We start from the raw sequence: 230,686 nt of genomic DNA on the forward strand, positions 1-230,686 counted from the left end.
AGTAGTAATGGCTAAGTCGCTGAATTGGCGAGGTCTGCCGCGCTTGCCTTGTTTGTTTTGCTTCCACTCGGCTATCGTTTCCTCATCAATCCAAAAGGTCAGAGAACCACGGTTTATTAAGGCTTTGTTGTACTGCGTCCAGTTAGTTGTTTTGTAACGAGGTTTAGGCATGAGGCTACGACGATTAATGGGTGTAGCCGATCAGATCGTAGCTTCTTGATTTAGTTCCATCGATTTAAGCAACAAAGCCTCTGTTTTGTTTAAATCACCAAATCGCTTATCACCGCGACTAGTTGGTATAATCAAAGTCCGTGCCAACTTTAAAAATCAAACAAAAACAACAACTTAAGTAATTACAGGCATTGTTCACTAATATATTGAGTACAATTTATTGGATAAAAAACCAAAAAGTTGGATTAAGATAATAATAAATTGTTCTAACTTTAAAAAGTGAAAATAACCATATAAAACCGTGTAAATAAAGTCATTAAAACTAATAAATCCGACACTTTTACTATCAATTAATTTAGAATAACAACGCCATTAAAATAACCACAAACATTAATGTCACAATAATCATTAAAAATAACCAACAAACGATAGTCAAAATATCTTGATAAAAAAAGAACGCAATTACTTTTAGTATAATAGCCGCTACCTCTTTTCCTCTAAAGAATAAAATGGCTATGATAAATATAAACCTTTCTTCATTAATTCAGCGTCTACACCCGATTGCAAAAGTAGCATTAGAAGACGCCGCTGCACTTGCAGTCTCTGAAAAAGCAAACGAAGTTCAAATTGAGCATTATTTACTGAGTCTATTAGAAAGGCCAAATAGTGATTTTGACGTCTTATTGAGTCATTTTGATTGTTCTGAGAACTTATTAAGACAATCGGTTCGATCCACACTCGACACCAACGCTAAAGGAAATGGCAGCAAACCTGTTTTTTCTGCTTTATTAATCGAATGGTTGCAAGAAAGTTGGCTGGTTTCTTCTTTAGATCTATCCGAAACACAAATCCGCTCTGGTGCCCTGCTCCTTACTCTTGTTAGCAACCCTCTCCGTTACGGCCAACATGGTTACGCCTCTATCCTTGAAGCGGTAAACCCTGACAGCCTTAAGCGTAACTTTGCAGAGCTAACAAGCCACTCTATTGAGGCGCAAGTTGCTACTTCAGAAAAAACACAAGCTCGTGAAGATGGTTCAGCACTGAGCAAGTTCACAACCGACTTCACTGGTAAAGCACGCAAAGGCGAAATCGACCCTGTTTTCTGCCGCGACCAAGAAATCCGCCAAATCGTGGACATTCTTGCTCGTCGCCGTAAAAACAACCCTATTGCTGTTGGTGAACCGGGCGTTGGTAAAACCGCAGTAGTAGAAGGCTTGGCACTTAAGATTGTACAAGGTGACGTACCAGACAACCTCAAAGGTGTTGAGCTTTACGGCCTGGACATGGGTCTTCTGCAAGCTGGTGCAAGCGTAAAAGGCGAATTCGAAAAACGCCTAAACGCAGTATTGGATGAAGTGAAAAACTCGCCAACCCCTATCATTCTTTTCATCGATGAAGCACACACCCTTGTTGGCGGTGGTAACCAAGCGGGCGGCAGCGACGCGGCAAACTTGCTAAAACCAGCCCTAGCGCGTGGTGAAGTGAAAACCATCGCTGCGACAACATGGTCGGAATACAAGAAGTACTTCGAGAAAGATCCTGCTCTTGCGCGTCGTTTCCAATTGGTGAAACTCGACGAACCGTCTCCTGAGCAAGCAGCATTGATCATTCGTGGTCTGCGCCCAGCATACGAGAAGTCACATAACGTTTACGTGCGTGACGATGCTATCACTGCTGCGGCAGCACTTTCTGCTCGTTACATCTCTGGTCGTCAACTGCCAGACAAAGCGATCGATGTACTAGATACGGCGTGTGCACGAGTGAACATCAGCCTTAATGCCATTCCTGCTTCTGTTGAGACTCTGCAACAAGAACTTGCAGCTCAACAGCGCGAGCTTGAAGCACTTGAGCGTGATGCTCTGCAGCAAACTGGCGACAAGCACAGCCTTGCTAACATTCCAGACCTAAAACTGGCAATGGAAACAACGAAAGAAGAGCTAGCAGAACAAGAAGCGCAATGGCACAAAGAAAAAGAGCAGATCCAAGAGATGATTGCTCTACGCTCTCGCTTACATGAACTGGTCTTTGGCGAAACAAATGAAGAAGAGCTTGTTGCAGACGAAGATTCAGAACAAGAGCAAGACGTCTCTCCATATGCAGAAATGGATGAAGAAGCCGTTCGCATTGCCATTTCGGCCTGCCAAGAGCAGCTAGATGTAATCCGCAATGGCAACCCACTGGTTCACTTTGAAGTGGGCCCAGATGAAGTTAGCCACGTCATCTCGGACTGGACTGGCATTCCTATGGGTAAGATGCTTCAAGACGAAGCAGAAACCACGCTAAAACTGAAAGAAAGCCTAACACAAAGCATCAAAGGCCAAGAATACGCTATCGATGCACTGTCTGAAGGCATTCAAACTGCGAAAGCAGGCTTAGGCAACGCAGACGCACCAACAGGCGTATTCCTGCTGGTTGGCCCAAGTGGCGTGGGTAAAACCGAAACGGCTCGTGCGATCGCTGATCAAATGTTTGGTGGTGAGCGCTTTATGACGACCATTAACATGTCTGAGTTCCAAGAGAAGCACACGGTATCTCGCCTAATCGGTTCACCTCCAGGTTACGTAGGTTACGGTGAAGGCGGCATGCTGACAGAAGCGGTACGTCAGCGTCCATATTCTGTTGTACTTCTTGATGAAGTAGAAAAAGCCGACCCAGAAGTGTTGAACTTGTTCTACCAAGTTTTCGACAAAGGTACGCTGAACGACGGCGAAGGCCGCACCATCGACTTCAAGAACACGCTGATCATCATGACCAGTAACCTTGCAACGCACGAGATCGAATCTTTGGTTCATCAATCAAAAGACATCGATGCAAACATCATCGCAGAAGCTATCCGCCCTACTTTAAACCAACACTTCAAACCGGCGCTGTTGGCACGTATGTCGGTACTGCCATTTGTTCCGCTGTCTGATGAAGCAATGACAGAAATTATTCACCACAAGTTGAACAAAGTTTCTCAGCGTCTACAGAGCCATCACAAGCTGTCTCTGAGCTACGAAGACAGCTTGGTTGAGTTCGTACTAGGTAACTGTCGCCTTGCTGAAACGGGCGCGCGTAACATCGACGCGGTTATCAACCGTCAGTTACTGCCTCAGCTCTCGACTCAGCTACTAGTGCATGACAAGGATGATTCACATACGCAAATCGAAGTGTCTGTCGATGAGCAAGGAACACTAACCTATGCGTTCAGCTAACCATAGCGAACTTAGTAACGCCCTACTTGCGATCAGTCAGTCTTTGGCTGATCGCAGCCAGCTTACCCAAACCTTGGATGCTGTGTTGACCGCTGCGAGACAAATGACCCTCGCAAAGCACGGCATCATTTATGTTTTGGACCAGACTGGCCAGGCGTTGATTCCAAGTACCGCTCACCATAACGATAAAACGATTGTTTCCCACCCTTGGGAGGCATTGCAGATTGATTCCGCTAGTGAGAACGATCCATTTAACTTTGCCATTCGCAATGGTGAAGTGGTATTGATTAACGAGTTGTATAAGTACAACGGTTATGACTGTGACAGCATCTATCAAACTGAGCAGACGCTAGGGCTAAAAAGCGAGAACTTGCTGGCGTGGCCTTTGATTGATAGCGAAAGTAAGACCATTGGACTCTTGGTCTTGCTCGATTTAAGTGTTATCGACAATGAAGCTGCATTGACTGAGTTTTGTCGTATGGCCGCGAGTAATATTCGCCAAGCTGTGTGGTTAGAGCAATACGGGCAAGTGATTAAAAATCTCAATGCAGACAATCAAGCCCTAGTGCGCGAGAATACTCAGCTCAAAAAACGTACTCAGAAAGCCTATCAAGGTCCTATTGCAGAGAGCGAAGAAATGCTCAATGTCTTGAATCGTCTTGATAAGGTGCTATCTCTTCCTGTCGACGTTCTGTTGCGTGGTGAAACGGGCGCAGGTAAAGAGGTGATCGCGAAATACATTCACGAAAACTCTAACCGTTCAGAACAGCCTTTGATCGTACAAAACTGTGCGGCAATTCCCGAACAGTTGTTAGAGTCTGAACTGTTTGGGCATAAGAAAGGTTCATTCACGGGCGCGGACAAAGACAAAGTCGGTTTGTTTGAAGCAGCCAACGGCGGCACGCTTTTCCTAGATGAAATTGGCGATATGCCAATGCTACTGCAAGCAAAATTGCTGCGTGTGCTACAGGAACGTAAAGTTCGCCCAATCGGCACTAGCAAAGAGATTGAAGTGGACGTTCGCGTTATCGCCGCAACCCACTGTAATCTTATGCAGCAAATCAAAGATGGCGGATTCCGTGCCGATTTGTTCTATCGTTTGAATGTGTTCCCTATTACATTACCACCATTGAGAGCTCGCAAGTCAGACATTATTCCCCTTGCCGAACATTTCGTGCAACACACCACCAACACGCTAGGTTTGCCGCAAGCACCAGGGTTAAGTGCCAACGTACGTAAACAGCTCCTTGCCTACCAATACCCAGGGAACGTGCGTGAGCTTAAGAACATCATTGAGCGCTCGGTGCTACTGTCCGATTTTGAAACTATTACTCACATCGAGTTTGGCGAACAAATCCCAGAAAGTGTGCCAAGTATCGACATGAAAGCAGCTTCATCTACCCCAGAGCAACCTACTTACGAGCAGCAAGCACAAGCGGATTTAGAAGACGTTTCAAAGAGCCTTAAGGACGTTGTCAGCCAATACGAGCGTACAGTAATCATCGATTGCTTAAATGCTTGCAATTGGCACACCAAGAAGGCCGCTGAGCAATTGGCGCTTCCAATGAGCACTCTCAACCATAAGATGAAGAAATACGATATTTCTGCAGCGGGTTAAGCGAGAAGCGAGAAGCGAGAAGCGAGAAGCGAGAAGCGAGAAGCGAGAAGCGAGAAATCTTACTTCAGTTTCCATTGATAAGAAAAGAAAAACCGCCCGAAGGCGGTTTTTTTATTTATTGAGAATCGACGCTTCAATGATAGTTGCTAAGTATGGGTCTCTAATCCAAGTTACCAAACGTTCTGTACGCTCTTCAGGTTTCAGTTTTGCCCAGTTGATGTACATATCTTTATCAACTTTATAGCTTGGGTCTTCACAATCAGAAAAATAAGATAACTCATCTACATTTTTGTACTGCCTGCCCAACGACATCTCAAAGCTTTCAAGTTTAAACGGCGTTTTTTCCGCTGTATTACGTTGTACTAGAGAGGACACCTTTAGAACTGCTTCTTGGAATCGACCAGATGTCGAGACAACGGGTCCAAATGGTCGAAGCCCCTTGATTTCTTGCCCGTTCAGCGCTTTAAATGCGAACTCGAAACGAGACGCGTAGACCACCTTACCATCGAAATCTTCATCCATGTCTATGTTGGATAGAGCCTCAGAGACAAAATCTGCGTCTATATTTTTGTTAATCACATCGCTGTCATCTAGCGTCCATTTAGAACCGTCTTTCTTTAGTATCCCAATATAAGTAAGGTTACTTAGATACTCAGGACCAGCGGTAGTTTCAGATCCGAATACGGCTTCATTATCAAAAGTAGTAGATAGCTTTAGTGAAACTGGAACACTTTGCCATTCGAGGTTTTGTCCCTCATACGACTCTTTTCTGTGCTTGCCACCAATAAGCATAACTTCCATAGCGAATGACTTATTCGAAGTCCAATCAAAACCTTTGAGCTCATCAGCAGTAGTGAACATACTGTCTTCGTTCATAAACTGTCGTTTATTTCCGTAGTTGACCGCAATCGCACTGTGCTTAATGTCATCGATAACAGGCTTTGTCGGGCCTTTATGAACTTTACTATGTAAGACAAAATCTAGCGTTAACAAATCTTTCTCTGACACACTATTTCCGTTCGCAATAAAGCCCGATTTAGCAGAGAGTGTATAGTTATGGTTTGTATCGACTCCTACAGGAATCTGTCTAGGTGACGTAATAAATCGTCCGACTGTCTTGTCCACTCGTACTGGTAGCTTATAGTTGCTTCCAGATAGAGTGAACTCATAGGTCATATTTTTGAAGCCACCGCTGTTTACATATTCTTTGAGTACATCTTGTTGGGAGTCAATTTTTATCACCTGCCCAAAAATCGGACCGAGAGCAACTTGAGATAAGTATCCGCTATAATCGACTAAATCGTGCTTAGCGATCAAAGGCTTCACTCCAGAGAAGACATCATCGCCAAAGTAAAAATACGGTTCAAACTCACAACCAATAAGGACTTTGCCGTCTGCTTTTTCCGCCTCAAAAAATTCGGCCAACTCACCTTTGGGATCTACACTAAATTCCTCGTGTTTCATCGGCTTGAACATCAAATTAAACTTAGGTCCACTGGTATTAAGTAAACCGTCAGTGCGCTGATAAGACATCTCACACTGAAACACATTTGACGTCATCTGTTTCAGACTTTGTTTGCCTAACACCATTTGCCACTTCAAACGGTGGAAAGGCGATAATCGCACCTTTTTATTTGCTTTTAATCGTACCTTCTCCCACTCATCAAAGGTGACCCATTTAGAGTTGTCATGAGGCTCAGAGACTAATAACCTAACGAACCCTAGGTCCTCTTCTGATAATTTTTTAGACTCAACATTAAACTGTGTCGCAAACTCCACTAAGCCTCGTTGTTGATCGCGATTATAGAGCTTGTCTTGCACTGGAAACGCGACATTAAACGCCCCAGAAACGTCTTTCCTTTTTGGAGCAATATAGTTGGCTTTGTTACGAGTAATGATTTGTTCAGCTATTTCTTCACCGTAACTTTCAACTAATTGCTTGCGTCCCTCACGACGCATGAGTTCTTGGATCCACAAGTTGCACAAGTTTTCTTTTAACTCTGTGTTTAATATCCAACCATCGGTTTCAATATATCGCTGAATGTATTCATCGATAGCTAATATTCGCCACTGTTCTGTGAACTCTTGTTCGCCCTCAGCACAAGCTCTTTGAATCAAAAGCACCAAACCATTAATAGCAAGTGCACGGCGTTGATAGCGCTTAATCAGCTCCTTTGCACCCGTAGCTTTTCCTAAGTGCTCAACTAACGCATCTGATGACGTAAAATACACCTCAGTCAATTGCGTATTAATCTCAGCCAATGAATCAATAATCTCTGTGGTTTCATGGCTAAGTTGTTCAATTGCAGATACGCTTTTTCTAACCTCGTTGTAAGAAGACAAGTAATAATCAAAGAGTGCAGAGTCAAGCAACTGGGCACCACTCATCAGCATTTTTCCGCCTTCTTTGACAACGAAAAAGCCTCTTGCTGCCTGCCCTATTATCGGAGCATAGCAAGCCATACCAACGATCATCTCGAAGATAGCTAGCTTGAGCTCTTTTGCAATTGCTTCTTCTCCCAAGTTCGCATTTAACTGAGCTAAACGCGCTTGCTCCATAGCCTTAAAGCCGAGTCGACTCGGTGGAATTCTCGCCGCAAACTCTTGTAGGTAGATTCGAACCTCAACACGTCGGTTAATATTAAGTTGCGCGTTTTCGCGTTTGATTTCGTTGTTTGGTACCTCGACTATCGGTCGACGTTCGCCAAAAAATCGAATGTCACTAACTGAAGAAAAAAACTCAGCAACATGCTGCGCTCGCTGCTGCGAAAGGTTTTGGTTATATTCTGAATCACCGTTTTGACAGGCATGCCCTTCGATTTCAACAACGGCATTTGGAATCTTAGATAATTCTTTATCGACAGCAGCCAAATATGACAAGTGAGGGGCTTGAACCTGGTTGTTATCAAAAGGAAAAACCAAACGTAAACCGGCACCTTTATGGTCTTTAACAAACATTGCACTGTCTTCAGCAACGTCATTAGGAATGCTGTCAGTAAACGTTACATTGTCGCCTAACTTATCTATGATTTGCTTAAGTAGTAATTCCCCGCTCTTCAGACTTTCTTTCCAGACAGGTACCCAGTTCAGATAATCGCGTGATACCTGCTCAAAATAACTTTTCCTGAGTTTAGCTTTCTCTTCTGCTAAGCGTAATTGCTCGCTTTTGTCAGTGATCGCTTTTATCTCATAGAAGGTGTTGATTGCATTGAGCCCTGCACCAGCAAAGGGCGACAAAAAGCTTTTGATACTGCCGTTACCTGTCAACCACGTTCTAGCAGCACTCCCCGCCACAACGTGGGCATTACCATTTCTCGCAGGTTCAATCACCTTGGTAAAGAACTTACTTTTGTCAAACCCCTTCTCTTTGAGGAGCACTTTTAAGCCCACTTGTGCTGCACGCTCGGATTCCGATGCCGCTTGGCGTAAATCTTGAAGAGTTTGGTAAGCTGCTGCGGTAGCCGATACCCCAAATGAAAACTCCAATGCCGAAATCATGGCTGGAGGTAATGCGCCCTTATCTACTTGCCCCCAAAACGTGTTTGCTAAACTTCCAACCACGTCGTGTTTACTGGAGGGATTTTGATGAATATTAATGCCAGCATTAACCAAACTTGGCGTAACTTTTGTACCAATCTCCCACAGCGCAGCACTCATACTGGCAGTCGTTCCGCTATTCTCTAGTTTTTCAAGCTCTCCCATTCGGAAGGCTTGTAGAGCTTTAAACTGCGTAGGAAATTGGTATACCAAAGACTCTTCAAGTGAGATCATGTCGCCCGCAACAACCGCGATCTTACCAAACGGTGTCGTTTGGCTAAGCGTGATGTACTCTCGTAGCTCGTAGGTGACTCTGGAGATAAGTCCAAACTCATCATACTCTTTGGTTACATTAGTGGCATTCTGGGCAAATTCGGGAATTTTACCTGCTAACTCTCGGTCGAAAACCACTTCAATGGTGTACATGCCATCAGTAAAATCCTCTGACGCCAACGGAAACAACGCGATTGGACGATGCGAACCGCTGATTTTATCAAGTTTAGCCTGCGTTACAGTGTCCTCTTCTTGTAAGCTTTTATGTGTACTCGTTGTCTCGTCGAAACGCTTTACATCAACAATAGCGAGGTCATAATCATCGGTTGAAAACGCTACAGCGAGAAATGAAAAAGTTGGCACGATAAAACCACGAATGGGCTTATCTTCAGGTACAGAGTCATACCATTTGTTATATGTAACTTGCTCATCAGTTAGCGCTTGAGTACCTACTTCATATTTTGGTGCGAGCTGTGAACGCTTTACTTCTGTAACAGCATATTCCACTTTTTTTTCTAGCGAGTTAAGCGTTTGATCACCGCCATACCCCTTTAGCTTTTCTAAGATAGAAGCGAGGTCTGCGCACGCCTTTTTGATTGGGCGAGCCTTACTCTGCGCACCAATCGCCAACTCTGTAAGCATTGACCATTCAGGAAAAGACAGCTTATACGTCTTCTGTGTTAGTTCATGTACGGGCGAACGCAGTGCCAAAACCTGATTGACGTTGGTTTTTGGGTTTTTCTGCGTTGAATCACCGAGTACATGTAAACGGCCTAAATCGTCTGTCGCCCAAAGAGCAGCGCTTTCCTCACCTAAATTTATGGCAATAGGAAGACGTGACATAGGGCGGATATTTTTCAACTCTTCTAATGAGGTCAGATCTTTTTCGATATTAATCGCTCTATATTGAGGGTTCTGTGCATCCCCAATATTAGGAAAATCGACACCGAACAAATAGACATCTGTTGGTAAATACTTAAAGTTATTACTCATCGTTATCTACCTCCAGAAAGCGTCCATAATTAGCATCGGCATTATATAACACTGGTGTTATCGTGTTTTGACCAGATTGAATCACCTTCCATGACTGAGCACCATTTCCATTCATTTCATAACGGAGATCTGGCCCATAACGTCTTATGGTTATTATTGCTGCTCCTCTTTGTGTTTCATTACCGTTGTTACTGATATTGCCCACTTTAGCATAAACGTTCTTTTCATCGCCTTCCTTAGAAAACGCAAGCCACGTTTTTTCTTCAACGTTGATCAACACTTTACGGTACGAGTTTACTGCCCACACGTATTTTCCATTAGGGCTGATGGCAATTTGGCGGTAGATACGCTTTTCAATATCGACGGAGTCTTCAAACTCTTTTTCAGGTAAAATCGTGTATAAGCGTTTGAGTGTCTTGGCGTCATAAACTCCCACCCCCAAGCCCGCGGCATTGATTAACTTGCCATCTACAATGACCGTATCTTCAGACAACGGTACATCTACCTCTTCTTTGGTTCCCGTAGCTAGTGTGTATTTAAAACGCTTAAAACCATCTGAGAAATAGATGTAACTAGAGTCGTCCGCCCAGACTAAATATGGCTTGGTGCGCGCACTGCCCAACTGAATGGTCTGTTGCGTTTTTAAGTCAAAGATCGCTTTTATCAGAGGCTCGCCATAACTGTATGCGTATGCCACATAACGATTATTAGGGGAACGGCTCGTCACAAAGGTCTGAGGTGACGCCATACTTGGCATATCATCCGTAACTAAACGTAAATCTGTCCCATCAATTTTCACGCTCCAAATTTTGTAGCCATTTTCGTAATCGTTTACGAGAGGGTCTCGTGAGCTGACATTATTCCACCAAAACTGAATTCGAGGTTTGTCATAAGAGCTCGCATCAGACAAGTCTTCACGAGGCCACTCTTTTGCTCTGCGAACAGCATAGCCTGGTTTTACGGGAAGTGTACCTGGGTATTCAGGCTTGGACAGATCTTCAGAGTAAACAATAAAGTTGTGCTCACTTTGCCATTGGCAGCGTGGTCCGGTTACATCTATGCGATCGAGTGACGTTGTTTCACCGACATCGTAACAAGCCTTCTGAGTAGGTTCTTTTTCTACGGATTGTGTTGTTACCGTATTCGAAGTTTGATTACTTTCTTCACCACAGCCATTTAATAACATAACTGTCGAAAGAAGCGTGATACTTAACGTTGTTCGTTTCATTTTATAATAGTTCCGTGAGTTCAATGTCTTGATAAATAACTGACATTAAGACCGTTTTATCTGAGTTATGAGATCGGCAATGACGAGTGAGATTGACCCTTTTAACTTCTGGTAACCAACCGCTAAACACGACTTCTTTACAATACTCATCCACAAACTCAGCCTCGCGCAAAAAAATCTTTTGGCTCCATGTTTCATCAACACACGCCAGTTGGAAAAAATCATCCGGTTGATCGCACTGAGGGTTACTTTTATATGTGATTACAATGCCTTCACTTGGTGAGTTAACAACAGCGGCAGCAACACCTTGCTCGTTTTGGCTGATGATATTGTAATCTGATTTGCTTGGCGCTTGAGTATCTAGATTCGGCAGCGAAATCACAGGTTCAGAGCTCGCATCAAAGTTGTGAGCGGAAGAATAATCACTGAGGTTAACTTTAACCGCTTTTTCATTATTTCCACTCTTTAATTCATTGAGTTGCTGAGTATTGAGTTGAGTCCGAGAATAGAAGAGAGCAACATCACTTTGTACGCTACCGTTTATTTTGTATGGAAGCCAAATATGAGGCAAAGGAACACCAAGAGGCTCTCTCTTTGTTTTACTTCCAGCCTTAAATGGACTCAATTCGGTTTGAAGTAATTCTGTGTATGTTTCGCCTTCGTTGGGCCAACCCGCAACCACTACCTCAACTTCTTCTGCAGTAAGACCAAAAACACGGGCGCAAGCATATTCGTCCAACACACCCTCAAAGACTTTTTTACCGTCTTGGTACAACTGAAACGCTTCCCCTGACAGAAATGCTTCGGAGTCTTCGTCATATAAGCTAATATCGACTGATCTTTGAGGCGAGGACTTAGTGCTTTGGTAGAGTAATAGATCGACATCAGAAAAGCGTCCGTCGTTTTGAACTTGGATTTCTCGCCAAACTTCTGATTGCCAAACGACATAAATATAACCGCGATCGATAGATACATACCCTGAATCACTCTTATGAACTGGAACTACTGGCACCAACACGTTGTCCCACTCATCCATCTGAGTTTCTTTATCAACGGGTTGCAGGTCTTCGGCGAGTTTAAGCAAGATTGGCTGAGGCTGGTCGGAGCAAGGAATTTTGATATAAAGCGTTTTACCTTCAGCATCGAGATCTTTAAACGTCGCGAGGCTGCGGTGTTTGTTTTCTGTATCAGCCTTGCCTACAGTCACTTTTTCTTTTTGAGCTTCGGTTTTTCCCAACATCAAACATGCCGCGTTGCTAGACCACTGCCCTGCAAACTCGACAACGATTTTTTGATCTGGGCTTGGCTCAGAGGGGACATGGGTGTAACTACGAACTAAAGCAACATCGTCGGTAACCTGCTTGTATCCTGCTTTAAAAGCTTTGCTTTCATTCGAAGCTGATACAAAGTCAACGAGTGATTTAAGTCTAGGGAAGCTTTGCAGCTGAGAGTCCGTCAATGGCGAACGACGAGCAACGGTAGATAATGACACCCAATTGCCTTTCCCCAATTCGATTCTTATCGCAGCTAGCAATGCGCTGGTCGTTTTTTTGGCAGAGATGGAAATCTTTTGCGCCAATTCTTTAGGGAGGTTTCTAAGGATGTCATCTGAATTTCGCAAACGCGAAAGCTGTCCTATACACTCGTCCGGTGTAAGAACATAAGATAGCTCGTTGGAGGATAGCTTCGAGCTAGGTATAAATTTGCAAACTAAATGCATTTGAATTCTCCACAACCAACATCGTAAATATGGCTGCGGTGACAATTAAGCTGATAAGGCTTACAAGTACGATTTGGTCTGCGTATCCTACTTACTTAGCCATTTATTTTCAACGAGATAGAAAAATCTCCCGAAATCAAAAACACCAAAAAAATGGTCATTTTTGCTATCAAAACATGCGATTTGACCACTATAAAAGCCAGTAACATCACCCACTCTGTCAAAATGGTAAAATCTTACTATCTAAAAAATTTAATTTATGGACTGAAGTTAACAAAAATCGTAGTAACGTGCGCTTCAGGTAAGCACGAGGAAATTCAGAAGTTTATGAGGTGCCCTCCTCAGCAACAAACAACAAATTGACTGTTACTGAGGAAGTTTAAATAAAAAGGTGAGCGCATTACGCACTCACAAAAGTAACTGCTCTGAAGCTTGCTAGGATTAAATTTGCTTCATCGCGAGTTAAAGAGGCGAGGTATTACCCATCGACCTCATGCAGAACACTATACTCAGAGTATAGAAACTAGCGTAAATATATAATATTTAAAAAGATTTTCAACGCGACACATTCACCACAGCACCGGCCGAGCGACCATCACAATCACTTCATACACACCTAAAAGCAACATTGGCCTAGTTATTATAGTTATTCAGCCTTGTATTAAGACGATTCATTAATTCGAGTAACTTATCAATAAAGGCAATTATTTTGATAAATATCACAAAAAATCCCAAAGAAATAAAGCGAGCTAAACGCTCGCTTTATTTATGCCGCATTTTTTAAAGTTTTGTTCTCACTAAAATATCGGTTGTAAACAGCACCTAAGGAGGCTGTACTTGCGAAACGATCATAGTTAAATGTTGCTTGAGCCTCTTCCGCAGAGGCGGAAAGCTTGTTGGTACCATTTACATAAATCGTCACTACCCCCTCCTTCAGTCCTGAAAGATCTAAATCAGTTGTCCATGAGTCTGAAAGCACGGTAGCCATGCCTGTGGCTTCTGTACCATCAGCGTCGACTGCTTTAATATCTATGAACTCACCATCTTCAAACCGTTCACTGCTACCACTTACTGTCACGCTTTCCACTCCAGTAACATCGTTGATAACGTCTAGGTGTATTGTCGGTGTAATTGGCATGGAGTAAGCCGTGTTCTGGCCACCGGTATTTCCTGATAAGTCTTGGTAGTCACGAACAAGCAACGCCACATTCAGCTCTGACGTGCTTGGTACCACCACATCACCAGTCCAAACACTTGGGTCCGCGGTTGCCACTAATGAAGTGATCGTCGTGCCACCTAACTCCGCCACAGCACCTTGCAATGCTTTATCGAATTCCAGCGTCACCGTCACGCTTTGGCCGATGGCTTGGTGCTCAGGCGTAAACGTCACGTTAGTCAAGGTTGGCAGAGACTGCACGAGTGTAAAGCTCTGGCTTTCACTCACTTCAATACCCGCTGAGTTCGTCCCCGTTACCATCACGGTGTAAGTGCCATTGGTTTGATGACTCATATCAATCGCGTCACTGGTCCAAGTGCCACCGGCTTGTACCGTCGCACTGCTGCTTTTCAATACCGTCGCGCTGCCTTGGGCTTTAACGTCAAGACGCAAGGACTGACCATCAAAACGTGTTGACGTACCTTCGAATTGTAGCGTGGCGGCATGCGTTTCATCCACATTACCCACTGGCGTGATGGCTAAGGTTGGCGTGATCGGCATGGAGTAAGCCGTGTTCTGACTACCGGTATTCCCTGATAAATCTTGGTAGTCACGAACAAGCAACGCCACATTGAGCTCTGACGTGCTTGGTACCACCACATCACCAGTCCAAATACTTGGGTCCGCGGTTGCCATTAATGAAGTGATCGTTGTACCACCTAACTCCGCCGCGGCGGATTGCAGATCTTTATCGAATTCCAGCGTTACCGTCACGCTTTGGCCGATGGCTTGGTGCTCAGGCGTATACGTCACGTTAGTCAGCGTTGGCAGAGACTGCGCCAGTGTAAAGCTCTGGCTTTCACTCACTTCAATGCCCGCTGAGTTCGTCCCCGTCACCATCACGGTATAAGTGCCATTGGTTTGGTGACTCATGTCCATTGCGTCACTGATCCAAGTGCCACCAGCTTGTACCGTTGCGCTGCTGCTTTTCAATACCGTCGCGCTGCCTTGGGCTTTCACTTCAAGACGCAGGGACTGACCGTCAAAGCGTGTCGACGTACCTTCAAATTGTAGCGTGGCGGCATGCGTTTCATCCACATTACCCACTGGCGTAATAGCTAAGGTTGGCGTTATCGGCATGGAGTAAGCCGTGTTCTGACTACCGATATTCCCTGATAAGTCTTGGTAGTCACGAACAAGCAACGCCACATTGATCTCTGACGTGCTTGGTACCACCACATCACCAGTCCAAACACTTGGGTCCGCGGTTGCCATTAATGAAGTGATCGTTGTACCACCTAACTCCGCCGCTGCGGACTGCAGATCTTTATCGAATTCTAGCGTTACCGTCACGCTTTGGCCGATGGCTTGGTGCTCAGGCGTAAACGTCACGTTAGTCAGCGTTGGCAAAGACTGCGCCAATGTAAAACTCTGGCTTTCACTTACTTCAATGCCCGCTGAGTTCGTCCCCGTCACCATCACGGTATAAGTGCCGTTGGTTTGGTGACTCATATCCATTGCGTCACTGGTCCAAGTGCCACCGGCTTGTACCGTTGCGCTGCTGCTTTTCAATACCGTCGCGCCGCCTTGGGCTTTCACTTCAAGACGCAGGGACTGGCCATCAAAACGTGTCGACGTACCTTCGAATTGTAGCGTGGCGGCATGCGTTTCATCCACACTGCCCACTGGCGTAATAGCTAAGGTTGGCGTGATTGGCAATTCGTGAGCGGTGTTATCCTCACCTACGTTGCCAGTCAAATCTTTAAATTGACTAACAACCAAGTCGACACTTAACAGCGCGGTGCTCGGAACTTGTACATCACCAACCCAGACCTTTTTATCTGCCGTTGCTGATAGAGAACTAATGCGATTGCCGCCAAGCGTAGCGGTCGCCTCTTGGATCTCTTTATCAAACTCAAGCGAGACACTCACGCTTTGACCCACACTCTGATGCTCGGGGTTAAATGTCACATTGGTCAGTTTTGGCAAGGTTCCTTCAACCGCGATACTTAAACTGCTTCCTTTTCCAGGAATGGTGTTGATACTTTGGTAGCTATCATCCTCTACCTGTATTGTTATGTTTTTATCTTGCTTTTCTGGACTGATGTAATTAACCGTCCACGTAACGTTGTCTGAAGTGGACCACGTATCTTGCTTTAACGTTCCTGTTGCACCGTTATCACTAGCGACAAGGTGGACATCTGAGATATCAAAGTTAGTAACTTCTTCTGTAAAGTTAAACGTAAGTGTAATCTCTTCGCCTCCAAAAAGAGGGGCGCTTGAAGCAGTAGATATACTTAGCCCGGGAACGGTTGCAGCTTCCACATGTGCGTCAATAGAACTCTCGTTCTTATTATCCACTTTGTCTGTTGCTGCCACCGTGATCGTATGATCGCCTTTCGGTAACAAATAGCTTATGACATAGGGCCCCGCTTCGGTTGTCGGCTCAGTAATCGCTTGAGGAGCCACAGTGCTGCCACTACTCACCGCTTTTGACGTGACGAGATTTAAATTTTTATCTGTGATGTATGCACTAATTTCTAGTTGATACTTATCGTTTGTCGGCACCTTAGAGATTTGATTAGCACTTAAGCCAGAAATACTTGGAGCGTCATAATCAACAATAGACTCGATCACTTGTCCATCATAACTTTTGCCTAGTAATTCAAAGCTTGTATTCTCTCTTCCAACTGAGTCCGTCACCGTCACCTTAAGGGTATATGCCCCTTGGTTATCGACGGCAAAGTTCATCATTCCATTACCACTAGATGAGATAACGTCACCTGAGTAACGCAAGGAATCACCGAGGCTTGGAATAAGCTCCACAGAATATTGTGAAGCTTTCACTCTTTCTCCTTCCACCGTAGATACCGTAAACGGCTGGCTCGCCTTGGTTAAAAACAGTTTCCCACCCTGCAAACTCGTAATTCCATCGAAATCAACTGTGACTTTAGGAACACGAATATCAATGACTTTTCTGATATCAGAATACAGTCCGACGCTATCTGTCGCTTTGATATCAACCGTGATTGAACCACGCCCCTCTAACTGAGATTTTGATAGTTCAAAGTACGTAGATGAACCGTTCCCATCCTCTACTCTTTCTTCTTGATAGCTTGGGTTTAAAACCGAATAGTTTACTTTTGCCAGGCTGCTACCAGTGTCCGTTATGTCGAAACGAAAACGAACGTTATCTGGATTTGTTGGCGATTCAGTTACGATAATCTCATCGCCAACACTTGGAGATGTATTGTCAACTTTAATATCAACGGTCGCTTCACCGACTCTCGACCATACATCCGTTGCGGTAATCGTTGTCCTGATCGTTTTTCCATCCGCATCGCTAGGAAGTTCACTTGTAAATGTTGAACACTTGTAGGTTGGATCATCTGCACACACCTCTAATTGTGCAAACTTCTCCGGATTATCTTTATAGTTGTAGGATTCCGTTCCAAACCTGGCCATCACATTGTCTAGTCTAGAGTTTTCATACAGCTTAATTCTGAATTTGGCGACAAGCTGCTGACCATTAATGGTTGTGTTTCCAACCGGATCAGTAATTTCGACGACTACCGAACCTTTAGGTAATTCAAGCAGTAGATCGTGCTCTGGCGTCAAGTTTCCTGCTAAATCAGATAAGTTCTTGATTTTGTATTCTTGAGTTGTACTCAGGCCATCAATAATATCGGCATAGGATTCAGAATACGTACACTTGATATTTCCAACACCTTTGGCACAAGTCGTTGGTGTATAAGCTTTGTTGCCAAGATTACGAACCAACTTTGGATATTCATCTGAACTTTCGGTATTCACGCCTGATAAAGCATCATTAAAAGAGAGCTCAAATGTGAGCATCTTCTTCTTCAAAGCTTCATCAAACCAAACATCACTTCCTTTAAAACTGTATGAGTTACCATCTACGACTGTCGGTGCATCAATATCCACCATCGAGAAATTGAACTTGTTGATCGTTTCACGCCCATTTGTACCCAAGGTTTTAGTGATCAAAGTAACAGGTGCTTTGGTCATGTTTTGCCCAACATTGACACTACAACTGTAAGGTTCTTGCGATACGTTGATAACACCAGAAGTTGGTTGCTCATTAGTTGGTGGCGCATCTAGAGAGTTGTATTCTTCACGAACCCAACACTCTAACGTTTTGGCTTTGACCGCACTCAATGTAGTAAAGGTGACATCAAGAACACCATCAGATAAGTAATTTTGGAAGTCCAGCGGGCTTTCAACTGTTAGAACCACGCCTTCACGCTGTACGCTAAAGGTTTGGTTTACTTTTCCAACCTTTCGGTCTTTTTCATCAAGGTAACGAACTTTGTTATAAACTTTGATATCAAGTTCATAATTACCATCTTTGGCAATTTGTGTAGAAAGCAACGTTGCAGTCCAAGTGCCATCTGCGGTTTCTGAGAACGTAAAGTTAGTCCCGTTTTGCTCTCCAGAGAATCTATAAGTTGAGTCAATTCGATCAACGCCACTATCATCAACAATATCAAGCGTCAGTACGATATTTCCATCTTGATAGATGGTGTTGTTTGTAATTGGCGTTCCATCCGTGTAACTCATCGCCAGCGTCACCTGCGGGATTGAGTTGTACACTTTGACGGTAAAATCTTGCTCATCACTGGTTAAGGTTGTGTTGCCACGAACATCAGACCCTTTTAAACGAACCTTGTGTGTACCCGTACCTAAATCACCAAGGCTCACTTTGAGATCCTCATTGATTTTTGTACCGGGAGAGCCAGGTAATGGTTCCAGATCGCTAAACGTCCAATACTCTAGGCTTTCTCGATTTACGCCATTAATTGAAACATCACCGTTAGCATTTAGGTCTAGCGCCGTTAGGTCAAAGACATAGTTACCTAAGTAGTAGTCATTCGCATTGAAACCACTTAATCCTAATGTTGGCCCATCACGATCAAGAATAACCTTGTGCGTGTTAGAACTAGACTCAAAACCATATATATCGGTTGCTTTTACATACAATGACGTTGTTTTTTCATCTTCAGAAATGTCTATTTTATCTGTGTCACTCTTGATAAGAGACATGACAAACTCTTTAGATGAATCCGTTGGCACAATTGTCTTAATTGGCGAATCTTTACCACTTTGATACAGCGAGACTTGCTCAAGGTCTGAATCGTCTATTACGGATTTAAATCGCACATTGAACTCACGCCCTATGACATAGTTCTCTTTAGACAATGTGTCTTCAACCCAAGGCGTGTTTAGGATGATTTCAGGGCCTTTGTTATCGACTTGGAAGGTAAATTTCCCTGTTGTACTAACATTGGCAGGGTAAGCGTTGTCCGTCGCAGTGACGTAAAACTCATTCCATTCATCGTAATCAAATGCTTTTGAAACCAGTTGGACTTTGACGTCAGGCTGTTCACCAACTAGGTATGGTACGTCACACTCCTCTGTTAGAGGGTCACAGCTTTCTAATGTCAGAGCCTGACCAGATCCGCGGCGCAAATCTATTTTTACGTTATTGCCAGAGCTTAACGTCCCCCAATCAATGACAGGTGTCCATTGGTTATTACCACCTAAACGGCTTTGAACCTGCTCACTTTTTACAATAGGAGCTTCAGAGTCGATACGAATATTGAATCTCGGAGCGGTGCTAGTTAACTCTGAAACGGAGTTACCTAAGTTGTCCTCTGCTGCGGCAACAACTAACCAATCTCCATCACCAGGATAAATCGTAGAGCCTTGATTTGAACAAATCTCTCCCGTACATAGTTTGACTTTAAACGCGTCTTTCGAGTTACTTGCAAAGTTTTCTGGTGTGTATGTTACTTTTTCACCGGTTTGCTGGTAGAAAACAAGGCCCCTCGAGGCAAGCTTATCACCAACAATATCCTCAACCTTGAAGGTTAATTCATGAGTATTGTTCGCATTTAAATAAATACCGTTTTCTACAGGTTTACCATCGACATCATTGGGTGGAAGGTAACTGGCCTTAGGGAAATCGTTATCAATAAACACCGATTCTATAAACGGAGATTTACCATTATAACCATACGCATTGCCATGTGGGTCCATAGCACTGGTCTCCACGGCAAACTCTATAATGTCTTTTAGTTCACTAGATTGGGAGTTAAGGGTGAAGAAGTACTCTTTTCGATAAGCATTGCTGCTGCCTGAGTTTTCTACGATGTTGATGTCCAGTGGTATTTCAATATTTGGCTCATTGGCTTGATACCACATCGTGCTAAACTTCGGACCGTAAGCGTCGGTTCCTACAATACCAGAAGGATCGTCTAGGACAATTTTAGAAACAACCTCGCCAGCGATATAAAGCCTATTACCAACCATCGTCTCTCTACCGCTTTCAATGGTTAATTTTGGCTGCGGAGGCAAGGTATCGATACTGCTACCCTCTGTATCAAAAATGTTCTTACCATTTAAGTCAGGATTAGCCATCGAAATATCATCAGCATAGAGCTGCGCGATATTGGTCTCAATACCGTATTTGCTCGCCATGATTTTATAATAGGATTGCGCCAGATCTTTTCGGTAAGTTTCAGCGCCAAACGTGTAAGAATCGAGCGTAACTTGACTTCCTCCTGCCCCTACACCATTTGCTTTTCCATCGTAGCTAAAATCATCGTAAATAGCAGATGCAAAATCTAATGAGTTATTTCTTGGCATTCTCTCGGCAATACTATCAATTGCTTCAACAAGGAATCGGTGTAGATAGTCATTTGATGGCTTGTCTGGAATCGCTTTAGTCGCAAGCATTTCATTGGTTGCATAAGACACAACCGTTGGGTCAAACCCAAAGAATGAGTTGTTATTCGTACCTGATAACGCGTAGCGCACCTCATCAAGAATTTGAATCGCACGTTCTGAAGTTTTCTCTCCCGCTGTCACTTGATCCCACTGGAAATCAAACAAACCAGTCTGATATGTCGATAGTTCAGTAATATAGTAAGTTTGAGAACCTTTGAGCTTAAAATACACACCAATATTGGCCTTGTTTAAGTCAACCGTTACTTTCTTGGTCCCTGGATCTCTTTTCCATTGGTAATAGTATGGCTCACTGCCTTCGATACCAATTAAACGAACACGCATGAAATCATAATTCACTACGTCAGTTGTGGTTTCACAACTCGCTACGTCAAGAGCCATGGACTGGTCACTTTCCAGTTGCTGGATAGTGGTACAACTTGCAAGTGAAGTGAATTCACCACGTGGGCTCAACCCTTCAAGTTGAGCTCGCGCACCAATAAATGGTGTCACCACTTTTATGGTTGGTAGGTCAAAGCTACTTCTAAAATATACTTCTCTTGGAGTGCTTTCGTTATCAGACTCATCGATGGTTTGAATGACTAACTTTTGACTACTGTTTTCTGATACCGATTTAAAGCTGTCACCCAAAATATCTCTTACAAATGGAATGTAATAAATGACATCCTCAACTCGCCCATTGCTATCTAACAGCGTTTCGTGCGGAATTTTTGCGATGTAATCGTCATCTGATGCCGTTGTATCAATAACTTGCTGAAGTGAGTAGTTGTTATCGTTGTTTTGGCTTACGTAGTACTTGACGACGAGCTTAAGCTTATTAGCGTTGGAGCCTAAAACCGTATCGGTATTTACGTCTGATACTTTCACACGAACATAAGGGATTTTATTCTCTTTCAATAAATTAGCGTTGAAGTTACTAAAATCTATCCCTTTTAATGAGCTCTGAATCCCTAAACTTGCATACGCATAGTCAATCTTCAGGAAATCGCGGCTTGCTTGAACATTGTCTGGGGTGTACGTATCTTGAGAGTAGATACCATCGTAAGTGGTTCGTTCACCATCTAACCCCACATTTACGTACGTCATTGACGTACCTTCAGGATAGGTTATCGTCTGTGCTGGCGCTTGATCGTCACGACTTACTGCATGCTGCGCAGAGCCCGTATTGCCTTTGCTATCCCTCGTTCGAACCTCAAAGACCGTCGTAGATAGGAATTCATCAGTTGGGTAAGCCTTACTAAACTCACAAGCATTTCCAGACTCTACAGTGACAGGAGAACATGTGACGCCCTCATGTAAGCCATCTTTAAATGAAATACTGACCGAACTAATCTCTTGCGAGCTTTCTTTTACAACCCCTTTCAGAACGTATTCTTTAAGTTGGTTATTAATTGCACTCGCCGATGTAATATCGATAACAGGCGCATCGTTATCCCACTCAAAGTTGATATGAAGACCCGAATGGCTGCCTGGAATTAACTCATTACCCAGTACATCCGCTGTATATAAGACTAACCGTGCTGCTGTTACGTTTGAGAGCCCAGTGGCAGGGTTTATATCTACACTATCGATCTCTTTGGTATTAATGTTAACTTTAACGTTGGTCTCTCGAAGGCCAACTTCAAAATCATCAAATTCAACCGAACAGAATGTGCTTCCAAAATCTTGTATGTCGTTACATTGAAATTCACCAGACCAAGAGCCATTAATCTGATACTGAATAAAGGCGGATACGTCTTCTACACCGATATCATCAACAATTTTTAGGTCAACTTTATCGGTGCCTGCAAGTACATCACGGTCAATGCGTGTCACGATAGGCGCTGTGGTATCAATCTCCGTCCCATCTCGCGGTGGAATGACGCCATCTGTACTGCCATATGTACCTAAGTCATTAAGCTTCTTACTAAAGTCGACATAGTCGGCAGCATCAGTACCTGAAATATTGATACTTGGGTCGTTTACCACGATCAAAACGTGCTGAGATAAGTCACGTGTGTAAACGTCGCTGTTTATCTTTTTCTGTCCAAAGCTGAGGGGAGTCACTGCTCCTGAAGTCTTGCTCACTTCAAGACCATCAAGAACACCATCTGCAATAACATCCCGATATTGGATGTCAGCGAAGTGCATCGAAGTGTAGACGTTATCGCTGTTGCCGTATTTTTTTATAAGATCGTAAGAGTAAGACGAGTATGCTGTTAATAAAGCACCGTATTGATGCCCAGTACTAGCAAAACTGCTTTGCCCACCTTTGGTAATATCAATAGGTTTGGTCTCATTTACGTCAAAACCATACATGCTATTGATACTATCCAAAGCAGTTGAAAAGGCACTCTCATCTGTGGCCCCCTGGGAAATTTTGTACTTTGCCAAGCCTGCTGCCAAGTTCGACAGCGGAGTAAGCATTAACTTTTGCTCACTCCCCTCTTTAAAGTTCACAACACCTTCAAATTTAAGTGTCTTCGCATTACTCACAGATACCGTTTCATTTGTAAACGGATCGGTATAACTCCCCTCTTTTGCAACAACAAAAAGAGGCATTGACGAAGATTCAAACTCTAGCAGATAGTTTCCGAAGGCATCAGACGTTGTGTTAGCCAACTTCCGACCTAAGTTTCCATTTTTGAACTCGAAAACCTCTATCTTGGCGCCATTGACTGGGGCGTCAAACACCATACCGGAAATGCTTCCTTTGCTTCTAGCTGGCGGTGTGTTGTCTCCTCCATCACCACCACCACATGCACTCAATAAAAGAGATGTAAGCGTAAGACCTAATGTTAATTTCAGCGTATTTTTAGCGAACATAGTAATTTGGCAAAATATATTTTCCCGAGATTATATTATTGAAAAATATTTTCTCAACGTGACATTAACACCAACAAAATAGGCATAAACACCAAGCCAACCGTCACTTTGACTGAATTATTAAAATTATTTTTACATCCTATAATTATTAACTTAGTTAAAACAGAGGAATTACTCATGCTTTAATGCTAGTTTTTATTTAAAATATTATACTCTACGCACAACTGTCAGTATTGATAAACCAACAAAACTAATGACTATTTTAATAATAAAAAGGAGTGTGCAAGCTCCTACCGTAGCCCTTATCACTACTGCGTTAATCATATTGATTAGCGTATCGCTTTCTCACTACTTCCTCACTCCTGTGGATAGGCTACCTACCATCAAGCCTTTAGAATTCGAAAGTGAGAATGTGCAGCCATCAATTAAAAAGAAGACTCGTAGGCAAAAAATCACTATCGGTGTTGTTGAATACTCTTTTGTCGCTTCATTATTAAAATCAGGAGTGAGTCAAAAAGAGATCAACTTGCTATTAGCACTTATCAAAAGCAAGTTTAATATTATTGACTCTATTAAAAGAGGTGATAACTTTATCTTAAGAACTAAATTAAATAGTAAAAATGAAACTTACATTAGTTCTTTTTACTATTTAGGCAGTAAAACTGATTTATTTATTATCAATGATGGTCACGGTAACGTATTTGATGAGCATGGTGTGTCGATAAATAATCAGTTCATGTTTTCTTCACCCTTTGATAAAAACTACAGAGTGAGCTCTGACTATGACTTAAAGCGAACACATCCAGTGACCAATATAACGACTCCGCACTTAGGCACTGATTATGCCACACCTGTAGGTACACCGATTCGTAGTATTGCTGATGGCATCGTTTTAAAGTCCCGCTACAACCGTTTTGCGGGCAACTATATTAATATCCGCCACACAAATGGCTCTGTATCACGCTACCTACACTTATCTCAGCGCAACGTCCATGTTGGTGAGAAGATCAGCCGAGGACAAGTGATAGGGAAAACGGGTAACACAGGAAGAACAACAGGGCCGCATTTACATCTTGAACTGCACATCAATGGTGTTCCAGTTGATTACGAGCGATACATTCAAAGGCACCCAAACACTGACGTAAATATAGAAATGCTGATTGCAGCGAGAAAAGAAAAAGCAGAATTAACAGCGGAATGGCAACGGTATAAGTAGTCAAACAGGTAACAACAGCCACTTCGATTCGCTCTTTCTTCATTTATCTGAAGCGAGTCCTCGCAACCCTCTGAACGCTTCGTAGTCTGTCGCCACTAACCAATTTCAGGATCAAAAAGAGCCGCTACATGCGGCTCTTAATGATTCTAATCTTTATTTACATACCCATGAATTGATACTTTGTGACATCACGTTTCAAACTCAGAAATTCAACCATAAACGTTATTACATAAAAGAAACTCATAACTAGTATTACTAAGTAGTCATAGAAAAAATCAATTGGTAACTACGAGACAATAAAAATGAAACGGCTTACTAGTATACTAGTAGTCGAACACATCTAGTAGATCGAGATCGAATTCGACACCACGCAGGTCATGCTCATTACACAAGTTCTTTAGCTTGTCATCGCAATAAAGCAACGCACATCCTTCCATCAACGACTTGAAAACGTACTTATCTGCAACGCTCAACTCGATGAACTTAAGCGACTTCAAGCCAACCGGATGCTCATCAATATACTCGTGTTTCGTATTTTCCTGGTCTTCTTCTCCAAAACTCATGACATTGAAAACCTGAAACTTCTCACCATCAATCACTATAGGTAAAAACTCACCATCTGTTTCAATGTATGGTTTAAGCACTTCAGCCGCTCGCAGCGTCAGCACTAAACACGTTCCCCAAACAGATATGTCAGGTTTTTTTACCGATGTCTTGTAGTGAGCCGTAAATTGAACACTCTCTTCTACCCAAACATCAGACAAGCCCTCTGCTCTTACTGGCTCATTGAAAAGCCTATTCAACAGGTCATCATCGCCCGCATCTATGGCCCTCTGATACGGATCATGCTCAAGAACTTTAAAGTAACGATTGAGGTTTCTTACCTGGTATATCCTCATTAAGCTGGTTTCCAAACTGGTTCTTTCTTCACAAGAATTTGAAGATAATGACAAATATTATCTTCATGACACTTAATTCTAGTCCCAAAAACGCGTTTACAGTTTCAAATTTCGACTAATATTCCAACCTATCTCTAAAAACCGTTGCATGTATACACGAATACATCGCCGCTAAGAAAACTGAGACAAAAAGAGCGCTACTTACGGCTCATAATGATTCGAACCTCCTATCGAAACAACCATAAAGTGATATCTACGATTTCTTTCACTTCAATAGCTTACTCAAAAAGCAACCATTTGTTGATATCACTTAAAGGAACCATAAGTTGATATTTTTGTGAACCCGACAGTTTACTAAAAAACCATAGGTAAGAAAGTTACCTTCAGTATTACTGTACAACCACTTCATGTAAAGATTTCTCTGCGGGAAAAGGAATATAGCTAACCCAGCCGTATTGATATTTAGCTTCACTTGCTTCTGCACCGACCAATAGGTTTCTCAGTATTTATCCGTTGGACGTCAGACGCAAAGCTGGAGGCCAATCTAACTATCAGCCAGCATGCGAACAATTACTTGAGACTCAGGATCTTTAATAATATGCGCTTGGGATAACGCCAGTTCTTTAAGTACATTCAACCCGACCTCGACTAAATATTGGTAAGAGATACCAACCATGATATACATACGACGTTTGTTGCTATGACTAAAATTACAAACAGTTGAGCTCCAAATAACACTGTACTAACTAGAAATGTAAAGGCCATCTGCCGTCTAAAACACGGGAGTGAATAAACCAATATCAACCAAGCTACCTGAGCAGCTTCCGAATTCAACAAACCCACCTTTTTTGTTCGGCTTCAGAAATAAAATCATGGTACCTGCGGCAGTGTTGCTCAGGGTGCCTTTCAGAGCCAAACCAATCGCTAAACCCGCTGCCCCCACTAAAGCTACCAAACTGGCAACATCTACAAGTGCGACTAAACAAACCGCATAAGAAGCCACTTGAGACAGCGAGCGATAATTTCATCTCCACCACTGACTTTGTCTGTCTTTTTAAATATCCCGAGGTTGACGAGCTTGGATACCACATAAGCCAAGATAAAATTGTCAAGAGCGTATTTTGCAAGATCAGCACAACGAGTGCCTAATGCGTATCATAAAAAACCGTAATGTGTTCCATAGTTACTGCGTGACTCAATAAGTTCACTGTTCAATATTTATGTATTAAAGCGCTCCATAGATTAGATAACTGTTGTATCCCAAATAACACACCAACAGAACAACGCCCTCACTGCGAGAAATTGTCTGTGATTTGCCAAAACGAGCAGCGGTCAACAACAGTAATCCCGTGACAAAAAGCATCGATGTCCAGTCACGCCAGAAGACTTCAGCACCAATATTGGCAATAGGTGCAATGGTGCCCGCAATACCGATGACTGCTAAGGAGTTAAACATATTTGAGCCTACCACATTACCCACAGCTATATCATGCTCGCCTTTACGAGCCGCCACTATAGATGCCGCTAATTAGGGTAACGACGTTCCTAAGGTCACAATAGTTAGGCCAATCAATAAATCGCTGACACCGAGTTGTTGTGGGATTTCCACAGCTCCCCACACCAAAATGCGCGAGCTGATAATCAGTAACACTAACCCTGTAAACAGCCAGAAAATGGAAGACTTCTGTGACATACGTTGGCTAGACAGTTCGTAGCCCATCTATTGCTCTAAGTAGTCTCCCTTTGAGCGTAGTGCGCTCCAGATTGACCAACCAATCAAAAGCATGAATCCACCAATCAAAGTCCAGGCTTCTAACGTGCTGATATGGTGATTCCATAGCATTGCACCAACGCCAAGCGTAATGACTATAAGTATGGAAAAAGTCCCTTACGAGAGTATTCAGTATCAATGGATCAGAACAAATCCATTGCACCGTAAACACTAAACTCAATTTTAACTGGTAATGCCACGTGTTTCGAATCAATATTAAATACTTTGTTAAATAGCTAGGCGAAACCTATAAGCCTATATCTCGATTCATTTTCTCTCCTCGGTTAAATTTATTTGATTCTGTTTTAGCTAACTCTTCATATTCTTCACATCGGTAGTCCAGACGAGTGCTTTTAGAACCAAGCGGGTCTTTGTTGCGTAATTCGGTCAGAGCACCAAACTGCCTGAAGTTGAGCAATTCTTATACAGCACACTGAGTTTCAGGCATACCAAACCCTGTAAGTTTGTTCAACTCTTTAATCATGGCGTAAGTTTCATCAACCTGAGCATTGTAGTTTCTCTGGCTTAACCGCTCAACTAACAACTTCTTCACTCGATACATTGCTGTCTCTGATAGTGAGCGTTTATGGTAGCCGTATCGTTTTTTTCCACTTACACTTGGATACGTATGACATCGTGACAATCCCCTGTGTCATAAGCGCCATCACCTAATATCGCTATGATTTTACGACTTGTTTGCTTGAGCAAGTAAGGGAGGACTTCTGCATAGGTAACATTAGATAAAATCAGTTCTGCCGCAACGATTTCGTAAGTGCTGGTATCGATAGCTCAATGCCATTTTCTCCAGACTCTACACTTCCCGCCAGTCCATGCTTCTTGACCTTCCGTTTACCTTCACCATAGACCTTGAGACCTGCCGCATCGAGGGCTAGATGATATATTACACATCTAGTCTTTGGTTTAAATAAAACCTCGACTTGCTTAGCTCTTCGACTGATACAACTGTAATGTGGACAGGCTATAGGGACGTTAGCCAATGAAAAAAACAGAATCGATAAACCCTTGCAATGTTCTCAACGGTATTGAGAAAACTCGTTTCACTATAAGCACAGTGATAATGGCTAAACCTCTGAACTGACAAGGTTTACCACGTTTACCTTGCTTATTCTACTTCCACTTGCGAATGGCTTCTTCATCAATCCAGAAAGTGAGAGAACCACGGTTGATTAGAGATGTCATCCATGGCCAAACTGGTTTCAAGATCGTACTACTCTGAGGTAGTGCTCGATAGTCCAAATTGGAGCCAGTTTACCGACTTAGTCGACCAAATATATAGTAAATTTAACGAAGAAAGTGCTAACTAAAAGATAGCTATTCATTCTTGTTTTGCAATAAAGCAATGGGATGAAGCAAGGCATCCTTAGTACTGACATCCAACACTTTTACTTTTCGAAAACGTTCCGGTTCTTTGATCGCGACATCATGAGCAAAGATCACAAACTTCGCTTTCTTGATGTCTTTCTCGGTAATTCGGTTGATGACGCCATTCGCCCCTTGGGTTTCGACTTTAATCTTAATGCCGAGTGCACAAGCTGCTTTTTCCAATGACTTCGCCGCTAAGAACGTATGTGCCACACCTGATGGACAAGATGTAACCGCCAAAACATCCGCCTCACCTTCGCCTTGAACAGAACCATATACTTGAGAATGACCTTTGTAGCTCTCATCTTCTGTGACGGTTTTCTTTAGTGCAATCACGATCAACGCGGTGGTAACAGAACCAGCAATCGTGCCGATGATGTAACCAATTTTTCCATCCACAACAGGGAGAACAATCCAACCGCCCCACGGTGCATGGTTCATTACGTGGAACATAAAGCCAATCACGTTACCGACAATGCCACCCGCCACAATAGCGGGTAACACTCGTGCAGGGTCGCCAGCGGCAAAAGGAATCGCACCTTCGCTGATGCCGATCATCCCCATAATACCTGCGGCTTTCCCCGCTTCGCGTTCATCTCGCTTGAATTTACTCGGCGCCAAAAACGTTGCTAGTGCCATCCCCAATGGCGGCGTACAAATCGCAATACCGACCCCGCCCATCAACCATGGTTGCGTGTTCACTTGGGTTTGAGCAAACAACGTCGCCACTTTGTTAATTGGGCCGCCCATATCAAACGCGGTCATTGCCCCAAGCACAGTTCCGAGCATTACTTTGCCTGAGCCCGCCATGCCCGTCAGCACTTCGTTCATGGTGGTCATTGCGCTGGCAATCGGAGCACCTATCACCCACATCACCGCGCCACAAGTAACAAACGTCCCCACTAGCGGATAAATAAAAATCGAGCCAAGCGAACTCATGCTGTCTGGTAGCTGAATTTTCTTTAATAGCCAAACGACAAAGCCAGCAAAAAAGCCGACCACAATTGCACCTAAAAAACCCGTATTGTAATGACTGACCGCAATCCAAGACCCTATCATACCCGGTGCAAGGCCCGGCTTGTCGGCAATGGAATAAGCAATGTAACCGCCAAGAACGGCAGTAAACAATGTCAGGCCAGCAATCCCCATTTGGGCAATATCGGCCAGAATGCCCTCCTGTGGTACACCACCGTGTCCAGAGATCATCACCGACAACGACAACAACACACCACCCGCAACAATAAACGGGATCATGTGGGATGTGCCAAACAGCAGGTGCTCTTTAATGCGGCCAAGTTTTTGCGCCCAAGGGCTCAGGGGTTCTGATGCAAATTCTAAAGAAGTCGGGAGAAATTCATTGGATTGGGTTTGAATATCAGTCAGCATCTCAAGCGCTTCTTCTCGCGATTGAGCCAACTTGAGCTTTTCAACAAAGCCGTCTTCGATAATTTTGGTGGAAATTTGTGCCAATACTTCAATGTGATGATGATCATCACCATCTGGAGACGCCAGCATGAAAAACACATCGGACAGCTCGCCATCTTCGGCGCCATAATCAATCCCATTACGGCTGATCCCGACCGCGACAGCTGGTTGCGCTACAGCATCACTTTTGGCATGAGGGATCGCAATACCATCATCAAATCCTGTGTTACCGATCTCTTCTCGTTTCCAGATATCTGCCAAGAACTGGCTTTGACTGTTGAGCTTGCCAGCGGCCTCTAGCATATCGACCAGCTCTTTGAGCGCTTCATCTTTGGTTTGAGCTTTTAGATCTAAACATATCGTTTCCAGCTCAATTAGGTTTGTGATGTCCATTGCTTTACCTTCCAATATTCACGCTCGAATATATACCCAAGTGAGTTTGAGATACAGGATCCCCTGGCTCGTATGCGTTCCTACTCATTTTATTTGGGCATAGATTAACCAGTGCCTACCCTTTGATATATAGGACTAAAAGTGCATTAACTGGATTAATGTAACATGAGATTCAAACTGTGATAGAGCTCTTGCGTTAATCCAGCTCAAATCAATTCAATCTGCGGTGGCTGTGTTAATATCCACAAAAAATAAAATGGATAGAACATGAAAATCGTAGCGGTGACAGCATGCCCTACAGGCATCGCTCATACCTATATGGCGGCAGATGCACTCATGAAAGCTGCGCCAAAACATAACGTGCAAATTAAAGTAGAAACGCAAGGTGCGATGGGGATAGAGAATCAGCTCACTCCTCACGATATTGCTCAAGCGGATCGGGTTTTGATCGTGTCGGATATTGAGATAGAACAACCAGGCCGATTCGAAGGGACGCGCAAAATTCAAATCCCCATTGAAGAGGTTTTGCTGAACGTCGACAAAGTATTCCTCGTCCACTGCCGCGACTAAATTTGCAGATGAACGAATACCAAATCACCTTTTTCGTCGATAATGCAAATGCCAGTGCGCACCTTGCTCAGCCACTCAATCGAGTGGCAAAGAAGTTCAAAAGTACCTTACATATCATTAATGTAACGCAAAATCGTGTTGCGGAACTCACCAAGTCCGTGGCCATTTTGCAAGCAGGTCTACAACAAGGTGATTTGTGTCAAATCACAGCGATTGGCATTGACGCAGAGCTGGCCTGCTTCGTCATCAAAGACATGATTGCTGAACACTTTACGGTGGTGGGATCTCATATCAACTATGAGTTTTCTAGCCAACTGGCCGAGCGTTTACCGCAAATTTGCCCACCTTGTGAAATCAAATGGCACTACGCCAAAGCGCATACCGAGCTCACCAAGTTTGAATGTCTTAAAGGATTAGCTCAGCTGATCCACCCCATTCATCCCGACGAACTGATTCTTGCTTTTATTAAACGCGAAGAACGTTCATCAACTTGCGTGACTCCGGGGATCGCTCTACCGCATGTGATGTTTTCAGGTGTTGACCACATTTCCATTGCCGTTATTGCAAATGAAAAGTCGATGGATTGGGCTTCAAAGATGGGTGATGTTCATCTGACTATAGCACTGGTGATGCCAGAAAGGCCGACCCGAGATCAGATCATTGCGGCTACTAACCTCACACGAAATCTGCTTACCGATCAAATGGCGGAACGCCTACTACTAACAAAAAGCAGCGTCGACTTACAAGCGCTGCTGATGTACGCCATGTCGAGGCTGCTCGCCTAAACTTCTCTATAATTTACGCACTCTGACTGAAGGCTTAAATCGAACCACGATATTCCGTCGGCGTTCTGCCTGTACGGTTCTTAAATACTCGGCAGAAATAGTTCACGTCTTTAAATCCACAGCGCACTGACACGTCATTGAGTTTGAAGTTGTATTTCTTGAGCATAAACTTCGCACGATCCACGCGTACCCAAGTAATGTAGTCTGCCAAGGTCATGTGCCCCTGCTGACGGAACAAGCGCGACAAATGGTTCGAGGAAATACTGAATCTCAACGCAATGCTGTCACGTGTGATTGGGCGATGGAAGTTCTCTTGAATGTAGATACAAATCCCTTGATAGAGATCTTGCACACGGCTATGTGACTGCTGCTCGACTGGTGCATCCAACATCGTCTTCGCGTATTGCAGTAATGCTTGCAGTAAAAGCTCATCCATTGGTTTTTTAGTATTCTCACGAGCCAGTGAGCTCAACGCTTCTAAGATGTTATCTATCGCAAATCCTGAGCGTGTTTGGATGCTATGCTTTTGAATATCGTAAAAGTTTGCCTCACCTTTGCGTTTGCTCACCAAACTTAACCCAAGTTGTCGACGCCCAAACAAAATACTTAACACTGAGCAATCGGTATCCCAGTCTGGTTTATTCCAACAGTTAGGTGGAATAAATATCGCGTCGCCTTTTTTAGCAACGATGTGCGTTACTTTTCGATCATGACTTTCCATTTCATTAATATATTCCCCATCCAGAACTAACTCTAGGCGAGGGAAATTAACTTGATAGCTAAATTCAGGCGGCGTATGAAAATCTCCTGCAAACCAAATATTATGAAATGGCTCTCTTTCATTTAATACCGCTGAAATTAAATCATGAAAAATCATTGTCTCACACTCTATATATGCATCAATGATGCTATTTACTATAGATATACACCGGACTGGATTTTTGTGCTATTGAGCAAAATCACACTTCCATTTTAATGTTACAAAAATCCAGTTAACGCATCAATTTTCCAGTAACAAAAACTCTATCAAAAACACTCAATCCCTTTTTAAATGGGAGCAAAGCCACATTTCACTTATCGTTTAGCTTCTTATCCATCATGTCACAGATATGCAGCTAGATTTGTCCAGTGAACGATCTAAATCACACTATAGTTAGTCGGTTACAATCCTCCAGTAAATGCATTTTTTATTCACTACAGTCTTTTTCTCAGTAATTTAAAAATACCTCTGAAATAAAAATTATATTTATAGGGGTTCGATAATGATCACCAAACTAATAAATGAATACTTAATTAAGCTTGATCTTAAAGCGTCTTCAAAAGAAGACGTATTTAAAGAACTGGTTGCAGTTCTACACGCCCAAGGTCGTATTTCAGACCAAGAGCAATTTCTAACAGATATAAAAGCACGTGAAGAATTAGGTAATACCGGATTTGAGGATGGCGTTGCTATCCCACACGCAAAAAGTGCAGCAGTCATTGAACCAGCGGTTGTGATCGGCGTAAGCAAATCAGGTATCGAGTACGGCGCGGAAGACGGTTTACCTTCAAAGCTGTTCTTCATGATCGCTTCTCCAGACGGTGGCGATAACCACCACATCGAAGTACTTGCAGAACTGTCTTCAAAACTGATTGAAGATGGTTTCATCGATGCGTTTTTAGGTGCAGCAAACAGCCAAGACGCACTGGCACTTCTACTTGCTAAAGAAGAGCCTCAAGCAGTGACAGACGCACCAGCAAACCAAGGCTTCATCATTGGTGTTACTGGTTGTCCTGCGGGCGTAGCGCACACTTACCTAGCGGCAGAAGCGCTAGAGAAAGGTGCAGCGGCGATGGGTTACGAAATCAAGGTTGAAACGAACGGTTCAATCGGTGTGAAAAACAGCCCAACCGCAGAAGAAATCGAACGTGCAGACGCAATCATCGTAGCGTGTGACAAAAAAGTCGACATAAACCGCTTTGCGGGCAAACGCGTGGTTAAAACTAACGTAAAAGCCCCTATCCGCGATGCTCAAGGTCTGATTAACGAAGCGTTAAGCGCTCCAGAATACCAAGCAGAAGCAAGCAGCAATGCACAAGCGTCTGTTGCAAACAAAGCCTCTCAGGCTCGCTCTGATCTGTACCGCTACTTGATGAACGGCGTATCACACATGATCCCATTCGTTGTAACAGGTGGTCTGTTGATTGCACTTGCTCTTGCAGTCGGTGGTCAACCAAGTGAAGCGGGCATGGCAATTCCTGAAGGCAGCATGTGGAACCAAATCCTCAACGTAGGTGTGGTTGCCTTTACGCTGATGATCCCAATCCTTGCCGGTTACATTGCTTACGCGATTGCTGACCGCCCAGCTCTAGCTCCTGGCTTGATCGGTGGTTGGATTGCAAACAACGGTTCTTTCTACGGCGCAGACGCTGGTACAGGCTTTATCGGTGCCATCATCGCAGGTCTGCTTGTGGGTTACTTCGTGAAGTGGATTACGTCGATTAACTACCACAAATTCATCCAACCTTTGGTGCCAATCATGATCGCACCAATCACAGGTTCGCTATTCATCGCAGGTCTATTCATCTTCGTTATCGGCGCGCCAATCGCAAGCCTAATGGACGGTCTGACTGCGCTACTAACTAGCATGAGTACAGGTAACGTCGTTCTACTGGGTATCGTAATTGGTGGTATGGCTGGCTTCGATATGGGTGGTCCATTCAACAAGGTCGCATTCCTATTCTCTGTGGGCATGATTGCGAGCGGTCAAACTCAATTTATGGGTGCGATGGCGTGTGCAATCCCTGTTGCTCCTCTAGGCATGGCACTGGCAACGGCGCTTGGTCGTAAGTTCGACCTGTTCGCAGAATCAGAAACCGAAGCAGGTAAAGCAGCAGGTGCAATGGGTCTGGTTGGTATCTCTGAGGGTGCTATTCCGTTCGCAGCGCAAGATCCAATGTCAGTGATTCCTGCAAACGTACTTGGCTCAATGTTGGCGGCAGTAATGGCGTTCTCATTCGGCATCACCAACAGCGTTGCTCACGGCGGTCCAGTTGTCGCTCTACTTGGCGCGATGAACCACCCAGTCCTTGCTCTGATTTGTATGGCAGCTGGCGCAACGGTTACCGCAGTAACGTGTGTAACGTTGAAGAAAGTACGTAAAGCAAAAATGATGCAAGCAGCCGCTTAATCACCCCTACCCCCAAATGGCTCCTATGGCTTGGGCAATGTCGCCCAAGCCATGATTTTCTCTCATGGTGACACTCTATGTCTGATTTAACGATGTCCGATACACAAACGATTCAAACTCAAGCTGCGCATCCGACGTTTTTCCTGATGAACAACGTGATTCAAAACTACGCTTGGGGCAGTACTACTTCTGTTAACCAACTGTTTGGCATTGAAAACCCAACGGGCGAACCACAAGCAGAAGTATGGATGGGCGCGCATCCAAACGGTTGCTCAGTGGTGATGGTGAACGGCAAGGAGACCAAACTCTCTTCACTGATTGCTCAAGACATGAATGCTTTTCTGAGTGAAGAAGTCGCAAACCGTTTTGGTGAACTTCCATACCTGTTTAAAGTGCTTGCCGCTGAGAAAGCGCTGTCGATTCAGGTGCACCCAAACAAGCAACAAGCAGAACTAGGTTTTGCACTGGAAGAAAAACAAGGCATTCCCCTAACCGCTGCAAACCGTAACTACAAAGATCCAAACCACAAACCAGAATTGGTTTACGCGCTAACCGAATACCAAGCGATGAATGGATTCCGCCCAACAAGTGAAATCATCAGCTTCTTCTCTGAGCTGGCGATTCCTGAGCTACAAGGTTTGGTAGATGATCTAATCGCAAACCAAACGCCAACGGGCTTGGCGACCTTCTTCTCGGGTCTACTGTCACTAGAGGGCGAACAGAAAGAGATGGCGTTGACGGTGCTATTGGCTCAAGCTCGCATCACCGACTTACCTCTGTTCAACCTTATTCTTGAGCTAGAGAAGCAATACCCTGGCGATATTGGTTTGTTTGCACCACTGATGCTTAATGTGATTACCCTACAACCGGGTGATGCTATGTTCTTGGATGCAGAAACGCCACACGCTTACTTAAAAGGTACAGGTCTTGAGATCATGGCAAACTCAGACAACGTACTGCGCGCAGGTCTGACACCAAAATACATGGACGTGAAAGAGCTTGTTGCATGTACACGCTTCAATGAGAAGCCATTCGACAGCCTATTGCTTGCACCGACTGAAATCGACGATATGTTGGAATACCCAATTCCTGTGGACGATTTCAAATTCGCCATCGTTAAACAAGCTCACCAGCGTACTCTAGAAGTTCAAACCGCTGAGATCCTTATGCCTCTGGATACCAAACTTGTGCTAACTCACGCAAACGGTGAAACATGCGTGGTTGAAAAAGGACAATCAGTTTTCATTCCGGCTTACGCAAAACAGGTCACTTTGGATTGTGAAGGTCGTGTTGCGCGCGCTCACAGTTAGTGAACGCTAATTAAGCTTCCTTCATACTGTTACATTTTATAGTTCAGCCAATAACCGCCGTTATTGGCTTTTGATATTCATTCATCCTAGTTTTATATTGATATATTGGAGAGCTAAATCACACTTAAGCTTGTGTGATACAAAAATATAGTTATTGGTTTTTTTTTACTATTTCAGAAAACCGTAACATTAATTAAATTTGCCTCATTACTTCAGTACCAATGAGTCAAAAAATGATTACAGAACTAACAAACGTCAATTTAATTAAAGGCAACCTTCAAGCAAATAATAAAAAAGAAGTCTTTGAAGAGCTAGCGCAAATGCTATTCGAAAATAATCGAATCAGCAGCAAAGAGGCTTTTTTAACCGACATCGAAGCGCGCGAAGCATTAAGCGTAACTTCAATGGACGGCATCGCTTACCCACACGCAAAAAGCAAAGCGGTTACAGAGCCTGCAATCGCTGTTGGCGTAAAGCGCGAAGGCATCGAGTATGGCGACGAAGAGGGAGTCAAACCGACCGTATTCTTCATGATTGCCTCACCAGATAACGGTGCCGACCACCATATTTATGTTCTTCAAGAATTATTCGGTAAATTTAGCGAAGAGTTTATTGAAGATATTCATAACGCAAAAGACGAAAACCAAATACTAAATATTTTAATTAATTCATAAGGCGTGAAATTATGAGTACAATCACAGCTCAAGCTAGTAATAATAGCGATTTCAAAAAAATCCTAAGTACCATGAAAGGTCACCTTTTATTCGGTACTTCTCACATGCTTCCATTTATCGTTGCGGGTGGTGTACTACTGGCGCTAGCGGTAATGGCATCAGGTAAAGGTGCGGTTCCTGCGGACGGTTTATTGGCTGATATTTCTAATATCGGTATTAAAGGTCTGGTGCTGTTCCCAATTATTCTTGGTGGCTTCATTGGTTACTCAATTGCAGACAAACCAGCACTAGCACCAGCGATGATCTCTTCTGGCATCATGGCTGACATGGGCGGCGGCTTCCTTGGTTGTATCGTAGCGGGTTTCATCGCAGGTGGTGTGGTATTCCAACTTAAGAAGATCCCTCTTTCTGCTAACATGACTGCGTTGGGCGCTTACTTCATCTACCCTCTACTAGGTACGCTTATCTCTGCAGGTATCGTTCTATGGGGTATCGGCGAGCCAATCAAGATCTTCATGGCGTCTATGAACGAATTCCTAGCTTCTATGGCTGGCGCTTCTAAAGTGGTTCTAGGTACGATTCTTGGTGGTATGACTGCATTCGATATGGGCGGTCCAATCAACAAAGTAGCAACGCTATTCGCTCAAACTCAAGTTGATACTCAACCATGGCTAATGGGTGGTGTTGGTATCGCAATCTGTACGCCTCCTCTAGGTATGGCACTAGCAACATTTCTATTCAAGAAGAAGTTCACTAAGCAAGAGCAAGAAGCAGGTAAAGCAGCAGCAATCATGGGTTCTATCGGTATCTCTGAAGGTGCTATCCCATTCGCAGCAAACGACCCTGTACGCGTTCTTCCTTCAATCGTTGCTGGTGGTATCGTTGGCTGTGTGTTCGGCTTCCTAACAGACGTACTGCTACACGCACCATGGGGCGGTCTAATCACAGCTCCTGTATCAAGCAACATCCCAATGTACGTTGTGGGTATCGCACTAGGCTCACTAACAACAGCAGTTATCGTTGGCTTCTGGAAACCAGTTGCTGAAGAAGAAGCAGAAGACGAGATCGTTGAAGCAGCACCTGCACAAGCTCAAGCGGCTCCAGCAGCAGGCGAAGGCGAGTACGACATCGTAGCAGTAACATGTTGCCCATCTGGCGTAGCACACACATTCATGGCAGCGAAAGCACTAGAGAAAGCAGGTGCAGCAGCAGGTCTGAAAATCAAAGTAGAAACTCAAGGTCAAAACGGTATCCAGAACCGCATCACTGACCTAGATGTAGCAAACGCGAAGCTGGTTATTCTAGCTCACGATATCCAAGTAAAAGACGCTCACCGCTTTGCAAAAGCAAACGTTGTTGAGTGTTCAACGAAAGAAGCGATGCGTAACGCAGCGACTCTTGTGAAAGCTTAAACCTTAAGCTCCTCCCCCTAAGAGCCCTTTCCCCCAAAGGGCTCTATTTCAAGTTTTTAAGTTTTAGTAATACCCCTGATTTTTTTAATTACATAACCCTACAATTTGCAAGGCTTTAAAAATGAAATTCAAACCTTCCCTACTCGCTTGCGCAGTTCTCAGTGGTCTAGTCGGTCTGACTGGCTGTAACGATGACACAACCAACATTTATGAAGGCGGTGACACCAACCCTGCACTGCCGGATATTCCTGACGGCGGCAAGCCAGTATGTCCTCCAGTTGGCGATGGCGACTGCGATGACAAGCCAAACCCAGAAACACCTGAAATCGACATGGGCGTTCACATTCCGGTAGATTTCGCCGATATGGACGTAACACGCTACGTCAACCCATTCATCGGCACAGGTAACCTAGGCAACACCTACCCTGGTGCAACCACACCACACGGCATGGTGCAGCTTTCTCCAAACAACGGTTCTAACGGCTGGGAATACATTTCAGGCTACTACTACCACGACGCACGTACTTCCGGTTTCTCTCATACCCACCTTTCCGGAGCAGGTGCTGGCGACTTGAACGACATTCTCGTCATGCCAATCAACTCGCGTTCGGATTACATGATTGATGAAGGTTCGGCAACGCTAAACCTAGAAGCGTCTCGCTTCCAACATCGTGACGAGCAAGCGACGGCAGGCTACTACAAAGTCGATCTATTGGATTACGACATCAAAGCTGAGTTGACGGCGTCAGATCGCGTTGGTGTACACCGTTACACCTTCCCTCGTGATGAGAAGTCAGAAATCATCGTGAACACTGGCTTCAAAATTAACTGGGACTACACCTCTGATTCTTACTTGAAATGGGACAAAGACAATAACCGTCTTGAAGGTCACCGTTTCTCTGACGGCTGGGCACCAAGCCAAAAAGAATTCTTCGTGATGGAATTCGACCAACCAATCAAAAACGTTCGCTTTGCTTACTACGATAAAGAGCAAGGTCGTTACATGGACGTGCCAGAAGGCATTACGGAAATCGGTAACGAAACACGTGGCAAGTATCAATACGCACGCGCTTACGTTGAGTTCGACACATCCAAAGACGGCTTAACGGTTGAAGCGAAATTGGCGCTATCAAACGTTGAAATCGGCGAGAATGGCAAGTCTGGTGCTTCTCTTAACATGACAGAAGTTGCGGGCATGAACTTCGACCAAGTACGCGAAGCGGCAACGAAGAAATGGGAAGACGAACTCGGCAAGATCCAAGTCTCTGGCGACGAAGATTACAAACAGACCTTCTACACCGCGATGTACCACTCGTACCTAGGTCAAACCATTCACTCTGACTTAGATGGTCGCTACCGCCAAGTTCACCAAGGTCGTAACGCTTACCCAGATGGCAACACACCTTGGGGCGATAAGATTGATACGCTGAAAGAGTCGATCCGCACTGCCGATGCTAACAAAGATGGCAAAGCAGACTTCACGCGCTACGACACTTTCTCGTTATGGGATACCTACCGCGCAGTTCAACCGCTGTCTTCGATTCTTGAGCCAGACCGCTTAGCAGACGTCGTGCTGTCTATGCTGTCTTACGCCGAAGAAGAATGGGTAGATGACAAAGGCAACGTGCGCAAAGGTCGCCTGCCTGAGTGGACATTCAAAGGCAACGAAACTGGCATGATGATGGGCATGCACTCAACGCCTGTGATTCATGATGTGTTGTCGAAAGGCTCACTAGAAAAACGCATGATCGATCTTGGCTTCACAGAAGCGGAGCGCAAAGACGTTAAAGAACGTTTAGTTGAAGCGATGATCACTGACGCGCGCGCCGCAACGAGCCAAGGCGTAGCATGGATCAAAGAGTACGAGGAACAAGGTTACGTACCAGCGCAATTGCACGACACTCCACCAGATTCTTACGGCGGTCACTCACCATTTAAAGATTCTTGGACAGCATCTTACTCGCTTGAATACTCAATGAACGACTGGGCAATCGCACAATCGATCAAGGAAGTCTTCGGTGAAGAAGATCCACGCTACAACGAGTTCGCTAACCGTTCTAAAAACTGGCAAGCGCAATTCGACTTCGGCGGTAAGCAATACCAAGGTTGGTTCAAAGCCCGTGACTACGATGGCGAGTTTATCGACGCAGGTTGGGTAGACCCAATCACCGGTCGCGCGGTTGGTAAAGACTGGCGTCCAGACATGTTCAACTGGGCATTCTCTGAGTCGAACGGCTGGCAATACTCGTTCAGTGTTCAGCACGACATTCATGGCTTGATTGACCTGATGACACGCTTCGACAAGACACAAAATCCTGAAGCAGAACGCGGTGACTTGTTCGCAGCTCGCTTGGATGAGTACTGGTCAACCTACCCAGACCGCAACGCAGGCGACAACCAATTCCCAGTGTTCAACACAGGTAACGTTGGTCAGCACGTACAAGGTAACGAACCAGATATCCACGTGCCGTACTTGTACAACTACGTCGGTCAACCTTGGAAAGGTCAGGCAGCCATCGCCGCAGCAACCAACATTTGCTACAAGAACACCGCTGACGGCATTTGTGGTAACGACGACTTCGGTACGCTCTCTGCGTGGTTCGTGTTCCGTGCACTTGGCTTCTACCCAGTAAATGCTTCTTCTGGCATCTACGAAATCGGTACTCCGCTGTTTGAAAGCGCGTCTATCGATGTCGGCAACAACCAGAAGTTCACGGTGACCGCGAAGAACGTTAGCCGCGAAAACATCTTCATTCAATCGGCTCGCTACAACGGCAAAGACTTCAACCGCACTTACCTGACTCATGACGAAATCATGTACGGCGGTGAGTTGGAGTTCGTGATGGGCGACAAACCAAATCAACGTTGGGGCTCTCTAGAGCAAGATCTTCCACCAGCACAAGGCATCGGTGAGTTCTTGCATGAAGACGAGATGCCAGCGGGTTCTCGTTAATCCCAATAGTGACAACTCAGCCGGGAGAGCGCATCTCCCGGCTATCCCTACAAGCAAATTTTATAAGCAGTTCTTTATAAACAGTCTCTTATAAACACTTTTTATATACGAATAACGACAAAACGGTATGCACATGTTTAAACGTAATCTTATCTCTTTGGCTATCCTGGTTGGTCTGACGGGTGGCTTGGCTGGCTGTAACAGCGACAACGATTCTTCCTCTTCACTGCCTGGCGATCCAATTGTTGATCTCGCGGTGTTGAAATACGTCGATCCTATGATCGGCACAGCAGCTTCTGGTCATACATTCCCGGGCGCGACGGTACCGGCAGGTATGGTTCAACTGTCTCCAGATACTTTCATCGGTTCTAACACAGACCATGAATCAGGACTTAACCCTTGGCACTCGGCTTCTGGCTACTGGGATTCATCCAACTACGAAACTGGCGAAGTAGTTAACACTGACGTTCCGCTGTACGGCTTCTCCCATACTCACCTTTCAGGTACAGGCGCAACGGACTTAGGCGACATCTTGGTTCTGCCATACGCAGACATGGCGAACACACAACTGAACTCTTTCGACAAAGCCAATGAAGAAGCAAGCGCAGGCTACTACAAAACCAAGCTAAACCAAGGTCAAATCGAAGTAGAACTGAGCGCAACCAAACGCGTTGGTTTACACAAATACACCTTTGCTGATGGCGCGGATCGCAACGTGAAGTTCGATTTGGGTCATACCCTAATGAACAACAACGGCAAGTCTTTGAAGAACAAAGTAGAAGTGGTGGACGAATACACCATTCGCGGTCGTAAAACCTCAACAGGCTGGTTCCAAGGGCAAGATCATCAAGGTCAGGACATCTTCTTCTACGCGAAATTCAACCAACCAATCACCAAAGCACTATTGGGTGAACAAGACAAAGAACCAACTCGCGAAATGCGCAATGGTGCGGTTTACTCAGGCGATGATCTGACCGCTTACCTAAACTTCGGCACAGGCGAAGAGCCAATTGAAATCCGCGTCGGTATCTCTCCAGTTAACTGGCAAGGCGCACAGAAAAACTTAGAAGCAGAAGCACCAAGTTTCGACCTAGCAAAAGTGAAAGAAGACGCAGAATACGCGTGGGCTGAGAAGCTAGCGAAAATCAAAGTAGAAGGCGGCACTGACGCAGAGAAAACCAACTTCTACACTGGCATGTACCACATGATGATCGCACCAATCGAGTTTTACGATGTGGATGGTCAATACGTGGATATGCTTGGCACGGTGCGCACACTGAAAGATGGCGACACACCAAACTACTCGATTTACTCAACGTGGGATACGTTCCGCGCGGTTCACCCAATGTGGACCATCATCGACCCAGACCAAGCAACGCTATACGTGAAAGACTTGATTCGTAAATCCAACGACGAGTTTGGTCTATTGCCGAAATGGGAAGGTCACGGCTCAGAGACCGGCACCATGATCGGCTACCCATCAGCAGCGATTCTGGGCGATGCGGTGACCAAAGGCTTGATTGATGCAGAGCAGGCTTACACCGCATCAGTGAAATCAGCTCGCTACACACCGCATGAGTACCCACAGATTCATGACGACATCCTAAGCTCACTTATGGCTGGCCAGTTGAACTACCACGAGAAAGAACAGTGTGTTCGCTACCCGAACTGGAACTCAGTGTCGTACTCGTTGGAATTCTCATTCTACGATTGGACGATCGCAGAAATGGCGAAAGCCGCTGGCGATATGGACGCGTATGAAGAGTTCAAAGCTCGTTCTTACAACTCTTTGAAACACTGGGATGCGAAAGCAGGTAACGCAGACGGCACGGGCTTCTTCGTACCGACAGAACTGAAAGAAGGCGACCCATGTGCGCTGAAATACGCTTCTACTGATTTCGACCCTTACAAGTCTGACGCGTTCTACTACACAGAAGGCAACGCGTGGCAGTGGCAATGGGCGTTCATGCAAGACTTGGACAAGCTGACTGAAATCATGGGCGGCACACAAGGTCTGAACGACAAGCTGAACAACCTATTTACTGCCGATCCAAATGGCGGCGAAGCGCACCAAGACATGACAGGCTACATCGGTCAGTACATTCACGGTAACGAGCCTTCGCACCACGTCATCTACTTGTACAACCGTACTGAAGAGTCTTACAAGGCGCAGGAATACCTAGACCAAGTTTACGACCAGTTCTACAAACCGACACCAGACGGCATCATCGGTAACGAAGACGTAGGTCAAATGTCGGCGTGGTACTTGATGTCGGCACTGGGCTTCTACCAAATCTCGCCAACCGATCCAACCTACAGCATCGGTCGTCCAATCTTCGACAAAGCGACGGTAGACATTGGCTCTGGCACCTTCACGGTAACGGCTGAGAACAACGGTCCAGACAACATGTACATCAAAGAAGTGACCATCAACGGTAAGCCTCTGGATGTGTACAACACCTTCCAGCACAGCGAATTCAAAGCAGGCGGCGAACTGCACTTCGTGATGACAGCAGACAAGTCTGAAGCAATGCAAGCCAACCTAGGCGAATAATGATTTTGAGGGGACCTCGTGTCCCCTTTTCTCGTGGAATAAAAACAATGAAACTAAAAAGAACCCTACTCTCTACCGCAGTGTTAACCGCCATGCTTGGTCTTGCTGGTTGTGGCAGCGACTCTGATCCGGAAACTCCAGTTATCTCTACCCCTACTTTGGAATTCGTTGATACCTTGATCGGCACTAAAGGTCTTGGCAACGTTAACCCGTCTCCAGTTATGCCAGAAGGTATGATTCAACCTTCACCAGATAACTTCGATCCAAACGGTTGGAATGGCAAAGGCTCGCCTGTTGAATACGATCCTGTGCACAGCTTGCTTTCTGGCTTCTCAATGACTCACATTTCTGGCGCAGGTAAAGGCGACCTAAATGACTTCGCCTTCTTGCCATACACAGGCTTCAATACCGATGCCGTGACCATGGATAAAAGCTCGGAAGTGGCAGAAGTTGGTTACTACTCGGTTGACCTTGTAGAAACTGGCGTAAAAGCTGAACTGTCGGCAACCGACCGCGTGGCGTTCCAGCGTTACACCTTCAAACCGGGTGAAGATCGCAAAGTACGTATCGACCTGCAACACGAACTGTTGGAACAATACGGCAACCACTCTCGCAGTATCTACTACAAACGCGTTAACGACACCACAGTCGTAGGCGCGCGTACCTCAAACGAATGGGGTCAATGGCAAACTGTGTTCTTCGCGGCAGAATTCTCTGATCCAATCATTGAAGAGAATCTGTACACCAAGCTGGCTTCTGAGAGCAAACTGACTCCAACTGACGCTACTGAAGTCGGCTTGGAAGATTACCGCGGCTACGCAGAGCACAAACCAATGCCGGGCGAACCGGAACCTGACCCTGAACGTTTGGCAAAACGCGCAAACGATGTCCTGACTCATTTGAACTTTGGCAAGAGCGATGAGCCATTGGTCGTCAAAGTAGCGATTTCTGGCACTGGCGTTGACGGCGCCCTGAAAAACCTAGAAGCAGACACCAACGGTTGGGATTTCGACAACGTCGTACAACAAAACCGCGTGGCTTGGGAAAACATCCTTGGCGAGTTTGAACTGGAAGGCGGCAACAAAGCTGACAAGACCATGTTCTACACCTCGCTCTACCGTACGTTTGTTGCTCCATTCCTATACCAAGACGTGGATGGCAAATACCGTGGCATGGATGGCAAAGTGCACCAAGCAGAAGATGGCTTAGTGAACTACTCAGTGTACTCAATGTGGGATACCTTCCGCGCCGCACACCCACTGAAAACCATCATCGATAAAGACCGCGCGATTGAACACGCACGCGATCTATTGAACAAATACCAAACGGGTGGTGTGCTGCCAAAATGGGAACTGCACTCGGATTACACTGGTGAAATGGTCGGTCATCCTGCGGTTTCGGTTATTGCCGATATCATGGTCAAACACCCAGAAGCCTTTACCGCAGCTGAGTTTGATTTGGCGTTGAAAGCCGCTGACGAAACTGTCAACTTCAATCTTGATAAAACTGAAAGCTGGGTGCCTTACCAAGACGCTTGGAACGGTGACAAACGCTTTACGGTCATGACGCGTCATAACGACTACCAAGAAGACGTCGGCTTTATTCCAGCTAACACCAAATGGGCGCCGGATTCTGGTGACAAACCGGGTTACGTAGAAGGCTTAAAAGTCGATAAGTACGACGAGCTTGTGAACGAATCGGTGTCTTACGGTCTTGAGAACGCTTACTACGACTGGTGTATCGCTCAGATCGCTAAACTTGCGGGCAACGACCAGCAGTACGACCGCTACATGGCACGCTCTGAATCGTTCAAGAACTACTTCGATTACAACCCAGAACAATACGGCAAGTTGCAAGACACCAAAGGCAACGCATTGGGTGCGACGGGCTTTATGCGTCCGGCTTACATGAACAGTGGCAGCAAGGTTTGGGCAAACAACCTGAAAGCCGAATGTTTGGACGAGAACATGGCGCTGTCTATCCCAGACGGTATGGACTACAACGCCTGTAAAGACCGCAAAGCACTCAACGAAAGCGATGTGTTCTGGCCTTACCGTGCTGAGCACCGTGGTGAAGACTTTACCGAAGGCAACACATGGCAATGGACATGGTTTGCACCGCACAACTTGAACGGTCTGGCCAACGTGATGGGCGGCGAGCACATCGACCGCACTGACTTCTCTCTTCCTGAAGACGTAACCGAACAAGGCAAAGCGGCATTCTTAGCCAACTTGAATGCGCTGTTTAATGCGGACTCCAACGCCGATACAAGCCAGTCACACGACATGTCAGGCTATATCGGTCAGTTCGTGATGGGGAACGAGCCAGATCACCACGTACCTTACCTATACAACTGGACAGCAGAGCCATGGAAGACACAAGAAATTGTCGACCAAGCGATGAACGAGTTCTACCACCCAACGCATGAAGGTCTGATTGGTAACGAAGACGTCGGTCAGATGTCGGCGTGGTATGTGATGTCTGCATTGGGCTTCTATCAAGTCACTCCGGGAGAAGCAAGCTACACCATCGGTCGTCCTCTGTTCGACAAAGCCGTGATTCCAGTCGCGGACGGTAAATTCACCATCACCTCAGAATATAACAGCCAAGAGAGCATCTACGTGAAGTCGGTGACCATCAACGGCAAACAATTGAGTGACAACTTCAGCTTCGCGCACAGCGATTTGAAAGACGGTGGTGAACTGCATTTCGTTATGACTTCAGACAAATCTGAAGCGATGAAAGCGCAATAACCGATACCTATCCAAATAACGAAAGGGGGCATCTAGCCCCCTAAAAAACTTCACTTCAGTGGAACCATAAAAATGAAACTAAAAAGAACTCTTATCTCTACCGCTATACTCGCTGCCATGTTTGGTCTTGCTGGTTGTAACAGTGATGACGACAACAGCAAATCTGGTACTCCATCCCTCGACACCACACTAACTCAATACGTCAATCCATTGATTGGTACAGGCGCAGATGGTCACACCTTCCCAGGGGCGGTTGTGCCTTATGGTTTGGTACAACTATCTCCTGATACCGAAATGGAAGGTTGGGGCTCTGCCGCAGGTTACTTCGACCACGGCAAACTGACTGAAATCCCAGTGTATGGTTTTTCCCACACTCACCTTTCTGGCACAGGCATTACCGACCTTGGTGACATCTTAGTTCTGCCTTTCACCAAGAAAGAAAACGCCGTTTTCAACACCTTCGATAAAGACAACGAAACCGCAGAAGCGGGCTACTACGCGGTTGAACTGAACAAAGGCGAGATCAAAGCTGAGCTAACTACCACGCAACGTGTTGGCTTCCACCGCTACACCTTCAAAGAAGGCACCACGCCACACATCAAGTTCGATTTAGACCACACTCTCAACAAAGGTCACTTCAACAACCGCACCATGAAGGGTGATTTAGAGTTCATCGACGCTTACACCATTCGCGGTTTACGTAGCTCGAACGGTTGGGCGAACAACCAACACGTCTACTTCTACGCCACCTTCAACCAACCTATCGTCAAAGCCATTGCTCTAGTTGACGGCGCAGAAACGGAAATCGATGTAAACAACGACAACATCGACGCAGTGAAAACCATCGCTTACCTAGAATTCGCACCATCATCAACACCGCTAGAAATCCAAGTAGGCTTGTCACCAACAGGCACAGAAGGTGCAGAGAAGAACCTAGAAGCAGAAGCGAAAGACGTGTCATTTGATACTGCGCGCGCTCAAGCCAACGATGCATGGCACCAAGAGCTCAGCCGCATGATGGTATCTGGCGGCACGGAAGATCAGAAAGAGATCTTCTATACTGCGCTTTACCACGCCTCTATCGCGCCAATGATTTTCCAAGATGTCAACGGTCAATACCCTGCGATGCGTACTCGCATTCAAAAAGACGCGGGCGATACGCCAAACTACTCCGTGTACTCCATGTGGGATACTTTCCGCGCAGCGCATCCACTGAAAACCATTATCGACTCAGAACGTGCCGAAGAGTTTGCCAACGACCTGATTCGTAAATACGAAGACGGTGGCATTCTGCCGAAATGGGAACTGCACAGCCATTATACGGGCACTATGATCGGCTTCCCTGCGGTTTCTATCATTGCTGACGCGATGGCGAAAGGCTTAGACATCGACCCACAACTTGCCAAAGAAGCGGCTGAGTTTACGGTGCGTTACCACGAGGCATCTGAATTCCCAGATTGGACAGAAGACAACAACATCGGCGCAGCAAACGTTGTGCAAGTGAAGGTGTACGAAGAAAACGGCTTTGTTCATCACGGTTACTGGAACAGTGCGTCTTACACGCTTGAGTTTGCATATGGCGACTGGGCAATGGCAGAAATCGCGCGCATGGCTGGCGATGTAAAACTGCAAGAAGAGTTTATGACTCGTGCCGACAACTGGCTTAACCATTGGGATGCAGAGACGGGCTTCTTACGTCCGAAAAACCACCCGCTAAGCTCATCACCAAACAAACCGCCTTTGGAGTTCAACCAACCGATTGATGAAGATCGTTTGGATGAGTGTGAAATGGTTGAATGGCCTGAAGGCTCAGGTGTGATGAAAGAGAAATGCCCACTGCTACCATTTGACCCTTACTACGTGGACGAGTTTGCCTACACCGAAGGGAACGCGTGGCAATGGAAGTTCCAACCAATGCACGATTTCAACCGTCTGAAACAAGAAATCTACCAAGCAGACTTGGCGCAAGGCAAAGACACCACGCCAGAGAAAGCCTTCCGTGAAGACTTGGACGAGCTATTCAACGCGCGTTCTTCAAACACAGGCGAAGAGCTACCAGACCTAACGGGTTACATCGGTCAGTACATGCACGGTAACGAGCCATCACATCACATTCCTTACCTATACGCGCTAACGGATGAGCCATGGAAAGCGCAAGAGTACCTAGACCGCATCATGTCAGAGATGTACACCAGCGAGCCAACTGGCTTGATTGGTAACGAAGACGTGGGTCAGATGAGCTCTTGGTACTTGATGTCGGCAATGGGCTTCTACCAAGTGACGCCTGCGGATCCGGTGTACACCATCGGTCGTCCTATGTTTGATGAAATCACCATTCCAGTGGAAGGCGGCAAGTTCACAGTCATCGCAGACAATAACAGCCCACACAACAAGTACGTGAAGTCTGTAACCATCAACGGCAAACCGCTGGATGCCAACTTCACCTTCAAGCACAGCGAAATCAAAGCGGGCGGCGAGCTTCACTTCGTCATGACGGGTGACAAGCAAGAAGCGCTTCAAGCTCAGTAACGTTTTATGTAATTCGTATTTAAAGAATAAGCAGATAGATTAACTCAGTGGCAGGAAGTGACGCGCTTCCTGCCTAAGGAATCAAGATTATGAACTTTACGAAAACCGCTATCGCCACCGCTGTGATTGCAAGTGTTATTGGTTTGGCTGGCTGCAACGATGACGACGATAACACCTCACCAAGCGTCGATACTTCCAACCTAAAATACGTCGACCCATTCATTGGTACCGGTTTTAACGGACACACCTTCCCGGGTCCTGTTGTGCCAGAAGGCATGGTGCAACTTTCTCCAGATACCGAGCTGATCGGCTGGCACTCTTCATCAGGTTACCACTTCGATAAAAAGACTCTATTTGGCTTCTCCCACACTCACCTTTCTGGCACGGGCATGGGCGGTTTAGGTGACATTCTTTTCCTGCCGTTTACCGAAGATAAAACCAAGTACATCGAAGACAGCGACGACTACCGCGAAGCGATTTCAGTCAAGATGGACAAAACCTCAGAAGTGGCAGAAGCAGGTTACTACTCGGTGAAGATTGCAGAGAACGGTATCAAAGCTGAGCTTACAGCTTCTGAACGTGTCGGCTTCCACCGCTACACCTACCCACAAAGTCAACCACAACGTCTGAAGATTGACCTCAACTCCATCCTTAACAGTGACTGGGGCTCGACCTCTCTGCGCAACAAACTGACGGTGAGCGAAGACGGTCATACCATCACGGGCGAGCGCGACGCAGCGCACTTCTCTGGTTGGGCGAAAAACCAAAAAATCTTCTTCTATGCGACTTTCGATAAGAAGATCAAAGACGTTTACATCCTTGCCAACGGCGAACCTGTTGACGGCCTAACGGCAGAGCACGTTTCCGAATTTATTTACGATGACCAAGGTAATCCAGTTAAGCGTGTCAAAGCGGACGTCACTGCCTACATCGAATTTGAAGATGAAGGCTCACAAGAGTTGAATGCGCAAGTGGCGTTATCTGCGGTTGACCCACAAGGCGCAGAAAATAACTACGATGCTGAAGCAAATGTCTCTTTCGATACTGCGCGTAACAACGCACGCGAGAAATGGGCAAAAGCACTCAACTTCTCTATCGAAGGGGGCACGGAAGATCAAAAAGAGATCTTCTACACCGCGCTTTACCACACCAAGATTGCGCCGATGGTGCATCAAGATGTAGATGGTCGATTCCGTGGCATGGGCAAAGGCTCGATTCGTGAAGGTGAAGGGGAATACTCCATCGCTTATGGTCAAGCGACAGAAGAGCAGCCAAACTTCTCGGTTTACTCTCTATGGGATACCCAACGTGCGTTGCACCCACTAAAAACCATCACAGAGCCAACCCGCGCGGTGCAATACGCGAAGAACCTAGTTCAGAAGTACACTGAAAGCGGCTTGCTGCCAAAGTGGGAACACTTAGGTGACGAGACAGGCACCATGGTCGGCTACCCAGCGGTAGCAGTGATTGCGGATGCGATCACCAAATTCCCAGAAGAGTTTACTCAACAAGAGAAAGACCTGGCGCTGAAAGCCGCGATCGACTCTTCGACTTACGACAACTACCCTGCACTGCAAGCCGATTGGGATCAGGGCGTATTGGATCGCACTTTAACCAAGCACATCGACTACATTGAGAAAAACGGCTTCACGCCAGCTATCCAACGTATCGATGGTGAGCCAGTATTTGAAGACTACACGGTTGAGTCTGTTTCTTACGGTCTGGAAAACGCATTCTACGATTGGGCTATCGCACAAATCGCCAAAGCGGCCGGTGATACTCAAGCAGAAGAGCAATACCTTGAACGCTCAAAAGGCTACAAGAAGTACTTCGATTACAACCCAACGGAATACGCAGAGCATGGCGTAACGGGCTTTATGCGCCCAGTGATGATTGATGAAACCTTCATGACGCCATTCGACCCATACGGCACAGAACACGAGACAGGCAACTACACCGAAGGTAACGCATGGCAGTGGACTTGGTTTGTACCGCATGACATCGCAGGCTTAAAAACCATCATGGGTGGCGATGCTGAGTTCCAGAAGAACCTAGAAGCAACCTTCACCGCAGAAAGCCAAGGCACAGAAACACCGGATATGTCTGGTTTGATTGGTCAAGTTGCGTTTGGTAACGAGCCTTCGCACCACATTCCTTACCTATTCAACTGGACCGCAGAACCATGGAAGACACAACAAGTCGTCGACCACATTCTTGATGACATGTACTTTGCAGCGCCAGAAGGCGTCATTGGTAACGAAGACGTAGGCGCAATGTCCGCTTGGTATGTGATGTCTGCATTAGGCTTCTACCAAGTGAACGCGGCAGAACCTATTTACACTGTGGGTCGTCCGCTATTCGACAAAGCAGTGATTCCGGTGAAAGGCGGCACGTTCACTATCACCACAGAGAACAACGCCGATGACAACATGTACATCAAGTCTGTCACCATCAATGGCAAAGCTTTGGATAACGGTTTCTTCTTCGACCATTCCGAGTTCAAACCGGGTGGTGAGTTGCACTTCGTGATGACGGGCGAGCAATCTGAAGCGATGAAAGCGCCTCAATAAGCTTCACTTGAAATGTATTCCTCAGGCTAAAATAGCTTGAAGAATACAGGGGGATTTGATGTGATGAACGTATCTCCTATCTAGCTTCGTTGCGCCAAACTAATGGCGCACTTAGTATGAGTAGAAGTAACGGACAGCGTGTTGACAAAATCGGTCGAACCTTTCCAATGCTGAATTCTGCGATTTGATCTCATATGTAGATAGTTCAAGTCTCAACTCTATCTTAATGCACTTAGTAGCTTTGATGTGATCTTCGCACCTCCCTTCTAGCACCGTTGTACCAAACTAATGGTGCAACCAGTAAGAACAGGAGTAATCATCATGTCTATTAACGTTGTCGCATCGATATAACCAAAAACCTCTTTCAAGTATGCGTGTTGAGTGCTTTGATAATGGCGTATGCCTCCCCAACTTGTGCGTTGTAATTTCGAAGCGTGAGTGAAGCGCCTAGTAGTTGTTTTACGCGATACATAGCGGTCTCCGACGATGAAGGCCTGTGGTAACCATACTTTCGTTCCCACTTTTTTCGAACCATAGAGCTTTTGGTAAGAAAACAACTTCTCAATGTTTCACCTGAGCATAATCGCACCGTCAGCAATATTAATTATGTGTTAGTTAAATTGGTCAAGAGCGGTTCAACTTCAGTTGCAGTCGAAATATTGGAATCAATCTTAACTGTAGGTATGGAAGTCACGGACTTAGGTTATTTATCTAATGAGTTACTGAGCAAACATCGAGATTTACTTAACCACCTAATTACAAGGTGGTTCAAACCCTAGGTAAAAACCAATAACAACTTTGCTGTAACAATCAACTAATTGAGTAAGCCAAGGCCGGCCCAATGACTTGCAATGCTCTTCATGTACAACAAAGCGTTCCACCACCGTATGATCTATTTCTACCCTCTCAAAGACGTAAAAACTCAACATCTTTTTCCCCATCCGACGAAACTCTATTTTCACGACTCGCTCCCCCTTCTCCGCGGTCAGTAATTCGAAAGGGGCCTTCTTTTTAACCCGTTTCCGAAGGGATTCATAAGTTGGGTATTTGTACTTCGTTCCATTGTTCAGATTATGCTGACGTAATTGCCTTCGCACGCGCTTGTAGGCCCTTCTGATACGCGCTTTTCGCCCAAAGATAACTTTTTCTACAGCTTGTTTCATCAAAGCATCAACGAATGTTAGTTCTAGACTTTACTATTACCCTTATCTTTATTCCTTGGATCTATATAATCAGATACTCTGAAAACCAACCACCGGTGTATTGATATTGCACTTGGAATAATCCTGTCATATAACCGTTGTAGTACAACACGATGTGGTTCAATAGTCTTTGGAATGATTTTTCGCACTTACAGTGCTAAATAACGAAGAATGCTTAGACGAAAAGTAATTTGAGTGGCTATATTGTCAGGAAATGCAGATATATCTCGATATGTTTCTTCATCAACATCGCTGGTATCGACACCCTCTCATTTGGCTCAGGCTTTTCTTGCTGAAGTGCCGACTTCCGATGAAAACTCGAGAACGATTTCTTAGGCATAACAACCCAATTCAGATTCGAGAGGAGGTGAGGTCTCTAAGCTTGTTTTCAGTAGGCTTCGAGAGAGCAAATCACACAGGAATGGAAATATTTTTCTTCCATTTAGACAGAGGTGATGTCCTAAACTTTTCGCTGTTTGGGTACCATTCAGTTTTAACATCGTAAGGAGAGTTTGATGAAAGTGGTTCGGTTATCTCTTGAGGAATATCGATGCAAAAGTTTAAGGTTGCTAGAGATAACCTCATCCAGTATTTCTTCCTCTGTAACCAGTTCTAGCTCCAAACCTAACGCAAACGCGCCTTGTACTTTTGCTTCCCATTCACATTGAAATGCCGATTTTGAACTCTCCATATCGGATTTTACTTTATACAGCGTATATTCACCGGTATCAAACTGATACTAGAAAGTCTGGAACATAGGTATGGGTTTTGCTATTGAAGCAGTATGAAAGCCGTATCGGCTAGGAGCAAAAACGAACGATGCTAAGCTCGAAATCAAAATGATAACAAGCGGCACATTCTAAAATGATTCTACCGTGACTCTTTTTCCCATCCTAGCACTGACGTAACGGTGTATGTTTTTCACGTGATTTAGTTTAGTTTCGAGCAGGAGTGTCAAACGCAGTTTCAAGTTAAAGCAGGCTGGCTGTAGAAGGGGAAGGTAAAGCAGACATAAAACTGCCTCTTCAAAAATGTCATAAACATAAAAAGCAATAGACTTATGAAGAGGCAATATCAAATTATGGTTGCACCAAGTATCAATATATGGTTGCTTTTACACTTGTTACATTCAGTCGATTTACTCTTTACCGAACACGTTGTTCTCTTGTTCTTGAACGCGGATGAATGTAGTACGCTTGGTTAGCTCTTTAAGCTTTGCTGCACCCACGTATGTACAAGTTGAGCGAACGCCGCCAAGGATGTCTTGAATAGTGCCGTGAACGCTACCACGGTATGGCAATAATACGGTTTTACCTTCGGCCGCACGGTAGCCAGCGACACCACCTGAGTGCTTATCCATCGCGCTCTTCGACGACATGCCATAGAATTTCATGAACTTCTCGCCGTCTTTCTCGATCACTTCGCCGCCTGACTCTTCGTGACCCGCTAGCATCCCGCCTAGCATTACGAAATCCGCGCCACCACCGAATGCTTTCGCTACGTCACCCGCACAAGAACAACCACCGTCACCGACGATCATGCCACCAAGGCCGTGCGCTGCATCACCACACTCGATGATTGCAGAAAGCTGCGGGTAACCAACACCCGTTTTTACACGAGTTGTACATACAGAGCCTGGGCCGATACCCACTTTAACGATGTCTGCACCAGCTAGGATTAGCTCTTCACACATATCACCAGTAACCACGTTGCCTGCAGAAATGACCTTGTCTGGGAACTCAGCTCGCACGCGTTCAACATACTCGACCAAATGCTCTGAGTAACCATTAGCAATGTCGATACAAATGAAAATAAATTCATCTGAAAGCGCCATGATGTCTTTGGTTTTTTGGAAGTCTGCGTCAGATGTTCCCGTAGACACCATAACGTTATTCATGGTTACTTTATCTGCTGATTTAGCAAACTCAGCCCAATCTTCTACCGTGTAATGTTTGTGAACAGCGGTCATTACACCATGCTCAGCCAGCGCTTTAGCCATTGCAAAGCTACCAACCGAATCCATGTTTGCTGCGATTACTGGCACACCAGACCATTGACGACCACTATGCTTGAATGTAAAATCGCGGGTTAAATTTACTTGAGAACGGCTCTTAAGGGTAGAACGTTTCGGGCGAAACAGTACATCTTTAAAACCTAACTTAAGTTCTTGTTCGATACGCATTGTGTAATTCCTTGATTCATATGTATATGTGTCATTCCAGAGTGCGTAGTGATTTCGTTGGCAGACGAGTTCACTGTTCTTCGGACACAAAAAAACCGGAGCGTTGGCAGACGCTCCGGTTTTCAGCATTATAGGCTGTGATTTATTTCCTACAAGTCTGATATTTGAATTTTTTTTGTGATACCATCTTGAAAATCGCATATCAAAAACGCTCCCCAAGTCACCAAAACCTCTTATTATTTATAACTATCAACAACTTGAGAAAGCACTTGAGTTAACCTATTGCGCAAACCTTTGCGTCATATCTTAAAAATTAAAACGCATCACCTCTCAAACCTGCCTAAAACTCAATCACCTAATACTAAGATGCCCTGCTAATTCGTAAAACAGTACTCAAAAAAATCGACCAATTTTCTCAGCAATGCATGAAATCTAATTAATTTCGATAGAGCTCTTGGGTGATAGCGGTACGAAGAGTGCTAACGACATCACTTGCCAAAAGACCAATTTGACCATTCTGACTCACGTTTATATCAGCAGCATGACTGTGAAGTACCACACCTAAACGTGCGGCAACAGAAATTGGTAAACCTTTGGCTAGTAATGCACCAATGACTCCAGATAACACATCTCCCATTCCCCCCGTCGCCATTCCGGCGTTACCCGCTAGACAGACGTACATTCTCGTTCCATCGTAAATAAGTGTCCCCGCGCCTTTTAAAACCACTACACCGCCATAACGCTCTTGCAGTTGTCTTGCAGCAGAGTATCGGTCACTTTCTATTTGTTGAATGGTTACATTTAGTAGTCGAGCAGCCTCTCCAGGATGCGGCGTGATCACTCGATGGTTGTCGTACACCAGAGTGCCATCGCATCGCTGGCTCAGCATCGCTAGAATATTGAGGCCATCAGCATCAACAACTTTAGGTTTCTGCTCTTGAGCCAGATATTGATAGGCTTGATAAGCCCACTCATCATCTCCAAAGCCAGGACCAAACACTAATACGTCAGCCCAGCGAATGCGTTTAGTTAAGTCGTTCTCAGTATCCCTGAGTAAGTCAGCGGTGATGCTCTGGCTCATTACTTCTGGGCAACCAACCTGCAGTGGAATAAGGCTACTCGTGTGAGTAATTGCGGCAGTTAAACCCGCTCCGGCTCTAATCGCAGCGGAGGAACATAAACGAATCGCTCCAGACATCCCTTGGTTGCCACCAACACAAAGCAACTTCCCGTTGTCACCTTTATGGACCGTTGGATTTGGCTTAGGCATTAATCTTGAAACAACCTGATGATCAATACCTAATGCACTTTCTACTTCGATAGTATCAAACTCGGTATTGACGCCTAAACCGCAAAAGTAGAGCTCACCGACTCGATCTCTCGCTTGTCCAGTGCATAAGCCTTGCTTAACCCCAATGAAGGTTACAGTATGCTCGGCACGAATAGCATCACCTAAAACTGCACCTGTATTTGCACAAAGCCCAGAAGGAACGTCGACTGCAATCACAGGGGTATGAATTTGATTAATTTGGTCAATATAGCGACGATACTCCGAACGAACCTCACCGCTTAAACCAGTGCCTAACATGGCATCAATGATCACATCTGCTTCTAGCAATGCGGTATTCCATTCATCCCAATCATTGTTAACACCGTCGATTGACTGCCAATCTTGGTATGCGCGCAAAGCATCACCTTTTAGCACAGATACATCACCAATTTGGAAAACATGTACATTGAGTTGAGCTTGTTTCGCAAGAGATGCAAATACGTAACCATCGCCACCGTTATTCCCTTTACCGCAAATCACTAGGATATTTTTTGATTTAGGATACAAATGTAAAAAGCGCTCATACACGGCCATACCAGCGCGTTGCATTAAGCTATACATAGAAACACCAGCCATTTGCGCAGCCAGTGTTTCACCGTTTTTTACTTGCTCTGCGGTGTAGAGTTTTAGGGCGAGATTAAAGTCCATGTTCACGTTCTACGCATTGGGAAACACAGTTATAAGTATACAAAAAAGCCAAGGCGGACCTTGGCTTTTGAGAAAGTTTTTTATCGCTATTGATTCTGAGACATCAGAGCTTCAGCCGTCGCGTCTTGTATAGACAAAAACAACGAGTTGATTTTTCCAGTCGGTGTGCGCATTGGGTTCAACGTAACATTCTGGTACATAAACTCCGCTTGCTGCGTGACTGGTCGAACATTGCGACAGCAGAATAAGTAAGGTCGTTGTCGCCATGTGATGAAGCTGCGGCAGCCTAGGTCATACACTGGTTTTGTTTTTAATTTAAACCACTCCTGTGGGATTTCAGGGAAGATATCAAATATAGAACGACCAATCGCATCATGAGACTGCAAACCACTGTGATGAGTCATAAACCCATTCCAGACCTGTACATTGTAATCTCGATCAATGACCACTAAGCCCATATCGACGTTTTGTACCATATCCACCATCCAATGGAATTGTTCAAACTCTGCTGGCATATTCAACATTAGAACTCCTCCATTAGATAAGACAGTTTGTTATCAAGCAACGGCAAGGATTCATCCACAAACATAAACAACAAGTCACAACGAATCGACGTTCCTTCAATGTTGTAGCTCACTTCGAATGTCATCGTGCGGCTGAATGCTCCAGTTGTAGATTCAATGATCGAGTCAATTGAGATATGCTGACCAAGGAGTACTGGTGGACTTTGGAAGAATCGGACTTCAGACTGCTCGCCTAAACCATTTAAGAACGACCCCACCAAAATATTAGAAATATCCATTAGCAGCTCAAGCTCTTCTAGCTCTTCGCTGTCTGCTGGTACTTTCATCAACTTTTTGAGATCAGATACGCTCGAATCACTCAAAATCACTAGCGCTTCGCCAGCAATACCTTCGCCACAAAATCCCTGACAAACGCCCGATACGTTGTCATGCGACGCCAAGTCGCGTAGCGCCATGTGAAGTTCGCTCACTTCAAAGATATTGACGTTCGGCAGAGGTAGTTGCACAAACACGTCAAAGTGACGCGCCAACGCATCGGCTGCTCGACCAATTGAAACGTTAGCCACTTCCATGTAAATATCGCGACGACGTAAAATCGGTAACTCAATAGAGACAGGCGTGATAATTTGAGGGCAAGGTTCTGGCTCGACCAACTCTTTAAGCGCCTTCTTGAGTTCATCTTTGGCGATCGGTTTTTGAATAAACGCTTTTGCACCCAGTGCGAACACACGCTCTTTCGCTTTAGGTTGGATATCCCCCGACACAACAACCACCGGAGTTTTATCCCCCAACCGTTGCATGTGCTCTAGTGTTTCAAAGCCATCCATTTCTGGCATGGTCAAATCAAGAAACATCAATTTAAACTCGTTTTTTTCGAGTTCTTCTAGCGCGTTTTTTCCGTGGATAGCAAACGTAATATCGGCATTCAATGTGGCTGGTAGTGATCTCGCCATCTGTTTGCGTGCTAACGCTGAATCATCACAGATGAGTACGGGAAAAGACATTCAATCACCTTTTTATATTCCACAATCTGCGCCGGAGTCTAACAGATTGTTACAGCATGTAATACGAGAAAACTGACGAGTTTTTTATTTCTTTATTATTCAATAAGCATACGCAATATGAATGAATGAGTGAACAAAATGACTAAAAAGCAAGCATCACATTCGCTGTTTAGTGACATAAAACAAACATGGGTAAAACTCCTCCACCCAAAGTAAGCAAAAAGTTGCATCTAACATCCAAAGCCCATTTTTGCTCGAATTTCATTCTTTCCATTTCCATAATGGGTAAACTGTAACGCGCGAAAACTAAAAAGGCACCCTGCTAGAGGATGCCTTTAATAATAATTTCATCGATCAGATATCAATTCTATGGCACACCATGACCTTTAGAAGCCACCCATACGCGATACCATTGCTCTCGAGTAAGTTCGATATTCAATGCATTAACTGCAGTTTGCACACGCTCGATTTTACCAGAGCCAATGATTGGAATAGGGTTAGATGGCAAACGACGTACCCAGGCATAAATTACTTGGTCAATACTCGCTGCGCCCACTTCTTCACGAATTGCTTCTAATTCGTTACGGACACGAACAGCTTGCTCACTGTCACCACTAAAAATTGAACCACCACCGAGGCAAGACCAAGCCATTGGTCGCGTGCGCAACATTTGCATTTGATCAAGCGTTCCATCGTGTGCAACCTCAAAGTTAAGTGGGTTGATTTCCACTTGGTTAGTAACCAACGGCTTACCTAAGCGAGATTGCAGCAGTTCAAACTGGCGTGGAGTGAAGTTAGACACGCCAAAGTGCTTCACTTTGCCGACTTTGTGAAGCTCAGAAAATGCTTCTGCAACCTCGTCTGCATCCATTAACACGTCAGGACGATGAATTAAAAGTACGTCGATTTCATCCACATTCAAACGTTCTAGCGAGTTATTCACCGATTGGTAGATATGTGCTGAGCTCGTGTCGTAGTGATTGATCTTACGCTCTGGCGTTTTATCGCCACACAAATTGATGTCGCATTTCGTCACGATCTGAATTTGCTCACGAACACTCTTGTCTAAAGCTAGCGCTTCACCAAACAACTTCTCACACTCGTAATTACCGTATATGTCGGCGTGATCGACCGTGGTAATGCCTAACTCAATATGTTGCTTAAGAAATGACAAACGCTCTTGAGCCGTCATTCCCCACTCAACTGCACGCCAATATCCTTGAACCAGCTCTGAGAACTCTGGGCCTTTTGGTGCAGTTACTACTTTTGCAACCATGGATTTTCTCCTTCAATTGATCTGCATTCATCGTAGTCTTGTTTTCGTACCGGCTCAACGGGTAAACTTTCGCAATTCGAACTGGAGTACGAAATATGTCTTTTGCCCAACGCCTAGCCACCCTGATCGGAGAAGAAAGCATCAGCGGGTTCGCACGACGCGTCGATGTGTCTGAAGCTTTAATACGCAAATACCTTAAAGGCAGTGAACCTAGCCTAACTAAAGCAAATCAAATTGCAATGCGCGCCAATTGCTCTCTCGAATGGTTAGCAACGGGATGCGGTTATTTATATCGCCGTGCTGAAGTCGTGGATATGGATGCGTACAAACTTGCCTTTCAACACGTTATGAATCAGCCGTTGTCAGACGATGCAGAAGAGCTACACCGCAAGCTAATTGCAGGATATCAATACCTGCGCGCTCACAAAAAATCGGATGGTTTTTTGGATGAATCAGCAATGGCGACCTTCCTATCTCTCCATAAAGAATCTAAAAACGAGTCACTTTGACCTCGATAATTTCGCCATCACTGCGCAAGTCCACATTTAAGGACGGTGATGGCGTCAGAAACTCGTCCGGTTTTACCCAAAGCAAACTTCGAATCGCTTCTTGCGGATAGCGGTTCATCAACAAAATAACTTCTTTATCGACAAGTTCGGAAGATTTCTTTTCCAGAGCTTCAACGACATCATAGTGTTCTTGTCCGATAGTAACTCTGCGTAAAACTAACCCATCCTTTCTTAAGTTGAGGAGTAAGTCATTCAGACGCTGCCACTCGTATTCAGTGAGAAACGAGAACTGAGCTCTTTCTCTTCTCAAAATCACTTCGCCATACAAGTGCTGCTGGTAGTACGAAAAATCATCCAAACAAAATGCGCTGATAAACGTTGAGTTGTCCCGCAACTGCACTTCGCAACCATACCAGCTTCCACTTTTTTCTATACGTTCTTTTAGATTGGAATATGGCATTGCTGACAACGTGTCTTGCCACCAGTTCGGCGTTGAAAGTGCCGGAAACGTTACCGAACAACAACATAAAGAAAGTAAGAGTCGAAGATAAAAGCGCATGCACTGCTCTAGTTGGTTGACATCGAACCAAGACATTACTAACTGCAAGAAAATGTTCAAGAGAAAAATAGTGGCAGGTGGTGATGAAAGTTATAACGCAGAAATTAAGAAGGCGCACATGTGCGTGCGCCTCTACCTCGTTACTCAATCGTGAGTGTGCGAATCGGCGATGTCTATTGATGCATCCCGAACATAAAACGAGGACTTACCGTAGGGTTTGAATCCATCCAAATTGTGTGTAAAACCTCACATCCCTCCTTCTGAAGCAGTCATGTTGCTTTACATTTAAAGCATGGTTCATTTTTCTCAAAAAACAAGTTTTTTATCCTAAATTATGAGAGCAATAGCACAATCTGAGTGAATGAATAATATCGCGACACTTCAAACACTCAATAGTGAAAAGCTAAATTGCATCTTTATTGATTAGGTCTAGACTCTGCGAAGCGTATACTTTCTTTCGTCCCTTCCCCCAGCAACAGGAGAGCTTGTTAATGACCAAACGCGAGAGAATTGTGAAATCTGTGTTGGCGCACGTACCGAAAGATGCGATTAACCAGTTTGTCTCTCGAGGGTCAACACCATTTTCTGTTCTCATTATGGCCGCCATTGTGGGTACGTTGGCTGGTTTTGTCGGTACGTATTTCGAGCTTGCCGTTCATTTCGTTTCTGAAACACGAACAGAATGGTTAAGAAGCGAAATTGGTAATGTTCTACCGTTGTGGCTGGCAGCGGTTCTCATTAGCGCACTTTTAGCTTTTATTGGCTATTTTCTTGTGCACCGCTTTGCGCCAGAAGCGGCAGGTTCTGGTATTCCTGAAATCGAAGGGGCAATGGATAATATTCGTCCAGTGCGCTGGTGGCGAGTTCTACCAGTAAAATTCTTCGGCGGCATGGGCGCACTTGGCTCAGGTATGGTGCTGGGTCGTGAAGGCCCAACCGTTCAAATGGGGGGCGCTGTTGGTCGAATGGTGACCGATATATTCCGGGTAAAGGATGACGATACCCGCCACTCCCTGCTCGCTTCTGGTGCTGCTGGCGGTTTGGCTGCGGCTTTTAATGCCCCACTCGCAGGCATTATGTTCGTTGTGGAGGAAATGCGACCTCAGTTTCGCTACTCTTTGATCTCAATTCGCGCAGTGATCATTTCTGCCATTATGGCGAACATAGTGTTTCGCGCCATCAACGGGCAAGACGCCGTTATCACTATGCCGCAATACCAGTCGCCAGAGCTTCAAACCCTATGGCTGTTTTTATTGCTTGGCGCATTGTTTGGCGTGTTTGGCGTGATCTTCAATAAACTGATTACCGTGGCACAAGACAGTTTTGTCGCAATTCACAAAAACGATCGTAAGCGCTACTTGATTGTGGGTTCGTTACTGGGAGGCGTGTTTGGTTTGCTTCTTTTGTACGTACCCCAACTAACTGGTGGTGGTATCGGCCTTATTCCTGACATTACTAACGGTAACTACTCGGTATCCATTTTAGTTTTGCTTTTCTTTGGTCGTGTAATTACAACCCTGCTCTGTTTTGGTTCTGGTGCGCCGGGAGGCATCTTTGCACCTATGCTTGCTCTGGGAACCTTATTTGGCTATGCGTTCGGATCAAGTGCTGATGTCTTGCTCCCTGCGCTTGATATCGAGCCTGGTGTATTTGCGATTGCGGGCATGGGTGCCCTGTTTGCTGCAACGGTACGTGCACCGATTACTGGTATTCTGTTAGTGATTGAAATGACGAATAACTACTACTTAATCCTGCCATTGATCATTACTTGTTTGGGCGCTGTGATTATTGCTCAATTGTTGGGTGGACAACCTATTTACAGCCAGCTGCTGCATCGCACAATCAAAAACGAAAAGTTACGCCAGCAGGATCTACCGGAGAATCAATCAACATAACATTCTCTTTGTTATCACTTCGCTCCAGACTACTAAGGGTTTGGAGCGATAAACTCTGCATTTTTACATCTTTTCCCAAATATTCGATACCAAACTCACAAAATTATCATTCTCTGATATTTGCTCACCACCTTTCATGAGAAACCCCTCTCCATACTTGTTAGTATTCGCTACTTAAATAGAGCATTTCATCCAAATCGTCATGTTTCGTTTCATTCAGGCAAAAATCAAATGGAGTAGATTTGAACTGGAGAAGACTTGTGCAGTTTTATAGTGTCCCGCCGTCTCAAGCCGCGTTGGCACTAGGTATGATAGGTTTAGGGCAAGCTTGGGCACTCTATGTTCCTGAGATTGGTGAACCGATACGCCCATTTTTGGCGTCACTCGGCGCACTTTTACTCGCCCCTGTACTCATAAAATATGCCGCTAATCCACGATTATTCATGGTCGACATTCGTCACCCGCTGAGTGGTAGTTTAATGGCACCAATGAGTATGGCGTTACTGATCCTTGCAGATTATCTTGCCGCTGTAGCGCCTATCATCGCTTATCCACTTTGGTTTATGGCGCTTTTGCTGCATTTTACTATGATGGTGCTGTTTTTTAGCTTTCAGCTAATGAACTTCAAAATGTCCAATATCGTACCGAGTTGGTTTCTTTATCCGGTGGGGCTGATCAGTAGTTCACTAGCCGGTTCTCAACTAGGTCACAACTTATTCTCCGAAACGTTAGCGATGATGTGCATCGGCATTTATTTCTTCATGCTGCCACTCGTGTTGTATCGTTTGGTGTTTTTCGGCTCTCTACCAAGGCGAGCAAGACCGACCCTCGCGATTATGGCCGCGCCGGTAAACTTGTCATTAGCAGCATACTTGGTGAACTTTCCCTTACCTGATCCGATACTAACAGGCGCATTGGCAGGGATCGCCATCACTATGACTTTATTGATCTACTTATGTTACTTCCGCTTACTTCGCTTGAAGTTTCAACCTTCTATCGCGGCAGTAACCTTTCCTTCCGTGATCAGCGCTATCGCAATGCATCGCTTAACCTCTTTTTTTGCCGAATCGCACCCTCACTGGCACTGGCTGCACGACTTTGGTTTTCTAGAGCTCAGTATCGCGACTGTATTGGTTGTTTGGGTATCGGCAGGTTACGTCAAAATGTATTGGCCAGAAATCATGAAGTCATTTTCTAAACAAGCATAAAAAAAGGATGGCGTTTGCCATCCTCTTAGAATAGTGCTTGGTTACCTAACGTAAACCGTGCAGAAACTCGGCACGCGTTGCTGGGTTGCTTTTGAAGATACCGCCCAATGCTGTTGTCGTGGTTTCGCTGGTTGCATCCATCACACCGCGAGATTTCACGCAGTAGTGTGTTGCGTCAATCGTCACTGCCACATCATCGGACTCAAGCAACGTTTGAAGTGCAACAAGAATTTGCTGAGTCATACGCTCTTGAACTTGTGGACGCTGGGCAAAGAAGCGAACGATACGGTTGATCTTTGACAGGCCAATGATCTTGCCACGTGGAATGTAAGCCACAGCAGCCTTGCCATCGATGGTCACAAGGTGGTGTTCACAAGTACTGGTCACTGTGATGTCCTTCACGCGAACCATCTCGCTCACGTTCATCTTGTTCTCAATCACCGTGATTTTAGGAAAGTTGGAGTAATCCAGACCAGAGAAGATTTCGTCAACGTACATCTTAGCAATGCGGTGAGGGGTTTCTTCTAGGCTATCGTCAGTGAGGTCAAGTTGAAGTAGACCTAAGATCTCACGCATGTGGTGTTCGATCTTCTCTTTCTTCTCTTCACGACTTACGTTGTTTGGACGCATTGGCGTTTCCAAACCGCGTTGCTCTAGCGCTTCTTTTACTAACTTCGCTGACTCGCTAAGACCTGACATTCCACTTCCTCTTTTGTTTTACTTCAGCCTTCGTACAAACCCAATCAAAATTGCATTCATACTTTTCGCTTTGAGTTGCTCAGTTCGTGTCTTTACACCAAGTCACATCAGATGAAGGTACTGAGCTGATTTTCTTGAGCTCCGCAGGTTTTTTACCCCTTTTGGATGGCTGACAAGGATACTCGGATTTTTGAATAATTACACCCATATTTTATAGGTGGACATTCTTACTCAGTCCCCTTTTATGGTAAAGTTGCCACAAAACAAAAGAACACAGGATTTTCTCAATGGGCTGCTGCGACGCACCTGGCTTGATGCCAATTGAAGAAGCGATGGACAAAATGTTATCGCGAATCAAACCTATCCAAACAACGCTTTCTCTTCCACTTGCTGAAGCACTCGGTTTTGTACTGGCAGAAGATATCTTGTCTCCTATCCACGTACCGCCATTCGACAACTCAGCAATGGATGGCTACGCTATTCGCATTCAAGATCTTGAGTCATCTTCTGTATTGCCTCTGGCAGGTAAATCATTTGCAGGACAACCTTTTGAAGGTGAATGGCCTCAAGGTACCTGTGTTCGCATCATGACTGGCGCAAAAATCCCACAGGGTTGTGATGCCGTTATCATGCAAGAAAATACTGAACTAACAGATGATGGCATTCAGTTCAACCAAACCGACGTGAAGCCACAAAACAACATCCGCCCAACAGGTGACGACATCAAACAAGGCGACATCGTACTGGCAAAAGGTGCACGTTTGACACCTCGCGATATTCCGATGATTGCGTCTCTTGGTATAAGCCATGTGACAGTAGTGCGTAAACCCAAAGTTGCTTTCTTCTCTACTGGTGATGAACTTAAAGCACTGGGCGAACCGCTAGACGAAGGTCAGATCTACGACAGCAACCGTTACGGTATTAAACCACTTATCGAGAACTTCGGTTGTGAAGCCGTTGATCTTGGCATCATTCCAGATTGCCCAGAGACTCTGAAAGCAACCTTTGAACAAGCGCAAACATTGGCAGATGTGGTTGTGACCTCAGGCGGTGTTAGTGTGGGCGAAGCGGATTACACCAAAGACATTCTTGAAGAGCTTGGTGAAATCGGTTTCTGGAAGTTAGCAATCAAGCCGGGTAAACCTTTCGCATTTGGTAAGCTAAGTACAGCTTGGTTCTGTGGGCTGCCGGGTAACCCTGTTTCTGCAGTTCTTACTATGTACGTGCTTGTTCAACCAATGCTGGCAAAACTTGCAGGCCATACAGAATGGAAAGCACCCGAATCTATTCCAGCAACAACCAAAACCGCCTTTAAAAAAGCGCCAGGTCGTACCGATTACCAACGTGGTATCTATACATTGGAAGATGGCAAGTTTGTCGTTGAAACAACCGGTAACCAAAGCTCTGGTGCATTCCGCTCAATGAGCCTAGCGAACTGTTTTGTTGTATTGGAACGTGAACGCGGCCGAGTTGAAGTGGGCGAAACGGTTCAGATTCAACTATTCAACTCAACCCTTTACTAGGAAGACGTTGTGGATATTCTTTCCGATCAGGAAATGTTGCGTTACAACCGCCAAATCATTCTTCGTCAGTTTGACTTTGAAGGACAAGAAGCACTCAAACAAGCATCGGTATTGATGCTTGGTGCTGGCGGTTTAGGCTGCGCATCAAGCCAATATTTGGCGACTGCTGGTGTCGGTAAAATCACGCTGATTGATGATGATATCGTCGAGTTGTCTAACCTTCAGCGCCAAGTGCTGCACCACGATGCGGATATTGGTCGTAAGAAGGTAGACTCGGCGGCCAATGCGCTACGCGAACTTAACCCGAACATCATTGTAGATACCATCGCAAAGCGTCTTGATGATACAGAGCTAAAAAGCTTGATCGAACAGCACACAATTGTTGTTGATGCATCAGATAACGTCGATACGCGCAATCAACTTAACCGCCTATGTTTTGCGACTAAAACACCGCTAATTTCAGGCGCGGCTATTCGTATGGAAGGCCAAGTGAGTGTGTTTACTTACGACGACCCAACTCAACCATGTTACCAGTGCTTAAGTGCCCTCTTCGGCAGCGGTGCGTTAAGTTGTGTCGAAGCCGGAGTCATGGCTCCTGTTGTGGGTATTGTTGGCGCAGTACAAGCGATGGAGACGATCAAAGTGATTGCTGATTACGGCCAACCAAAGAAAGGCAAAATTCTGATTTTGGACGCGCTCAGCATGTCTTGGCGAGAAATGAATCTGATGAAAATGCCAACCTGTCCGGTTTGTAGTTAGTTCTAAACCTCTAATCATTCCCAAAAAGCCCAACTCGATGTTGGGCTTTTTTCTCATTTTGACAATCAGATTTAAAACCCTTCTTCTTACAAATTTTAACTTCATAAAATTCAACAATTTAAAAGTTGGCACATTCCTTTCATTGCATATATCACGAACCAATGAGAGGGCGAATTATGAAAAGGACATCACTACTACTTGGGTCTCTAATAGTGAGCGCTTATGCACAAGCGGCGCCATTTGATACGTGCCCAAGCCAAGCATACCTATTCCAATCAACCCCGGTTCAAATCTATGGCGTCAATTTGGTTACAGGCTCTACGACTCTTTTAGAGGACGACACAGGTTTGGCTTCGGGCATCAACGGTGTAGGCTTTAACTTCACTGACCGTTATATCTACGGCTACGACACCACAAACAAAAAGATTGTTCGTCTTGGTAAAGACTTCCAAGCAGAGACACTTAATGTTTCGGGCCTTCCTACCGACCACACGTTTTACGTTGGCGACGTTTACAACCACGTCTACTACTTGTACCGCAAAGGCAAAGGACTTTTCTCCATTGACCTTTCTCCGCTCGATTCTGATCCAAATGCGACATTGAGCATCGTGAAAATTAGCTCAACAGCGACAGTGAACCTAACTGACTTTGCATTCCATCCAGGTGATGGCTCCCTTTACGGCATCGACAACAACTCTGGTGTGCTATATCAGTTCAACCCATCAAATGGTAGCGCAACTGCGATAGGTGACACAGGTGAGAAAGGCACATTTGGTGCTGGCTACTTCGATGTAAACGGCAACTACTACGTGTCACGTAACCAAGATGGCAAAATCTATCGCGTTGACCTTTCGGAAGGTAACGCAGCCAATATCGCAGCAGGTATCGTTCCTGCGGTTGAGTTTGTATCCAACGGTCCAAGCTCAAGCCAAAATGACGGTGCACGTTGTGCAAATGCTCCGGTGATTAACGAAGACGAGCCAATTGATTTCGGTGATGCTCCAGACAGCTACCACACAACACTTGCGTCAAACGGTCCTCGTCACGAAGTGGACGGTGTAACTTGGCTTGGTTCCGTCGCTCCAGATGGTGATGCCGACGGACAGGCAAACGATAACTCTGTGGGCACAGCTGATGAAGATGGTGTTGGTTTTGTATCCGCACTTGATCCAGGCTTAAGCTCAATTGTGAATGTGACAGCTTCTACTTCTGGCTACCTATCAGCATGGTTTGACTGGAACCGCGATGGTGACTTTGATGATGAAGGTGAGCAAGTCTTTACCGACCAATTACTGTCTGCGGGTAATAATCCCCTACCGTTTGTAGTTTCAACCGCTGCAACAGAAGGTTCAAGCTGGAGTCGATTCCGCTTTAGCCAACAAACCGGATTAAACTACGATGGTGGTTCGACATCTGGTGAGGTGGAAGATTACCCAATTACCATCACTGGTAATGGCTACTCAGTGAAATATTTCCCGAGTGCAGAAGATTACGCCACCGTGGCTTATGAAGATAATTGGCCATACACCGCAGACTACGACATGAACGATGTGGTCGTGAAATTCCGCATCACTGAAACCAGTCTTGCTGGTCATGTTGAGAATATCCAGATTACAGGTGACCTAGCGGCTTACGGCGCAAGTTACAAAAATGGCTTCGCAATCCGACTACCGGGTGTATTGAGAAGCTCGATTGAAAACGGATTAACAACGCTATCCTTCAATGGTGTAGAGCAAGCATCTAATGGCTTGGAAAGTATTTCTGATGAAGCAATTTTCATCATCAGTGAAGACTTAAGCACACACGCGGCGAGCAGCTGTAGCTACTTCCGCACAGAGTCTGGCTGTGATGATAACGTCTCACTCACCTTTACCTTGAATGTGTACTTCACTGAAGGCTCTGACCGTTCTGCGATTCAAGCCATGCCATACGACCCGTTCATCTTCGCAACGCCGGGGACTTACCATGGCGACGGGATTACCTTCCAACCAGGTCGTAAATGGGAAGTTCACTTAGCAGACCAAGCACCAACAGAACAGTTTGATGACCAAAACCTCTTCGGTGTCGGCGTCGATGCAAGTGACCCAGCACAAGGTGTGTACTTCAAAACAGCAAACAACTTACCTTGGGCACTGTTGATAGTAGAAGATTGGGATTGGCCGCTAGAGCGTGTAGACATGGTCGATGCATACCCTCAATTCCAAACTTGGGCTGAGTCTGGTGGCGAACTAAGCACAGATTGGCACACCGCTCCAACACCTAACAAATGCTACATTCCATAGGGAGATAACATTATGAAAGCACTTATCACAATCATCATGGGATTAGCACTAACGGCTTGTGGCGGAGGCGGTGGCGGCGGAGGTGGTAACAGTACACCACCTCCACCAACCCAAACCACCGTTGCAGAGGAAGACACAACCCAACAGGAAGAAACAACCGTAGAAGAGACTACCGTAACTGTAGAAGATGCAACCATGCAGGATCTAGTAGTACCAGATGGCTTTAGCTACAACCCAGTGACGGAAGGTACGCTCAATGTAGACATCAGTGGTTTCTCTTCACAACGAGCACACCTAAGCGTGTACAAAGAGTTTGTCGAGAACAGTTCAGGTAACTACGATGCAAAATACCCAAGCAAAGTCGCATCGGTTCCACTCAACAATGGTACAGCAAATGTCGACTTTAATGTTTCTGATAGCCAAGGTAGCCTACTTGTTGAAATTTGGTTCTATGACGGTAGTGACCCAATTCAGAAAGTGATTACTTCTGGAGACAACACTTGGACCATGTAACTGGGTAAATCGAAAGCTGTCTTTCAGAACAAATCTTCAATCTTTAACTTAAAAATCGCATCGTTCTTTTGAACATGCGATTTTTTTGTTGTAAAACAGTAAGATTATCCACCTAGCAAACTAAAGACAATGCAAGCACTGATTAGTACTGATGAACTCAATAGCCTTCTCGGCCAACCTAACGTCAAGCTCCTCGACGCTAGTATTGCGTTTCAAATCCCTTCTGAAGGCAAAAAGATTCAAGATAAGTGGATTCCAAATACTTTACGCTTTGATTACGACAATGACTTTTGCTTACCCGGTTCTTCCCTGCCGCATATGATGCCAACAGAAGAAGGCTTCAACCAAAGTGCGCTACAACTCGGTTTGAACAACGAAGATTTGATTGTGGTTTACGACAACTCTGGCACTTTAGCCGCGCCAAGAGCTTGGTGGATGTTCAAAGCTATGGGACATGATAATGTTCGAGTCTTAAACGGCGGTCTTCCAGCTTGGATTGAAGCAGGACTCCCTGCCGAAAGTGCCCTATCGCAACCAAGCGAAGAAGGCAACTTTGCGGGCAAGCTCAACCAAAATGCCTTTTTGAGTGCACAAGATGTTCTTGCTCATTCAACCAATAAAAGTGCCAACATCATCGATGCCAGAGCCAAAGCTCGCTTCCTTGGTGAAGTGCCTGAGCCACGAGAAGGTCTACGTAGTGGGCACATTCCAAATTCGGTTTGCTTACCGTTTCAAGAACTCTTGACCAACGGTCACATTAAACCAAACTCAGAGTTGCAACAGATATTTAGCGCACTAACGATAGATAGTGACAATTCGATTATTTTTAGTTGCGGTTCCGGTGTAACCGCATGCATTTTATTACTCGCGGCGTATCAAATTGGTCTAGACAATCTGTCGGTGTACGACGGTTCTTGGACCGAATGGGGTGCTGACCACTCTCTACCTATCGAGCGTTAAGACAAGTGTCTGTTTAACAAAGTATCTTACGTTTATCTAAAGATGATGTGTTCCAATAAACTAAACGCAGCTTCTAAACCAAACTTGTCATTTCGAAATAGAAACTGGCTATGAGTGATTTGTCCCTCCTCATAGCCTGACTACATCAAAAGCCGACTATTTCCGTTAGCGTTCAGATGTCGCGTTACCGTGCATTTGCTCATCTAAGTTGAGCACGGTTAATGCGTTACTAACGCTCGTGGCGATCACGTCTATCGCTCCAGTTCTTAATGCTCCGAGTAGAGCGAGTGGCTTGCTGTTCTCAGCTGCGATCGCAATGACTTCCGAGATCGGCCGAAACTCTTCAATACCAAGTCCAATTACTCGGTCACTCATTACCGTGTTCGCTACATTACCGTGAATATCAAAGAAGTCATAACCTGCAAAATCCCCTACCACACCTTGTTGAAGTCTCGACTGAACCACTTCATCAGGCGTAAACCAACCTAAGTCGACCATGTAACTGTTTTCGCTCATGTCACCAATACCAACCAAAGCAACATCGGCTTTACGTGCTAGGTCGAGCGTTTGTTTCACGGTTGCATTTTGCATGAAGGCCAACTTCTGTTCTCTATTTTCTGCGTATGCCGGCGCATAAAGGGTTTCAGAGGTTCCCCCATATTTCTTCGCCAACTGACGACAAATATGGTCGGCGTTATACATACCGCCACGCGGGTGAATACCACCAATGCCACACACAAATTTACAGTCACGCGGCGTAATAACACCAATATGGTGAGCGACAGACGACACGTTGCGCCCTTGTCCGACCGTCACCACCATGCCGTTTTTGAGCGTGCTAGTGAGATAATTGGACACCAATCCCGATACCTGTAGTCGTTGCGCTTCTTCATTCGGTTGATCAAGAGCAACAAGCGCGCGCTTAACGCCGAATCGCTCGATCAAACGTTGTTCAATCTTGGCGCTGAACACCGGATGGTATTTAACGGTAATTTCAACAATGCCTTCATCACGCGCCTGCTTGAGCATTCGCCCGACCTTTGCGCGTGATATGGCAAATTTTCTCGATATCTCTTCCTGAGTCGCACCGTCTTGATAATACGCGACGGAAATCTCTGTCAACAAATCCGTGTTTTCAATGGAAATATCTTGATTAGAACTGCTCATGGTTTCTCTCGCCCTTTAAGAGGATCGATATTGTATGCAATAAGTGAACATATGCTCATTGACTTAGCATATGTTCTTTATCAATTTAAACGCTACATTTGCTCATCGCAATAACATTTTCTCACTACAATTTTTTACCCTCTTGAACAACGCTCAAGCTTTGAACAATAAGGGCAAACGTTTATTTGGGTTAACCACTAAACACACAGTAAAAAAACGTTGATGAAGTTCACTATAAGTCCATTTCAGCGATTGACTTTCAGCATAGATAGGATAAATATGGACACATCATTTACTCAGCTATCGATCAAATGTTCATAGCATTTGTTCGGTAACGAAATTTTCCGTAGTTGGCTGAGCAGATGTCTCATTAAATGCGATGAGACGGTTAGCTAACTCGCTTGCAAATGCACAAGCTGTGATAACAAAAATCACGCTTAAGCCCATTTAAATAGGATGATCGATTATGAGCAACAAGTTAGAGCAACTTCGTAAACTAACGACTGTAGTAGCAGACACTGGCGAGATTGATGCAATTAAAAAGTATCAGCCAGAAGACGCAACAACTAACCCTTCTCTTATCCTTAAAGCCGCTCAAATCGCAGAGTACGCACCTCTAATCGATGCTTCAATCGAATACGCTAAAGCACAGAGCAACGACAAAGCTCAACAAGTTCAAGATACTTGTGACATGCTTGCAGTAAACATCGGTAAAGAAATCCTAAAAACTATCCCAGGTCGTATCTCTACAGAAGTAGACGCTCGTCTATCTTACGATATGGAAGGCAGCGTAGCGAAAGCTCGTCAACTAGTGAAAATGTACAACGATGCTGGCATCACTAACGACCGTATCCTTATCAAACTGGCTTCAACTTGGGAAGGCATTCGCGCAGCTGAGATCCTAGAAAAAGAAGGCATCAACTGTAACCTAACGCTTCTATTCTCGTTCGCTCAAGCACGTGCTTGTGCAGAAGCGGGTGTATTCCTAATCTCGCCATTCGTTGGTCGTATCATGGACTGGTACAAAGCGAAAGAAGGCCGTGACTTCGAAGCTCAAGAAGATCCAGGCGTACTATCTGTAACTAAGATCTACAACTACTACAAAGAATACGGCTACAAAACTGTAGTTATGGGCGCAAGCTTCCGTAATATCGGTGAGATCTTAGAACTAGCTGGTTGTGACCGTCTAACTATCGCTCCTGCTCTACTTGCAGAACTAGAAGCAGCTGAAGGTGAAGTAGTTGAGAAACTAGTTGATTCTAAAGGCGCAGCTGAGCGTCCAGCACCAATGACTCACGCTGAATTCCTATGGGAACATAACCAAGACCCAATGGCTGTTGAGAAGCTGGCTGAAGGTATCCGCAACTTCGCCGTTGACCAAGGCAAACTAGAAGCGATGATCGAAGCTAAGCTTTAATTGCTTACCAAAAGCGAGTAGCCCGTCTACTCGCTTTTACCATCAGCACTATTTTCAAAAAATTCTATTTGAACTTGTTTCGGCGAGTTCCCTCTATTTAAATCAAATATCGAGAAGTAATCACTATGGATCGTAAACATCTAGCAAATGCAATCCGTGCGCTAAGCATGGATGGTGTTCAACAAGCTAACTCTGGTCACCCAGGTGCACCTATGGGTATGGCTGACATCGCTGAAGTTCTTTGGCGCTCTCATCTAAACCACAACCCATCAAACCCTGAGTGGGCAGACCGCGACCGTTTCGTACTGTCTAACGGCCACGGCTCAATGCTGATTTACTCTCTACTGCACCTTGCAGGTTACGAGTTGTCTATCGACGATCTGAAAAACTTCCGTCAGCTTCACTCTAAAACTCCTGGTCACCCAGAGTACGGTTACGCGCCAGGTATCGAGACCACAACGGGTCCGCTAGGTCAAGGCATCACTAACGCGGTTGGTATGGCTCTAGCTGAAAAAGCGCTAGCAGCGCAATTCAACAAAGAAGGCCACGACATCGTTGACCACTTCACTTACGTGTTCATGGGCGACGGCTGTCTGATGGAAGGTATTTCGCACGAGGCATGTTCTCTTGCAGGTACTCTAGGTCTAGGCAAGCTGATTGCATTCTGGGATGACAACGGCATCTCTATCGACGGTCACGTTGAAGGTTGGTTCTCTGACGACACACCTAAGCGTTTCGAAGCTTACGGTTGGCACGTAATCCCTGCAGTCGATGGTCACGATGCTGACGCAATCAACGCAGCAATTGAAGCAGCGAAAGCGGATCCACGTCCTACACTTATCTGTACTAAGACTATCATCGGTTTTGGTTCACCAAACAAATCTGGTTCACACGATTGTCACGGTGCGCCACTAGGTGCAGAAGAAATCGCAGCAACACGCAAAGAACTAGGTTGGGAGCACGGTCCTTTTGAAATTCCGCAAGAAGTCTACGCAGAATGGTCAGCGAAAGAAACAGGCGCAGCTAAGGAAGCAGCGTGGAACGAGAAATTTGCAGCTTATGAAGCAGCGTACCCTGAGCTGGCAGCTGAATTTAAACGCCGCGTAAACGGTGAGCTTCCTGCACAGTGGGAAGAGAAAGCAAGCCAAATCATTGCTGATCTTCAAGCTAACCCAGCAAACATTGCATCACGTAAAGCGTCTCAAAATGCTCTAGAAGCATTTGGTGCTCTACTACCAGAGTTCATGGGTGGCTCTGCTGACCTAGCACCTTCTAACCTAACAATGTGGTCTGGTTCTAAGTCTCTAGAAGCAAGCGACTTCTCTGGTAACTACATCCACTACGGCGTGCGTGAATTCGGTATGACAGCGATCATGAACGGTATCGCGCTACACGGTGGTTTCGTTCCTTACGGCGCAACATTCCTAATGTTCATGGAGTACGCACGTAACGCAATGCGTATGGCTGCGCTGATGAAAATTCAGAACATCCAAGTGTACACGCATGACTCTATCGGTCTTGGCGAAGATGGTCCAACTCACCAACCAGTTGAGCAAATGGCATCGCTACGCCTAACACCAAACATGAGCACATGGCGTCCATGTGACCAAGTTGAGTCCGCTGTAGCTTGGAAACTAGCGATTGAACGTAAAGATGCACCGACAGCACTTATCTTCTCTCGTCAAAACCTTGCGCAACAAGAGCGCACAGCAGAACAAGTAGCAGACATCGCGAAAGGTGCTTACATTCTGAAAGATTGCGAAGGCAAGCCAGAGCTAATCCTTATCGCAACAGGTTCTGAAGTTGAACTAGCAGTAGAAGCAGCAGCACAGCTAACTGCTGAAGGTAAGAAAGTACGCGTTGTTTCAATGCCATCAACAGACGCATTCGACAAACAAGACGCCGCTTACCGTGAAGCTGTACTGCCATCAGACGTAACAGCACGTATCGCAATTGAAGCAGGTATTGCTGACTTCTGGTACAAGTACGTAGGCTTCGACGGTCGCATCATCGGTATGACTTCATTCGGTGAATCTGCACCAGCTGGCGAACTATTCAAAATGTTTGGTTTCACGACTGAAAACGTAGTGAACACAGCAAAAGAGCTACTCGCGTAATTGCAGTAAAAAGATAGTCAGTTTTCTCTATTGCGAATGTGAAAACTGAAAAGCCCCACCAGCAATGGCGGGGCTTTCTTTTATCTGGCTCCTATTCGCATAAACGCAGCCAGGACATAAACATCACAACTTTCGTTACGACTATTTGTCTTCAAATCGAAGTGCGAGCTGATAGAAATCTTGTACTTGGTCTTTCAACTGTCGGCTATTTTGCTCAACTGAATGTGTTGCTGCCAAGTTTTGTTCTGCGGTCGAAGCAATAGAATGAATGTGCTGGTTTACATCACTAGATAGCTTTAACTGGTTATTCGCCGCTTCTGCTACATCAACCATCAGCCCACTCATGGTTTGCATCATCTGTTCAACTTCAGACAAACGCAACGCGCTTTGTTCTGCTACTTGAGAACAGGCATCGGTTTGCTCTTTGTTTGCCAGAATATCTTTCTGCCAACTTTGAATCGTTGCCAACATAGTGGAGATAGAGGCTTGGATTTGTTCAGTTGCATTGGATGTTCGCCCAGAAAGCGCGCGGACCTCATCAGCTACAACAGCAAAACCACGACCTTGCTCCCCTGCTCTTGCCGCTTCAATCGCCGCGTTGAGTGCCAGTAAATTGGTTTGCTCTGCGATCCCACCAATCTCTTCCATCAAATGGTTCACCTTCTGCGCCTGATCACTCAGTTGATACGTCGTTTCCGTCGCTTTTTCAGCTTGAAGGCTTAATTGCGCTAGATTGGTGTGCGTTTGATCAATGGTCTCCTTCGCCATCAAGCATGACTTCAATGTATCATCAATCAACATATGGGCATCATTGGTACTCGAAGAAACCGAATTTGCCGACGACTCCACCTCTTGGGTAGCATCTCGCACACGATGAATATCGGTATTTTGCTGATTTAATGCAGCCGAGACTTCTGCCGTTGTTTGACTGAGCTCTTCGGCGCAATGCTGCAAAGGCAATGCAGAGTCAGTCATTCTTCCTAACACGGTTCGAATTCTTGCGGATAGCATTTTGATATGGAAATCAGCAATCGAAAATGCCGTGTTACCGGAATAGATCAAGCGACTTACGCTGTCATATTGCTTTTGTAACTTTTTAAGTTGCTGAGGTGTATCAATTAACTCTTGGCGGAATAACAGAGCCAGAACACTTGCAGGTAACGCACTTGCAAGCCAAGCCAACGGCCCTTCAACAGACAACGCATATGCGGTTGCAGGTGCGGTTAGTGCACCAAGTAGAATCGCATAGCGAATGGTTTCATTGATTTTCAACGACCAAGTTCGGCCAGACTTCTCTGCAGCACGCATGCTTTTGTAGGCTTTTGTCGCAATATCAACCCACTCTCGCTTTGGTTTCACGCGCACTGATTGATACCCAACAACATGGTTGTCTTCGTAGATAGGGGTGACATAAGCATCAACCCAATAGTAACCGCCAGACTTAGTGGCATTCTTAACCATTCCACGCCAGGCTTTACCTTGTTTAAGGCGTGCCCACATGTCACCGAAAGCGGCTTTAGGCATATCATTATGACGAACTATATTGTGGTTCTGACCGACAAGTTCTTCGTGAGTGTATTCAGCAACGCGGCAAAAGGCTTCATTACAATATGTAATAACACCTTGTAAGTTCGTTGTTGAGACGAGTTCCTCAGACTCCCTCACGAGAGTTTCTTGAGCTTTATGAGAAATATTGGCTGACATAGACGAAACTTCTTTAGTTTTTATTGATTTTCGGCAAGATATATACAGGATTTTTATTTTTATTACAAAAAGTTAGATAAAAAGTCTTATCAAATCGACATTTTTATTGTGGGAATTCACATTATCGATAAAAACATAAAGAAGAGATTGTTGATTTGAGCTAATAAACAAACCCGACACGATCGGCCGGGTTATATATTAAGACTTAATTAAGCGGTTTGTGATTCTGGCTTTTTATTCGTTTTTAACGCAAACATCGCGATAACGAGTAACACAAATGGAAGAACATACAAATTAAGATTCTGCCAACCTACGGTAGACTCAAGCCAACCAGATAGTAATGCGGTGATGGTGACACAACTGAACACGAAGAATTCATTAAACGCTTGAGCCTTGCTTCTGTTTTTCGCTTCATAGCTTTGACTAAACAGCCCGGTTGCTGCGATAAACATAAAGTTCCACCCTATTCCTAACAGGATTAAAGCAAGACTAAAATGCCAGATAGACACTCCATGTATATTAATTCCAATACAAGCAACAAATAGCAATCCACCCGCCAAAATCATATTCTTAGCGCCAAACCGTTCTATCAGACGGCCCGTGACAAACGCAGGTGCAAACATACCCAACACGTGCCATTCGATCACTCCCGCCGCTTTATCAAAATCAAAGCCACAACCAATCATCGCTAAAGGAGTTGCTGTCATTAAAATGTTCATCACCGCGTACGCAACCATTGCCGCGATAACTGCCAGCATGAAATTAGGTCGACGAATAATCAGTCTCAGCTTATCCGCCTTAGCGTGTAGCGCCTGCGTGTGTGCAGGTGGAAAACGAATGGTTTGTAGCACAACCAACGCGGTTATATAAAGCACGACAAGCACAGCAAATGCACTAATGTATAAGCCATCATCTGACCACTGCTGCGAGTACACGGCCAGATTAGGCCCAAGGATCGCCGCTAACACCCCACCCGCCATAGATATCGAAATCGCCCTATGCCTTGCCGACTCTTCACACACTTCAATGGCAGCAAACCTGTATAGAGTACCGAAACCTATACCAACACCAAGCAAAAACGTAGACATGCAGAACAGATAGAAGTTTTGTTGACTTAATGCATACGTCGCTAGACTAGCACCCAAAATGCCAATGACATTACCAAGGCTAAAACCAAGGCGACGCCCTAACTTGCCCATAATTAGCGACGCAGGAATTGTCGCGGCCATCAGTCCCAAAAACTGCAGTGCAACTGGTAATGTGATAAAACTTGATGACGGCGCAAGTGTTTTGCCAATAAGGGCAATAACAGATATGAGTAAAATATTCCCTGTCATTAATAAGGCTTGGCAGAGGGATAGAAGCCATACATTACGATTCAATTCCAAATTCCTTTTGGTTACGACGTATACAGATAACATATAGGAAAGCAGAAACAATAGAAAGATATGAGAGTAATTCTCAACAAAAAGAGCCAGAGGCATAGTACCTCTGGCTCTTCACTATTCGCTTTTAAAAAAGTTTTTCTGTTGAGCTTACTTGTTGCGGCGCGCTTTTACTGCATCAGAAAGCTGACGAAGTACCGTTTCCGTGTCTTCCCAACCAATACATGCATCAGTGATCGACTGACCATAAGTGGCTGCTTTGCCATCCACTAAGTCTTGGCGACCTTCAACTAAATGAGACTCGATCATCACACCAAAAATGGCTTCTTCGCCAGCAGAGATTTGCTCGGATACATCATCAGACACCAGCATTTGACGCTTGAACTGCTTCGAGCTGTTAGCATGGCTAAAATCAATCATCACTTTTTTCGGCAGACCTGCGGTGTCCAGCTCATCTTTAATTTGAGCTACATGTGCTGCACTGTAGTTTGGTTCTTTACCGCCACGTAGAATAATATGGCAGTCTGGATTACCAGCGGTTTCTACGATCGCGGAATGACCGTATTTTGTTACTGAAAGGAAGTGATGGGAAGCGCTTGCAGAACGAATCGCGTCGCTCGCTATTTTAATATTCCCGTCTGTACCGTTTTTGAAACCTACAGGACAAGAAAGACCAGAAGCTAGCTCGCGGTGAACCTGAGATTCTGTCGTACGAGCACCGATAGCGCCCCAACTGATCAAATCCGCCACGTACTGAGGTGTGATCATATCTAAGAATTCACTTGCCGTTGGCAAGCCCATATCGGTTAGATCAAGAAGAAGTTTACGTCCGATACGTAGACCATCATTTAGCTTATAGGTGTCATTTAAGTAAGGGTCATTGATAAGGCCTTTCCAACCAACGGTCGTACGCGGCTTTTCAAAATAAACTCGCATAACAACCTCAAGCTGCTCGCCCAGTTCATCACGTAGTACTTTTAGCTTTTTACCGTACTCAACCGCGGCAGCCGGATCGTGAATAGAACACGGGCCAACGATCACGAGTAATCGATCGTCTTTTCCTTCAAGAATATTGTGAATGGCGTTACGGCAATCAAAAGTGGTCGAAGAAGCGGTTTCAGTCGCTGGGAACTTCTCTAATACTGCAACAGGTGGCAATAACTCTTTTACTCTATTTATTCTTACATCATCAGTTTGAAACATTACTTCTACTTCCTGGTTTTATTTCCGACCCCATTTTTACCAACTGAACTCATTGCAACATTGTTCACAAAGCGAGCAGCATCAAGGGCTGTGGTCATTTTCTGTCTAGCGTTTAAGTAACTTATCGGCTTAGGCGTAGACTTGCAATCAGTTTTTGCAAATAAATGCAAATAAAAACCACCTGTTAACCACCGCGCACAATGTAAAGTAAAGTTTACGAAAAAAGTTCAAAATAATCATCAATTTTCTTATGCACCAAAAAATCTTTACTACAATGTAAGAAATATCAGAAGTTTGTGAGGTATTTTTGGGTAGTAAATGTTGATCAAGTTCAAATATATTGTTGCTTGATATGAAATGATTAGAATATTAAACTAATTTCTTATAAACGCTGGTTTTTTCTAATTTTTTGATAAAACGAAGTAGAAGTTAATATGCAATCAATACAAGGAAACATTATGAACAAAGTAGCAATTGCAGTAGCAGCAGTGGTAGCTGGTAGTAGCGCGCTTTTAAACTCTGCTCAAGCTGAAATGTACATCGGGGGCAAAGTGGGCATGACTACACTTGACGACGCTTGCTATCTAAATAGCCCTTGTGATGATGAAGCGTTCGGTGCAGGACTACATATCGGTTATGACTTTACCGATATCATCGGGCTAGAGTACGGCGTAGACTTCTTAGGCGACTATGAAGGAAACTCTAGGTCAGGGGCTAATACGATTAATACGATTGACGGCAATCTAACGGCTTTAACACTTGCACCTAAATTCAACTGGCACTTAAACGACTCTTGGAATCTGTTTGCTAAGATCGGTGGTGCTTACATGATGTCTGATGACGAAACAGACTTTGTCCCAACAGGTTCTTTGGGTGCTGAATACTCGATCGATAGAAACTGGAGTGTTCGCGCTGAATACCAACGTTACCAAGATATGTCTGACGACGTGTGGGACGACATGGATGCTAACTTCTTTGGTATCGGTGTTAACTACAAATTCGCAGCAGCTCCAGTTGTTGCAGCAGTTGTAACGGAAGAAGTGATCGAGCCAGATCCAGAACCAGTGATGATGAGCAAGGTGCACAAAGAAGAGTACGGTACAGGTACGTTTGAATTCGATAGTGCTAAGTTAACAGAGTCCGTTTCTGAACGTCTGGACAACTTTGTTTCATTCTTGAACGAATATCCTCAAGCTCAAGTAGAGATTACTGGTTACACGGATAGCTCAGGCCCTGCGGCATACAACCAAAAACTGTCTGAGCGTCGTGCTCAATCTGTTGCTGATTACCTAACCGCAGCTGGCATTGGTTCAGATCGTTTGACAGTTAAAGGTATGGGTGAAGAAAACCCAGTTGCTGACAACAGCACTCGCGAAGGTCGTGAGAAAAACCGTCGCGTAGAAGTTGTGGTACCTTCATTTGAATACCAAGAGCTAGTTCAACCAGAATAAGCATCTATGATTCATGATCGATGATGTGGTAAAAATTAATGGGGTGCATTTGCACCCCATTTTGATCTCATATTAAGGGATATTGCCACTATGGTTTGGGGAAAAAGATCAACTCATTATCTTGCACCATAACACAATCCATACCAGCTGCATGCGCCGCTCGCTTCCCCAGCTCAGTATCCTCAAACACAAGACACTGTGACGCCTCCAAGTCGAGTTGTTCCGCGGCCACCAAAAAAGTATCTGGAAAGGGTTTATGGTTCTCTACATCACTCGCGGTTACTACAACATCCAACTTGTCTAATAAACCTGCATGGCTTAATAAGCGCATGGCACTTTCTCGTTGGCTGCCAGTCCCGACTGCAATTTTCTTATGGCCTAAATATTCCTCTAACACGATGTTCGTGCAAGGAATAACGTCACCATGAAGCTCCATAGCAGCGAATGTTTCCATTTTAAATGTCGCGACAGTTTTAGGATCTAATGAAAGCTCATGCACACGATTTAGTTCCTCAACAATTTTAAAGCTCGGCATCCCTCCTAAACTGTGAAACCACTCCTGACAAAACGGAAAATCAAAACGCTCAGCAGTTGCTTGCCAAGCTGCCAAGTGGGCTGGCATGGTATCGATTAGAGTACCATCCATATCAAATATGAATCCCTCATAGGGTCTAAAATCAATCGTGCTCATGTCTTTTCTTCTATTTGTGCATCTGTAATGTTAATTTATCAGCTCTTTCAATCGTCCTTACCGGCATTTACTTATCATGCTCAAAATTTCGAACTCCGTCACAATTCAAGAGTGGGAAATTCAATTATCCCCAATTAGAGCTCAAGGAAATGGTGGCCAGAACGTTAACAAGGTAGCGTCCGCTATACACCTGCGCTTTGATATCCGGCATTCAAGCTTACCTGACTTTTACAAAGAGCGATTACTTGCACTTTCTGATAGTCGTATAAGTAAAGATGGCGTGATCATCATCAAAGCGCAACAATTTCGGACACAAGAACAAAATAAGGAAGACGCCCTAAATCGGCTTCAAGCATTGATAAAAGCTGCCGCTTTACAGGAGAAGAAGCGTATTAAAACGAAACCAACCCGCGCTTCTCAACGCCGACGACTTGATACAAAAAACAAGCACGGAGCGAAAAAACAGCAACGTAAGAAAGTGCTGTATTAGTGCATGTCGTTTTCTCGATATGTTAGTTGAACAACGTTTGCTAGCCCTTGGAAATCTCATTGGATTTCTCTTTTTAGTTACTTATTCAGGAAACAACAATATGACTATTAGGCAAAAACTCTACTTCCTCGGAGTTATCGCCATTTTAGGCATCGTGGCCCTTTTGGGTACGTCATCCCATTTTGAAAATAAGAGCAATGATCTTAATCACGCCATCAAACTCGTTGGTGATCTAGAAATACGCTTACTCAACTTACGCAGAAATGAAAAAGATTTCCTACTACGTAGTAATGACAAATATCTAAATAAGTTTGACGCCAATGTTGACAAGTTTATAGACACAGAAAAAGAGCTTGCGAACATACTCAAGAGTAATGAATTACCTTCCAGTCAACAATTTAAGCAAGACTTGCTCGCATACCAAAGGGGCTTTCAGAATCTGGTCAGCGCTTACCAACGATACGGGCTTGATTCAAAGAGTGGGCTTCTCGCTGGTTACGAACAAGCACTATTAGAAGCAAAACAACGTTCAGACCACCAGCAGTTATTGGCATTAGTCCGTTTTGACTCTGCGGTAAAAGCAGGACTATTCAATAGTGACTTGCTTGAGGGGCAATATGCTCCGGAGCTTATCAAAACAGGTAAGCAATTGGCGGCCCAAAAGCAAGTTGTTGGGGTTGCTTATGACAAAGGCCTACTCGGTGAAACTCGCGCATTATCCCATGCCGTAGAAGAGCAATTTGAAACCTTTTCCACAGCCCTTAGCTCTGCTGCCGCACAACGTGATGAACAAATGTCGACCATCAAGCAGGTCATTACAGCTCTGATCTTAGTCGTTATTTTCGCATTGATTTGGCAAATTTCACGTTCAATCAATACGCGAGTGAATAGCTTACTTGGCACCATTCGAAGTATCAGCGAAACGAACAACATGGGACTTCGATCTGATTTGAAAGGTCAAGACGAGCTATTTGATATCAGTCATCACCTCAATGACCTATTGGATAAGCTTGAGCATCTAATTAGTAGTACCCAAGAAAAATCGGCGCAACTCACTGCAAGTACCGATAATATGCATCGTGAGTTAGAAGGCGTTATGGAGCAATTCCACACTCAAACTGACCACACTGCATCAATGGCGACGGCAGTTCAGCAAATGGTTGCCACAATAGGTGAAATCTCTGAAAGCACATCAGTTGCGGTAGAAGGCGTGCATCAGGCAGCGAATAATGCCGAACAAGGTCGAGGAGTTGTTGAGGCGACGGTAACCAACATCGGTCAACTAACCACGATTTTATCAAACAGCCAACAGTCGATTGGCTCGCTGAATCAGCATGTAGATAAAATTGGTGGTGCCGTGAACATCATCCAAGAAATTGCAGAGCAAACCAACCTACTAGCTCTCAACGCAGCAATTGAAGCCGCGCGAGCAGGCGAACAAGGCCGCGGGTTTGCAGTTGTTGCCGATGAAGTACGCGCCCTAGCTAGCCGAACTCATCAATCCACAGAGGAAATCACGCGGGTCGTTTCAGATATTCAAACTCAAATGTCGACAGTTGTTGCTGATATTGATCAATGTAACGATCAAGGGCAACAAACACTTAATGCTTCTGAAAAACTGGATTCTAGCCTGCAGCAGATCATCACTGACATGCATTCAATTCAAGGTAATTCGGAGCGCATAGCTTCAGCAATTGAAGAACAAGGTATCGTTATGAACCAAGTTAGCGGTTCAATCACCGAGCTAAACGCAATATCTGAGAATAACATGCAATCCGCTCAGGAATGCTTGCATGAAGTGAACTCTGTCTCTGCTCAAGCTCATGATATGGATGAAGCCGTTGCACAATTCAAAACTGCGCTAAAATAACCCTTTTCAAAATAGAAAGCCCGAGGCAATCATTGCTTCGGGCTTTTTTTCAATTGTCACTTCGTGCTTACTGCGCACTTCGGATGTGATTATTCATCATCAAGAGGAACCAGCTTGGTGTTGCCGCCATGAACTTTCTCACGCTGTCTTTGCACCAGAGCGTAGAAGCCTGGGATCAAGAATGTACCTGCTAGAAGCACACACAATAGACCACCAATCAGCGACACGCCGAGTGAGTTTTGACTCACGTGCCCCGCGCCAGCGGCAAAGATAAGCGGGAAGATACCCAGGATAAATGACCAAGATGTCATATTCACAGCGCGGAAACGTAACGTGCCTCCTTTAACCGCTGCACTATCGATATCAGCATCTTTTTCTTCACGCTCTTGCTTGGCGAACTCCACAATCAAAATTGCGTTTTTCGCCGCCAAGGCTATGAGCAAGACAAGACCAATTTGGGCATACAAGTTAAGCGGCGTGCCAGTTAGATTTAACGCAAGGAAGGAACCTAACGTGGCTACTGGGACCACCAAAATAATAGCCAGTGGAATACTCCAACTTTCATACTGAGCCACCATAAACAAGTAAATGAAGATCAAAGCCAGCGCAAACGCATAAATGGCTTGGTTGCCCGCAAGCACTTCCTGATAAGCCATACCTGTCCATTCATACGTGTACCCTTGCGGAAGAACTTCAGCAGCAACGCGTTCCATTGCGGCAATCGCATCACCACTAGAGTAACCCGGTGCTGGTTGGCCTTGAATGATAGCACTGCGGTACATGTTGTAACGCCATGCCACATCAGGCTCAAACACTTGCTCGTAGCTCACTAGCGTACTTAACGGAACCATATCACCGTTCGAAGAACGAACATGGAAACGCTCTAGATCTTCCATGCTGCTACGGTGCTGGCTATCAGCTTGCATGGTTACGCGGAAGTTCTTACCAAACATGGTGAAGTCATTCACATAAAGCGAACCTAAGTTGCCTTGCAAGGTTTGGAAAATAGACGACAGCGAAATACCTAATTGCTGCGCTTTCTCACGATCGATATCAACGTAGTAGTGCGGAACATTCGCGCGGAACGTGCTAAACGTGTAGGCAATTTCAGGCGCTTGGTTAGCCGCTTGGATCATTTCTCCCATGACCATCGACAAATCGGTACGACTTCGCCCTAGCGTGTCTTCAAGCACAAACTCAAAACCAGACGCAGCGCCCATACCAGGAACCGCCGGTGGTCCCATCGCAAAAACAACCGCTTGAGGTAGCTCTGTCGCCGCTCGACCGTTAATACGTGCCGCGATAGCATTAGCAGAGTGCTCTCCTTGCAGCGAGTTACGAGTATCCCAGTCATGCAATTTGATAAATACAGAAGCACCGTTTGATGCTGCTGCGCCTGTCATAAACGAGTAACCATTCGCAACCGTCACACCATCCACACCAGGTTCTTCACCGATCATTTTCATTAAATCATTGGTGACTTCTTCAGTACGTGATAAAGAGGCTGAATCTGGTAGCTGTACGTTAACCAGCAAAATGCCTTTATCTTCTTGAGGAACAAACGCTGTAGAGGTGGTTTTCGCAAAGAAAGTGACCGCTGCGATAGCAACTATAAAGAACGTCACGAGCAGTAAAGACTTCTTCACCAAGAAACCAGCGATCTGGCCATAACGCGTAGTGATGCGCTCTAAGCCTCGGTTGAAAGCCTGGAACCAGTTAGCGGTATTGCCCCCACCCTGCTTCAATACCAGAGAACAAAGTGCTGGAGACAGCGTCAATGCATTGATGGATGAAATCACAACCGAAATACAGATGGTCAAAGCGAACTGGCGATACATGATACCGGTGATACCTGGCAGCATGGCGACGGGTATGAATACCGCAAGTAGAACCAAGGTCGACGTGATGATTGGTCCCGTTACTTCTTTCATCGCTAGCAACGTCGCTTTACGCGGTGAAATGGTTGGGTCTTTCGCCATGGTAGTATCGACGTTTTCGATAACCAGAATCGCATCGTCCACCACGATACCAATCGCAAGGATCAGGCCAAACAAAGTAACCGTATTAATGGTGAAGCCCGTTGCCTGCATGATGGCAAACGTACCAATCAGAGAAACGGGGATCGCGACAACAGGAATCAACGTTGCACGCGCACTACCCAAGAACAAGTAAGTTACAGCGATCACCAATAGAATCGCTTCAATCAGTGTTTTTACTACCCCTTTGATCGATTCAGATACGAACACGGTTGTATCGTAGCTGGTCTCGTATTCCATTCCCTCTGGGAAGTTTTTGCTCAAGCCCTCAAGGAGCTCCATGACGGCCTGACCACTTTCTAACGCATTCGCATCCGATTGAAGAGACAACGCAACGATTGACGCGTCCTGGCCACGGAACTTACCGTTACCATCGTAGAACTTTTTGCCTAGTTCAACGCGAGCAACATCTTTCAGATAAACCGTAGAGCCATTGGGATTAGCTCGAAGGACTACGTTCTCAAACTCACTCACGCTTTCCAAGCGACCTTTGGTCACAAGGTTAAACTGAACTTCTTGCGGATTGTTGTATGGTGCTGCACCTACACGCCCTGCCGCAACTTGAACGTTCTGTTCAGCCAAAGCGGCGTATACGTCTGACGTGGTTAGCTTAAGGTTGGCCATTTTTTCAGGATCTAACCAAACACGCATTGCGTATTCGCCACCACCAATCACGTTAACTTCACTGATACCTTTCGCACGAGCCAACTGATCTTTTACATTCAAGTTAATGTAGTTAATCAAGAACTGATCATCGTATTTGCCATCAGGTGAATAGAAGTTAAGTACCATCAGCAAGTCAGGTGAACGCTTTTTCACCGTCACACCAACCATGCGAACTTCTTGAGGCAGTTTTGACTCAATCTGTGACACGCGGTTTTGCACGTTAACTTGCGCCATATCTGGATCGGTGCCAACATCGAACGTGACGTTTAGGCTGTAAGAGCCATCGTTCGCGCTCTTTGAAGACATGTATATCATATCCTCAACGCCGTTGACTGAGGTCTCTATGGGGTCCGCAATGGCCTGCTCGACAACTTCCGCACTCGCGCCAGTGTAGTAAGCCGAAACGCTTACTGATGGCGGGCTTATCTGTGGGTACTCAGCCACTGGCAAAATCGCCAGTGAGATCGCGCCGGCTAGCGTTAATATGATCGAAATAACCAGCGCGAATTTAGGTCTCTGAATAAAGAAACGACTTAACATAGTGCCCCCTACTGCTTATCTTCAGCAGGTGCTTGAAGGCGCACTTCTACACCATTACGCACACGTTGTAGGCCTTGTGTAATAACCGTATCTTCCTGATCGAGCCCTTCTCGAATGATAATGCCTTGTTCAACCTGAGGGCCAAGCTCGACGTTACGACGCTCTGCCACACTTCCCTCAGCCATCACCATCACAAAGTCACCTTCTAAGTCAGTCTGTACGGCACGTCGTGGGATAACAATAACGTCTTTCGTGTTCTTATCTCTCAAGTTCACTTTGATGTGTTGACCCGGAAGTAACTTCTGCTCTGGGTTTGGCACTAGCGCGCGCATAGCAATCGTACCCGTTTTGGTGTCAATACGATTACCTAAGAAATCAAGCTTACCTAGATGCTCAAAAAACTGTCCATTTTCCAGTTCAAGCTGAACTTCAACGCGGTTTGATTCAGCCGAGCCATCACCTTTTACTTGATCCATACCCATAGCTAAACGCTCACGCTCACTCACACTAAATGAGGTATGAACTGGATCTAAACTCACCAGAGTTGTCAGCACGCCAGATGATGGAGAAACCAGATCACCCGTACTAACTTTGGTATCACTAATACGTCCGCTAAAAGGTGCTCGGATTTGAGTATAGGAAAGGTTAACTTCAGCAAGTTTAAGTTGAGCATTTGCCGCTTCTAGCTCTGCTCTCGCACCAAGAAGTGCCGCAGTTAAAGCATCAAACTCAGATTGAGAGATACTACCGCGAGGCAACAAGTTTTTACCTCGAGTATGATCTAATTCGGCTTTTTTTAGCGCCGCTTTAGCTTGTGCAAGTGCGGCTTTAGCACTCGCGACTTGGGCTTCAAAAGAAGATGGCTCGATAGAGTAAAGGAGCTGCCCTTTTTCTACCATTTGCCCCTCTTCAAAGTGACGAGCTTTTAAGTAGCCAGAAATCTGCGCGGTAATATTGGTATCTTCTACTGCTTCAATGCGACCGATATAAGACTTGCTCGGTTGGTAGTCGATAACCGTGACATCCTGAGTCACTACGAGAGGCGCTTGACCTTTCGTTTGGGCATTATTAGCTTCCCCGCATCCAGCGAGGATTGCTGTAGCCGCCATTAGTGCGACAAGTGGTTTCTTTTGCATGTATTTACCGTCTTTATAGAACAGGATATTGTTGAATTCCTATCAACCTTACTCCTTGCTGCCACTGAAAACTTCACTGAAAAGCGCCCAAGGTGTTTCTAAATGTAAACATGAGAAACAAAAGGAAAATAAAGTAATTTAGTTAACAGTGGTATTCAATGAGCAATATACATACAACTCAATCATAACTATTTAATATACGCCTTAGGAGATCGCGAATTTTAGCGTGTGCTTGGAAACACTAACGGGAGTATTGTATTCGGGCGTAAAGTGAGATTCAGTGCTCAAGATAAGAACGTTTTGTGGCTAAAAAGGTAAAAAGTGACGCCTTCATACTCAAGACCCCGATTTTGACTATTTTTTTAATATAAATGGGTTATCATTCAATTAATTCAACGCCTTCGACAGAGAGGATGACTATGATTTCTAAATGGGCGAAACGCTTTTACCAGATGGCAGAACTAGTGGCGTCTTGGAGTAAGGACCCATCAACACAAGTCGGTGCCGTTATTACTAAACAGAATCGCATTGTATCTGTTGGATTTAATGGCTATCCGCATGGTGTTTCTGACAGTGTCGACACCGATGAGCGCGAGTTGAAATACCTTAAAACACTGCACGCGGAAGAGAACGCAATTTTGTTCTCAAAACGTGACTTAGACGGATGTGATATTTGGGTAACGCATTTTCCTTGCCCTAACTGCGCGGCAAAGATCATTCAAACAGGGATCTCACACGTACACTGCCCTGAGCAGTCTGAAGACTTTTTATCTCGCTGGGGAGATAAAATCCAAGTCAGTCAAGATATGTTCGACCAAGCGGGTGTGAAAGTCGACTGGTTACCGCTAGAAGACATTGAAATTGAAGACAAAGACGTGCGCTAGTATTCCATCTTAATATTTAAATAGCCCAGAGAGATCTGGGCTATTTTGTTATTAAATCTGCAAGAGGTCTCGACGTAGTCTTTTAACTGTGTTTTTTCGCAGTGAGCTCAGCAATTTTGACAATAACGAGTACTGATTTTTCCATCATTTCAACAGAAATAAACTCATGAATTCCGTGGAAGTTAAAACCACCGGTGAAGATATTCGGGCACGGCAAACCCATAAAAGATAAACGAGCACCATCTGTACCACCACGAATAGGTTTTATAATCGGTTCCACATCACACGCTTCCATCGCTTGCTTTGCCAGCTCAATGATATGAGGGTAAGGCTCAACCATTTCTCTCATATTGTAATAGCTGTCTTTTATTTTTAGCTCTACAGAACCATGGCGTAAACCCGTGTTCATTTCATCGACGAGTTTCTGCATAAAAGCTTTTCGATCCTCAAGTCTTTGACGGTCAAAGTCTCTAATAATGTAACCTAGCTCGCTTCGTGCAACGCCCATTTCTGCCGATTTTAGATGGAAGAACCCTTCGTAACCTTCGGTTGTTTCCGGAGTTTGATCTTGGGGCATTTGAACTTGAAATTTCGCAGCCAAGTTCATCGCATTGACCATTTTGCCTTTTGCAGTACCTGGATGAACGCTAACACCATGAAAAATTACATCAGCGTTTGCTGCATTAAAGTTTTCGTATTCCAATTCACCTTGCGGGCCACCATCTATAGTGTATGCCCATTTCGCGCCAAATTTTTTAACATCAAACAAATCTGCACCACGACCGATTTCTTCATCCGGAGTAAAGCCGATACAAATGTCGCCGTGTGGAATGTCTGGGTTTTCCAGTAGCAGAGCTACCGCGGAAAGAATCTCTGCGATACCGGCTTTGTTATCCGCGCCAAGTAATGTAGTGCCATCGGTAGTAATAAGATTGTGGCCATGTAGGTGATGTAAATCTGGGTATTGCACGGGAGATAACACTTCATCCCCCAACCCTAATGCAATATCGCCACCCTGGTAATCTTCGATGAATTGCGGCTTTACGTTTTTGCCAGATGCATCCGGCGCGGTATCCATATGGGCAATGAAGCCGATAGGAGGAACCTCATAATCAACATTGGCTGGCAGTTTAGCCATCAAGTAGCCATTTTTATCCAAAGTCACGTCACTTAAACCAAGCTCGATCATCTCTTTTTTAAGTAACTCAGCAAACACAAGCTGACCAGGTGAACTTGGGCAAAGCGTCACATGTGGATTGGATTGGGTATCAAACGTGACGTATCGAAGAAATCTTTCAACTAAATGTTTCATATTTATTCTCATTGTTTTGTACGATGAGGCCTTATCACGCATTGATAAGCTGACGTTGCCTCATCAAACCTCACGCTATGTTACGCTCTTAGCTCAATAAGAATTTGCTTTGAATCATTTTTTGATAAGAAAGGCTTTTGCGCTTTGCTTTCGCTCATTGAAGTATGAATTTAATCTAAAAGTTCCTCAGCCAGTACTCGCCACTCTTTAACCTTTTCACGAAAATGACGCCATTGCTTATCGGTCATCGAACGAGAAACATCTAATGTCAGTTGATCAACCAATGCAAAGTTAGAATCAATATTCAGAGAAAGCTGCTCACTATAATAACTCTCTGGCTCGAACAAGAGTCGCATAAATATATCTTGATAAGTCACAACATTAGATTTGTTGTCGAACAAGTATTCGAGCTCTTGATATACCGTGGCTCGATAATCTCTCCATAAAGGGCTGTTTAAAATAACTTGCTGAGAAAATCTTTGAGCTAATTGACGCTGATTTCCTGATAGATTCCCTAGCCATTCTTCCATCCACTCTTCAGTGTTATCCAGAATAATTTCACGCACTTCGTCTTCTGTCTTATCGGCATATTTTGCGTTTCGCTCTTGATAATGTTCTTGTACATTACTCAAAAACTCGCGTTCTTGCTCTTTCGTTAATTGCAAACTTAACGCAAAAAGATCTGGTGCTGCTTTGCTGACCACTCTATCGTAATGCGCTCGCATTCTATCTCGATTTTGTTGTAAGTAATTTAAGGTGATATCGCTCGCTTTTAATCTCTCAAGGTCTTTTAAATGTTCGATATATATTGGTAACTCCTCTTTCTTGTGCCAGTCTGCCAACAATAATAAGCGCTCTTCCACCAGGACTTCTTGTTCTCCTTGCAACGAGACATAGTCCTCTAAGTAATCGAGCACGAACCAATCGATATTGCTGTATAAAAACTTTTTCGCACAACCGGCAAGCAGAAATACGAAACAAAATAGAAGGCCATAACGAAGCGCCTTATTAGATACATCCTTTAATTTAGTCACTTATTCGTATTCCCTTTTCTGTTGATTAAGTTCTATACTCAACCTGTATCACTTAGTATTGCGGCAAACTTACACCAGTGTGACAAATATTGATTGCCACCTTAATAATATATAGAGTTTGAAATTAACTTTTTGATCACAGCTATCCGCAAAAAAGTGAGTTAGAGCGCAATTATCGGCTAAAAAACGTACCGAACGACGCTCCCTATAACGGCATATAATTTGCATGGATGTTTTTTGGATGGTTTATGGAGGCGAAGTATGGCAGCCGCTGAGCAACTTGATACCAGTGTAGAATATGAGATTCGATATTTTGAACAGGGGAAAATGCACTGCATGAGAGTCATTGCTGAAAGCAAAAAAGTGGCTTATCAGTACTATTTGGAGTGTGGTAAGCACAACAGTGACTTGTACTCTATTCGCCCAGACAAGTAAAAAAACCGCCTAACAGGCGGTTTTTTTATTCGTCAGAATCAATATAACTGGTTGATTTTATTTATTATTACAGATTCAAATCCAACAATGTTATTTGATGTCGCCAAAGCGCTCAAGATAAAGGACGGTTGCTGCAGTACGAGAAGGAACTTGTAGCTTTTTAAGTAAACTCTTCATATGTACTTTAACCGTAGACTCAGAGATAAAAAGACGATCGGCAATTTGCTTGTTGCGGAAACCTCTTGCCACCTCTCTTAAGATCTGCGATTCACGATCGGTCAGTGTATCAAACACGTCCTCTTGCTCTGAACGTTCACTCAAATACTTAGAAACTTCTTGGCTGTATGCCTTGTCCCCTTGATGTGCTTGTTTTAGCAACTCAACCAACTCATCAGGCTCAGTGTCTTTCAATAAATAGCCATCGGCACCACTTCGAACTATTGCTTCTATATCTGCTGGACTATCCGAAACGGTTAGAATGACAATTCTGGCTTCACAGCCATCTGCACGCAGTGCTTGCAAAGTATCAAGGCCAGACATGCCTTTCATATTAAGATCAAGAAGTACAAGATCCAGTTCCAGCTCATGCGCTTTCGCTACTGCATCCGCGCCATTACTTGCTTCTGCAATGACCTCAAACTCAGGCTCAAAGCTTAAAAGCTGGTGGATACCTCTTCGCATGAGTGGATGATCATCCACCAGCATTACTTTACACACTGTCACTGTTTACTTCCTTACTATGTTGGAATTCTAATTTTACGGTACAACCTTTGTTTATCGATGCTTCGATGTGAAGATCGGCATGCAGTCTAGCGGCCCGCTCTTGCATGATACTCATACCGTAATGATTTAATTTTTCGTCTTGATGTTCAAAGCCTATTCCATCGTCGCTAACGGTTACTGTGACTTTTCCATCATTATCGAGACATTGAATGTGAATATTATCTGCTTGCGCATGTTTGATAGCATTAATTGCCGCTTCTCTTATCAACTGTAGTAAATGAACCTGCTGATGTGCATCCAGTTCAGTTGATGAAAGTCTATTTTTTAGCGTAATGTCCGCAGCAGTTTGTTCACTGAGCGTTTCAACCATGTCTTGCAATGCTTGGCCAAAACTGCCCTCTTTAATCGTAAGACGAAACGTCGTCAGTAACTCGCGTAACTGCGTATAAGCGGCAGATAAGCCCGTATCTAGCTCGGCAATAACTTGATTAGCCTGCGCGATCGCCTTTTCGTCAGGCAAGTTCTTTACGCTTCTCTTCAACAAAGCGACCTGAATTTTCAAGTAAGAGAGTGCTTGAGCCAATGAATCATGCAACTCCCGAGCAATAGTGGCTCGCTCTTCCATCAGCAGAATTTGTTCTGCTTGGCGCTGCGCCCGATTGTAATACACGGCGCGTGATAAAATCTGCACGAAGTTGTCAATAAGAGCCTCGTTCGGACAAGGTAACCCTGCTTTCCAATATAAATAGCCCAAGTGCTCACCATCTAGCATCAGGGCTTTACCGTGGCAATCTTCATCACAATCTTGGCAGCATTCTTCTCCTTCCATCAATATCCAGCTCGGTTCTCCCAGCTGCTCGATTTCAAGTTTGACCGCTTTAATGCCCTCAAGACTGACGATATGCTGCAAAATCGCCTGGAAATTGTCTTGATTAATACGCGACGCCGTGAGTTCTTTTGACGAGTCATACAGCACCTCTAAAGACTGGTTGGCATGCTGCAATTTACGTGTTTTCTCATCAACCGCTTGTTCTAATCCTCGGTACAACTTACCAAGGTCTGTCGCCATCCGATTAAAGGTTCGAGTCAGTATTCCCATTTCATTATCGCTAGATACATTGAGCGATATATTAAATGAGCGATTTTTAATTTGCTCGCTAGCAAAAACTAAAGCACGCAGAGGCCGAACAACTTCGAGGCGCACAAAATGAACGACAAACATACTGACACAAAGAATGCCACCTAACCCTAACCCGCCGATCCAGGCTAAGTTAATCAGTTTTTGCTCCGAAAAGCTTTGTAGCTTAAATACAAACTCATCGATTTGTTCAACAAAACCGGCCACTAGGAGTTGATATTCTGCCGGGTTGTCTCCTCTAAGCACCGCCTTGAGTTCATGCCATCTGATAATAAGACGGTAGTAATCGTGAGTGATGTCTTCTGGCACAGACCAATGCTGAAGCGCTTTCATTGAAGGTGAATATATCGAATGTTCAAATGCGTCAATATGTGAAGAATAGTCAACAGATTTAACCTGAATATCATTCGCCAGACGGTAGCTTTGCATTCGCATCGAGCCAGCAACATTGACGGCTTCAGCATCGTTCAAACTGGACGCTAACGTAAAAATCGCAAAACCAGTCGTAGCGACTGAGAGCAGCAAAATAAGAAGCATCGCGGACGCAATCGTGCGCGTCACCGACTTTTTCACATTTTTAAACAATCTGAGTTCCTCGCCCATTAACAATCCTATTTGTACGTGCAATGAACCCATTACCTTTCAACTTTATCAATATGTGATCACCTGCGACGGAATTTATTGATCCAAAACAATATTGCATACCATTTACCCCCTAAGAGGTATTTATACAAATATGTCAAAAACTACAATTTCGTTAGTTTAAATGACAGTTTATTAATGAAAATTGTGGACTATGCTTAGTTTGGGTTCCAAGTTTCGAGGTGACTAAGTGGTAGACCTTTCCAGAAGAAGACTCTTTGCAAGAAAAGCGCACCCCGACAACGCCGTACGTTTGCCTTGGTTAACTAAACCGCAACAGTTTACGGACGATTGCACTCGCTGCGGTAAATGCATTGAGGCCTGTGAAACAAAGATTATAACCAAAAGTGATGGCGGATTCCCCTCGGTCGATTTTTCCATCGATGAATGCACATTTTGCTATCAATGTGCAAACGCCTGTCCTGAGCCCCTTTTCTTGCCAGAAACAGAACAACCTTGGCAAGCAAAAGCAAGTATCAACGATAACTGCTTAGCAAAACAAAATGTCGAATGCCGAAGCTGTGGGGATATGTGCGACCCGATGGCAATTCAGTTCAAATTAGAACTGGGGAAAGTAGCACAACCCAATTTAGACCTTGATGAGTGTAACGGCTGCGGCGCCTGTGTTTCAGTGTGCCCGACTTCATCCATCAATGTGAGCAATACAACAGCCTAAGCCGAATGTCGTCGGCCAAAGGCAATAAAAATAAATGAGAGAGCTATATGTCACTAAATGAAGTGCATATTTCAAGTTTGGTAGTACATGTGCTGCCGGAACATTTGGACGAAATCAAACAAAAGATAGAAGCACACGAAAATGCGGAAATCTATGGTGACAGTCCTGAAGGCAAGATTATCGTCGTACTTGAAACTGAGAACCAAGGTTTCATCACAGACACTATCGATGCCATTAACAATTTACCGAACGTCTTAAGCACGGTATTGGTTTATCACCAAATCGAAACTGGGCTTGAAGAAACGGATGAAGAAGACACTGGAACACAACATTCCCAAATCGAGGGTGAAGTATGAAAATGACAAGACGTGCGTTTGTGAAAGCAAACGCGGCTGCATCAGCTGCTGCTGTCGCAGGTGTGACACTACCAGCATCTGCAGCCAACCTGATTGCAAGCTCTGATCAAACCAAAATCACATGGGACAAAGCACCTTGTCGTTTCTGTGGTACAGGCTGTTCTGTTCTTGTTGGCACTCAAAACGGCAAAGTGGTAGCAACACAGGGTGACCCAGAAGCACCAGTAAACAAAGGTCTGAACTGTATCAAAGGTTACTTCCTTTCTAAGATCATGTACGGTCAAGACCGTCTAACTCAACCGATGCTACGAATGAAAGATGGCAAATTCCACAAAGATGGTGAATTTACACCTATCTCTTGGGATGACGCTTTCGACATCATGGCTGAGAAATGGAAAGCTTCCCTCGAGAAAAAAGGCCCAACAAGCGTAGGTATGTTTGGCTCAGGCCAATGGACAGTAATGGAAGGCTACGCTGCGTCAAAGTTAATGAAAGCAGGCTTCCGATCAAACAACATTGATCCAAACGCTCGTCACTGTATGGCTTCTGCCGTTGTAGGTTTCATGCGCGCATTCGGTATCGATGAGCCAATGGGTTGTTACGATGACTTCGAGAACGCAGACGCTTTCGTTCTTTGGGGCTCAAACATGGCAGAGATGCACCCGGTTCTATGGACTCGCATTACTGACCGCCGCCTAAGCCACCCTCACGTTAAAGTGAACGTGCTTTCTACTTACTACCATCGTTCATTTGAGTTGGCTGACCACGGCTACATTTTCAATCCTCAGTCTGACCTTGCAATTGCTAACTTCATCGCAAACTACATCATCGAAAACGATGCAGTAAACTGGGACTTCGTGAACAAACACACGAACTTCACTCAAGCAGACACTGACATCGGCTACGGTCTACGTGACGACGATCCGCTACAAAAAGCAGCGAAGAACCCGAACTCTGGCAAACTCACTTCTATCTCATTCGAAGAGTACAAGAAATCAGTAGCGCCATACACAGTAGAGAAAGCATCTGAAATCTCTGGTGTTGAGAAAGAGAAGCTTATCGAGCTTGCGAAGCAATACGCGGATCCAAACACGAAAGTGATGTCTCTATGGACGATGGGCATGAACCAGCATACTCGTGGTGTTTGGATGAATAACTTGGTTTACAACATCCACCTACTAACCGGTAAGATCTCGACTCCGGGGAACAGCCCATTCTCACTAACGGGCCAACCATCAGCATGTGGTACCGCTCGTGAGGTTGGTACGTTTGCTCACCGCCTACCAGCGGACATGGTGGTTGCTAACCCTAAACACCGTAAGATTGCAGAAGACATCTGGAAACTGCCAGAAGGTACGATTCCACCAAAACCTGGCTTCCACGCCGTATTGCAAGACCGTATGCTGAATGACGGCGTTCTGAACTGTTACTGGGTTCAATGTAACAACAACATGCAAGCCGGTCCAAACATCAACACAGAACGTCTTCCAGGTTACCGAAACCCAGAAAACTTCATCGTTGTGTCTGACCCATACCCGACAGCAACAGCACAAGCAGCAGACCTTATTCTTCCTACCGCAATGTGGATTGAAAAAGAAGGTGCTTACGGTAACGCAGAGCGTCGTACCCAAGCTTGGTACCAACAAGTGGGCACAGTCGGTCAAGCAAAATCCGACCTTTGGCAGCTAATGGAGTTCTCGAAACGCTTCAAAATGGAAGAAGTGTGGCCTGAAGAGCTTCTAGCGAAAGCGCCTCAATACCGTGGTAAAACAATGTACGACGTACTTTACCGCAATGGTAACGTCGACAAATTCCCTATCGAAGAAGCTCGTGAACTGAATGACGATGCTCACCACTTCGGTTTCTATGTTCAAAAAGGTCTGTTTGAGGAATACGCAACATTTGGCCGTGGTCACGGTCATGATTTGGCTCCATACGACCGCTACCATCAAGTACGTGGTCTACGTTGGCCTGTTGTTGATGGTAAGGAAACACAGTGGCGCTTTAAAGAAGGTTCAGACCCATACGCGAAAGAAGGCTCTGGTTGGGACTTCTACGGCAATGCTGATGGCAAAGCGAAGATCATTTCCGCGCCATACGAAGCGCCACCAGAAGTACCGAACGATGAATTTGATATGTGGTTATGTACTGGTCGTGTTCTTGAGCATTGGCACACAGGCACCATGACTCGTCGTGTACCTGAATTATACAAAGCAGTACCAGACGCAGTGTGTTACATGCACCCAGAAGACGCAAAAGCACGCAATGTTCGTCGTGGTGAAGAAGTACTCATGGCAAACAAACGCGGTGAAGTACGCGTTCGTGTTGAAACTCGCGGTCGTAACCGTCCGCCAAAAGGTTTGGTATTCGTACCGTTCTTTGATGCACGTATTTTGATTAACAAGCTTATCCTAGATGCGACTGATCCACTGTCTAAACAGACAGACTTTAAGAAGTGCCCAGTCAAAATCACTAAGATTGCTTAACCTTCAGATACTGAATGCTACGGCCGTCATTATGGCGGCCTAATAAAGAATTTAAGCCATAAAGGCGGAGATGAAATGATGAAAAAATTACTTGTCGCAGTTTTATCTGTAGGTGCGTTAGTGACAGGCATTGCGCAAGCTGAGTTGGATAATCCTGGTGGTATTGGTGGTCTAGAATCTTTACGTGGAATGTCTCAATTGGAAGATACGCGTCCAGCAGACGAGTTCAAAGACTTCCCTAAAGATCAAATCGTTGAAGACAGCTATGTTTATCAACCACCGTTGATCCCACACAGCATTCGTCACTACGAAATTTCGTTAAATGCTAACAAGTGTCTTGCATGTCATAGCTGGAAAAATGCAAAAGAGTCAGGTGCGACTAAAATTAGCGTAACGCACTATGTAAACAGAGAAGATGCGGTACTGGCAGATATGTCTCCTCGTCGTTACTTCTGTTTGCAATGTCACGTTCCACAAACGGATGCAAAACCACTAGTGGAAAACGAGTTTAAGGCAGTCGATTCGCTTCAGTAATTGAAACGCGAGTACTAAGAGGTTACTTATGAAAATACTTAAAGCGTTTTGGAAGAGACTGTCGAGCCCGAGTAAAGCTGCCGCTGGTGTGGTTTTATTTCTAGGCTTCGCTGGTGGCCTTCTATTTTGGGGCGCATTCAACACAGGTATGGAAGCAACCAACACAGAAGAATTCTGTTCTGGCTGTCACGCGCCGATCGTTGCTGAAATTCAAGAAACAATTCACTACTCCAACCGTTCTGGTGTTCGTGCGATTTGTTCAGACTGTCACGTTCCTCATGAATGGACGGATAAGATCGTTCGTAAAGTACAGGCATCTAAAGAGCTATTTGCACACTTCGTAACGAAGACGATCGATACGCCAGAGAAGTTCCAAGAGCGTCGTGGACACCTCGCAGAGCGAGAGTGGGCACGTATGAAAAAGAATGACTCTCTTGAATGTCGTAACTGTCATGAGTTTGATTTCATGGATTACTCTCAGCAAGGATCACGTGCGGCAGAACAGCACTCCACCGCTCTCGCTTCAGGCGAGAAAACATGTGTAGACTGTCACAAAGGTATTGCGCACAAACTACCAGACATGAGCGGCGTTGAAGGCTGGCACTAAGGAGACTTACCATGAGTACATTAGAATCTGTAATTTGGCATATCCTTGGCTACAGTGCTATGCCAGTGATTATTCTTTCCGGCTTTATGGCGGTAGCAGCAATCTCTCTCTGGCTGTTGTCATTTGGTAAGGATAAAGAGGTGTAACGTAACGCATCTCTACTCGTCAACTAGCCTATTTGTTGACACTGAGCGCCGAGCAAATGCTCGGCGCTTTTTATTTATTAATCAATGGTACTTGCCAACAACAAACAAGCAATCATACATAAAAAAAGCGACCATAAAGGCCGCTAAGATTTACTGCTATAGGGAGTCGTTTAAGATTCTTTTACTGGCAGAACCTGTTTGACGTATTGTCCTGGCGCCTCATCAATAACCGGATGGTTTTCTGAGCCAATAGGGAAAGGCTCAACTTGCTCTTTAGGGTTGAATTGGAGTAACCACTCGTTCCAGTGTGTCCACCACGATCCCTCTTTGTGTTCCGCGTTATTCAACCACTCATCAGCAGAGTCATCCAAATTATCGTTCAACCAATAACCATACTTATTTTTAGCTGGAGGGTTCACGATGCCCGCAATATGACCAGATTCACCGAGGACAAACGTTTTGTTACCACCCGTGTTCAGCGCACCACGGTAAGTTCCCTGCCATAACGCAATGTGGTCTTCTTTCGTTGACACAAAATAGCTAGGAATTTTGATCTTATTTAGATCAATCCATACTCCACCAATTTTGACGCCTTTATCTTGCACCAGCTTGTTCTCTAAATAGAGCTCGCGAAGCAAGAAATTGTGAGATGCAGCGCTGACGTTGGTGCTATCGCTATTCCAGTACAACAAGTCGAAATCAACCGGACTGTTACCCTTCAAGTAATTGTCGACGTAGTAGTTCCAATACAAGCTGTTTTCACGCAGTAAACTAAACGTCACGCTTAAGGAACGGCCGTCCATATACCCTTTTGCGTTATTTTGCGCTTCAATTGCACTAACAATGGTGTCATTGATATACGCGCCGACTTCACCTGGTTGAGAGAAGTCGAGCAACGTGGTGAAGAAAGTGGCAGACTTAATGCGCTTCTTCATACGTTTTGCAGCGTAGTAGGCAACCGTGCTTGCTAAAACAGTACCACCGATACAATAACCAGCAGCATTGATTTGCTCTTGTCCTGTTATATCTTCAATTGCAGCGACGGCTTTCACTACGCCTTCTGTCACGTAGTCACCAAACTCTATGTGCGCTTGTGCCTTGCCTGGATTGCGCCAAGACATCATAAATACACTATGCCCCTGCTCTAACAACCATCGAACCATTGAGTTCTTTGCTGTTAAATCAAGGATGTAGTATTTATTGATGAAAGGTGGGACGATGAGCAGCGGCGTCGCATTCACTTTCTCTGTTAGAGGTCGATATTGAATCAACTCAAACAATTCGTTTTGAAAAACCACATTGCCCTGTGTCGTCGCAACGTCATCTCCCACGCGGAATGCATTGTTATTCGTCATACGAATTTTTAAAATGTCTGCGCTCGACTCAACGTCTTCTTTCAACTGCTCTAAGCCTGCCAGTAAGTTTTGACCGTTTTGCTCAAGTGTCAGCTTCAAAAGCTCTGGGTTAGTGGCGATGAAGTTGGAAGGAGAAAGGGCGTTAATGGCTTGGCGAGAGAAAAAAATAATACGTTCTTTCGTCTTTTCATCTAAGCCTTCCAAAGACTCGATGGTGTCCAGATAGGTCTTACTAAATAAAAGGTAGGATTGTTTGATGAAGCTATACATGGCTTCATTTTGCCACGCTTCGTTTGAGAAACGCTTATCCCCTTTTTCAGCTTCGACGATTTGTGCTTGGTTCCCTGCCAATGCAACATTCTGCCAAATTTGCAGCTGCTGTTCCCACCACTGTGCTTGCAGCTTTAAAATCGCAGCAGGCTGATTCGCAGCTTGTTCGAACAGTTTGGCAGTATCCTCAAAGTTCACTTCTTGCATGGCCTTGTTTAAAGGAGAGTTCACGACTGCCTTGTTCACTTCGAAATCATGCCACCACTGATGATTGGTTTCCTGAAGCTTCACAAGATAGTCCGAAAAGAAGTGTTGAAACATAGTCTTACTCCTATATTCGGAAAAAACAACGCCGCCCAAATCTAGGGGCGGCGAGAATCGGACAAATTACGCTGGAGTAACAGTCTTTAGATTTTCCGAAGTCATTTTCTCAACGTCTTCTTTGAACTCTTTTGCAATCGCTTGAAGCTTGTTGCTGTCATCCATCATTTGTTGAGAAAGTTTAGTAAGTACGCTTAGTTGCTGACTGTTGAAAGCAGTCAATGACGTTACGTCTTTGATTTCTGTCGCTGCTTTCATCTGGTTTAGACCCACTTCACTGTATGTGCGAATGGCGTTCAATTGAAGCTCGGTCAACACTTCTACGTTTTTTGTCACTAGCTTGTTGAACTTCAAGTAAGGTTCTAGATTTTTTTCAGTTTGATCGCTAAATGTTTTGAAGAAATCTGTGTACATGGTTTGTCTCCTAGAGAAAGAATTAAAAATGTCCGTTTAAATAATTACTTAACTGTCTTTACAACCACAGCCGTGCCCATGCCGCCGCCCACACAAAGTGAAGCAACGCCATATTGACCATTTTGCTTATGAAGCTCGTGAACCAGCGTGACTAAAATTCGGTTTCCAGATGCACCAAGCGGGTGTCCTAGCGCGATAGCACCACCGTTAAAGTTCGCTTTATCTTGAATCGCGTTAACTGGAACTTGGTTTGTTTCCGCCAACTGATGAATCACGCCAAGTGCTTGCGCTGCAAATGCTTCGTTTAACTCGTAAACGTCGATATCATTTACTGTGAGTTCTGCTTTTTCGAGTGCTTTATTGACCGACTCAACAGGACCTAGGCCCATGATCTTCGGATCAAGACCCGATTGCGCGTAGCTTACGATCTCAGCAAGCGGCGTTAATCCATGCGCTTTAACTGCGCTTTCAGACGCCACGATAATCGCACTCGCTCCATCGTTAATGCCTGATGCATTACCCGCAGTCACAGTGCCTTCGCGGTCAAAAGCAGGACGTAGCTTGCTTAAGGCTTCCATTGTCGCGTTCGCTTTTGGGTATTCATCCGTATCAAACATCACGGTTTCACGGCGTTGCTTTACTTCCACTGGCACAATTTCGTCTTGAAATTTGCCAGCTTCGATAGCGGCTACCGCTTTCTGTTGGCTAGACAGCGCGTATTCGTCTTGCTGCTGGCGAGTTAAGCCGATTTGTTTTGCTACGTTTTCTGCCGTCACACCCATGTGATATTGGTTGTAAACATCGGTTAAACCGTCCGCTACGAGCAGATCTTTTAGCTCCAGATTGCCCATTTTGTTGCCATCACGAATGCTGCTTGGTGCAGCAAACGGAATCTGAGACATGACTTCAACACCCGCTGCTACAACGATCTCAGCATCGCCACTACGGATATGGGACACGGCATCCATGACCGTTTTCATGCCACTACCGCAAACCATGTTTACGCCATATGCAGGAACAGATTCAGGAATCCCCGCAAACAGTGCCGCTTGGCGGCCAACACCCATTCCTTGACCTGCACCAACAACGTTGCCAACAATCACTTCGTCAACCTTGTCGCCAGGCAACTTTGCCGCTTCCAACGCGCCTTTAATCGCTACTGCTGCCAGATCGCCAGCAGAAGTATTTTTCAGGCTGCCACCAAAAGCACCAATTGGAGTACGCTTCGCCGCTACGATAAATACTTTTTCCATCATCTTCTCTCCTTAGTGCATGTATAGGCCGCCGTTCACCGACAAAGTCTCTCCGGTGATGTAGGCGCCCGCATCGCTGACCAAGAAGCTCACTGATGCTGCAATTTCTTCTGGTGTCGCAAGACGTTTCATTGGAATTTGGTTCGTGATGGATTCCAGCACTTCTGGCTTCATTTGCTCAACCATTGGCGTACCCGTGTAACCCGGAGCGATAACATTAACTGTCACACCCGAGCGAGCACCTTCGTATGCTAAGGCTTTAGAGAAACCGATCATCCCAGCTTTCGCCGCCGAGTAGTTTGCTTGACCAAACTGCCCTTTAAGACCATTGACTGAAGAGATATTGATGACACGACCACCGCCTTTTTCGCACATTGCTGCAAAGAGGGGTTGCGTAACGTTGAATAAACTATTGAGGTTGGTATTGATGACATCATTCCAAGCTTGCGCAGTCATCTTTTTAAACACGCCATCACGTGTGATTCCTGCGTTGTTGACAACAACATCAATGGTTCCTTCCTCCCCAAGCAATTGCGCCAATTTCTCTGCACACTCTGTCGTGTTTGTTACATCCAACTCAAAAAGGCGAACCTGATCTTTGGTAAACCCTTTGCTGTTGAACCACTCCAGCGCACATTCGTAGTTACCTGTGAAATAAGTAGCGATTACACGGTAACCGTCATTGACTAATTGAGAGGAAATAGCAGAACCAATTCCGCCTTTTGATCCAGTGATCAAAGCGACTTTCTTCATTGAAGACTCCATTCTTAACGGCATTTAAAAAGCAAACTTAATACACTGATGAAATAGTTCACCAACTGACGTGTTTATTTATTCTTTTGACAACCAATCCCGTGCTGCCTTTACTTTAAGTTAACCTAGAAATATTACATTTCAAATAAAAAACTCACCCAATTGCATAAGATTGATTTAGATCTCATTACCCGTGAAATGTTATAAAATGGTTAACTTTACATGAGCCATTGTTTTAAATCACACTTCCACAAAAGCCACACCAACAGAAATAGAAACATAATTATTAAATATCATGCACTTACATACAGAATGGTAGACGTTACATTATGTCATGATTTAAGATCTGAATTTTAAGCCTATATGATTACAACAAACTTGAGATTAGAATAATAATTCAATTATCAGTAAAAATAATTATCAAACATATCATTTAATTACTGCATTTAATGATAGTTTAGTTATCAATTCGATTATTTTAATACAGTGATGATTAATACCGATAAAATATAATAAGTTAAATATATTTAATCTAAAAATGATATAAGAGCTTGTCTCATACTGGTGCAATACGCACTATTATGACGCATAGATTAAAATATAATTTCATTTTAAATTTATATATTCGAAGAACATCAACTAGCTACTAGTGAAAGTAATCGTTCGCTTTGTAGTAGCATCCTTTTCCACTTTGCACTATCTTTGTGGCTTCTCTTTAATCACTAAATCATCAACAGATATGAATCTTGCATTGCTCAGTATGTTCATCCCTACTTTCTTTTTTGTCTCAATCACGCCTGGTATGTGCATGACTCTCGCCCTAACGTTAGGTATGAGTATCGGTTATCGTCGCACGTTATGGATGATGATAGGAGAGCTTCTCGGTGTTGCGCTGGTGTCAGTCTCTGCGGTGTTAGGTATCGCTGCGATTATGCTCAATTATCCTTGGATGTTTATCGCGTTAAAGTTCATTGGTGGCGGTTATTTACTCTATCTTGGAGTTGAAATGTGGCGATCGCGAGGGAAACTTGCGATTAATGTCGACAACTTAGAAACACCAAAGAGTGACAATATCGCACTTATCATGCAAGGCTTCGTTACCGCAATCGCAAACCCAAAAGGCTGGGCATTTATGATTTCTCTTTTACCGCCTTTTATAGACCAAAACGCAGCACTTGCACCGCAACTGATCATACTTGTCTCCATTATTTTACTGTTTGAGTTCATTTGCATGTCTCTGTACGCTACTGGTGGTAAAGGGTTGAAACACGTATTAGGTCAGTCTAAGAATGTACGCCTAATGAACCGTATCGCAGGCACTTTAATGATGGGAGTTGGTGTCTGGTTGCTACTAAGCTAAGGCAAACTGGAAACAATGAAAAATATTCTGAATAAAATCGCTAAAGTCATGGGTGAAGTATTGGACTTTCAAGCCCGAGTTTGGGTTGTGAACGTCTATAGCGGTGAGCATAAAGGCGAGTCTTATGTCGTTAATGAAGATGCTTTCTCTGTACCTCTTCAGTGGATGAAGAAGAAAGGCTATCAAGAGTCGATGTTGAATAAAGTCGAAGCAATGAAGCGCTCACAAGTCTTAGAGTTCGATTTGGGACTTGTGAAACATCGCTTGATGCGCGTGAAATAAGCACAAAAAAGCGCCACTCAAGATGAGTGGCGCAAGCACTTTTACCTTAAAAATAATGCTACGGCGCTGCGTCAATCTCAACTGGAAGATAATGTTTCGGCTCCAGTTTCAACCACTCCGGCAGCACAGTACCAATCGAAATCGAAGACCATGTACCCGACAGAACGCCAATAAACATGGCGGTTGAGAAACCAGCCAAAGGCGCTCCTCCCATAATCCATAATGCACCAACAGTGATCAATGTCGTACCAGATGTCACCATAGTGCGTGAAAACGTCGCGATAACAGCTTGATCATTGATGTCTTCTGTTTTCCAACTCTGTTTCGCAATCAACAGCTCACGGATTCGGTCTGCAATGATGATCGAGTCATTCAATGAGTAACCTAAAATTGCTAACACCGCTGCAAAAACGGTTAAGTTGAACTCCATTTGAGTAATTGCAAAGAAACCAAGCACTAAGATCACATCATGGGCCAAAGCAAACAGTGAACCACTGGCCAAACGCCACTCAAAACGGAAACACAAGTAACCGAGAATACTCAACACACAAATCAACAATGCTAAGCCACCTTGTTCAAACAAGTCTTGGCCAACTTGAGCGCCAACTATACTGTTGCTGACAACATCAACTTGGTGAGAGATTGGCTTCAACACCTCTTCTACACTTGGCAACGTTTGTCCATCTTCCGGCGCAGAGTAACGAATCACCCAACGGCCATCTTCACCAGAGCGTGTCACTGACGCAGATTCACCAAGCTTTGGTTGCAGAACGTCAAGCAGATCATGGTTAGTTAGCTGCTTATCTACCTTTACTTCTGTCACCATACCGCCAGTGAAGTCCAAACCTAGGTTCAACCCTTTAAAGCCTAGAGCGACGATCGCGATCACCGTTAAAATGATGGAAACTAGCGTAGTAAAGTAGCGAATTTTACGAATATTTTGTTTTAGCATTTCGACCATGATTAAACCCTCACATCACGACGGACATCGCGGCCCCAAATTAAATTGATCATTGCTCGAGAGGCAAATACGCCTGTAAACATACTGGTTAACAAACCTAATCCGAGTGTTAAGGCAAAGCCTTGGATTGGGCCATTACCGATGGCGTACAAAATCACGGCGGTGATCATGGTAGTAATGTTGGCATCAAGGATGGTCGAGAATGCGCTGTCAAAGCCAAGATCAATCGCTTGAGCGAAGCTGCGGCCTTCACGCATTTTGTCCTTAATACGTTCAAAGATAATAACGTTGGTGTCTACTGCCATACCGACGGTTAACACTAAACCGGCAATACCCGGAAGCGTTAGAACCGCTCCTGGTAACAAGGCGATTAAGCCAAGCAAACAAAGCATGTTGGCACAAAGCGCCACGTTTGCTACCCAACCTAAGCGGCGGTACCAAAGTGCCATAAAGGTCAGTGTTAGTCCCATACCTAAAGCCAGTGCTGCAAAACCGTTTTCAATGTTTTCTGCCCCCAGAGAAGCACCGATTGTTCGCTCTTCCACAATAGTAACCGGCGCGGTCAGTGACCCCGCGCGAAGCAATAGCGCCAACTGCTGCGCATCGTCCATGCTACCTGCCCCAGTAATACGGAACTGGCTACCAAGCTGAGATTGAATAGTCGCGACGCTGATAACGCGCTCACTACGCTCAGTTACACCGCGATCGTTTGTTTTGTATTCACGGTAAACGGTCGCCATTGGCTTGCCGATGTGAGTTGCTGAGAAGTCACTCATTTTCTTACCACCAGCGTGGTCAAGAGAAATATTGACTTCTGACATGCCCATTTTGTCGACACCAGCACGAGCGTTCACGATGTGCTCGCCCGTTAGAACTGGTCGTTTTGACAAAATCACAGTACGACCATCATTATCTTGAAGAACAAGATCTTGGCTGCTGTGTGCTTGGCTCGCATCTTTCACTTCATAAAACGCCAAGCTTGCTGTTGCACCAATAACGTTTTTCGCTTGAGCAGGATCTTGTACACCAGGGAGTTCAATTCGAATGCTCTCTTTACCTTGGCGTTGCACTAGTGCTTCTGTGATACCAAGTTCTTCAATACGACCACGCATGATCTTCAGGTTTTGTTGAAGAGTCGACGATTGAAATTCTTGGATATTTTGTTCACTCGGTTCAAGCACAAAGCCACGAGATGAACTTTTTGAAATCCAGCCCGGGTAGTTTTGACGCAAGAACTTGTTCACTTCCGACAATGCTTGCTCGCTGTCACTGTTTACCGTAATTCGGTTGCCGCTCTCTGCTCGAACTTGCACACCACGAACACGTTGATCACGTAGGTTCGCTTTGATTTCATCAATCAACGCATCACGTTGTTCTTCAAACGCTTTATTCACATCAACATTCAACAAGAACTGAACGCCACCACGAAGGTCAAGACCGAGCTTAATTGGGCTAAAGCCCATCTCATTTAACCATTCTGGCGCAACCGATACGTATGAGAAAGTGATGCTGTCGTCTTTATTTAGCTCTTTGTTTAACAACGCACGAGCTTTACTTTGCGCATCTTCACCATCGAATACAATGGTTGTTTTGCCGTCTTTTTCGATGATTTTGTCGGCTGAAATATGGTTGGTTTTTAGCAGTTGATTCAGATGAACAACCGACATTTCGCTGTTGTTTTGATCCGCAAACGTCAACTGGATAGAAGGCTGTTCACCAAACCAAGTTGGTATAGCACTTAGGGTTAAAATAATGACTGTCGTGATTAATACGACATATTTCCAAGCTGAGTAGTGATTCATCAGCTTTCTGTTCTTTTGCTGCTTTGGTGTTTTTTTCATGTAAACATCATCCCTTCACGATGAAGTGAAGCTTTTAATAACAAGGCTTAACACACGACAGATGCTCCCAGAATAAATTCAGGGTATGAAATGCTCAGAACGCTCACGTCCTGTCGAATACAATCGTCGTGCTAAGAGTGCACAATGGTGCAAATAGATGGTGTTTAGGCAGAAAACTGACTATTGAGTGCGACGTACATGGCATTGGTCTCTTTCCAACCAGAAATGCGATGATCGCTTGTGAAATGATAAAATGTGGACTGGTTGTGACGCCAGTTAATGTCCATCAAGCTGTATGCGTAACCCGCATCAGCGTAAAACGGAGTAGTGAGATCGCCGACAAAATCTACGTGCTCGTCATCAAGCCCTTCCCGTAAGTAAGACGTCCAGCGCTGAGAGTTAAACAAAGCAACGGAATCGAGACTTGCATGGCCTTCAGATACTGGAGATTGAGAGCTTTCTTCTGAAACTTCAGAAAAATCGACGGAAGAGTTTGGCGACACACTTACGGCTACAAAAGGTTGTAGCTTAGAAAAGTGCGGTACGTGAGCCTTGTGGTCGATTTGCGCAGCAGATACATGCACTGGTAGCAATACCATTGCAAATAGCAGCAAAATCAACTTTCTAAGGTAAATCCAAGGCATAGGAACTCACTAAAAACACAAAGAGCCAAGTTAGGTCACTTGACTCATTGATAGTATTCCTATTGATTATGGTTCACAACTAAAAAGTTATAAATCTCTGATTTCAGGTTTGCATCGTTATTGCATTTATCAAAACGTCTTTAGAGAACGAGTGTAATTGGTGGTGAGTTATCGATAAAAAATATCGCCCTTATCAACATCTAAGTAGATCTTATTCTCTTGCTCCAAACCGCCACAATAGATGAAGTAAACGTTGCGCTTTTTGAACGTCACAGAACGCACCCAACCCCCGAGCTCCTCAAAGTCACTCGGATCACAGGTTTCATCGTCTAACAATTGCTGTGTTTTCTTACGGAAAATATCCAAGTGAACTTTTAAATCATCCGACTTCTGTAGGTATTCATCCAATATCTCTAAGCGCTCTTGCTCTTTAATAACTGGCTCTGCATCCGATAACCCTTCAGCATTCAACCATTCGGCTTTTTCTTCTCCACCCTCTTCATAGACAAGATAGCCGGAGATTCGGTACCACCCATCTACTTTTTCTAACACCGATACTTTTTCTCCCTTATAGAGCGTATCGACAACTAAAGCATTAAGGTTAGGCTTGTTGTAAACATTGACACGACGCTCAATAACGTAGTACTCGGTAACTTCCGGGGGAGCGGCTTCTAAATCCAGAATCGGTTTGGATGTTTCTTTTTGCAGTGACGATTGCTCGACTTGTGTAGCCTTTGGTGCTTCAGGTTCATCTTTCTGCATAAAGAAGAAATAGTATCCAGCCCCCGCTCCGCCGAGCAACAGCATGACAATCAATGCGACGAGAATTTTCTTCATGCCCTTTTCCTTTTCATTCTTTATTCTTATCCCACCAGCAGCACGCATGTCGTAGAAATTTGGGTATATACTCAAAAGAGCAGGTCAACTAACGCGAGCAATAATGATCAACAGACTCAATTGGATACTACTATTTCTTCTGTTCCCGATAACGGGGCACGCCAATATTCAATGTAACCCATCGTCGTGGAATGACAATCTTACCCAATTCAATCGTTTAGAGTCCAATTACAATCAGCATGTTGAGGTATTCAATACACTTTTAACCGAACATAAACAGCGTCAGTTATTGTCCGAAACCTTTTCACTGCATGAGCTCGTGCTTCTTTGGCGTGCCAAGTCGAACCAAAATGTGTTCAAAGCGCAATTAAAAGCATCGATTCAATACAAAGAAGAGCTCACAACTAAAGCGAATCAGCTGCTTAAATTGAGCACACAATCCCAATAGTCAGCAAATGGGTGGGAGATACTGGCCCAGAAGTGCCGCGAGTCAAACAAAACAGCCAATCAAATAACTGCGGAATGGTATAACACCAACGCTTTGGAACTTGCTGAAGATTACAAGCGCCTCTCTTCACAATATCAAACTCTGTCACAAGTCTATGATAAAGAAGCCCGAGCGCTTCAATACGCTCAAGATGTTTCGAAGTAAAAACAGAGCCAGTTTTGAATAGACGATGTTGGTTTTTCACTCCAATATTGGACGTTATTCGTGCTTTTTATCTTTCCTTAGTCGTGAACGATATCAAATGTAAATAATGGGATTGTTCCCTTTGACAAACTTGACTAAACCATGACCAAGACAATCAATTTATAGAGACATACGTCACATTAATGCTTTACTTATGGACATTTTTTGGTTAGTTTAGCCATTAATAAAATTTAATAAAAAGTCACATTTGGCTGGAGATGATGCTACAAACATGGTTATCAGTCGATTAAGTAACAGGGAATGTCCTAATGCTACCAAAGCCAAGTTTTTGTCAGTAGTTAGGCACGTAAAAGAGTTCGGTTCAATCAGTGATTTGGATCTTTGTAAAATCTTCGGAGAAACAATATGGAGTGATGGGAGGGAATACCATTCAGCCGCGTTCTCATTCAAGGTTGATAGATACACAGGTAACTGTGAAATCTCACAATACAAAAACCAATAAGGCTTAAGAATTTATTAAGCGGAGTCAGGAAACGGACTCCGCTTTTTTGATCATGGCAATCGTAAAGTCGTGCTCGGAGTATCCCTCAATCAATCGTGTATTCGGACACAGCAACCGACAATAGCGAAAGACACCTTCTTTATTGTGCGACGCTAACATTTTCATGCTGGGTAGTTTGGATTCATCCAACAAGTTAAACACACAACCTTTCTCTGTCGCTCGGTACATTTTATCAATCATTTCAATGGTATGATTTGGGTTGGTGGATTGATAGTTCAATGATCCGGAAGCAAAAACAAAGTCGCAACGAGGCAATACCAACGTTGAAAAGTCGCCACATATAAACTTACTTTGCGTACGAAAATCTCGTTTTCTGGCTTCAGAGATAAACTGTTTTTGCTGATCAATGCCAATATAGCTTTGAGGAAGCCCCCCCGTAAGTTCGATAAACGCTAACAAGTCTCCGTAGCCGCACCCAATATCTAAAATACTTGAACCGTCTAACGTTAACCCTCGGCACAACGCCTCAAAACGGCTGATCTGACTATACTTATCTGCCCATCCCAGAGTTCGGGCTCTGTCTTTACCAAACTGTCTATATCGCTTTCGATGATAGTGGGCAATCTTAAGTCTATCGAAAAATTTCATCTTTCTTATGCATAAATGGGTAAACTGCCATTTCCTTTCACTTGTCTAATCGCCAGGTGGGTATGAATATCTTTCACATTTTCTAATCGCTGTAACTTTCTAGTAAATGTTTCATAACCAGCGAGATCTTTACTGACCACCTCTAACAGGTAATCATAGGCCCCTGATACGACATGGCATGAGATCACTTCATCCATCTCAACAACGGCATGTTCAAACTCATCAATCGAAGAAGCTTGGTGGTTATTTAAACTCACTTCAACAAATACAGTCATCGCGATGCCTACAGTGTCTCTGGACACAATAGCTCGATAACCACTTATTACACCTTCCTGCTCCAAACGCTTAATGCGTCTTGCACAAGGTGATGCCGATAGCCCTACTTGGTCAGCAAGTTCTGCCGTTGTCAGAGTGGCATCCTTCTGCATTAGGTTGATAAGTTGCCTGTCAATTTTATCCATTTATTCTTCCGTGCCTTTAATCACCAACAATTAACACTTATACGCAATTTATCACCAACATCAAGCCTAATTACGTCAAACTTTGCCTCCCTTTGGCAAGAGTTTTATTCAACAATTAACACATCATTTACAAATGGACATGTCGATAATGATCTTGGGATACGCAGCTATATTAACGACCTTACTGCTTTGGTCTGGTTTCTTTATTTCTTTAAAAGGGGGCGCAATTTCTGCCTTGCAGCCAGCCGATATCGCGTTAGTTCGCTTTCTAATCCCAAGTATAATTTTATTACCATTTGTGATTAAGCATAAACAGTCGCTGCGCGTAGTGCCTAAACGCTACCTGGTTGGTGTTGTGGTTGGAAGCGGCCTTCCCTATCTTCTGGTCGTCGGAACGGCTATGCATTTCGCTCCCGTGGCGCACGGCAGTGCATTAGTACCTGGCACTTTGCCATTGTTTGTTTCTGCTATCGCGGTACTTTGTTATCAACAGTCGCTGAGTGCTCACCGCTTAATCGGGCTTTCTACGGTGTTGTTAGGCATTTTTGTTTTTCTTCTTTCGAATAGCGGCGCAGAGTACAACTGGTCTCAGTTGCAAGGGCATATCCTGTTTCTAACTGGCAGCATCATGTGGGCTGCTTTCACCATCAGCGCTCGTGTCGCTAATCTTAATGCACACGTCTGTGCAGGATTCGTTGCAATCGCGTCTTTGGCTCTGCTCATCATCGCCGTTGGTTTCGGGTGGGTAGACAGTTATTTGGTGGTAACACCGTTCAGCCAGTGGCCATGGGAGGAGTTATTTGGCCACGCGATGCTACAAGGTGTTGGCGCAGGTTTAATCGCTTCTTTCACTTTCATTTATGCAATTAGGATCATCGGTGCCGAAGCCAGCGCTGCTTTTGGTTCATTAACTCCAGTCGTCGCGACACTTCTTGCCGTTCCAATTTTTGGTGAACAACCAGATTCTCTCACTTGGTTAGCGCTGATGTTGGTCACATGCGGCAGTATTGTGGCAAGCCAAATCTTTATGAAAGGTGGAATGAACCAAACTTATCGCCCACCACTTCACAGATAGCGATGATTTTACAAAAACTTATGCCTTACTATCTTGAATAACAAAATGGCGTTTTGATAGCCTCAGCTTAACTAAAAATTAAAACGCCAATGTGATGCCAGCCACTCATAGTAAAGATGAACTGCATAGGTTTCTCAAACCGGGAATGAAACTTTCTACTAATTTCGAATTTGGGCCTAAGGATCAATATACGTATTCCACCACCTATCTTGGGATGAAAGAAAATGCTTATTTGATTCTTGATATACCAATGCGTTTGCTTGAAGAGCAAGTGATGAGGAAACTCCCCAACGCCGATGTCATCGTGCGTGGTGTATCAGATACGGAGTTAGGCCATGTCATTGCGTTTAAGTCCAGCGTACTGACGACGACCGTTCGACCATCCCCCCTTTTGTTTATCCGCATTCCAGGAACATTTGCAACCAAACCAGTTCGAGAACATGAGCGTTACAAGTTGCAAATGGACTGTAACGTTATTCATGCAGGGAATGTCTACGACGGTAGCCTTATCGATTTCTCTCTAGCAGGTGTTGGTATATCAACCTTGATTGAGCCCGAATTCAACGTGGGTGAGAGTGTTACCATCGAATGCCCGTTAAGCCACTATATCGGAGAAGAAAATCGATGTGTCATTGCCAACATTAAGAAATTGGCGAAGGGATGGGTAGTTGGAATTAAGTTTGCTAGTTCCATTGAGATGACTCACGAACTAAAAACAGAGTTACTGGAGCAATCCTTTCTAACCAGTAACGTCTGAAATTACTGCTCGCTAAAGCGCGTCGCCTCAAAGCTGTTGAGTATTCTGTGAACCGTATAGGTCACAAGCAGCGTCGCAACAATAGCAAACAAAATACTGCTCACGCGATACAGCGCACTGAACATTAAGTCACCATCCGGAGTAAGATATTGGCCGAACAAAATGCCTAATGTGGTTAAGCCGCCAAATCCGGCTCCCGAACCGCTAGATTCTTTCACGTGCATATAGCTGAACATCATAGCCCCAATCCAAAGCAATGGGACGATAAACAATAAAGTATCCGACCAATCGTATAATACAAGTTGTCCGACGATACCAAAGGTCACCCCCATCAAGGTTCCCATTGCTCTTTTTCGCGCATACCCTAAAGCACCGTTCCAATGCATAGGAAACAATAAAAGCAAGGTTGTCGCCTGAGCAGACATAGAGTCACTGAGGTCAAATAGCTGGAATACAAGGAAAGACATTGTAGCGATACTCGCCCCCATAAGGGCTTCATGACGCATTCGATGACTCTGTTTAGGCTGCGACGGTTTCGCTGGTGGCTGACGAGGTTCCGCATCGGGAATCAAAAATGTCACCACATAAGCAACGATCACTGAAATAACATTCGCTTGCAGGTTGCTAAATATTAGGTCATTTAAGTCAGTGGTTGGATAACTCGCAAAGTGCAGCATGATGCTTAAGCTCAGTACGCTGTTCGCTCCAAATAAGAATAAGCTCCCTTTTGACATACAGGCGAATTTATACAGGAACAACCCGAATGCAATGATTGTCATCATGCCTGGGTGCCCACCAAATAACCCACCAAGCACACCAACTTCTAATCCACACACAACCGCTGAAAAAATCAGTTGTCGTGCGGCATGTAGACTCATGACTGGCACCATTCCAAGTAACAGCATCGGGGTTACAGTAAAGAATACGCCATAGTTCCAACCAAATACTTTACATAAAGTGAAACCAATGGTCGCACCAGTTGCAATGCGCAAACACTGACGGAAGTCGTTTTCCGACATGGGGTGGTCCCATAACTTCATATCGCCTCCTCGTTAATAAATATAATGAAGAAGACTCAAGAATTGGATCTGGCACCTCGCTAACCAACCAGATAATGAGTTTTCTGGCAACAACTGCACGGTTGCTCGTGCCCCTGCTGGAAATGCGCGCTGCTGAGGTTCATCGATAGCTAAATGTAAACGTAAGCGCTGCGCGTCTCTCACCCAACGGTTTGAGTCAGTTGGTGTTGCTAAGCGACCATCCGCATCGAATTGACCCGAGCTGACCCCGGCATCCACACTCGTAATACGAGCTTCAAATACATCACCAGGTAAGCTATCAAAAGCCACTAACGCACGGCTGTTCTGATTAAAGTGTCGTAAACTCTTTTCACGAAAGTCGGCAATGATATCCACGTCATCGGAGACTAAAGCGACAAGAGGTGTACCAGCTGCCGCATAGGCCCCCGTCTCCAGCTGCAAGTTAGCGACAACGCCATCATGTTCCGCCGAGACTTGAGTGTAAGACAGATTAAGTTCCGCTTGTTTTAGCTGGTTTTGCGCTACGCGGATATTCACATTCGTCGCGCCTAAATCACCGCGGTTTACTTCCAACTCTTTTAAACGAGCACGTGCGGCCAGTAAGTTCGCTTTAGCTGCCGTTGCACTGCTCTGTGCGTCATCGCGCTGCTGTTGCGAAGTACCATTACGGTGAAACAGGGTATTAAGACGTTTTGCTTCGCGAACTTTTTGTTCCGCCACGATTTTGCTCGCTTCAACGTCTGCTTTTGCCGCAGCAATAGAAGCATCAAGTTGTTCGTTGTTTTGAATCACACGCTCAAGGTTAAGTTGAGCCTTTTCTACGGCGAGCTGATAAGGCTGGGGATCAATCTGAAATAGTAGATCGCCTTGGCTTATTTCTTGGTTGTTGGCAACATAAAGATGCGTAATCTGCCCACTCACACGGGGGGCCACTTTAGTTACCACACGCGTTGCCATTGCCTGAGGCGTCAACGGCATGGCGAGATCTGCAACTAGAAAATAGGCAAAGACAAGGACAAACGCGACGCAAGAATATTTGATCCAACGTGCGAATTTTTGATCTGGAGTCATAGGCGTTTACTTCTCTTTTTATTCGGTTTTCTGACTTATTCGCTAAGTGAATCAAGCGCATTGTGAGCAATCTGATCAAGAATCAATGAAAGCTGCTGAAGTTCCTGGTCGTTGATGTCCGTTAGGAGCTTGCTTCGAACTTGAAGAATTCGAGCCTCCATTTGCTTTAGTAGGGTTTTCCCCTCTTCTGTGAGGCTAACAATACGTGCTCGCTTATCGTGTTCACAGCAATGGCGAACGATCAGAGATTGCTCTTCTAATAATTTTAATGTTCGCATCAACGACGCTAACTCGATCTCAAGCGCTTCAGCCAAATGCTTCTGACTGATGTTGTCACCCATTCGATAAAGCTTCCATAACGCAGTCCAACGCGGATACGTTAGGTTTAAAGGCTCTAACTCGCGATCTGCAACCATTTTCCACAAACGAGCAACACGAGATAATTTTTCAGCCAGAGAAAGGTCTCGCAAACTGTTGATGTCTTGAATCATAAGATCTACTCAATTACTTAGCGTGCTAAGTAATATAAAATAGTTAGCACGCTAAGTAAATATCTTTTTGTGATTGAAATCACGTTGGGTGTGTCAGTGAAGGGGCAGAAATCTAAGTAACACAACACTATGTTTGAACTTGAAATGCAGCGATGTACACAACAAACGTCGAGACCAATAAAGTCTGATTTGTATAAGAGTAAAAGGGTCAGATACAAAAAAGCACAACCCACAGTCATGGTGTTGTGCTTTTCAGATAATGAATAATTGGGTTATCTCGTAGTGAGCCAATTATTCATGTTCGCTCGACTAAGAACCGCTGTTTAAAATCCACAAATGCTTCATGGAGCGCATTTTCTTTAATCGGCTTGAGAAGCACGTAATTTGCACCCGATTCCATAAAGGCGTCACTGGTTTCTTTCGCGGTGTCAGCAGTACACGCATAAATTGGCGTGCCTAGTTTTAGCTTTTGTCGGATCTCTTTGGTCGTTTCAATTCCACCAAGATGCGGAAGTTGGTTGTCCATCAGTATCAAATCGTAAGTATGATCTTTTAAGAATTCCATTGCTTCTAACCCATCTTTCGCCCAATCAACCTGCATTTTGTACTTGTTACAAAACGCTTTTAGAATGAATGCGTTAGTATGGTTATCCTCTACCAACAACACTTTGAGACTCTCTGCAAATAGTTCACCTGGCTTAACTCGCAAACTCGAATCAAGAGGGGTGAGTACTCGCTCACGATCTTTCACTGGCATTGTAATGACAAAAGTCGTTCCTAAACCTTTCTGACTGCGGACTTGAACATCACCTTCCAGCATGTCGACAAGGCTCTTCACAATGGTCAGCCCTAAGCCACTACCACCGTATTCTCGAGTCGTTGTTGCTTCTTCTTGAACAAAAGGTTCGAACATTTGGTCGAGTTTGTCAGACTCGATGCCGATACCTGTATCCATAATTTCCACGACCAGCACGCTATTGTCAGCACCATAGAACTGCTCCAGTTCCGCATGCAAGCGCACGCTACCCGAGGGCGTAAACTTCACAGAATTACTGACTAGGTTGAATAAAATTTGGTTCAGACGAACTTGGTCAGTAAAGATTTCAACATTGGGATCTATTTTGTTTTCAATGACAAGGTTGACGCCTTTACTTTCACAAATAGGACGATAAATGTTTTCTAACGTTCGAATTGTATCAGTGAAAGAAAACGGGTGCTTTTGGATATTAAACTTACCCTGCTCAATCTTCGAAAAGTCCAAAATATCATTCAAAACAGCAAGTAAGTGCTCACCACTATGCCGAAGTACGTCAATTTGGTTATTCTGCTCTTCTGTTTCCACAGAGTCTTTTAGCAATTGAGCAACCCCTAAAATTCCATTGATTGGCGTTCGGATCTCATGGCTCATTTTAGCCAGAAAGTCGGCACGGGCTTGAGCAGATTTTTCTGCTTCTTTGCGCGCCAAGTTACTCTGTTTTTCCGCCTCAATAAGCGTGGTTATATCCTGACCTTGAACAATAATACCGCTAATATCTCCATCAACTCGAATCGGCGATAAGTTCCAGCGATATACTTTGTCTCCAATTGGCACATTAACGCCTGTCAACGTAGCTCCCTGAGCCGCCATGCGAAGGTGTGGCATCAACTTTTCTTTGAAACCTTTGAACACTGGGTGCATGGTTTCAACATCGTTTTCCATGACTAACTCTTTGCGTGCTGCCGGATTGATTTGGACAAGCACACCCGATTCAGACCACACCATAATAGGAGATAACGCAAAGTTAAACAGGTCGCGGAAAGAGCGCTTTTGTGCTTCAAGCTCTTCAAAAGTGTTTTCTAGTGTCGAACCAATATGATCGAATTCCTCAATATCTGACCCCTCAAAACGCTCAAATCCTTTTTCTTCACGAGCCGAGCGGGTATATGCCATCAGGGATCCTAACTCTTCAACTACTCGATTCTCGATCCATTCTTTAGTCATCAGCGCAATCATGACCATACCGATAACTGAGGCTAGCATTGCTAGCAGGTGTTGGATTTGCAATGTCACCACGCTCTGATTGTCTTGCACAGTAAGCAAGCACAAGTCAGTCTCGGCGGCATTTACCTCAATAGGGGTTTTGATGATCAATAATTGGTCAAGCTTGTGCTGGGACTCTCGTCGTTTGAGTACGTCAAATATTTGATAAGCCTCATCTCCTACTAATGAGCTTGCCAATGGTGTGTTGTTAGCGACCAACACAACATTGTCGACGTTGCCTTCATTTTTTAACCTTTCCATCAACCCAAAGTTATTATCTAAAACAACAACATTGTAAGAGTACCCCATCACTTCACCGGTTTTAGGTTGTAAAACGGGTACGCGACGAAGTAACAGATGGCGAGTTCCCATCGGGGTCTGTGAGGGTAGATAATACCAGTTGTTGCTAAAGGTCACCTGACTGGCAAGTCGGCTAAGTATCAGATTGTTGATGCCATAGAAATGCGCGTTACCATCGTCCCAAATAATACCTTGATGATCGGTTAGGAAACGAAACTCTGGTGTATGGGAAGGATCACTCTGGTCAATACTCATGAAAAAGTAATTGAGTGCCTCTTCATCACGTTCTGTATAAAAATCCAATACAACATCACTTTTCGAATTGCTGTTGTGATGAATCTGAATCGCTGCAAAATGGCTATCAAAAATGTTCAGGATCAGGGCAGAGGTCTGCTGCTTGGTTCGGTCGACTTCCTGCCAAATAATCTGCTTCGAGAAGTAATAACTCTGAACAAAGATGCCTAGAATGATCGGAGCAAGTACGAGAATAATTATTTTGGTAATAAGCGTCGACAGTGAGCGACGCTTTCTTGTTTTTGATGTAGTTGTCATCAATTATCTGAGTATCTAAATGCACGTTTTCTTAATGCTTCAATTCTTTCTGGAGAGTCCGATTTGGTAACGACTTCAAAATCACCAGAGTAAACGGTGGGAACTGGCTTTCCTTCTAAATCCCACTTAATGGCCTCAGCCATTGCAATACCTGTATCATCGTTCATACGCATAACGGTAACGTCTAACTCCCCTTTAGAAAGCGCCTCTAACTCTGCTGAACCGCCGCCCCAACCATTGATCATGACATCATCACGACCTAACTCTTTAAGAGCGTCAACAGCACCTAATGCTACATCGGTAGAACACGCGTAAATGAAGTCAACGTCCGGATACTTCTCCAAACTGGCTTTTGCAGCTTCATACCCAGATTGCTTTGTTGCTTTGGTGTAGTAAGCAGATTGTAGTTCAAATTGATTATCGCGGTTCACTTGGTTGATAAAAGTGTTGCCTCTGATGTCACTAATGTAGCCCTCCGAGAAATAGAGAACACTATAGTGGCTATGTTTAGGGAAACGCTTGCCAAACTCAACGGCCAATTCACGACTTCCTTCTGCGTGGTCGAAACCAACATAAAGAAACGGCTGATGATGCTCCCAATCCCTAACAGGTGTGGTGATATTTTGTAAGATTAACTTGGTTTTCTTTGAGTCTAAGACATGCTCAACAAACTTACGATGTCTTGTGGTATCTAGAGTAAAGATCAAATAATCGGAGTTGCTTTTCAGCGCCTCCATTAAAGACAAACTTTGCTGCTTTATATCTGCATTAGGACGAGTAAACACTTGATTTAGTTGATAGTCGATATCAAGCTTATCTAGGCGTTTTTCAAACGCGTCGATGTTTCGAATCCAATAATCAGAGATCTGCTGCCCTGGATAAACAACAGAAATTTTCAGTGGACGCTTCTTGTCTTTTGCTACGGGTACAGGGGTTTCTCTTACCACTTCAGCCAACGCACTAGTTAGCTGCTTCTGTTGTGGAAACTGGTCTAAAAACTCTTGATATGCCCAATACCCATTAAGAACTTGGGTGGCCTGCACATTCGGCGCAAAAGCGGCCATTGAAATCAGGGAGAATACTAACGCTTTTTTCATCTACTGCTCTTTTAGCTTTTTTATGAGCCTAATTCAGCTCTATTCATTACCTAGCCGAGTCATCCTATACTCTTGTAATCTACCTTCCTCTTAGTGCCTGTTTCAATAGTAAATTAGTTCTTGGTCTGAGTGGATGCAAATGAAAGTACATTGAGTCGCTTCCTTTGTCTCGATGACGTAGAGACATTTCGCGCTTTTCATACTCAGGACCTTTAAACAGAACACCAGCCCATTATGCGTCAGTTTATTCCTACATGGTACTCCAAAAACAAAAAGAAACCGCCAATGTGACATAGGCGGTTTCCGTGTATCTTTGCGTAACAAGGGCTTATCAGAGTGCCACTATCTCTAACATCATTTGTTGATGTTCGTCGACGACAATATTTGCTTTTGACATAACGAGCAGCTCTTTTTTCGCTTTAGTTAGTTGCTTAATATAGTACTCTGCTCGCATGGCAAGCGTCTTTGAGTCAAAATCCGATGACCATTCCAATACCAAAGGGCCTTTTCCCTTCAAAGCTTTCGCTCCTTTTCCGGTTTGGTGCTGATTGAATCTTCGTTCAACATCATTGGTAACACCACAATACAACGCGTTGCGGTTATTTCGTATCAGGTAGACACTCCAACGCTGCGTTGTATTTTCCATCATGAAAGCAGTGACTCAACCTTAGCTTTTAATTCATCCAGCTCTTCTTTCAGCTGAGCGACTTCGAGCTCTAGCTGGCTTACTCGATCGGAGCTCGAGCTTGCAGCAGACACAGGCGCTGCAAGTTCGGACGCATCAACATCACCACAGAACAAATGCATATAACGCGACTCCCGCTTACCAGCCTCACGTGGTAATTTGACCACTAATGGTCCTTTCTCTTCGCTTGCTAAATGCTCAAGGACCGTTTCCACTTCTTTTACATCATGAAATGTCGCGAGACGATTAGTACGAGTACGAATTTCCCCAGGTGTTTGAGCACCGCGCAAAAGCATACAGCATACAATGCCCTTCTCCTGCTCTGTCAGCTTTAAATCACCAAATTCCGTATTACAGAAACGGTGTTGATACTTGCTGACGCGGCTGTTGAACGCACTTTCGTCACTGACGAGCCTGCGCTCAATAAGAGCATCAACGGCATCGAGAACGTCTGACTCAGAGAGTGACATCACGGGATCACGGTTGCTTTTTTGATTACACGCGTTGGTTAATGCGTTTAGGCTGAGGGGGTAAAGATCTGGGGTAGTGACTTCTTTTTCGATCAAGCAACCAATAACTCGTGCTTCAATTGCCGTTAGCTCAACTTTCATAATGCATTTCCTTATTATTTTTGCATTTGACTTTGTACCTAAATCGCTTCGAAATCATACGCCATAAATTCACACAGCAGTGCAAGAAGCGTTAGCGGTTCAGGTGTTGGTGTCAGGCTAAAGCATAGCGTAAGACCTGACACCCCTTACGAATAGGGTCAGGTATCAATGCTCCGAGAGAATCGGCACTCTCGTCAAATTGCCATCTTGGTCGACCATCATTATTTTTGAACGATTAAGCTCAACTTCGATGATTTCGAGTTGCTCACGGGCGTTGATATACGCCGTTTTTAACTTTTCAGCCACAGAGCGAGTGACTTGCTCATTATCTTGACTATTTACTTGCTCCGCAGTGTTACCAGAGTCCATATCAAGTTCATCATTTTGCATTCAATGGTGTTGATAATATAGTGAAGGCCACGTTATGACAATGAATCGATGGATTCTACGATGTTGGCCAAAACTCGAAGAAAGCAGCACGATTATATGTACACAGCGCAATTGGTTGAGAAATGTTCAACTCTGCATTGCTATTGATCTAAAGACTGTTATGCCACTGGATGTTGTGCTTTAATCGAGGAAGATATTCATAAAATTAGGAAAGAGAACTATGAGTAGCGTATTTGAAATCGTTAACCAAGCTCGTCGTAAAAACAAACTAAAACGTGAGCTTCTTGATAACGAGAAGAAAGTTCGTGATAACCGCAAACGTGTTGATCTTCTAGAAAACCTTCTAGACTACATCAAACCAGAAATGACTCACGATGAAATCGTCGCAATCATCAAAAATATGAAAGCAGACTATGAAGATCGTGTAGATGACCACATCATTAAAAGCGCTGAGATCTCTAAAGCACGTCGTGACATCAGCCGTCGCATTCGTGAGCTGACTGAAGAAGACAAGCAAACTAGCGGCAAAAAATAAACGCGTAAGCTAGATTTTCGAACCCCGAGCAAGAATATCTTCCTCGGGGTTTATTTTTGTCTCTAAACTAACCGCCGTGTACAATCAATCTAACTCTTATTCCTAACGCATTCAGCTTTCTATGTCTTCAACTACGACAAGTACACAACCAACGCTTGCAAAACAATTATTTACGATGACCTGGCCAATGCTTTTTGGCGTTCTGTCTTTAATGAGCTTTCAGCTTGTGGATAGCGCGTTTATCGGTCAGCTCGGCGTTTTACCGTTAGCCGCTCAAGGTTTCACTCTGCCTTTGCAAATGGTCATTATCGGCATTCAAGTCGGTCTAGGGATCGCAACAACAGCGGTCATTTCTAAAGCTCTTGGGGCGAATGAAAGTCGGTATGCCAAACAACTGGGCGGATTAGTATTGATGATCGGCTCAATTGGTGTCGCTATTTTTGGCGGGCTAATTTGGCTTTTGCGCTACCCCATTTTAGCTCTATTAAGCGCTCCAGAATCTGTTATGCCGATAATCGACAGTTACTGGCCTTGGTGGTTATTAAGCTCATGGACTGGTGCGGTTTTGTATTTTTATTACAGTATCTGCCGAGCTAATGGCAATACAATGTTACCTGGCACAATGATGATGATAACCAGCGGCGTGAACCTTGTGCTCGATCCGCTATTTATTTTCACATTTGACTTGGGTATTAACGGAGCGGCAATAGCAACCATCGTCGCTTTTGGGTTTGGTATTTTAGTCGTCGCTCCTCGCGTGAAAAAGAATCACTGGGCAACGACACAATGGCAAGATCTTAACGTAGCCAAAAGTGTTGCATCTATCGGTAACATTATGGGCCCTGCGATGATTAGCCAACTGCTGCCACCGTTGTCTTCCATGCTAGCAACAAAATTATTGGCAAGCTTTGGAACCGCAGCAGTCGCCGCTTGGGCGCTTGGTTCACGCTATGAGTTCTTTGCTATCGTTTCGGTCTTGGCGCTGACAATGTCTATGCCTCCAATGGTTGGACGCTTACTTGGAGCAAAGAACTATGAAGATATCCAAAGGCTCGTCAGTATTGCCGTAAAATTCATTCTAGGTTTCCAACTTTTGATTGCTGCCATTACATTTGCCGTCGCAAACCCACTCGCATTATTGATGACAAGTGATGTGCAAGTGGAGCAAGTCTTGGAAATGCATTTACTGATAGTGCCGATCAGTTTGGGTTCATTAGGGGTTTGTATGCTAATGGTTTCTCTTTGTAATGCATTAGGCAAATCTTACACCGCGCTCACTATTTCAGCGCTGCGCTTGTTTGTCTTTTTCCTACCGTGCTTGTGGGTTGGCGCTCAAATGGATGGAATCCGAGGTTTACTCTTAGGCGCTTGTATCGGCAACCTGTTAGCTGGTGTTTCCGCATACCTAACCTATCGCCAAACCATACGCAAACTCGCAGGCGCTCAAGCCAACGCACAACAATGAATAATCAGAACTAAGCCCCTGAAGTGGGGCTTTATCGTTTTGACGCCTTGTCTAAGTTGAAATGTTAGCTAGGCGAGTTTTAATTCACTAAAGAGCTCAAATAACTGGTTCGATTTATACGGCTTAGGTAAATAAGCATCCATGCCTGCCGCAAAACAGTTGTGGATGTCTTCTTCCAAAACACTCGCAGTGAGTGCGATAATCATCGTTTTTTCACGTCCTGCTTTCTTTTCCCAACGACGAATTTCTTTCGTCGCGGTCAGTCCATCCATCACGGGCATCATGCAGTCCATTAAAATTGCATCGAATTCTTCTCCCTTTGTGATGGCTTCTAACGCTTCTTGGCCGTTGCTTGTTATCAAATAGTCATAACCTGCTTTATCCAGAAAAAAACTCGCTATTTTCTGGTTCATCAAATTATCCTCCGCAATTAAGATCCTCCGATGAGAGCGCGACGCTCGATATTCAGAGCTGACAACATTATTGGTGACATTGTCACTTGATATAGTCTTTTCAACCTTAGCTAAATCATCAATGACATGCTTAAATCGATTGCCAAGGAAAGGTAATGTGAGTACGGCATGTACTTTTTCTGCATTTTCGTAGGGAGTGGATAAATGATGCTGGCAAATAATCACACGGCGAAGATCGTAATTAAATGATAGATTATCCAAGATTTCATCGGTATTAGCGTCGTTACTGTGGCACAGAAATATGACATCAAAGTCATCATTTATCGCTTGCACTTCATTCACATTATTAACACCAAAGAGATTGATTTTCGCTAAGCGACACTCTTTTAATACTTGGTCGGCGTAGTCGTAATTTGAGCAGATCAAAAGCCCTTTATTAATCACCTCCGAACGCCAGCCAAACACCGGAATTGCTTCAACCTCAATCGAGAATTCAAAGCATGTGCCCACTCCTTTTGTAGATGTTGCTACGAGCTTGCCCCCCATCATCGACACAAGCTGACAACAAATTGCCAAACCCAACCCTGTACCGCCAAATTGCCTCGACACTCCTTCATCTTCCTGAGTAAAGGGTTCAAAAATCGTGGTTAACTTATCTTGATCAATGCCTATTCCGGTATCTTCTACTTTAAACGTCAGCACTCCACGTTCTTTCTCAAGTAACTCCTCATAACTAACATCAACGCATACATGCCCACTTTCGGTAAACTTAACCGCATTCGATACCAGATTCGTAACTACCTGTTTGACACGATGATCATCGACCATCACGCGAATGGGGATATTTTCAGCTAAATTAATACCTAACTTTAGCTGTTTAGATGTTGCTTTGGATTGGAATAAAATCATCGACTGATACACGACTTCTCGGATATCCGCTTCTACTAGTGACAGCTCCAATCGTCCAGACTCGATTTTAGAGAGATCCAATATATCGTTAAGTAAAGTAAGCAGCGTTTGAGATGAGGAGTCAATGTCATCAACAACTTCTTGTTGATGCGAAGACAACTCACTTTGAGAGAGTATTTCTGTCATGCCCATGATCCCGTTAAGGGGCGTGCGGATTTCATGTGACATGTTGGCAAGAAACACAGATTTTGCACGATTAGCCGATACTGCTGACTCTTTTGCATGCAGTATTTCTTCAGTTTGTCTCTGCATTTCTTCAACCACTCGATTCACTTGCTGAGCAAAAATGGTCAGTTCATCACTTCCATCAACTTTGACTTTTGTTTGCTTCTCTTCGGAGTTGATCAACGCGTTTAAAGTATGAATGATCGCATCGAGTTTGCTGTTAACGCGGAACCAAGTACTAAATCCGAGCCAACAAAGCAGGATAACCACTAAGGCAACGCCAAAACTGATCATGACTATATTGGCCTTTTGTTCATGAACCTGCGTTAGAAGCGACTGCTCAGTTTGTTTGGTGAACCCATCGATGAGCACTTGTAAGCGCTGCACACGAAAATCGAGTTCTTTTAAATACGCGGCGTAGTCACTTTGTGACATGTCTCCTGACATTAATTGTCCGCGAGACGCCAAGTTTCTCTGATATCTCGGCGAAGTAAACAAGCCAAGCAATTTATCCACTTGCTCGTATGACCCACCTAAGTTTAAAAACGCATCCAAATTTTGCTGCTGTCGGTCAATCGCCTGATAAAACATACTTTGACTTAGCCGACTCTTAGGGTCTTGGACTAAACGGTTCGTCAGCCAAGCTTCTTTCTGTGTCCAAAAAGAGAGCTGAGCAAGGTAGGCAATAAAATTTTGCATGCGAATGCCATCGTCACTGCCATACCATTGATGATTTTGCAACAAAGAGCGCGACATATTTTGGAGCTGTTGAAATGCCCAATCACCCAGGTCGTCCATCTCACTCAATCTACCTGACAATACCCCCAGCATGGCTTCTTTCAGTTCATCAGCATACTCAGCAGTATTAGGGTTACTCACAAACTTTTGATGCAAAGAAGAAATAACTTCACCTTGTTCTTCAATATTAATGGCTGCAGATACTTGAAGATCAGGCTGTCGGCGTACTTTCTCTATGGAGTAAATAAAGTGGGAGGCCTTGGATATCAATTGGAAACCTTGAATATTGCTAACCGTTTGATTGAGACGGCTCACGCGCAACGCATTATCAGAAAACTGCTGAACTGCAAATACCACGATTACCACAGCGGGTAATAGTGCGAGGAGTGCTAAGCGTGTTTTTATTGATAATCTCAACATCCATCAGCCTAATGGTTGATTTCATCCGTTTATTTAATATTAGACTAGTTTCCCGCATTGAAAGGCATATACGACATTGTTACTTTCAAACAACATTCACCTACCTAGATTATGGTTATTGTGAGTGTTTTATCATCGGCTAATGAAGTGGCAATTGTGATTCAAGTCATATTTTTTGATCTTAAAGTTGGATGCAAACAATAAAGTTTCACTCACAACTAAGAGTCGCCTCACTTTTCAGGAAATCATCTATTGTATGTTTACCTATTGAGTTGCCTTATCGAGGCAAATCACACAAAAATGCAAAATATCCATTTTTGTCAACAAGACTAATTTGAAAGCAAACGTTATCATCGCAAAAAAAGTAAGTTACTTTCTAAATGTCAATACGTGAAAACCACTGCTTTAGTCACATTAATCCACCACTAACGTCCCCTTAAGTAGTGTTTTACACTGGATTTAATTTTCCTAGCAGAATAAGGACTCCGACCTTAGAATCCGCACACATAACTATTACAACCCGATTACATAACCCACCACACTCTTGCACGCTGCCGAAGAGGCAACAGCAGAGAGTATGGTTAGCCCCCAAAACGTGAAAGGTCTAATACAACAATGAGTCCAGAGAAATATCTCCAAGACTGGCAAACTAGCCAAACGATTGCTGAATCTATTTCCCCTCTAATTGGTAAGCTATATCGTCAAAAAGGAATCGAAGTGGTTCTGTTTGGTAAAACGCTTATTAATGCTACTACTATAGACATTCTCAAAACTCATCGCGTTGCAAGACGTTATACCGGTAACCCACTTTCGCTTGAGCACACGATGCCTATTATTCAAGCGCTTTGTGAAATGAGCATTTCTTCATGCCGTGTCGATGTTGGCCAATTGGCAACTATGTACTGGAATGAACATGACGATACAAGCTCTCTAAACGATTTCCTTATCACTGCACTTGATGGCGCTCGCGACGCAGATTCTTCATTGAAAGCGCGTGATGTGGTTCTTTACGGGTTCGGTCGCATTGGTCGACTACTTACTCGCCTTCTCATTGAGAAAAGTGGTCCAGGTTACCCACTAAGACTACGTGCGATTGTGGTTCGTGGCGGTAAAAAAGGCGATTTGGAGAAGCGTGCTAGCTTGCTGCGTCGTGACTCAGTTCACGGCCAGTTCAACGGTAGTATTGTTATCGATGAAGAGCGTAAAGCACTGATCGTTAACGGCAACTACATCCAAATTATCTACGCAAATAACCCAAGCGAAGTAGACTATTCAGCTTTCGGTATCAATAACGCGCTAGTTGTTGATAACACAGGTGTTTGGCGTGATTCTGAAGGCCTGAGCCAACACTTAGCGTGTCAAGGCGCAGAGAAAGTACTGCTAACAGCACCAGGTAAAGGTGACATCAAAAACGTTGTATTCGGTGTAAATGAGTCGGTAATTAAAGAAGATGACACCATCATCTCTGCGGCAAGCTGTACAACAAATGCAATCACGCCAGTCCTTAAGGCTCTGAACGATAAATATGGTGTTCTTTCTGGCCATATTGAAACCGTGCACTCATACACAAACGACCAAAATTTGATCGACAACTTCCACTCTGGTGACCGTCGCGGACGTAGTGCTTCACTAAACATGGTTCTGACTTCAACAGGTGCGGCAAAAGCAGTTGCTAAAGCATTGCCAGAGCTTGCAGGCAAGCTAACAGGCAACGCGATTCGCGTACCTACACCAAACGTTTCTATGGCAGTCGCTAATCTAAACTTAGGTGAAGACGTAGACCGTGATTCACTGAACGATTACTTGCGTGAAATGGCGTTGAACTCTGAGCTTTCGGCACAGATTGACTACACCGATTCAACAGAAATTGTATCAACTGACTTAGTTGGCTCTCGCCATGCAGGCGTCGTAGATGGTCAAGCGACTATCGCACAAGACAAGCGTTGTGTACTTTACATCTGGTACGACAACGAATTCGGTTACAGCTGCCAAGTTGTGCACTGTATGGAACAAATGATGGGTGTTCGTTACCAAACATTCCCTCGATAGGTGAACTTTGCTCCACAACGTTAACCACATAGCGTAGCGGACAATATCTCATATTTGTTCTAAATAATAAGCGCCATGCGCATTACTAATATTTTTCCCCGTTTATACGCCTGATCACCCTCAGGCGTTTTTTCGTTTCATTCATTTGACACTCTCCGGACAAAGTGAACGTCAGCATTCATGTTTTGTTCATGTTCACAGCATTAATCTGAGCACATAAATTACAGAGAGGTCATGATTATGAATCGGATTATTGTAACTGCACTAGCACTGATTACCGGCTTTTTTACGTTAGTATTTAGCTTGATCATTGCGATTCCGTTGACCATCGCAGCATTAATTACCGGTAAACGTATTGAAAAGCGCGTCAAGAAAATGCAGAGAGAAATGCACGAAGAGTATGAGTTTAATACAGGTAAAGCAGATGCGATTGAAGGTGAATTTGAAGAGGTTCGCCGGTAAGTAAATAAGATTTAGATGAGTTTCTCTCCCCCGACCGCTCCTGAGAAACTTCTTGCTTTCACCCTGTCCTTAAAATGGCAGGGTGCTTTTTTGAAAAGCACAATATTGAATAAGCACCTAGCGGTTTATTGCTTTATCTTTTTGTTGTAGGAGGCTGTGTAACCAGCCTCCCATAAATCACCATCGACACCAGAGTATGGGTTGGATTCTTTCGGAGCGCCGCTTAGGCAAGCATCTTTGCCTTCCTTCTTAATTTCATCGATGTGATTTAAAACAAAGTCAAAGTGTTTAGGATCAGCCTTTTGTAGTAACCCGTACAAAAGGCCAAAGCCAAGCATCGTAAATACAAACAGTTCAAAAAACACCCAAATGCTCTTTGTTGAAAAGAATATCCAAGCAACGCTGCAAACACTGGTCAAAATTACTACTGGAGCTAAATCTACTATTCTTTGCATATTGCTCTCACCTTCTAAACGGTCATGGAGTCTCTACCCCTTTCATAGGGTAAGTAAGAGGAAAGTCCGTTTTTATCCAATAAAGCACTCTCGACTTAATATGCGACACTGTTAGTATTAACGTTAAGTGGCTATCGTTCTCATTATAACAATGCGTTGGAAAGTAGCTTTCACAGCAAATGAGAATATGAACCAAAGTAACACTATTGATAATATTAATTTTAGCAACGTTTAGCGTCAGAATTACGTAAATTGTGTAAGGGTTACTGAGAGTAGACAAAAAAGCAGCCACACGGGCTGCTTTTAGTATTTCTGTCTTGCGAGCTTGTCTATACCGTTACGACCACTCTAAGAGCCAGCAGCATGAGTACTACCCCTGACAAACGATCAATCAACACTGCCTTAGAGCGAATTCTGTCAACGACTTTAGAGCTCGATAGCACTAGGGTAATAAAGGTGTACCAAAGCCCATCCACAACAAACGGCGTGGCAACAATGATCATCTGATTACTCAAATCATTACCGAGCGCGACAAACTGACTGAATAATGCGATAAAAAACAAAGCAATTTTGGGACTTAAAATCGAGATAAAAAAGCCTTCTCGCGCAGACTGGATTACCGTTGTTTCCTCACCTGACTCCAACTTCGCAGCCACACCACCTTTTGAACGCAAAGCATTAAACCCTAAATACGCAAGATATGCCGCACCCACAAGGCTAATCGTCTTGAACAGCATCGGGCTTTGCTGCAAAACAACAGCGAGACCAATCAAGGTAATAAACGCATATATACCAATGCCAAACGCATGAGCCCAAGCCGTAGCTAATCCATTGATACGTCCACCAGCCAACGAGTGCTTAGCGACAATAGCTAAGCTGGGACCTGGTGACATAGCCCCTAATAAACACACGGTAAAAAGTGATAACCAAACTGTTAGTGTCATAAGAATCTCCCCTCTTTGACGCTCACTCTATCAACGGAAGAGGTATAATTAGAAATCAAAGTTATTCATACTAATCATGACTTCAAGTCATAGCTAAACGATGTACGTATTAGCGAATGGAATATTCAGAGATTTGCATTACTGAGCGAATCTCTTCTCGCACCCATTTATGCGCAGGATCCGTGTCGTATTTGGGATGCCACATTAACCAATATTGATGAATAGGTGTTTCGAGTGGTAATGCTTTATGGGTTAAGTCCCAATGCTTAGCGAGGTTAACGGCAATATGTTCAGGAGCCACCATCAGGTGCTCACTTGCAACTAAGCGATTGATCGCAGCAGAGAAGAATGGAACCTTAAAGGTAACGTGGCGGGTGTGCCCTAGCTCTTTCAATGCTAAATCAGTGTAGGAATCTTTGTCTCCGCCGCCAGTCACTTTGATGTGTGAATATGAAATCAAGTCTTCAATACTGATCTGGTCCTGCTTTGCTAACGGATGAGAAGATTTCATCAAACAAACTGATGAATCCTCACCAATTTTAACGCTCGACACACTCTGTGGTTTTTCTGGATACATAGAAGACGCGATATGGATGCCCGTCTCATGAAGTTTATCAAGAAAGTTGGGTTGCCACAGTCGGTACGCCATATCTAGCTGTGGCGCTTGTTCACCCAAGTGAGAGGCAATATCGGGCAATACGTATTGCGCCACGTAGTCACTAGAAGCAATAACAAGCTCACCTTGCCACTGCCGCGGCTCAAAAGGTTGGTCATCGAGTAAATGGTCAAACTCAGCCAGTAATGCATCAAGCTTTGATTTTAACGCTATTGCTCGTGGCGTTGGTATCAGTTGATTACCTTGACGAATAAGCAGTGGGTCACCACACAGATCGCGCAATTGTGCAAGCTGTCGACTGACGGCAGACTGCGTAATGTGCAAACGGTCTGCGGTCCGGCTGACATGACACTCCTCTAAAAGTACATGCAAGGAGCTAAGTAGATTCAAATTAATGTTGTTTAACATATTCGCTCAGAAGGGTTTTCAACATGGCATCCATTCATGGTCACTTCACAAACAGGTTCCCAGTCGTGTTAAAGAATTCAGCTAAGACGGTATGAGTCATCAGGTTTCGAAGCTCTGGATATCGTTGAATTTGATCTCTGATTTCGTTCAAGCGAGCCATCGTAGGCACTTCGACAAAAACCATCATGTCCGTCTCACCGCTGATCGCATGACACCATTTTACGCCATCAATTTTGTATAACTCGTCCGCGTATGATTCGCAATAATACGTAGAGGTTGATTTATCGAACTTTAAGGCAAAATAGGCGCAAATCGAATCCCCACCCGAAGGCGCAATTTCAGCGTGATACCCTAGAATCACTTTGTCATGCTCTAGCTTACGAATACGGGCCGTTACCGCAGAACGAGAAAGGTTTACTTTATCCGCAATTTCAGTCACCGACAGCCGAGCGTTGTGCCTGAGCAGATCCACAATCTTATGATCAAACTTGTCCATACCGTTACCAAGCTTTCCTTATTTTTCTCATTCTATACCGATTCTAACTGCATAAGAAACCAACATTTTGTTGGAATTATTTAAAACAACCGTCATATTGACGGTTTAGTAAATCATTTTGTTATTAACATTTTGGATATGCTATTTGGCGGGCATGAGATGAGTGCTGTTATCCATTTCAACAGAAAATAGATAACACATTGAAATCAAATTCCCAACTTAAGTACTCAGCACATAAATAGCATCGCTTAAACACATAAAACGAAATAACCAGAAGCCACAAGCTTTTTCGTAATAAGCCTCATAACATTGGATGAATCAATTCGCATGGAAGAGCTCAAAAAAGACATTTCACTCACATCAGGTATCGCACAGTTATCCACCACATTAATGGGAACGGGGCTTTTTATGATCCCGGCTATCGCAGCAGGTATAGCTGGCCATTTTTCACTATGGGCTTGGATTTTATTGTTCATCGCGATTTGTCCTATTGCGCTGACTTTTGCTCAACTGGGTAAACGATACCCCAACGCGGGCGGAACAGCCTTTTTTGTACGCAAAGCCTTTAACGCCAAGCTGGAAAGTAGTGTCGCTTGGCTATTTGTTAGTGTCATTCCGGTAGGGGTTCCGGCCGCGATTGCACTCGCCGCAGGCTTTCTACAACAAATATTGCCAGAGCCTATTAGCAACAATCTGTTTGCACAAGTTCTCACGGTAGTACTTCTTGTGTTCGTCAACTTGATGGGCACAAAATCATCAGGTCATTTACAAACTCTTATTGCTTTGAGTGTCTTCGCACTTGTTGGCGCATTTTTATGGAAAGGCGACGTTAACAGCGCCGATCTTGTGATGCCCGCCATCACACAAGAGTCAATTTGGCCTATTACCGCAGCGTTAGGCGTGATGTTCTGGTGTTTTGTTGGCATAGAGGCTTTTGCCCATATGGGGGAAGAGTTCAAAAACCCTCAAAGAGATTTCCCTATTGCCATTGTGGTCGGTTGTTTTGTAGCAGGGGCTACCTATTGGGCATGCTCTGTCGTTATTTTAAAATTTGGCGCGTATGGTAACGCTCAATTTGATAACGCATCCATCCCCTGGCTTAGTGCCCAACTACTAGGCGATGGAGCCAAATGGATAATCAGCTTGATAGGTTTCTCCGCTTGTTTCGCGAGCGTTAACTTATACACACAGAGCCTAGCGCGAATGGTCTGGGCTCAAGCTCGGGAACATCGTCCTTCTAGTCCACTAGCCAAGATTTCGCGTCGTGGTGTCCCTTTCTCAGCCACCATATTAGTTGGCGGTATATTATTGATATCTTGTGTGATAGGAACCCTATCACAGCTCGATCTGGAGTTTTTCCTAAAACTCGCAAACAGTGTATTCGTTCTGGTTTACATGTTGGCGATGTTAGCCGCTTTTAAATTGCTTCGAGGATTTAGTAAAACACTTGCGGGACTGTCCCTACTGCTTTGTACCGGTGTTTTTATATGTTTAGGCTGGTCAATGTTTTATGCACTTGGCATTTTTACTCTACTTTTACTGCCTTGGAAACAGTGGCGACATAAGCGACAAACACGTGTAGTTGAATAGTCATCGCTTCCCATTTCGAAATATGTGAGCTAAACGTTGGATACCAGCGTCTATGTTCTCTAACGCGATATTGCCGTAACCAAGCACAGCACCATGCCAGTGACGTGCTTGAAAATCTGGGTGTTCATAATAGCTCAAAGGTCGCAAGATGATCCCTTCATGCTCTGCTAGTTTTATAAAACGCTGCTCATCCATACCGTCTTGCCATTTCAACGTAACATGAAGCCCCGCCGCTTGGCTAACGACGCAAACACGGTCGCCAAAATGCTGTTGAATGGATACATGCATCTGTTCATGCTTAGTTTTGTACAGTCGACGCATTTTTCGAATATGACGTAATAACCCACCTTCAGTAATAAAGTCTGCCAATGCTTCTTGTGTATGCGTCGGCGAATCACCACTTAACGCATCCTTAACCACTAAGCATTGCTCTACTGAACGTTCAGGAACTACAAGGTAGCCAAGCCGCAATCCGTTAAACATCACTTTACTGAAGGAACCCACATACAACACACGATCATCTCGACCCATTTGAGCTGCTAGCCCCTGTAAGCTGGTATAGGGACGATGAGCAAACTGAAATTCGCTGTCATAATCATCCTCGATGATCCAACTTGATTGTTCGACCGCCCAGTTGATGATCTTTCCTCTTTGCTCGGTATTGAGTGTGGTACCCATCGGATATTGATTACTTGGTGTAATATACAGCGCATCGGCATCGCTTGAGGTCACCGCTTCCACATCAAAACCTAATTTCTCTGTTACGAACAAAGGCTCAAATTGATAGTTTTGGAACTGAATCAACTTCCGCATTTGCGCGTAACCTGGTTGCTCCATCAGAACCTTATCACCTTGTTTGAGCACTACCATCGTCGCAATCGACAACGCTTGCTGCGCCCCAGAGGTAATAATAATGCGCTCTGGAGAACAATTCACTGAACGGCTTGATGCGAGGTAGTCAGCTAAAGCACAGCGCAATGCCCAACTACCCTGAATATCTTGATTCCCCAACAAGCAAGTACGAGACATATGGCGAGTGAGTAACTTTTGCCATTGCGCCATCGGAAATGCGTCCAAATCCGGCACACCCGGTGCAAATGCGCGGTTGATATCAAAGTGAGCTTTCGGTGATGAGTCTCTCTGAACTGAACTAGGTTCAGGCAAGTACTGCTCTGGCAGTTCTACGGCAACATAAAAACCAGAACCTTTTTGGCTGTTCAAGTACCCTTCCGCCACTAACTGTTCGTAGGCAGAAATCACGGTGTTCCTACTTAGATTAAGCTCTTGTGAAAGCTTCCGCGTAGAAGGCAGCTTCCCATTCTTCATCCACAGTCCTTGAACAATTTTCTTGCGAATAGCAAAAAACAACGCTTGCTGACGCGTTCCATCACTGTCTTTTAAATGCAGGTCACCGATATCAATCAAAGACAAACTGGATCCATCCATTAGTTAAAAGTGGCTCTCTTTAAGCTACCAGTTAAACGCTACATTGCAATCAAAGAATGAGGATCAATCGCTCGTAATCGTGAGCAAACAAGGAGAGAAAATGCTATCCAACACCAATAGAACGGAAGTTAAGAAAGGCGCACATAAAGCCGTCTCTGATGTTAGCAAACTGCACGCCATCATAGATGAAAGCCTAATCGCTCATATTGCGATAACCAACGAGTCAGGCCCTGTGGTCATCCCTATGCTGGCATGGCGTGTCGATGATTACGTGTATATCCATGGTGCCAACAACAGTCGACTGTTACGCTCACTCAAACAAGGAGTGCAAACGTGCTTAACCTTTACTTTGTTTGATGGTTGGGTATTGGCTCGAAGTGCGTTTCACCACAGTGCGCATTATCGCAGTGCTGTGGTCTTTGGCCAGTTTGAGGTGGTGGAAGATAACCAAGAGAAAGACAGGTTGCTGAATCACTTTATTGAACAGATCGCTCCGGGGAGAACAGAACAAGTCCGTTTGAGTAATGAAAAAGAACTCAAAGCCACCATGCTACTGCGTATCCCGCTCACGGAGGCATCAGTGAAAATCAGCAATTTTGGCGTCAACGACGATGCGGAAGACATGGACATCCCTGTTTGGGCAGGTGTCCTACCCTACCGAACCGTCGTAGGTCCGCTGCAAGCTTGTGACGATTTGTATGAAGGTATCGCAGAGCCAGACTACCGCAGTGCCTACTCTAACCGTTGGCAGGAATAAGCACCGTAAAACGTGCGCCGCCTAAGTGACTCTCGCCGACAGAAAGCTCCCACCCCAGTTGCCGCGCTGCACTGGTAGCGATGGCAAGCCCTAAACCAAAGCCTTTCATGTCGGCGTTGCGGCTTTTGTCTAAGCGCGAAAATGGCATAAATACTTCTTCTCGCATCGCCTCAGGGATGCCCGGACCATCGTCCTCAATATCGATGCTCCAGCAATCCGCTACCGTTCGAATCGTCACCTCAACGCAGGACTCACCATAACGCTTGGCGTTTTGCAGTAAATTATCGAGGACAAGGTTACCCAAAGTAGGCTGAAAGTGAATCAATTGGTTCGCGAGTTTATTTTCTGCTCTCAACATGGCGGACTCTAAGCCTAGGTAATTCATGCGGCTTTTACACCAAAGTGGCAGTTCCATGGTTTCAACAGAATCGATCCATGAGTGGTTTTTCACACTCAAGCGAGACAGCATGACGATGTCGGATGTTAAATCCGTCACGACATCAACGTATCGTTCAATATCGTCATGTAACTCTGCCTGCATTTCACCACTCGTGCGTCGAGCTAAATCCGTCGCTAGCTGAATACGACTCAGCGGAGTGCGCACTTCATGAGGAATAGCTTGAGTAAAGATGTGTGTTTGGCGCACTCGTCTCTCAATCTCTTCAGACATGCAGTTGAAGCCTTGGGCGAGCTCTTTCACGGGTTGCGAAAATTGCTTTAGATCGACTCGCGTATTCAACTCACCAGAACCAAATTGTTGTTGCGCAGCCGTTAGTTGCCGAATTTGGCGGTCAAGACGTCGTACAGGTATGTAAACCATAATGCCTAAACTGCATACAACAACCAAAAGTAGAGTAAGTATAAATACAATCTCAGAATCTTCATTCCAATCAACGTGTGGGCTAAAGAAATCCGTTTTTTCTTTGAAAACTAAACTCTTCGAAGTGTTAGGCAAAGGGAATACCGCAGCATAGGTACTGCCATCAATAAGATAAACAGGTATCCCTTGCATACGGTACAGCAGATTACAATCTCGACAAGGCGGTGATCCGTCCCAGTTTTCAACCAATGTTAAATCAAAGATAAAGAAATCTTGCTTGCCGTTTTCGGTTAACTTCTTGTAGAGAGAATCCGGAGTGCCTCGTTGCTCAATGTATTGATCGACAAAATAAGCACCGTCACTCAAAAAAACACCGACTTCTGTTTTGCGCATGTACTCTTCCCCCATAAAGAGAAACAAAGCAACAGTCAGCGCAAGGCCAGTTACTAACCCCACATATAGACGAGTAAACAGGGAAAACATGCGTCATTTACCTGTCAGCATGTAGCCGTGGTGACGTATGGTTTTAATGGTAGCCGTATGGATATGAGCCTTAGAGAATTTCTTCCTTAGTGAGGATATACGCATATCAATCGAACGATCAGTAATACAGTATTCAATGCCTCGGGCAAGACGGCAACATGATTCACGAGATACTGGCTTATCGACATTCAGCATCAGGAGCTCTAAAATTTCAAACTCAGAACTCGTTAAACCAATATCTTTTTGCAAATAAAATGCTTGGGAGCGACGAAGACAAAGACTAATGCCATATCGGCTCAGCTTTTCTTCTTCAACGATATCAACTTGACGACAATAGCGACGCAACGCTGCTTCAATACGGGCGAGAAGGATATTGCCTTTTATCGGTTTGGTAAGGTAATCATCAGCACCAAACTTAAATAAGCTCACCTCGCTCATTTCATCATCGGTCGCAGTCAAAACAATGATAATACCATGATAAAACTTACGCGCCTCTTGACATATTTCTGCGCCATTTTTTCCTGGTAACATCAAATCTAACAGCACTAGGTCCGGCTTGAGCCCCTTAATCGTTTCTAATGCATTTTGACCGTTATCGATGACAGTTACCGTATATCCTTCGGCTTCGAGGTACATTTTGGTTAATCGAGCAATCTCTGAGTCGTCTTCTACCAGTAAGATTGTATTACCCACCATGAATCATTTACTCCACCAATATGATGGAGGGAGTATATCGCTCGTCCTATACTGCGCAACCTACTTAAATGATAATTTTAATAAAACGCAGGCTTACATACGCTTACAAACCATACATATACGATAATCCTAATCATTCTATACCCCTAAAGCCATGCAATAACCTGAGGTTTTATTCATTATCAGAATATAGCTTCACATAGAAAATAAAATTCGGAATAAAAATCCACTATATTTTCAAATGTATCGAATAATAGGTCTTACCAAAAAACAATACCAACATATATGACTTAGTTTGCTTATATAGACAGGACTTTATGTTGCTTCTAAGTTTCTTGCTCTAATAAAGTCTACGAGTAACATGAAATGAGATATTCCAAATTAACACCTTTAGCCATATTTTGCGCGATAAGTCTAACTGCTTGTGGCGGCAGTGAATCTAATTCGAAACCATCGACAACGACACCTCCAACACCACCAGTGCCAACATTGAGCACTGTCACAATCCCAACTGTCGTTTCTACAGAGTTTCCGGCCAAGTTAAAAGTGGCTGCTGATGCGGGCTTCACCCACTATGTGAAAATCTCCCTTTCCGAAGCAAACAACAACGATACATTTCACATTGTGGCCGTTGATGACGGTGCGAATAATGAAAAAATCTTTCGTGCAGCCAAAATCATCCAACACCTTCTAACAAACCAACCAGACTCTAAGTACGGTGCTGACAAGTCTCTTATCGCTAAGACATTAGCCGAGCGTGATGCCACATTAATGCTGACCGAAAACGACGAACAGAATGATGAGATGTTAACCAAAATCTTTATCAACGAACTGATTCGCCAAGACAAATTGAACGATGCAGTTACAAACTCGGGCTTAGCACACTCTTTTGATACGAGTTCTCTAGAAAAGTTTGTTGTAAGCATGATCGTACTTAACGAAGATGATATGGATACACTTGTCACATCTATCGCGTCAACATTAGTAACTAGTGAAGAAACACCAAACTGGCTAAGGAATAGCCAATCTTTAATGTATCGAGAACTGACAGTTGAAGGCGATTGCCATTACATGAGTAATTTTGCCGATTACTGCGCCAATCTTGGTAAAAAAGCCGAACGAGACGCCGCTTTTGAAGAAATTTTACACTTGGTCCAAGCGCAAGGTATTGCACCTAACACGGCGACTGCGGCACTGCAAAATGACATTCAAGCTCATGCGTTAAGCATCTATAACGATATTCAATCGGGCAAACCGACGGTGTGGCGCCCTACTCAGTATGACTGGGACGATTGGAAATCGGACGACTTCGATCCTGAAAGTGTGAAACAAACGGGCCCTTCATATTCTCACGAATATTTTGCTGCCGCTTTTGAAGCGTACATGGGCGTAGCAAAAGCAAACGGACATGGTTTAGATGGCTACCAAGCGTTAACGCGTGAAGAAATGCAAACCCAAGATCCACAAGCCGTTGATTGGATCAGTGGCTTATTCCACGGATACTTGCAATATACCGCGAATATCGACTCTGCGGGCGTCAAGCTCTACACCGAAAAGACAAATCCAGGCACAGTACCTACCTTCCGTATGGCTCCCAACAAAGACGGTTTGATAGAAGCGTACACCTACAAATCTCAGTGGCTAACAAAAGTGAAGATCATTGGCGACGACGCGATGAATGTGATCGGTAATGATCAAAACAATACTTTTGAAGGCAACAGCAAAGACAACAGCATTTATGGTGAAGGCGGTATCAACACCTATATCGTGCCACACAAACTGGCGGAATGTACTGTTATCAAAGCAAAGAGTGTTTCTGTTGAGTGCCCAAATACAGGCACTGACGAGTTGTACGACATTCAGAACATCCAATTCACCGACCAAACCCTAGATGTAACCAAGCTATAAACAATGAAAAACATGAAGAAACTTATTCTATTCGCTCCCTTGCTCCTTGTTGGTTGTGGTGGCCTAGCCGTCATGGATCGTACTGATGCCGTAAAAGCACAACCAGAAATGCTGATCAAAACCGACGGTGATTTTTGGGGATTCGGTGCAGATGGCCATTTTGATTTTGCTGGTAAGTACAAAGGCAAGTATTCACGCAGTGCTTCTAACTCAAGTTGGTTTAACCGTATCTCTTTCAAAGAAGGTTCAATGGGCGCAGAAGTGACTCGTATCGACAGCGGGGAAACTTGGCTTTTGAACTGCACCGGAGGCGGTATGTCGGTTAACTACATGGGCGTCGATTTTGGTGGGAATGATCCTTACACCTGTGACATTACTCAAGATGGTAAAAAAGTCGGTGAGTTTGCGATGGAGCCAAAATCGGCTCTCATCGACATCAGCTTTGAGAAAAAAGAGACAGGCATAGTGCGTATTGGTAGCACCCACTTTAATGTAGAAACTGTACATACTAGTCCTGACGCCATGATGGCGGTAGACATTCCATTGGGTTATAGCTTTAAGGAAGGCACACAAGAAATTGCCGCTGTGCAGACGAACGGTACCATTGCGGTACAGATGCTCCCTGAACTTAGCGAACAAAAAAAGGATGTAGTTGCCATCGGCGCTGTTGCAAGTGCACTAAGTTGGCGCCCTAAAAAATAGCCATTACATAAAACAACAACACACAAAAAACAAAGCCCTCTACTTTTTTGAGGGCTTTTATTGCTTGTACTCATAGAAATAAGTGGAGCACTACTTCTCTAATCTTCCCATATACTGCTTGGGCGTTAATCCACGATGTTTCTTAAACATACGATTGCAGCTCGCCACATTGGTGTAACCAAGGCGCGTGGCAATGTCATCAATACTCACGCGCTTACTCAACAAACCAGCTGCAATATTACTCAATACATAGCCAGAAACCGTCGAAAAATTGAGCCCTAATTTATGCAAACGACGTTGAAACTGCTGTTCAGATAAATCAAGCAGAGAAGACACGCGCTCTAACGTTGGCAATCCATAATGGCTGCTGTAATTCACCACTTCATAAATCACTTTCAACTCATCTTCTGGGTCGGGCATATTAAGCAAATCATCCAAATCGGAAAAACTCATCGCTAGACGGCTGTCTTCTCGATGGCTCACTTGGCGAGAAGCTAGTCGGTCATCTCCCGGGATCCATATCTCTGTTTTTGGCTGACTCCATTCCACCTCGCAGCCGAAATATTCCCGGTATCGCTCAGTATTTTTTCTCGAGCCTGAAACCTTGACACGTAAAGGCTGGTAATCTTTGCCAAGAAATTCGCGTAACACCTTAATCATAAATACCGCACAGCGGATACTATCGTGCACCTTTACTGACGTTTCTATAAACGGGTTGTGGTAAGTCCATTTGATGATTTTACCCGACTGTTCGCCAGCAAAAAACGCCCCTGATTGTAGGTTGCTCACACCATAATTCACTCGCCGAATGGTACTGGCTAAATCATTGCCGGAGAATAACCAGCGTCCCACTGGCCCTAGCTTTTGCAGTTCAATACCTCGGCTGAGACTCAACACCACATCCGGGTCACCACTGGCTTGTTCAACACAACGGTACCATTCCGCAACGGCTTTTAGCGGGATCAGTGTCATTGGGTTACGAAACACCGATGCTGGGATCCCTAACTCATCCGAGTCCAAATTGTATTTAGATAACGCGAGGTTATGCATGTTTAGAATGCCCATCGCGCGAATAAACCGAACCGTTTTCATAACCAATCACATCAAATTTAATCCTGTAGTGATTGAATCTGTCACAAAGAAAGCCGCAAATCAAATTCAGATCACAATACGCCAACAGTTTGATAGAGGAGTGTTTAATGAGTTTACTGAGTGTCCCGTTTGTCGGTACAGGCGCAGATACGGCGTTACATGTTGTCGCTGCTGTCGTTTTAATTGCGAGTGTCGCGGGCGCGTGTTACGGCTTTTGGAAAATCCATGAATTGCCTATCAATAAAGCACACAGCAAAGACCATCATCAGATAGGGCTCATCACTGCGCTGACCTGGATAGGGTTTGTCTGGCACTGGGTTTGGGTGCTAGCCGTGATCTTTGCATTCGTTGATATGGAAAAAGCCATCATCAATCTGCGTGATACATGGAAAAGTAAACCGCAAACAGAAACACAGCCAAAAGAGGAAGCATAATGTTAGAAGGTTTAACGGTATGGGCACTCTTCATCTATCTGTTGCGTTTGGTTGGCATGCCTTGGAACAAAGCAACCAAATCGTTCGCTTATCTTGGCGGCTTGGGTTGGCTAATGTTCGTCTGGGTAGGTTTGATTAACTTCACCCCGATGGATTTATCCGGCGGTTCTGTCGTGCAGTCGCCACACATCCAATTGCGTCCAGATTCAACCAATGTAAAAGGTAAAGTTGACCACATTTACATTGAGCCGAATCAGCAAGTTAAAGAAGGTCAGCTCATTTATGAACTTGACCCAACGCAATACAACATCGCATTAAATCAAGCGAACGTATCCGCTGATTCTGCTCGCGTTGCATTAGCTACAGCAATAGGCGACATCGAGATTGAAGAAGCTAACCACGAAGCGCTAGTGCAAGATCTAGAAACATCAAAGAGCCAGTTGGAAGCGGCGAAAGTTGACTACAAATTGCAGAAAAAGATGCTAGTTCGCTATGTTGAGCAAAACCGAGTGGTGCAAAACACCATCACGGAAAGCGACATCGACAAACAGTCGAGCACAGTAGACATGGCTCGCCACAATGTGTTGACTCTTGAATCTCAAATCAAGAAGAAACAAGTCGATATTTCACGTGCGAAGCTGGCGATTCATAAAGCGGAGTTAGCGGTTGAAACGAAGCAGGCTGAATTGCGTCAAGCGGAAGAGCAAATTGCAAAAGCACAATGGGATTTGAACAGCACCAAAGTGCATGCACCTAGTGATGGCTTTGTAACTAACTTTATCCTGCGTGAAGGTCAGCGCGTATCAGCGATGCCACGTATTAATATGTACACCAACGAGAAGTACGTACTGATGCGAGTGAACCACCAAGCGATTCGTAACATCAAACCGGGTCAGCCAGCGGAATTCTCTTCGTCCGTTTACCCAGGTAAGATCTTCTCAGCGACCGTCGAAGGCATTGTTGAAGCAACAGGTGAGTCACAAGGTAATCTACTGGGTTTCGATGATTCCGTACGTGTCACCACTGGAAAGAACTTACAGAACAAACACCACTTTGTTCGTCTTAAGATTGATGAGCCAGAAGGCTACGACATCCCTGTTGGCTCTGTTGGCCTCGCATGGGTCAGCGGTGAAAAACCGATAGGCTTCATGGCCTTCTTAGATGTGATTCGCGGGATCATCATCCGAATGAAGTCTCAACTGTACTTCTTCTACTCTATCTAAACTCGCAAACCGCCAGTTACGCTGGCGGTTTTCTTTTCATTTGTATCCAAACATATCCTTTTCCCGTATAAGAATTAGTTAGTAAATAGCGGAGAAGATTCATGTCGGCAAAGGAAAGAAGCCTACCTACCCATCGCATCTCAAGATTCAGCAAGTTCGCTTCACTTGCTACCCGTGTCGCAGGCAATGTGATTGCAGAAGGCACGAAGCAGATAGCCAAAGGCAACAAACCAAAAGCGAAAGACCTCTTGCTGACGCCACAGAACATCGCGCGCTTAACTGACCAACTTGCTCACCTGCGTGGCGCTGCAATGAAGCTTGGTCAAATGCTATCAATGGATGCTGGTGATGTTTTAGAACCTGAACTTGCCGATATTCTTTCCCGTCTTCGTTCCAACGCAGACCCAATGCCTGCAAAACAACTCAACGCAGTAATGGAAAGTTCGCTAGGAACGAATTGGAAAGCTGAGTTTCTGTCATTTAACTTCAAACCAATCGCCAGTGCATCAATAGGACAAGTGCACCAAGCCTACAGCGATGCGGGCGATAACCTAGCCGTCAAAGTGCAATATCCGGGCATACGGAAAAGTATCGATAGCGACGTCGATAATGTCGGTACACTGCTCAAGGTCGTTGGGTTGATTCCCGAGTCTGTCGACTACAAAGGATTGCTCGAAGAAGCGAAAAAGCAGCTACATGACGAGGCCGATTACGCACGAGAGGCACAATTTGCCATTCGTTATCATGACGCTTTGAAGGAGCACCCTCATTTTGTGGTGCCCAAGATTCATACTGAAAGTTGCTCAGACTCCGTTCTCGCGATGGAATTCATTGATGGTAGCCCGATTGAGCAAATCGAACATTATGATCAGAGTACGCGAGATTTTGTCATGCACAGCCTACTCGAATTACTGTTCAGGGAGCTGTTCGAATTTAAGATGGTACAAACCGACCCAAATTTCGCCAACTACTTATATATCGAAAACACTCGTCAAATCGGCTTGCTAGATTTCGGGGCCACTCGAGAGTACAGCGAGCGGTTCAGCACTGGTTATCGCCAAGCTTTCGCATCTGTCGTTAACAATGACGAACAAGGCTTGAATAATGCGCTTGAACAAATAGGCTTCTTCAGCCAAACCATCCTTCCAGACCAACGCCAAGCGATTCTCGATCTAGTGAAAATGGCATGTGAACCGATGTTAGTTGATGAGCCTTATGACTTTAAAGCCAGCGGCTTAGCACAAAAGCTTCGCGAGGCTGGCACCATTCTAAGCATGGAGCAAGAATACTGGCATACTCCACCAGCAGATGCCCTATTTTTACACAGAAAAATCGGCGGAATGTACTTGCTGGCAGCCCGTATTGGCGCAAAAGTGAACATTCGCCAATTGGTACAGCCATATCTCACCATCAACAGCGAATAGCCTATTGTTTTTCTGTTACTTTCAAGTACCTTGAGCAAGGTTAAGGTGCATAGTTGTGCATCTCAATAACATGCCATACTTCCATAAAACGAATTAACTATCGGGGTACTCGGTGAGCAAGTTTCAAGATCTCTCCACTCTAATCCAGCAAATTGGCCAAGCCGAAGAAGCGGATCAAGTCGCAACGCTCAATGAATCTATTGAAGCGGGCCTCGAGCCCGGCGCGGTTGCCCTGATTCTAGAAGCCTTTCCAATCGACGATCGTGTTCGCTTATGGCGAGCTTTACCACTAGAGCTACATATCGACGTGTTAACGGAAATGCGTGCGGACGTACGTTTCTCTATCATCAACGCGTTATCTGAAGTCGAGCTAAAACTCACTCTCGCTAAACTCGACAACTTATCGCTCATCGAATGGGCCGATTCGTTACCAGAGTCGATCATAAACGAAGCGCTCTCGTTGATAGAAAAAGATGAGTTGGAACTTTACGATCAAGCAAACGAGTATGCTGATGAAGAACTCGGCCACTGGGCTGAACGTAAGATCATCACTCTTCCCTTCAACATTACGATTGGGACAGCTAAGCAGTTAATGGAGCGCTATAGCTACGACACGCCTCAACAGGTATATCTGATTAATCGTAATAAACAGTATCGTGGAACGGTCAATTACTTCGATATCTTACGTGGTGACCCCGATATTCGCTTAAAAACACTCGTTATTGAGGCAGTGACGGTTCTAGACAGTAAAATGATGCTTCCTGAAGCGGTAGAGGCATTAGAACACAGCACACTGCCCGCTCTCCCTGTAACTGATGCAGACCAAACACTGATCGGTGAAGTCGATTGGCAGTTTGCATTGAGTACACAGCGTGAAATCTACGAAGCACGTTTGATGGCCGGTACAGGTATGGATGAAGGCGATGACTTGTTTGCGCCAGTATTAAAAAGCTCGCAAAAGCGCGGTGTTTGGTTAGGCATCAATCTGCTTACTGCGATTTTGGCGTCTGTCACTATCGGACTATTTGAAGATGTAATTGCGCAGGTGGTGGCTTTGGCGGTGCTCATGCCAATTGTTGCATCCATGGGGGGCATTGCTGGCAGCCAAACGCTCACTCTAATGATTCGTGCGATGGCGCTTAATCAGATCACCCCAGGTAACCGCTTCAAGCTTTTGAAAAATGAGTTGGGTATTGGCTCTCTGAACGGCATTGCTTGGGCGTTAATCATCGGCGGGCTCGCCGGATTGTGGTTTCAATCTCCGGTTCTTGGGGGAACCATCGCGCTGGCCATTATCGTCAATATTATTACCGCAGCTTTATTTGGTGTGCTGATTCCCATTATTCTGGATAAGTTTAAATTGGACCCCGCTTTGGCTGGCTCGGTGATTCTAACAACAGTGACAGATGTAGTTGGTTTTTTCGCCTTTTTAGGAACGGCGAGTTTAGTCATGCTTTAAAAGGTTCATTGTTTATTAATCAATCATTAGCATAATAGAGTCAAATTGCATAACGCAGTTGCAAATTGCAAACATTACTCAAACTTTAAGCAACGCATGTCACAGAAACTACGTATTTTAGGGCATATTAAAGTTGGCACAGTAACTGCATTATATAAATCGACCCTTCTTAAGCCGAGGGTCACCTAGCCAACTGACGTTGTTAGTGAACTTGATTTTGTTCACATGTATATAAGCCAATCGCACTCTTTGCGGTTGGCTATTTTTTTATGTGGCTATTGCCCTCTTATCCTCTGACCGAGCTCGGTTGTACTTTTCTTACCCACAACAGATTGTTTACTGTTTATAAAATTCAAATATTCGCCCACTAAACCATTAGAAATGCCAGCTTCAACAAAAATAAATCACCTACATAAAATAAAACCAAGAAAACACACCCAAGAAAAGAACAAATAACGTCCAAACCAAAAACCTCATCATGAAATCGTTTTCCTTTAATAGAAATCGACTGAACAATCCAGAGTTATAGATAAATTTAATCCATAAAAACAAATAGCAATTCAAAACATTAATTTCACATAGAAAACCTGTCTATAAATCATAGAAAATACGTAAAAACAAACTTTCCACTTTTAGAATTTAAAAACCAAACCATTGTTATTAAAAGAAAAAATACACATAAAAAACCAAGCAAACGTTTAAATTGCAATTTTATCATTGACTATTAAATTTACATCACGATAATACGCGCCGTTTGCCTGAAATCAGGTGCTATAATTTAATGTTTCAATGTGCGGAGGTAATAATGGCTGGAGACAATAATTACAGTCTTGGACCAGTTCCCAACACGGCCAGAAAAGGCGTGGCATCACTTACAATGGTGATGTTAGGACTCACTTTTTTCTCCGCAAGTATGTGGACTGGGGGTTCTCTCGGTACTGGGCTCTCCTTTAATGATTTTTTCCTCGCTGTTCTCATCGGTAACCTAATCCTCGGTATTTACACTTCTTTCCTCGGTTACATCGGCGCTTCTACTGGTCTCTCTACTCACCTTCTTGCTCGTTTCTCTTTTGGTTCTAAAGGCTCTTGGCTTCCTTCCGCTCTTCTTGGTGGTACTCAAGTCGGGTGGTTTGGAGTTGGTGTCGCGATGTTTGCGATTCCGGTGCATAAAGCAACGGGCATCGATACCAACACGTTGATCCTTGTATCCGGTTTGCTCATGACCGCGACCGTTTACTTTGGCATCTCCGCACTGATGGTGTTGTCAGCAATTGCCGTTCCTGCCATTGCGCTACTTGGCGGCTACTCTGTCATCGAGTCAGTAAATAGCGTTGGTGGTATTGGCGAACTACAACAAGTTCAACCAACCGAGCCACTCGATTTTTCAATAGCTCTCGCGATGGTTGTCGGCTCTTTTGTCAGTGCTGGTACATTAACGGCGGATTTCGTACGCTTTGGTAAAAAGCCGCGCAGCGCCGTGATGATCACCATGGTGGCATTTTTCATCGGTAACTCGTTAATGTTTATCTTTGGCGCGGCAGGTGCGTCGGTGACGGGTCAATCAGACATTTCTGAAGTGATGATCGCGCAAGGTCTTCTTATTCCAGCTATCATCGTTCTTGGCTTGAACATCTGGACGACCAACGACAACGCGCTCTACGCATCGGGTCTTGGATTTTCCAACATCACAGGCTTACCAAGTAAATACATCTCAATGGCGAACGGTCTTGTTGGCACACTTTGCGCTCTCTGGCTCTACAATAACTTTGTTGGCTGGCTGACCTTCTTATCTTTGGCAATTCCACCGATTGGCGGTGTGATCATCGCTGACTTCTTCACGAACCGTAAACGCTACGCAAACTTTGAAGCCGCCCAATTCCAAAACGTTAACTGGGCTGGCATTATCGCTGTCGTGATTGGCGTTGGTGCGGGACACTTCCTGCCTGGCGTAGTGCCGATTAACGCTGTACTTGGCGGCGCAATTAGCTTCCTGATTCTTAATCCTATTCTCAACAAAAAAGCACTGGCTACACAGCCAGCGTAAGGAACCATCATGACAACACTACTGATCAAAAACGTAACGCTAAAAGGACAAGAAGGTCTGCAGCAAATTTTGATTGAAGATGGTCAATTCAAGCGCATTGAAAGCAACGATGTGGAGCTTAGTCATAACGGTGACATCATCGATGCTGAAGGCGGTATGGCGGTTGCGCCTTTCTGCGAGCCACACATTCACTTAGATACAACTCAAACCGCAGGTGAGCCAAGCTGGAACATCTCTGGCACATTGTTTGAGGGTATTGAACGTTGGGCTGAGCGCAAAGAAATGCTGTCGATTGAAGACGTGAAAGCGCGCGCAAAACAAACCTTAAAATGGCAGATAGCAAACGGCGTACAACACGTTCGTACCCACGTCGATGTTTCAGCCCCTACCCTAATTGCCCTAAAAGCGATGGTAGAAGTGCGTGAAGAGATGAAAGAATGGGTAGATATCCAAATCGTCGCCTTCCCGCAGGAAGGAATTCTCTCTTACCCAAATGGCAAAGAGCTGCTAGAAGAAGCCGTCAAATTAGGTGCGGACGTGATTGGCGCGATTCCACACTTTGAATTCACACGCGAATATGGCATTGAATCGCTGCACTACGTATTCGAGTTAGCGAAAAAATACGACCGCCTGATCGACGTGCATTGTGATGAAATCGATGACGAACAATCTCGGTTCGTTGAAACACTGGCAGCATTAGCGCACAAGTTTGATATGGGGAATAAAGTCACGGCCAGTCACACCACAGCGATGGGTTCCTACAACGGTGCATACGCATCTCGCCTGTTCCGTTTATTACGCATGTCCGGTATCAACTTCGTGGCAAATCCATTGGTGAACATTCACTTACAAGGCCGTTTTGATGATTACCCAAAACGTCGCGGCGTAACACGAGTGAAAGAGATGCTGAATGCCAACATCAACGTCTGCTTTGGACACGATGATGTATTTGACCCTTGGTACCCACTAGGCACTGCAAACATGCTGCAAGTGCTGCATATGGGTCTGCACGTGTGCCAGGTGATGGGTTACGACCAAATCAACAACTCACTGGATCTGATCAGCACCAATTCAGCACGTACACTGAACATTCAAGATAAGCACGGCATTGAAGAAGGCAAACCTGGTAGTTTACTGATTCTTCCCGCAGAAAATGGTTTTGACGCAGTACGTCGCCAAGTGCCGGTTCGTTACTCTGTTCGTCACGGTAAAGTGATTGCAGAAACACAGCCTGCGACAACTCATATTCATCTTGAACAAGTAGAGCAAGTAACGTTCAAACGCTAAAAAGATCGGCGAAACGAAAAAGGCCTGACGACATCGTCAGGCCTTTTTTCTACTGGTAAACATCACTGCTCGCTCTGTCTATTCTTGTCTCATAAACCACTGAACACATTGAAAGGCCATATAAAACGGCTGAGTACCAAACGTTGCACAAGGTTCTGGTGGCTGAATCTCAATTACACCATCGCACTTGGAAATTATTCTAAGCGTTGGGCATACTTCTGACTTCATTTTAGTTGTAGATATGAACCATGACGTCATTAAGCCAGATAGAACCGCAATTTTTGGAATTTATGCAGCAAGAGATGCAAGTAGATGCAGCTCATGATCTAAAACACGTAAAACGCGTGGTCAAAACAGCGAAACAGCTCTGCAAAGAAGAAAATGCAGACATCGCGATTGTATTACCGGCTGCCTATTTGCATGATTGCTTTACTTACCCGAAAGATCACCCAAATCGCAAAGAGAGCTCAATCATCGCAGCCAAAAAAGCGGTCGCATTTTTAGAGAGTATCGATTATCCGCAGCAATATCATGATGCCATTGCTCATGCGATAGAGGCACACAGCTTTAGCGCAAACATCAGGCCAAATACGTTGGAAGCTAAAATCGTCCAAGATGCCGACCGTCTGGACGCTTTAGGCGCAATTGGCGTGACGCGATGCATTCAAGTCAGCACTCAATTTAACGCGCAACTTTACAACGACAGCGATATATTTGCCGAAGAACGTGAACTTAACGATAAACAATTCACTCTGGATCACTTTCAAACCAAGTTATTCAAAATCGCTGAAACCATGAACACGGAGTCAGCGAGACGCGAAGCGCAAAAACGCAAAACCTTTATGCAAACGTACCTAGAGCAGTTACACGACGAGGTAACAGCGTAAATGTCAGAAAGCTATACGTTAATTAAAGAGCTTAAACGCCAACTAAAGTTAGCTGGGCTGCATTATGCGGATGTTGCACAACACCTTAATTTAAGTGAAGGAAGCGTCAAACGTTTACTCGCTGAAGGTCAGCACATTAGCCTTGAGCGCTTAGAACGAATTTGCCAATTGATTGGTTTAGAAATGGCGGAACTATTTAAGCTCGCGGCTGCGCACAATAAAGGTCTAGAGTCTCTAACGTTAGAGCAAGAAAAGCAGCTGGTTGACGATAAAGCCCTGCTGCTCGTGGCGATCTGTGTTGTAAATGGCTATCAGTTTGAACAAATCGTTCAGCAATATACCTTCAATGAGTTGGAACTGGTGCAAAAGCTTGCTCATTTGGATCGGCTGAACATCATCGACTTGCAGCCAAATAACAAAATTCGTTTGCGTATATCTCCGACATTTAAGTGGCAGATGGGCGGCCCTATTCAACGGTTCTTCCAACAGCAAGTTCAAGACGCCTTTTTCCAAAGTTACTTTTCTGGTGAAGATGAAAAGTTCTCCATGGCAACAGGATTGATGAGTGTACCAACCAACAAGAAGCTACAACAGAAACTGCAAAAGGTCATCGATGAGTTTTATCAGGCTTGCCAAAGTGATAGCTCTCTCGATATGGACGAAAAACACGGCACCTCTCTGATTATTGCGATGCGTCGCTGGACGTTCCCTTTATTTGAACCATGGGAAAGAAAACTCACCAATAAGTCTCGCAATTAGTAACTCAATAAACAAATGGAAATAAAAGTAACGAATTTCGTTACTTTTGGTGGCATGCAACGTCACTTGAAAGAGAAAGCTGGTTTAATCGTTCATTGAGCATAAAGTGCTCCCATCTCATTCGACTTTGTTTAATCGGGGCCCGTATGTTTTTCTCAAAACGCTTTTTTCCTTACTTTGTGACGCAATGCCTTGGCGCACTCAATGACAACATCTACAAAAACGTTCTGTTATTGATGGTGACATACAGCCAAATTGATAACCTACCAATATCCGTCAATCTATTCGTTAATTTGGCGGCAGGCTTATTCATCCTACCTTTCTTTCTATTCTCAGCGCATGCTGGTGCCGTCGCTGACAGCATGGACAAAGCCAAATTAATCCGACGTCTAAAGCTCATCGAACTAGCTATCATGTCTTGCGCAGCAACCGCTATTGCCACCCAAAGTGCCATGCTGATGCTGGTTCTGCTGTTTATGACAGGCACTCAATCGGCCTATTTTGGTCCCGTGAAATACGCCTTGTTACCACAAGCGCTCAAACCAAATGAGCTTGTTAAAGGAAATGCTTGGGTTGAAATGGGCACGTTTCTTTCGATTCTTATAGGTACTCTTAGCGCAGGCCTGCTGCTAGCCATTCCTAATGGTACCTTGATTGCTTCTTGTACCGTGATTGCCTTGTCTTTGCTTGGGTTCATGAGCAGCGTGAATATTCCAACGATGCCTAGCCAATCAAATGACAAAGCGAAGTTTGAACCGATTTCTGGTTTAAAGAACACGTTAAAAGTGGCAAAAAAGCAGAGAGGCATCTGGATGTCTATTCTTGCCATCAGTTGGTTCTGGTTCATGGGTGCGACTTACCTAACTCAATTCCCTAACTTCGCACGCGAACATTTGTTTGCAGACAGTACTGTCGTTTCTTTACTGTTGGCATTGTTTTCCATTGGTATCGCTACAGGCTCTTGGTTGTGTGAAAAGCTCTCTTTCAACCACGTTGAGCTTGGTATTTTGCCATTCGGTATCCTTGGACTGACAGTGTTTGGCGTCGACTTGCTATGGGCAGTCCCAAGTTATCCATCACTTCCGGTGCACTTTTATGATGTGCAAAGCTTCGTTGCTGAATCAAAACATCTGCGCGTCATGATTGACCTGTTCCTTGTTGGTGTAAGCGGCGGTGTCTTTATTGTTCCTCTTTATGCGTTCATCCAATCGCGTTCAAACAAAGGGGAATGTGCACGTGCCATTGCTGCTAACAACATCATGAATGCATTGTTTATGGTGGTGTCTGCTTTGGTTTCGATCGTTGTACTCAGCGTACTAGAGCTTTCTATTGTGGAACTGTTTGCCATGATGGCAATAGGTAACTTCTTCGTGGCAGTCTATGTCTATCGTCAAGTACCGGAATTCACACAACGCTTTATCAGTTATTTACTCAGCCATTGTATGTATCGTGTGTCTGTAAAGGGGCGTCAACATATTCCTGAACAAGGTGCTGTGTTAATCGTGGCTAACCATGTTAGCTATGTCGATGCGTTGATTTTGATGGGAACCTCTACTCGCCCGGTTCGTTTTGTGATGGACAAGTCCATCAGCGAGCTACCTGTTCTTAAATATGTATTCCGTCATGCCGGTGTTATCCCGATCTGTTCTCCACGTAAGTGTGCCGACACTTACCGACGAGCATTTGAACAGATTGAACAAGCACTTTACGACGGTGAGGTTGTCTGTATCTTCCCTGAGGGTCGTTTAACGTCTAACGGTCAATTGGGTGAGTTTCGCCCTGGTGTAGAGAAAATCCTTGAACGTAACCCTGTTCCTGTCATCCCTATGGCGTTAAAAGGGCTTTGGGGTTCTTTTTTCAGCCATAAAGGCGGACATGCTCTCACAAAACGACCGACTCGTTTTTGGTCAAAAGTGGATGTTGTTATCGGTGAAGTGTTAAGTCCTGCGTCTTTAAATCGTCATCAATTGCAACAACAAGTACAGGATTTACTGGGCTGAGTCGCTTGCTACAGCAGTCAAACTTTGCAGCAAAACGTAAATATGCACCACAAAGCACAAGTAGTTTCTTGTCAATTAGAGTAGGATATCTACGACGTCATAAATCTAGGAGGTATTATGAAAATCATCATCTTACATGGTCTTTATATGCATGGGCTGGTCATGCAGCCTCTTAGCCAAAAGCTGAGAAAACTCGGATACGAAACGCAAGTACTCAGCTATAACACTGTTGCTATCGATGAGTCTTCACTGTTTGATTCTATTGATCATTCGCTTAATCCACTGACCACAAACGTGCTCGTGGGACACAGCTTGGGAGGCTTGATGATTAAGCGCTATCTCGCCAACAGAAAACCGAGCACTAACTTAATCTCTCATGTTGTCGCTATCGGTTCGCCTCTTAAAGGCGCGTCCATTGTAGGCCGAATTCAAGATCTCGGATTGGGTACAATTTTAGGCAATTCGCCACACCACGGATTAAACAAACATGATGACGCTTGGGATCTCCCTCAAAAACTCGGCAGTATCGCAGGAACGATGCCGATTGGTGCTCGCCCATTGTTGATCCGTAATGACAACACCATGTCGGACGGTACCGTTACCGTGGAAGAGACAAGACTGGACGGTATGCAAGATCATATCGAAGTGAAGCAAACGCATACGAGCCTGATTTACAACACCTTCGTGCCGCAGCAGATTGATCACTTTATTCGCACAGATTATTTCCGTCGATAGCACACTTTTCCATCATACAGATGGAATCGACTTTCCAAGCTATTCAGTTCGCAGTACTATCCTAGCTCCACTTCTTCACAACTTGGATGAAGTGGTACATTTTTAATTGTTCTCAGGGCGGGGCGAAATTCCCCACCGGCGGTATACTTTTTCAAGTGAGCCCGCGAGCGCTCGATTCGTCGAGGTCAGCAGATCTGGTGAGATGCCAGAGCCGACGGTTATAGTCCGGATGAAAGAGAATAAGAATACACCAGCATAGCGAGTCAGATCGCTAAGAATGCTGGTGCACTTCTTTTTGATCGTATTTTACGGCGATCTCTCATACCGCCCTGATTCTGGTGAAATTTAGGAGTTAACCATGAATCAGTCATCACTACTTGCCGAATTCGGCGACCCAATTACTCGCGTTGAAAACGCACTTATCGCTTTAAAAGAAGGCCGTGGAGTACTGCTTCTTGATGATGAAGATCGCGAAAACGAAGGCGATATCATTTATTCAGTCGAGCACCTCACTAACGAGCAAATGGCATTGATGATCCGCGAATGTAGCGGCATCGTTTGTTTGTGCTTAACAGATGCTCAAGCAGACAAACTGGAACTGCCTCCAATGGTGGTAAACAACAACAGCGCAAACCAAACCGCATTTACGGTTTCTATTGAAGCGAAAGTTGGTGTAACAACGGGTGTTTCAGCAGCAGACCGCGTAACGACCATTAAAACGGCGGCAAACCCGCACGCAAAACCGGAAGATCTTGCTCGCCCGGGTCACGTATTCCCTCTGCGCGCACGTCCAGGTGGTGTAATGACTCGCCGTGGTCACACAGAAGGTACGATTGATCTGATGCAAATGGCAGGGCTTCAACCCGCTGGCGTACTGTGTGAAGTGACCAATCCAGATGGCACGATGGCAAAGGCACCGGAGATCGTAGCATTCGGTCGCCTGCACAACATGCCGGTACTGACGATTGAAGACATGGTAATGTACCTGAACCAGTTCGAGTTGAAACTGGCATAGTCAGATCTCAGCTCTTGAAAAAGCCGCGCATTTGTGCGGCTTTTTTGATCGTTCCTCTTTGCACTTAAGTAGTTATACTTATTGAAAACAAGGGGAACAACACCATGAAAGGATTACTGAACTTCGCCGCTCTCGTTAGCTTTCTCTCCATGAATTCGCTTGCTCTTGCATCTGAGTGCCCTGATATTCTTCAAGGTAAGCAAAGGTTGTTAAACTCAACGGAAGAAGTCGATCTATGCGAAAGCTTTAAGGGAAAGACACTACTAATCGTCAATACAGCAAGCCAGTGCGGCTTCACTCCTCAGTTTGAACAGTTAGAAACCATCTATCAAACTTACAAAGACCAAAACTTCACCGTTATCGGTTTCCCGAGCAATGACTTTCGACAAGATAGAGGAAGCGAAACAAACACAGCGAAAGTCTGTTATCTCGATTACGGGGTCACCTTTCCAATGATGGCTCGCTCTTCAGTATTAGGTGTAGATGCGAACCCAGTCTTCAACCAGATTACTAACCAAGCAGGCATAAAACCAAAATGGAACTTCTACAAGTTTCTAATTAGCTCTGAAGGTAAAGTTATTGCTACTTTTCCAAGCTCCACATCACCGACAAGTACTACGCTTACCAATATGATAGAGCAACAATTATAAGGTGACGACCATGACAACACGCTCAACCATGCTACAACTCGGTTACTTAGGCCTGGTTCCATTTGTGTTTAGTTTAGGGCTGATTTTCACTGACATCTCATTCTTCAATTTAAGTGGTCAGCAATTTTTCATCGCATATAGCGCCGTTATATTAAGTTTTTTATCCGGCATCCTTTGGGGTAATGGCATTGAGCATTACTACCATCGCCTTAGCCGAAATATATTAATTCTCAGCAACCTTTTTGTCTTACTGGCTTGGGGCGCATTACTGCAGGGCCACAAACATTACGCAGTCGCAACCCTACTCTTAGCAATTGGGTACCTTGCTGTTTGGTATGCAGAAAAGCTCGTGAGGAAAGTCGAACAAGACGCCGAGCCCAAGGGATATCAAGGAATGAGGAGCAAACTGACCTTCGGCGTAATCGTAATGCACGGATTGGCTTTAGTTTCATAACCTGGTCTGTCCAGTACTAAGATCACAAAAAAACGTCTTTTTATAAAACAATGTTCATTTCGTGAATGCACACATATTTTGAACACTGTTTTGTTTCATTTATGAACCAATCCACATATAAGTAATTCAAAGCATTCACAAAGGATATGAATATGTTTTTTCGCAAACTTTTGTTTAGCACTGCGATGATCAATGCAACGACAGGTTGCGTGTCTTACCAAGCACAACAAGCCGCCGCTCAAACAGTAAATAATACAGGAGCCGTGCTTACCAATGTGATTAAAACCACGATTGCTCAGCCATGTAATGTTGCAATCACTGCTGCTAGCTTGTTTTATCCGCATGCCATATTTATGACTAGTGTTCCGACTCAAGCATGTACAAGCGTTCTTAGATAATACGAAAGTGATAAGCATAAAAAATGGCGACTCTACCGTCGCCATTTTTAAGCTTCAATGCTATTTACAGTTACAGCGTCAATAAGTAGTTAACTAATTGATTGTACTCGTCGTAAGTACGAATTTCGTTGGCCAAAACAATGTATTTATTGTTCACAACCACACCCGGAACCCCTCTCAACGTGCTGGCAGAGAATTGCTTATCAAAACCTTTCTGCATTGAGTTTACGGCGAAACTATTGTACGCCGCATCAAACTTCTTACCTTCGACGCCATTATCAACGAACAGCTGTTTCAGCTCAGCTTCGTCTTTTGGCGCTTGTCGCTTTTGATGAATTTGGGCAAACATAGCAGGAATCATTGTATCTTCAACTCCTAGCGACACCATCGTCGCGTAGGACTTGGCCATCGGAATCGCCATATCTCCGCCCATGAACCCCACATGTACCTTTTCAAACTTTGCCTCTTTTGGCAGAGCAGGTTTTAAACGCTCAATAAGCGACTCAAACTTGTAGCAATGTGGGCAATAAAAAGAAAAGAATTCCGTCACAACAGGTTTCGATGCTTTCTTAACATCCAGAACTTTGTAGTGCTTCCCTTCTTCAAATTGCGCTGCATGAGCGGTAAAAGTCAGTAAAAGTGCACTACATAAGGCAAGTAGTTTTTTCATTGTTTATTTCCTTATGGCATTCAAATGCCAAATCATTTCATTTGGTAAAAAGGGGGAAACCCCAAGTAATTTGAGATGAGGAATTAAACAATCGGAGGACGATAAAGTTTGGTGATCACTGTCACTACTTTTTCGACTAGAGGCCTATCAATCAAGGCAAGGCTATAAGGAAGAAGCAGTAAGTCGTTTTGAGATAAGTTGGCGGGAATTTTGACCATGCAGGAAGAGCTACAACTCGTGTGAGATTGTTGTGCCTTATTGATGGCTGACTCATCGTGATGTGATTCTACGCAGTCGTCATTGACGCCAAGTTGTTTGTGCAGAGCAGCCTGTTGAACAATAAGATCGCGTACTTCAATTGTTTTCATCGGAGCGGAAGCCTGCGCCACAGGAGCGACACTACTCAAAAGCATAGCAACTAAGCAAACTATCGCAGTCAACAATGTACGGTTAAACTTCAACATAGCTACATCAAGGAAAATGGTGATTTAAGATAATACATGATAACGATTTGACTTCAAGATACGGACTCTCGGCTCGCTAACAAACTCTGTTCTTTGACCATTTTAGGCTAGTGAATTTTCTCTCTAACGCTCCCTCAGTACACGAAACCAGCACAACGAGCTATTCACCGTTCGGATACTCCCCTCATCAGATACCAGCAACAATTCGATAAAACTTGAAATCATTATGAAACACGAGTAATAGTTAGAACGGTTTTTGTACGAACAAGGAAAGATCAATGCTTAAAAAAAGATTCTTTAAGACAAAAGATGAAGTCGAAGTCACGTTCGAGCTAGATAAAGATCAGTGGGACTCTGTCCAAATTGCTGGAGACTTCAACAACTGGCAGCCAGAACCGATGAAATTAGTGAAGAAAAGTCGTCAGTTTAAATTTAAAACCCGCTTACCTAAAGCGCAGAATGTTCAGTTCCGTTACTTGCTCGATGACGCGAAGTGGGAAAATGACCCACAAGCTGATGCTTACGTTCCAAATGCATTTGGCAGCGACAACAGCGTCGTGTGTACCACCGAATAAGCGGTAATTTCGCTTTAAGATTCCATACCTAGGCGCAAACGTTGCGCCTTTTTGCATCTCTCTAAATGTGATAGGTGATTAGATTTAAATTATTAATTGGCAATTTTATCCAATTAACTCATCCGATAACCTTATTCTGAGAAAGCTTTATTTGAAATAATTCGTAAATTTGTTTAAGTTCCATTGATATTAAATATTGTATACATCACTTAAATGAACGCACAACAAATCAAACCATCTCTAATCATTGTGGAAGACGATCCCAAATTACAAACTATGTTGGGAGAGTATTTTGTTGAACAAGGTTTTCAGGTCAAATGTATCGACAATGGGACGGACGCACCTAATGCGATTATTGACACACAACCAGACGTGGTGCTGTTAGATTTGATGCTACCCGGACAAGATGGTCTGAGTGTATGTCGTCAAATCCGAGAATGCTACAAAGGCAAAGTGTTGATGCTAACAGCAAGTGATGATGACTTCGATCATGTCGCCGCATTAGAAATAGGCGCAGATGACTTTGTTACTAAACCCATCAAACCTCGCGTATTGCTGGCTCGTATTCGCATGCTATTAAGAAGAAAAGAGGCGGCGCCTACCGAGTCCGAAAACGGCCTACAAATTGGTGTTCTGTGTTTAAACCGATTGCGTAAATCGTGCGTAATGAACCAAGAAGAAATTGCGCTGACAGACGGCGAGTTCGATTTGTTGTGGGTTCTTGCAACGCATGCTGAAAAAACACTATCACGCGAGTGGCTGACCAAAACACTGCGTGGTATTGAATACGATGGAACAGACCGCACCATTGATAATCGCATAGTGACACTGAGAAAGAAGCTAGGCGATGCTTCTTGCTCACCACAAAAAATCATTACCGTTCGCGGCAAAGGCTACCTATTTATGCCTGATGCATGGAATGAATAATGAGACGGATTTATCTGGAAAGCTTTGTTGGCCTTATCATTCTGTTTATGGCTAGCTTGTGGGGATACGAGTTCTTAGTTTATGAGATCAACACAGATTATGACTACCTGTTACAAGAGCATGAGGGTCAAGCTTTTCACGATCTGATCTACCCTATCTATAAAGAACACGGATTAGAATATACTCAACAACAGTTGGAACAATTTGCCACATCAAGCCATCGTTTGTTGGTGCCTCATACGCTTGAAGAGCTTCCAACAGACATCAAAAAGGCGTTTGAAAATGATACCTCCGTTAACGTCGCTTACGATGAAGAAAGGGATATCTGGTTCCGCCTAGATGCGAGCACGCCTATCTTTAAAATGAGCGATAATCCGAATAGCCCTGTGGTTAAAGCTGCCAACTTTGATGACAATATCGTTTGGTTGTTCTTTTTAGCTGGATTTGCTCTGTATTGCATATTGTTGATCTGGTTCTTAAGCCGTCGGATTCGAGAGCTAGAGAGAGTGACCGTTGAGTTTGCCTCAGGTAACTTCAAGGCTCGAGCTAGTACCTCAAGCGCTAAGTCTGTTGGGACGTTAAACAAAAGCTTTAACACGATGGCCGATAAAGTATCTCGCTTGATCACTAGCAATAAAATGCTAACTAACGCCGTTGCACATGAATTGCGTACCCCAATCTTCCGCTTACAATGGCAAGCAGATTTGTTATCGGATTCAACCTTAACTGAACAACAGAAAAAGTATGTTTACAGTATCGTCGAAGACATTGACGAGATGGAAGAAATGGTTGAAGAATTGCTTTACTACGCAAAGATGGAGCGTCCTGACACAGCATTACAAACTCAAGAAGAAGTCGTCCTATTCAACTTAGTCAAAGAATTACGACAGAGATGGCAAAAAGAGACTACGCTCGCTATCTCGCTTCAAGAAGTAAACTCAGAAAACGTTCTCGCGTTTGCTGACCCAAAATTGTTAAAGCGAGCCTTAGATAACTTGCTGCGCAATGCAATGCGGTACGCAGATAAGCAGATTTTAGTGGAGATAAAACACGATCAGCACCGCTGCTTCATCAATGTTCATGATGATGGCATAGGTATTGAAGAAAAGCATTGGCCTCATCTATTCGAACCATTTTACAGCGCGGATGAATCTCGCAACAAAAAGACGAGCGGGTTTGGGCTCGGTTTGGCGATTGTCAGACAGATAATGGAGCTTCAACGTGGAGAAGTTTCGATTTGCCATAGCCCACTTGGAGGAGCTTGCTTCACACTTAGCCTCAAAAAATCAGACAGTTAACTTAACCTTCCTACCCCGTTTACAGAAGACGACACTTCAATACACTCAAGCGACAGAGCCCAACAATAAAACAGTGTACATTTAATCCATAAGATTCACACACTAAATGGATAGTACTCATGTATAAATCTTTTATCCTGATTATGGCGCTTACTTCTACGCTTACAGCTTGCGCCTACAACCAAAAACCTGTCGTCGACATGACCAATGTTGACCCTAGTACATATGAACAAGACTTTCTTTACTGCCAAGGCTATGCAGAAAATGTCGACAAATCAGAGGCAGCGAAATCTGAAGCCACTAATGGGGCAGTTACAGGCGCATTGATCGGCGCAGCTGCTGGTGCGCTAGAAGACGGATTAGGTGGAGCGGCTGTCGGTGCTGCTGCCGGCGGTGCTGTAGGAGCTGGAGCTGGTGCTTTGAGTGGAACAAATGATTCAACCAAAACCCAATCTCTCGTATTGCGTAAATGTCTCCAGAACAAAGGCTATACCGTCTACGATCTTGATTAAATAAGCACTTTTCTTAAATTATCGCGCGATGGATTCTATTCACAAATGTTTCACGCTGTAACGATTAATCTCGTTACCTCTCTGGGATATGTGTTCCATCCCAATGCTTAAATAGTAAGGTCATATTTTGAAGCCAGGTAAAACAGGTATACGCCGTGTCATGGATGCGACCGGCTATTCATTTCAAGGATTGAAAGCCGCATGGACACACGAAGCCGCTTTTAGACAAGAATTGATTCTCGCCTTGGTGCTTTCCGTCTGTGCTTTTTTCCTTCCTGTCACCACATACGAAAGAGTGCTGATGATCAGTAGCCTGTTCTTGGTATTGATCGTCGAACTCATTAATTCCGCCGTAGAAGCGGTTGTCGACCGTGTTAGCGATGACTGGCACGAGCTCAGTGGTAGAGCCAAAGATATTGGTTCAGCAGCAGTATTTGTTGCGTTAACTCTTGCCCTTTTTATTTGGGCTTCGTTCTTGCTCTAATTTTTATTCAAGACACTCATTATGAAGACACATGATTTACAACAGAGAGGTATCTCTTACGTTACCTTTACTTTCCTGTTGGCGCTGTATTTCGCTCTCGTCGTAAACATCCCTATTTATAAAGAACTGATCGGCATCTTTACACACTTAGATAATGTCAAGATTGGATTTATTATCACAATACCAATTTTCTTTCTTGCCGCGCTCAATTTCCTTTTTAATTTATTTAGTTGGCCTTGGATCGGCAAGCCGTTCTTTATAATTTTAATCATTGTTTCAAGTATGGTGAGCTACGCAAGCTATAACTATGGCACACTTTTCGATTCTGGAATGATTGCCAATATTGTTGAAACCGATTCGAGCGAGGCGAGTTCTTACCTGAGTGCTCACTCTGTAATTTGGACGCTGATTATGGGAGTTATCCCAGCGATAATTATCTTTAAGGTCAAGCTGCAATCTCAACGTCACCAATTACTGTACTTCTCTGTTACCAAATTAGTATCGATGCTGTCGTCGCTAGCTGTCATCGCCGTCATTGCCAGCGTGTACTATCAAGACTACGCATCTGTAGGGCGCAACAATAGCCACCTAAAAAAAATCATCATACCCACCCAGTTCGTTTACAGCGCGACCGGGTATGTGAAGGAGAAATATTTCACCACGCCAGAGCCATATCGAGAAATCGGCACAGATGCAAAGCAGTCAGATAGCGCCGTACAGCAAGCACAGCGCAAACCAACACTACTGGTTTTTGTCGTAGGAGAAACCGCTCGAACGCAGAACTACCAACTCAATGGCTATACACGAGAGACAAACCCTTATACTAGTAAACTGGATGTTATCTCATTTCAAGACGTCGCGTCTTGTGGCACCGCGACTGCTGTATCTGTGCCTTGTATGTTTTCACAGCTCACGCGAAACGAGTTTGAACGCACCAAAGCGGATAACCAGGACAATGCTCTCGATATAATGCTGCGCGCTGGGGTTGACCTCATTTGGAAAGAAAATGACGGTGGGGATAAAGAAGTAGCCCACAAGATCAAGAAAATTGAAGTGGATCGAAAGCAAGTAAACCCTATGTGTAATGGCCAAACTTGTTACGACATGGCGCTATTAGATCATTTTGATCAGGAAGTCGCGGATATGCACGGTAACCGAGTGGTCGCCATGCACCTTATAGGAAGCCACGGTCCGACCTACTTTCAGCGTTACCCAAGAGACAACGCCTTCTTTAAACCAGACTGTCCACGTGCAGACATCGAAAACTGTAGCATCGAACAAATAGTGAACACATATGACAATACAATACGCTACACCGATCTTGTATTGGCAGAAACCATCAAAAAACTTAAAGCGTTAGAGTCTGAGTATAATACCGCGCTAATTTACATATCGGATCACGGTGAGTCACTAGGCGAAAACGGATTGTTCTTACATGGTATGCCTTATGGCCTTGCACCAGATTTCCAAAAACGTGTTCCTTTGATTATGTGGCTGTCTTCGGGCTTTAAACAAGCGAAGCAGATCAATACCGACTGTTTGTATAAACAAGCACAGAATGCAGGCCAATACTCACATGATAACGTGTTCCACTCTTTATTAGGCATTATGGATGTACAAACTCAAGCCTACGATAGCAAGTTAGATATATTCAAAGCCTGCCGAGCCGTTTCCTAAACCATTCAATAAAGCCTGGCTCAAAGTGTGAATCAGGCTTTTTCTAACAAGGTATTTAAACTCATCGCCGCGCCAAGCGTTATACTGACAGTCCGCGATCCATACATCGAGATAAGGACTAGGATGAAAATTGGTATTATTGGTCTAGGGGATATCGCTCAGAAAGCATACCTTCCTGTTATCACTCAGCTTCCAAATATCGAACTTGTATTTTGTACCCGCAACCCAAACACACTTGAGAGCCTGGCTAAGCAGTATCGAATCTCAGAGATCTGCCAGGACTACCAACAACTTCTGCACTTTGGCGTCGATGCCGTCATGATTCATGCGGCAACAAGCGTACACCTTCAAATAGCGGCATTTTTTCTGCAACATGGAATCCCAACCTTTGTCGACAAACCATTAGCGAACAGTGCTGATGACGTCGAAAAGCTGTACGATATTGCCGAAAAAGAGAGACAGCCACTCTATGTGGGCTTTAACCGTCGTCACATTCCACTTTATAACCAACATATGCCACAAGTGCAGCAAGGCAACATATCTGACTTAAAGTCGCTACGCTGGGAAAAGAACCGTCACCAACTACCGGGGGATGTTCGTACCTTTATATTTGATGATTTTATTCACCCATTAGACAGCGTTAACGTCACAGCCAAAGCAGATCTAAAAGATGCTTATGTAACTCATCAACTTGAAGGTGGTCAGTTGGCGCGTTTAGATATTCAGTGGCAACATGGAGATACTTTGCTCCACGCCTCGATGAATCGCCACTTCGGTATCACTACAGAGCGCGTTCAAGCTTGTTATGCAAACAAGGCAGTTGAGTTCGACTCCTTCGTTGAAGGCAAACTATGGCAAGCTAACCAAGAGCAAAAAATCAATTTGAAAGACTGGACGCCAATGCTGACGAGTAAAGGTTTCCACTCGATGTTGCTCGATTGGTTTGGCGTCGTTGAGTCTGGAAATATTGCTGATGAAGTAGTAACACGCAACATTGCCAGCCATCGATTGGCAGAGCAAATTTGTCAATATCTCGAGAAAGTTGTCTCTAGATAATGCGATTCTTGGCTATATGCTTGATTGAGTATTACGCTCTATACTAAAAAGACTTGCCTTAAGGAAGGCATTCATTCTCTGTTAAGACTACTGCGATTATTCTATCAATCAGGTGAATGAGGGCACAAAAGCACACATCGACAAAACAGACGGTTTAGATTTGTTTTACGGTGCTCTCAGGTATCTGAATCATCACATTCAAGAATAAAGGAAATAGAATGAGAACACTTGGTAACATCATTTGGTTTGTATTTGGTGGCGTATTTATGGGGTTGCTATGGTGGTTTTTTGGTATTTTGGCCTTTATTAGCATCATCGGAATACCTTGGGGGCGTGCGTGTATCGTTATGGGTAATTTTTCCTTTTTCCCATTCGGTAAAGAGGCCATCTCACGCGATGAATTGACCAATGAAATGGACATTGGCACGAGTCCGCTCGGCGTTATTGGTAACGTCCTTTGGTTTGTATTTGCAGGCCTTTGGTTAGCTATCGGTCACGTACTTTCTGCCGCAGCATGCTTTGTCACCATAATCGGCATTCCGTTTGCGCTCCAACACCTCAAGCTAGCGGTTATTTCACTCGCACCAATTGGTAAAACGGTTGTATCGTCAGAAGAAGCTGCAATGGCTCGATACAACATCAATCGTTAGCAAAAAGCTAATGCGCTTTCTATCCTCTGGGCAGTCATGCTCAGAGGGTAACGCCCGTCAAAAGTAAGCCTATAATCGCTATCGCATATTCAATAATGGCTGATTGTATATTCATACCGTCACCTTTACGTTGAAGTTTATCCTAGCTCAGCACTGCTTTACTTTTATAATTAATCAATACACCCAAGTGAGTTCAAGATGCTAGACTCATAGCGTCGTCACTGATTCAAACTCCAAGAACGACGTAACGAAAAAGCGAGCTATCCTATGCTCGAAATATGGGTTCTTTCCCCCTCGAAGTAGAGTTCAACAACAAAAAAGACGAACTATAAGCATAGCCAAAATTAATGCTTTTCGACCTAAAATATCTCACATCAATCAAAGAAAGCTTCTAAGATTTTCTCTTTTTGAGTAAATATAGACAGTTACAGTAGCGAAATTCTTCTCGGTAAAACTCCCCACTCAATCTCATGATCAGTTTTTTTAAAAAACAACAAAAATTCGTTGTTATCTAGAGTAATTATTTTATTTGTCGCACAGCAATTCCATCAATATCATTTGCGACATCGGAGTGCTAGAGCATTGAACTTTTTAGCATTTATCACAGGTATAGAACGTAAAAAACCTTTTATTACTTATTTTTCTTTTTACATATGTTCTAACTCAACGTCTATTCAGACAGGAATATACCGTGGATAAATATCAAGCAGCTTATGCTAAGCGTCTAGAGAAACTAAATGGGGATCCATCTCCTAAAACGATAGCCCGCCTTTCGGCTTGGGATGCGTTTTTTAACAAGGAGTACGAGCTCCAAGACTTGGAATACCAGCTATCGGACGCTGCGCACCAGCACTATGAACAGTCGCATGCGAAGAGCGACATTAGCTTCAAAGAATTCAAACGAGCGTTCTATTATGAATCCATCAAAATTTACAATTTAACTGATGGCGCTTCTATCCAGAAAGTATTCACCCCATTACTTTTGCTTACAACGCTCTGGATAGTGTTCGTATGCCTATTTAACAAGTGATCATCAAACTATTCCAACAACGATCAGTATGGGACTACAGGTATGGCTCTATGTAAGGGGGCTAATTGGCTCGGTCTCCTTCACTAAATTAGCGACTCAATTACCCGCAATTCCATAGGCTAAAAGTGACAAGGGCATCCGTTGATGCCCTTTTTATTCAAAGGAACGCAACCTAGACCTTTGGCCCACTTGGGTATAAAACCATTATGCGTTAAGCTGCACGCTATTATCCGATTGATAAAGAGTGGAGCGAAGTGATGGAAAAAGTAGGCTCTCGAGCATTGATTGTCGAAGGTGGAGCCATGCGAGGCGTATTTTCATGCGGCATACTCGATCATTTTCTTGCTAGCGAGTTCTCTCCATTTGATAGCTTTTGGGGAGTGTCTGCGGGTGCTAGCAACTTGGCTGCCTACTTAGCTAAAATGCCCGGACGTAACTTAAAAATCTACCTCGATTACAGCTTAAGAAAAGAATTTATCTCTCCATCTCAACTTCTACGTGGTGGTGATATGATGAACTTAGACTGGATGTGGAATGTCACCCTCGAAGAACTTGGCATCGATAAATCTGCGCTCAAAGCCGATTCACGACCCTTCTTTTTAGGCGTGACGCGTCAAGACAATGGGCAAGCGGAGTACCACCTTCCTGATGTCGACGACTTGGCAGAAACAATGAAAGCCAGCAGCGCACTGCCTGTACTTTACCGAAATGGCGTATCACTGAACGGAATTCAATACGTTGATGGTGGCGTCTCAGACGCACTTCCTGTTGCAGAAGCAATAAAGCGAGGAGCCAAAAAGATTATGGTTTTACGCAGTCAGCCCGCAAGCTATCAAAAGCCAAGAGGAAAATTCAGCGCCCTAACTAGGAGGATGTTGAAAGAAACGCCCGGATTAATTGAACCTATGTTGACACGTGAAGTTCGCTACAATCAGACCTTAGCGCTGATCAACAACCCACCACCTGGTATCGAAATCATTCAAGTGTGTCCTCCTGAAACATTCAAGTTGAAACGGCTGAGTCGATCGCCAGCACCACTGCGTCATGCTTATGAGTTAGGAATTGAAGCAGGAAAGGAAGCCATCATACGCTGGAGTCAGAAGTAGAAAAAAGCCACGTGGATTAAACGTGGCTAACGCAAATTCGATGGCAGTGGATTATCGTATTTGCTTCTGGTCGAGCCCAATATTCAGGCTCAAAACTGTTTTAATTTGCTCGCTAACTGAGAAAGCGAGTAGGCTGTCAAAACTAGTAAGTTTCAAACAACCCAGAGTTGTAGTCTTGGATGGCTTGTTCTATCTCTTCCATGCTATTCATGACAAAAGGGCCATAATGCACCACGGGTTCATTAATTGGCTCACCTATAAAGATCAGTGCACCACTCTCTTTTTCGGCCTGTAATTCAACCCATTCACCTTTCGATAAAATGGCCATTTCGCCTTGATTGATCTCACGACCTTTTAATTGAATACGACCTTTATAGACATAGAGCATCATGTTGTTGTCTTGATCCGTGTTCAAATTCAAAGCTTGACCACCCATCGCTCTCCAATCGGCTACCGTGGCAGCAACACCTGTCTCTGTTAGCGGCCCCTGAATTCGTTCGTTGTTTATAGTCATATGACCCGCAATCAAACGTACAACCCCCGTATTCGGAGTATCAAACTCAGTGATCGTTTCAGGTTGAAAGTCATGATATTGAGCTGGCTGCATCTTATTTTTCGCAGGCTGGTTAATCCAAATTTGGAAACCATGCAGTTCGCCTTCCTTCATAATAGGCATTTCGCTATGGATGACGCCTCTTCCTGCCGCCATCCACTGTGCACCACCGGAACGAAGCTCGCCAACATTATCCATATGATCACGATGCTGGAAATGACCTTTCAACATATAAGTAAGCGTCTCGATACCGCGGTGCGGATGCGGAGGGAAACCGCCGATATAGTCAGCACGGTCTTCTGATTTGAGTTCATCCATCATCAAAAATGGAGAAAAGCTAGCATGATTGAAACCCGCTACTCGGCGAATTTTCACTCCATCACCATCAGCAGTAGGTTGCGCAGGAATAAGCTGACGAATGTCTCTGAATGTACTCATACTAGTTCTCCTAGTTTATCTTTGTGACCGCTTGCAAATCGCATGTTCAATCTATGGCTATCGATAAGGTTCTATTTTAGGTTGATGAGCTAAAATTATGAGCCATACTATTCGTTCTACTTATTCAACTTTTTCGAACAATACAATTTATCGAGTTAATAATGAGCACATTTAATTTATCTAAAATAAATGTAGCTATTTTCTAAACAAGGTGTATAGTGTGCCTTGGCTCTTAGAAGAGAGCTGTTAATGCAACATTTAGTTTAAGTTTCCTCTCAGTAAAATCTTGAATCCCCAATTCAGACACCTGCGTACAACTTCCTCTTGATTGAACATTCAATAGCTTAGAAAAGATCCACAAAACAAATCATAATTTTTATGTTTAATTCAAAGGTATTTTTATGTCTAAAGTAACTGGTTCAGTAAAATGGTTTAACGAAACTAAAGGCTTCGGCTTTCTATCTCAAGACAACGGCGGCCAAGATGTATTCGTACACTTTAACGCTATCGTTTCTGACGGTTTCAAAACACTGACTGAAGGTCAGAAAGTAAGCTTCAATGTAGAGCAAGGTAAAAAAGGTCCTCAAGCGACTGAAGTAACTCCTCTATAAGACTGCTTTTCTTGGTGTAGCATGCCCATGCTGCACCAAACCTCTCTCCTTCAAAAATATTCTTTCATCAATCACTCAACCTAATTTTAGGCATTGCTTTGTGCTATCTAAAATAAACTGAATAGTACTGCTTAATTTATTATTTATAGGAAAAATCATGTCCTCAAAAAGAACTGGCCGTCAAAGGCATTGGTATCAATTACTTAACAAAGAGAAAATCACTAAAAAACAGGAGAATAAATGTTAGAAATTGAATTTAATTTAGAACAACCTCAAACCTCTTGGAACGCTAAAATACATCAATTAAATGGTGATATTTTACGAAGGCACGTATTACCGAAACTTCTTTCTCATAGCTTCATGATCGATTTTGAATATTGTGAGAAAACGCAATCTGGAACTATTCTCTGTGATTCAGGTTCAAAGTTAGGAAGTTTTACTGTTAACTGATTCAGTTTTCATGCATTAATGGATAATGCAACTAATTTGGAAGGTATCCAATGGCTAGAAAAAGTAAGAAGCAGTCAGAAAAAGACAAAAAAGAGTCTGAACAAAACGCGGCGGCGGTAAAGCAGAAAACTCGACGCCGCATAGAAGACATTATGGAACAAAGAGAATTTGATAAGTTATTCGATCTATAAATGCTCTCTAGTGCTTTCTCTGCCTTTATCGTTGTGCAAGGTACCGCCACCTACCTTTGCTCAAACGAATCTCCACTCTTTTAGACTACTCTTCTAATTACACGTGCCTCTCACACACGCAAAAACAACTGGCTCCTCTATACTCAAGTGGACTTGCAAATAGTCGTTTCGCTCACAGGAAAACCCGTGACTAATGACAGTTAGGTTATTTGCGTATAGCCAAAGCGATATTTTTGCGTATAATCCCTCTCGTTTGCTTCGTATAACCCCAATGATATGGTTTGGGGGTCTCTACCAGTTCCCGCAAAGTGCTGATTACGAAGAGTTGAGATCATCGTGGGTCTTACTCTTTGTGATAGCGTTCGATTTATTTCTATCTATACCTATTCTTAGAGTAACTGCATCCACAATACACATAAGGTGGAATATGAACGCATTTATTCAAGGTCTTCCAAAAGTAGAGCTGCACTTACATATCGAAGGTTCACTTGAGCCGGAACTCTTATTCAAATTAGCAAAACGAAACGGCATCGAGATCCCTTACTCTTCTCCGAGTGAACTACGCAGCGCATATCAGTTCACAGACTTACAATCATTTCTCGACCTCTATTACCAAGGAGCGGGAGTTCTGCGTACGGAGCAAGATTTTTACGATCTCACTTGGGAATACTTACTGCACTGTAAAGAAGACAACGTTATTCATACCGAAATCTTTTTTGACCCTCAAACACACACAGAACGCGGCATAGACTTTGACACTGTTATCAATGGAATCGCTCGCGCGCTAAAAGATGGTCACGAAAAACTTGGCATTACCTCGCAAATTATTGCGTGTTTTCTCCGTCACCTTTCAGAAGAGAGCGCCATAGATACCCTACAGGCTATTCTGAAACACCGTGATAAGATCATTGGTGTTGGACTAGATTCTTCAGAACAAGGTCATCCGCCAGCTAAATTCAAGCGCGTATTTAAACAAGCAGTAGAAGAAGGCTTACTTACCGTTGCTCACGCAGGTGAAGAAGGCCCCGCACAAAATATTAGCGATGCAATTGAAATGCTTTACGTGAGCCGCGTGGATCACGGTGTTCGCTGTGTTGATGATGAAGCATTAGTTGAATCCTTAATCGAAAGCCAAATGCCACTGACAGTGTGTCCGTTATCGAATCTTAAGCTATGTGTATTCGACGATATGAAAGATCACAATATTGTGGATTTGCTACGAAAAGGTGTCGCCGTAACGATTAACTCAGACGATCCTGTGTACTTTGGTGGCTACATGACGGATAACTTTCTGGCCGTCAACAACGCACATCCAATGAGTAAGAGTGAACTTGCCCAATTTACAATGAACGCGATTGATGCCAGCTTTATCGATAACGAGTTAAAGGCGAAATATCGTCACCTTGTTAGCCAATACGTAAACCAGCACGAAGCGTTGCAATAAAGGCATCAGTGCCACGCCTTAGGTCAAACGCGTAGGTATTAAAACCCTACAAAAACTCTGTGGTTAACCGCATTTATAAACGCTAGACTGAGAAAGCTAAACTAGCACACAAAAAGGAATATAATCATGATTCAACAAGGCCAAGCTCTACCAGTTGCAACTCTAAGTGAGTTGACTGCCGATGGTATGGTTAACCACGACGTTACAGAACTGTTTGCGAACAAGAAAGTCGTACTCTTTGCTGTACCTGGCGCATTCACCCCTACCTGTTCAGAAGCTCATCTACCAGGCTATGTGGTATTAGCTGATGAGCTAAAGGCAAAAGGTGTTGATTTAATTGCGTGCGTTTCTGTAAACGATGCATTTGTGATGCAAGCGTGGGGCGAAGCTCAAAACGCTTCTGAGATTCTGATGTTGGGTGATGGCGACGCTAGCTTTACTAAAGCATTAGGTCTTGAAATGGATACAGGCGGCTTTGGTGGTATTCGCTCACAACGTTACGCGATGATCATTGAAAACGGCACAGTGACTAAGCTTAACGTTGAAGAGCCAAAAGAGTTTGAAGCAAGCAAAGCAGAAACGATTTTAGCGGCGCTTTAAGCTTACTCCTAAATACAAAAACGGAAGCCATCGCTTCCGTTTTTTGTTGGCTAACGCATTCTCACAACACTCGTTTGTTGCTTACGCTGCATTTCCGCAAAAGTCAGCACAAACGGGGATGACTGCTTTACACGGCTTGGTAATGAAGAAAGCGCATTGTAGGCATCCTGTTTCGTTTTAAAATCACCAACAGTTACCGTATACCAACGCGTGCCTCGGCTGTTTTTCCAGTTAACCCAAACCGGATGCTTAGGATCGATATAGCGAATATAATCTTTCACATCTTTTTCTTGCTTTAGCGCGAGTACCTGCATCGTGTAATGGTTTGGGTTTAAATAACCATATGCATCCTGAGAGGTCATGACTCCAACACATTGGCCGCTATCGACCTCCTGCTGGTAAGGCATAGCGCAGCCCATGAGCGATAAAATCAATGTCAAAGATAAAATCTTGTGCACGTGTCACTCCATTCTTGTTCTAGTTTCTTTTCTCTCGCACCCAAAAACACAAAACGCTCTTGGTCAGGTAAAACACACCCTTACAAGAAGGCCTGCGTTTTAACGCAACGAGTATTCCAAAAACGTAAGGCGACCACGTTGGCCGCCTTAGTAAATTGATTTAATAGAACATTAACAAGATTGAGTGATATAGACAGAAGTTCGCTACTGTTTAGAACCAGCTAGCGACCAATTGCTTAAACCAGTCTAAAATTCGCTTGAATAAACTGCCTTCCTCCACGGACTCCAATGCAACGAGCTCGGCTTCATTTACGACCTTACCTTCGACTTTGTAAAGCACTTTACCAACCACTTGTTGCTCAGAAATTGGCGCAACTAAATCACCGTTGTATTCAACTTCCGCTTGCAGATTTTTTACATCTCCTTTTGGCAAAGTGAGATAAACATCGTTAGCTACGCCAACAGTAAGCTCGTCTTTTTCGCCCATCCAAACTCGAGCTTTCGCAAGTTCCGCACCCGCCTCAGTCGGCATTACCGTATCGTAAAAGCGGAAGCCATAACTTAACAGCTGCTTGCTTTCTGATTCACGAACATTCTCGCTCTTCGCTCCCATCACTACAGCAATCAGACGCATATCACCTTGTATTGCAGAAGTCGCTAGACTATAACCCGCACCGCTTGTATATCCAGTTTTCATGCCATCGACATTCATACTACGATCACGAAGCAAGCCATTACGGTTGTATTGAGTGATGCCATTGTAAGTAAACGAGGTTTCGCTATACAGCGGATAGATATCAGGTAAGTCACGAATAATCGCTTGGCCCAACTTGGCAATATCATAAGGTGTCGAATATAAACCGTCACTGTCTAGGCCGTGAGGGTTGGTGAATGCCGTGTTAGACAATTCAAGCTTGGCGGCCCAACTATTCATCAAACTCACAAACCCTGATTCACTTCCCGCAACATACTCAGCAATAGCAACACTGGCATCGTTACCAGATTGAACAATCAGACCACGGTATAAGTCAGACAAAGAAACGGAAGTATTGACTTCAATAAACATTTTTGAAGAATCTGGGAAATTTTTTGCCCAAGCATTTCGGCTGATGACAACCTCATCATTCAACGTAATATTGCCTGTATTAATTTCTTGACCAGCTACATAAGCAGTCATCAACTTCGTTAAACTCGCGGGGTTTAAACGTTTGTGGGCATCACGTTCAACCAGTACTTTCCCCGTATGGAAGTCCATCAAAACATAACCACGAGAACTGAGTTCCGGCGCATTTGGCACAACTGAAGGCGCAGCATAAGCCAACGAGGATACAGCAGCGAACCCTGTAATTAACACTGTGTGTAATATAGTACTTTTTCTCATCATGACATCTTATCTTAGTAGCATTTAAGGCTTACAAACGGTACCCGAATGAATTCAAAGCGCGGGATTACCTAGTTAAAAAACGAGTATATTGAAACGGCGCTCAGTTACAGCCACCTTGTTACGATTGGTTACTTTTACTCAATGTTTGTCGAAAATAATGAGAGGTAGGTAGAGCTTTCGTCTTGAAGAATGAAACAGGAGCGAAAATAATTCCGTAACGCTATGTTTTTTGAGAGGGGAGAAAAAGCGCGCAAGTCAATTCAGGGAGTAAGTTGGTATAGGAAAAGTAGTTGAGCTTTTATCCATATCTAAATAGGAAACAACAAAAACAACCAACAATAAGTCCAGTTAATTACTTACCAAGAAAACATATTGAAAACGCATCATAAAATCGTAATTAATTATCGATAAATTTAAAAACCTAATATTATAATTTATGTAAATTTCATTTATTATTAAATCGGAGAAAAATACAGCTTTCCTTTCTTAAAACTAAGAGACGATTTTTTCGATGTTTTTAGGTTTATCTCATCAGAGAACTTGGTATAACAGTGAGGGATAAGGCATCCGGACTTAGCGCGAAAGGATAACCCACTGTTATTTAAGTTCACACGCTGCTTTTTAATGACTAGAGACTTTAAACTGCGGTTACCTTGGGTTTGTGTAGCTATTCTTTGACGTACCCCAACCCAATACGACTCAAACGACGACATCATACATATCCTCTTTCATGATATAAGCATTAATAATTAAACATCGCTAAAAGCTAAGCTTGTCTTAAATAAAAGTACTAGAAATTAATTTTATTTCTTCAAAACAAATCAACCCGCATATTCCACATAAATTTAGTGGTTATGTCAAATATTAATTATCATTAATTTCATTTATAATGGATATAAAATCGGTTTATAATTTTTAAATAGTTTAATTATTAGAAAGAAGTATAACCAGTCCATATTTAACATGGAAATATGAGCTTTGTTTTGCATCATAACATATAAATACATTAAAGATTCATCTACGAACTAAATGCTCTTCAATAGGTGATATAAATTAGAATTTCGAGACTAAATGAGAATAAAAATAGCGCACCGTATATGGTGCGCTATAGATTTGATTAAGGTCACTGTATAAGCATAGATAAAACTAAACTCATTTGACGTAGCTAGGCCAAGATTGCTTATGGTTTAAGTTTCAATACTTTATCAATATCTTCTGCGCTGTGGCGCTCAGGTAACTGCTCCCATTCTTCACCCCATGAACGGTTCACAATTCGACCACGTTTTACCGCTTCACGCTCATCAATTACTTTTGCCCAACGCACAACGTTTTTGTAGCTTTCTACGTCTAAGAATTCAGCCGCATCGTAAGCACGACCCAACACAAGGTTGCCGTACCATGGCCATGTTGCGATATCAGCGATGCTGTACTCATCGCCACCTAGGAATTCATTGTTCGCAAGACGCTTGTCTAATACATCTAACTGACGTTTTGCTTCCATTGTAAAGCGGTTGATTGGGTACTCGAACTTCTCTGGTGCGTACGCGTAGAAGTGACCAAAACCACCGCCTAGGTATGGCGCAGAACCTTGCAGCCAGAATAACCAGTTCATTACCTCAGCACGCTTAGCGCCTTCTTTTGGTAAGAAATGATCAAATTTCTCTGCTAGATAAAACAAGATGTTGCCAGATTCAAACACGTTCACTGGCTCAGAACCCGAACGGTCAACCAATGCCGGAATTTTTGAGTTTGGGTTAACAGCTACAAAGCCAGAGCCAAACTGGTCACCATCGCCAATCTTAATCAGGTATGCATCGTATTCTGCTGCCGTTACGCCAGCCGCCAAAAGCTCTTCAAACATGATCGTCACTTTCTGACCATTTGGGGTACCCATTGAGTAAAGTTGGAATGGGTGCTCACCAATTGGAAGCTCTTGCTCATGACGTGCGCCAGAATCCGGACGGTTGATGCTCGCCCACTGACCGCCGTTTTCATTATCGTTTGTCCAAACTTTTGGTGGAATGTATTCGTTAGCCATTGTTTTCCCTTATTGTGTTTGAATGCATCTTCAAACTGACGGGTCTTACGCGCCAGCAAGCATTATTAACATCACCTCTTCGCCAACTGCGATTAGGCATACTCAAGATATTAGGTCGAATTCGCTAAATAAAAGTCCTGCAATCTCTTTTAGTTAGAACCTTTGGTTATGGGATTTTCTTTCACGCTATAAGTAAAAACGTCGCGATAATGTGAACTAGGTTCGAGATGCCAACGATGAGTAAGCTACACTCGGCGGCGCACCTCTATTTGGGGATTTAGAACAACCGCTAAACTTCAAAGTCACCAAGAATGAAGTTGTTCTGGATACCTTAGTTCAAACAACTTACGTGCGTGATAGGCAGTTAAGTTAGATAGTTAGAAAGAAAAACGCCCTTCACTAAATCAATGAAGGGCGTTTTAATGTATTCGAAACCGTTACTTAGCTGATTCAAACAAACCAGAAATACCTTTCAAAGGGAAAAGCCTTGCTTGCTCCAACCCTCTCAACGTTACCGTATTCAGGTCATCAATAAAGAAACGACTGGTCATCGTGTGTTTGCCACCATTAATGAAAATCTCGATGACAGAATTGTCGATATATATATCAATCGTCTGCTTAGCGTCCAATCTTGGTGCTTTTCGAATGCTACCAAATTCTTCTGCGTACAAATGAGACATGTGACGACGGTCCAGCATAAACTCGTGCTTTGTCGCACTAAAGACGATGTTGTCACCTTTGAGGTTACTCAGCTCAAGTTCAAAGCCATCGCCCTCAAGGTCTAATTGGATCAAACAACTTGTGCTTTCCAGTGTATGGGACTGTGCAAAGACTACCTCTTCTTTTCTTAAACTCTCCAATTCAGGGAGTGGAGTTTGAACAAGAAAACCATCTTTCAACGTTAGTTCTCTAGGAAGAGACAACATTCCTGCCCACTGGTGTGTGACCGATGGCGTGTCGATTTCTGGCAACCCTATCCATGCAATAAGAATGCGACGCCCATTCTCATCTAAATAGGTTTGTGGGGCGTAGAAATCAAACCCATAATCTGGCTGTAAAATATCTTGGTGGTTTTCTAAAGTCATCGACTCTAGGTTCAACTGATCACCCACGATATACGCGACAGAATAGATGTTTTTGAAATCATAAGGATTACTACTGCTCACGCCCTGTGGAGAAAACAGCATCACCGATTGACCATTAATCTCAAATAAATCAGGACACTCCCACATGTACCCAAGGTCAGAGAACTTGGTCTTGATAGGACCTTTATGCTGCCACGTTTTCAAATCTTTGCTTTGATAGAGCGCCATAGAACCATGCTCGGTTTTGGTTTGAGCACCCACCACCATCAAATAGTCGTCGCCTTTCTTCCAAACTTTTGGGTCACGAAAGTGCTCCGTGTAATGTTCGTTCTCAATGACTACACCGTGCTTTTCAATGCTGCCGTCTGAATCCATGGTGGCAAAACACTGTGTTGGGATTCGATTCCAGTTTTGGTCACGCTTGTTGCCAGTAAAAAACAGCAAAGCCTTGTTGTTTTCCACCAAAGCGCCGCCCGAATAGACACCATGTGAATCGTAGTCTTGGTCGGGATGAAGACCCACGCCATGATCAGTAAAATGGATGAAGTCTTTAGTAGAAAGGTGATACCAATACTTCATTCCATGGACTGGTCCCACAGGCGTCCACTGGTAAAAGATGTGGTGCTCACCATTGAAATAGCACAACCCATTTGGGTCATTTAACAGCCCAAATCTAGGGGCGATATGAAAACTAGGAAAGCCTTTATCTTGCTGACGTGAAAGTGTCATTTCTTCGATATCACACTGAGGGATTTGCTCAAGTCGGCGATATCTTTGCTCTACAGTCCAACGGTTGTTTAAGCTCATAATTTTTCTCAACTGAAATTGGATCTGAAGATCATTGCCCAATAAATTGCAGCAATTCTGTCTGGGTCGGAAGCGCGGTCATTGCGCCTTTTTGCGTCGTCGCTAATGCACCACAGCCATTTGCCCATTGAATCGCAGAGCTAACAACAGGATGATTTTTCCAATCGTCATGCCGAGACAGGCATGCCAGTAGCCCTCCGACAAAAGCATCACCCGCACCTGTGGTGTCAATCGGACTAACGACTTGACCTGTGATCAGTTCACTCTGACTTTCAAAGACGCGCCAAACACCTTTCGCACCTTGTGTCACCAAGACCAAAGCAATATTCAAAGAGGCTATTTGTTGTAAACCTTGCGCCATCGACGTTGAGTCAGTTAAGAACAAAAGCTCTTCTTCAGAGAACTTAACCACATCGGCCATCGCTACAGCCTTCATCACGACAGCTTGGATTTCTGATTGATCTTGCCACACTTCATCACGCAAGTTAGGGTCAAAGCTAATGAAACCACCAGCGGCTTTTGCTCTTTTGATCGCCTCAAATGTGCTGCTTCTACTTGGCTCATTTGCCAGTGAAATTGAGCAAACGTGTAGCCAGTCACCTTGCTTAAAGTTTGGGATGTCTTCAACAGACATAAACTGATCAGCGCTCGGTTTTACCATAAACGTAAAGCTGCGCTCACCTTGCTCGTCTAAATCCACCACCACTGTTGATGTTCTTTGCTCAGGATCTTTAACGAGAAACTCCGTGCTCACGCCCTCTTGATCGAGCGTTGATTGCATGAAGCGACCAAATGGGTCATCACCTACACGTCCAAAAAACGCACTCTTACCAGATAGACGAGCAATTGCTACGGCGACATTCGCTGGTGCACCACCGGGACATTTGAGTAAAGAAGTCTCAGATTCCGGTATTAGATCGACAACAGCATCACCAGTTACCCACACTTGATTCATCTTGCTTACCTTGAAATTAAAGCCCTGATAGTCCAACGTGTTGAACACCTTCACTACCAAGTAAAAATTGAAAAAGGCTAGCCAAGCCATTAGTGCTTGGCTAGCACCCCAAACATTTAGGAAAAGAAGTGGATTTTTGGGGACTCCACCCTTAAGGAGTTCAGATTAAGCCGCTGCTTTTCTACCGACTTTAACGCGGTCACGCATACCAAGAACAATGGTGAGAACAAATGCGGTCAAGAACGCGATCACCATACCCGCGATGTAGTACCCAATCTTCTCTGGCGTAATGGAAATGATGCCTGGAAGACCAGCTGCGCCCAATGCCTGAGCTTTCACATTAAACATTGTGATGAACGCACTTGATAACGCCGCAGCGCAAACTGCCGCAATAAATGGGTAACGTAGTTTTAGATTAACACCAAACATGGCTGGCTCTGTAATACCCAGCAAACCCGTAACACCCGATGGAATCGCGATACCTTTCATCTTCTTATCTTTGCTCATCACGCCCACCGCCAACGCTGCCGCTCCTTGAGAAACGTTAGACATCGCCGCAATAGGAAAGATAAAGGTGCCGCCCGTCGTCGCAATATCCGCAAGAAGTTGCGTTTCAATCGCAATGAAGCTGTGATGCATACCAGTAATAACAAACGGAGCATAAATAAGACCAAATACCGCACCACCAACAAAGCCAGCAGTGTTGTATAGCCAGTTCAGACCATCACCCAATAGGAAACCGATATCACGCGTGAACGGACCGACGACAGTAAACGTCAGCAAACCCGCTATGAAAATCGCCAGTAATGGCGTTAAAAGGTTGTCTAAAACAGAAGGTATGACTTTACGTAAGCCTAGCTCAACCTTCGCAAGAATGAATGCCGATACCAAAACCGGTAACACCGAACCTTGGTAACCCACTTTTTGGATTTCAAAGCCAAGAATATTCCAAACCGGAATGTTGCCAGACACAGATGCGCCGCCGAATCCCCAACCATTCAGCAAGTCAGGGTGAACCATCAACATACCTAGCGCTGCCCCTAAATATGGGTTGCCGCCAAACTTCTTACTGGCTGAAAATGCCAGTAAAATAGGCAGGTAAACAAACGGAGCGTTCGCAAACGTGTTGATCATGTTCGCCAAGTCTGTCAGTCCTGGGTTGGCATCAATCAAAGATTTGCCATCAATAAACAAACCTTGAGCAGTCAATAGGTTATAGATACCCATCAGCAAACCGCCAGCGACGATTGCGGGAATGATTGGGACGAAAATATCAGACAGCCCTTTCACCGCGCGCTGAACGATGTTTTGTTTCTCTGCGCCAGCAGACGCAACGTCGTTGTTGGACATTTCACTCATACCCGTCAACTTCGCCATTTCTGCATAAACTTGGTTTACGATGCCTGATCCAAAAATGATTTGGTACTGACCCGCAACTTTGAACTGCCCTTTGACCCCTTCAAGGTTATCAATCGCTTGTTCATCTATTTTTTGCTCATCTGCAACGGCAAGGCGTAAGCGTGTCGCACAATGCGCAAGTGCGGTGATGTTGCTTTTACCACCTAATAGAGTTAACAACTCTTTTGCTACTGCCGGATAATTCATTTCATACCCCATTGGATTATTATCTGAGCTTGCGATATTTTCGGGAACGTTTGCAAAACAGATTTTTGCTCAATAAAACCAAATGATCAAAGATAAAGCAGAGAGAATGTGAGAATGATCGTCAAATTCTCTCCCTAAGAGCAGTATAGGAGGTTAGAATCGCTACTTATCAAAGAGCTTTTCATCTTCTCTTTGCAAACAATCCCAAAAACGAAAAACAGAATGGATAGGAACAATGGCGAGTCTGCATGATGTCGCCCGTCTGGCTGGCGTATCAAAATCAACAGTGTCACGGGTTATAAACGATGAATATGGCGTAAAAGAAGCGACAAAACTGAAGGTCCGCCAAGCAGTAGCGGAGTGTGGCTATGTGCCAAACCAAGTCGCTAAAGATCTAAAATCTCAAAAGACCAATCTGGTTGGTGTCATTGTTCCTCGGGTTTCCTCTCATGCCACATCCCAAGGTGTCGATGGATTAACCGATGTCCTTGAAAAAGCCGGGAAACATGTCTTACTTGCTAGCACTCACCAAGCCCACAAAAAAGAACTGGAATACATTCAGATCTTTAACCAAAAACGGGTTGAAGGGATCATTCTTTACGCCACCCACCTCGATTCCAAGCTGGTAAAAGCAATTCAAAACTCAGCCGTCCCAGTTGTGCTCGTCGGTCAAGATGGTTCCATGTTTAATATTCCAAGCATCATTCATGATGACGCACGAGTAGGGTTTGAAGCAGGAAATAGACTGGTTGCAAAAGGTTGCCAAACCATGGGTTTTATTGGTGTGCAAGGTGACGATATCGCGGTAGATAAGCAACGCTCTGAAGGATTTGTTCAAGCGCTGCAACACCATGGTTTTGAGATCGCCTTCCATGCTCGTGGTGACTTTACCATCGATTCTGGCTATTCATTGGCAAAACAACACTTAACAAAGAACCCTAAGCTAGATGGCTTGTTCTGTGCGACAGACCGTATTGCTATCGGTGCGATGAGAGCGATTCAAGAGCTCGGGTTAACACCGGGTAAAGACGTTTTAGTGCTAGGAGTTGGTGATGATGAGCTCGCATCAGTGTGCACCCCAACCTTATCAACATTTAACTATGCATTTGATAAAGCAGGTGAAAATGGTGCGAAACTGCTACTAGATAGAATTGCCAACAGAAGTTTTGAAATGAGTAAGATGGTACTAACCTTCAAAACAATTGAGCGTCAGTCCTGTTAATGAAAAAGCGCCAACTGAAATCAGTTGGCGCTTTTCTTATTACTCTTTGTCGGTTAGATCCCTTTAAAACCAAGTTTCCATTTGCAGTGCAAACAAAACTTCACCACCATCACCCATCGTTGCAGCACCCGCATCCTGGCTAATCGAGTAGCCATTCAAGTCTTCGCTCCAATCAACGTAGCTAACTGCAAAACGTAGCTCCGGACGGTCAAAGAAACCTGCAGCGGTAGACATCTTAAGCGTTGGTGCGATTGTCGCTTTGTAAAAACTGCCACTTGCTTTATCAATCGCATTGTCTAGGTCCATGTATTGGTATGAGCCTTCATAAACCATCTCAAAGTTCTGCGTAAACTCTTGCGCTAAGCGGATGTTGAACGATGCCCACGTAAATTCATCATTTTCAGCAAAGCGATCTTGGCTGTGTTCTGCTAGCAACGCAGGTGCTACACGCCAGTTGTCGCCGATGCGTGTTACACCATAGCTGAACAAGCGTACGGCTTTTGCGTCTTCTAACAAATCTCCGTTTGAACCGATGCCTTTAAGTTCCGCACCCAGTCCATCACCCATCAAAATACCGGTTTTAGAGAAGCCTTCACTCATGCCAAAGAAGTTATCGCCATGGTAAGCAAACATCGCATGTAAACCTTTGTCCGCTGAGCCTTCTACGCGATCATTGTTATCAGCTGACGTCATGCCGCTCAGCATCAATTGCCAACTACCGAAGCGGTTGTTCATTGTCGCGATATAGTTTTCAACATCCGTTGACGAGCTATCAATCTCACCAAAATCACGACCATAGATCGAGAAGTTTGCTTTCCACGAATCGCTCATTTGGACGTCATACACGCCAGCACCAGTGCCAGATAAGAAAACGATATCCGAGTCAAAGAAGTGAATGTCAAAGTTATCACGGTCAAATCGTTTACCTGCCCAAAACGTTGCGTCAGCAAACGCACTTGATTCAGAGAACATGCTCAACTTGTTTAGCTCAGCATATATCTGACGAACGTTTAATTGACTCTCACTCGCTGTCCATTCGTTATTGGTTTCCGTACTATCTGCCAACATGATTCGGAACAATGCGCTGGAACCATCATCTGCAAAGCGTTTGTGAATAAGGTTTGCTTCCACATAATGATCATCCTCAACCCCTAATCGTCCAATTGGCGCGCCAATAGCACCAGCTGCCGTCATGTAAGGACCAGTACCCACTGCACCATTCAGATCATCATTAATGAGCAGCCCGGAACGAGCGTAGCCATGAAACTCAAAGCTTGAGGCTTTCTCATTTGCTTCTGTGGATGCTTTTTCTGTCTGCTCAAGTCTCTGTTCTAATTCATTAATTCGCTTTTCAAGAGCGTCAACATCTGTTGCTGCGAATACAGGTGCAGTAACCAGTCCAAGCGCTACTGCCATCGTCAAAGTGTGTAGTTTCATTTCCATAGTCTCACGTAAATTTATACTTAGGCACATTGCAAACGTTCCCAAGAAAAATCGCAAACTTATGGTGACTTTAAATGTCCATCTAAAGCCTGAATTTCAGAGCGCTCGTACTCAGAGCGTCTCTACTACTTATATCAATGAGGGCGATAATATATAAACTTTTCGGGAACGTTACCGTTAAGAGGCCATTTTGTTACTTCTATCACGTTCAATTGTGTTACTTACAGAAAAATCATTAACCAGCGCACATTTGAATTAATTGTTAGGGCTAGAGGAAGTAGTTTGAAGGTGACAGGCTACAAAGAAGGAGTTTAGTGTTCATTTGAGAGAATAGTCCCTCGCTTCCCTATGCTCCTTGATGGTAACTCATCTCTATTTATTGATGAAAAGTAGCAGCTAAGGTTGAACGTAACTAAGAGCGAAGCGGATCTGGATACCTTGGTTCAAACGACATGAAAGGCAGTTAAGACGAGATAAACACCCTTCACTTTCTGTGAAGAGCGCTTTGTTGTTCTAATTCAAGCTAACGAAACACTTTTTTGGAAAGTTGAGTTATAGGCTTTACTAAATTAGCATTTAATGGATAATTATAGATGTTCTAAATCCTTTTGTCGGTTGACCAAATCAACCCACTCACTACATATTAGAAAGGAATCTCGACTTAATAGTTCTTCTCGGGCTTTCTCAGCTTCTCATTTTCATTACGCTTATTAAAACTGCGCTAATTAGTGTATTCGATATAGTCGCCTGTAAAAAGCGGCTCCCCGTCCTCTTTGATACTAGAGATAAAGACTGCTTTGCAATCCCGCCACCTGACGCCTCGACTGCATGATTTCATATTCTACTGTTACTAAAGAAAAGACAGAACTAGCAATAAATGCAACTTCTAATTTGGCTCTACTGTGAAAAACCACGAGCCGATTAACCCACTAACATTAGCTTAGGTATTGCAAATTTCTAGTGTAGTGGCTGGATTCATTAACCCCATTGGTCAACTACTAAAACGGATCCAGCAAATCTTCATCAAACTTAAGTCCTTCTAGTCCATGCTCTTCGCACAAAAGCTTGAAAGATTCTGTAGCATAGAGCACTGTACAGCCTTGTAAGCGAGATTTGAATACATAGCGTGGTTCGATATCCTCTTCATCAAATTCAATGGTTTCCAGACCATCTTCAAAGCCATCGGTATATTTCTTAAGGCACATAGACTCATCTTCAGCGCCAAAACTAAGGCAATTAAAAGCATATATGGTTTCGTCACCAACGTTTATAGGCAAGAACTCCCCCTCAGACGCTAGTACCGATTCTAGCTTATCGCATGCACCTGCAGTTAGCGCTAGATATGTGCTATACCATGTTGATATGTCCGGCATCGTAGAGTTTTTTCCTAAAACATCCTCAAAATCGCCAACCACACCATCTTTCCAAATTGGTAGTAAAGGCTCATTAGTAGAAGGCTGCAGTCGGAGTTGCCTTACTAGCTTTTTATTACCAAGCTGATTAGCAAGATTCATAATGTCCAGAGTTAGAGTTTTAAACTCCTCAGGGCGTTGCTTTAACTGGTAGATTTTCATGATTGACCGCTCCAGCTAGTGTCTTTCTTTTCAATAATTTTCTGCGGATATCCACCATGCAGAAGTTTGTGCTTTACTCTTTGTAAGCGACTAATCATTGCCTGCTCAGGCAGCATTGGAGAACTAAACGTATTCACAATCCATGATTCATAGTTATACCGATGTATCTCTCGATGAGCTGGTGCTTCACTGCCTGCCCAGTGACCTTTGTGCTTTTTATAGCGAGGTAGCCAAGCGCCATTCAACGGGTCATTGATTCCAATACCGTGAGCATGAAGGGCTAATCGTGTCACAACAAGTCTAACCTGCTGAAACCGCCCTTTACCCGGAATGATATGATGTGGATCATGGATACTACTCGGCTTAGGTTCACCAACTGCAGTGAGATTACGAGCCAGCACACGAGTCGGATGATGAGCCTCCTCGAACAACTCATCTTCATCTTTCAACTTGTTTTCAGCACGGCATGTTTCAAGATCCTGCTGTAGCATCACCTGAGAAGTGATCTTTTTTCGCTCATGCTGAAGGTGTGCCCAATCCTTTTCCAAAGCATCAATACGCTGCTTGCAAGCTTCTTTAGATTCATTGTTAAGCGCAACACTATTCTTTTTGTCGTGATATTCAGGCCGCTTGACATTCGTAGTAATAAATAACCAACTCTAATGCAGATGGGTTGCTAGGTCGAATAGGCTTTGGCGTATACTTCACAATTCCGTCCTTGTATGTTTGGTCAATTAGATGTGACTGGCACAACAGCTTTAATAAGAGCTGTAAGCTACCAGAAAACAAGTGGCTACAAAACACTCAATACAATCAGTTTCTTCGCTAATAAAAGTAAGCAATTATACCTTCCATCACGTAATATTGACTGATTCCACTGAATCATTTAGGAGCAAAAAAATACCAGCAGGTCAATTAATGTTCCTCAAACAAAAACGCCCTTCATATAAATAAAGGGCGTTTGTTATTTGACGTTTTGATTAGCGTGCTATAATACCAACCCACCGTCAATCTTGAGCACTTGGCCTGTGATGTAGGCGCTCTTGTCTGAGGTTAGGAAAGAGACGCCATTGGCAATATCTTGAACTGAGCCCATGCGCCCTAATGGGGTTTTGCCTTTCATCATTTGAATGACTTTCTCTGGCAGGTTCTTGGTCATGTCGGTGGCGATAAAGCCTGGCGCGACACAGTTGACGCGTATCTGTGCACCCTTTCTTGAAAGTTCTTTCGCCCAGCCTTTGCTCATTGAGATGACGCCGCCTTTACTTGCGCCGTAGTTGCTCTGGCCGATATTACCATCCGTTCCCACTATAGAAGAAATGCTGACAATACTGCCTGTGCCCTGCTCTAGCATGACAGGAGCAACACGTTGGGTGAGTAAGAACACCGCTTTTAGGTTCACGTCGATCACGCTGTCCCAGTCTTGCTCTAACATGTCTGGCAACAGTGCATCTCGAGTGATGCCCGCGTTGTTAACCAGAGCATCGATTCTTCCGTGCTGCTCTACAACACTTTCTACCACTTCACTGACAGCTTCAGCATCACACAAGTTGACTTGATAACTGCTTAGCTGCGCCGACTGGCTCCATTCCACGGGCGATATGTCTAGCCCGATTACGTGGAATCCATCCTCCAGTAATTGCTCACAAATCGCTTGGCCAATACCACGAGCCGCACCAGTGACTACTGCTACTTTTTCCGGTTTCATCTTGGTCTTCCTTAAATGTTGAGATTACAAATTCGCTTGTATCCCTAGCGTTTTTTGTTTTTATGCCTAGTCGCGTTACAGCTGCGCTTCTCATACGCAGGGTCTTTTATATCTTATAAAAACTATAGAAACAGTCTGGGAGTCGAATGTGAACTAATCAAGGCAACTTGATGACTATGGCAAGATCAACGTAAGAAAGTGTGTTGGAAGGCGCAAAGTTACACGATTGGAGGACTTGGATAGAAAAGTATTGGTCTGATTAATCAAATACTACTTCATCAGACCAATATTACTTGTCTCTTAATCTCTTACAAAAGCTGGTTTTGTTATTTTCACCAGAAAAGGCTGAAGCAAGAGATTAAACAACATGCCAGCAATAAACAGGGTGATCACAATACTCGCACCACTCGGTAAGTCATAGCGAGCCGATGCGGCAATACCCGATAAGATCCCAACAATACCAATGCTGATACTAGCGACAAAGAATCGAGTTCCCTTCAATGCTGCCGCACATAACGCTGGAATAACCAACAAAGCAAATTCTAAATAAATGCCGGTTAACTTGACCGTAATGGGCATCAGGATTGCAAAGATCAGATAAAAACCACTACCGCGCATAAACGCAGGTTTTAACCAAACCAATAGCAACATCGCAGCGGTAATGAGTGCCAAAGGCCAAACGTCTGCCCAAGTCGCCCATAACAATTGCCCATTAAGAATGCCTTGAATAAAGTCTCCGCCGTGTGGGTCTTTACTCACCAGCAGGATCGCCAGCGATGCAGACACGACAAACAAGCTGCCAATCATGGGCTCTAAATGTTGCTGGTATCGTTTCTCCATTAAGGCAATCAAACCGCAAAGCATCAAAGACATCACCCAAGGGCCAATCATTTCGCCAAAGAATGAGCCTGAGAACAGCGCGTATTGGCTCAACCAGTAGTGGCTTAGTGCTGCCCCCAATGCCGCGACTTGCGCCACCGCCAAATCTATAAAGATGATCTGACGATTAAGAACTTGTTGCCCCAGAACGATGTTGCCAACCAACGCAATTAAACCACACAAAACCGCAGGTAAAAGCCATGCATAATCCGCCATGACTTAGATCTTCACAGGAGCGGGTGGCACTAACACATCCAGTAAATCATCAATGACCTGATCGTACATCTCATCTAAGCTTTCACCCTCAGAAACGGTCAATGGCAGTTGAATCACAGGTTTGTCAGTATGATCTTGCAACCAGTTCGCTGGACGCTGATCCTGATGAGAGGAGTAAACAATCGCATCAAAACTGTCGGCATTTAACTTGGTGAGTGATTGCAGGTGAGATGTGGTCGGTGAAATGCCCGGTTTAGGTTCGAGATCGGCAATCTGCTTCATTCCGAGCCAATCGTACAAATAACGATACGTCGCGTGATAACCGACAACTTGCTTACCCTTTAAAGCAGCCCCTTTCTCATTCCATTCTTTAAGCTTTTTACGCCAATGAGCACGAAACTTCATACCATTCACTTGGTAACTTTGTGCGTTGTCGGGATCAATCGCTTTTAGGCGCTCCGTGACTTTACGAGATAATGAAATCATGTCATTTGCCGCAAATTGAACATGTGGGTTACCGTGAGCGTGTATATCTCCCATGCTACGGTCAACGTGAGCATGAGTATCTAACATGCGCACGAAGTCCGTCGCGTAGATCATGCTCGGCGCACCATTTTGCACCGCCGCATTGCTGCTACGAACTTGCAGCATAGGTAACCACCCCACTTCTAGTTCTGCACCCGAGCACATTGCCATGTCCGCTTGGCGCATCTTCGCAATCAAAGAAGGACGAGCTTGTACGTAATGTGGGTCTTGCTTAGCCGTTGTCGCTGAATAAATACTGGCATCTGGCGCGTGGCTTTCAAGAAAGGCTTTCCATTCTGGCTCACAAACGAAAATGTTTAGAGCCAAAGCAGGCGAAGAGATGATGGCAGCTCCTGCTGCCATCATCACCAAGCTGCATTTATTCAATGTCAGCTTAGAACGCATGAGCACCGTGCGCTCCAAATGTCATCACATATTGCAGAGTGAACACGTTGTCTGTCTCGCTGTCTTGGTTATCAATGCGAGTGTATTGCGCACGGATAGTACCGAAATGAGAAGAATCCCATGCGATCATCGCATCCATCTCTTTATCATTCAGTGCTGTGAAATGCATATGATCGCCGTGTGCGTGGCCATCATAGCTTTCTGCTTCGCCGTAGCGTAGGCCTGCAGACCAACTTGGGTTGAAGCGGTAAACGCCCGAAACATAGTATGCGCTTAGGTTGTCTGGTGACTCTGCATCGTTCTTGTATTTGCTGTCTACTACTCCGTCTAACAACATGTATTCCGCAGATAGCGTGAAGTTGCTGTACTTGTAGTTACCATCTGGTGCCCACTTCCACACAAAATCTGCGCCGTATAGGTTCGCACCCGTTACAGCCGCAGCGTGGCTGTGGTCATGTTCTTCTTCGTGACCATGACCATGGTCATGATCTTCGAATTCTTTAACTTTGCCATTTTCGTTACGCAGGTAACTTAAACCAAACTGCCAGCTTGAAGACTCTGAGAAATCGCTGCCAAGCTTAAGTGTTGTCGTGTAAACACCAACTTCAGAACCATCTTCAACAGAAGACATCTTGCTGCCGCTTAACGCTTCTACACCCAACTTCACATATAGGTCTGTTGGAAGAACGATGTTTGCGCGCACACCGTCATCGTAGTAATGCGAGCCAAGGAAAGTACGGTAAGCAATTGGACGCTCAACAAAGCTGTCTGTGTGCATGTGTTGGTTGTTCAGGTAACCAAAGTCAGATAGGAATCGGCCAGCGCGCACGTTTACACCATATGGCAATGCCAAAGTTTCGATGAATGCCTCTTCAAGCTCTAATTCTGTATCATCACCATGACTTTCAAGAACCGCGGTCAATGCGCCGTAAAACTTGTCGTCGATATTTGATGAGAAGTTTAATTCCGTATGGCCTAGACCAAAGCCTTCTTCGCGCTCAGAATTATGACGCTGGCCATCTTGGTAGTAGCCATCAACAACAACACCAATCTGTGGGTTCGATAGTGTGTCGGCAAAAACAGGGGATGCAAAAATGCTACCGATCACGAGAGACACCAATTTCTTATTCACTACTTTTTCCTTTTTGTTATGTTATAACATTTAATTTTGCGATGTTATAATATAACGATTCTCATTACACAAGCAGAAATTTAAATTAGGCTCCGATTTCATGTTCGTACTCAATCCATGAATTGGGCTATCAACAAATGAATCAATTGATGTTTTTTATACGTATACTAATGAGAATTAGTAATTAAATAAGTAACGGAATTTCAATATGTTGAATATGGATTTTTCAAAAAGAATCGTGATAGATACTGCTCAACAGGAGTGGATCGCCAGCCCTTCCAAAGGTGTGTGGCGCAAACCTTTGGAACGAGAAGCCAAAGAATCAGGGCATACCACCAGCGTCGTTAAATACGAGCCAAATTCGCAGTTTTCGACTCATCCTCACCCTCAAGGAGAAGAAATATTGGTGCTCGAGGGAGTATTCTCTGACGAATACGGTGACTACCCTGCCGGCACTTACCTTCGTAACCCTCCAGGAAGTCAACACGCACCATTTAGCAAAGAAGGCTGTGTGATTTTAGTTAAACTAAATCAGTTCGAATCTGAGGATCTTGAAACAGTTCGCATTAATACAAACCAAGCGAGCTGGCAGAGTGGTGTCGGTGGGTTGCAAGTCATGCCTCTACATAATTTTGAGCACGAACATGTCGCGTTGGTTAAGTGGCCAAAAGGTGAGAAATTTCAACCACACCGTCACTTTGGTGGTGAAGAGATTTTCGTATTGTCAGGAGAGTTTAGAGACGAGCTAGGTACCTATCCCGCTCTCTCTTGGATCCGAAGCCCACATATGAGCGAGCATTTTCCTTTTGTAGAGCAAGAAACGATCATTTGGGTAAAAACTGGTCACCTGCCGCTCCAAGCTCCTGCTCAGCACTCCTAATGTTTGCACACTTGGCATCGTCCATTGGAACTAAAATCGGCCCGCTATTTACGAGCCGATGATCATTTCGTCACTAAGAACCCATTATTCGCGAGTGGAGCCAGTCTTTGAGCTCAGCCCGGTTATGTTTTAACACGTTCATTTCGTGATCATCAATCGGGCTTCCTTGAAGTTCTAGTACGCGGATTTCCTTATCTAAAGCATTGTAGTTTTTAACGGTTTCAGCAAATGATGCATCGTTTTCGGTAAGCTGGGTAATGGTATCCAAATGTTCTGGGAATTCATGAGTTAATGAGTGATTTTCACCTAACATAGAGACCTCTTGGCTATTATTTGAGTACAAAATAGTGCCTAATTTTTGAGCACCACATGTATAACCGTAGCATCTAATGAGACGTTAATTCGTCGCACCGTCCACAAAAAGAACAACAAAGTTATTTTCAATTTTTCCTAGAAAGTGTTTTCTTTTTAGTCTCAATAGTCGAATGCAAAAGATGCCACTATGATCGTTCTATAATAACCCTCAACAATGAGAGCGATCATGCGAAAGACAATTCTAGTTACTGGATCTACTGACGGTATTGGTTTAGAAACCGCGAAAATGTTAATTAAGTGTGAACAACACGTAATAATCCATGGCCGGAATATAGAGAAAGTTCAACAAGTTGAGCAAAGTTTGAGGGAGATGAAAAGTGGTAAAGTTGAAAGCCTTGTTGCTGATTTATCCTCTCCCAATGCGGTAAAACAGATAGTGATGGAGATAACAGAACGGTTCAATCATTTAGACGTCATCATTAACAATGCTGGTGTGTACGCAACACCAAATCCAAGAACTAAAGAGGGTCTTGATGTACGCTTCGCAGTCAACACCATTGCTCCCTACTTACTCACTAGAGAGCTATTGCCGTTGCTCGGTGATACGGGTCGTGTGGTTAATTTGTCTTCAGCTGCACAAACAACAGTAAACACTAGCGCTTTACTCGGTAACAAACCATTGTCAGATGGCGAAGCATATGCCCAAAGCAAATTGGCATTAACGATGTGGTCACGAGCAATCGGACTAAAGCTTAAGAACACTGGCCCTATGTTGGTATCAGTAAACCCAAAATCATTCCTAGGTAGTAAGATGGTTAAAGATGCTTATGGGGTTGCTGGTGGTGATATCCGCTTAGGGGCAGATATTCTAACTCGCGCTGCGCTATCAGAAGAGTTTGCCCAAGCGCATGGTATGTACTTCGATAATGACATTGAAGCATTTGCGCCCCCACACCCTGATGCATTAGATCAAAGCAAAACACAGCAGATAATTGATAGTATTGAATTAATCCTAAGCAAACCCTATTAATAACAATTAAGAATTATCTTGAGGTTCGTTTTTATTCGGACCTTAAAAACAATGTATTCGATAAGTGAAACTTGTTATCACTTTTCCGCAAACTCCCAATAAGGCGGCGTGCCATAGTATTCAGCAAAGTAATCAATAAAGGCACGCACCTTAGGCGCAATTAAACGAGAGCTTGGGTACACAGCCCAAATCCCAGCATCCATCGCTAAAGGGTGATCTTCGAGTACTTCCACTAGCTGACCACTTTGTAATTCTTGATAAACACTCCAAACTGAGTTGATAGAAATACCTAACCCGTTTACCGTCGCGTCTCTCATCGCATCACCATTATCAGTTTTAAAACGACCAGAAGTTCTTACATTGAGCATTCCATCTTTTGTATTGAATGACCAATTATTCATTCCAACTAAGTTAATACATTCATGATTCGCCAAGTCTTGGGGCTTGTTAGGTCTCCCAAATTGTTCAATATAATCTGGTGATGCAACGATAATACGACGATCTGGCGCAAGCTTTCTTGCAACCAATGAAGAATCTTTCAACTCAGCGACACGAATGGCGACATCAAAACCTCCCTCAACCAGATCAATAATGGAATCAGAAAATCGGCAGTCCACGGTTAACCCTGGGTAACGCGCCATAAAACCTTTTAATGCGGGCACAATATGCAAGCGACCAAAAGTTGCAGAGGCGGTTATACGTAATACTCCCGTTGGCGCACTCTGCCCTGAGCCAACAGCTCCCCTTGCTGCCTCCACTGTTGCAAGGACCTCCTCCGCGTGAGGTAAAAAAGCCTGCCCCTCTTCAGTTAAGGAAACTTTGCGTGTGGTGCGATGAACTAAACGAACTCCTAAGCTGTCCTCAAGTTTATTGATGTGTGCGCTAGCGACAGCAGGAGAAAGTCCAAGCTCCTGACCAGCCATGCTGATGTTGTGTGTCGAAGCCAAACGGACAAATAGCTTTACATGATCGATGTTCATTTAATTTTCAATTATTTGTAAAAAATCACCATATAGAGCTTAGCATTTTCTTCCTTACGGATAGTAAATAAATACTCCAGTTAGAAAAAACTGATGGGCAGATAGAAGTCCAGCTCAAACACCTCATCATGGCTAAGGAAATGGTTTTTATGATAGTGAACATAAGCGGGAGTAGAACGCTGCTTAAAGCCTGAATTCGGCAACCACTTCTCTAACACCATACTCAATTGAGGAAGAAGCTCTCCATATACCCCTGTTAAGCGAAAAACAGCATGCAAACCACCCGGAATCGTCATTTGATTTACGACACCGCGTACTTTAAGCGGCTTATCAATCGCCATACAAGCCACATAGCGACACTTATCGAGCTCGACCCAAGCGGGGTTGGAGTGATGCAAACCGTATTGAACCGAAAAGTCCCGATTCTCAGAGCTTGCCCACGCCTTCAAAATCAGCCACGCATTGCGAATGGAACGGCTATAACCCTCATGCCGCACATAAGCCGCGAAGCGTTGTGGAACCTCCATAATTTTAGGTTCTGGCAACTCGCGTTTCGCAACCCGATGGTAACCCGCAGCCACTTCCGGATCTTTTAGATACGGCTTTTCTGCGACTTGTAAATCATGCTTTCGCCACGCGCCAGGAGACATAGCGAACGTTGCTTTAAACGCTCGGCTAAAAGAAGATACCGAGCTAAAGCCGCACTTGTTAGCAATGTCTAACACCGACGAGCTGGTATCAAACATCAGTTGATTGGCGGCGTATTCCATTCTTGTGCGACGGATATATTGATGGACAGACTCCCCTACCACATCTTTAAAAATACGATGGAAGTGCTGTTCAGAATAGGCTGCTACATCTGCTAGCTCTTTAGCCGATAAATCTCTGCTAATGTCCTGGTGAATGTAAAACAGCACGTCATTGATTCTGGAAACTTGTTGGTGGCTCACGGAGTAAACTTTCGCTTAAATAGCATAAATGGACATGTTTAACAGCATAAATGGACACACCAAGCTTGACAATTTACCTATACTATTTCTGACATAAAAAAGACAATTACGAGAAGCACAGCACATGGAAATCGCACAGTCATTACAACAAACTAAGTCATCCTACATCCGAGAGATCCTCGCAGCAGCGAGCGATAAGAACGTCATTTCTCTTGCAGGTGGCTTGCCGGACGAAAAAACCTTCCCGATCGACTTAATGAAACCGACGCTCGAAAACCTCGCTAATATGCCAGAGGTGTTTCAATACGGCGCAACAGCAGGCTACGCCCCGCTACTTAACTTTTTGACCGATTATTACCAGCTGCCGGAATCTCATTTGGCTATGATCACAACGGGCTCTCAGCAAGGGCTAGATTTGATTGCGCGTGCGTACGTAAATCCGGGCGATAAAGTGGTGATGGAAGCACCGAGCTACCTTGGTGCTATGCAAGTATTCGGTCTAGTGCAAGCCAACATCGTGACCGTTTCACAAACCGAGTGTGGCCCAAACCTTGAAGAACTCGAACAATGCTTTGCCACGCAGCAACCAAAAATGTTCTACGCCGTACCCGATTTTCACAACCCAACGGGCGTATGCTGGGCGCTAGAGACTCGCCAAAAAGTTGCCGAGCTTTGTATACAATACGGCGTGGCATTCATTGAAGACGCACCATACCGCGAGCTGCGTTTTTCTGGTGAAGCACTGCCGCTAGTTTCGGACTTCTGCCCACAGCACTCCATCGTATTGCGCTCTTTCTCCAAAATAGCTTCACCAGGCTTGCGTATTGGTGTAGTTACGGGCAAAAACAGCTACCTTGAGCCACTCATCAAAATTAAACAAGGTGCCGATCTGCACTCTAGTATTCCTATGCAAGCTTTGCTGCATGGTCTACTGCAACATGACAACTTCGAAACGCACATTTCAACCATCTGTGCGCTTTACAAATCACGTTACGATGTCATGTTTGCTGAACTGCAAAAACAGCTGCCAGAAAGTTGCGTACTCAAACCCGTCGATGGTGGTATGTTCGTTTGGGTCGAGATTCCAGAATGCGACACCTTCGAACTGGCGAAAAACCTTCTCGCAAACTGGGTTGCTGTAGTGCCGAGCCCGGTCTTTTATCCAGAAGGTTCAAAGGTAAAAGCCGCTCTGCGTCTTAACTTTACCAATGCTACACCAGAAGAACTGACGACAGCTGTCTCTCGACTCGCGGATGTCCTCAACACGTTGTAATTGAACGCGAGTGTAAGAACCTGCCTTTGAGATTCAAAAAAAGTCTCAAAGGCAGCATCAAAAAAGTTCCCCAAAAAAATTTATATTTTTCCTTCAAATCAACTCTCTACAGTAAGTGCCTGTTTTCTCTTGAACCTCTCACTCATATAAAAATGAGAACTCAATCACGTATTTGATGGTTAGAAAAGTTACGTCTATCTTTCAGTCAAAGACATCAACTTCGCAGCGTTAATGCTCTCAATTTCAGACACTTTATCAATCGTGGCTTAGCGGTTGATAAACGACTAAAAAAGCATCTGTGGGCATACCCACTACGAAGGGTTGACCAGAACCATTCTGAATGTCGCGAGCCAATCTTTTGATTGGCAATTACGTCAGTGAATCGCACCAAATGACAGAGGGGTTATCAGGATGAATACTCGAACCACGACAGGACTCGTCACCATCGGCTGGTCCGTTACACTTTCACTTTTTACCGCATTCGCCGTGTATGCCAATACGTCGCCAAACTGTAGTGACGTATTAGCGGGCAACACAACCGCCGCATCGCAAAAAATGATGGTTTTATTGGGCGAAGACATCACCAAATCTAACCGTATAACTACGGTGATTCCTGCCGAAAACAATCCATTTGTGACCGAAGAACTGGTTTCGGTTTCTAACGACGTATCGCCAAACGGTCGTCTTTCACAAAAGAGTTTGGAAGAGATTCGGAAAGTCCGCTCAAATCTAGAGAAAGCAGCACAGGAAGTAAGCCGATTACAAGGCACTTTTGAAGTGGCTTTCATCAGTTTGATTGATGGTTACTGCCAATTTTCTAATCATAAACGTACTCAACATGCCAAAATCGACTTTGACCATTTGGAAGGCCTCACTTTGTATTCAATCCCCGCTTTAATAGCAATGGTCGATCAGTCGTACTACATGGCAAAGAATCGAATCGCTAATGAGCAGAAACAGTTAAGCGACATTGAAAAAGAGAAACAGAGGCAGAAACAGCAAGCAACTGCGGCAGCAGCCGCTCGTTACCAAGACAGTAACGTACTTGTAAGAGTCGAGAACTTTGATGGCGCTAATGTGACATTTTCCGTTACTAACATTGGTTCACAAGGATCATTGCAACCAAATTTCAACTCGTTTAATGCATATCGCACAGAAAGTGGAGAATTAATCTACAAGTCAGAATCTTTACTACACCTGGCGGATACTGCCGGTAACACACTTGAAACAATGGGTATCGCTGAGCTCTCATCACAAGGTGGAAGTGACATATCGATCTCTCCTGGAGAAACCCGAAAATTCGTTACTAGCATTGCTTCAGAAGTCGCGCCACATACGCAGTTGAGCTTAGAGTTTCCAGCCAAAGTGCTTAATACCGAGCGAGACTTTACATTGTCGTTTTCTGATACATCAGCGGTGGCGACAGCAAACGTCAATTAACGCAAAGTCTCCAGTATTTGTAGAGCGCATCAAAGACAGGCGAGCAGCGCCTGTCTTTCAATTATGATCAAGCCAATAACTACTGTTTGCACTTGTAAGCATTTGCAAACATCGTCACTGACGTAGAAAAGCTTAACGGTTGGTATAAATACAAGGTATCTGCGCCTAAATCTGCCGCCTTGATGCGCATTTGGTTTAGTGTACCCCAAACCATGTCTTTATCTGCGTGAAGCCAGTAGTCGTAAAAGTGCCCTTCTGAGCCGATCACGGTACCCATCAGTTCACAGTTTTCAATCGCATTCACATTATCCCAAAGAACCTGTACTTGCTCAGATTCTTGAGTTGGGAACGTCACACACCCCGTTAATGATACCGCTAACGCGAGACACATCACTCGCTTTTTCATATTCATATCGCCAAAAAATTTTATAGATGGCGGATTTTATGAGTTGCTTATGCGATGACCAACAAAATATTTCTATCGCGCGTTCAAGTAGAACTAATGGACAACGGAAAAACCAAAAAGTGGCAACGCATCTAACGAGTAAAAACCTCGCAATCACAGACCTAGCAATAAAACCGTATCTGAGATAAAACAGTAACGATTAAATACACACAAGGGATAGAGTTTTGGTTGCTAAGAATAAGCTAATTCGCTTCACAGCTACGGAAGTCACTGATGCATTTGAGAAAGAAGATGAGCTCATTAAACAAGTTCAATCCAACCAACTCTCGCAAGTGCTATTACTTTGGCAAGTAAAAAGCCCGACGCTAGTGCTTCCCGCGGGCAAGAAATGGCCAGTGTCTAATGAATTGGAACATGCGTTAAATACGTCTGGCTGGAAGCTCTTTTCTCGTAAAACCGGTGGTGCACCAGTCCCTCAGGTACCGGGTATTATTAATCTATCCCATATCGATCACTGGCCAGAAGGTGAGCCTTACAACATCAAAAATGCGTATCTCGATTTATGTGCGATATTAACGGTTTTCTTTAAACAGCTCGGCGTGAAAGTGGATGTTCATGCTACGCCTTATTCCTACTGCGATGGCGAGTACAACCTCAACATTGGCGGGCAAAAAGTCGTGGGAACCGCGCAGCGTGTTTTACTTAAAAAAGGCGGCGGACAAGTGGTATTGTCACAAGCATGCATTCTGATTGATGCCGACGTCGAGAAGATTGTCGAACCAGTACGAATGTGTAATCAGCTCTGCGGTCACAGCGATGATATTCGTGGTGATGTCCACACACCGCTCTTCCATCATATATCCGACCGCCCATCGGTAGATTCGCTCTTTCAGCAATTGACGAGTGCGTTTTTAACGCATGCAAAAGCGGAGTAATGAAAGGAGCAATCCTCCCCTACACTCCGAACATCATTCGATAAACTAAAACTGCATACCGTGATAGCGATGTAAGAATGGGCATCGCCAACGTAAAACCATTCAATCGGTCGACCAAACCAGTTATCAGTTTTGCCTGCCCAAAAGAAATGAGATCCAGTTCAAATATTTATCCATGACGGAATTAGTTGAAGCCTGCGCGTAAAAGCCTCAGAATGTCGCACTTTTCGCACCGATTTGTTTTCGGCGCGTTGTTATCTAACTCTACAATTGAGAATCATACATATGGGTTTTACCTCGTTAGGTCTATCTGCTCCAATCCTTAAAGCTATTCAAGAGAAAGGCTACGACACCCCTTCACCAATTCAGGCAAAAGCAATTCCTGCTATTTTGGAAGGGAAAGACGTAATGGCAGCAGCGCAGACTGGTACAGGTAAAACCGCAGGCTTTACGCTACCGATTCTTGAGCGTTTATCGAACGGCCCTCGCGTTCGTGCTAACCAAGTTCGTGCACTTATCCTGACGCCAACGCGTGAACTTGCGGCTCAGGTGCAAGAAAACGTGTTTATGTACGGCCGTCACCTTCCACTAAGCAGTGCGGTGGTTTTTGGTGGTGTGAAGATCAACCCGCAAATGCAGCGTCTTCGCAAAGGTGCGGATGTGCTGGTAGCAACACCAGGCCGCCTGATGGATTTGTACAACCAAAATGCGGTCAAATTCGACCAACTAGAAGTTCTGGTACTGGATGAAGCAGACCGCATGCTGGATATGGGCTTTATCCGTGATATTCGCAAAATCCTAGCTCTGCTACCAAAACAACGTCAGAACCTACTGTTCTCTGCGACTTTCTCGGATGAAATCCGCGACCTTGCGAAAGGCTTGGTGAACAACCCGGTTGAGATTTCAGTGAACCCGGCAAACTCGACGGCGAGAACGGTTGAGCAAAGCATCTACCCAGCAGACGTGAAGAAGAAAGCACCGATGTTGGTTAAATTGATCAAAGACGGCGATTGGAAGCAAGTGCTGGTGTTTACGAAAACGAAACACGGCGCAAACCGTCTGGCGAAGTTCCTGATCGAACAAAATCTACCGGCTGCTGCCATCCACGGCAACAAGAGCCAAGGCGCACGTACCAAAGCACTGGCGGATTTCAAATCGGGTGAAATTCGTGTGTTGGTCGCGACGGACATTGCTGCGCGCGGTATCGATATTCCGCAATTACCGCAAGTGGTGAACTTTGAGCTACCGAAAGTGGCAGAAGACTACGTTCACCGTATTGGTCGTACTGGCCGCGCGGGCGAAGTAGGTAAAGCGATTTCACTGGTGTGTGCGCTAGAAGCATCTGAGTTGTTTGCGATTGAACGTTTGATTCAAGAAGTACTACCACGTAAAGAGTTGGAAGGTTTTGCGCCAACCAATGTGGTGCCAGAATCTAAACTGGATACGCGCCCAATCAAACCGAAAAAACCTAAGAAGCCAAAAAAACCAAAAACGCCAAATGCTGCAAGTGAAAACGCTCCAGCAACCGAAAAGAAAACAGGCAATGGTGCAAACAAACCTAAGCGTCGCTTCAACGGTGGTAACAACGGCAACAAAAACAGCACCAACCAAGGCGGTGCGGGCAAGCCTAAAGGCAACCGTGAAGGCCAAGGTCGTGCAAACAGTAAACCAGATGACCGCAAACCTAACGGCAACAAGCCAAATGGCAATAAACCGAGTGGAAATAAACCAAACGGTAATAAGAGTGGCAACGCTGGTAAACCTTCTGGTAACCGCAAGCCAAACAATGCTAAACCTGCAGGAAACAAACCATCAGGTCAGCGTCGTAAGCCTCGTCCACAGGCCACAAACTAATCTGCAAACAGCCCGATAGAAAATACAACAAAGCCGCTGATAATCTCAGCGGCTTTGTCTTTCTTAGAACACAGTTTTTAGAACACAGCTTTGTTAAAACAGCCTACATTAAAGGTGTGATTCGAATATCTGCGATTTGCGCTTCGTTCTTTTCACCCTCAATACCACCTGCGTAGATGTAGGTTTCATTCGATTTGAGGTAACTCATATTGAAGTGGTCCTTCAGCGCGACCTGATAGGTTTTTCCCTGCTCCAACGTCACCTCAATTGGCGTTGAGTAACGCATACCTTGGTTTTCACCAATATGGCCCATCTGCAAGTAACCTTGACCAACCACTTTACCTGCATCATCCAATACCTCTAACAGTTTCACGGTATTCGTGATGCCAGTATTAAGTTGCCCTAGGTTATTGTTGTACCAAGCATCGAACTGGTAAGTGCCCGTTACAGGGGCTGTAAACGACTCTGAACCTTTTACAACGCCACTCTCTTTACTCACCGTAACCACTGAGATATTGTCTTTGAGTGGCTGATATTCGCCATCAAGTTTGATGCGGATCTCTTCACCGACACAAACTGGTTGGCTTGGGTTAGAACGGAAGCCTTTATCGTTAATGCTTTCAGCCAAATAACAAGCAAAACCTGTTGGCGTATCGGAATAAGATTGAGCAATCACGTTCTTTTGAATCAGCTCGCCATTGCGATACAAGTTCACGTTGTACTTACTCGTCACGTCAATCGAAACCGAATTATCAACGCTTTTTACCACCAATGTTGGCTCTTGCGGAGAATAAACGCGACTGTCTTTACTCACATACGGTTTCACATCAGAAACTAAAGTAATGCTGCTATCTACATTCACAAGCGCGCCTAATGTCACGTGGAAATGCCCCTCTTCGTCCATCGTGACATTCTCAACTGGGTAGTAACCTGTTTCATCTTTGCTTACTTCAGGCAAGTCAATCGCTACCGAGTAGTTCTTTCCTTTGAAAGCAAAGTTTTCCAACGTGATTTGTTCAGACTGAGCCAACAAGTTATTGCGCACCCAACTTGTGATAAACGGCTTCACTTCCAACTTGCCCGTTTCGGTATGGATGCCGAATAGGGTCTCTACCACCATGTTCAAGTAGCCACCCACAGACCAAAGCTGACGCTGAGAGTTAATAACTGGGCCATCCATGCTTGGATCTTCACCATGATCACTATGGATGATGAATGACTTACCAGAAAGCCACTCTAAGTTTTCCATGTTGGATAAATTAGTTGCCGTACCACGAACCAACGATTGAATGGCATTGTTCGCTGCTGCCACATTTTGTGTTTGATGCGCGGCGCGCAAGCTGTACGCGGTAACAAATGGCCAAATTGCGCGATTATGGTACACAGGCACGTCCGGTTGTTGAGGGAAGTAAACCGGCACGCCAAACTCACTGTGTGGGTAATTGGCCATGATTTGTTTCGCCTGCGCATCACTTGCCACGCCACTGATGATCGCCAACGCTTCGCCCAACATATCGTATTTGTCGACCGCGATGTCTTTGCCATTGTCAAACAAATAGCTTACGTACATACCGCGTTCGGCATTCCAAAACTGCTCGTTGATAGCGGTTTTTAACTGCTCAGCCCACTCGGTGTATTTGACCGCGTTGGTTGAATCGTACTTCTCTGCCAACTTAGCCGCGAGCTGAATCGCGCGGTAGTGAACCACGTTTGTCGATAACGCTTTGCTGCTACCAATCGCATTGACATCGTTTGGCGTCCACGTTGAGTAAGTTTGCTCACGCCAATCGAGGAATGATTGCTCACCAGTGTATAAACCGGATTTCGCATCAAAAGCCGCCAGGCGATCGGCTTCAAGTGTATTACTGATAGCGTTATATGCGCGCTCGGCAAACTGGTTGTACTCTTCCCCATTCAATGCCGAAAGTAAGCGTTCTGCACCAAGCGCCCAAGTCGTGCGGTCGGTACTGATTGGCCAGCTGCCGCCAGTGCCCGTATCTTGCACAATCTGCTCGCCATCATATTGCTGATCGGTCGTGTCGCGAAAAGCGGACAATTTGAAATTCAAACCATTTTGCACGCGAGTTGGATTCATCAATGCAAGCGAAAGGTCTGCTGCGTACGCCAAATCACGCGTCCATACGTAATGCCACTTCGCGCCCGTTTCAAAAACTTCCGCTTTGATTGGGTTGTTGTAGTTGTAATTGCCGTCTTTGATTTCAGAAACAGCAAGCTGGCCTAGCTCTTTCATCGTCAATGCAAACAACGCGTCAAACGCGACATCACCCGACACCACTCGCGGCCCTGTTTGCTCATTAATCACTAAGCCTTGGTCGAGCGCATCACGCAATTCTGTCGTCGTTGAAATACCAAATTCACGCAGTTCAGCTTTAGGATCTTTCACCGAGAAAATCACGGTATCACTCGAGTCATCGTAATTGGCGAACAGTTTCACTTCTTTGCTCTGATGCCCTTCATGCACCATTGCAGGGTCGAGAATCGCATCAGAGTAGTATTTTTCCGCTTCTTCTTGCGTTGCTTTCGTCACAGTCATTGTCGCGCGACTTTCATCGGCAAAGCTCACAGAAAACTTGTAATACCCTTTGTCTTCAAACGTGATCTCAGAGTTGCAGTCATCGTTCATACACGCTTCATTCGTGTCTGGTTTTGGCAGGTACTCCTGAGCTTTATCGAACGCCGCGGGCTCCTCAAAGTAGGTGTATTGGATCTGCCAACCCGGATCAGCAATCTTGAACTGATTGCTACCTCGAGCGACGCGCAGTACGGTTTCGTACTCGTTATTACCCAAATAGTTTAGCTTGGCATGCTCTGCCGTGCCCCAATCCCCATTTAAACCACGTAAATATAAGTCGGCTGAAATAATTGGTTTGTCGACCGGCACAGGCGCATCAGAGGAATCTGACCCACATCCAGCAAGACCAATACAAGACGCGACAGCAAGCGCAATAAAACTCGGTTTCATGTTCATCCCTTAGATTGTTGTTTTGGCGACAGTCTAAAGAACACCTTTTTGAGGGGAAAATAGGAAGTCAGGAGCGAGCTATAGATAACATCTATACGTCAGACCCCAACAGTGATGTAGATCTATGAAATGCGCATAATTTCAATCAAATGAGATTACAGATTTGTGATTTATAAATGAAATTGTGCAAAATACCCCTCGTTCTTAGAGGGGAAAGAAAATGGACAAATCTCTGCAGCAATTTTTACTGGTTGCACGCTGCCAAAGCATCAGCGCTGCGGCAAGAATGGCAGGGTTAAGCCAGCCAACGGTAACAAGCAATTTAAAGAAGCTGGAAGAGAATCTCGGCGTGACGCTGTTTGAACGTCATCCTAATGGCATGGTGTTGACCGAATACGGACGCATCCTCTATCGCCATAGCAACGCGATGCAGCATGAATACAACCAAATGATGCAAAGCATTGATGAACGGAAACAGTACCAAGTCGGAAAAATTAAAATGGGCACTGGCGATGCGTGGTGGCCGCTATTCGTCAAACAAGCACTCAATGAACATCTGACCAAGCAGCCATCGGCATCTACGCACGTCGAATTTGGCAACCACTTAGGCTTGATGGATTCATTAATCAGCGAACAGATTGAATTCTTCATCGGCCACGAGATTGTCGGCTTGTCGTCTAAATGTGATGTTACGTTTATTCCGCTATTTCAAACGGTTGATGCCTATTTTGTTTCCCCAAACCACCCACTTCTAGGGAAAACCGTCACCGAAGATATGCTGCACGAATACCCCGCTCTTTCGGTCACTTATGACGCTAAGAAATTCGCTCACGTCATCGAGAACCCAATCCCGAAACAAAATGAACGCGAAAGGCAGCAACTGGATGACAGACCGACTTACGAAGTGGATTCTCTGCTCGCCAGTATTGATGTACTGAAAGAAAGCGTCGCGGTGATGTCTTATACCCGCCACCTCAAACCGTATTTGGAATCCTTTGGCTTACGATGCTTAACCATGGAAAACGAACCAAACCCTGGCACCGTCGGGATTTATCGCCACCGCCGCGAAACCTCTGAATCGCATCTAGATCTGATTGCTGGCATCACTCAGCGCGCTAATTTGCTCAACTAGAAAGTCCAAAAACAGGCGAACTCTTTTCGGTTGATATTGGCGGCTTTGATAAATGACATGTAGATCCGCTTCAGCGCCTTGCGAAAAGGCGCTGAAGTTTTTCATATACCCATCCAAAACCGTTACTAAACGTTGTTTTTTGAGGTCTTGCTGAATATCTAAAATCGATTTCAACGCAATCCCCGCACCGTCCAACGCCCATTGTCGGATCACTTCACCATCATCAGAAAATCGCTTCGGCGTGACCGTGATCGATTGGTGAGATTCTTCATCTTTAAAGTGCCACGTTTTTAATTCTTCATTGCTGCGGACCATGGCTAAGCAGCGATGATCCGCGAGATCTTGTGGACAGTTTGGGACACCTTGCTTCGACAAATAGTCAGGTGATGCGCACAGCACGCGTTGACTCGACGCCAGCCTGCGCGAAATGAGATTGCTGTCCGCTAACTCGCCATAACGAATCACCAAATCGAGCCCCGATTCAGCCAAGTTCGATAAATTGTCATTAAGATAAAGATAAGGCGTCACATCCGGATATTGCTCAGAAAAAGCCGACACCATCGGCGAAATAATTTGTTTGCCAATATCTCGTGGAGCTGAAATTTTCAACGTTCCGCGCACTTGCGAAATACCCGTTTGCAGCAAGTTTTCCGTCTCTTTCACGCTATCAATGATGTTCAGACAAGCTTGATGGTACATTGCCCCTGCGTCCGTGAGTGATACGTGGCGTGTGCTTCGGTTGAGCAGCTTTACGCCATAGCGTTCTTCTATCGCTTGCAGCCTTGCCGTTACCGTCGCCGGAGACAAACCTAACTCCCTTCCCGCCGCTGCCAGACCTTGATGTTTAACGATGCTGACAAACAACGTCATATCCGAAAACTTATCCATCTTCGCGCCCTTATTATTTGGAAAAACTGAATAATCAATTCAGATCTTACCCAATTATCAAATTAAGTCGAATCCATATACTGACCCTATCGACATTGTTTAGACCCAGAACGTTATGTGACAGGGAAAAGTTAAACGCCGTAACGCTGTTCAACGCACAACAACACGCCCTGCCCAGCCAAGAGATAGGAAACAAAAAAATGAAACTGTACATTTATGAACATTGCCCTTTCAGCGCCCGCGTCCGTTTTGTTGCAGGCATGCTGAATATTCAGCTTGACGTCATCAACATTGCGTATGACGACGAGAGCACCACCACAAACCTCATCGGCGCAAAACAAGTTCCTCTTTTGATCAAAGACGATGGTGAAGCCATGGCGGAAAGCTTAGACATCATCAACTACTTCCTTGAATTGGCATCTTCCAGCGAAAAAAGCCAACCCTCAACACCGGTTTTAGACTGGCAAAAACAAGCGTTTTATCGCTACAAAAAGTCGGGTATCCGCGTTGGTCAAACATGACGTTACCGGAATTTGCAACAGAAACCGCTAAACAAGCATGGCGTGCAAAAAAAGAAACCGAAGCGTTAAATTTTGAAGCTTTGATTAACGATACACCTGCGATTGCGAAAGAAGTCGCCGCCTTGATAGAACAAACTAGACCCTTGCTCAACCTAAGTTCAGAAAAGCAAACGTCACTGGTTGATCAAGCCATTATGTTTTCCATTCTACGCGGCTTTTTCAGTGCGCCCGAAGTGCAATGGGATCCAGCCGTACTTCACTGGATGGCAACCGTTCGTAAAGCGACCAACGTGCCAGTACTTATCTAAGGAGCGCATCATGAAACAAAGAACAAATAAGCTGTTTGAACCAGCTCAACTGAAAGCGTTGTCACTACAAAACCGCATTGTCATGGCACCAATGACTCGCGCACGCACCACTCAGCCGGGCAACATCCCGAATGAGATGATGGCAACGTATTATCAACAGCGCGCTTCTGCCGGGCTGATCATTTCCGAAGCCACACAAATTTCGGACGATTCTCAAGGCTATTCGTTCACACCTGGCGTTTACACCGATGCGCAAGTGGCGGGCTGGCAAGGTGTGACCCAAGCGGTCAAATTACAAGGCGCAGCGATGTTTTGTCAGCTATGGCATGTGGGCAGAGTGTCTCACCCAACATTCCAAAATGGTGAACAGCCTATCGCGCCATCTGCGCTCGCTCCGGTAGAGACGCAAGTTTGGATTGCAGATGAACAAGGCAACGGCAATATGGTCGATTGTGTTGAGCCACGCGCCATGACACAAGCGGATATCAACCGAGTTGTCGGTGATTTCGCGAACGCAGCCAAACGCGCTATTGAATCGGGTTTTGATGGTGTAGAAATCCACGGCGGGAATGGGTATCTGATAGACCAGTTCTTAAGAACCAATTCAAACCATCGAACAGACAACTACGGCGGTTCACGAGAAAATCGTATCCGTTTTCTTATCGAAGTAGTGGATGCAGTTATCGCCGCTGTTGGTGCGCATCGAGTTGGAGTGAGATTGGCACCATTCATTACGTTTAAAGATATGGACTGCCCAGATATCGTGCCAACGATCTTAGAGGCATCAAAACAGCTACAGGAGCGCGACATTGCCTACTTGCACTTGTCCGAGGCCGATTGGGCCGATGCACCAACGATTCCAGAGACGTTCCGAATCGAACTTAGAAAGCGCTTTCGCAACGCTATCATTGTCGCAGGTCGCTACAATCCTCAACGAGCAAACGAAGTGTTAGAGAAAGGCTACGCGGATCTTGTCGCATTCGGACGACCATTCGTAGCAAACCCAGACTTGGTCTCTCGATTGCAACATCACCATCCGTTGGCAGAACTCGATGGCTCAACGTTGTTTGGCGGAAACGAACGAGGCTACACCGATTACCCTGCTCTGCAACAGGAATGCGCAGAACAGGCCTAACAAAAAAGCCCCAACCTAGCTGCTACGGTTGGGGCTTTCACCAAACTAAAATTGGTTTTAGCTAGCTAAATCTGGCTAAGAGTTAAATCACTTCTAACGCGCCGCTGCGCCAAGGTTCGATAACCACTTTGATGTGGTCGTTGGGAGTCATTAACTGTCTAAACGCATCTTCCACACCATCGATCCCTACTTTGGCAGTGAGCATTTTCTGCCAAGGCAACTTATGTTCGGCAATCGCTTGTAGGCATTGCTCAAACTCGTGCGGTTGGTAGTAGTAAGAGAATCTCAAGTCGAGCTCTTTTACCGTCGCGTACGCGTAGTTAATGGTTGCTGGAGTCGTATGAATGCCTGATACAACGATTCGCGCTCGGGCAGGAGCGCGGCGCAGAAAATCGTCAATCAAGGTATGCTTGCCCACACACTCATAAATGACCAGACGTGAATTCATCGCGTACTGCTCACCAACGGCGATCTCGTCTTCCTTGGTCGGGTTTATCAATCGATTTGCGCCAAACTCGCTAGCAAGTTGCAGCTTCTCTTCCTGAAGATCGACTGCAAGAATATTGCTCACACCGCGTCGTTTCAATGCAGCAATCACCGCCAGCCCTATAGGGCCGCAACCGACAACCAGCGCTGTTTCTTCCGTCTCGATTTCACTGCGGTTGACCGCGTGCAAACCGACTGCCAGTGGTTCGGTCAATGCCGCCGCCTCAGACGGCATTCCGTCTGGGACAGGTAGCAATAACGCTTCATCAAGCAGGAAGTACTCAGAGTAAGCGCCATATGTACCCGGAGTAACACCAACGCCCGCGCCATTTTGACTGAGCAACATCGGCACTGAGGTGACTCGGCTACCAACAGCCAACGTCTGCTGAGTGTCAGATCCGTATTCGACAATTTCCGCGCAGAACTCATGCCCTAACATCACTTGAGCGTGCTCACCGGCTTCATCAGGCACCAACCCGAGCTGGTGGAATACATCAAATACCTCATCCGCGTGTCGAGTAATGTGAAGGTCGGAGCCACAAATGCCACAAGCGAGACTTCGAACCAACACTTGTCCCGCAGCGGGTTTAGGGATTTCGACTTGCTTCAGGCGGACACTACCATCCTGCATTACGATACTGTTCATCTGTTGCATGGGGTTACTCCGCTAGCTCATCGCTGAGACCAGCAATCGCACCCGGTTTGATGTAGCGCGCGGTGAAGCCTTGCGCTTTCGCTGTTGCAACAACAACTTGCTCAATCCAACCTGCATCCATGATGTTGATGAAGTTACCCTCGTCGTCAAAGTTAATGTTCGCGCCTTGGATCACCATAAATCCGTCGGCACCGCCTGAGCTTTCAGGGCAGTGGAAGGTATGAATTGAACCGCCCGGCTCATATAAGTAGCTGCCAGCGGTTTGGACTTGATCTGGGTACTCAATGTAGTGCCAAGCGCCACTCAGCGTATAGAAATGCACCACGCCAGTGTGGAAGTGCTTAGGCAGAGTGATACCCGGTTTGAATTTGGCACGAATCACCCAAGTACCGTTTTCTGGGTCAAGAAACAACGGGTAAACATCAACACCCGGTAACGCGTCTTTTATGATCGACTCTTCATTAGTATTAAGAGTTAACAGGAAATCTTGATGCTGAATGACTTCTGGTAATGACATAACTTACATCCTCGCTATTGCTGTAATGTGGCGTGCTCGCCTATCCCATGAGTGGGTACTTAAAATTCTCGAAACCATCAGACGCACTGACGGTGCAGCCGTTGATACACTTGGCTTTCTCGCTGACCAAAAACGTCACCACGTTGGCGATCTCTTCTGGTTGAGTGAAGGTTTGGCGCATTTGTTCTTTGCGGATGTGATTCCACAGGCCGATTTCGTCGTATTGCCTTAACATTGCTGTATCAACTCGTCCTGGTGCGATAGCGCAGACACGGATGCCAAGCGATGCCAGCTCTAACGCCGCACATTTAGTCATCATGTCGACCGCTGCTTTGCTAACGTTGTAGGTAAAGGTCATTTCAGACGCCATTTGCGCGTAAACAGACGATGTATTGAGAATTACGCCCGGTGTACCTTGTGCTTGGAATTGTCGCCCAGCGGCGAGAATGCCGTAGTAGACACCGTTTTGATTGACCTTTGAGATCGGCTCAAAATCTGCAACTGGGTCGTGGTCAAGCAGAGGTTTCGGGGCGCCGATGCCCGCGTTGTTGATCATGATATCGAGCGAGCCAAACTGTTCGGCCGCATGCTTGACCATGGCTTCCACTTCTTGGTATTCGGTGACGTCTGCAACAAATGTTCGTAGCTGCTCTGCATCGAAGTCTTGATACACATTGAGTGATTGAGGGGAAATGTCGACAGCAAGTACTTTCGCGCCTTGTTCCAGCAGCTTGTGAATAATGGCTTGGCCAATTCCACCTGCAGCGCCGGTGACAATCGCGGTTTTATTGATAAGTTCCATACGGCTTCTCGTTCATGTGTTGTTGTTATCAAAATGTAACCTAGATCAACTCACTGACACTCACTTGACCTTTTGCGAAGTAAATTTGATACATTGCGATTTACAACCTGTTAACATTTAAAAATCGAGACATGTATATCGTACGAAGTGGCGCTGCCGATAAATTTGATAGCTTGGTTTCCGAACTGGGGCAGAATCCGGTTGAGATTATGGCTGCCGTCGGGCTGTCTGCGGCGCAGTTTCGCAATCCCGATACGTATCTCGCCTACCCTAGGCTGGCTGAATTGCTGGAGGAAGCGGCTGCTCGTTGTCAGCAACCGCTGTTTGGCGTGTTGCTCGCCGAGCGTCAAAACCTACAGAGCTTGGGAGACTTGCCAATGCTGGTTTCCCGGGCGCAAACGGTCGGTGAAGCCTTGGCGCGGGTGAATGATTTTCTCTATCTGCATTCGTCAGGAGTCACTCTCAACATGACCCCACAAGATGATTGGGTACGGTTGTCGCTCAATATTGATGTGCACAGCGAACGAGGTATCGCGCAGTTGATGCAGCTCAGTGTGTCGCATCTGGCGATGTTTGTTGCGAGCTTACTTGATATTGAAGCAAGTCACTTCGCGCTACATTTGACTCAACACGCAACATTGGAAGTAGAAAAAAGCAAGTTTGCCCAGCAGAACAAACTGCGTTTCGGTGATAAGTTTGACGGTATCCTACTTAAAGCGACTCTGCTTAACGCTAAGAACCACCAAGATGAAGACGCACTAGAGCGCCATTTTCAACAGCACCTCAAAGAGCTGCAAACCCGTTACCCCAACAATCTCAGTGACCAAGCAGCAAACACGATTGGCCGTCTGCTCTCAACCGGAGAATGCAGCGTTGAGCGCGTTGCAAGAGCGTTGGACCTGCATCCGAGAATGCTGCAAAACAAGCTGAAACAACAGGGCACAAATTATCGGCAGCTTTTACAACAAGTGCGTCAGGATTTCGCCGAACAGCGATTGCATGAGAATATTCAGAGTATTACCGATATCGCGTTGCAACTGGGCTATGCAGAAACTGCGGTCTTCAGCCGCCACTTTCGTCGCTGGACGGGAAAATCGCCAAGGCAATGGCGACAAGAAAAAACTCAGTTACAAACGTTTAAGCCCATCAGTTAAAAGCATAAATAACCTATCGTTCAAACCAAAAAGTGTGAGGTGGGAGGGTTGGTATCGAGAATTTCAGCAATCACAGATAACCCGTGTTTGATGTAGCCTCGGTTTGTTTCTGCTCCCAAGCTGATTCGCACGTAAGGCATTGGCTGATTAGTATCGAGAACAAACGGTTTATATCCAGTGATCTGCACCCCTGAACGCTTAGCCGAAGCAACCAGATCATCGCTATTCCACTGCTCGGGTAGTCTCAACCAAATGTGCTGTCCATTCGGGTGCGAGCTATAAACATGCCCTTCTAAAGCGGCTTTTGCTATTCGCTGTCGCTTGGCAAACTCATTGACTTGAAAGCGAATAAGTCGATTTAACGTACCGTTTTCGATCCACAAATGAGCAACTTCAAATGGTAATGGAGTCGCAGACCAACTCGTTGCCGCTAAACGACCAATCGCGTGCTGCAAAAAATGACGTGGGACCGTCAGATAGCCAGTGCGCATGCCTGGCGCTACAACTTTGGTTAAACTGGTGACATAGAAAGCTTGTTCGGGTAACAATGTGGCAAGGGGTGGGACACGGTTAGGTTCTAGTGCTCCATACACGTCATCTTCAATTACATAGATGTCGTATTGCTGCGCAATATTCGCTATCGCCTCTCGGCGTTCAACATCCATATGCGCACTAGTCGGGTTAGCCATGCTCGGTGTGCAACACAATACCTTGATTGGTTTGTGTTTACATGCCCATTCAAATGCATCCGGCGTTATACCAAACTCATCCATTTCAAGTGGTTGCAACTTAAATCCAAGCATTCTCGAGCGAGAGATCAAGCCATGATCAACCAAGTGACCACAAGCAACTAAATCGCCGTGTTCAACAACTGTGCTTAAAGCCAACGTTAAACCATGGCATGCACCATTTGTGAGTAATATTTGATCGGCACCCACATCCAGCCCTTGGCTACTTAGAAATCGTGCTCCTGACTCAATATGATGAGGCTGACCTGTTACCGGCTTTGCTTTACTGATCAAACCACGATTGTTTGTTTGCCCAGCAATCTCCATTAACGCCTGATTAAAAAGCGTAATGTGGCGATCGGTCACCACTGGATGTGCAATCGACATATCAATTTCATCCGGCGTTTCTTTCATCTCTTGTGTCAGCATGAACTCCGTGTCCGTACTTTCATCCACAAAACCTGATTTGACAAAAGTACCATTCCCAACCCAAGACTCGATCGCCCCTTTTTTCTCGGCATAACCATATGCATGGCTCACCGTTTGTACGCTGACGCCAATTTGCTCTGCAAACTCACGATGTGTGGGTAATCGAGTCCCCGGTTTTAGATAACCACTGCGGACACATTCGACAAGATAGTTACCAATGGAGATGTATTTAGCGGTGCCTGGCCGAATGATCGGGTTCAAAGAAATTGTCATGACACAATATTTTAATTGATTCATTTTTAACGCTCATCGTAACTTCCATTTAACAAATGGCGAACTTTAACTCACAAAACGAGGTGAAATGCACAAAAATAAACCACAATTGTAATGATTGACATGAAATGTATGGGTTAAACAAACATGTTAAACAGCATCGTTCAATCCAAATACAACCCCAGAGGTAAATTGCAATCATTTTTAACGCAGATCTGGCTAGCTGGTAGAAGGTAGAAATACCTCAGCGTCTCCGAAGGCCCATAAGGCGTCGGATTTCTAACAAGGAGAAAATATGAGAGGCGTTGCTTTGCATTTTACACTGGATGAGTTCCAGGATCGGTTAACGAAAGTTCGGCAATCGATGGAAGAAAGAGAATTGGATGTCCTTATCATTCATGACCCTTCTAACATGGCGTGGCTGACAGGCTATGATGGGTGGTCTTTTTACGTGCCACAATGTGTCGTTGTTGGTCCATCTGATGAGCCAGTTTGGTTTGGACGCTGCCAAGATGCCAACGGAGCATACAGGACTGCGTATATGTCGGCAGAAAACATCACCTACTATCCAGACCATTATGTAATGAATCCGCCGCTACACCCGATGGATTTCCTGGTCGAAGCCGTACTGGCTCCGCGCCTTTGGGATCGTGGTCGCATCGGTGTAGAAAAAGATAACTATTACTTTAGCGCCACCGCTTACGAATCACTCACTACTCACCTACCGAATGCTCAACTTCTCGATGCAACTGGACTAGTCAACTGGTGCCGCGCCGTTAAATCCGATCAAGAACTGGCATACATGTACCGTGCCGCTCGCATTGTTGAAAATATGCACCGCGTCGCGTTCGACATGATTGAACCAGGATTACCGAAACACCACCTTGTTGCCGAGATTAACCGCCAAGCCGTGCTCGGGCATGAAGACCACTTTGGCGATTACACCGCGATTGTGCCGCTTTTGCCATCAGGTTCTGATGCTTCCGCACCTCACCTGACTTGGGATGACAGACCCTTCAAGAAAGGCGAAGGGACGTTTTTTGAAATCGCAGGGGCGCACCGCCGTTACCACTGCCCACTCTCACGCACTATTTTTCTTGGCGAGCCTGACGACAAGTTCAAACGAGCCGACGAAGCCCTAACTCTAGGACTTGAAGCTGGCTTGAAAGTGGCAAAGCCCGGAAATACCTGCGCCGACATCGCCAATGCACTAAACCAGGTTCTAGATAAAGCGGGATTCTCACGCGAAGGCGCCCGTTGTGGCTATCCAATAGGTTTGAGCTACCCGCCAGATTGGGGGGAACGAACCATGAGTTTGCGAGACACCGATAAAACCATCTTGAGAGAAGGCATGACATTCCATTTTATGCCGGGGCTGTGGTTCAAAGATTGGGGGTTAGAAACAACGGAAAGTATCGTCATTACCCATGATGGAGCAAAAACGCTGTGTGACTTTCCACGCCACTTATTTGTTAAACACTAATTTTTCAAACCTCAAGCTCTGTTGAGCTAGGTCTGAGAACTAAAAGGACTTGATATGCAAAAAAGCTCGATCACAGCCACCATAGACTTTGACCGAGAAGGTGTACAGCACGGCTTTTTAACGCTGCCCTATTCACATGACGACTCCGCTTGGGGAAGTATTATGATACCTATCACCGTGATCAAAAATGGTCACGGACCAACCGCACTGCTTACTGGCGGTAATCACGGAGACGAATACGAAGGCATCACCAGCCTGCTAAAATTGACGAACTCGCTTCAGGCAGATCAAATCCAAGGTCGTGTCATTATTGTGCCCATGATGAACTTACCTGCGGTACAAAATGCCTCACGTACGTCGTTTATCGATAAGGGGAATTTAAATCGCAGCTTTCCCGGCAACCCCATAGGTACAGTGACCGAGAAAATTGCGGATTATTTTACTCGTTACCTAGTTCCTAAGTGCGATTTTGCGTTAGACATTCACTCAGGTGGTAAAACGTTAGATATCGTGCCATTCGCCGCTGCCCATCGTCTCGACAATCTCGATCAAGAAGAAGCCTGCATATTAGGTGCAAAACTGTTTGGCGCACCTTACACCATGATCTTGCTCGAAATGGACGCCACCAGCCTATATGACACTGCCGTGGAGTCTCAGGGAAAAATCTTTGTTACCACCGAACTAAGAGGAGGCGGAACCAGCACTCCAGAAACCATCGCTTATTCCGACCGTGGCATTCGCAACTTCTTACGCTTCTCAGGCAACTTGCCCGGTGACTACGAACAACCAACCCAACCAACTAAGTTATTAGATATGCCTGATGCAAGTTGTTATGTGCAAAGCCAACACCACGGCATCACAGAATACTTATTTGATCTTGGCGATACCGTCAAAAAGGGCGATGTATTAGTGAGAATCTTCTCGACCGAGCGCACAGGTACCGCCCCCGTTGAGTACAAGTCACAGCGCAATGGTATTTTCGCGGCGCGCCGTTTTCCTGCTATGGTGAATATCGGTGACACTATCGCAGTTATAGCCGAAGACTGCGGCGAGATAGGCTGATTGAAAAGCCAACTAAAGAAATCAAAACAAATGGCATACCAGAAGCAAACTGGAAAGCAACTTATAACAGCGACCAGTCATCAGCCTTTCATGAAATGATTAGTATTCTACAGGGAGACTCATTATGCGCCTCGATCGCTACGACGTAAAAATTCTACAAATACTTCATGATAATGGTCGTATCACCAAATCTCACCTTGCCGAGGCCATCAACCTATCCGTGAGCCCTTGTTGGGAGCGTGTCAAAAAACTGGAAGAAGCAGGCATCATTGAAGGCTACGGAGCAAAAGTAAATACCGATATTTTGTTCAAACGAACGTCAGTTATGGTTGAAGTTACGCTCAAAGAACACAACGCCCAAGCGTTCAAACGCTTCGAGCAACTGGTTCAACATTCACCAGAAGTCACTGATTGCTATGCCACGGGCGGTGGTGTCGATTACATCCTTAAAATTCAGTCAGAAGATATCGACCAATATCAGCGGCTTATCGACAACTGGTTAGACTCAGATGTGGGCATTGAGCGCTACTTTACTTACATTGTGACAAAAACAATCAAACGTGATGCGGGCACATTCGAAGTAAACCAAAACGCTTTGTTATAAAAGGGAAAATGCGCATCAGACGTGAACAGAAAAAACACCATATTTAACGGCACTAAAAAGAAAGTTCTGACGTTTTAAACCTCGGTATCAGAAATTATTTCGGTCACTTCTCCATTACAGTTTCATTATGGACAACGATGCTGGGAGAAGGACTCATGACAGCACTGCACAGCTTACATGCAGAGGAATTAAAAGCCTCGCACGACATGATGGCGATAATGAAAGACGTACGTTTGGTGAGAGGTTTAGCGTACATAAATGGCAAATGGGTAAGTGGTGATCAATTTCATCCGGTGGATAATCCAGCAGATGGCACGGTCATCGGTTACATCACTAAGCTTTCTCAGCAACAACTCTATCAAGCGATTGATGAAGCCGACCAAGCCTTTCGTCAATGGCGAAAAATGCAAGCAGAAGAGCGCGCTGAAATTCTCATGCGTTGGCACGACCTGATTCTAGAATCAAAGCAAGATCTTGCTCATTTGATGGTGATGGAGCAAGGAAAAATATTAGGTGATGCTGTAGGTGAGATTGACTACGGCGCATCCTTTGTTCGTTGGTTTGCCGAAGAATCACGCCGCTGTTATGGCGAAACCATCCCAAGTCATATTCCGAATGCGCAGCTATCAACGGTGCGCGAGCCAATTGGTGTCGCAGCACTGATTACGCCATGGAACTTTCCTAATGCCATGATCACACGCAAAGCCGCAGCCGCACTAGCAATAGGCTGTCCGGTGCTCATTAAGCCCGCCAGTGAAACGCCTTTTTCTGCGTTAGCGTTGGCAGAGTTAGCAGACCGAGCTGGCTTTCCACCTGGTGTATTTAACGTGATCACTGGCGATGCGGTGATGGTGTCACAAACCTTGTGTCACTCCGATAAAGTCAAAGCGCTCTCGTTCACAGGCTCAACTCGAGTAGGCAAACTATTGCTACGCGACGCGGCACAAACCGTGAAGAAGTGTAGTATGGAGCTCGGTGGTAACGCCCCTTTCATCGTGCTGCCAGATATGGATGTCGAGCAAGCAGCCAAAGCCGCCGTGGATGCGAAGTTTCAAACCGCAGGACAAGACTGCTTGGCCGCAAACCGTATTTTCGTCCCTGACGATAAGTACGAAGCGTTTTTGGAAGCGTTTGCCAAGGAAATGAGCCACATCGTTTTAGGCAATGGCTTAGACGAAAAAACCACCATGGGACCGCTTATTAATCGCACTGCGGTGGATAAAGCGCATGATTTGGTGCGTGATGCGCTCGACAAAGGCGCGCGATTGGTAGCGGGATACCACCAGCCCGTACCAGGCGAAAACTTCTTCGCGCCGACATTGCTAGCCGATGTAACCCCTGAAATGGCGGTGTATCGCGAAGAGAATTTTTGTCCTGTGGCAGGCGTATTGCCTTACCAAGACTTAGATACCGTGATTGAAATGAGCAACGACACTGAGTACGGCTTAGCTGCCTATGTTTATGGTCACGATATTCACCAAATTTGGCACTGCATGCGCGGTTTGGAGTTTGGCATGGTGAGCGTGAACTCCGTCAAAATGACAGGGCACCCTATCCCATTCGGCGGCGTGAAACAGTCTGGTCTTGGACGAGAAGGAAGCCGTCACGGATTTGAAGAATACAGCGAAATCAAATACTGCTGCTTAGGCGCTTTACCAACCGTCAGTGGCAGTTGAGACACGAAATATGGATATCCAATTATTCGAGGAGAAGGATCATGAGTAACAAAACCCAACAACTTTTAGAGATCGATCGTCAGAGAGTATTTCATGCCTCAACCCACCTGAAGCAGTATGCGGCCGGGGAGCTTCCGGGAAGAATTATCTCGAGCGGAAGCGGAATACGCATCACCGATTCAGAAGGCATCGAGCTGATAGACGGCTTTGCCGGGTTGTATTGTGTGAACATTGGCTATGGCAGGACTGAAATGGCCGATGCGATTTATGAACAAGCCAAAGAACTGGCGTACTACCACACTTACGTCGGCCATACGAACGAAGCGCTCGTGACACTGTCAGATCGCATCATCAAAATGGCGCCTGAAGGCATGAGCAAAGTTTACTACGGCATGTCAGGCAGCGACGCGAACGAAACTCAACTTAAGTTGGTGTGGTATTACAACAATGCTCGTGGTCTACCAGAGAAGAAAAAAATCATTTCGCGTGACCGCGGCTACCATGGTTCAAGTATCGCGTCCGGTTCACTGACAGGTTTACCGTTGTTCCACGCCCATTTTGATTTACCACTTGAGCGTATCAAACACACCATCGCGCCATATTATTATCGCCGTGAAGACGAGAGTATGTCTGAGCTTGAATTCTCTCAATATTGCGCAGATCAACTCGAAGCGATGATCTTGGAAGAAGGCCCAGAAACGGTAGCAGCAATGATTGCGGAACCAGTGCTCGGTACTGGCGGTATTGTGCCACCACCAGCAGGGTACTGGCAGGCGATTCGCAAAGTACTCGACAAATACGATGTGCTCTTGATTGCGGATGAAGTGGTGTGTGGCTTTGGTCGCCTCGGCTCCGATTTTGGCTCACTCCACTACGACATGAAACCAGATCTCATCACGGTAGCGAAAGGGTTAACCTCAGCGTATCAACCGCTGTCTGGCGTGATCGTCGGTGAACGAGTTTGGAGTGTGCTAGAAAACGGCACCGACCAATGGGGCGCTATCGGACACGGTTATACCTACTCTGGTCACCCAATGGGGGCGGCAGCCGCGAACTGCAACCTCGATATCATTGAACGTGAAGGCTTAGTGCAAAACGCGGCCGAAGTCGGCGCTTACTTGCAGCAACGTATGGCAGAGACGTTTAACGATCATCCATTAGTCGGTGATACTCGTGGCGTTGGCTTGTTGCATGCGTTGGAGTTTTCTTCAGACAAGCTTCGCCGAGCACACTTTGATCCAAACTTGAAAGTAGGCCCGCAAATCGCGGCGGCCTGTTTAGAGCAAGGCTTAATCGCTCGCGCTATGCCACATGGTGACATCCTCGGTTTTGCTCCACCGCTTATCGCGAATCGTAACGATATAGACACCATTGTCGACAAAGCGCATCAAGCGGTAAACAAAGTGATGGATAACCTCGTCACATCTAAACAGTGGCAGCCATAACCCACCTAGATTTCAGTAATGCTCGCGGGCTTTGGAGAAGGCCCGCTTTGCACTTTCCATTAAAGAGACAACAAGCCAACCAAACATTTTAGACCCATAGAAAGCACTATTATTTACTACAAGTGGCAATAGTGGGTAAAATGCCCAAAATTGCGCACTAACTGGATGAAACATGGCAAAACTTACCCTTCAAGAACAAATGCTGAAAGCTGGCTTAGTTAATGAAAAGAAACTAAAGAAAGCGAAGAAAGGCTCAAAAAAATCACGCGTTCAAGCACGCGAAGTAAAAGCGGCGGTTGAAGAGAATAAACGCCAACAGTTAGAGCGTGATAAACAATTGAGCGAGCAACAAAATGCTGAACGATTAAATAAAGAGATCAAAGCGCAGATCAATCAATTGATTGAGATGAACAAGATCGACTTAAAAGATGGCGACATCAAATACAACTTCACTCACGGTACGCTAGTGAAATCACTTTATGTAGATTCACTTATCCGCGAGCAGTTGATCAAAGGTATTTTGGCAATCGCAATTGTTGGTGAAAGCTATGTTGTCATTCCACGTGGAGTAGCGAATAAAATTGCTCAACGTGATGAGTCCGTCATCATCGAACAGAAAGAAGCAGAATCTGACATTCCAGCAGAAGACGATCCATACGCAGATTTCGTCGTGCCTGACGATTTGATGTGGTAACAATAAATAATCGATGCATCAACGAAAAGAGCCGCTGATGTAACATCAGCGGCTCTTTTTATAGAAAAATAATCTACAGAGATGATGTGTTGTTATTGCTTACTTAGTAGCAAATTCGCACCTGATGCTGCTAAAAACAACGAACATCCGCGATTGAAACGTTTCGCCATTTTTGGATTTGAAAACCAGTGCCTCAAGTACAAACCAAAGATGGCATAGATTGAAATGGCGACCATTTCTAATATCAAAAACGTGGAGCCAAGGGCAAAAAACTGCTCTTGAACGTTGGCATTGGCATCAACAAATTGCGGCAAGAATGCAGTAAAAATAAGAATCGCTTTCGGGTTGCCAGCAGCGAGCGTAAATTCTTGTTTCGCCAGTCCTGCGTAGTTGCGCGAATTGTCCAAGTCAGAGATCGGGCTGGACTCTGAGCGCCAAAGGTTGAACGCAATCCACAGTAGATACAGCGCCCCTACCAACTTTATTGCCAAAAATAGCATTTCTGACGTATACAAAATCACAGCCAGACCTGATGCAGACAACGCAATCATCGCTGAAAAAGCAGCAATTCTGCCTAAACTGGCCGTAAACGCGGCCCTAAAGCCGTAACAACGCGCATTATTCATTGCCAATAAATTGTTTGGGCCTGGAGCCATATTTAGAGCGAAGCAAGCTGGAATAAAAAGGAGAAGCTGCCAAATATCCATAATAAAATGGTCTTAGTGAGTGATTTTGATCGGTACCCTAACATCTGTTAATAAAGTGAGTAAACCACAAACCGATCTTAAAGCAACTCAGCATCAAATCGTGCCGTGCGAGCTTGAACTAACGTGCAGTTCGTTTCAGCCATCAGCTCCGCTAAGGTGATGTTTGGGTTTTGTCTCACCAAACGTATCAACTTCACGTCCAAAGGTTCCAATTTGTCTTGGTGAGCAAGTAGAGCTTGTTCGATTTTGTTGATCGCAAATCGCATCGTCTCTGCTTCTTCGTTTTTGAGATGCTCTAAAAACGCTTTTACATCCAAAGCCTCGCCCGAGATTTGCCAGTGACGAGATCGTCTAATTCGCTTAAGATCGCACTGTTTTTCTGCTGCGAGTGTTTTCGCTCGCTTGGCATGGTCGCCCCCAATACGGTGAATCAAGGATGGGAGCGAAATCGTAATCTTCGTCTCTTTCATGGCCTTTTCTTTCATCGTCTTAGCCCTCAACCACCGACACATTCTCGCCAACCCAAGCCAACAACTGTTTTGCCGCTTTGGATAACACCTGATTTTGACGCACGATGTAGCCGAAATCAGTGTTTGGAAAACTTGGCAAAGGCGTAACTTCTCGGGAAAGCTTTAATCTCGGATCGAGCGAGAAATCCGGCACAATAGCAGTCCCAAACCCTGCTTCCGCCCAGTCGATTTGTGCTTCCACACTGCCCACTTCCATCACGCGATGCTTAGGCAGATTTAGCTCAGGTAAAGACGCATCAATCAGCTCTCGGGTTCGAGTATCATGCCCTAGCAGGATCAGCGTCTGGCTCTCTTTTCCATTGTCTTGCCACTCAAAAAAGTTATCGCCAAACGCACACCAGTGAATCTGCGTGAGAGGCGTAAAATGCAGCGGTTGACTCTCTTTTTGTGCGATAACAAAGCCGATATCGGCACGCGCACTTTTCACCAAATCCACCGCTTGAGAAGATGTGGTGTTGAACAATGCCAAGTCGATCCCCGGATATTCACTTTTGAATTGCTGAAATGGTTTGATAAGCAGTAAACGTGAAACAATATCGCTCGCCGCAATAGAAAGCGTCCCCTGCGTAAGATCGTTGATGGCATTGAGATCTGACTGACAAATTTGCAGCTCATTGAGCATCCGCTGCGCCGTAGCTAACAAACGCTTCCCCGCTTGCGTCAACTGCACGGGATTTCGCTCAATCAATTTCGTGCGCGTGGCTTGCTCCAACTGCTTGATATGCAAACTTACGTTCGGCTGCGTCATGTGCAGTTCCGTCGCTGTTTTACCAAAGTGTTTTACCTCTGCAAGAGTGACGAAGGTTCGCAGCCAGTTCAAATCTAACATTGCCAATTCCGATATGAGATTCTTATCAAGTTAATGAGTATAATCAATTTCTCTTATTATGGCGAACACCTTAAGATTTTTGCATCTGTTTTTGGAGATTAAATTATGTCGTCTATCGTTGTTGTGGGTGCAAACTGGGGTGATGAAGGCAAAGGCCGCATCGTTGACTTTTTGGCAGAGCAAGCTTCTGCGAGCATTCGTTTCCAAGGTGGTAACAACGCGGGTCACACCGTGGTTAACGATCTAGGTACGTTTAAGCTGCACCAGCTACCAAGTGGCGTATTCAACCCAGACTGTTTGGCAGTGTTAGGTCCGGGTATGGTTATCAGCCCTGCGTTGCTGTCTCAGGAGATTGCGGAAGTTGAAGAAGCGGGCGTAAAAGTGAATATGTGCATCTCTGATCGCGCAACACTGTGTCTACCTCTACACGCACTAGAAGATACGCTAGAAGAACAACGTTTAGGCGACAAAGCATACGGTTCAACTCGTCAAGGTATTGCACCTGCTTACGGTGACCGCGTAATGAAGAAAGGCATCCTAGTTGGTTGGTTGAAGCAACCAGAAGTATTGGTTGAACGCCTTCAATTCATGATGGATTGGAAACTGCCGCAACTACGTGCACTTTACCCGACGTTCGAGTTTGAACAAACCGCTGAAGAACTGGCGAACTGGCTGCTAGAAGTCTCTGCACCTTGGCGCGATTCAATTTGCAACGTAACGCTTCCTCTAAAAGAACTACAAGCGAAAGACAAAACTCTATTGTTCGAAGCGCAGCTTGGCGCGGGTCGTGACCTTGTTTACGGTGAGTACCCTTGGACAACATCTTCTAACGTTGTATCAATGTACGCGGGTATCGGTAGTGGCCTTCCGGCACTTCGTCCTGAACGCGTTATTGCGGTTGCAAAAGCCTTCAGCTCATCAGTGGGTACTGGTACGTTGATCACTGCAATGGAAGAGCAAGACGCTTTCCGCGAACTTGCTGGCGAGTTCGGTGCAACTACGGGTCGTCCACGCGACATGGGCTACTTCGACGCAGTCGCTACGAAGAATGGCGTTGAACTGCAAGCCGCAACTGAAATCGCACTGACCAAAGTAGACTGTCTGACAGGTCTTAAAGATCTAAAAATCTGTGTTGGCTACGAAGGCGACCATAGCGAAAACCCAATCTGGCCTCAAACTGCCTCTCTTGCGCCAATCTACGAGAAGATGGAAAGCTGGAGCGAGGACATCACAGGTTGTCGTAAGTTTGAAGAGCTTCCAGTAGCAGCACAGAAATACGTTCTACGCATTGAGGAACTCATGGGCGTACCAGTAAAAATGGTGTCTGTGGGTCCTGGTCGTGAACAAATGATTATGCGATAAGATGTGAATTAACACATCATTGGCAAGCGGCTTTTATCTGTTCCGGGGTAAAGCCGCTTTTTTTTACACTGTAAACTTTGGAAAATTACACGGCTAAATTCATATTTAGTAACCTCATCACGAGACTCCTACCGCCTTTATTTATAAATCAATAAATTATAGGGCTTAACACGTTGTGCACGTTACTAGCACATCTCACTTGTTAAAGAAGCACGTCAATTAGGTTAACTGGTTGATTTGATATTCTTTAAGTGATTAGTTGATCACGATCTTCATCTGCAATTTGTTGAACTAGTACTCAAAAAATCTAACCCGCTGTTTTTAGGATAGATGAGTTCCCCAACATCCAACCTAACAGCAGGTGATTCCCATGACGAAAAATCTTTTCCGCCTCAGTACGATAACCCTTGGTTTGTGCCTTAGTTCTTTGTCTTTCGCGCAATCCGATCTTCCGAACATTAAAATTCTTGCCACTGGCGGCACCATAGCAGGCGCAGGTCAATCTGCAACAGAGTCAAACTACACAGCAGGTAAAGTCGGCGTTGAATCATTGATTTCTGCGGTGCCGAGTATGACCAACATTGCCGATATTTCTGGAGAGCAAGTGGTCAGTATCGGTTCACAAGATATGAATGATGAAGTGTGGCTAAAATTATCGAAAAGAGTTAATGAGCTACTCGCTCAAGATGATGTTGACGGCATCGTCATTACTCATGGTACGGATACGTTAGAGGAAACCGCTTACTTCCTTGATCTGACCGTCAAGAGCAAAAAGCCTGTCGTGATCGTCGGTGCAATGCGTCCTTCCACCGCAATGAGTGCTGATGGACCAGTCAACTTATACAATGCAGTCGTAACAGCCACCGATGAAGATTCAGAAGGACGTGGCGTGCTAGTCGCAATGAATGACACGATTTTCGATGCGCGAGATGTGACAAAAACCAATACAACCTCCGTCAGCACTTTCCAGTCACCCAACTTTGGTGCTATCGGCTACATTCATAATAGCGATGCCAAATATCAACGAAGCCCAGAGCGTAAACATACGACAGAAACCCCATTCGATGTATCAAAGCTTACTAAGTTGCCTAAGGTCGGTATTGTTTATAACTATGCAAATGCCTCCAATTTGCCAGTGAAAGCCTTTGTGGATGCGAAGTTTGACGGCATCGTAAGTGCTGGTGTCGGTAATGGTAACTTGTACCACACTGTGTTTGATGAGCTAGAGAAAGCGAGTAAAGATGGCGTTGTTGTTGTAAGAAGCTCCCGAACGCCTAGCGGCTCAACCACTTTGGATGCTGAAATTGATGACAACAAATACGGCTTTGTTGCCGCTGGTACATTGAACCCACAAAAAGCACGTATCTTACTGATGCTGTCACTAACTCAGACCAAAAACTATCAAGACATCCAAAAGATGTTCCAATACTATTAATTCTGTCTAAGGTTCATTCGATAGAAGAGGTATACATCTTACCTCCTCTTACACATAGCGACATGAGCGTCTCTTGTTAGCCAAACAAGCGACGCTTCATTCCTGCTTTTTCCAGAATACGCGTAGTAATTTCCTCAACAGACAGAGAGGACGTATTGATATATGGGATCGCCTCTCTTCTAAACAACGCCTCAACAGTGTCTAGCTCCAGCTTGCACTGCTCTGTGCTAGCGTAATCACTTCCAGACAAACGATTTTCACGGATTTCAGTCAAGCGCTCGGGATCAATAGTCAGCCCGAACAACTTATGACGATGGATCTCAAATTCAGGCAACAAACGCATCATCTTCACATCTTCCGCAATGAACGGATAGTTCACAACACGTAAACCAAATTGCATCGCCATGTACAAGCTAGTCGGCGTTTTTCCACTGCGCGACACGCCAAGTAAGATAATATCAGCTTGCTCCAACCCTTTTAGCGTAATGCCATCATCATGCGCCAATGTGTATTCAATAGCCGCAATACGGTCAAAATAGGTGTCGGAATCTTTCCCCACGCTGCGAGAACGCTGCAACTTAGGCTTTGGTGCCATCTGAATGTCGTCTTGCACTTTCTGCACAATACTCTCCAACACATCGTAACTGTATGCTGGCGCTTCAAGCAGCATTTCACGTACTTCTGGAACGACAATTGAGAAAAAGACCAGAGGTTTGACGCCATTGCGCTGGTAGGAAGTTTCAATTTCTTTGACTACGTCAGTAGCTTTGTCCTGGCTTTCAACAAACGGAAAGGTTTTTTCGTTAGGAATGAACGGAAATTGACCGAGAACAACATGCCCTAATGTCTCACATGTTATCGCCGTACCGTCAGAAACATAGAACACATCACGACTTTGGTTATTTATTTGCATTTCTGTTTAATTTTTCAAAATCTTTTGAGTAGGATGGTACACATAATATTAATAAATCAGTTTGGCTTTCAGTTAGGTTCACCACAGCTTTAGAAATTCTTTTGAATTTTTTTCAGCCAGAACGTAATCGTTTGCCTTTGATATCAATCTAAATGAAGCAATGTATGGTCAACGTGTAATAACAGCCAACATGCGATTGTTTAGATCGATTTAAGTCCCCCTACTAAGCTGCAATGTTTCTGGAGAAAGACATGCAAAAGAACACCCTCTGGTTCAATGGCCTATCCATGGATGATGTCGACAAAGTCGGCGGTAAGAATGCTTCACTTGGCGAAATGGTTTCTAACCTAGCAAACGCAGGCGTTTCTGTACCAAATGGTTTTGCGACAACCTCATACGCGTTTAACCAATTCCTTGACCACGAAGGTTTGGATGAGCGTATTCACCAATTACTCGATGAACTAGACGTTGAAGATGTAGAAGCTCTGCGTAAGACAGGTGCAAACATTCGTCAATGGGTATTAGAGGCCCCTTTCCCTGCGGACCTTGAACAAGAAATTCGTGAAAATTACCAAGAACTGATCGAAGGCAATCCTGAGCTTTCAGTCGCAGTTCGTTCATCTGCTACGGCAGAAGACCTACCTGATGCTTCTTTTGCTGGTCAGCAAGAAACGTTTTTGAACGTGAAAGGCATCGACGCAGTACTAGAAGCAACTAAGCACGTTTACGCTTCTCTATTTAACGACCGTGCGATTTCTTACCGCGTTCACCAAGGGTTCGACCACCGTGGCATCTCGCTATCGGCGGGTATCCAACGTATGGTTCGTTCAGATAAAGCCTCGTCGGGTGTTATGTTTACGCTAGACACTGAATCGGGTTTCGACCAAGTTGTCTTCATCACCTCTTCATGGGGTCTAGGTGAGATGGTCGTTCAAGGTGCAGTAAACCCTGACGAGTTCTACGTTCACAAGCCAATGCTTGAAGCAGGCGAACACCCAATCGTTAAGAAAACATTTGGTTCTAAGTTGATCAAAATGATCTACTCAGATAACCAAGAAATCGGCAAACAAGTTGATATCATTGATACTTCTGATGAAGAGCGCAACACGTTCTCATTGAACGACGACGAGATCAAAGAGCTCGCAAAACAAGCAATGATCATCGAAAAGCACTATCAGCGTCCAATGGACATTGAATGGGCAAAAGATGGCATTGATGGCAAGCTGTACATTGTTCAAGCGCGTCCTGAAACCGTATGTTCACAAACGGAACAAAACGTGATTGAGCGCTACGAGCTACAAAACAAAGCGGATGTTTTGGTTGAAGGTCGTGCAATCGGTCAGCGCATCGGTAAAGGCGTGGTTCGCTTGGTTGACTCTCTGGACCAAATGTCTTTAGTCCAAGAAGGTGACGTGCTAGTTACAGACATGACTGACCCAGATTGGGAACCAGTGATGAAAAAAGCATCTGCAATCGTAACCAACCGTGGTGGCCGTACTTGCCACGCTGCCATCATCGCTCGTGAGCTTGGTATTCCTGCAATCGTTGGCTGTGGCGATGCGACAAGCAAGTTAACCGATGGTGCAACCGTGACCGTATCTTGTTCAGAAGGTGAAACGGGCTACGTTTACCAAGGTGAACTTGAGTTTGATGTAAAACGCTCTTCTGTTGATGAACTGCCACTGCTACCAACAAAAGTGATGATGAACGTGGGTAACCCTGATCGCGCGTTTGACTTCGCACAAATTCCAAATGAAGGTGTTGGTCTTGCGCGTCTTGAATTCATCATCAATAAGATGATTGGTATCCACCCGAAAGCATTACTTAACTTTGATGCACAAAGCGATGAGCTAAAAGCAGAAATCACTCAGCGTATTCGTGGTTACAAAGATCCTATCGATTTCTACGTAAGCAAACTGACAGAAGGTATCGCAACCATTGCTGCGGCATTTTGGCCGAAACGCGTTATTGTTCGTATGTCTGACTTTAAGTCTAACGAATACAGCAACTTGGTTGGCGGTAAAGCCTACGAACCGCATGAAGAAAACCCAATGCTTGGCTTCCGTGGCGCGTCTCGTTACATTTCTCCAGTGTTTGAAGACTGCTTCGAGCTAGAAACTCAAGCAATCAAACGCGTTCGTAACGAAATGGGTCTGAAAAACGTTGAAATCATGATCCCATTCGTGCGTACACCAAGCGAAGCAGCATCAGTGATTGATTTGCTAGCGAAGTTTGATCTGCGCCGTGGCGACCAAGGTCTTAAAGTCATCATGATGTGTGAACTGCCATCCAACGCGGTCCTTGCCGATGAGTTCTTGAAGTACTTTGACGGCTTCTCGATTGGCTCAAACGACATGACTCAGTTAACGCTTGGACTTGATCGTGACTCTGGCGATGTTGCACATCTATTTGATGAGCGCAACCCAGCGGTTAAGGTGATGCTTCAGATGGCGATTGACGCGGCAACAAAAGCAGGCAAATACGTTGGTATTTGTGGTCAAGGCCCATCAGACCACGACGACCTAGCGGAATGGCTAATGGATCAAGGAATTAGCTCTGTATCACTAAACCCAGATACGGTTATCGATACTTGGTTAAAACTCGGTAAAGTTAGCAGCAAGTAACACACGATAAACTCTAGCCCTCACACTCCACTTGTGAGGGCTTTGTTATTCACACGTCATTTCACAATCAGTTCGTGATTCCTCTCTCAAGTTCGTCATTTAGTCAATTTCATTATCAAAGTCTGATGACCTAAAATGAATGGTATATCGATAACTCCAGAGAGAATTTGATGAAAAAGCCTATCGCACTCCTTACTACATTGATGCTCCTGGCATCCCCTGCTTATGCCGATTGGGATGAAATTTCCAATAAAATGTCTGAGCTTGGCGACGCAGTTTCTGATACTGCACAAGATGCTTGGGACGACACCAAAGCGTTTTCAAAACAAGCGTGGCAAGATTTCACGAACTGGTCCGAGGAAGCGATCAATACCGCAGGCGAATGGACAGAAGCCAGCATCGAGAAAAGCAAAGAATGGATAGATGCTGCCGACAAAAAAATTGATGAGCTGATGGAAGGCGATACGCCAGAAGAAGCTCGCCAAGCCGTGGACTTAATGGCAGATAGCGCTTTGCTCAAGTTATTTAATGAAAAGCCGGAGGCAAAAGCTATTTACGACAACGCGTACGGCTACGCGGTCTTTGATTCTCGTAAATTATCTTTGCTGTTTCACACCAACTCAGGGTCAGGAGTCGCAGTGAATAAGGAAACAGAAGAACGCACTTATATGAATATGTTTGGTTTGGGCGTTGCACTTGGGGCTGGCGGCAAATTTTACCAACAAGTGGTTCTGTTTGAGAGCAAAGAAGACTTTGATACGTTCGTCAACGAAGGATGGGAGGCCACAAGTGAAGCCTCTGCTGTTGCGGGCGAAGATTCAGAGCAACTTTCAAAACAATTTAACAGCGGCGTCGCCGTCTATCAGTTGAACGCTAAAGGTTTGCTCATCGATGCTAACGTGTCTGGTTCTAAATATTGGGTTAACGAAGAGCTCACTAACTCGCAGTAATGCATAGCAACTAATCGCTTAAATAAAACCGTTGTTATGCACCCTTATCAATAAGTTAACGGGGATATGATTCCTCAAAACTGAGCACTTACGCAACTTTCTCTATGGAAGTCACCAGAAGATGGCGACTTCCCTTTCTCGTTGGATTGCTTTTGGTTATGCTTGCGCAAAACCACCTGCAATTCGGTATCCCATGCCTGACAATAACTTTAATAATCTGCTAGCAGAAGCAATTTCTGCTCTTAACACGCCTAACTTTACTCCTAAACTTATGCGTGTCATTCGCACTCTTTTTCATTTTGATTGCGCAGTTATTTTAGGTTACCGAGAAGGTAAACATCCTATTTATCTCTACGACTCAATTGAGAACGAGCGAGAGTTACTTTTTCAACGCTACCTTACTGACTCATTTCAAAATGACCCTTTTTTTCTCAAACTAAACGAGACAAAGCAACAAGGCGTATTTACGCTCAAAGACGTGGCGCGTAAAGGCGTTGACTTCACCTCATACTGCGAGCAGTTCTATCATCAAACAGGGTGGAAAGACGAGCTTAGCATGCTAGTCGAAGTTGAATCTGGCCGTTGGGTCATGCTGTACTTCGGATATATGACTGATGGAAAATACTTTTCTCAGCAACAAATCAATAAGCTAAAGCCCTATTTCCCGATAATTCAGTCGCTTTGTCAGCAGCATTGGAAACAAACGGAATTTACCTTTTCTGAGCCTGTTTTTGCACAGAGTGCTTATTCTGGCAGTATGCGATTAGCCATTGAGCAAGCTTTAGCAACGTTTGGCGTAGAATCACTCACCCGTCGCGAACAAGAGGTGGCTTCGCTTCTCGCTCAAGGGTTTGACACCAAAGAAATTGCCGCGCGGTTACACTTAGTTCAAGGCACGGTCAAAAATCATCGAAAGCGAATTTACTCGCAATTAAATGTGTCTTCATTGAGTGAGTTATTCCAGCTTTTCCTCAATCACCTCATTCTCCATTCAAGATAAAAACTGTCCCTTAAGGGATATATCGAGAAAAGGTGTCGCGTTTTAGTCTAAATGTAACAACCACTAAGACAGACAAAAAGAATGACGACACCATTACTGCAAGATTTACAAGATCGTGGCTTGATTGCACAAGCCAGCGATTTGGAAGAAATTCAGACACTTCTCTCACAGCCACAAACCGTTTACTGCGGCTTCGATCCTACAGCTGGCAGCTTGCATATCGGCCACCTCGTGCCTTTGATTATGCTTAAGCGCTTTCAAGATGCCGGACACCAAGCTGTTGCCTTGATTGGCGGTGCAACGGGCATGATTGGCGACCCAAGCTTTAAAGCGACTGAGCGCAGTCTGAACTCAGAGGAAATCGTCTCAGGCTGGGTTAACGATCTTTCTAATCAAATTCAGCAGTTGATGAATCACCAACTGACCAAGCCGATGATCATGGTGAACAACGCTGACTGGATGAAAGCGATCAATGTGATCGACTTCTTCCGCGATGTGGGTAAGCACTTCTCGATCAATACTATGGTCAACCGAGAATCGGTAAAACAACGCCTGCAACGACCTGACCAAGGTATCTCCTTCACCGAATTTAGCTACGCCCTACTGCAATCGTACGATTTTGCCGAGCTAAACCGTCGATACGGTTGCCGTTTGCAAATCGGTGGCAATGACCAATGGGGAAACATCGTCAGCGGGATCGATTTAACTCGCCGTCAAAATGGTGAGCAAGTATTTGGCTTAACTCTGCCGCTGATCACCAAATCCGATGGTACCAAATTTGGCAAAACCGAAGGCGGTGCAGTATGGCTAGATCCTAGCAAAACCTCTCCTTACGCGTTCTACCAGTTCTGGCTTGGCGCAGAAGACGCAGACGTTTACCACTTCTTGCGTTACTACACATTCTTGAGCTGCGAAGAAATTGCCAGCATTGAAGCGCAAGACCAAGCAAGCCAAGGTAAGCCACAAGCACAACGTATCCTCGCTGAGGAAATGACGCGATTTGTTCATGGCGAAGAAGGCCTAGCTAGCGCCGAGCGCATCACTCAAGCTTTATTCAGCGGTAATGTGCAACAACTGAGTTTGGGTGAATTAAAACAATTGGAGTTGGATGGTTTACCAAGCATTGAGAGCGCACAACAAGATTTGGTTGAGCTGTTGATTGAGTCGGGTTTAGCAAGTTCGAAGCGTGTTGCACGCGAACACATCAGCAACAACGCCATCAGTGTAAACGGTGAAAAAGTGTCGGCTGATAACCCAAGTTTGAGCTTCCCACTGTTTGATCAATATTGGTTACTGCAACGCGGTAAAAAGCACTTCTGCCTCGTGAAGCGTGCCGCGTAGTAACACTCGCAGTACAAAGCCCATAAAAATTCCCCTCACCGCTTTCGTGATGAGGGGAATTCAAATTTGAACGATTTTAAGCCTAACAATAGGCAAAGGCGTTGCTTATTGCGTTCTTAAACGTTGCCAGTACTTTTCGTAAATCGCTAACGTTTCTGCGCCAACATCATTAATAAACTCGCCTTTTTTCATGTCTTCTGATGAAGGGAAAATAGTACGGTTATTTTTCAACTCTTCTGGCAATTTGTCACGCCCAGCGTTCGTTGCCGACGCATAACCCAAACTGGTCACGATTTCCGCTTGGTTCTCTGATTGGTACATGAAATTAATAAATTTATGCGCCAATGCTTTGTTTTTACTGCCAGACGGAATAGTGAAGTTGTCCATCCACAATACCGCGCCCTCTTCCGGCATCACGAACTTCAGCTCAGGCATTTCAACCTGTCCTTGGAATGCGTTGCCGTTCCATTGCATGCCGACCGATGTTTCACCGGACACGTAAGGGACTTGCGGCGCATCTGAGTTGTACAGTAATACGTTGTTTTTCAGCGCTACTAGAGAATCAAAAGCCTGCTCGATTTCAGCTTCGTCTTTTGTATTCACGCTATGGCCATTTTTCTTCAGCGCCATACCGAACACGTCGCGGACGTCATCAATCAACATGACTTGTTGTTCGTATTGAGACTCCCATAAGTCTGCCCATTTGGTCACTGGTTGCTCAACTATGGATTCGTTGTAGCTGATCCCTGTAATGCCCCAAATATAAGGCAGAGAGTAATCATTTTTCGGATCGTGCGCTTGGCCAAGTAAGCCGTCCATTGTGTCTTGCATGTTTGGCACTTGAGCGTGATCTATTTTCGAAAGCAGTCCTTCTCGACCCATTTTTTCAATGAAGTACGCAGAAGCAAAAACCACATCGTAACCAGAACCTTTTAGCAATTTTAGCTTGGTATACATTGATTCATTATTCTCAAAGGTCGAATAATTAATCGTAA

Annotated in this window: 185 protein-coding genes, 7 pseudogenes and 2 riboswitches (1 of these 194 cut by a window edge); of the genes and pseudogenes, 101 read left to right on the forward strand and 91 right to left on the reverse strand. The window is 44.7% G+C overall.

Going from position 1 to position 230,686, the window contains the following annotated elements; translation table 11 throughout:
* Positions 1 to 171: transposase (locus tag R8O11_RS04195; protein WP_318193970.1), on the reverse strand; the 171-nt coding region annotated here is incomplete at its 3' end.
* A gap of 515 nt (positions 172 to 686) precedes the next feature.
* On the opposite strand from R8O11_RS04195, the gene tssH reads away from it, so the two are divergent.
* The gene (gene tssH, locus R8O11_RS04200; protein WP_318193971.1) at positions 687 to 3,365 is read left to right on the forward strand and encodes a type VI secretion system ATPase TssH; all 2,679 of its coding nucleotides are present in this window, start codon (positions 687 to 689) and stop codon (positions 3,363 to 3,365) included.
* On the forward strand, positions 3,352 to 4,983 hold the full coding sequence (locus tag R8O11_RS04205) for a sigma-54-dependent Fis family transcriptional regulator (protein WP_213899189.1): 1,632 nt from the start codon (positions 3,352 to 3,354) through the stop codon (positions 4,981 to 4,983). Before tssH ends, R8O11_RS04205 begins: the two co-directional genes overlap by 14 nt.
* 111 nt (positions 4,984 to 5,094) lie before the next feature.
* On the opposite strand, the gene R8O11_RS04210 is transcribed toward R8O11_RS04205, so the two are convergent.
* From R8O11_RS04210 to R8O11_RS04225, 4 genes are all read right to left on the reverse strand, one after another.
* Entirely contained in the window at positions 5,095 to 9,786 is a 4,692-nt protein-coding gene (locus R8O11_RS04210) for an OmpA family protein (protein ID WP_136976733.1), read from the reverse strand.
* Entirely contained in the window at positions 9,779 to 11,014 is a 1,236-nt protein-coding gene (locus tag R8O11_RS04215; RefSeq protein ID WP_054574686.1) for a TolB family protein, read from the reverse strand. Before R8O11_RS04215 ends, R8O11_RS04210 begins: the two co-directional genes overlap by 8 nt.
* A 1-nt stretch (position 11,015) precedes the next feature.
* Positions 11,016 to 12,734, reverse strand: coding sequence for a hypothetical protein (locus tag R8O11_RS04220; protein ID WP_203345345.1), 1,719 nt, complete (start codon positions 12,732 to 12,734; stop codon positions 11,016 to 11,018).
* A gap of 766 nt (positions 12,735 to 13,500) precedes the next feature.
* Complete coding sequence (locus tag R8O11_RS04225; RefSeq protein ID WP_318193944.1) at positions 13,501 to 23,463, reverse strand: tandem large repeat; 9,963 nt, start codon at positions 23,461 to 23,463, stop codon at positions 13,501 to 13,503.
* A 253-nt stretch (positions 23,464 to 23,716) separates the two neighbouring features.
* On the opposite strand from R8O11_RS04225, the gene R8O11_RS04230 reads away from it, so the two are divergent.
* The gene (locus tag R8O11_RS04230; protein WP_182015852.1) at positions 23,717 to 24,679 is read left to right on the forward strand and encodes a peptidoglycan DD-metalloendopeptidase family protein; all 963 of its coding nucleotides are present in this window, start codon (positions 23,717 to 23,719) and stop codon (positions 24,677 to 24,679) included.
* 323 nt (positions 24,680 to 25,002) lie between these two features.
* Here R8O11_RS04230 and R8O11_RS04235 read toward each other — a convergent pair whose 3' ends face one another.
* The 6 genes and pseudogenes from R8O11_RS04235 to R8O11_RS04255 all read right to left on the reverse strand — a co-directional run bounded on the left by R8O11_RS04235 (position 25,003) and on the right by R8O11_RS04255 (position 30,550).
* Positions 25,003 to 25,578 carry a hypothetical protein gene (locus tag R8O11_RS04235; RefSeq protein ID WP_285400242.1) on the reverse strand — a complete coding sequence of 192 codons (576 nt, stop codon included), beginning with the start codon at positions 25,576 to 25,578 and terminating at the stop codon, positions 25,003 to 25,005.
* A 544-nt stretch (positions 25,579 to 26,122) separates the two neighbouring features.
* Complete coding sequence (locus R8O11_RS31780) at positions 26,123 to 26,263, reverse strand: hypothetical protein (RefSeq protein ID WP_372059719.1); 141 nt, start codon at positions 26,261 to 26,263, stop codon at positions 26,123 to 26,125.
* A gap of 87 nt (positions 26,264 to 26,350) precedes the next feature.
* A complete protein-coding gene (locus tag R8O11_RS31785) occupies positions 26,351 to 26,581 on the reverse strand; it encodes a mechanosensitive ion channel domain-containing protein (RefSeq protein ID WP_372059718.1) in 231 nt (76 codons plus the stop codon).
* 222 nt (positions 26,582 to 26,803) lie between these two features.
* A pseudogene (locus R8O11_RS04245) lies at positions 26,804 to 27,454 on the reverse strand (sodium:calcium antiporter); the annotation flags it as partial.
* Positions 27,455 to 27,770: 316 nt separating this feature from the next.
* Positions 27,771 to 28,549 (reverse strand): annotated as a pseudogene (locus tag R8O11_RS04250) (IS5 family transposase).
* A gap of 132 nt (positions 28,550 to 28,681) precedes the next feature.
* Complete coding sequence (locus tag R8O11_RS04255; protein ID WP_136976732.1) at positions 28,682 to 30,550, reverse strand: fructose-specific PTS transporter subunit EIIC; 1,869 nt, start codon at positions 30,548 to 30,550, stop codon at positions 28,682 to 28,684.
* Positions 30,551 to 30,817: 267 nt separating this feature from the next.
* Between R8O11_RS04255 and R8O11_RS04260 the strand changes: the two genes are divergently transcribed.
* Both R8O11_RS04260 and R8O11_RS04265 read left to right on the forward strand, forming a co-directional pair.
* A complete protein-coding gene (locus R8O11_RS04260; protein ID WP_005463048.1) occupies positions 30,818 to 31,120 on the forward strand; it encodes a PTS fructose transporter subunit IIB in 303 nt (100 codons plus the stop codon).
* An 8-nt stretch (positions 31,121 to 31,128) separates the two neighbouring features.
* Positions 31,129 to 31,905: a PTS sugar transporter subunit IIA gene (locus R8O11_RS04265; RefSeq protein WP_053349239.1), complete on the forward strand. Its 777-nt coding sequence runs from the start codon at positions 31,129 to 31,131 to the stop codon at positions 31,903 to 31,905.
* 34 nt (positions 31,906 to 31,939) lie between these two features.
* On the opposite strand, the gene R8O11_RS04270 is transcribed toward R8O11_RS04265, so the two are convergent.
* Positions 31,940 to 32,782, reverse strand: coding sequence for a helix-turn-helix transcriptional regulator (locus tag R8O11_RS04270; protein WP_029802624.1), 843 nt, complete (start codon positions 32,780 to 32,782; stop codon positions 31,940 to 31,942).
* Positions 32,783 to 33,167: 385 nt separating this feature from the next.
* Here R8O11_RS04270 and R8O11_RS04275 point away from each other — a divergent pair, with 385 nt between their 5' ends.
* The 9 genes from R8O11_RS04275 to R8O11_RS04315 all read left to right on the forward strand — a co-directional run bounded on the left by R8O11_RS04275 (position 33,168) and on the right by R8O11_RS04315 (position 51,830).
* Positions 33,168 to 35,075, forward strand: coding sequence for a fructose-specific PTS transporter subunit EIIC (locus R8O11_RS04275; protein ID WP_318193945.1), 1,908 nt, complete (start codon positions 33,168 to 33,170; stop codon positions 35,073 to 35,075).
* 92 nt (positions 35,076 to 35,167) lie between these two features.
* Positions 35,168 to 36,385, forward strand: coding sequence for a mannose-6-phosphate isomerase, class I (manA, locus tag R8O11_RS04280; protein ID WP_373924679.1), 1,218 nt, complete (start codon positions 35,168 to 35,170; stop codon positions 36,383 to 36,385).
* Between the two features lie 233 nt (positions 36,386 to 36,618).
* Entirely contained in the window at positions 36,619 to 37,059 is a 441-nt protein-coding gene (locus tag R8O11_RS04285) for a PTS sugar transporter subunit IIA (RefSeq protein WP_005436338.1), read from the forward strand.
* A gap of 11 nt (positions 37,060 to 37,070) precedes the next feature.
* Positions 37,071 to 38,471, forward strand: coding sequence for a fructose-specific PTS transporter subunit EIIC (locus tag R8O11_RS04290; RefSeq protein ID WP_005453038.1), 1,401 nt, complete (start codon positions 37,071 to 37,073; stop codon positions 38,469 to 38,471).
* A 121-nt stretch (positions 38,472 to 38,592) separates the two neighbouring features.
* A complete protein-coding gene (locus R8O11_RS04295) occupies positions 38,593 to 41,424 on the forward strand; it encodes a GH92 family glycosyl hydrolase (RefSeq protein WP_145534367.1) in 2,832 nt (943 codons plus the stop codon).
* A gap of 133 nt (positions 41,425 to 41,557) precedes the next feature.
* Positions 41,558 to 43,978: a GH92 family glycosyl hydrolase gene (locus R8O11_RS04300; protein WP_053349243.1), complete on the forward strand. Its 2,421-nt coding sequence runs from the start codon at positions 41,558 to 41,560 to the stop codon at positions 43,976 to 43,978.
* Between the two features lie 47 nt (positions 43,979 to 44,025).
* On the forward strand, positions 44,026 to 46,731 hold the full coding sequence (locus R8O11_RS04305; RefSeq protein ID WP_206953451.1) for a GH92 family glycosyl hydrolase: 2,706 nt from the start codon (positions 44,026 to 44,028) through the stop codon (positions 46,729 to 46,731).
* 72 nt (positions 46,732 to 46,803) lie between these two features.
* Positions 46,804 to 49,260 carry a GH92 family glycosyl hydrolase gene (locus tag R8O11_RS04310; RefSeq protein WP_318193946.1) on the forward strand — a complete coding sequence of 819 codons (2,457 nt, stop codon included), beginning with the start codon at positions 46,804 to 46,806 and terminating at the stop codon, positions 49,258 to 49,260.
* A gap of 89 nt (positions 49,261 to 49,349) precedes the next feature.
* Entirely contained in the window at positions 49,350 to 51,830 is a 2,481-nt protein-coding gene (locus tag R8O11_RS04315; RefSeq protein ID WP_318193947.1) for a GH92 family glycosyl hydrolase, read from the forward strand.
* 364 nt (positions 51,831 to 52,194) lie between these two features.
* Here the strand turns inward: R8O11_RS04315 and R8O11_RS04320 are convergent.
* From R8O11_RS04320 to R8O11_RS04350, 7 genes and pseudogenes are all read right to left on the reverse strand, one after another.
* Positions 52,195 to 52,375, reverse strand: a pseudogene (locus R8O11_RS04320) (IS5/IS1182 family transposase); the annotation flags it as partial.
* 207 nt (positions 52,376 to 52,582) lie between these two features.
* Positions 52,583 to 52,993 (reverse strand): hypothetical protein, encoded by a 411-nt coding sequence (locus R8O11_RS04325; RefSeq protein WP_225452424.1) that lies wholly within the window; start codon positions 52,991 to 52,993, stop codon positions 52,583 to 52,585.
* Positions 52,994 to 54,170: 1,177 nt separating this feature from the next.
* Positions 54,171 to 55,214, reverse strand: a complete 1,044-nt coding sequence (locus R8O11_RS04330; protein WP_005373458.1) for a GMP reductase — start codon at positions 55,212 to 55,214, stop codon at positions 54,171 to 54,173.
* Between the two features lie 436 nt (positions 55,215 to 55,650).
* A complete protein-coding gene (locus tag R8O11_RS04335) occupies positions 55,651 to 57,192 on the reverse strand; it encodes an NAD(P)H-hydrate dehydratase (RefSeq protein WP_318193948.1) in 1,542 nt (513 codons plus the stop codon).
* An 86-nt stretch (positions 57,193 to 57,278) separates the two neighbouring features.
* Positions 57,279 to 57,716 carry a PAS domain-containing protein gene (locus R8O11_RS04340; protein ID WP_005373463.1) on the reverse strand — a complete coding sequence of 146 codons (438 nt, stop codon included), beginning with the start codon at positions 57,714 to 57,716 and terminating at the stop codon, positions 57,279 to 57,281.
* A complete protein-coding gene (locus R8O11_RS04345) occupies positions 57,716 to 58,720 on the reverse strand; it encodes a response regulator (RefSeq protein ID WP_213886148.1) in 1,005 nt (334 codons plus the stop codon). The genes R8O11_RS04340 and R8O11_RS04345 overlap by 1 nt, the downstream gene beginning before the upstream one ends.
* 367 nt (positions 58,721 to 59,087) lie before the next feature.
* Entirely contained in the window at positions 59,088 to 59,996 is a 909-nt protein-coding gene (locus R8O11_RS04350; protein ID WP_213886149.1) for an aldo/keto reductase, read from the reverse strand.
* A 95-nt stretch (positions 59,997 to 60,091) separates the two neighbouring features.
* On the opposite strand from R8O11_RS04350, the gene R8O11_RS04355 reads away from it, so the two are divergent.
* Positions 60,092 to 60,505 carry a helix-turn-helix domain-containing protein gene (locus R8O11_RS04355; protein WP_005387686.1) on the forward strand — a complete coding sequence of 138 codons (414 nt, stop codon included), beginning with the start codon at positions 60,092 to 60,094 and terminating at the stop codon, positions 60,503 to 60,505.
* On the opposite strand, the gene R8O11_RS04360 is transcribed toward R8O11_RS04355, so the two are convergent.
* Positions 60,486 to 61,100 (reverse strand): hypothetical protein, encoded by a 615-nt coding sequence (locus R8O11_RS04360; protein WP_246542898.1) that lies wholly within the window; start codon positions 61,098 to 61,100, stop codon positions 60,486 to 60,488. The two genes, R8O11_RS04355 and R8O11_RS04360, sit on opposite strands and share 20 nt — an antisense overlap.
* Positions 61,101 to 61,555: 455 nt before the next feature.
* Between R8O11_RS04360 and clcA the strand changes: the two genes are divergently transcribed.
* Positions 61,556 to 62,959 (forward strand): H(+)/Cl(-) exchange transporter ClcA, encoded by a 1,404-nt coding sequence (clcA, locus tag R8O11_RS04365; RefSeq protein WP_213893508.1) that lies wholly within the window; start codon positions 61,556 to 61,558, stop codon positions 62,957 to 62,959.
* 260 nt (positions 62,960 to 63,219) lie between these two features.
* Positions 63,220 to 64,167: a TDT family transporter gene (locus R8O11_RS04370; protein ID WP_005373475.1), complete on the forward strand. Its 948-nt coding sequence runs from the start codon at positions 63,220 to 63,222 to the stop codon at positions 64,165 to 64,167.
* A 45-nt stretch (positions 64,168 to 64,212) separates the two neighbouring features.
* On the opposite strand, the gene folE is transcribed toward R8O11_RS04370, so the two are convergent.
* On the reverse strand, positions 64,213 to 64,866 hold the full coding sequence (folE, locus tag R8O11_RS04375; RefSeq protein ID WP_005373478.1) for a GTP cyclohydrolase I FolE: 654 nt from the start codon (positions 64,864 to 64,866) through the stop codon (positions 64,213 to 64,215).
* A gap of 287 nt (positions 64,867 to 65,153) precedes the next feature.
* On the opposite strand from folE, the gene moeA reads away from it, so the two are divergent.
* From moeA to R8O11_RS04400, 5 genes are all read left to right on the forward strand, one after another.
* Positions 65,154 to 66,389: a molybdopterin molybdotransferase MoeA gene (gene moeA / locus R8O11_RS04380; protein WP_213886151.1), complete on the forward strand. Its 1,236-nt coding sequence runs from the start codon at positions 65,154 to 65,156 to the stop codon at positions 66,387 to 66,389.
* 9 nt (positions 66,390 to 66,398) lie between these two features.
* Positions 66,399 to 67,148, forward strand: coding sequence for a molybdopterin-synthase adenylyltransferase MoeB (gene moeB, locus R8O11_RS04385; RefSeq protein ID WP_115386547.1), 750 nt, complete (start codon positions 66,399 to 66,401; stop codon positions 67,146 to 67,148).
* A 176-nt stretch (positions 67,149 to 67,324) separates the two neighbouring features.
* Positions 67,325 to 69,430: an LruC domain-containing protein gene (locus R8O11_RS04390; protein WP_318193949.1), complete on the forward strand. Its 2,106-nt coding sequence runs from the start codon at positions 67,325 to 67,327 to the stop codon at positions 69,428 to 69,430.
* A gap of 12 nt (positions 69,431 to 69,442) precedes the next feature.
* Positions 69,443 to 69,943, forward strand: coding sequence for a hypothetical protein (locus tag R8O11_RS04395; RefSeq protein WP_053307245.1), 501 nt, complete (start codon positions 69,443 to 69,445; stop codon positions 69,941 to 69,943).
* A gap of 129 nt (positions 69,944 to 70,072) precedes the next feature.
* Positions 70,073 to 70,903, forward strand: a complete 831-nt coding sequence (locus R8O11_RS04400) for a sulfurtransferase (protein ID WP_053307244.1) — start codon at positions 70,073 to 70,075, stop codon at positions 70,901 to 70,903.
* A 165-nt stretch (positions 70,904 to 71,068) separates the two neighbouring features.
* Here the strand turns inward: R8O11_RS04400 and R8O11_RS04405 are convergent, their stop codons facing one another.
* Positions 71,069 to 72,070, reverse strand: a complete 1,002-nt coding sequence (locus tag R8O11_RS04405) for a sugar-binding transcriptional regulator (protein WP_005387670.1) — start codon at positions 72,068 to 72,070, stop codon at positions 71,069 to 71,071.
* Between the two features lie 466 nt (positions 72,071 to 72,536).
* Between R8O11_RS04405 and tal the strand changes: the two genes are divergently transcribed.
* Both tal and tkt read left to right on the forward strand, forming a co-directional pair.
* Entirely contained in the window at positions 72,537 to 73,487 is a 951-nt protein-coding gene (gene tal, locus R8O11_RS04410) for a transaldolase (protein WP_005373488.1), read from the forward strand.
* A 125-nt stretch (positions 73,488 to 73,612) separates the two neighbouring features.
* Positions 73,613 to 75,604, forward strand: a complete 1,992-nt coding sequence (tkt, locus tag R8O11_RS04415) for a transketolase (RefSeq protein WP_042522667.1) — start codon at positions 73,613 to 73,615, stop codon at positions 75,602 to 75,604.
* Between the two features lie 141 nt (positions 75,605 to 75,745).
* On the opposite strand, the gene R8O11_RS04420 is transcribed toward tkt, so the two are convergent.
* The 3 genes from R8O11_RS04420 to aroG all read right to left on the reverse strand — a co-directional run bounded on the left by R8O11_RS04420 (position 75,746) and on the right by aroG (position 79,896).
* Entirely contained in the window at positions 75,746 to 77,308 is a 1,563-nt protein-coding gene (locus tag R8O11_RS04420) for a methyl-accepting chemotaxis protein (protein WP_005389027.1), read from the reverse strand.
* 209 nt (positions 77,309 to 77,517) lie between these two features.
* Positions 77,518 to 78,690, reverse strand: coding sequence for an MFS transporter (locus tag R8O11_RS04425; protein WP_021035943.1), 1,173 nt, complete (start codon positions 78,688 to 78,690; stop codon positions 77,518 to 77,520).
* Between the two features lie 153 nt (positions 78,691 to 78,843).
* On the reverse strand, positions 78,844 to 79,896 hold the full coding sequence (aroG, locus tag R8O11_RS04430) for a 3-deoxy-7-phosphoheptulonate synthase AroG (protein WP_017635200.1): 1,053 nt from the start codon (positions 79,894 to 79,896) through the stop codon (positions 78,844 to 78,846).
* Between the two features lie 458 nt (positions 79,897 to 80,354).
* Here aroG and R8O11_RS04435 point away from each other — a divergent pair, with 458 nt between their 5' ends.
* Positions 80,355 to 81,347, forward strand: a complete 993-nt coding sequence (locus R8O11_RS04435; RefSeq protein ID WP_005373499.1) for an OmpA family protein — start codon at positions 80,355 to 80,357, stop codon at positions 81,345 to 81,347.
* An 88-nt stretch (positions 81,348 to 81,435) separates the two neighbouring features.
* Here the strand turns inward: R8O11_RS04435 and R8O11_RS04440 are convergent, their stop codons facing one another.
* A complete protein-coding gene (locus tag R8O11_RS04440) occupies positions 81,436 to 82,038 on the reverse strand; it encodes a beta-phosphoglucomutase family hydrolase (protein ID WP_017819896.1) in 603 nt (200 codons plus the stop codon).
* 76 nt (positions 82,039 to 82,114) lie between these two features.
* On the opposite strand from R8O11_RS04440, the gene arfB reads away from it, so the two are divergent.
* Together arfB and R8O11_RS04450 are read left to right on the forward strand one after the other, a co-directional pair.
* Complete coding sequence (gene arfB, locus R8O11_RS04445) at positions 82,115 to 82,528, forward strand: alternative ribosome rescue aminoacyl-tRNA hydrolase ArfB (RefSeq protein ID WP_017635196.1); 414 nt, start codon at positions 82,115 to 82,117, stop codon at positions 82,526 to 82,528.
* 100 nt (positions 82,529 to 82,628) lie between these two features.
* Complete coding sequence (locus R8O11_RS04450; protein ID WP_064376231.1) at positions 82,629 to 84,398, forward strand: methyl-accepting chemotaxis protein; 1,770 nt, start codon at positions 82,629 to 82,631, stop codon at positions 84,396 to 84,398.
* A gap of 89 nt (positions 84,399 to 84,487) precedes the next feature.
* Here R8O11_RS04450 and vmeZ read toward each other — a convergent pair whose 3' ends face one another.
* The gene (vmeZ, locus tag R8O11_RS04455; RefSeq protein WP_017635194.1) at positions 84,488 to 87,640 is read right to left on the reverse strand and encodes a multidrug efflux RND transporter permease subunit VmeZ; all 3,153 of its coding nucleotides are present in this window, start codon (positions 87,638 to 87,640) and stop codon (positions 84,488 to 84,490) included.
* Positions 87,641 to 87,648: 8 nt separating this feature from the next.
* Positions 87,649 to 88,776 carry a multidrug efflux RND transporter periplasmic adaptor subunit VmeY gene (gene vmeY / locus R8O11_RS04460; RefSeq protein WP_017635193.1) on the reverse strand — a complete coding sequence of 376 codons (1,128 nt, stop codon included), beginning with the start codon at positions 88,774 to 88,776 and terminating at the stop codon, positions 87,649 to 87,651.
* A gap of 419 nt (positions 88,777 to 89,195) precedes the next feature.
* Here vmeY and R8O11_RS04465 point away from each other — a divergent pair, with 419 nt between their 5' ends.
* Positions 89,196 to 89,660, forward strand: coding sequence for a dCMP deaminase family protein (locus R8O11_RS04465; RefSeq protein ID WP_005373515.1), 465 nt, complete (start codon positions 89,196 to 89,198; stop codon positions 89,658 to 89,660).
* Between the two features lie 82 nt (positions 89,661 to 89,742).
* Here R8O11_RS04465 and pepT read toward each other — a convergent pair whose 3' ends face one another.
* Both pepT and R8O11_RS04475 read right to left on the reverse strand, forming a co-directional pair.
* Positions 89,743 to 90,972 carry a peptidase T gene (gene pepT / locus R8O11_RS04470; protein WP_031781280.1) on the reverse strand — a complete coding sequence of 410 codons (1,230 nt, stop codon included), beginning with the start codon at positions 90,970 to 90,972 and terminating at the stop codon, positions 89,743 to 89,745.
* A gap of 170 nt (positions 90,973 to 91,142) precedes the next feature.
* A complete protein-coding gene (locus tag R8O11_RS04475; RefSeq protein ID WP_085569143.1) occupies positions 91,143 to 92,006 on the reverse strand; it encodes a DUF6279 family lipoprotein in 864 nt (287 codons plus the stop codon).
* 261 nt (positions 92,007 to 92,267) lie between these two features.
* On the opposite strand from R8O11_RS04475, the gene R8O11_RS04480 reads away from it, so the two are divergent.
* Entirely contained in the window at positions 92,268 to 92,441 is a 174-nt protein-coding gene (locus R8O11_RS04480; RefSeq protein WP_005373524.1) for a hypothetical protein, read from the forward strand.
* A gap of 90 nt (positions 92,442 to 92,531) precedes the next feature.
* On the opposite strand, the gene R8O11_RS04485 is transcribed toward R8O11_RS04480, so the two are convergent.
* Complete coding sequence (locus R8O11_RS04485) at positions 92,532 to 93,146, reverse strand: response regulator (RefSeq protein ID WP_031777156.1); 615 nt, start codon at positions 93,144 to 93,146, stop codon at positions 92,532 to 92,534.
* A gap of 4 nt (positions 93,147 to 93,150) precedes the next feature.
* On the reverse strand, positions 93,151 to 94,887 hold the full coding sequence (gene narQ / locus R8O11_RS04490; protein ID WP_025767926.1) for a nitrate/nitrite two-component system sensor histidine kinase NarQ: 1,737 nt from the start codon (positions 94,885 to 94,887) through the stop codon (positions 93,151 to 93,153).
* A 247-nt stretch (positions 94,888 to 95,134) separates the two neighbouring features.
* Here narQ and napF point away from each other — a divergent pair, with 247 nt between their 5' ends.
* The 6 genes from napF (at position 95,135) to R8O11_RS04520 (ending at position 99,749) form a co-directional block, all read left to right on the forward strand.
* Positions 95,135 to 95,620 (forward strand): ferredoxin-type protein NapF, encoded by a 486-nt coding sequence (napF, locus tag R8O11_RS04495; protein WP_005373529.1) that lies wholly within the window; start codon positions 95,135 to 95,137, stop codon positions 95,618 to 95,620.
* Positions 95,621 to 95,667: 47 nt separating this feature from the next.
* Entirely contained in the window at positions 95,668 to 95,976 is a 309-nt protein-coding gene (locus R8O11_RS04500; protein WP_005373535.1) for a chaperone NapD, read from the forward strand.
* On the forward strand, positions 95,973 to 98,462 hold the full coding sequence (napA, locus tag R8O11_RS04505) for a periplasmic nitrate reductase subunit alpha (protein WP_005389060.1): 2,490 nt from the start codon (positions 95,973 to 95,975) through the stop codon (positions 98,460 to 98,462). The genes R8O11_RS04500 and napA overlap by 4 nt, the downstream gene beginning before the upstream one ends.
* A 78-nt stretch (positions 98,463 to 98,540) precedes the next feature.
* A complete protein-coding gene (locus R8O11_RS04510; protein ID WP_005389061.1) occupies positions 98,541 to 98,996 on the forward strand; it encodes a nitrate reductase cytochrome c-type subunit in 456 nt (151 codons plus the stop codon).
* 28 nt (positions 98,997 to 99,024) lie between these two features.
* Positions 99,025 to 99,603 carry a NapC/NirT family cytochrome c gene (locus R8O11_RS04515; RefSeq protein WP_005373542.1) on the forward strand — a complete coding sequence of 193 codons (579 nt, stop codon included), beginning with the start codon at positions 99,025 to 99,027 and terminating at the stop codon, positions 99,601 to 99,603.
* 11 nt (positions 99,604 to 99,614) lie between these two features.
* Positions 99,615 to 99,749: a TIGR02808 family protein gene (locus tag R8O11_RS04520; RefSeq protein ID WP_318193950.1), complete on the forward strand. Its 135-nt coding sequence runs from the start codon at positions 99,615 to 99,617 to the stop codon at positions 99,747 to 99,749.
* Positions 99,750 to 99,919: 170 nt separating this feature from the next.
* On the opposite strand, the gene phaC is transcribed toward R8O11_RS04520, so the two are convergent.
* From phaC to R8O11_RS04540, 4 genes are all read right to left on the reverse strand, one after another.
* The gene (phaC, locus tag R8O11_RS04525; RefSeq protein WP_017819891.1) at positions 99,920 to 101,695 is read right to left on the reverse strand and encodes a class I poly(R)-hydroxyalkanoic acid synthase; all 1,776 of its coding nucleotides are present in this window, start codon (positions 101,693 to 101,695) and stop codon (positions 99,920 to 99,922) included.
* A 66-nt stretch (positions 101,696 to 101,761) separates the two neighbouring features.
* Complete coding sequence (locus R8O11_RS04530) at positions 101,762 to 102,109, reverse strand: phasin family protein (RefSeq protein ID WP_005373550.1); 348 nt, start codon at positions 102,107 to 102,109, stop codon at positions 101,762 to 101,764.
* A gap of 44 nt (positions 102,110 to 102,153) precedes the next feature.
* Complete coding sequence (locus tag R8O11_RS04535) at positions 102,154 to 103,362, reverse strand: acetyl-CoA C-acetyltransferase (RefSeq protein ID WP_031777157.1); 1,209 nt, start codon at positions 103,360 to 103,362, stop codon at positions 102,154 to 102,156.
* 12 nt (positions 103,363 to 103,374) lie between these two features.
* Positions 103,375 to 104,115, reverse strand: coding sequence for an SDR family oxidoreductase (locus R8O11_RS04540; protein ID WP_005373555.1), 741 nt, complete (start codon positions 104,113 to 104,115; stop codon positions 103,375 to 103,377).
* Between the two features lie 739 nt (positions 104,116 to 104,854).
* Here R8O11_RS04540 and R8O11_RS04545 point away from each other — a divergent pair.
* Together R8O11_RS04545 and R8O11_RS04550 are read left to right on the forward strand one after the other, a co-directional pair.
* Complete coding sequence (locus R8O11_RS04545; RefSeq protein WP_021035942.1) at positions 104,855 to 105,475, forward strand: LysE family translocator; 621 nt, start codon at positions 104,855 to 104,857, stop codon at positions 105,473 to 105,475.
* A 15-nt stretch (positions 105,476 to 105,490) separates the two neighbouring features.
* Positions 105,491 to 105,757 carry a hypothetical protein gene (locus R8O11_RS04550; protein ID WP_017635186.1) on the forward strand — a complete coding sequence of 89 codons (267 nt, stop codon included), beginning with the start codon at positions 105,491 to 105,493 and terminating at the stop codon, positions 105,755 to 105,757.
* A 58-nt stretch (positions 105,758 to 105,815) separates the two neighbouring features.
* On the opposite strand, the gene secF is transcribed toward R8O11_RS04550, so the two are convergent.
* The 4 genes from secF to R8O11_RS04570 all read right to left on the reverse strand — a co-directional run bounded on the left by secF (position 105,816) and on the right by R8O11_RS04570 (position 110,040).
* Complete coding sequence (gene secF, locus R8O11_RS04555; protein WP_005373567.1) at positions 105,816 to 106,718, reverse strand: protein translocase subunit SecF; 903 nt, start codon at positions 106,716 to 106,718, stop codon at positions 105,816 to 105,818.
* A gap of 2 nt (positions 106,719 to 106,720) precedes the next feature.
* On the reverse strand, positions 106,721 to 108,559 hold the full coding sequence (gene secD / locus R8O11_RS04560) for a protein translocase subunit SecD (protein ID WP_318193951.1): 1,839 nt from the start codon (positions 108,557 to 108,559) through the stop codon (positions 106,721 to 106,723).
* Between the two features lie 164 nt (positions 108,560 to 108,723).
* Positions 108,724 to 109,203, reverse strand: coding sequence for a hypothetical protein (locus R8O11_RS04565; RefSeq protein WP_005373572.1), 480 nt, complete (start codon positions 109,201 to 109,203; stop codon positions 108,724 to 108,726).
* Positions 109,204 to 109,371: 168 nt separating this feature from the next.
* Positions 109,372 to 110,040: an SH3 domain-containing protein gene (locus R8O11_RS04570; protein WP_005373574.1), complete on the reverse strand. Its 669-nt coding sequence runs from the start codon at positions 110,038 to 110,040 to the stop codon at positions 109,372 to 109,374.
* Positions 110,041 to 110,143: 103 nt separating this feature from the next.
* On the opposite strand from R8O11_RS04570, the pseudogene R8O11_RS04575 reads away from it, so the two are divergent.
* Positions 110,144 to 110,692 (forward strand): annotated as a pseudogene (locus tag R8O11_RS04575) (ATPase).
* A gap of 526 nt (positions 110,693 to 111,218) precedes the next feature.
* On the opposite strand, the gene R8O11_RS04585 reads toward R8O11_RS04575, so the two are convergent.
* Both R8O11_RS04585 and R8O11_RS04590 read right to left on the reverse strand, forming a co-directional pair.
* Positions 111,219 to 111,842, reverse strand: coding sequence for a class I SAM-dependent methyltransferase (locus tag R8O11_RS04585; protein ID WP_005373579.1), 624 nt, complete (start codon positions 111,840 to 111,842; stop codon positions 111,219 to 111,221).
* A 5-nt stretch (positions 111,843 to 111,847) separates the two neighbouring features.
* Positions 111,848 to 112,303, reverse strand: coding sequence for an Lrp/AsnC family transcriptional regulator (locus tag R8O11_RS04590; protein ID WP_005373581.1), 456 nt, complete (start codon positions 112,301 to 112,303; stop codon positions 111,848 to 111,850).
* A gap of 148 nt (positions 112,304 to 112,451) precedes the next feature.
* On the opposite strand from R8O11_RS04590, the gene R8O11_RS04595 reads away from it, so the two are divergent.
* Together R8O11_RS04595 and R8O11_RS04600 are read left to right on the forward strand one after the other, a co-directional pair.
* Entirely contained in the window at positions 112,452 to 113,378 is a 927-nt protein-coding gene (locus R8O11_RS04595; protein ID WP_053307237.1) for a DMT family transporter, read from the forward strand.
* 94 nt (positions 113,379 to 113,472) lie between these two features.
* Positions 113,473 to 114,135 carry a flagellar brake protein gene (locus tag R8O11_RS04600; protein WP_047101201.1) on the forward strand — a complete coding sequence of 221 codons (663 nt, stop codon included), beginning with the start codon at positions 113,473 to 113,475 and terminating at the stop codon, positions 114,133 to 114,135.
* 2 nt (positions 114,136 to 114,137) lie between these two features.
* Here R8O11_RS04600 and R8O11_RS04605 read toward each other — a convergent pair whose 3' ends face one another.
* The 8 genes from R8O11_RS04605 to R8O11_RS04640 form a co-directional block, all read right to left on the reverse strand.
* Positions 114,138 to 115,175 (reverse strand): DUF2955 domain-containing protein, encoded by a 1,038-nt coding sequence (locus tag R8O11_RS04605; RefSeq protein ID WP_017635179.1) that lies wholly within the window; start codon positions 115,173 to 115,175, stop codon positions 114,138 to 114,140.
* A gap of 12 nt (positions 115,176 to 115,187) precedes the next feature.
* Positions 115,188 to 116,246 (reverse strand): HlyD family secretion protein, encoded by a 1,059-nt coding sequence (locus tag R8O11_RS04610; protein WP_017635178.1) that lies wholly within the window; start codon positions 116,244 to 116,246, stop codon positions 115,188 to 115,190.
* A 35-nt stretch (positions 116,247 to 116,281) separates the two neighbouring features.
* Positions 116,282 to 116,737 carry a transcriptional regulator SlyA gene (gene slyA / locus R8O11_RS04615; protein ID WP_017635177.1) on the reverse strand — a complete coding sequence of 152 codons (456 nt, stop codon included), beginning with the start codon at positions 116,735 to 116,737 and terminating at the stop codon, positions 116,282 to 116,284.
* A gap of 295 nt (positions 116,738 to 117,032) precedes the next feature.
* Positions 117,033 to 119,609 carry a quorum-sensing autoinducer 2 sensor kinase/phosphatase LuxQ gene (luxQ, locus tag R8O11_RS04620; RefSeq protein ID WP_064369363.1) on the reverse strand — a complete coding sequence of 859 codons (2,577 nt, stop codon included), beginning with the start codon at positions 119,607 to 119,609 and terminating at the stop codon, positions 117,033 to 117,035.
* Positions 119,609 to 120,706, reverse strand: coding sequence for an autoinducer 2-binding periplasmic protein LuxP (locus R8O11_RS04625; protein ID WP_005385634.1), 1,098 nt, complete (start codon positions 120,704 to 120,706; stop codon positions 119,609 to 119,611). The genes luxQ and R8O11_RS04625 overlap by 1 nt, the downstream gene beginning before the upstream one ends.
* Positions 120,707 to 121,037: 331 nt before the next feature.
* The gene (locus R8O11_RS04630) at positions 121,038 to 121,355 is read right to left on the reverse strand and encodes a GIY-YIG nuclease family protein (RefSeq protein ID WP_005373593.1); all 318 of its coding nucleotides are present in this window, start codon (positions 121,353 to 121,355) and stop codon (positions 121,038 to 121,040) included.
* Positions 121,352 to 122,002 (reverse strand): YceH family protein, encoded by a 651-nt coding sequence (locus R8O11_RS04635; protein ID WP_005373594.1) that lies wholly within the window; start codon positions 122,000 to 122,002, stop codon positions 121,352 to 121,354. Before R8O11_RS04635 ends, R8O11_RS04630 begins: the two co-directional genes overlap by 4 nt.
* A gap of 165 nt (positions 122,003 to 122,167) precedes the next feature.
* Entirely contained in the window at positions 122,168 to 122,392 is a 225-nt protein-coding gene (locus R8O11_RS04640; protein ID WP_005385630.1) for a hypothetical protein, read from the reverse strand.
* Between the two features lie 220 nt (positions 122,393 to 122,612).
* Between R8O11_RS04640 and R8O11_RS04645 the strand changes: the two genes are divergently transcribed.
* Positions 122,613 to 122,927: a DUF496 family protein gene (locus tag R8O11_RS04645; protein ID WP_005373603.1), complete on the forward strand. Its 315-nt coding sequence runs from the start codon at positions 122,613 to 122,615 to the stop codon at positions 122,925 to 122,927.
* A gap of 121 nt (positions 122,928 to 123,048) precedes the next feature.
* On the forward strand, positions 123,049 to 124,392 hold the full coding sequence (locus tag R8O11_RS04650; RefSeq protein ID WP_025767935.1) for an MATE family efflux transporter: 1,344 nt from the start codon (positions 123,049 to 123,051) through the stop codon (positions 124,390 to 124,392).
* Between the two features lie 68 nt (positions 124,393 to 124,460).
* Here R8O11_RS04650 and R8O11_RS04655 read toward each other — a convergent pair whose 3' ends face one another.
* On the reverse strand, positions 124,461 to 127,097 hold the full coding sequence (locus R8O11_RS04655; RefSeq protein ID WP_318193952.1) for an ATP-binding protein: 2,637 nt from the start codon (positions 127,095 to 127,097) through the stop codon (positions 124,461 to 124,463).
* A gap of 615 nt (positions 127,098 to 127,712) precedes the next feature.
* Here R8O11_RS04655 and R8O11_RS04660 point away from each other — a divergent pair.
* The gene (locus R8O11_RS04660; protein WP_005373606.1) at positions 127,713 to 129,146 is read left to right on the forward strand and encodes a glyceraldehyde-3-phosphate dehydrogenase; all 1,434 of its coding nucleotides are present in this window, start codon (positions 127,713 to 127,715) and stop codon (positions 129,144 to 129,146) included.
* Positions 129,147 to 129,386: 240 nt separating this feature from the next.
* On the forward strand, positions 129,387 to 129,608 hold the full coding sequence (locus R8O11_RS04665) for a hypothetical protein (protein WP_005373607.1): 222 nt from the start codon (positions 129,387 to 129,389) through the stop codon (positions 129,606 to 129,608).
* 125 nt (positions 129,609 to 129,733) lie between these two features.
* Here R8O11_RS04665 and R8O11_RS04670 read toward each other — a convergent pair whose 3' ends face one another.
* The 4 genes from R8O11_RS04670 to R8O11_RS04685 all read right to left on the reverse strand — a co-directional run bounded on the left by R8O11_RS04670 (position 129,734) and on the right by R8O11_RS04685 (position 132,527).
* A complete protein-coding gene (locus R8O11_RS04670) occupies positions 129,734 to 130,063 on the reverse strand; it encodes a hypothetical protein (RefSeq protein ID WP_005373609.1) in 330 nt (109 codons plus the stop codon).
* Positions 130,064 to 130,392: 329 nt separating this feature from the next.
* The gene (locus R8O11_RS04675) at positions 130,393 to 131,007 is read right to left on the reverse strand and encodes a LysE family translocator (RefSeq protein WP_005373611.1); all 615 of its coding nucleotides are present in this window, start codon (positions 131,005 to 131,007) and stop codon (positions 130,393 to 130,395) included.
* 109 nt (positions 131,008 to 131,116) lie between these two features.
* Positions 131,117 to 132,031, reverse strand: a complete 915-nt coding sequence (locus R8O11_RS04680) for a LysR family transcriptional regulator (RefSeq protein ID WP_318193953.1) — start codon at positions 132,029 to 132,031, stop codon at positions 131,117 to 131,119.
* 40 nt (positions 132,032 to 132,071) lie between these two features.
* Positions 132,072 to 132,527: an Lrp/AsnC family transcriptional regulator gene (locus R8O11_RS04685; protein ID WP_005373615.1), complete on the reverse strand. Its 456-nt coding sequence runs from the start codon at positions 132,525 to 132,527 to the stop codon at positions 132,072 to 132,074.
* A gap of 327 nt (positions 132,528 to 132,854) precedes the next feature.
* Here R8O11_RS04685 and yjeH point away from each other — a divergent pair, with 327 nt between their 5' ends.
* Positions 132,855 to 134,117 (forward strand): L-methionine/branched-chain amino acid transporter, encoded by a 1,263-nt coding sequence (gene yjeH / locus R8O11_RS04690; RefSeq protein ID WP_213903239.1) that lies wholly within the window; start codon positions 132,855 to 132,857, stop codon positions 134,115 to 134,117.
* Here the strand turns inward: yjeH and R8O11_RS04695 are convergent, their stop codons facing one another.
* Positions 134,118 to 135,563, reverse strand: coding sequence for a PLP-dependent aminotransferase family protein (locus R8O11_RS04695; protein WP_213874316.1), 1,446 nt, complete (start codon positions 135,561 to 135,563; stop codon positions 134,118 to 134,120). It lies immediately after the preceding gene.
* Positions 135,564 to 135,663: 100 nt separating this feature from the next.
* Between R8O11_RS04695 and R8O11_RS04700 the strand changes: the two genes are divergently transcribed.
* Positions 135,664 to 136,320, forward strand: a complete 657-nt coding sequence (locus R8O11_RS04700; RefSeq protein ID WP_191115784.1) for a pyridoxamine 5'-phosphate oxidase family protein — start codon at positions 135,664 to 135,666, stop codon at positions 136,318 to 136,320.
* Here R8O11_RS04700 and R8O11_RS04705 read toward each other — a convergent pair.
* Together R8O11_RS04705 and R8O11_RS04710 are read right to left on the reverse strand one after the other, a co-directional pair.
* On the reverse strand, positions 136,301 to 137,623 hold the full coding sequence (locus R8O11_RS04705; RefSeq protein WP_213897931.1) for an ATP-binding protein: 1,323 nt from the start codon (positions 137,621 to 137,623) through the stop codon (positions 136,301 to 136,303). The genes R8O11_RS04700 and R8O11_RS04705 overlap by 20 nt on opposite strands.
* Before the next feature lie 3 nt (positions 137,624 to 137,626).
* Positions 137,627 to 138,319, reverse strand: a complete 693-nt coding sequence (locus R8O11_RS04710) for a response regulator transcription factor (protein ID WP_005373624.1) — start codon at positions 138,317 to 138,319, stop codon at positions 137,627 to 137,629.
* Positions 138,320 to 138,685: 366 nt separating this feature from the next.
* Here R8O11_RS04710 and R8O11_RS04715 point away from each other — a divergent pair, with 366 nt between their 5' ends.
* Entirely contained in the window at positions 138,686 to 140,227 is a 1,542-nt protein-coding gene (locus tag R8O11_RS04715) for a hypothetical protein (RefSeq protein WP_033906362.1), read from the forward strand.
* A 12-nt stretch (positions 140,228 to 140,239) separates the two neighbouring features.
* On the forward strand, positions 140,240 to 140,929 hold the full coding sequence (locus R8O11_RS04720) for a hypothetical protein (protein WP_017635164.1): 690 nt from the start codon (positions 140,240 to 140,242) through the stop codon (positions 140,927 to 140,929).
* A gap of 90 nt (positions 140,930 to 141,019) precedes the next feature.
* Here R8O11_RS04720 and R8O11_RS04725 read toward each other — a convergent pair whose 3' ends face one another.
* Positions 141,020 to 142,021, reverse strand: coding sequence for an AraC family transcriptional regulator (locus R8O11_RS04725; RefSeq protein ID WP_017635163.1), 1,002 nt, complete (start codon positions 142,019 to 142,021; stop codon positions 141,020 to 141,022).
* A gap of 107 nt (positions 142,022 to 142,128) precedes the next feature.
* Here R8O11_RS04725 and R8O11_RS04730 point away from each other — a divergent pair, with 107 nt between their 5' ends.
* The 14 genes from R8O11_RS04730 (at position 142,129) to R8O11_RS04795 (ending at position 156,790) form a co-directional block, all read left to right on the forward strand.
* Positions 142,129 to 142,455, forward strand: a complete 327-nt coding sequence (locus R8O11_RS04730; protein WP_017635162.1) for an MFS transporter — start codon at positions 142,129 to 142,131, stop codon at positions 142,453 to 142,455.
* Complete coding sequence (locus tag R8O11_RS04735; RefSeq protein WP_318193954.1) at positions 142,455 to 143,678, forward strand: HlyD family secretion protein; 1,224 nt, start codon at positions 142,455 to 142,457, stop codon at positions 143,676 to 143,678. The genes R8O11_RS04730 and R8O11_RS04735 overlap by 1 nt, the downstream gene beginning before the upstream one ends.
* A 101-nt stretch (positions 143,679 to 143,779) precedes the next feature.
* On the forward strand, positions 143,780 to 145,102 hold the full coding sequence (locus tag R8O11_RS04740) for an ABC1 kinase family protein (protein WP_017635160.1): 1,323 nt from the start codon (positions 143,780 to 143,782) through the stop codon (positions 145,100 to 145,102).
* A 112-nt stretch (positions 145,103 to 145,214) separates the two neighbouring features.
* Positions 145,215 to 146,561 carry a magnesium transporter gene (locus R8O11_RS04745; protein WP_017635159.1) on the forward strand — a complete coding sequence of 449 codons (1,347 nt, stop codon included), beginning with the start codon at positions 145,215 to 145,217 and terminating at the stop codon, positions 146,559 to 146,561.
* 805 nt (positions 146,562 to 147,366) lie between these two features.
* Complete coding sequence (gene codB / locus R8O11_RS04750; RefSeq protein WP_042522679.1) at positions 147,367 to 148,605, forward strand: cytosine permease; 1,239 nt, start codon at positions 147,367 to 147,369, stop codon at positions 148,603 to 148,605.
* A gap of 9 nt (positions 148,606 to 148,614) precedes the next feature.
* Positions 148,615 to 149,892, forward strand: a complete 1,278-nt coding sequence (locus tag R8O11_RS04755) for a cytosine deaminase (protein ID WP_318193955.1) — start codon at positions 148,615 to 148,617, stop codon at positions 149,890 to 149,892.
* Between the two features lie 248 nt (positions 149,893 to 150,140).
* The gene (locus R8O11_RS04760; protein WP_017819864.1) at positions 150,141 to 150,779 is read left to right on the forward strand and encodes an HD domain-containing protein; all 639 of its coding nucleotides are present in this window, start codon (positions 150,141 to 150,143) and stop codon (positions 150,777 to 150,779) included.
* Complete coding sequence (locus R8O11_RS04765; RefSeq protein ID WP_042522681.1) at positions 150,780 to 151,538, forward strand: helix-turn-helix domain-containing protein; 759 nt, start codon at positions 150,780 to 150,782, stop codon at positions 151,536 to 151,538.
* Positions 151,539 to 151,684: 146 nt separating this feature from the next.
* A complete protein-coding gene (locus tag R8O11_RS04770; protein ID WP_042522682.1) occupies positions 151,685 to 153,538 on the forward strand; it encodes an MFS transporter in 1,854 nt (617 codons plus the stop codon).
* A gap of 117 nt (positions 153,539 to 153,655) precedes the next feature.
* Positions 153,656 to 154,273: a cob(I)alamin adenolsyltransferase/cobinamide ATP-dependent adenolsyltransferase gene (locus R8O11_RS04775; RefSeq protein ID WP_042522683.1), complete on the forward strand. Its 618-nt coding sequence runs from the start codon at positions 153,656 to 153,658 to the stop codon at positions 154,271 to 154,273.
* A 104-nt stretch (positions 154,274 to 154,377) separates the two neighbouring features.
* Positions 154,378 to 154,518: riboswitch (FMN riboswitch) on the forward strand.
* 113 nt (positions 154,519 to 154,631) lie between these two features.
* Positions 154,632 to 155,288, forward strand: a complete 657-nt coding sequence (gene ribB, locus R8O11_RS04780; protein WP_005373655.1) for a 3,4-dihydroxy-2-butanone-4-phosphate synthase — start codon at positions 154,632 to 154,634, stop codon at positions 155,286 to 155,288.
* Positions 155,289 to 155,392: 104 nt separating this feature from the next.
* Entirely contained in the window at positions 155,393 to 155,938 is a 546-nt protein-coding gene (locus tag R8O11_RS04785; RefSeq protein WP_042522684.1) for a glutathione peroxidase, read from the forward strand.
* Between the two features lie 10 nt (positions 155,939 to 155,948).
* The gene (locus tag R8O11_RS04790) at positions 155,949 to 156,392 is read left to right on the forward strand and encodes a DUF3429 domain-containing protein (protein WP_042522685.1); all 444 of its coding nucleotides are present in this window, start codon (positions 155,949 to 155,951) and stop codon (positions 156,390 to 156,392) included.
* Positions 156,393 to 156,544: 152 nt separating this feature from the next.
* Entirely contained in the window at positions 156,545 to 156,790 is a 246-nt protein-coding gene (locus R8O11_RS04795) for a hypothetical protein (RefSeq protein ID WP_005373664.1), read from the forward strand.
* A gap of 70 nt (positions 156,791 to 156,860) precedes the next feature.
* Here R8O11_RS04795 and R8O11_RS04800 read toward each other — a convergent pair whose 3' ends face one another.
* Both R8O11_RS04800 and R8O11_RS04805 read right to left on the reverse strand, forming a co-directional pair.
* The gene (locus R8O11_RS04800; RefSeq protein WP_005373667.1) at positions 156,861 to 157,460 is read right to left on the reverse strand and encodes a thiol:disulfide interchange protein DsbA/DsbL; all 600 of its coding nucleotides are present in this window, start codon (positions 157,458 to 157,460) and stop codon (positions 156,861 to 156,863) included.
* An 83-nt stretch (positions 157,461 to 157,543) separates the two neighbouring features.
* Positions 157,544 to 157,924: a hypothetical protein gene (locus R8O11_RS04805; protein WP_005373669.1), complete on the reverse strand. Its 381-nt coding sequence runs from the start codon at positions 157,922 to 157,924 to the stop codon at positions 157,544 to 157,546.
* 278 nt (positions 157,925 to 158,202) lie between these two features.
* Between R8O11_RS04805 and R8O11_RS04810 the strand changes: the two genes are divergently transcribed.
* The 10 genes from R8O11_RS04810 to R8O11_RS04855 all read left to right on the forward strand — a co-directional run bounded on the left by R8O11_RS04810 (position 158,203) and on the right by R8O11_RS04855 (position 167,239).
* A complete protein-coding gene (locus R8O11_RS04810) occupies positions 158,203 to 158,499 on the forward strand; it encodes an isoamylase early set domain-containing protein (protein ID WP_005373671.1) in 297 nt (98 codons plus the stop codon).
* Between the two features lie 213 nt (positions 158,500 to 158,712).
* On the forward strand, positions 158,713 to 159,426 hold the full coding sequence (locus R8O11_RS04815) for a response regulator (protein ID WP_005373673.1): 714 nt from the start codon (positions 158,713 to 158,715) through the stop codon (positions 159,424 to 159,426).
* Positions 159,426 to 160,724, forward strand: coding sequence for an ATP-binding protein (locus R8O11_RS04820; RefSeq protein WP_042522686.1), 1,299 nt, complete (start codon positions 159,426 to 159,428; stop codon positions 160,722 to 160,724). Before R8O11_RS04815 ends, R8O11_RS04820 begins: the two co-directional genes overlap by 1 nt.
* A gap of 119 nt (positions 160,725 to 160,843) precedes the next feature.
* On the forward strand, positions 160,844 to 161,236 hold the full coding sequence (locus R8O11_RS04825; RefSeq protein WP_005373677.1) for a glycine zipper family protein: 393 nt from the start codon (positions 160,844 to 160,846) through the stop codon (positions 161,234 to 161,236).
* Between the two features lie 127 nt (positions 161,237 to 161,363).
* Positions 161,364 to 161,720, forward strand: coding sequence for a diacylglycerol kinase (locus R8O11_RS04830; RefSeq protein WP_017635149.1), 357 nt, complete (start codon positions 161,364 to 161,366; stop codon positions 161,718 to 161,720).
* 21 nt (positions 161,721 to 161,741) lie between these two features.
* The gene (locus R8O11_RS04835; RefSeq protein WP_005373681.1) at positions 161,742 to 163,397 is read left to right on the forward strand and encodes a phosphoethanolamine transferase; all 1,656 of its coding nucleotides are present in this window, start codon (positions 161,742 to 161,744) and stop codon (positions 163,395 to 163,397) included.
* A gap of 123 nt (positions 163,398 to 163,520) precedes the next feature.
* Positions 163,521 to 164,453, forward strand: a complete 933-nt coding sequence (locus R8O11_RS04840) for a Gfo/Idh/MocA family protein (protein WP_053304552.1) — start codon at positions 163,521 to 163,523, stop codon at positions 164,451 to 164,453.
* Positions 164,454 to 164,671: 218 nt separating this feature from the next.
* Complete coding sequence (locus R8O11_RS04845; RefSeq protein ID WP_005373685.1) at positions 164,672 to 165,103, forward strand: YccF domain-containing protein; 432 nt, start codon at positions 164,672 to 164,674, stop codon at positions 165,101 to 165,103.
* A 691-nt stretch (positions 165,104 to 165,794) separates the two neighbouring features.
* Positions 165,795 to 166,133 carry a hypothetical protein gene (locus R8O11_RS04850; RefSeq protein WP_053304554.1) on the forward strand — a complete coding sequence of 113 codons (339 nt, stop codon included), beginning with the start codon at positions 165,795 to 165,797 and terminating at the stop codon, positions 166,131 to 166,133.
* 257 nt (positions 166,134 to 166,390) lie between these two features.
* Complete coding sequence (locus R8O11_RS04855; RefSeq protein WP_042522690.1) at positions 166,391 to 167,239, forward strand: patatin family protein; 849 nt, start codon at positions 166,391 to 166,393, stop codon at positions 167,237 to 167,239.
* 142 nt (positions 167,240 to 167,381) lie between these two features.
* Here the strand turns inward: R8O11_RS04855 and R8O11_RS04860 are convergent, their stop codons facing one another.
* Entirely contained in the window at positions 167,382 to 168,230 is an 849-nt protein-coding gene (locus tag R8O11_RS04860) for a pirin family protein (RefSeq protein WP_042522691.1), read from the reverse strand.
* A gap of 401 nt (positions 168,231 to 168,631) precedes the next feature.
* On the opposite strand from R8O11_RS04860, the gene R8O11_RS04865 reads away from it, so the two are divergent.
* The 5 genes from R8O11_RS04865 (at position 168,632) to R8O11_RS04885 (ending at position 171,526) form a co-directional block, all read left to right on the forward strand.
* Positions 168,632 to 168,841, forward strand: coding sequence for a cold-shock protein (locus R8O11_RS04865; RefSeq protein WP_005373691.1), 210 nt, complete (start codon positions 168,632 to 168,634; stop codon positions 168,839 to 168,841).
* Positions 168,842 to 169,081: 240 nt separating this feature from the next.
* Positions 169,082 to 169,291 (forward strand): hypothetical protein, encoded by a 210-nt coding sequence (locus tag R8O11_RS04870; protein WP_005373692.1) that lies wholly within the window; start codon positions 169,082 to 169,084, stop codon positions 169,289 to 169,291.
* A gap of 50 nt (positions 169,292 to 169,341) precedes the next feature.
* A complete protein-coding gene (locus R8O11_RS04875) occupies positions 169,342 to 169,482 on the forward strand; it encodes a PA3496 family putative envelope integrity protein (RefSeq protein WP_017633782.1) in 141 nt (46 codons plus the stop codon).
* Positions 169,483 to 169,720: 238 nt separating this feature from the next.
* Positions 169,721 to 169,820: riboswitch (purine riboswitch) on the forward strand.
* Between the two features lie 89 nt (positions 169,821 to 169,909).
* Entirely contained in the window at positions 169,910 to 170,926 is a 1,017-nt protein-coding gene (locus R8O11_RS04880) for an adenosine deaminase (RefSeq protein ID WP_258460974.1), read from the forward strand.
* A 126-nt stretch (positions 170,927 to 171,052) separates the two neighbouring features.
* A complete protein-coding gene (locus R8O11_RS04885; RefSeq protein WP_005373699.1) occupies positions 171,053 to 171,526 on the forward strand; it encodes a peroxiredoxin in 474 nt (157 codons plus the stop codon).
* Between the two features lie 50 nt (positions 171,527 to 171,576).
* Here R8O11_RS04885 and R8O11_RS04890 read toward each other — a convergent pair whose 3' ends face one another.
* From R8O11_RS04890 to yghU, 3 genes are all read right to left on the reverse strand, one after another.
* Positions 171,577 to 171,984 carry an SPOR domain-containing protein gene (locus R8O11_RS04890; protein WP_005373701.1) on the reverse strand — a complete coding sequence of 136 codons (408 nt, stop codon included), beginning with the start codon at positions 171,982 to 171,984 and terminating at the stop codon, positions 171,577 to 171,579.
* Between the two features lie 211 nt (positions 171,985 to 172,195).
* Positions 172,196 to 173,365, reverse strand: a complete 1,170-nt coding sequence (locus R8O11_RS04895; RefSeq protein WP_031778835.1) for a D-alanyl-D-alanine carboxypeptidase family protein — start codon at positions 173,363 to 173,365, stop codon at positions 172,196 to 172,198.
* A 1,183-nt stretch (positions 173,366 to 174,548) separates the two neighbouring features.
* The gene (gene yghU, locus R8O11_RS04900) at positions 174,549 to 175,406 is read right to left on the reverse strand and encodes a glutathione-dependent disulfide-bond oxidoreductase (RefSeq protein ID WP_053349291.1); all 858 of its coding nucleotides are present in this window, start codon (positions 175,404 to 175,406) and stop codon (positions 174,549 to 174,551) included.
* A 253-nt stretch (positions 175,407 to 175,659) separates the two neighbouring features.
* Here yghU and R8O11_RS04905 point away from each other — a divergent pair.
* Positions 175,660 to 175,779 (forward strand): annotated as a pseudogene (locus R8O11_RS04905) (dihydrofolate reductase); the annotation flags it as partial.
* A 64-nt stretch (positions 175,780 to 175,843) separates the two neighbouring features.
* Here R8O11_RS04905 and R8O11_RS04910 read toward each other — a convergent pair.
* The 3 genes from R8O11_RS04910 to R8O11_RS04920 form a co-directional block, all read right to left on the reverse strand.
* Positions 175,844 to 177,298, reverse strand: a complete 1,455-nt coding sequence (locus tag R8O11_RS04910; RefSeq protein ID WP_042523221.1) for a sucrose-6-phosphate hydrolase — start codon at positions 177,296 to 177,298, stop codon at positions 175,844 to 175,846.
* Positions 177,299 to 177,329: 31 nt separating this feature from the next.
* A complete protein-coding gene (locus tag R8O11_RS04915) occupies positions 177,330 to 178,253 on the reverse strand; it encodes an aminoimidazole riboside kinase (protein ID WP_017819849.1) in 924 nt (307 codons plus the stop codon).
* Positions 178,254 to 178,418: 165 nt separating this feature from the next.
* A complete protein-coding gene (locus R8O11_RS04920) occupies positions 178,419 to 179,858 on the reverse strand; it encodes a sucrose-specific PTS transporter subunit IIBC (protein ID WP_318193956.1) in 1,440 nt (479 codons plus the stop codon).
* Between the two features lie 235 nt (positions 179,859 to 180,093).
* On the opposite strand from R8O11_RS04920, the gene R8O11_RS04925 reads away from it, so the two are divergent.
* Positions 180,094 to 181,080, forward strand: a complete 987-nt coding sequence (locus R8O11_RS04925; protein ID WP_213897950.1) for a LacI family DNA-binding transcriptional regulator — start codon at positions 180,094 to 180,096, stop codon at positions 181,078 to 181,080.
* A gap of 63 nt (positions 181,081 to 181,143) precedes the next feature.
* Here the strand turns inward: R8O11_RS04925 and R8O11_RS04930 are convergent, their stop codons facing one another.
* The 7 genes from R8O11_RS04930 to R8O11_RS04960 form a co-directional block, all read right to left on the reverse strand.
* Positions 181,144 to 182,517: a carbohydrate porin gene (locus R8O11_RS04930; RefSeq protein ID WP_031778839.1), complete on the reverse strand. Its 1,374-nt coding sequence runs from the start codon at positions 182,515 to 182,517 to the stop codon at positions 181,144 to 181,146.
* 1,004 nt (positions 182,518 to 183,521) lie between these two features.
* Positions 183,522 to 184,097 (reverse strand): hypothetical protein, encoded by a 576-nt coding sequence (locus tag R8O11_RS04935; RefSeq protein ID WP_053349296.1) that lies wholly within the window; start codon positions 184,095 to 184,097, stop codon positions 183,522 to 183,524.
* The gene (locus R8O11_RS04940; protein WP_198556874.1) at positions 184,094 to 184,645 is read right to left on the reverse strand and encodes an AHH domain-containing protein; all 552 of its coding nucleotides are present in this window, start codon (positions 184,643 to 184,645) and stop codon (positions 184,094 to 184,096) included. The genes R8O11_RS04935 and R8O11_RS04940 overlap by 4 nt, the downstream gene beginning before the upstream one ends.
* A 440-nt stretch (positions 184,646 to 185,085) precedes the next feature.
* A complete protein-coding gene (gene fabG, locus R8O11_RS04945; protein ID WP_042523233.1) occupies positions 185,086 to 185,805 on the reverse strand; it encodes a 3-oxoacyl-ACP reductase FabG in 720 nt (239 codons plus the stop codon).
* A 300-nt stretch (positions 185,806 to 186,105) separates the two neighbouring features.
* Positions 186,106 to 186,900 (reverse strand): metal ABC transporter permease, encoded by a 795-nt coding sequence (locus R8O11_RS04950; RefSeq protein WP_005373725.1) that lies wholly within the window; start codon positions 186,898 to 186,900, stop codon positions 186,106 to 186,108.
* 3 nt (positions 186,901 to 186,903) lie between these two features.
* Positions 186,904 to 187,830 (reverse strand): metal ABC transporter solute-binding protein, Zn/Mn family, encoded by a 927-nt coding sequence (locus tag R8O11_RS04955; protein ID WP_318193957.1) that lies wholly within the window; start codon positions 187,828 to 187,830, stop codon positions 186,904 to 186,906.
* Positions 187,820 to 188,962 (reverse strand): hypothetical protein, encoded by a 1,143-nt coding sequence (locus R8O11_RS04960; RefSeq protein WP_318193958.1) that lies wholly within the window; start codon positions 188,960 to 188,962, stop codon positions 187,820 to 187,822. Before R8O11_RS04960 ends, R8O11_RS04955 begins: the two co-directional genes overlap by 11 nt.
* A 208-nt stretch (positions 188,963 to 189,170) precedes the next feature.
* On the opposite strand from R8O11_RS04960, the gene R8O11_RS04965 reads away from it, so the two are divergent.
* A complete protein-coding gene (locus R8O11_RS04965; protein WP_054574565.1) occupies positions 189,171 to 189,842 on the forward strand; it encodes a cupin domain-containing protein in 672 nt (223 codons plus the stop codon).
* A 73-nt stretch (positions 189,843 to 189,915) separates the two neighbouring features.
* Here the strand turns inward: R8O11_RS04965 and R8O11_RS04970 are convergent, their stop codons facing one another.
* Positions 189,916 to 190,155, reverse strand: a complete 240-nt coding sequence (locus tag R8O11_RS04970) for a YdcH family protein (RefSeq protein ID WP_005373737.1) — start codon at positions 190,153 to 190,155, stop codon at positions 189,916 to 189,918.
* Between the two features lie 228 nt (positions 190,156 to 190,383).
* Here R8O11_RS04970 and R8O11_RS04975 point away from each other — a divergent pair, with 228 nt between their 5' ends.
* Positions 190,384 to 191,187, forward strand: coding sequence for an SDR family NAD(P)-dependent oxidoreductase (locus R8O11_RS04975; RefSeq protein WP_262645153.1), 804 nt, complete (start codon positions 190,384 to 190,386; stop codon positions 191,185 to 191,187).
* A 77-nt stretch (positions 191,188 to 191,264) separates the two neighbouring features.
* Here R8O11_RS04975 and R8O11_RS04980 read toward each other — a convergent pair whose 3' ends face one another.
* Complete coding sequence (locus R8O11_RS04980; RefSeq protein WP_053307210.1) at positions 191,265 to 192,167, reverse strand: LysR family transcriptional regulator; 903 nt, start codon at positions 192,165 to 192,167, stop codon at positions 191,265 to 191,267.
* Between the two features lie 80 nt (positions 192,168 to 192,247).
* Positions 192,248 to 193,117: an AraC family transcriptional regulator gene (locus R8O11_RS04985; protein ID WP_203345322.1), complete on the reverse strand. Its 870-nt coding sequence runs from the start codon at positions 193,115 to 193,117 to the stop codon at positions 192,248 to 192,250.
* Between the two features lie 124 nt (positions 193,118 to 193,241).
* Here R8O11_RS04985 and R8O11_RS04990 point away from each other — a divergent pair, with 124 nt between their 5' ends.
* Positions 193,242 to 194,390, forward strand: a complete 1,149-nt coding sequence (locus tag R8O11_RS04990) for a PLP-dependent aminotransferase family protein (protein WP_238970526.1) — start codon at positions 193,242 to 193,244, stop codon at positions 194,388 to 194,390.
* A 411-nt stretch (positions 194,391 to 194,801) separates the two neighbouring features.
* The gene (locus R8O11_RS04995; RefSeq protein ID WP_054574562.1) at positions 194,802 to 195,830 is read left to right on the forward strand and encodes a hypothetical protein; all 1,029 of its coding nucleotides are present in this window, start codon (positions 194,802 to 194,804) and stop codon (positions 195,828 to 195,830) included.
* Positions 195,831 to 195,909: 79 nt separating this feature from the next.
* On the opposite strand, the gene R8O11_RS05000 is transcribed toward R8O11_RS04995, so the two are convergent.
* Complete coding sequence (locus R8O11_RS05000; protein ID WP_017447924.1) at positions 195,910 to 196,236, reverse strand: DUF4156 domain-containing protein; 327 nt, start codon at positions 196,234 to 196,236, stop codon at positions 195,910 to 195,912.
* A 224-nt stretch (positions 196,237 to 196,460) separates the two neighbouring features.
* On the opposite strand from R8O11_RS05000, the gene R8O11_RS05005 reads away from it, so the two are divergent.
* Positions 196,461 to 197,171, forward strand: coding sequence for a lipoyl protein ligase domain-containing protein (locus tag R8O11_RS05005; RefSeq protein ID WP_318193959.1), 711 nt, complete (start codon positions 196,461 to 196,463; stop codon positions 197,169 to 197,171).
* A gap of 59 nt (positions 197,172 to 197,230) precedes the next feature.
* Here the strand turns inward: R8O11_RS05005 and R8O11_RS05010 are convergent.
* Positions 197,231 to 197,308, reverse strand: a pseudogene (locus tag R8O11_RS05010) (VOC family protein); the annotation flags it as partial.
* A gap of 148 nt (positions 197,309 to 197,456) precedes the next feature.
* Between R8O11_RS05010 and R8O11_RS05015 the strand changes: the two are divergent.
* Entirely contained in the window at positions 197,457 to 199,025 is a 1,569-nt protein-coding gene (locus R8O11_RS05015; protein ID WP_064369387.1) for a DEAD/DEAH box helicase, read from the forward strand.
* Positions 199,026 to 199,128: 103 nt separating this feature from the next.
* Here the strand turns inward: R8O11_RS05015 and R8O11_RS05020 are convergent, their stop codons facing one another.
* A complete protein-coding gene (locus R8O11_RS05020) occupies positions 199,129 to 202,008 on the reverse strand; it encodes an MGH1-like glycoside hydrolase domain-containing protein (protein WP_318193960.1) in 2,880 nt (959 codons plus the stop codon).
* Positions 202,009 to 202,228: 220 nt separating this feature from the next.
* Between R8O11_RS05020 and R8O11_RS05025 the strand changes: the two genes are divergently transcribed.
* Complete coding sequence (locus R8O11_RS05025) at positions 202,229 to 203,140, forward strand: LysR family transcriptional regulator (RefSeq protein ID WP_318056221.1); 912 nt, start codon at positions 202,229 to 202,231, stop codon at positions 203,138 to 203,140.
* Here the strand turns inward: R8O11_RS05025 and R8O11_RS05030 are convergent.
* A complete protein-coding gene (locus tag R8O11_RS05030; protein WP_318056220.1) occupies positions 203,093 to 204,028 on the reverse strand; it encodes a LysR family transcriptional regulator in 936 nt (311 codons plus the stop codon). The genes R8O11_RS05025 and R8O11_RS05030 overlap by 48 nt on opposite strands.
* Before the next feature lie 200 nt (positions 204,029 to 204,228).
* Here R8O11_RS05030 and grxB point away from each other — a divergent pair.
* Both grxB and R8O11_RS05040 read left to right on the forward strand, forming a co-directional pair.
* Positions 204,229 to 204,857, forward strand: a pseudogene (gene grxB / locus R8O11_RS05035) (glutaredoxin 2).
* A 10-nt stretch (positions 204,858 to 204,867) separates the two neighbouring features.
* Positions 204,868 to 205,992 (forward strand): alkene reductase, encoded by a 1,125-nt coding sequence (locus tag R8O11_RS05040; protein ID WP_005387029.1) that lies wholly within the window; start codon positions 204,868 to 204,870, stop codon positions 205,990 to 205,992.
* Between the two features lie 82 nt (positions 205,993 to 206,074).
* Here the strand turns inward: R8O11_RS05040 and R8O11_RS05045 are convergent, their stop codons facing one another.
* Genes R8O11_RS05045 through R8O11_RS05055 form a run of 3 tightly spaced genes read right to left on the reverse strand, consistent with a single transcriptional unit; the run spans position 206,075 to position 208,452 of the window.
* Positions 206,075 to 207,133 (reverse strand): zinc-binding dehydrogenase, encoded by a 1,059-nt coding sequence (locus R8O11_RS05045; protein WP_318193961.1) that lies wholly within the window; start codon positions 207,131 to 207,133, stop codon positions 206,075 to 206,077.
* Positions 207,134 to 207,137: 4 nt separating this feature from the next.
* Positions 207,138 to 207,650, reverse strand: coding sequence for a 2,4'-dihydroxyacetophenone dioxygenase family protein (locus tag R8O11_RS05050; protein ID WP_083148005.1), 513 nt, complete (start codon positions 207,648 to 207,650; stop codon positions 207,138 to 207,140).
* Positions 207,651 to 207,690: 40 nt separating this feature from the next.
* Positions 207,691 to 208,452 (reverse strand): SDR family NAD(P)-dependent oxidoreductase, encoded by a 762-nt coding sequence (locus tag R8O11_RS05055; protein ID WP_213895789.1) that lies wholly within the window; start codon positions 208,450 to 208,452, stop codon positions 207,691 to 207,693.
* Between the two features lie 131 nt (positions 208,453 to 208,583).
* Between R8O11_RS05055 and R8O11_RS05060 the strand changes: the two genes are divergently transcribed.
* Positions 208,584 to 209,606 carry a helix-turn-helix domain-containing protein gene (locus tag R8O11_RS05060; RefSeq protein ID WP_318193962.1) on the forward strand — a complete coding sequence of 341 codons (1,023 nt, stop codon included), beginning with the start codon at positions 208,584 to 208,586 and terminating at the stop codon, positions 209,604 to 209,606.
* Positions 209,607 to 209,626: 20 nt separating this feature from the next.
* On the opposite strand, the gene R8O11_RS05065 is transcribed toward R8O11_RS05060, so the two are convergent.
* Positions 209,627 to 211,060, reverse strand: a complete 1,434-nt coding sequence (locus tag R8O11_RS05065; protein ID WP_080996739.1) for a PLP-dependent aminotransferase family protein — start codon at positions 211,058 to 211,060, stop codon at positions 209,627 to 209,629.
* A 271-nt stretch (positions 211,061 to 211,331) separates the two neighbouring features.
* On the opposite strand from R8O11_RS05065, the gene doeA reads away from it, so the two are divergent.
* The 6 genes from doeA (at position 211,332) to R8O11_RS05095 (ending at position 218,000) form a co-directional block, all read left to right on the forward strand.
* Positions 211,332 to 212,519, forward strand: coding sequence for an ectoine hydrolase DoeA (gene doeA / locus R8O11_RS05070; RefSeq protein ID WP_005373780.1), 1,188 nt, complete (start codon positions 211,332 to 211,334; stop codon positions 212,517 to 212,519).
* A 54-nt stretch (positions 212,520 to 212,573) separates the two neighbouring features.
* Entirely contained in the window at positions 212,574 to 213,581 is a 1,008-nt protein-coding gene (gene doeB, locus R8O11_RS05075) for a N(2)-acetyl-L-2,4-diaminobutanoate deacetylase DoeB (RefSeq protein WP_005373782.1), read from the forward strand.
* 124 nt (positions 213,582 to 213,705) lie between these two features.
* Positions 213,706 to 214,185, forward strand: coding sequence for an Lrp/AsnC family transcriptional regulator (locus R8O11_RS05080; RefSeq protein WP_005373784.1), 480 nt, complete (start codon positions 213,706 to 213,708; stop codon positions 214,183 to 214,185).
* 155 nt (positions 214,186 to 214,340) lie between these two features.
* On the forward strand, positions 214,341 to 215,861 hold the full coding sequence (locus tag R8O11_RS05085) for an NAD-dependent succinate-semialdehyde dehydrogenase (RefSeq protein WP_318193963.1): 1,521 nt from the start codon (positions 214,341 to 214,343) through the stop codon (positions 215,859 to 215,861).
* Between the two features lie 41 nt (positions 215,862 to 215,902).
* Entirely contained in the window at positions 215,903 to 217,306 is a 1,404-nt protein-coding gene (locus R8O11_RS05090; RefSeq protein WP_017819816.1) for an aspartate aminotransferase family protein, read from the forward strand.
* Positions 217,307 to 217,478: 172 nt separating this feature from the next.
* On the forward strand, positions 217,479 to 218,000 hold the full coding sequence (locus R8O11_RS05095; RefSeq protein WP_053307193.1) for a DUF2058 domain-containing protein: 522 nt from the start codon (positions 217,479 to 217,481) through the stop codon (positions 217,998 to 218,000).
* Positions 218,001 to 218,092: 92 nt separating this feature from the next.
* Here R8O11_RS05095 and R8O11_RS05100 read toward each other — a convergent pair whose 3' ends face one another.
* The 3 genes from R8O11_RS05100 to R8O11_RS05110 form a co-directional block, all read right to left on the reverse strand.
* Positions 218,093 to 218,707, reverse strand: a complete 615-nt coding sequence (locus R8O11_RS05100) for a LysE family translocator (RefSeq protein WP_017633575.1) — start codon at positions 218,705 to 218,707, stop codon at positions 218,093 to 218,095.
* A gap of 77 nt (positions 218,708 to 218,784) precedes the next feature.
* On the reverse strand, positions 218,785 to 219,177 hold the full coding sequence (locus R8O11_RS05105) for a ribosome recycling factor family protein (RefSeq protein ID WP_017819813.1): 393 nt from the start codon (positions 219,175 to 219,177) through the stop codon (positions 218,785 to 218,787).
* Positions 219,178 to 219,196: 19 nt separating this feature from the next.
* Positions 219,197 to 220,066, reverse strand: a complete 870-nt coding sequence (locus R8O11_RS05110; protein WP_062731066.1) for a LysR family transcriptional regulator — start codon at positions 220,064 to 220,066, stop codon at positions 219,197 to 219,199.
* Between the two features lie 105 nt (positions 220,067 to 220,171).
* On the opposite strand from R8O11_RS05110, the gene R8O11_RS05115 reads away from it, so the two are divergent.
* Positions 220,172 to 221,428: an adenylosuccinate synthase gene (locus R8O11_RS05115; protein WP_158155762.1), complete on the forward strand. Its 1,257-nt coding sequence runs from the start codon at positions 220,172 to 220,174 to the stop codon at positions 221,426 to 221,428.
* 370 nt (positions 221,429 to 221,798) lie between these two features.
* Positions 221,799 to 222,863 (forward strand): L-asparaginase 2, encoded by a 1,065-nt coding sequence (ansB, locus tag R8O11_RS05120; RefSeq protein WP_285399885.1) that lies wholly within the window; start codon positions 221,799 to 221,801, stop codon positions 222,861 to 222,863.
* A gap of 76 nt (positions 222,864 to 222,939) precedes the next feature.
* Here ansB and R8O11_RS05125 read toward each other — a convergent pair whose 3' ends face one another.
* Positions 222,940 to 223,776 (reverse strand): pyruvate, water dikinase regulatory protein, encoded by an 837-nt coding sequence (locus tag R8O11_RS05125; protein ID WP_005373820.1) that lies wholly within the window; start codon positions 223,774 to 223,776, stop codon positions 222,940 to 222,942.
* Between the two features lie 251 nt (positions 223,777 to 224,027).
* Here R8O11_RS05125 and ppsA point away from each other — a divergent pair, with 251 nt between their 5' ends.
* The 4 genes from ppsA (at position 224,028) to tyrS (ending at position 229,691) form a co-directional block, all read left to right on the forward strand.
* Positions 224,028 to 226,400, forward strand: a complete 2,373-nt coding sequence (gene ppsA / locus R8O11_RS05130) for a phosphoenolpyruvate synthase (RefSeq protein WP_318193964.1) — start codon at positions 224,028 to 224,030, stop codon at positions 226,398 to 226,400.
* 170 nt (positions 226,401 to 226,570) lie between these two features.
* Positions 226,571 to 227,350, forward strand: coding sequence for a hypothetical protein (locus R8O11_RS05135; RefSeq protein WP_005373824.1), 780 nt, complete (start codon positions 226,571 to 226,573; stop codon positions 227,348 to 227,350).
* Positions 227,351 to 227,543: 193 nt separating this feature from the next.
* Positions 227,544 to 228,350 carry a response regulator transcription factor gene (locus R8O11_RS05140; protein ID WP_021707696.1) on the forward strand — a complete coding sequence of 269 codons (807 nt, stop codon included), beginning with the start codon at positions 227,544 to 227,546 and terminating at the stop codon, positions 228,348 to 228,350.
* Positions 228,351 to 228,431: 81 nt separating this feature from the next.
* Complete coding sequence (tyrS, locus tag R8O11_RS05145; protein WP_054577720.1) at positions 228,432 to 229,691, forward strand: tyrosine--tRNA ligase; 1,260 nt, start codon at positions 228,432 to 228,434, stop codon at positions 229,689 to 229,691.
* 105 nt (positions 229,692 to 229,796) lie between these two features.
* Here tyrS and R8O11_RS05150 read toward each other — a convergent pair whose 3' ends face one another.
* Positions 229,797 to 230,686, reverse strand: partial view of an ABC transporter substrate-binding protein gene (locus tag R8O11_RS05150; protein WP_054577719.1) — the 3' portion only. The gene runs 145 nt beyond the window's last position; the window shows 890 of its 1,035 coding nt (coding positions 146-1,035); the start codon falls outside the window, past its right edge; it ends in the stop codon at positions 229,797 to 229,799.

Source organism: Vibrio sp. 1288 (assembly GCF_033344475.1).

Bases quoted from the DNA above. Each gene is read 5' to 3' on its own strand.
- tssH (WP_318193971.1), top strand. From the start codon at position 687: ATGATAAATATAAACCTTTCTTCATTAATTCAGCGTCTACACCCGATT.
- R8O11_RS04205 (WP_213899189.1), top strand. From the start codon at position 3,352: ATGCGTTCAGCTAACCATAGCGAACTTAGTAACGCCCTACTTGCGATC.
- R8O11_RS04210 (WP_136976733.1), bottom strand. From the start codon at position 9,786: ATGAGTAATAACTTTAAGTATTTACCAACAGATGTCTATTTGTTCGGT.
- R8O11_RS04215 (WP_054574686.1), bottom strand. From the start codon at position 11,014: ATGAAACGAACAACGTTAAGTATCACGCTTCTTTCGACAGTTATGTTA.
- R8O11_RS04220 (WP_203345345.1), bottom strand. From the start codon at position 12,734: ATGCATTTAGTTTGCAAATTTATACCTAGCTCGAAGCTATCCTCCAAC.
- R8O11_RS04225 (WP_318193944.1), bottom strand. From the start codon at position 23,463: ATGTTCGCTAAAAATACGCTGAAATTAACATTAGGTCTTACGCTTACA.
- R8O11_RS04230 (WP_182015852.1), top strand. From the start codon at position 23,717: ATGACTATTTTAATAATAAAAAGGAGTGTGCAAGCTCCTACCGTAGCC.
- R8O11_RS04235 (WP_285400242.1), bottom strand. From the start codon at position 25,578: ATGAGGATATACCAGGTAAGAAACCTCAATCGTTACTTTAAAGTTCTT.
- R8O11_RS31780 (WP_372059719.1), bottom strand. From the start codon at position 26,263: ATGTATATCATGGTTGGTATCTCTTACCAATATTTAGTCGAGGTCGGG.
- R8O11_RS04255 (WP_136976732.1), bottom strand. From the start codon at position 30,550: ATGGACATCACAAACCTAATTGAGCTGGAAACGATATGTTTAGATCTA.
- R8O11_RS04260 (WP_005463048.1), top strand. From the start codon at position 30,818: ATGAAAATCGTAGCGGTGACAGCATGCCCTACAGGCATCGCTCATACC.
- R8O11_RS04265 (WP_053349239.1), top strand. From the start codon at position 31,129: ATGAACGAATACCAAATCACCTTTTTCGTCGATAATGCAAATGCCAGT.
- R8O11_RS04270 (WP_029802624.1), bottom strand. From the start codon at position 32,782: ATGATTTTTCATGATTTAATTTCAGCGGTATTAAATGAAAGAGAGCCA.
- R8O11_RS04275 (WP_318193945.1), top strand. From the start codon at position 33,168: ATGATCACCAAACTAATAAATGAATACTTAATTAAGCTTGATCTTAAA.
- manA (WP_373924679.1), top strand. From the start codon at position 35,168: ATGTCCGATACACAAACGATTCAAACTCAAGCTGCGCATCCGACGTTT.
- R8O11_RS04285 (WP_005436338.1), top strand. From the start codon at position 36,619: ATGATTACAGAACTAACAAACGTCAATTTAATTAAAGGCAACCTTCAA.
- R8O11_RS04290 (WP_005453038.1), top strand. From the start codon at position 37,071: ATGAGTACAATCACAGCTCAAGCTAGTAATAATAGCGATTTCAAAAAA.
- R8O11_RS04295 (WP_145534367.1), top strand. From the start codon at position 38,593: ATGAAATTCAAACCTTCCCTACTCGCTTGCGCAGTTCTCAGTGGTCTA.
- R8O11_RS04300 (WP_053349243.1), top strand. From the start codon at position 41,558: ATGTTTAAACGTAATCTTATCTCTTTGGCTATCCTGGTTGGTCTGACG.
- R8O11_RS04305 (WP_206953451.1), top strand. From the start codon at position 44,026: ATGAAACTAAAAAGAACCCTACTCTCTACCGCAGTGTTAACCGCCATG.
- R8O11_RS04310 (WP_318193946.1), top strand. From the start codon at position 46,804: ATGAAACTAAAAAGAACTCTTATCTCTACCGCTATACTCGCTGCCATG.
- R8O11_RS04315 (WP_318193947.1), top strand. From the start codon at position 49,350: ATGAACTTTACGAAAACCGCTATCGCCACCGCTGTGATTGCAAGTGTT.
- R8O11_RS04325 (WP_225452424.1), bottom strand. From the start codon at position 52,993: ATGAAACAAGCTGTAGAAAAAGTTATCTTTGGGCGAAAAGCGCGTATC.
- R8O11_RS04330 (WP_005373458.1), bottom strand. From the start codon at position 55,214: ATGCGTATCGAACAAGAACTTAAGTTAGGTTTTAAAGATGTACTGTTT.
- R8O11_RS04335 (WP_318193948.1), bottom strand. From the start codon at position 57,192: ATGGACTTTAATCTCGCCCTAAAACTCTACACCGCAGAGCAAGTAAAA.
- R8O11_RS04340 (WP_005373463.1), bottom strand. From the start codon at position 57,716: ATGTTGAATATGCCAGCAGAGTTTGAACAATTCCATTGGATGGTGGAT.
- R8O11_RS04345 (WP_213886148.1), bottom strand. From the start codon at position 58,720: ATGTCTTTTCCCGTACTCATCTGTGATGATTCAGCGTTAGCACGCAAA.
- R8O11_RS04350 (WP_213886149.1), bottom strand. From the start codon at position 59,996: ATGGTTGCAAAAGTAGTAACTGCACCAAAAGGCCCAGAGTTCTCAGAG.
- R8O11_RS04355 (WP_005387686.1), top strand. From the start codon at position 60,092: ATGTCTTTTGCCCAACGCCTAGCCACCCTGATCGGAGAAGAAAGCATC.
- R8O11_RS04360 (WP_246542898.1), bottom strand. From the start codon at position 61,100: ATGTCTTGGTTCGATGTCAACCAACTAGAGCAGTGCATGCGCTTTTAT.
- clcA (WP_213893508.1), top strand. From the start codon at position 61,556: ATGACCAAACGCGAGAGAATTGTGAAATCTGTGTTGGCGCACGTACCG.
- folE (WP_005373478.1), bottom strand. From the start codon at position 64,866: ATGTCAGGTCTTAGCGAGTCAGCGAAGTTAGTAAAAGAAGCGCTAGAG.
- moeA (WP_213886151.1), top strand. From the start codon at position 65,154: ATGGGCTGCTGCGACGCACCTGGCTTGATGCCAATTGAAGAAGCGATG.
- R8O11_RS04390 (WP_318193949.1), top strand. From the start codon at position 67,325: ATGAAAAGGACATCACTACTACTTGGGTCTCTAATAGTGAGCGCTTAT.
- R8O11_RS04395 (WP_053307245.1), top strand. From the start codon at position 69,443: ATGAAAGCACTTATCACAATCATCATGGGATTAGCACTAACGGCTTGT.
- R8O11_RS04400 (WP_053307244.1), top strand. From the start codon at position 70,073: ATGCAAGCACTGATTAGTACTGATGAACTCAATAGCCTTCTCGGCCAA.
- R8O11_RS04405 (WP_005387670.1), bottom strand. From the start codon at position 72,070: ATGAGCAGTTCTAATCAAGATATTTCCATTGAAAACACGGATTTGTTG.
- tal (WP_005373488.1), top strand. From the start codon at position 72,537: ATGAGCAACAAGTTAGAGCAACTTCGTAAACTAACGACTGTAGTAGCA.
- tkt (WP_042522667.1), top strand. From the start codon at position 73,613: ATGGATCGTAAACATCTAGCAAATGCAATCCGTGCGCTAAGCATGGAT.
- R8O11_RS04420 (WP_005389027.1), bottom strand. From the start codon at position 77,308: ATGTCAGCCAATATTTCTCATAAAGCTCAAGAAACTCTCGTGAGGGAG.
- aroG (WP_017635200.1), bottom strand. From the start codon at position 79,896: ATGTTTCAAACTGATGATGTAAGAATAAATAGAGTAAAAGAGTTATTG.
- R8O11_RS04435 (WP_005373499.1), top strand. From the start codon at position 80,355: ATGAACAAAGTAGCAATTGCAGTAGCAGCAGTGGTAGCTGGTAGTAGC.
- R8O11_RS04440 (WP_017819896.1), bottom strand. From the start codon at position 82,038: ATGAGCACGATTGATTTTAGACCCTATGAGGGATTCATATTTGATATG.
- arfB (WP_017635196.1), top strand. From the start codon at position 82,115: ATGCTCAAAATTTCGAACTCCGTCACAATTCAAGAGTGGGAAATTCAA.
- R8O11_RS04450 (WP_064376231.1), top strand. From the start codon at position 82,629: ATGACTATTAGGCAAAAACTCTACTTCCTCGGAGTTATCGCCATTTTA.
- vmeZ (WP_017635194.1), bottom strand. From the start codon at position 87,640: ATGTTAAGTCGTTTCTTTATTCAGAGACCTAAATTCGCGCTGGTTATT.
- vmeY (WP_017635193.1), bottom strand. From the start codon at position 88,776: ATGCAAAAGAAACCACTTGTCGCACTAATGGCGGCTACAGCAATCCTC.
- R8O11_RS04465 (WP_005373515.1), top strand. From the start codon at position 89,196: ATGATTTCTAAATGGGCGAAACGCTTTTACCAGATGGCAGAACTAGTG.
- pepT (WP_031781280.1), bottom strand. From the start codon at position 90,972: ATGAAACATTTAGTTGAAAGATTTCTTCGATACGTCACGTTTGATACC.
- R8O11_RS04480 (WP_005373524.1), top strand. From the start codon at position 92,268: ATGGCAGCCGCTGAGCAACTTGATACCAGTGTAGAATATGAGATTCGA.
- R8O11_RS04485 (WP_031777156.1), bottom strand. From the start codon at position 93,146: ATGCTGGTGGATGATCATCCACTCATGCGAAGAGGTATCCACCAGCTT.
- R8O11_RS04500 (WP_005373535.1), top strand. From the start codon at position 95,668: ATGTCACTAAATGAAGTGCATATTTCAAGTTTGGTAGTACATGTGCTG.
- napA (WP_005389060.1), top strand. From the start codon at position 95,973: ATGAAAATGACAAGACGTGCGTTTGTGAAAGCAAACGCGGCTGCATCA.
- R8O11_RS04510 (WP_005389061.1), top strand. From the start codon at position 98,541: ATGAAAAAATTACTTGTCGCAGTTTTATCTGTAGGTGCGTTAGTGACA.
- R8O11_RS04515 (WP_005373542.1), top strand. From the start codon at position 99,025: ATGAAAATACTTAAAGCGTTTTGGAAGAGACTGTCGAGCCCGAGTAAA.
- R8O11_RS04520 (WP_318193950.1), top strand. From the start codon at position 99,615: ATGAGTACATTAGAATCTGTAATTTGGCATATCCTTGGCTACAGTGCT.
- phaC (WP_017819891.1), bottom strand. From the start codon at position 101,695: ATGTTTCAACACTTCTTTTCGGACTATCTTGTGAAGCTTCAGGAAACC.
- R8O11_RS04530 (WP_005373550.1), bottom strand. From the start codon at position 102,109: ATGTACACAGATTTCTTCAAAACATTTAGCGATCAAACTGAAAAAAAT.
- R8O11_RS04535 (WP_031777157.1), bottom strand. From the start codon at position 103,362: ATGGAAAAAGTATTTATCGTAGCGGCGAAGCGTACTCCAATTGGTGCT.
- R8O11_RS04540 (WP_005373555.1), bottom strand. From the start codon at position 104,115: ATGAAGAAAGTCGCTTTGATCACTGGATCAAAAGGCGGAATTGGTTCT.
- R8O11_RS04545 (WP_021035942.1), top strand. From the start codon at position 104,855: ATGAATCTTGCATTGCTCAGTATGTTCATCCCTACTTTCTTTTTTGTC.
- R8O11_RS04550 (WP_017635186.1), top strand. From the start codon at position 105,491: ATGAAAAATATTCTGAATAAAATCGCTAAAGTCATGGGTGAAGTATTG.
- secF (WP_005373567.1), bottom strand. From the start codon at position 106,718: ATGGTCGAAATGCTAAAACAAAATATTCGTAAAATTCGCTACTTTACT.
- secD (WP_318193951.1), bottom strand. From the start codon at position 108,559: ATGAAAAAAACACCAAAGCAGCAAAAGAACAGAAAGCTGATGAATCAC.
- R8O11_RS04565 (WP_005373572.1), bottom strand. From the start codon at position 109,203: ATGCCTTGGATTTACCTTAGAAAGTTGATTTTGCTGCTATTTGCAATG.
- R8O11_RS04570 (WP_005373574.1), bottom strand. From the start codon at position 110,040: ATGAAGAAAATTCTCGTCGCATTGATTGTCATGCTGTTGCTCGGCGGA.
- R8O11_RS04585 (WP_005373579.1), bottom strand. From the start codon at position 111,842: ATGAAATTTTTCGATAGACTTAAGATTGCCCACTATCATCGAAAGCGA.
- R8O11_RS04590 (WP_005373581.1), bottom strand. From the start codon at position 112,303: ATGGATAAAATTGACAGGCAACTTATCAACCTAATGCAGAAGGATGCC.
- R8O11_RS04595 (WP_053307237.1), top strand. From the start codon at position 112,452: ATGATCTTGGGATACGCAGCTATATTAACGACCTTACTGCTTTGGTCT.
- R8O11_RS04600 (WP_047101201.1), top strand. From the start codon at position 113,473: ATGCCAGCCACTCATAGTAAAGATGAACTGCATAGGTTTCTCAAACCG.
- R8O11_RS04605 (WP_017635179.1), bottom strand. From the start codon at position 115,175: ATGAAGTTATGGGACCACCCCATGTCGGAAAACGACTTCCGTCAGTGT.
- R8O11_RS04610 (WP_017635178.1), bottom strand. From the start codon at position 116,246: ATGACTCCAGATCAAAAATTCGCACGTTGGATCAAATATTCTTGCGTC.
- slyA (WP_017635177.1), bottom strand. From the start codon at position 116,737: ATGATTCAAGACATCAACAGTTTGCGAGACCTTTCTCTGGCTGAAAAA.
- luxQ (WP_064369363.1), bottom strand. From the start codon at position 119,609: ATGACAACTACATCAAAAACAAGAAAGCGTCGCTCACTGTCGACGCTT.
- R8O11_RS04625 (WP_005385634.1), bottom strand. From the start codon at position 120,706: ATGAAAAAAGCGTTAGTATTCTCCCTGATTTCAATGGCCGCTTTTGCG.
- R8O11_RS04630 (WP_005373593.1), bottom strand. From the start codon at position 121,355: ATGATGGAAAATACAACGCAGCGTTGGAGTGTCTACCTGATACGAAAT.
- R8O11_RS04635 (WP_005373594.1), bottom strand. From the start codon at position 122,002: ATGAAAGTTGAGCTAACGGCAATTGAAGCACGAGTTATTGGTTGCTTG.
- R8O11_RS04640 (WP_005385630.1), bottom strand. From the start codon at position 122,392: ATGCAAAATGATGAACTTGATATGGACTCTGGTAACACTGCGGAGCAA.
- R8O11_RS04645 (WP_005373603.1), top strand. From the start codon at position 122,613: ATGAGTAGCGTATTTGAAATCGTTAACCAAGCTCGTCGTAAAAACAAA.
- R8O11_RS04650 (WP_025767935.1), top strand. From the start codon at position 123,049: ATGTCTTCAACTACGACAAGTACACAACCAACGCTTGCAAAACAATTA.
- R8O11_RS04655 (WP_318193952.1), bottom strand. From the start codon at position 127,097: ATGTTGAGATTATCAATAAAAACACGCTTAGCACTCCTCGCACTATTA.
- R8O11_RS04660 (WP_005373606.1), top strand. From the start codon at position 127,713: ATGAGTCCAGAGAAATATCTCCAAGACTGGCAAACTAGCCAAACGATT.
- R8O11_RS04665 (WP_005373607.1), top strand. From the start codon at position 129,387: ATGAATCGGATTATTGTAACTGCACTAGCACTGATTACCGGCTTTTTT.
- R8O11_RS04670 (WP_005373609.1), bottom strand. From the start codon at position 130,063: ATGCAAAGAATAGTAGATTTAGCTCCAGTAGTAATTTTGACCAGTGTT.
- R8O11_RS04675 (WP_005373611.1), bottom strand. From the start codon at position 131,007: ATGACACTAACAGTTTGGTTATCACTTTTTACCGTGTGTTTATTAGGG.
- R8O11_RS04680 (WP_318193953.1), bottom strand. From the start codon at position 132,031: ATGTTAAACAACATTAATTTGAATCTACTTAGCTCCTTGCATGTACTT.
- R8O11_RS04685 (WP_005373615.1), bottom strand. From the start codon at position 132,527: ATGGACAAGTTTGATCATAAGATTGTGGATCTGCTCAGGCACAACGCT.
- yjeH (WP_213903239.1), top strand. From the start codon at position 132,855: ATGGAAGAGCTCAAAAAAGACATTTCACTCACATCAGGTATCGCACAG.
- R8O11_RS04695 (WP_213874316.1), bottom strand. From the start codon at position 135,563: ATGGATGGATCCAGTTTGTCTTTGATTGATATCGGTGACCTGCATTTA.
- R8O11_RS04700 (WP_191115784.1), top strand. From the start codon at position 135,664: ATGCTATCCAACACCAATAGAACGGAAGTTAAGAAAGGCGCACATAAA.
- R8O11_RS04705 (WP_213897931.1), bottom strand. From the start codon at position 137,623: ATGTTTTCCCTGTTTACTCGTCTATATGTGGGGTTAGTAACTGGCCTT.
- R8O11_RS04710 (WP_005373624.1), bottom strand. From the start codon at position 138,319: ATGGTGGGTAATACAATCTTACTGGTAGAAGACGACTCAGAGATTGCT.
- R8O11_RS04715 (WP_033906362.1), top strand. From the start codon at position 138,686: ATGAGATATTCCAAATTAACACCTTTAGCCATATTTTGCGCGATAAGT.
- R8O11_RS04720 (WP_017635164.1), top strand. From the start codon at position 140,240: ATGAAGAAACTTATTCTATTCGCTCCCTTGCTCCTTGTTGGTTGTGGT.
- R8O11_RS04725 (WP_017635163.1), bottom strand. From the start codon at position 142,021: ATGAAAACGGTTCGGTTTATTCGCGCGATGGGCATTCTAAACATGCAT.
- R8O11_RS04730 (WP_017635162.1), top strand. From the start codon at position 142,129: ATGAGTTTACTGAGTGTCCCGTTTGTCGGTACAGGCGCAGATACGGCG.
- R8O11_RS04735 (WP_318193954.1), top strand. From the start codon at position 142,455: ATGTTAGAAGGTTTAACGGTATGGGCACTCTTCATCTATCTGTTGCGT.
- R8O11_RS04740 (WP_017635160.1), top strand. From the start codon at position 143,780: ATGTCGGCAAAGGAAAGAAGCCTACCTACCCATCGCATCTCAAGATTC.
- codB (WP_042522679.1), top strand. From the start codon at position 147,367: ATGGCTGGAGACAATAATTACAGTCTTGGACCAGTTCCCAACACGGCC.
- R8O11_RS04755 (WP_318193955.1), top strand. From the start codon at position 148,615: ATGACAACACTACTGATCAAAAACGTAACGCTAAAAGGACAAGAAGGT.
- R8O11_RS04760 (WP_017819864.1), top strand. From the start codon at position 150,141: ATGACGTCATTAAGCCAGATAGAACCGCAATTTTTGGAATTTATGCAG.
- R8O11_RS04765 (WP_042522681.1), top strand. From the start codon at position 150,780: ATGTCAGAAAGCTATACGTTAATTAAAGAGCTTAAACGCCAACTAAAG.
- R8O11_RS04770 (WP_042522682.1), top strand. From the start codon at position 151,685: ATGTTTTTCTCAAAACGCTTTTTTCCTTACTTTGTGACGCAATGCCTT.
- R8O11_RS04775 (WP_042522683.1), top strand. From the start codon at position 153,656: ATGAAAATCATCATCTTACATGGTCTTTATATGCATGGGCTGGTCATG.
- ribB (WP_005373655.1), top strand. From the start codon at position 154,632: ATGAATCAGTCATCACTACTTGCCGAATTCGGCGACCCAATTACTCGC.
- R8O11_RS04785 (WP_042522684.1), top strand. From the start codon at position 155,393: ATGAAAGGATTACTGAACTTCGCCGCTCTCGTTAGCTTTCTCTCCATG.
- R8O11_RS04790 (WP_042522685.1), top strand. From the start codon at position 155,949: ATGACAACACGCTCAACCATGCTACAACTCGGTTACTTAGGCCTGGTT.
- R8O11_RS04795 (WP_005373664.1), top strand. From the start codon at position 156,545: ATGTTTTTTCGCAAACTTTTGTTTAGCACTGCGATGATCAATGCAACG.
- R8O11_RS04800 (WP_005373667.1), bottom strand. From the start codon at position 157,460: ATGAAAAAACTACTTGCCTTATGTAGTGCACTTTTACTGACTTTTACC.
- R8O11_RS04805 (WP_005373669.1), bottom strand. From the start codon at position 157,924: ATGTTGAAGTTTAACCGTACATTGTTGACTGCGATAGTTTGCTTAGTT.
- R8O11_RS04810 (WP_005373671.1), top strand. From the start codon at position 158,203: ATGCTTAAAAAAAGATTCTTTAAGACAAAAGATGAAGTCGAAGTCACG.
- R8O11_RS04815 (WP_005373673.1), top strand. From the start codon at position 158,713: ATGAACGCACAACAAATCAAACCATCTCTAATCATTGTGGAAGACGAT.
- R8O11_RS04820 (WP_042522686.1), top strand. From the start codon at position 159,426: ATGAGACGGATTTATCTGGAAAGCTTTGTTGGCCTTATCATTCTGTTT.
- R8O11_RS04825 (WP_005373677.1), top strand. From the start codon at position 160,844: ATGTATAAATCTTTTATCCTGATTATGGCGCTTACTTCTACGCTTACA.
- R8O11_RS04835 (WP_005373681.1), top strand. From the start codon at position 161,742: ATGAAGACACATGATTTACAACAGAGAGGTATCTCTTACGTTACCTTT.
- R8O11_RS04840 (WP_053304552.1), top strand. From the start codon at position 163,521: ATGAAAATTGGTATTATTGGTCTAGGGGATATCGCTCAGAAAGCATAC.
- R8O11_RS04845 (WP_005373685.1), top strand. From the start codon at position 164,672: ATGAGAACACTTGGTAACATCATTTGGTTTGTATTTGGTGGCGTATTT.
- R8O11_RS04855 (WP_042522690.1), top strand. From the start codon at position 166,391: ATGGAAAAAGTAGGCTCTCGAGCATTGATTGTCGAAGGTGGAGCCATG.
- R8O11_RS04860 (WP_042522691.1), bottom strand. From the start codon at position 168,230: ATGAGTACATTCAGAGACATTCGTCAGCTTATTCCTGCGCAACCTACT.
- R8O11_RS04865 (WP_005373691.1), top strand. From the start codon at position 168,632: ATGTCTAAAGTAACTGGTTCAGTAAAATGGTTTAACGAAACTAAAGGC.
- R8O11_RS04870 (WP_005373692.1), top strand. From the start codon at position 169,082: ATGTTAGAAATTGAATTTAATTTAGAACAACCTCAAACCTCTTGGAAC.
- R8O11_RS04875 (WP_017633782.1), top strand. From the start codon at position 169,342: ATGGCTAGAAAAAGTAAGAAGCAGTCAGAAAAAGACAAAAAAGAGTCT.
- R8O11_RS04880 (WP_258460974.1), top strand. From the start codon at position 169,910: ATGAACGCATTTATTCAAGGTCTTCCAAAAGTAGAGCTGCACTTACAT.
- R8O11_RS04885 (WP_005373699.1), top strand. From the start codon at position 171,053: ATGATTCAACAAGGCCAAGCTCTACCAGTTGCAACTCTAAGTGAGTTG.
- R8O11_RS04895 (WP_031778835.1), bottom strand. From the start codon at position 173,365: ATGAGAAAAAGTACTATATTACACACAGTGTTAATTACAGGGTTCGCT.
- yghU (WP_053349291.1), bottom strand. From the start codon at position 175,406: ATGGCTAACGAATACATTCCACCAAAAGTTTGGACAAACGATAATGAA.
- R8O11_RS04910 (WP_042523221.1), bottom strand. From the start codon at position 177,298: ATGAGCTTAAACAACCGTTGGACTGTAGAGCAAAGATATCGCCGACTT.
- R8O11_RS04915 (WP_017819849.1), bottom strand. From the start codon at position 178,253: ATGAATCAAGTGTGGGTAACTGGTGATGCTGTTGTCGATCTAATACCG.
- R8O11_RS04920 (WP_318193956.1), bottom strand. From the start codon at position 179,858: ATGAATTATCCGGCAGTAGCAAAAGAGTTGTTAACTCTATTAGGTGGT.
- R8O11_RS04925 (WP_213897950.1), top strand. From the start codon at position 180,094: ATGGCGAGTCTGCATGATGTCGCCCGTCTGGCTGGCGTATCAAAATCA.
- R8O11_RS04930 (WP_031778839.1), bottom strand. From the start codon at position 182,517: ATGAAACTACACACTTTGACGATGGCAGTAGCGCTTGGACTGGTTACT.
- R8O11_RS04935 (WP_053349296.1), bottom strand. From the start codon at position 184,097: ATGAAAATCTACCAGTTAAAGCAACGCCCTGAGGAGTTTAAAACTCTA.
- fabG (WP_042523233.1), bottom strand. From the start codon at position 185,805: ATGAAACCGGAAAAAGTAGCAGTAGTCACTGGTGCGGCTCGTGGTATT.
- R8O11_RS04950 (WP_005373725.1), bottom strand. From the start codon at position 186,900: ATGGCGGATTATGCATGGCTTTTACCTGCGGTTTTGTGTGGTTTAATT.
- R8O11_RS04955 (WP_318193957.1), bottom strand. From the start codon at position 187,830: ATGCGTTCTAAGCTGACATTGAATAAATGCAGCTTGGTGATGATGGCA.
- R8O11_RS04965 (WP_054574565.1), top strand. From the start codon at position 189,171: ATGTTGAATATGGATTTTTCAAAAAGAATCGTGATAGATACTGCTCAA.
- R8O11_RS04970 (WP_005373737.1), bottom strand. From the start codon at position 190,155: ATGTTAGGTGAAAATCACTCATTAACTCATGAATTCCCAGAACATTTG.
- R8O11_RS04975 (WP_262645153.1), top strand. From the start codon at position 190,384: ATGCGAAAGACAATTCTAGTTACTGGATCTACTGACGGTATTGGTTTA.
- R8O11_RS04980 (WP_053307210.1), bottom strand. From the start codon at position 192,167: ATGAACATCGATCATGTAAAGCTATTTGTCCGTTTGGCTTCGACACAC.
- R8O11_RS04990 (WP_238970526.1), top strand. From the start codon at position 193,242: ATGGAAATCGCACAGTCATTACAACAAACTAAGTCATCCTACATCCGA.
- R8O11_RS04995 (WP_054574562.1), top strand. From the start codon at position 194,802: ATGAATACTCGAACCACGACAGGACTCGTCACCATCGGCTGGTCCGTT.
- R8O11_RS05000 (WP_017447924.1), bottom strand. From the start codon at position 196,236: ATGAAAAAGCGAGTGATGTGTCTCGCGTTAGCGGTATCATTAACGGGG.
- R8O11_RS05015 (WP_064369387.1), top strand. From the start codon at position 197,457: ATGGGTTTTACCTCGTTAGGTCTATCTGCTCCAATCCTTAAAGCTATT.
- R8O11_RS05020 (WP_318193960.1), bottom strand. From the start codon at position 202,008: ATGAAACCGAGTTTTATTGCGCTTGCTGTCGCGTCTTGTATTGGTCTT.
- R8O11_RS05025 (WP_318056221.1), top strand. From the start codon at position 202,229: ATGGACAAATCTCTGCAGCAATTTTTACTGGTTGCACGCTGCCAAAGC.
- R8O11_RS05030 (WP_318056220.1), bottom strand. From the start codon at position 204,028: ATGGATAAGTTTTCGGATATGACGTTGTTTGTCAGCATCGTTAAACAT.
- R8O11_RS05040 (WP_005387029.1), top strand. From the start codon at position 204,868: ATGAAACAAAGAACAAATAAGCTGTTTGAACCAGCTCAACTGAAAGCG.
- R8O11_RS05045 (WP_318193961.1), bottom strand. From the start codon at position 207,133: ATGCAACAGATGAACAGTATCGTAATGCAGGATGGTAGTGTCCGCCTG.
- R8O11_RS05050 (WP_083148005.1), bottom strand. From the start codon at position 207,650: ATGTCATTACCAGAAGTCATTCAGCATCAAGATTTCCTGTTAACTCTT.
- R8O11_RS05055 (WP_213895789.1), bottom strand. From the start codon at position 208,452: ATGGAACTTATCAATAAAACCGCGATTGTCACCGGCGCTGCAGGTGGA.
- R8O11_RS05060 (WP_318193962.1), top strand. From the start codon at position 208,584: ATGTATATCGTACGAAGTGGCGCTGCCGATAAATTTGATAGCTTGGTT.
- R8O11_RS05065 (WP_080996739.1), bottom strand. From the start codon at position 211,060: ATGAATCAATTAAAATATTGTGTCATGACAATTTCTTTGAACCCGATC.
- doeA (WP_005373780.1), top strand. From the start codon at position 211,332: ATGAGAGGCGTTGCTTTGCATTTTACACTGGATGAGTTCCAGGATCGG.
- doeB (WP_005373782.1), top strand. From the start codon at position 212,574: ATGCAAAAAAGCTCGATCACAGCCACCATAGACTTTGACCGAGAAGGT.
- R8O11_RS05080 (WP_005373784.1), top strand. From the start codon at position 213,706: ATGCGCCTCGATCGCTACGACGTAAAAATTCTACAAATACTTCATGAT.
- R8O11_RS05085 (WP_318193963.1), top strand. From the start codon at position 214,341: ATGACAGCACTGCACAGCTTACATGCAGAGGAATTAAAAGCCTCGCAC.
- R8O11_RS05090 (WP_017819816.1), top strand. From the start codon at position 215,903: ATGAGTAACAAAACCCAACAACTTTTAGAGATCGATCGTCAGAGAGTA.
- R8O11_RS05095 (WP_053307193.1), top strand. From the start codon at position 217,479: ATGGCAAAACTTACCCTTCAAGAACAAATGCTGAAAGCTGGCTTAGTT.
- R8O11_RS05100 (WP_017633575.1), bottom strand. From the start codon at position 218,707: ATGGATATTTGGCAGCTTCTCCTTTTTATTCCAGCTTGCTTCGCTCTA.
- R8O11_RS05105 (WP_017819813.1), bottom strand. From the start codon at position 219,177: ATGAAAGAGACGAAGATTACGATTTCGCTCCCATCCTTGATTCACCGT.
- R8O11_RS05110 (WP_062731066.1), bottom strand. From the start codon at position 220,066: ATGTTAGATTTGAACTGGCTGCGAACCTTCGTCACTCTTGCAGAGGTA.
- R8O11_RS05115 (WP_158155762.1), top strand. From the start codon at position 220,172: ATGTCGTCTATCGTTGTTGTGGGTGCAAACTGGGGTGATGAAGGCAAA.
- ansB (WP_285399885.1), top strand. From the start codon at position 221,799: ATGACGAAAAATCTTTTCCGCCTCAGTACGATAACCCTTGGTTTGTGC.
- R8O11_RS05125 (WP_005373820.1), bottom strand. From the start codon at position 223,776: ATGCAAATAAATAACCAAAGTCGTGATGTGTTCTATGTTTCTGACGGT.
- ppsA (WP_318193964.1), top strand. From the start codon at position 224,028: ATGCAAAAGAACACCCTCTGGTTCAATGGCCTATCCATGGATGATGTC.
- R8O11_RS05135 (WP_005373824.1), top strand. From the start codon at position 226,571: ATGAAAAAGCCTATCGCACTCCTTACTACATTGATGCTCCTGGCATCC.
- R8O11_RS05140 (WP_021707696.1), top strand. From the start codon at position 227,544: ATGCCTGACAATAACTTTAATAATCTGCTAGCAGAAGCAATTTCTGCT.
- tyrS (WP_054577720.1), top strand. From the start codon at position 228,432: ATGACGACACCATTACTGCAAGATTTACAAGATCGTGGCTTGATTGCA.